The sequence below is a fragment of the Bradyrhizobium sp. SSBR45G genome (assembly GCF_030159255.1).
Classification (GTDB): domain Bacteria; phylum Pseudomonadota; class Alphaproteobacteria; order Rhizobiales; family Xanthobacteraceae; genus Bradyrhizobium.
Genome location: NZ_BSCT01000004.1, coordinates 57672 through 288357, shown reverse-complemented (window position 1 = coordinate 288357; position 230686 = coordinate 57672). Strand labels below are relative to the sequence as shown.

Sequence of the window (230686 nt, the reverse complement as noted above, 5' to 3'; positions counted from 1 at the left end):
CAGCATCGACGGGACGAAGTGCGCGATCGTCACCGCCTCGCGCTGGATCAGGGCCGCGAGATAGGAGGGGTCCTGATGACCCTCGGGCCGGGCCACAACGAGCGGCACGCCCTCGATCAGCGGCCAGAAGAATTCCCACACCGACACGTCGAACGAAAACGGCGTCTTCTGCAGAACGCGGTCGCCGGGACCGAGCCGATAGGCCGCCTGCATCCACACCAGGCGGTTGACGATGCCGCCATGCGTGTTGGCGACCCCCTTGGGCCGCCCCGTGGATCCCGAGGTGTAGATGACATAAGCAAGATTGGCAGGACGGCTGTCGTTGACAGGCGCCTGCTGCGGTTCGGCCGCAATGGCAGCCCACGCCGCGTCGATCTCTACCACCCGGGCGGCGTGCGCGGGAAGCAACGCGGCAAGGCGCTGCTGTGTCACGATGACGGGCGCGCCGGCGTTCTGCATCATGTAGCTCAGCCGTTCCGCCGGATATCCCGGGTCGAGCGGCAGATACGCCCCACCCGCCTTCAGGATTCCGAGCAAGGCGACCACCATCTCCAGGCTGCGCTCGATGCACAGCCCCACCACGATCTCAGGCCCTACGCCCAGCCGGCGCAAATGGTGTGCTAGCTGGTTGGAACGGATGTCCAGCTCCCGGTAGCTCAGCTGCTCGCCCTCGAACACCACGGCGAGACCGTCGGGGGTTCGTGCGGCCTGCTCGGCAAACAGCTCGTGCAGGCATTTGTCCGCCGGATAGTCGGCCTCCGTCGCGTTCCAGTCGACGGCCAGCTGACGACGCTCCGCCGCGCTCAGCAGCGGAAGCTCCGACAAGCGGGCTTCCGGGTCCGACACGATGCCACCCAGCAGGATTTCGAAATGTTCCGCCAGCCGTTCGATGGTCGCGCGGTCGAACAGATCCGACGCATATTCAAACGTGCCGACCAGGCCGTCCGCGGTCTCGCGCATGAACAGCGTCAGATCGAACAGCGACGTACGGTGCTCGCTGCCCAGCAGCCGAAGCGTCAGCGCCGGCAGCTCGATCGCATCCTGCGGCGTATTTTGCAGGCTGAAGCTGACCTGGAACACCGGCTGGCGACTGAGGTCGCGGACCGGCTGCAGTTCCTCTACCAGTCTCTCGAACGGAAGATCCTGGTGCGCATAGGCCCCGAGCGCCACTTCCTTCACCCGCCCGAGCAGCTCGATGAAGCTCGGATTGCCGGACAGATCGGTGCGCATCGCGAGCGTGTTGACGAAGAAGCCGATCAGTCCCTCCAAATGGCGGTCGACGCGCCCGGCGATCGGCGAGCCCACGACGATGTCGGTCTGGCCGCTATAGCGCGACAACAGAACCTGATACGCGGCCAGCAGCACCATGTAGAGCGTCGCGCCCGAACGGCGCGACAGCGCCTTGAGCCCGTCCGACAGCGCGCGCGACAGCGTGAACGGCACCATTCCGCCGGCGAAGCTCGCGACCGCGGGACGCGCACGGTTGATCGGCAGTTCCAGCGCTGCCGGCGCGCCCGTCAGCCGCGTCTTCCAATAGGCAAGCTGGCGCTCCAGCGCCTCGCCCTGCAACCAGCCCCGCTGCCACAGCGCATAATCAGCATATTGCACCTGGGGATCAGCCAGCGGCGGCGCAGCGTTGGTGCGATAGGCCTCGTACAGCGCTGCGAGCTCCCGGACCAGCACGCCGATCGACCAGCCGTCCGACACGATGTGATGCATCGTCACCAGCACCACATGGTCCTGCGGCCCGAGCCGGATCAACCGTGCCCGGAACAACGGTCCCCGCGACAGATCGAACGGCAGCACGGCCGCCTCGCGCAGCAGCCGATCGATCCTGAGCCGGCGCGCTTCGTCGTCCCCGAGCTCCGACAGATCGTCTCGGCCGAGCCTGAACACCGAGGCTGCGTCGATGATCTGCACCGCCTGTCCTTGCTCCGTCTCGAAGTGCGTCCGCAATGCCTCGTGGCGCCGGACCACTTCGGAAAAGCTCCGCTCCAGCGCGATGGGATCCAGCGCCCCTTCGAGCCGCACGGCAAACGGCAGATTGTAGGCCGCTCCCACCAGCCCGAGCTGATCCAGGAACCACAATCGCTCCTGCGCGTAGGACAGCACCAGCCGCTCCGGGCGCGGCTGAACCTGCAGCGGCGGCAGCGCCACACCGGCGCCACTGCGCAACGCGCTCTCGACCCGTCCCGCCAGGTCGCTCAGTCGCGGCGCATCGAACATGGCCCGCAGCGGGAGATCGATCACGAACTCGTCGCGCAGCCGGGACAGCGCCCGCATCGCCAGCAACGAGTGGCCCCCCAATGCAAAGAAGTCGTCATGCCGGCCAATGCGGTCCAGCTTCAGCAGCTCGCACCAGATCTGCGCCAGCCGTTCCTCGACCTCACCCAGTGGCGCTGTGAAGGCGCGATGCCCGAACGCTGCGGATCCCGGCGCAGGCAGCGCCTTGCGATCCAACTTGCCGTTCGGCGTCTGCGGCAGAGCGGTCAGCTGCACGTAGGCCGACGGGACCATGTAATCGGGAAGACGCTGCGACAGCTGCGTCCGCAGATCTTCTGCGCGCAGCGCTGCGCCGCCCACCACATAGGCCACGAGCCGCGTGCCGCCGCTGCCGTCCTCCTGGGCCGTCACCACCGCCTGCGACACGCCGGCATGCGCAAGGAGCGCCGCTTCGATCTCGCCGAGTTCGATCCTGAAGCCGCGGATCTTCACCTGGTGATCCAGCCGCCCGAGATAGTCCAGCTCGCCATCCGCGCGCCGGCGCACGAGATCTCCCGTCCGGTAAAGCCGCTCGCCATCGCCGAACGGGCTCGGCACGAACCGCTCCGCCGTCAGGTCGGCACGTCCGAAATATCCGCGCGCCAGTCCTGCACCGCCGATATACAGCTCGCCCGCGACACCGACGGGCACCAGCTCGCCATGACCATCCAGCACATGAAGCTGCGTGTTCGCGATCGCATGCCCAATACCGATCGGCCGCTCGGTCGCGATCCGGCTCAAGCTCGACCAGACCGTGGTCTCCGTCGGACCGTAGAGATTCCAGCTCGCGGATGATCCGATCGCGAGTCGCGACACCAGGTCGGGCGGCAATGCCTCGCCGCCACAAAGCACCTTCAGCGAAGCGGACGGCCGCCAGCCGGCGTCCGTCAACAGGCGCCACGTCGCAGGCGTCGCCTGCAGCATCGTCGCATTGATCACGGTAAGCCGCTCGCGCAGGCGTTCTCCGTCGATGCTGAGCTCGCGGGGCAGCACCACCGCGCGGGCGCCAGCGAGCAGCGGCAGGTAGATCTCCAATCCTGCGATGTCGAACGAGATCGGCGTCACCGCCGCCACGACGTCCGAGGCGTCGATGCCGGGACGCACGGCCATATCCGTCAGGAAATTGATCAGCCCCGCATGCGCCACCATCACGCCCTTGGGGCGTCCGGTCGAGCCCGAGGTGTAGATGACGTAAGCCAGGTTGGCCGGCCGGCTGATATGGACCGGGGCCTGCTGCGGCCACGCCGCAATGTCAGCCGCTTCTGTATCGAGCTCCACCACCCGCCCAGCATGAGGCAGCACGCCGGCCAGGTGCCGCTGGGTCACGATGACCGGCGCGCCCGCATCGTGCAGCATGTAGCTCAGCCGTTGCACGGGATAGCCGGGGTCGAGCGGCAGATACGCCCCGCCGGCTTTCAGGATTCCGAGCAGCGCCACCACCAGCTCCAGGCTGCGCTCGACGCAAAGTCCCACCACGACCTCGGGCCCCACACCGAGCCCGCGCAGATGATGCGCCAGCTGGTTCGCGCGTGCGTCCAGCTCACGGTAGCTCAGCTGCTCGCCCTCGAACACCAGCGCGACCGCATCCGGCGTACGCGCAACCTGCGCCGCGATCAGCTCGTGCAGACAGGACTCGGGATAGGCCGTCGCCCGGCCCGCCCAATCCTCCAGCAGAACGCGACGATCCACGGCGCTCAACACCGGCAACGATGACAGCCGGCGCTCCGGCGCCGCGACGATTCCTTCCAGCAGCACCTCGAGATGGTGCGCAAACCGCTCGATCGTCCCACGATCGAACAGATCGAGCGCATATTCCAGACGGCCCTGCAGGCAGCCGTCGGTCTCCCAGACGAACAAGGACAGATCGAACACCGACGTCCGTTGCTCGCCTGCAAGCGGACGAAGCGTCAGAGCCGAGAGCTCGATCGCTTCCTGCGGCACGTTCTGCAGGCTGAAGCTCGCCTGGAACACCGGCTGCCGGCTCAGGTCGCGGACCGGCTGCAGCTCCTCCACCAGTCTCTCGAACGGGAGGTCCTGATGGGCAAAGGCGCCGAGCGCCATCTCCTTCACCCGCGCCAGCAGCTGCATGAAGCTCGGATCGCCCGACAGGTCCGTGCGCATCGCGAGCGTGTTGACGAAGAACCCGATCAGCCCCTCCAGCTGGCGGTCGACGCGTCCGGCGGTCGGCGAGCCCACGACGATGTCGATCTGGCCAGTGTAGCGCGACAACAGAAGCTGATACGCGGCCAACAGCACCATGTAGAGCGTCGCGCCCGAACGGCGCGACAGCGCTGTCAGTCCGTCCGACAGCTCGCGAGAGAGCGTGAACGGCACCATGCCGCCTTTAAAGCTCGCCACCGACGGACGCGGACGGTCTGTCGGCAGCTCGAGCGCGGCCGGCGCTCCCTTCAGCCGTTCCTTCCAATACGCAAGCTGACGCTCCAGCGCCTCGCCCTGCAGCCAGGCCCGCTGCCAGAGCGCGTAGTCGGCATACTGCACCGCGAGCTCCGGCAGCGGCGATGACCTGCCCTGGCTGAACGCTTCGTAAAGTGCCGCCACCTCGCGCGTGAGGACCCCGAGCGACCAGCCATCCGAGACGATGTGATGCATCGTCGCCAGTACCACGTGATCCCTGGCTCCGAGCCTGATCAGCCTTGCCCTGAACAGGGGGCCGCGTGTCAGCTCGAAGCGGTACGAGGCCTCCTCCTTTGCCAGACGCCGAATTTCAGCCTCTTGAGCATCGACGGCAAGGTGCGACAGATCCAGCTGCGCAAGACCGAACGAGGCGGCCGCATCGATCACCTGCACGCCCTGGCCGTCCACCAACGCGATATGCGTCCGCAGCGCCTCGTGCCGTCGCACAACCTCCGCCAGGCTCTCCTCCAGCGCGGCAGCGTCAAGCTCGCCGTCCAGCCGGAGCGCGAACGGCATGTTGTAGGCCGATCCCACAAGCCCGAGCTGATCCAGGAACCACAAGCGTTCCTGCGCATACGACATCGCCACGCGATCCGATGGCTCTCTCGCCGCCAGCTTTGGCCGGCTGGCCGCAGCGCGATGCGCGCAGGTCAGGAAGCTGATCACGCCTTCCTTGTTCGCGCGGAGCTCTGCCAGCTCGGCCTGCGACAAACCGCCGGCAGGCGCCCGGTATTTGAGCTGACCGTTGTCGAGCCAGATGCTCACGCCGTTCTTGCGCAGCGACGTCAGGAGAGCCTGGACCGTGCTCATACGATCCCCACCTCTTCGTCACGATCCTCCGAGCGGTCTGCGATATCGGCTGCTCCCGGCTGGGCCGCCCAACGGACCGTATCGATCCAGTCGGCCAGCCGAGCCAAGGTCGACGCTTCGAACAGCGCGCGGAGCGGCACCTCGATCGCGAGCGCGTCGCGCAGCCGCGCCATCATCCGCATCGCCAGCAGCGAATGCCCACCAAGCTCGAAGAAATTGTCCTCGATCCCGATCCGATCCAGCTTCAGGACGTCGCACCAGATCGCCGCGAGCGTTTGCTCAACCGGCGTACGGGGCGCAACATAGGGGCGTGACGAGGCTCGCGGTCCCGGGGCCGGCAAGGCACGGCGGTCGAGCTTGCCGGTCGGCGTCAACGGGAAGGTCTCCATCGCCACGAAGGAGGACGGCACCATGTAATCGGGCAGGCTCCGCTTCAGGTGATTTCGAAGCTTGTCGGCGTCGAGTTGTCCGCCATTCTCCGCTCCGACCACATAGGCGACGAGGCGCTTGTCGCCATCCTCCTCGCGCGCGACCACCGCAGCCAGCGCAACCGATTCGTCGGCAAGCAGCGCCGCCTCAACCTCGCCGAGCTCAATCCGGAAGCCGCGGATCTTGACCTGATGGTCCGACCGGCCCAGGAATTCCAGATTGCCATCGGCGCACCACCGCACGCGATCGCCGGTCTGGTACAATCGCTCGCCGTCGCCGAACGGATTCGGCACGAACCGCTCCGCCGTGAGGTCGGGGCGGCCGAGATAGCCCCGCGCAAGACCGACGCCGCCGACATATAACTCCCCAGCGATCCCGATGGGGACCGGGCGAAGATCCGGGTCGAGGACAAAGAGCTTCATGTTCGCGATCGGCCGGCCGATGGGAATGGCCGCAGGGATCGGCGCTCCGACGACATAGGAGGACGCATCGGCCGAGACTTCGGACGAGCCGTAGATATTGACGAAACGGCAATCCGGCAACGCCTCCGTCAGACGGACCATCAGGTCCCTGCTCAGGGCCTCGCCGCTCAACGTACAGCTTCGCAATCCCGACAGATGCGCTCTCGTCGCCGCATCGGACGCAAGCGCGAACGCCAGGGACGGAACGATAACGACACGCGTCACTCCGCGCTCGGCCATCATCGCGACGAGCTCCGTTGGCTGCCGGCCCACAGCGTCGCGCGCAATGACCAGGCGAAGTCCGCGACAGAGCGGTCCGAGACTTTCGAAGATCGAGTCGACAAAGCCGATCGAGGTCTTCTGGCAGCAGACGTCGTCGTCCTCAAACGCTGCGATGCCGTCCTGCGCGACGATCCGGTTCACCATGCCTTCGTGCAGTCCGCACACCCCCTTCGGCCGCCCCGTGGAGCCCGAGGTGTAGATGATGTAGGCGAGGTTGGCAGGAACGGAGATGTTCTCCGGCGCGGTCGCGGGCTGACGCGCGATATCCTCCCAGTCCGCATCGATCCGCAACATGGAGCCGGGATGAGCGGGTAAGCGCGGCACCAGATGCGCCATGGTGACCACGAGCGGCGCTTTCGCATCGCTCAGCATGTAGGCCAAGCGATCGGCCGGATAGGACGGATCCAGGGGAAGATAGGCGCCGCCCGCCTTGAGGATGCCAAGCAGCGCGATCATCATCTCGAGGCTGCGCTCGATGCACAGCCCGACAACCACCTCCGGTCCGCTCCCCAGATGACGCAGATGGTGCGCCAGACGGTTCGCGCGCGCGTTCAGCTCCGCATAGCTCAGCTGCCGATCGTCGTCGACGAGGGCAATCGCATCGGGTGTTCGTCCCGCCTGCGCTTCGAACAGCTGATGCAGGCACTTGTCCGAAGGACCGTTCGCCGCGGTCGCATTCCACTCCACGATGAGCCGGTGACGATGTGCGTCGCTCAGCAACGGCAGTTCCGACAGACGCGCGTCGGGCGTCGCGACGATGCCTTCCAGCAGCCGCGCGAAGTGGTCCGCCAGCCGCTCGATCGTGGTGCGGTCGAACAGATCCGATGCATATTCGAACGTCCCGATCAGCCCCGCGTCGGTCTCGCGCACGAACAGCGTCAGGTCGAACAATGAGGTCCGGTGCTCGCCGCTGAGCATTCGAAGCGTCAATGCAGGCAGCTCGACGGCTTCACGCGGCGTGTTCTGCAGGCTGAAGCAGACCTGGAACACTGGTTGACGGCTCAGGTCCCGCGCCGGCTGCAGCTCCTCGACGAGCTTCTCAAATGGCAGGTCCTGATGCGCATAGGCGCCGAGCGCCACATCCCTCACGCGCTTCAACAGCTGCACGAAGGTCGGATTCCCCGACAGGTCCGTCCGCATCGCCAGAGTATTGACGAAGAATCCGATCAAGCCTTCCAGCTCGGGACGCCGGCGACCGGCGATCGGCGCGCCGACCACGATGTCATCCTGACCGCTGTAGCGGCTCAGCAGCAGCTGATACGCCGCCAGCAAGAGCATATACAGCGTCACGCCTTCGCGACGCGCGAGCGCCGCGAGTTTCCCCGACAGCTCGCCTGGGAGCGCGAAGTCAACCGCACCTCCGGCGAAGCTGGCGACCGCTGCCCGGGGCCGGTCGGCCGGCAGGTCCAAGGCGGGCGGCGCTCCCTGCAGCTGTCGTCTCCAGTAGCCGATCTGCTGCTGCAACACCTCTCCCTGAAGCCAGCTCCGCTGCCACAACGCATAGTCGGCATATTGGACCGGAAGCTGCGCCAGCGGCGATGGATCGCCGAGGCTGAACGCCTGATACAGCGCGGCCACCTCGCGCGTCAGAATGCCGATCGACCAACCATCCGACACGATGTGATGCATCGTCGTCAGCAGCACGTGATCGCTGGCTCCGAGACGGATCAGCGTCGCCCGGAACAACGGCCCTCGCGTCAGCGCGAAGCGATGCGAGACTTCGTCTTGCACCAGGCGGCGAACCTCAGCCTGCTGGGCGTCGGCGCGAAGCTCCGACACGTCCCGCTTGGCAAGACTGAACGAGCCCGCAGCATCGATGACCTGCACGCCCTGCCCGTCCAGCGTCTCGAAATGCGTCCGCAACGCCTCGTGCCGACGCACGAGCTCCGACAGGCTCCGCTCCAGCGCGACCACATCGAGCTCGCCCTCGAGTCTGAGGGCGAACGGCATGTTGTAGGCTGCTCCGACCAGACCAAGCTGGTCCAGGAACCACAGCCGCTCCTGCGCATAGGACATCGCCGGCCGGTCCGGGCGGTCCGGCAGCCGGAGCAACGGCGGCAGCACGGCTCCCGCTCCGCCGGGCTGTTCCGCTTCGATCCGTGCTGCCAGATCCCTGATCGTCGGCGCTTCGAACAGGGCACGCAGCGGCAATTCGACTTGCAGCGCATCGCGTAGCCGGGCCATCACGCGCGTCGCCAGCAGCGAATGGCCGCCGAGCTCGAAGAAGTTCTCGTCGATCCCGATCCGATCGCGTCTCAAGACCTCGCACCACATCGCCGCCAGCATGTCCTCGGCCGGGTTGCGCGGCGCCGCGTAGGCTTCGGTGAGGCGTTGCAGGTCCGGCACCGGCAGGGCGCGGCGGTCGAGCTTGCCATGCGCCGTTCGCGGCAATTCTTCGAGCTGCACAATGGCCGAGGGCACCATGTGCGGAGGCAGCCGGACGGAGAGATGACGGCGAAGCTCGGCGCTATCCGCGCGGCCTCCGTCATGCAGCACCACATAGCCGAGCAGCGTCTTCTCATGGCCGATGGCGCGCGCCACGGTGACCGTTTGCCGAACCGCGGGATGCGTCAGCAGCGCCGCGGTGATCTCCTCGGGCTCGATGCGGTGACCTCGAATCTTGACCTGATCGTCACCCCGTCCCAGGAATTCGATGCTTCCGTCCAAGAGGAAACGGGCCCGATCGCCGGTGCGATACAGCCTTTGCCCGGCATCGGAAAACGGATCTGGAATGAAGCTGCTGGCCGTGAGGTCCGCGCGACCGAGATAGCCGCGCGCCACCTGCGCGCCACCGATATACAGGTCGCCAACCACTCCGATCGGCACCGGATCGAGATTCCCGTCCAAAATGAAGGTCTGGGAGTTGGCGAGCGGCCGCCCGATCGGAACGCATTCGGTGGTGCCGCGCTGGATGCAGCGATCGACACTCTGGACGGTAACCCCGACTGTCGTCTCCGTCGGCCCGTAGTGATTGAAGATCCGGCAGCCGGGCGCAGCGGCTTTGAGTCTGTCGACCCATTCCCACCGACTGACGTCACCGCCGACGATCAGAACCTTCCGCGGCAGCAACTCGCTTCCGCCTGCGGCGTCCAGCAGCGAATGCAGATGCGGGGGCGCGATTTTGAGGCAATCGACCGGGCTCTTCCTGACGTAATTCGACAGATATTGCGCGTCCAGGCTCTCTTCATAGCCGACGAGATGCAGCGTTCCGCCGCTCAGCACGGATGGGTACAGCACCGTCACCGATGAATCGACGGTCAATGGCTGCAACATCATGTAGCTGGATGTCTCTGCCAGCCCCGCGGCCTCCACGACCGCCGAGACGTAGTTCGTCACATGTCGATGCTCGAGGACGACTCCCTTAGGTCGACCGGTCGATCCAGAAGTATAGAGCAGATAGGCCATGTTGCCCGGCTGCACACCGCTGCACGGGACGCGATCGAGCCAATCGTCGGCGACCGCAAGGTCGATGTCGACAGCAACCACGCGACGGCCTGCTCTCGCGAACCGCGCCGCGAATGCCGACCGTGTCACCACGACTGTGGCGGCTGCATCGTCCAGCATGACGTCCAGCCGGTCATCCGGATAGCTGAGATCGAGCGGCAGGTAGGCCCCGCCCGCCTTGAGAATCCCGAGCAGCGCGACAATCATCTCGAGGCAGCGCTCGAGGCCGAGCCCAACAACCATTTCGGGGCCGACTCCGAGGCGGCGCAGATGGTGCGCAAGCTGGTTCGAACGATGGTCCAGCTCGCGATAGCTCAGCGACGCATCGCCGCACACGACCGCGACCGCCTCCGGCGTCCGTCTCGCCTGGATCTGGAACAACTCATGCAGGCACTTGTCAGCCGGATAGGCTGACGTCGTCGCATTCCACTCCACGATCAGGCGATGGCGCTCGGCCTCGCCAAGCAGGGGTAAATCCGACAGACGCGCGTCGGGGCGGGCCACCACGGCTTCGAGCAGGACCTGGAAATGCTCGACGAGCCGCTCGATGGTCGCCGCTTCGAACAGGTCCTTGGCATATTCGACATGGCCCTCGAGCCGGTCGCCGCGCTCGTAGAAATAGACCGCGAGCTCGTGCTTGGCTCTCGGCATGTTGCTGCGAATCCACCGCGCCCTGATGCCGGCGAATGTCAGCAGCCGCTGCGGCAGGTTCTCCAGCGAGAACACCGTCTGAAAGATCGCGGACCGGTTGAGATCGCGGACGGGGTTCAGCTCCTTCACCAGCCGCTCGAACGGCACATCCTGATGAGCATAGGCACCGATCGCCACTTGTTTGACGCGCTTCAGCAGCTCCAGAAACGGCGGATCACCCGACAAATCCGTCCTCAATACGATCGTATTGACGAACAGACCGATCATCCCCTGGAATTCAGCGCGGGATCGCCCGGCCGTTGGCGATCCCACGACGATATCGTCCTGCCCGCTATAGCGCTGCAGCAGGATCTGATAGGCGGCGAGAAGCAGCATGTACAGCGTCGCCCCTTCGCGCCGCGCGAGCTCGAACAGCTGACGCGACAGGTCCGCCGACAACGCGACGTTGATCGTGCCGGCGTTGAAGCTCGCCGTCTTGGGCCGAACACGGTCGATCGGCAGATCCAGTGCGGCCGGTGCGCCTGCGAGCCTTTCCTTCCAATAGCCGACCTGCTTGTCCAGGACGCGCTCCTGCGCCGCGTCACGTTGCCAGATCGCGTAGTCACCGTACTGGACCGGCAGCTCTGCCAGCGGCGAGGCGCGGCCCTGGCTATAGGCCTCGTACAGCGCGCTGACCTCATCGATGAGAAGCGCGATCGACCAGCCATCGCAGACGACATGGTGCATGGTCACGAGCACAACGTGGTCGGCATCGCCGACACGAACCAATTTCGCCCGAAACAGCGGTCCGCGCCGCAGATCGAACGGTCGCGCCATCTCCTCGTCGGCAAGGCGTATGATCTCCGCCTCCCTGAGCTCCGGCGCGAGGGCGGAGATATCGACGCGTTCGAGCCGGAAACCGCCGGGGGGATCAACCACCAGAACCGGCCGATCGTCCTCCACGTCCAGCCGGCTCCGCAGGACCTCGTGACGCCGCACGATCTCCAGCAGGCTCCGCTCGAGCACCGCCGTATCCAGCGCCCCTTCCAGCCGAACCTCGAACGGCAGATTGTAGGCGGCGCCGGCAAATCCGAGCTGGTCCAGGAACCAGAGGGACTCCTGGGCGTAGGACACGGGAGATCCCGCAGCTTCACGCCTGACCGGGATCGGCGCAGCCGCGCCTCGCGCTCCCTTGATGCGCTCTTCGAGAATCATCTGCTGGCGCGCCGACAACCGCTTGCGGCGCGTCGCGGGATCCATCGTCTCCATGACCACTCTCCAAGAGCAACAGCTCGTCGGTCAAACAGTTTGTCAGGCCCGTCGAAGCCGGCGCTGACTATGCGTCCTCAAGGGCATCGATCTCGTCGATCAGCTTGTTCTCAATGACCCGTGCGATGCCTGCGACCGTGCCGCCCTCGAACAGGTCTCGAGGCATCAGCTCGATCTGGAAGCGGTTGATGAGCTTCGGGATCATCTGCATCGCCAGCAGCGAGTCGCCGCCGAGTTCGAAGAAGTCGTCCTCGGTGCCGACGCGGTCGAGATTCAAGGCGGTCGCCCAGAATTCAGCGATAACCTGCTCGATCTCGTTGCTCGGCTCCATGAATCGGGCGCTGATGTCCGGCCGCACGCGGCGCTGCCCTATCTCCTTTCGGCCGCCATCAGGGACGCCGCCGGCCGGTTCGTCCGCGGGCCCGCTCATGGCTCCCTCGGCCGACAGATGACCGAGCTTCCTGCTGAGATTTTTCGACACCACGACCTGGGACAGCCCGCTTTGCAGGATCCGCATCAAGGCGTCGATCGCTTCGTCGGTCGCCAAGCCGTCGCGCAAGCGAAGACTGCCCGAGCCCTTGAAGTCCTGCGCCAGGCGGGCCGCGATCCCGATCTCGCTCCAGATGTCCCAGTCGATCGACACGATCTTCGGCGGACGCTTCGCAGCACGGCGGCTGACGGCGAACGCGTCCAGGAAGGCATTGCCGGCCACGTAGTCGACCATGCCTACTCCGCCGGCCACGGCGCTGAGCGACGAGAACAGCACGACGAAATCCAGCGGCTCATCGCGGAGCAGCTCGTCGAGGATCAGCATCCCCGCGATCTTGGGCAGCAGCACGGTGAGCGCGTCCTCCCTCGTTCGCGAGACGATGATGTCGCGGCCAGGCAGGCCGGCGGCGTGGAACACGCCGTTGATCTGGCCACAGGCCCTGCGCGCGCCGTCGACGACGGCCCGCATGGCATTGCGATCAGCGACATCCGCCGTCCCAATGATCACAGTTGCGCCCTTCGCCTCGATCTGACGGATGCTGGCCAGGATCTGCGCCACTCGTGAGTCGCCCTCATCGGTTGCCAGGCAGCTGTCCCACTCCGCGCGCGGCGGCAATCGCGTGCGTCCGGTCAGGACGAGGCTGCCGGCCCCCATCTCCGCGAGCGCCGAGGCCACCGCGAGGCCAAGGTCGCCCAGCCCTCCCGTGATCAGATATGCACCGCCCGGGCGAATGATGGGCTTGTCCTGGTCCGGCGCCTTGAGCGCGATCTTTTCGAACGCGGTGGTCCACGTCCGGTCCTGTCGGTAGGCAAGCAGCGTCGGCGTGTCCTCGGCCGCGACGTCTCCGATCAGCCTGCTGACGACATCCTCGTCCTGGTCGCCGGGCAGCCTGCAGCTCTCTGGAACGTCGACGTAGAGACAGGAGATGGACTTGTGCTCGATCGGAGCAACCAGCCAGGGCCCCCGCACGATCGCCGCCGTGGGATCGACGATCTCGCCACCGACGACGTCGACGCTTCGAGCCGCGGCGATCGCGATCCGGATCCGTCGTCCCGACTGGCTCCGATCGATCCATTGGACCAGATACATCAAGCCGAAGAAATCCGCGTCGAGCACCGCATGGATATTGTCGAGATCGATACGCGGCGCGTCGAGGGACCAGAGATAGACGACACGCTGGGGCGCAAAGGAGCGCCCTTCGAGCTCGCTGAACAGCTTCTCGAATTGGTCCGGGGTGACGCCGGACAAGGATATCTCGTGGCCCGCAACACCGAAGTCGAGGCCGGACCTGACGACGACGACGTTTGCTCCGCGCCGGTTCAGATCGTCGACCACAGCACCGCTCAATCCATTGGCGCCGGCGAACACCAGCCAGTTCTGGCCGTCGAGCTGGACGTCGGCAGCCGAACGCCCTGCCGCGCTCGTGGATCGCCAATACGGGGCCAAGATGAAATCAGGCGCCTCGGATCGCGATTCGGACGGCCGAGGAGCGCTGGCACGCGCTGGCCGCTCGGATGCCAGAGTGATCTTGTGCAGGATCTCCTCGCCTTCGAACGGGTAGTTCGGCAAGGACACCTTGACCCGCCGCTCATCACGATACTGAGCGTCCCAGCGGATCGCGCATCCCGACATCCAGGCCTCGCCGAGCGCCTGATTGAACGATCTCACCTCTCCGGTGAGATCGCCCGGTGCCGGCATCGAGCTCAAGATCACGGCGCCGTCGGACTCGCGCAGGTTCTGCCGCGCCAGGCTCGACAGCGCGCGGCCCGGTCCGACTTCGATCAGAGCGCCCGGGCTGTTACCCAGGATCGTGCGCACGCCGTCGGAGAAGCGCACGGGCGCTCGCAACTGCTCGCCCCAATAGGCAGGATTCGTCGCCTGCTCCGCAGTGATCCACGTTCCGCTGACATTGGACACGTAGGGAATCCTCGGCGCACGGAGCGTGATCCCGCTCATGACGTCGACCAGTGGCTTCACCGCTCCGCTCATCATGGCCGAATGGAACGCATGCGAGGTGTGCAGCGCCGAGCACATCACGGCCCGCTCACGCAGCTTGGCCTCGAGCTCGGCGATCGCAGCTGCAGGCCCGGACACGACAACGGCGCCCGGCGCATTGATAGCGGCGACCGACACATTGTCTCCCAACAGCGGCAGGACGTCGTCCAACGCCATCGGCACGACGAGCATCTTTCCACCGGGCTGCTGCTGCATCAGACGCCCGCGCAACGCCACAGCCTTCAGCGCATCCTCGAGTGTCAACACACCGGCGATGCAGGCCGCGGCAAACTCTCCGACGCTGTGTCCGATCATGCCGGCCGGCTCGACCCCGCGCGAGCGCCACAGCGCCGCCATCGCATAGCTGACCGAGAAAATGGCCGGCTGCGCGAACTCGGTCGAGGTCAACCTCGCAGCGGCGTCATCACTAGCCCCGTTGCGCGGAAATACGATTTCACGCAGATCCGTCTCGATATGCTGCTTCAGACCATTGGCGCACTCGTCGAACGCGGAGCGGTAGGCCGGCTCCTCGAGATAGAGCGCCCGCCCCATGTTCAGCCGCTGCGTGCCCTGCCCCGGAAACATGAAGTACACCGAGCAGTTGTCGCTGGAGCCAATAACGCGCCCCGATGCCGAGCGCAGCGCTTCGATCGCCGAGGCGCCATCCTGGCACACGATGGCTCGTCGGACCTTGTGCAGGGGACGGCCAGTGGCGAGCGTGTGCGCGACGTCTGCAATCTCGATATCCCGCTCTGCCGACAGGTGGTCCTGCAGGCGACCCGTCAGGCGCGTCAGCGCCTGCTCGCTCTTTGCCGATATGGGCAGCACGTGCCAGGTCTTGCGCGAGGACGTCGGTCGGCGAAGCGGAGCCTCCTCGACGACGAGATGCGCATTGGTGCCGCCGATCCCGAAGGCGTTGACCCCGGCCAGCCGCGGCCTCTCGGACCGCGGCCAGTCTCGTAGCGAGTTGACCACGAAAAACGGCGTCTGCTCGAAATCGATCTGCGGGTTCGGCGCCTCGTAGTTGATGCTCGGGGGCAAGCATTCGTTCTCGAGCGCCAGGATGACCTTGATCAGCCCGGCGACGCCGGCTGCCGTGTTGAGATGTCCCAGGTTGGACTTGACCGAGCCGAGACCGCAGAAGCCGGTGTTCGCGCTCGAATTGCGGAACGCACGCGTAAGCGATGCGACTTCGATCGGGTCTCCGAGCGATGTCCCGGTGCCATGAGCCTCGACATAGCTGATCTCCGACGCGGGCACGCCGGCGACCGCATGCGCCTCCACGACGACCGACGCCTGACCTTCCAGGCTCGGCGCTGCAAACCCCACCTTTGACGAGCCATCATTGTTGATGGCCGATCCGCGGATGATGGCCCTGATATTGTCGCCATCGGCAAGTGCACGATCCAGCCGCTTCAACACGACGATGCCGACGCCGTCGCCGAACACGGTGCCGTTGGCACGGTGGTCAAACGGCCGGCAATGCCCGTCGGCCGACGTCATGCCGGGAGACACCATGTAGCCGAGCTTCATGAAGCTGCCCGGCGTTGCCGAAACGCCGCCCGCGAGCGCAGCCTCGCACTCCCCCGAGAGCAGGCTCTGACAGGCGAGATGGATGGCGACGAGCGAGGTGGAGCATGCGGTCTGCACACTCAAACTCGGTCCCCGCAGATCGAGCTTGTATGAGACGCGGGTCGACAAATAGTCCTTGTCGCCCCCGAGGAAGAACATCAGATCGGTCTCGAGCGACTCGAAGATGTCCTCGACGGATCCATGGGCTCCCGATAGCAGCCGGTTGCGAAGCGCGAGAAACTGATAGGCGTTCGGATTGACGCCGCCGAACACGCCGATATTGCCGTCGTAGCGCTTAGGATCGCAGCCTGCATCTTCCAGGGCATGCACAGCGCATTCGAGGAAGATCCGGTGCTGGGGATCGATATATTCGACCTCCTTCGCACTGATGTTGAAATAACGGGCATCGAATAGCGTTGCTCCCTCGATCGCGGGGAATGCCCTGACGTAGTTGGGATCGGCGATCCTGCCCGCACTCAGGCCGGCCTCCTTGAGGTCCTGCTCCGACACCTGCCTGATCGACTCGACGCCCTGCGTCAGGTTCGACCAATAGGTCGTGAGATCGGGCGCGCCGGGAAATCTTCCAGCCATGCCGATCACAGCGATGCTGTGTTCGTGGGCGTCCACCATCCTCGTCTCCCATTTCCCCGGGCCGATCCCGTCAATCGACCCAAAATGTCTAAACCTCGGCAAACACCTTCTTGTGCGCTCCTCCAAGATAGGCATGGAGAAGGACGTGCTGCGGGCCGAGCTGGAACTTTGATCGATAGGCGTCGAAATCGACTCCTCCCAGATGAGCCAGGCCGATGCCGCACACCGGCGCGGCATCGTCGAGCAGCTGGCACATCATCCCTGCTTCAAGGAACGCGAACCGGAGGCTCTCACCGCCATAGACGGGAGCGATCGCATCCTGGTCGCAGATCAGGAACAGCGAAAACGATGCCCGCTTGAACACCGGTCGATTGATCGGAAGGTGCAGCCCTGACGCCGATGGTTCATCCGGACTGATCAGCTCCAGGGCATGGCGATCGGGGTTGTAGTAATAGCTCCCGTTCGTGATGCCCTCGACGCCTCTGGCCTCCGTCATCCTACGAATGGCCAGATAGAGCTGTACGGGATACAGCCCGCCTGCGGAGGCGTAGCGATACTTGACCTTGTCGGTCGTGCCCCTGCTGCGAAGATGGCTCAAGAGGTCCGCGAGCGCGGCGGCATCGATCGGCGCATCCTCGAAATCGCGCGCGCTGCTGCGGCGGCGCAGCGCCGCATCGTCCGGCGCTGCGCCGGACAGCGCGATCGACGACAGCACGACCCCCGAACGGATTCCCGGCCGCCGGCTCTTGAACTCCTCACGCGCCACCTCCGACTGCAGCGAGGGCACAATCGGGTCGCGCTCGACGTGAGCGCGCCACGATTCTGGCGTCTGATAGATCCGCGTCAGGACCTGCCAGTTGTCCTCATGCTCGTCGGAAACCGGCTGGGTCCGCGACTGGTCCGATCCACGCCGCGCGAGTCGTTTCCTACGGTTTTCACCGCGCGACTGGCTGCGGTCGAGATTGCCGCCAGCGTCGGCGTTGCGGAAGAACTGGGCGAGCGTCGCAATCGTCGGCCGCTCGAAGAAGATCGCGGCCGGAACATCACGCTCGAACTTGGTCTGGAGAATTCTTCGGATCCGCATCAGCGAGATCGACTGGCCGCCAATCTCGAAGAAATTGTCATGCAGGCCGGGGCTCTCGATATCAAGCACTTCGGCCCATACGCCGGAGATGAAGCGTTCAATCTCGTCGCTCGGAGCCTCGGTCCCCTTGGCCGCGGACGGTGATGGAAGGACTTGAGGAAGCGCCATGCGGTCGACCTTTCCGTTCGACGAAAGCGGGAGCCTGTCCATGCGGACGAAGACGCTGGGGATCATGTAGTCGGGAATGCGATCCGCCAGCTGATCCCGCAGCGCCTCGACATCGAACTCCGGCGGCGAAACGACGTAGGCGACTAGGCGTTTTGCGCCGAACCGCTCCCCGACCATCACGACCACGGCGGCCCGCACCTCGGGACGATCGAGCAGCGCCTGCTCGATCTCGGACAGCTCGATCCGATACCCCTGCACCTTGACCTGCTGATCGCGCCGGCCGAGAAATTCGATCTCGCCATCCGGCCGGTAGCGAGCGCGATCGCCCGTACGGTACAAGCGCTGTCCGGTCTGAGGATGAACAAAGAAGCTCCGGGCCGTTCGTTCTTCATCGCGCCAATATCCGCGCGCAAGCCCGAGGCCTCCAATATAGAGGTCGCCCTCGACCCAGTCAGGACACGGCTCGAGATCGTCATTGAGGATCTCGTAGAACTGATTGGTCAGCGGATAGCCGTAGGGAATGCTGCTCCAATCAGACTGGATCTCGTCCACCCATTTGTAGTTCGACCAGATCGCCGCCTCGGTCGCACCGCCCATCGCCAGCACACCGAGCCCTTGCGCGACACGTCGCGCCTTGGCGGGCAGACCGAGCGGAATCCAATCGCCGCTCAGCATCGCGATCCGCAAGCTCGGAAGCGACACCTGCGTCTCGATCGCCTCTTCGACCAGAAGATCGAACAGCGCCGGAACCGAATTCCAGACCGTCACATTCCAGCGCCTGACCGCTGATGTCCACTTGCCCTGATCGGCCGTCTCTGCCAGGCCCGCGACGACGATCGCAGCGCCCGCCGACAGCGGGCCAAAAATGTCGTAGACCGAGAGATCGAAGCTCAGCGAGGAGAGCGCATACACCCGATCGCTGGCACCAAGCCGGCACCGTTCATTGATGTCGAGGACGGTGTTGACGGCCGCCTGATGGGTGATGACCACTCCCTTCGGCTGGCCGGTCGAGCCTGAGGTGTAGATCACATAGGCGATGTCGGATGGGTCGACCTCCGGTAGCCGATGGTCCAGCGCTGCAGCACCGTCGCTTTCGTTCGCCACGACGACGGGAGTCACCGCCTCCGGCCAGCCGATCGTCTCGGCAAGCCGCGGCTGCGTGAGGACGATGCTGACCTCGCCGTTGCCGAGCAGAAATTGCAGGCGCGCATCCGGCAGCCGGGCATCGATCGGAAGGTAGGCCCCTCCCGCCCGCAGCACGGCGAGGACCGCAACAACCTGCTCCCATCCCTTGTCCATCACGATGGCGACGAGCCGGTTCGGGCCCGCTCCCATCGCCACGAGCCGATTGGCCAACAGGCGAGACTGCAGCTCCAGCTCGGCGTAGCTCATCTCGCAATCATCCGCCAACAGTGCCGGCGCCTGCGGCGTCGACTTAGCGCGCGCGAGAAACTCGTGATGCAGGGCGCGCGGCAGAATCGCCTTTGAGGTGGCATTGACCCGCTTTCGGACCGCCGCCTGCTCGTCCGGCAGTTCCGGACGATCGGCATCCTGCCAACGGCGAGCATCTGCGGCGAGGCTGTTCAGCGACCTCAGATAGCTCTCGAACATCGCCTCCAGGACGCCGTCCGGCAACAGCGCGAACACCGCATCCCAAGCGACGTGCAGCCCATCCCTGCTTTCGGAGACCTGACAGTCGAGAATGACTTGCGGCGTCTGAGTCAGATTGAAGCTCACTTCCGACGCGCCGAGCAACTCTTTCATCTCGCCGTCCGGCTCGCCGGCACCCAGCAGGCTCGTGAACACGATCGGCATCAGGACAGGTTTCCCGGCCTGCTGCGACAACAGGCGCAGGACCTGAACGCCGCTGATGGCGCTATGGTCGAGATCCTGCCAGAGCCGGTCCTGCACGCGTCGTGCCCGCGACGCGAACGACATGGCAGACGCGAGATCGATGTCCAGCAGCGTCATCGACGTGAAGTCGCCGATCACGTCAGCGATGGCCGGATGCAGCGGCTTGCGATCGAACAGGATCAGATTGAGGGCGAAGCGCGACTGGCCGCTGAACTGCGCCAGGACATCGGCAAATCTGGTGAGCAGGACGACGGCCGGCGTCACGCCCGACTGCTTGGCTTGGCGCTGCAGCTCTTGCCATGCGCTCGCCGTCACCGTCCTGGACAACCGTCTGAACTCCGGCCGCTCGATGCGCCGGATATCCTGCGTCAGCGGGAGCGCGGGGGCCGGCGGAAAATCTGTCAGCCGCTGTTCCCAATAATGCCGCGCGCGCTCAGCGGCAGCTCCGCCCTCTTGACGCGCCAGGACATAGTCGCGGAAGGCGCAAGCCGGACGCACAACCTGCCTGGCCGGATCCTGGTAGAATTCCTTGAGGTCCCGATTGAAGATCGAGAAGCTCCAGGCATCTCCGATCAGGATGTCGAAGCTGACGAGGACGCGTGTCCTGCCTCCCGGCAGCACGGCTGCGCGGATCTCGAACAGCGGCCACCGCGAGACGTCAAACACCTGGTGGGACATCCGTCCGCGCAATGCGGACATGCGCTCCGCCGCCTCATCGGGCGTCAGCTCACGCAGATCTTCGATCCACACCTGATAGGGCGGGACCTCCGGCAGGACCTGCTGCTCTCCTGAGGAGAGGATGACCGCGCGCAGCATGTCATGTCGTTCGATGACCGATCTGACCGCCTGCGCGAACCGCAGAAGGTCGAGTTCGGCAGCATCGAACTCGTAATAGCTGTGAGCGCCGATATTGCCGAGCGGGAATGCGCTGCCGCGGCCGGCCCAATAGGCCTGCTGGATATCCGTCAGAGGGAAAGGTCGAAACCGGGCGTCTTCATCCGGGACCAGGAGCGTCGTCGGATCTGCGACCGCCGCTTGGCCCGCCAGTTGGTCGATGTGCTGCGCCAGCCTTTCGATGGTGGGCGCTTCGAACAGCTGACGGAGCGACAGGTCTACTCCCATCTCCGATCGAATCCTTTCGACGAGGCGAAGGGCCTGCAGCGAATGGCCGCCGAGCTGGAAGAAGTTGTCGCGAATGCCGGGCGCGCTCCGGTGCAGCACATGAGCCCAGATCTCCGCCAGCATTCGTTCGGTCGCGGTGCGCGCGGCCACCGGCGCGGCGGAGATCTCAGCGATGCCAGCAACATGGCGCGACAGCTTCAGCCGGTCGACCTTGCCATTTGCCGTGAGCGGCAGCCGGTCCAGAACCACGATCTCTCGCGGCATCATGTGCGGCGGCAGGCGAAGCGCAAGCCGATCCTGCAGCTCGCCTCGCTTCAAGCGAAGATCGCAGACGTCCTGCAGCCGCTTGACGTGGTGGAGATTGCCGAGGACGTCATCCTCGGGCACGCCGAAGTCGATCAGGCAAGCAATCTCGTTGACCCCGATTGCGTGCAGACGCTCGGCAAGATCGGCGCAGCTGGTTGGCGAGCCGAGCAGCGAAATCTGCCCGACATAGCGCTTCAGCAGTTCGTCGAGCATCAGCTCGGTGCCCACATCGCCTGCTTCGGCAGCAAGATTGCCAGTACCGAGCAGCCGCCGCCTCAGCTCCGCGTGCGAAGCCAGATATTTGCGCATCGGCTCTCGCGCGAGCGCAAGGGCCGTCTCATCACTGTCGGCCACCAGCGTATGGAGCATTACGGTGACAACGAACGTGGCCGGATCTAAACCTTTCGACCTCAGCGTGCCGCGATAACGCGCGATGTTGTCCGCCAGCTCTTCGATCGACTGGTTCAACAGACCGGTCAGGACGTTGAGACCGTTTTCCGCAGCGGTTTCGAAGCTTCGCGCCGAGCCTGATGTCGTCAACCATGCCGGCAGCTCGCGCTGGATGGGGCGCGGAAGCGTGCGCACCGCAACCGTCTGTCCTGCACCGTTGCAGCGCTCGACGGCGTCGCCCCGCCAGAGCCGGCGCACCTCGTCGATCATCGTCAGGGTCTGCGCCGCCCGCTCAGCATAGCGTCGGGGCGCAAACACGAAGTCGTCGGCCAACCACCCGGGCGCAAAGGCCACGCCCGCCCTGCCGCCGGACAGATTGTCGACGACCGCCCATTCCTCCGCCACCCTGAGCGGTTCGTGCAGCGGCAGCACGACGCTGCCTGCCCTCAGCTTCACGCGCGTGGTCGACGTGGCAATCGCAGCCGCGAGGAGCGATGGATTCGGATAGGCCGCGGCCACGTCAGTGAAGTGCCGCTCCGGCGTCCAGATCGCTGACAGCCCGAGCTGATCGGCGCGCCGCGCACTGTCGATATAGAGCCGATAGATGTCTGACGGATTGTCGTTGCCGCCGCCTTCGGCGAAGTAGAACAGACCAAACGGCAGGGCCGGCTCGGCCGTCGCGGGCCGCTGATGAGGAACGACATAGGCAACGAGACGCCGGTCCGCGTCCTCACCGCGCGCCACCACGACAGCCTGTGCCACGGCCTCATGGTCCGCGAGCGCGGCCTCGATCTCACCAAGCTCGACCCTGTAGCCGTGGACCTTGATCTGATGATCGACCCGCCCGAGATACTCCAGATGACCGTCGATACGATAACGCACCAGATCGCCCGTCCGGTATAGCCGCGTGCCGTCGCCGAACGGATCCGGCACGAATCGCCCGGCTGTCAGGTCGGGCCGGTGCCAATAGCCGCGGGCTAGGCCGGCGCCGGCGATGTAGAGCTCGCCGACGACACCGATCGGGACGACATTGTCATCCTCGTCCAGCACATAGATCGTCGTGTTTGCGATCGGACGACCGATGACGACGTCCTGCGCCGGATCCAGCCTGCAAACCGTCGACCAGATCGTCGTTTCGGTCGGGCCATACATGTTCCAGATCGAGGACGCCATCCGCGCAAGCTGCGCGGGAAGATCGACCGGCATCGCTTCGCCGCCGCACAGGCACTTCAGCGGCCGTGCCGGGCGAAAATTCGCCTCCGCAAGCAGACGCCAGGTGGACGGGGTGGCCTGGACGATGGTCGCCCCGGATTCGTCGAGGACGCGCGCCAATTCGACGCCATCGACGGCGACGCGCCGCGGAACGATCACCACGCACGCCCCTGTGGTCAGCGGCAGATAGATCTCGAGGGCAGCGATGTCGAACGAGATCGGCGTGACCGCAGCCAGAACATCGGCTGCATCGATCCCCGGAGCCTTCGCCATGTCGTCGAGGAAATTGACCACGGACGCATGCGTCACCAGCACGCCTTTCGGCGTCCCGGTGGACCCCGAGGTATAGATGACGTAGGCAAGATTGTCGGGAGATGGACCATGGCCGACGGGAGCCGTGGCCGGCCTCGACTCGATGTCCTTCCAATCGGCATCGATCCGCACGACATAACCGTCATGATCGGACCATGCGTCGACGAGGTCCGCGTGAGCAACCAGCACCGACGCCCCGACGTCGGACATCATGAAGGCCAGCCGCTCCTGCGGATAGCTCGGGTCCAGCGGCAGATAGGCCCCACCCGCCTTCAGGATGCCGAGCAGCCCAACCACCATGTCCAGACCACGCTCGACGCATAGTCCGACCACGACCTCCAGTCCAACTCCAATATCCCGGAGATGATGCGCCAGTTTGTTGGCGCGAGCATCCAGGTCGCGATAACTCAGACGCTGGTCCTCATGGACAATCGCGACCGCGTCCGGCGTCAGCTCCGCCTGACGCGCAACCAGCTCGTGGATGCACATATCGCGCGGCACTGCGACCGTCGTCGCGTTCCATTCCGCCACCAGCCGATGCCGCTCGGTGGCGGGCAGCATAGCCAGCTCGGACAACCGGCTATCGGGCGAGACGACGATCGCCTCGAGCAGCGCCTGGTAATGTCCAGCCAGCCGCTCGATCGTGGCGCGATCGAAAAGATCGCTCGCGTACTCGATCTGCCCTTCGAGCGCGTGATCCCCCGGCGTCATGTACAGCGAGAGATCGAACTTTGCGGCAGTCTTGACCTCCTCGTAACGCGTCAGCGTCAGTCCACCAAAGGTCTTGACCGGCAAAGCCGTTGGCTGAAGCGCAAACAAGACTTGAACGAGCGGATGCCGGCCCGGGTCGCGAGACGGCATCAGCTCTTCCACGAGCGTTGCGAACGGCAGTTCCTGGTGCTCATAGGCACCGAGAGCAATATCCTTGACCCGCTTCAGCAGATCTCGAACCGTCGGATCGCCCGACAGGTCCGTCCGCATCACCACCATGTTGACGAACAGCCCGATCAGTCCTTCGAACTCCCGGCGCGGTCGGCCCGCGATCGGTGTGCCGATCATGATGTCGAGCTGGCCGCTGTAGCGCTTCAGCAGGACCTGAAACGCTGCCAGCAGCACCATATATAAAGTCACCTGCTCGCGCCGCACGAACGCGCGCAACTTCTCTGTCAGGTCTGGCGCCAGCACAAAATGCAGTGCTGCCCCCGCGGAGCTTGTGGTTTTCGGCCTTGGCCGGTCGGTCGGAAGGTCGAGGGCCGCAGGCGCGTCCCGCAGCCGCATCCTCCAATAGTCGACATGCTTCTTGAGCGTCTCGTCATCCAGCGCGGTGCGCTGCCACTGCACGAAGTCGGCGAACTGGATCGCCGGCTCCGACAACGGCGACGGCTGCCGCTGGATGAACGCGTCATAGAGCGTCGCCAGCTCGCTGATCAGAAGTCCCATCGACAGGCCGTCGGACACGATGTGGTGCATCGTGACGATCACCAGATGCTCGCGGTCGCCGAGCCGGATGACCTTCACGCGCAGCAGCGGTCCCTGCGCCAGAACAAAAGGAGCGCGCGCCTCCTCCTCCATCAGGCGGCGACCAGCCTCCTGCCGCGCATCCGTCCCGAGGCCAGACAGATCAGCCATGTCGATGTGGAACGGTCCGGGCGCATCGACCATTTGCGCGCCTTCCCCGTCCACGATCTCGAACCGCGTCCGCAACGTCTCGTGCCGGCGCACGATCTCCTCGAGACACTGCCGCAACACCCCTGCGTCCAGCGTCCCGCTCAGCTCTGCTGCCGCACAGATGTTGTAGACCGCATCGTCTCCGAACAGCTGCTCGCCGAACAACAAAGGCTTCTGCGCAAAGGACAATGACAGACGTTCGCCGACGCGCCGACGCGCTGCTGGCTGGCTGGCTCGGCCGATGCCCTCCTGTTTCAGCAATCGTTCGAGAAGCCGCCGCCTGTCGTCGGACAGAGCACAAAAGTCATGCTGCTTATTCACGACGTTCCCCAGCTTCCAGGTGCTCGCCCAAGGCCAGCAGGCGGGACACTTCGTCATCCGAAAGGCCGGCGACCCGCTCGAACATCTCGTCGATGATGGCTGCCGATCGCGGTCGCGCGCGATTGATCACCTGCGCTGCCACCTGCTCCACCATGCTGCCGACAGTGCCGGCATCCAGCACTCTGGCCAGCTCGAGCCTGATGCCGAGGCTGTCCTCGATCCTGTTCTGGAGACGCGCGGCCATCAGCGAATCGACGCCGAGATCGTAGATCGATCGATCCTCATCGATGTGATCCGCCGGCATTCCGAGCAGCTCGGCGAGATGCGCCTTGAAGATGTGCCGAACCGCCTGCTCCACATCGCCGACATCGCTCAGGCGGATCTCCAGGCTATCAGCCTCGCTCTGTACCCGGCTGGTCGGAGATCGCCACTCTGCGACCACCGCAAGCTGTCCGGCGAGGAATTCTGCGCGGCATTGCTGGCGCCGGATCTTCCCGCTCGTGGTTCTCGGAATCCTGTTGCGCCTGACCAGCACAATGGCGTGCGGCTGCAGTCCGAAATCCCGGGACAGCACGCTCACGACAGCGTCGAAGTCAGCATCCGACGGCCTGCGTCCCACATCGTCCAGCTCGTAGGCAACGACCAGCCTTTCCTCGCGCTCCTCCTCGACCGAGAACACCGCGCCAAAGCCGGCCCGAAGCCAAGGGATCGCCGCCTCGAGGACATGTTCGATGTCATGCGGATGGAAGTTTACACCGCGAATGATCAGGAGATCCTTGTGCCGGCCCGTGACGAACAACTGACCGTGCCGCAGAAATCCGAGATCGCCGGTGCGCAGGAATTCCTCGTCCATGCCGAGCGGACGTACGCGAAACACCTCCCGGCTTTCGTCAGGACGATTCCAATATCCCCGGCCGACGCTCTCGCTCCGTAGCCAGATTTCGCCCACGACGCCGTCGGGACAGATCATCCTCGACGCGGGATCGACGATCAGCACGCGGTGACCAGCGAGCACGGCGCCCGCTCCAATCAACGCCACGCCCTCCGTGTCGCGAGCAGACTCTGCCGCGCGACCGATCTCCAGCGATGATCGATCGAAGCGCTGGGCGCTGCGATCGCTCCAGCCCTGTCCGCTGACCATCAACGTCGCCTCAGCCAGCCCGTAGCAGGGAAACATCGCCTCTCTGCGGAAGCCGACCCGACCGAAGGCGGCACAGAAGCCTTCGACCGTCTCTGCGCGGATTGGCTCGGCACCCGTGTAAGCGGTCCGCCACGACGACAGGTCGATCGATTGCAACGCGTCACCGGCGAGCTCACGCTGGCAATGCTCATATCCGAAGTTCGGCGCGCCGCTGATCGTGGCCGCGAATCTCGAGATTGTTTCCAGCCACCGGATCGGTCGACGCAGGAACGACGCCGCTGACATCAGGGTGACCGGAAATCCCGCATACAACGGCATCAGGATTCCGCCGATCAGACCCATGTCATGGAAGTGCGGCAGCCAACTCACACCCACGCTTCGTTCATTGACCTGAGATGCCGCCGCCATCAGGCCGATATTGTGCAGCAGGTTGCGGTGCGAGATCGCGACGCCCTTGGGCGAAGCCGTCGAACCCGACGTGTACTGAAGAAAGGCGAGGACATTCGGGTCGAGGTCAGGCTCGCGTCCCTGGTGGTCGCTCTCGAGCGCCTCGGGGAAAGACACGATGTCGAATGCGAGCCCTGCCTTGCCGCGCGTGAGCTCTCGGCGTACCCGCTCCGCCTCCGCGGCCCCCACCAGAATGACCGACGGACTGATGTCGGTCAGTGCTGCGCTCACGCGTCCAGCGCCACCAGCGAAGCTCGGAAGGCTGAGGGGGACCGCAATGGCTCCGCCGCGAAGGCAGCCATAGAACGCGGTGATGAAGTCGAGGCCGGGCGCAAAGATCAGTGGAATCGGCTGACCGGAGAGACCTCGCGATTCGACCCACCCGGCGATCCGGCGCGAACTCTCTTCAAGAGAGCGGTACGAGATCTCTCTGCACGTAGCGCCGTCATCGGACAGAAAGCGATAGGCGATGTGGTCTGGCTGATTGATCGAACGATCACGGACGAGATCATTGATGGTTCGAGACGTGGCGCCACGCAACATAACACCACCTACTTCCCCCCGCCGGATAACGACCAATGAAAATCCCGCAGCATTCACAGTCGTCTTATGAGAGGTATTTTCGCTAAGGTTGCAGCGGAGTCAATCGGATTTTTTCAAGAACTAATAGCTTTGCAGATCAATCGATCTCAAAACGAAACGATGGGCCGCCGGCTCCGTCGGCGAAATAACAACTCAACCTTTAATTGCCTGATGCAACTGAGAAAGATGACAGCACAGGCCGCTCGGCACGTGTCGCTTTGCAGACGGTTGCAGCGACAGAGATCAGTCCGAGGAAGGGACGGCTCACGACATCGCCCTTCGCGTCACGGCTTTTTGAATTGGAGCCATTGCCGTCTCTCCCAGGACGGCAGCAGGTCGCTGTAGTGCGGGGACATCAGGTTCCCGGATTGGCCGGGTACGATCATGAAACGGGTGGCATCGAGATCGGCAAGGTCGACGACCATTCGCAGCGTCGAGCCGAAATAGCTTGGGAACCTTCCGACATCATTTGGAAACGCGATCGCGGCGTTGCTGATGGTGTCGGTGCTTCCCTCGGCTGCAGGCTCGAAGTTGGACACACCCGCAATGACGGGCACGCGCGACCACAGCGGATGGGAAAAAATGGCATGGTGGGCATCTCCCCAGCGCCAGCGGTCCGAAGGCGGACCGAGGCGCGCGACGAGTTGCGAGACAGCGAGGTCGAACGCTTTCGCAATCCGGGTGTCGCACACCTCGGCTTCGCTCGTCGTGGGATCGTCACACCAATCCGGATGCTGGGTCAGGATCAGGTAAATGACGTCCGGATGAAAGCTTCCATAACTCTGATAGAGCGGCCCAAGGCGAGGCTGCAGCAATGACCTGTTCAACTCCTTGAGCCAGGTCGAGAAGATCAGCGGCTCGATGCGATCCGCGGCCATCCGCGCGTCCCACCGCTGCAACCGATTGGAGAGGTCTTGCGACAGCGGGGTCGATAATTTTACGTCCCGGAGAAACGGCACGAGTTGCCGCGCGGCGAGCGACACCGTGTCATGCTGGATCTCACTCATGTCGTCTGCGGAGAATGTTCGGTCCCGCCCGAGCAGCTCCTTGATCCGCTCGGCACGAAACGGCGGAATCCAGTCGCGCGCGAGAAACGGGTAGTCGCTCTCCTGCAACTTGTTGTTGGCGGTCACGATCACGCCGTTCGGCGGATTGAAGCTTGCCGGCAGATCGTCGAACGGGACGATTGCGCTCCAATCATGCTTGCCGTCCCAGCCCGGCACCGGCAGCCAGCCGTCGCCCGCGGACCGGATTGGAATCCGCGCCGGCGCGATGAAACCGATATTGCCCGACGTGTCGGCGTAGACATAATTCTGTTGCGGCGCGGTGAGCTTGCGGAGCGCCTGACGGAATTCGTCCCAGTTCTGCGCACGGCTCAAGCCCTGACTCTTATACACAAGTGCGGCCCTAAAAAAAAGCCCGCTCATTAGGCGGGCTAGGGCGAATTGGGTACCTTACTTGTACAGCTCGTCCATGCCGTGAGTGATCCCGGCGGCGGTCACGAACTCCAGCAGGACCATGTGATCGCGCTTCTCGTTGGGGTCTTTGCTCAGGGCGGACTGGGTGCTCAGGTAGTGGTTGTCGGGCAGCAGCACGGGGCCGTCGCCGATGGGGGTGTTCTGCTGGTAGTGGTCGGCGAGCTGCACGCTGCCGTCCTCGATGTTGTGGCGGATCTTGAAGTTCACCTTGATGCCGTTCTTCTGCTTGTCGGCCATGATATAGACGTTGTGGCTGTTGTAGTTGTACTCCAGCTTGTGCCCCAGGATGTTGCCGTCCTCCTTGAAGTCGATGCCCTTCAGCTCGATGCGGTTCACCAGGGTGTCGCCCTCGAACTTCACCTCGGCGCGGGTCTTGTAGTTGCCGTCGTCCTTGAAGAAGATGGTGCGCTCCTGGACGTAGCCTTCGGGCATGGCGGACTTGAAGAAGTCGTGCTGCTTCATGTGGTCGGGGTAGCGGCTGAAGCACTGCACGCCGTAGGTGAAGGTGGTCACGAGGGTGGGCCAGGGCACGGGCAGCTTGCCGGTGGTGCAGATGAACTTCAGGGTCAGCTTGCCGTAGGTGGCATCGCCCTCGCCCTCGCCGGACACGCTGAACTTGTGGCCGTTTACGTCGCCGTCCAGCTCGACCAGGATGGGCACCACCCCGGTGAACAGCTCCTCGCCCTTGCTCACCATAGTTAATTTCTCCTCTTTAATGAATTCACGGGTGAGGCTGAAATAGGACAGGAATTTTGCGGGGGCAAGGGCTTCTAGCAGAAAAATAAGCACTCGGAAGGCCCGGCTGCCAGAATCTCTTTCCCATCGTTAACCGTCCGCCGGACCGTATTAGCACGGAGCCGTCTCTGCTGTTAACGCATTGAATTTCAACAGCTTGTTAAACTTTTGGGCTTGAGATGGATTATCAGTTTGCGGCCGCCACCGCGGTGGAGCTCCAGCTTTTGTTCCCTTTAGTGAGGGTTAATTGCGCGCTTGGCGTAATCATGGTCATAGCTGTTTCCGGCCGCGGCCTAGGCGGCCGAAGCTTGTCGACGAATTCCCGGGGATCCGGTGATTGATTGAGCAAGCTTTATGCTTGTAAACCGTTTTGTGAAAAAATTTTTAAAATAAAAAAGGGGACCTCTAGGGTCCCCAATTAATTAGTAATATAATCTATTAAAGGTCATTCAAAAGGTCATCCACCGGATCAATTCCCCTGCTCGCGCAGGCTGGGTGCCAAGCTCTCGGGTAACATCAAGGCCCGATCCTTGGAGCCCTTGCCCTCCCGCACGATGATCGTGCCGTGATCGAAATCCAGATCCTTGACCCGCAGTTGCAAACCCTCACTGATCCGCATGCCCGTTCCATACAGAAGCTGGGCGAACAAACGATGCTCGCCTTCCAGAAAACCGAGGATGCGAACCACTTCATCCGGGGTCAGCACCACCGGCAAGCGCCGCGACGGCCGAGGTCTTCCGATCTCCTGAAGCCAGGGCAGATCCGTGCACAGCACCTTGCCGTAGAAGAACAGCAAGGCCGCCAATGCCTGACGATGCGTGGAGACCGAAACCTTGCGCTCGTTCGCCAGCCAGGACAGAAATGCCTCGACTTCGCTGCTGCCCAAGGTTGCCGGGTGACGCACACCGTGGAAACGGATGAAGGCACGAACCCAGTGGACATAAGCCTGTTCGGTTCGTAAGCTGTAATGCAAGTAGCGTATGCGCTCACGCAACTGGTCCAGAACCTTGACCGAACGCAGCGGTGGTAACGGCGCAGTGGCGGTTTTCATGGCTTGTTATGACTGTTTTTTTGGGGTACAGTCTATGCCTCGGGCATCCAAGCAGCAAGCGCGTTACGCCGTGGGTCGATGTTTGATGTTATGGAGCAGCAACGATGTTACGCAGCAGGGCAGTCGCCCTAAAACAAAGTTAAACATCATGAGGGAAGCGGTGATCGCCGAAGTATCGACTCAACTATCAGAGGTAGTTGGCGTCATCGAGCGCCATCTCGAACCGACGTTGCTGGCCGTACATTTGTACGGCTCCGCAGTGGATGGCGGCCTGAAGCCACACAGTGATATTGATTTGCTGGTTACGGTGACCGTAAGGCTTGATGAAACAACGCGGCGAGCTTTGATCAACGACCTTTTGGAAACTTCGGCTTCCCCTGGAGAGAGCGAGATTCTCCGCGCTGTAGAAGTCACCATTGTTGTGCACGACGACATCATTCCGTGGCGTTATCCAGCTAAGCGCGAACTGCAATTTGGAGAATGGCAGCGCAATGACATTCTTGCAGGTATCTTCGAGCCAGCCACGATCGACATTGATCTGGCTATCTTGCTGACAAAAGCAAGAGAACATAGCGTTGCCTTGGTAGGTCCAGCGGCGGAGGAACTCTTTGATCCGGTTCCTGAACAGGATCTATTTGAGGCGCTAAATGAAACCTTAACGCTATGGAACTCGCCGCCCGACTGGGCTGGCGATGAGCGAAATGTAGTGCTTACGTTGTCCCGCATTTGGTACAGCGCAGTAACCGGCAAAATCGCGCCGAAGGATGTCGCTGCCGACTGGGCAATGGAGCGCCTGCCGGCCCAGTATCAGCCCGTCATACTTGAAGCTAGACAGGCTTATCTTGGACAAGAAGAAGATCGCTTGGCCTCGCGCGCAGATCAGTTGGAAGAATTTGTCCACTACGTGAAAGGCGAGATCACCAAGGTAGTCGGCAAATAATGTCTAACAATTCGTTCAAGCCGACGCCGCTTCGCGGCGCGGCTTAACTCAAGCGTTAGATGCACTAAGCACATAATTGCTCACAGCCAAACTATCAGGTCAAGTCTGCTTTTATTATTTTTAAGCGTGCATAATAAGCCCTACACAAATTGGGAGATATATCATGAAAGGCTGGCTTTTTCTTGTTATCGCAATAGTTGGCGAAGTAATCGCAACATCCGCATTAAAATCTAGCGAGGGCTTTACTAAGCTGATCCGGTGGATGACCTTTTGAATGACCTTTAATAGATTATATTACTAATTAATTGGGGACCCTAGAGGTCCCCTTTTTTATTTTAAAAATTTTTTCACAAAACGGTTTACAAGCATAAAGCTTGCTCAATCAATCACCGGATCCCCGGGAATTCGGCCTAGGCGGCCAGATCTGATCAAGAGACAGGCTCAAGCCCCAGGCGGCTTCGGGGGAAGTGTCTTCGCTGCGGAGCCAGGTCGCCTGCAGCGAGAGGACGTGATCGGCGGCGGGAACCTGCTTTGCAAACTCGGCCAGGTCCGAGATCACCGGACCATGCCTGGTGCTGCGGACGGTCATCGCGACCGGCGCTTCGCCTTTGACCGCGATGATCTCCTCACGGCGCTCGAACGGCTCCGACCCATCGGGCGTCAAATAGGCCTTCGGGTTGGCGGCATCGACCTTCTCTATAAAGAGGTCTGCGACGTCGCTCCGGGTCGCCGTGATCCCCCACGCGATGTGTCGGTTGTGTCCGATCAGGATGAACGGAGTTCCGGGCGCGCTTGCTCCGGTCAAGGTTTCCGTCGGGGTCTTCACACGCGCCAGATACCAGGCACTCGGGATCCCGAATTTCAAATGAGGATCGTTCGCGAGCAGCGGCTTTCCCGACGCGGTTCGGTCCCCTGACAGAACCCAGTTGTTGGACGCCTCGAACGCACCGACACGGTCCGGCAGTCTGGCATAGATCTGCTCGAGGGGAATGTGGTCGAGCTCGGCCCGCATCCGCTCCAGCACGACCGGCGCCGTTCGCGGGTAGGCCGGAAACAGGACATCGAGATCGGCCGGCGGCAGCTTACGCAGCAGCTGCGCGTGCAACAGCTCGTCCCTGAAGTTTCCGGTCAGTTCGAGATCGATCAGCTTGGCCCAGAGCAGACAGTCTTCAGGACGCCAGGGCTCAAAGCCGACGTTGAGCGCGTAGTATTCCAGCGAGAGGGCCCGAGGGCCCGACGTGGCATAGGCATTCACCCCGTCCGCGTAGCTTCGCAGCATTGCCTGCACAGGCGCCGAGAGCCGGCGATATTGCTTTTCGACCAAGCCGCCCAGTCCAAGCGTCCGCATGAAGCGGTCGCTGCCCAGACTGGGACGACCGAACCACTCGGACAGCCGCCCTGCTCCGTACCGTCTCGCCAGATCCATCTGGAACAGGCGATCCTGCGCATGAACGTAGCCGAGGCCAAATGCGCCGTCATCGGCGGTCGGCGCCTCGATCGTCGGCAATCCCGCATCATCGCGAGTGACGAGGATCGACGTGTTCGCCCCGGGCCTCACCAGCGTCAGGGTTGGTTGCGGCCGGCCGCCATGCAACCAAAGCAGAAAGCTTCCAATGGCAGCCACACATATAAAGAGAGCAAGCGCGACGCCAAAGAGAACCCTGCGCAGCACCATCTTGCGGAAGCCCATCTCACGAACCGGCATCAGGCACATCCTGCATGCGCGAGGTGTCACCTCCGCTCGCCCACGAAAAATCATCGCAGAGGTATGCTAATGATCTTGTGCACGTTTGAAATCAACAATAACCTCAAGTTGAGTTGATCGACCGACGTGTTTCCAACAAGGAGATCCAAAAATGGACAGTGACGACGCGCAATCCGACCGTCTGTACTACGTCGTCGTCAACTCCGAGGAGCAGTACTCGATCTGGCGAGCCGATCGCGATCCCCCCAAAGGCTGGTCGATCGTCGGCGAGAAAGCCGCCAAGCCACAATGCCTCGACTACATCAACAGCGTGTGGACCGATATGCGCCCTCTCAGCCTCCGTCAGCAGATGGCTGCCGCGAAGCATTGAGGCTCAACCACATCCACTCACTTGGCCCCGATGGACGGTCACAGGCGTTGATGCGGCGTCGACAGCGGACTGGACTGCGCCGGCGACACCGCAGATCATGGGCCTTTGCCGACTGGCCGCGGGACATCCCACCCGCGCGCGTTCTACGTTTCAAACAGCGGACAAGGCTGAGCCATCTCGCGACGGTTTCCGCCCGAGTTGTGCTCTCAAGTGGACCTCTCCTCTCGACGAAGAGGCGCAGGGAAGACCGGGTATCGACTGATACCCGCGGTCCGCGTGCAACAAATAAGCACGCGGCAGAACCACAGGTTCAGCCCAATATCCGGCCTTCCCTGCGCGACGGTTTTGCGGGTTATAGGCGCTCTCCCCGGGGATCGGCTGTCTTGCCCCCGTCACCAGCGGATCATCATCCCCACCGGCTTGGTCTCAGCGTCGGGAGACCAGGACCACACCACTTCGCCGTCGCCTCGCTCCGTTCGTCGGCACGGGCTGTGACACCCGGCTGCAGAGCAACGCGCCCGTCGCATCCCCGACTCGACGCTTCATGACGATCGCGAAACGCCCCTCCGGCGGGCCAGGACGAGCGGAAATGTGCGCGTGATTTGCCCGACGAGGCTGGGCAAGAAACCGAATTAGGGGGGTGAGAGGGCTCGGCGCGGTGCAATTTCGGGCCATGGCTGCATCATGGTCCAGAATCGGATCAGGGCAAGCGAAACCGCCTCCCATGCGCCCCTCGCTTCGCCGGAAGTGGCATGTAGAGCTGCAAGAGCCCATTCGGCGATGCGGGCGAGGAAGTCGTCGAAGCCGAGAATGTTGAGGGCGCGGGTGAGATTGTAGCAGAGCGCCATGAGGCTCCATTCCCCGCGAACCTTGTCGAAGCCACGGACAAGGAAGTGCTGATAGCCGGCGCGGCACTTGAGCGTGCCGAACGGGTGCTCGACGATGGCCGAGCGGCGGCGCATCAATTGGCCGGCCTGTTCGCTCGCCATCCTCTGGCGGTGACGATCCAGCACCTCTTCGTGCTCCCATCGAGAGACGCGGCGGCTTTTTTCCTTCGCAGAGAGACAAGACGCCTTGAGGGGGCAGATGCCGCAAGTCGCCAAGGAGGCCAGGTAGCGGCGTTCCATCCTGCCGCTCGTATTCTTCCAGAGCTTCTTTGTTGGATGCAGCGCTTGGCCTGCGGGACACTGGTAGGTGTCGGTCGCGGAATTGTAGGTGAAGTCACCTCGCGTGAAGCGACCGTGCTTCTTGCCATTGCCGTGATGCAGCGGGACATAGGCGGTGACGCCGTCATCCTCGCAAGCCTTGATATCCTCGCTGTTGTAATAGCCGACATCTGCCAGTATCTGCAGCGCCTCGACCCGGAGGACCTCCTTGGCCGCCTTAGCCATCATATGAAGGTGTCCTGTATCGCTGCGATTGACGACCTCGCTGGCGATGATCAGCTTATATTTGTCGTCGACGACGCTCTGGACATTGTAGCCTGCGATCGTCTGGTCGCCCTTGCTCAGCAGTCGCGCATCGGAATCGGTCTTCGACACCTGTCCCTTGTCGCCCTTGTCCAGGTTCTCCAGATCGGACTGTGCGCGTTCACGCCTGGCCATCAGCTCCTTGATCTTGTCCCCGACATCGCCGCCATCCTTGCCGTCGTCGGGCTGCTTGGCTTCCGCCGCGTCGTTGGTGTCGAGAGACTTGCCGTACGCCTCGATCTCCTCATCGAGCTTGGCGATCTGTTTGGCGAGCTTCCCGCGCGTGAAGATGCTGTCCTTGCTGGCATTGCCGTGGAACAGCGCGCCGTCGACCGCGACCAGGGTCCCGCCGATCAACCCGATCTCCTGCAGCAACAGGGCGAAGCTACGGTTCGCCGCCTTCAAGGCAGCCCAGTTCTCCTTGCGGAAGTTCGCTATCGTCCGATAGCCGGGCCTCAGGTTCTTCAACAGCCAGATCAGCTCCAGATTGCGGCAAGCTTCCCGTTCCAGCCTTCGTGACGATCTGATCTGGTTCAGATAGCCATAGAGATAGAGCTTCAACAGATCCGCCGGATCATACGGCGGCTGCCCGGCTCCCGATCCGCGGCGCTTTGCGTGGCGGAAGCCGTGCTTGGCTAGATCGAGGGCGGAAACGTAGCTGTCAATTGCCCGAACCGGATTGTCCGGCCCGACATAATCCTCGATCCGAGGCGGCAGAAGGCTCTCTTGATCGCGGCTCTCGCCGATCTTGAACGGACGATTCGTCATGATGCCGAATCGTACAGGCAATCTTGAGTTCTTGCCCAGCCTCGTCGTGGCAAGGGATTAGCTTGCGGCAAACTGGCACGACGGGCAGTTGGCGCATGCGGGGCATGCAAGGGTTGCCCGTCGGGCAGGTCATCAGCCACACCACGAACGTATCCGTGAGTGGCCCAACCTCTCTCCCCATCGTCACGGCCATCCACGTCATCGTCATCACGAAAGATGTGGATGCCGGGGATTTCGCCGCAGACCTCGCGCTGCGCACGGGCCGCCGAGGGGCGGTCTCGATAGCGAGCGAAGCTCCTAGTTTTATGCAGCTTCACCGTACTTCTCGAGAGATTCCGGGTCGGTCTCGGCGGATGCGGGTGATTGGCTCAAGGCGGTCGCGACAGATATGAACAGCGGCTCCGGAAGGGGTATGAATATGACGTAGCATGGCTACGACTGAGTCGCAGCTCACGCTCTGAAGGGAGGAATTGGAATGCTCACTCAACAGCCACACTCGGGAAATCCACCCGAATCGGAAGCAAGCACCTATTGAGGGCAGACACGGCGTTGAGATATCCTGCTCTCGTCGATGAGCGCCGCAGCTTAGCAACTCGCTCCTCGGGTGGGGTCTAGCTTAGATGCATAGGAAAATGTCCGCCGAGCGAATCTTCAACATCTTTCTCTATTTCGATGATGGCGTTGCCAGCAATTATGGCGTGCGCCATCACCGCGTCGACGGCGACGATGCGATGAAAATGCGATTCTTACGGGCCTGCATCGACGCCGATCACCCCGTTGCTAGACGTTTTCCTCTTCTTCGACCATTCACGCCCGCGGAATGGCTCGCGGCACAGCGCCATGGGAACATCTTCGGCTACTTCGAGAAGGCATTCGAACTATTCCGAGCGCCCGCTGAGCCCGTTTTTTGCATTACCGCCATCGTCGATGGGGAGCCAAAAGTTGATCTTCAGACCGGAGTCGGCCCATTCCGGGGTGATCAGGTGACTGCAGAGAAAGGCCGCGGCGCGATGCCTGACTATTTGGTACGCTACACTGATGGAAGTCACTTCCGTTTCACCGATTTGATTAATGACGACTATTTCCTCGGTATTCGCACGTTGTTCAACGCGCACCTCCATGTCTCCTGCGCCAAATTACTGATGTCGTGCGTCGATACACTCGCTTTTGTGGAATATGGGGATGTCCCGAGCAACTTCACACGTTGGCTGGACGCTTATGTCGACCTCTCGTCCCAGGGAATTAGCTCGGACGAGTTGTGGGAGTTTCGTAATTCCGTACTCCACATGACGAATCTGGCCTCGAGAAAGGTCGTGGCAGGGAAGATATCGCCGATCATGCCCTATGTTGGAGGACCTAAGATGCTGCCCGCGATCGGATCAGATACGGCCAAGCCCTTCAACCTCTACGGTCTCATTGTCACGATTAGTACCGGCATCGGCAAATGGGCAGAGTCTTACAACACCGACCGGGACAAGTTCCTTAAGTTCATCGAACGATATGACACCACGATCTCAGATAGCCGGATGGCGTGGTTCCCGTACGAAGGCGAGGTCGACGAGCAAACGAGCCGAGCATGATTAGGCGGATTAGCTCTACGGTGAGTAGAGCGAATCGACACCGATCCATTCCGCTGATGGATTTCGTTACGCTCTATCCATCCTAAGCACATCAGAAATCTGCCAACTCAAGAGGGTCATCTGCTGTGGCAAGAATAATGGTTACTCAAATTGCCAACAGTCAGGGGCTTGCAAGGGCGGTGCTCTTCACTGGCCTGTCTCATCCTATGCTGCTTCATCCAATCCTCCACGGCGAACCGGTGCTAACCGCGCAAGCCTTCTATTACCTAGATGAGCTTGAGGCCGTGGCAACGATACGTTTCGAAAGTGGAATGGATGAATTAGACGAAGGAGATCTGGAGTATCTTATTGACAACTATCTGTTCGAGTTCAGCAAACTTAATCCGGAATCAAAAATCACAACTAAAGTCGAGCAGGCTAGATTTTGGAACGACGACCCGAGCGGATTCTATAGAGATACCGACCTGCGGCACACTCAATCGTTGACCGTCGACTCGCTAAACGATCCAGATGTCCACTCAATTGCCGCTGAAGATCCAGATGATCGAACGGACCTTCAGGATTGGGATATTGGAAAAAACTACGCGGATGACTGCCTTCGCGCGTACCTTGATGCTCTGACAGCGGCTTTGGAAAAGAAGGTTGTGGTCACAATCTCTCCCAGCAACAGCAGGCCCGGCTACCGTGGCAAGTTGCGCGTGCTGAAAGCCGACGATGGACTGATCGACTTTTGGCAAGCGTCTGCCTTAGCGAACATTTCGATTAGACAGATCGATCCATCTACGAAGCGGATCCCTTTACCAGCTTCGTCATGTCGATGTACCCGGAACGATCTCTCACTGGAACAAATCACCGGAGCCAAACAGCACTCTCCCTTACTGCTGTCACACTACTTCTCCGGTTTAAAGGAAAGCAATCCACTCAAGGCATTTGTCGGATTTTACAATGTACTTGAGTACTATTTCGACGACGCAGGATCATTGCTTGGGCGTGCACCGGCGCAAAGTGAACGGTTACAGCTTGAGCATGTAGTGGACTTCGTAACCACGAGCTCGGATGTAACGAATTTGATCGCCAGCCTTTCGCCGACTGCACAACAACGGCTTTTCGCAGACATCCTAACTGCGTCAGGAGTCGCCATCCGAGGATTGGACGTTAGAACTGACGTGCTCGCTGACCTGTCGCGCTGGCTCTACGACATTCGCTGCGCAATAGTCCACTCAAAGAAAACGAGGCGCGGACGCCCTACCCCCTCGTTCGAACCCTACTCCCGGAGCTCGAATGCCCTGCGCGTAGTGATTCCCGTAATTCAGTGGCTTGCAGTTCAGTGTATTGAAAAAGATCATTGGCTTGTGAACTCTAATCCAACGAGGGTGTGAGCCCTCCCTACTCCCACTCGATGATCTTAGGCAGGGCTAAAACATTGATCCGAGATGCTTTTTTCGGCATGCGTCGTCCAGACGCCGATGGCGAGACCGGCGATTTTCTTTGGTCTTGATTCCACAAGAATATTTTTCAGGGTCATGCCGAGCTTCTCTTCGTCAACTATCGGCTGCCTTTGCCGGGACAGCAACAAGTCGTTTGTTAGTTCCATACAGAACAGCGTATCACACTTGGGCCCGCCGACGCCTGGCGCTGCTCATGCCATCCCAAGAGATTCTTCGATCTTCTCCAGCGCAAGGCTCAGCCTTGGCGCAACGAAATCCAGAAAGGCGCGGCGCTTGAGCGGTTGGACCGGCTGCGGCTGGTGCACGAGATTGACCGGCGTCGGACGATCGTCTTGACGGTGCAGGATGGGCACCAGCCGGCCATCAGCGATCGCAGGCGCGACCTGGTAGGACATCAGGCGCGCGACACCGAGGCCGGCGGCCGCCGCCTCCACCACCGCGTCGGCCGTGTTGACCGAAAATCGCGGCTTGATCGGCACCGTGCGTTCGCCGGCGCCGCTGCCGAACGTCCAGTTCCGGTAGGGCTGCAAACCCTCGAAGGCGATGCAATCATGATCGCGCAGAGCCTCGAGGTCGGCGGGTTCGCCGCGGCGGGCTAGGTAGTCCGGGCTGGCGCTGAGGATCCAGCGCACATGCCCGACCTGTCGGCTGATCAGTTGGCTGTCGGGCATGCGGCCGATGCGGACCGCGACATCGACATGCGCGTCGACGAGATCGATGACGTGGTCCGACAGGATCAGCCGCACGCTGACCGGCGGATAGGCCGCAAGGAACGCATGGACGAGCGGCGCGACATGAAGCTTGCCGAACATGATCGGCGCCGTCACCAGCAGTTCGCCGCGCGGTTCGCGATACTCGCCGCTGGCCGCGCGCTCCGCTTCGGCCAGATCGTCGAGCAGGCGCCGCGCCACAGCCGCGAAGGCTTCGCCGGCCTCGGTCAGGACCAGCTTGCGGCTGGTCCGCACCAGCAGCCGCGAGCCGAGATGCGCTTCCAGATCGGAAATCCAGCGGCTGACCGTCGGCAGGGGCACGGCGAGCGCGCGGGATGCCGCCGACAGGCTGCCGCCGTCCACCGCCGCCACCAGCGTCCGCATCGCTTCGAAGCGGTCCATCATTCTTCCAAATACTGAAATATCGGCTCTCGAAAATAACGCCTACTGCTCAAAAATGGAAGAACGTAGATGGGGGTCATCAGCCAACAGGGCTGCCACGAAAGGACCCTCCAATGACCCGTATCCCCACCCCCGCCACCATCGCCGACGCGCCCGAAGCCTCGCGTTCTCTGCTTGAAGGCGTCGCCAAGCAGCTCGGCAGCACGCCGAATATGTTCCGCGCCATCGCGCTCAGCCCGCAGGCGCTGGCAGGCTATCTCGCTTTGTCCGGCGCGCTCGGCAAGGGTACGCTGCCCGCCGCCACGCGTGAGCGGATCGCCTTGGCGGTGGCCGAAATCAACGGCTGCAGCTACTGCCTCTCGGCCCACACCTATCTCGGCCGCAACCTCGCCGGGCTGGATGACGCGGAGATCACCGCAAACCGCAATGGAGCGTCCAACGATCCCAAGGCCGACGCCGCCGTTCGCTTCGCCGCCGCGGTCGCCACCAATCGTGGACATATCACCGACGCCGATTTCGCCGCCGTGAAGCTTGCCGGCTACACCGACGGCCAGGTCATCGAAATCGTGCAGCACGTCGCTCTGAACAGCTGGACCAACTTCTTCAACGAAGTGTTCAAGACCGAGATCGACTTCCCGGTCGTCGAAGCCAGCAAGGCCGCCTGACCCCAAGAGCACCCCCAAGCGCGTGAGGACAGGACCGGCTCTCCTCACGCGCCGGTGCCCCTTCACCCCTTCATCGGAGCTTTCCCCGTGACCCTCTACAAGTTCGCCACCGTCAATGATCGCCAAGTGTTCTATCGCGAAGCCGGCGATCCGGCACATCCGACCATCATCCTGCTGCACGGCTTTCCCACCAGCAGCTTCATGTTCCGAGACCTGATCCCGCTGCTGGCGGATCGGTTCCACGTGATCGCTCCCGATTACATCGGCTTCGGCCAGTCGGATGCGCCATCGGTTGCCGAGTTCGACTACAGCTTCGAGACTCTGACCGCACACGTGGCGGGGCTGATCGAGCAGCTCGGACTGAGCTCCACCATCCTCTACATGCACGACTATGGCGGCCCTGTCGGCTTCCGGCTGTTCACGCGCAACCCGAAGGCCGTCGCCGGCTTCGTCATCCAGAACACCAATGCCTATATGGCAGGCGTCGGCGAGATGCCGGCGCAGCTCTTCCTGCCGTTATGGGAGAAGCGCGACGCAGCCAGCGAGGCCGCCGCGCGCGGGCTCCTTGCCGCCGAAACAACGAAGTACCAATATCAGGTCGGCGCCCGCAATGTCGAAGCCATCAGTCCCGACAACTGGACGTACGATCAGGCGCTGCTCGATCGCCCCGGCCATGGTGCGGCACATCTGAACCTGCTCGAGGACTACAAGACCAATGTCGCGCTCTACGACAGCTGGCACCAGGCCTTCCGCACCCATCGCCCGAAGACGTTGATCGTCTGGGGCAGGAACGATCCGTTCTTCATCCCCGCCGGCGCCGAGGCCTACCTCGCCGACCTGCCCGACGCCCGCCTCGTCTGGCTCGATGCCGGCCACTTCGTCCTCGACGAGAACGCCGCCACGGTCGCAGCCGAAATCAAGGCGAGCTTCGGCGGCTGAGATCATCCCCGCCAGCTGTGTGCGAATTCCTGCGATCCGAACTCCCGGCCCCCCGCTCCTGCCTGAACAACAGCAGGATGTGAAGCGGGGGGTCTCGTCGATGCATGGCTTTGGACAGCAAGTCCGGTCACTCCTTCAGCCACGACACAAGCGCGGCGGCCATGCCGAGCGCCAGCGCTATTCCGGCGACGCAGGCAGTCCAGCCGTGCCGGTCGAACAGTTGGCCGAGCAGCGCGCTGCCAGCGAGCCCACCGAAGAAATAGCAGGCGAGATAGCTGCCGCTGGCGATGCCTCGATTCTCGCTCGCAGTTCGCCCGACGAAGCCGGTGACGGCTGCCTGCGCGAAGAAGGTTCCCACCGCGACCAGCACCATGCCGCCCAGCACGAGAGCAAGGTGCGCAGTGAGTAACAGCGGCAGGCCCGACGCGGCCAATGCCAGAGCCGCCCACAGCGTTGCGCGGGTGCCGAGCCGGATTGCGACCGGCCCCGCCAGCAGCGTCGTGACCACAGAGGGCGCGAACACGAAGTAGACGACGCCGAGCGTCATCATTCCAAGCGAGAGCGGCGGCTGCACCAGGACGAAATTGACGAAGGTGAACGTGCCGATGAACGCGAACAGAATACAGAAGCCGATGCCGAAGGATGCGCGCAGACGCGGCTTGCGCCAGTGTGCCGCCAGGGCCTTCCATGGACTGTCGCCGGGTCCGCCCGCGATGTTCGGCGCAGCGCCGCGGATCGTGACGTACACCAGCACGGCACCGGCCAGGTTGAGCGCAGCGAACAGCAGGAAGTTCCAGGCCAGTCCGAGACCATCGACGACCGCTGTAGCGATCAGGCGCCCGACGAGATTGCTCGCGACGTTGCCGGTGATATAGGCCGCAAAGGCGCTACCCGCATCGGCCGCGCTGCATTGCTCGCCGAGATGAGCCAGCGTCAACGCGAACGCCGAGGCCATGCACAGGCCCTGAAGGATGCGCAGCGCCGTGAAGGTCATCAGGCCGGGAGCCACCGCCAGCAGGCTGGTCGGCACGGCAAGCAGAACGAGACTCAGCAGAATGCCGACGCGGCGATTGATCCGCGGGCTGAAGATGCCGACGACGAGACTTGCGATGGCCATGCCGATCGTGCAGGCGTTGACGGCAAAGCCCATCGCAGCAGGCGTCACGCCATAATGGCGGGTCAGCGCTGGCAGGATCGCCTGGGTCGCGAACAGATCGACAACGGTGAGGAACGCGGTCAGCCCGATGACCAGCGAGCGGCGTATGGCGCTCGGACCATGGCTGACCGTCGCCATTGCAGCTGGCATCATCGGTGCCGCGGACGTGTCCGTCATCATGGGAGACGCTCCTGCCAAGCCACGGGAAGATGTGACGCCCCGCGCGGGGGCGGTGGCGGGGACGTCACATCGGGCAACGAGGTCGTTGGACGAGAGGAGCTCGTTGCATCCCGGTCGTCACATGTTGTGATCGTGCGGATCGCGGCGGACGTCGCCCACATAGAGGATGACGGTCTCCTTGCCGAGGTTCTTCCACCAGTGTGAGGTGCCATGGACTTCGGGGCGGATGTCGCCGGCCTTGTGCACGATCGGGTCGACGCAATTGGAGGCGTATTCGACGATCTCGCCCTGCTGCACGAAGATGAGTGCCGGCCGGTCGTCATGGCTGTGCCACGGCACGATGCCGCCGGGCTCGATGGTCAGCTTGCGGAAACGCAACTCGCGGTCCTTAATGTTGGCCGGCTGCTTCTCGAGATCGATCGAACCCAGCGTGACGTCGGTCACGCCGACCGGCTTGTAGTCGACCATGGAACGCGCATTCGGCTTCATCTTGTCGGCCGGACATTCGCCGGCCAACGTGGGCTGCGCGATCAGGACGGCCGCGCCGAAGACGGCGAGGCCGAGCGACAATGCGCGCGAAAGGGGGGCGAGCTGGAACATCAGGAATCTCCTCTGTTGATGGGGCATGGAAGGCAGTGAGGGCATTGTCATCGCGGGCTGCGGCTTTCTGAAATGCCGAGTGTCTTTCGAGACCATAGCGCGGAGCTATTCCGCGTCCGAGCGGCGGCGCGAGGGGATATTCCTTCCGACACGATTGGCTGCGGCTATCGAACTGATTGGGGATGGGCATTTCCCATTTGCCGAAGTCGATTGCTAGCGTCGATTGCCCCACATTGCGCGTCGTCGCCCTTTCAGGAACCGCGCAGACGCCCTATTCTGCAGCCCTTGTCGGAGCCGACCATGACCACTCTCTCCTCCGCCGATGCCGAACGGCTCAAGCTCGCGTTTCAGCGCTGCCGTGAGATGGATGGCCCTCTGAACGAACAGCTGCGCGCCTATGCCGACGCAGGCCGGGAGATCTTCCCGGCCTATGCCACGGCCGTGGACCGGCTGGTCGAGCGGCTCGGGGAAAATGGAGGCGGCGTCAATGCGCCGCGCCCAGGCGAAGCGATGCCGCATTTCATCCTGCCCGACGAGCGTGGGCGTCTCGTTGCGCTCTCGTCGCTGCTGGCGCAGGGCCCGGTGGCGGTGATGTTCTTTCGCGGCCATTGGTGTCCGTATTGCCGGCTCAACGTCCGCGCCGTGATCGAGGCCCAGCCGCGGATCGCAGCCATGGGCGCACAGCTGGTCGCCATCATGCCGGAGACACAGGAGTACACGGCCAGGTTCAAGGCCGATTGCGGCGCGAGCTTTCCGGTGCTGACCGATCTCGACAACGGCTATGCGCTGTCGCTGAACCTCGCGATCTGGCTCGGCCACGAGATCCAGCAGCTGCTGTCCCACCAGGACCTCGCGAGGTTTCACGGCAATGACGGCTGGATGCTCCCGATTCCCGCCGTGTTCGTGGTCGGCCGCGACGGCGTGGTGGCGTCGCGCTTCGTCGATCCGGACTTCCGCCGGCGCATGGATGTCGAGGACCTGGTCGCGGCGCTGAGCCGGGCGAACTGAGCGCTCGTCTCAGCCCGCAATGCTGCGCCAGTCGGCGCCGCGAAGCATCCGCATGACGGCCGAGGCCACGGCCGTGCGCTGGCGGCCGGCGACGCCGTAGAGATTCACGGTCCGCCGTGCATCGAGACCGGCGATCGCGGTGCGCTTCAGCGTATCGGGGACCAGCGAGGTGTGGGGCATCATCGCAACACCGATGTCGGCCTGGACGAGCTCGATGAGATCGCGCTCCGAGCTGATCTCATGACTGCGGTCGATGTCGAGGCCGTGCTCGCGCAGACTGTCGGAAATCCGGTTGCGGTGCTCGCAATAGGTCCGGCTCAAGAGCTGCTCGGCCCGCAGATCATCGATCTCGACCGGGTTGCGGCCGGCGAGAGGATGATCCGTCCGCACGACGAGTTCGAAATGCTCGGTGAACAGCGGCCAGACATCGAGCCGATCCCAGCTCTCGTCGATCTCGGCGGCAACACCGAGTTCGGCCTCGCCCTTCTTCAGATAGTTCGCGACCTCGCGGCTATCGCCGCGCAGAAAGCGAAACTCCAGCCGGTTGAACTGCCGCTTGATCTGTTCGAGGTGCGGGATCAGCAACGCGAGGTCGATCGAATGCGTGAGCGCGATCCGCAAGGCGCCGACCTCACCACTCTTGAACGAGGACGCCAGCGAGCGGGCTCCGAGCGCGGCGTCGTAGCACTGTTGCAGGAGCGGGTGCATGCGCTGACCGAGCTCGGTCAGCTGGGCGGACGGCCGTTCACGCCGAAACAGATCGCCGCCGAGTTCTGCCTCGAGCTGCTTGATCGCGCGCGTCAGCGACGGCTGCGTGACATTGCATTCCTCCGCGGCCCTCGTGAAGTTGAGCAGCCGTGCGACGGCGAGGAAATAGCGGACCTGGTGCATCTCCATCGATCGCCTCCCTGCTCCTGTGTCTCGTGAATGGATAGCAAAAACCGAGTTGAAGGACATCCGAGCTGCAATAGCGCCGGCCTATGGTTTCGGAAGCCATGCAGCATTTCCATCTCACCCGCCGGCCCCTCAGACTGTGAGCGACATCGGACACCCCACGGCGTCCGCTCGCCAAGACATCTTACGAGGGATCAGCCATGAACGTTACTGCGCAGATGCCGTCTCCGGTTACCACCAGCCTCCTCGCAGGCAAGGTGGCGCTGGTGACCGGATCGACCAGCGGCATCGGGCTCGGCATCGCACGCGCTCTCGCTGAGGCCGGCGCCGACATCGTGCTGAACGGCTTCGGCGATGCAAAAGACATCGAAATGACCCGGGAGCAGATCGCGACCAGATGCGGCGTCAGGGCGAACTACTCCCCGGCCGACATGACGAGCCCGGACTCCATCGCCGAGATGATCGAAACGACCATCGCTCGATCCGGCCGGCTCGACATCCTCGTCAACAATGCCGGCATCCAGCATGTCGCGCCGCTCGAACAATTCCCGCCACAGAAGTGGGACCAGATCCTCGCGATCAACCTGTCGTCGGCCTTTCACACCACGCGCCTGGCGCTGCCGGCGATGCGCCAGAACGGCTTCGGCCGGATCATCAACGTCGCCTCTGCTCATGGGCTGGTCGCCTCGCCGTTCAAGGCCGCCTATGTCGCGGCAAAGCATGGAATCGTCGGCCTGACCAAAGTGACGGCGCTCGAAGCAGCCGAGGCTGGCATCACCTGCAATGCGATCTGCCCCGGCTACGTCTCCACGCCGCTGGTCGAGGCGCAGATCGACGGACAGGCCAAGGCCCACGGCATCTCGCGCGACCAGGTGATCCGCGACGTGCTGCTGGCCCAGCAGCCGAACAAGCGCTTTGCGACGGTCGATGAACTCGGCGCCCTGGCCGTGTTCCTGTCGAGCGCCGCCGCGGCCTCGATCACCGGAGTAGCGTTGCCGGTCGACGGCGGCTGGACCGCCCATTGAGACGTCGATGGCCTCAGAACCTGACTTGGACATGGCGAGGGAGCTGCACATGAAAGCCGTACACGCTGCAAACGCCGTCAACGAGGAGCCGAGACAGACCGTGCTGGTTTTGCAAGGCGGCGGCGCGCTCGGCTCCTACCAGGCCGGCGTCTACCAGGCGCTGCATGAAGCAGGCATCCAGCCGGACTGGATCATCGGCACCTCGATCGGCGCCATCAATGCCAGCCTGATCGCCGGCAATGCGCCGGACAAACGGCTGTCGCGGCTGCGCGAATTCTGGAAGCGGATGGAGCAGACTCCCGTCTGGACTCTGCGCAGCGCCTTTCCGGGATTCAACGAACGCCTGTCCTATTGGTCGACGATCACCAGCGGCATTCCAGGCTTCTTTCGTCCCAACCCGCTCGCCCATGCCGGTTATTCCTACCCGCTCGGGGCCGACAATGCGGGCTTCTATTCAACCAGCCCGCTGGAACGGACACTGAATGATCTGGTCGATTTCGGCCTGATCAACCGCTGTGCGCCTCGCCTGACCGTCGGTGCGGCGCATGTACGGACCAGCCAGATGCGCTATTTCGACAGCCGCGACGGCGAGCTGACGGTGAAGCATGTCATGGCCTCCGGCGCCCTGCCCCCGGCCTTTCCCGCCATCCGCATCGACGGCGAGCTCTACTGGGACGGCGGCATTCTTTCGAACACGCCGACCGAAGCCGTGTTCGACGACAATCCGCGCAGGAACTCGCTGATCTTCGCCGTCCATCTCTGGAATCCGGTGGGAGCCGAGCCGACGACGATGGCCGAGGTGCTGAACCGTCACAAGGACGTGCAATACTCCAGCCGCATCGTGAGCCAGATTGCGCGCCAGCAACAAGCGCACCGACTCCGCCATGTCATCAGCCAGCTGGCGGCGCGCCTGCCGGAGCACGAGCGCAACGACCCGGCCGTCCGGGAGCTTATCAGCTACGGCTGTTCGACGACGATGCATGTCGTGCGCCTTCTCGCGCCGCAGCTCGACCACGAGACCCATACCAAGGACATCGACTTCAGTCCCTCCGGCATCATTCAGCGCTGGGACGCCGGCTACGCCCATACCCAATCCGTGCTGCAGCGGAAGCCGTGGATCGGCGAGTTCGACGCGCTCTCGGGCGTGGTCCTGCACGAGCACATGGCCGAGTTGCCGATCGCGGCGGAGTGAAGACGCCGCCGCGAGCTACACGAACAGGGAGACGAGCGGTGTCCGGTCGGACGCGGCTTCGATGCGCACATGAATTCTTGGACGAACGTCGATCAGCTCCGGCTTCGCCAAGCACACATCAAGTGATCAAGCGAGATCCGTCCACCGCCATGCGCCATCAGCGCAAGCGCCATCGCCGCCCAGGTGATGTGGAGCGGCCAGCCATCGGGCACAGTGAGCTCGACGATTGCGGTCATGAACAGCAGGCCGAGTGCCGCGAACCGCGTTCCCAGACCGAGCACCAGCAGCACCGGAAACATGATCTCGCCGCAGCCGGACATGAAGGCCATCACGTTCGGAGCCGGGAAATGATAGGGACCGCCAGGCAGATGCAGCATGAACTCGTCGGTGAACAAGGTCACGGCGGTGTCGCTCAGCTTCAGGAAGCCGTCCCATTTCAGAATCCCCGATCGCCAGAACGGCACCGCCAGCGCGACCCGCAGCACGAGCTGTGCCACCGAAGGCGGCGCGATCATCTGCACGAGCTGCTTCGCTCGATCGGCGAGCGCGCCGAGTGATGGAAGGTTTGAACTGGCTGCAAACCGTTGCTCTGTAGTCATCATGGATGTCCCGACGTGACGGATGTGAAGGCGCCGGCCTCAATCAGGCCTGCGATGTTGGCGGCGAGGTCGAACCGCGGATCGGCCGCGAAGGCATGCGCAGCGGCCTCGCCGAGCGGCCGGCCGGCGATCAGGCCGGCGACGAAAATCGCCCCGCCGAGCGGCAGCCGCCGGACCTCGACGTCAAATTCTGGCCGGACCACGAGAGCGTCCTCGGCGGTCGAGGCATCGATGCGTCCTGTGTGCTCAGTGGTCCGATTGGCGGCAAAGATCGTCACCGCGGCGAAGGTTGAGCGGACGAGCCGCGTGGAGGGATGCGGAATGAAAATGGCCTCGGCGAGCCGATCCGGCGGGATCATCGACAGCGCTGCCGGCGACAGCGGCGCGGCGTCGGCGGCGTGATAGGCGTCCAGCCAGGCGCGCTCGATCCGCGCGACGTCGGCGAGCCACGGCAGCTCCGCCGCATGCGGATAGATCTCGATGAAGCTTGGAAAGTCGCGACCATATGCGAACAGCAGCGGTGATGTCGGCGGGGTCTGCCGCAGATGACTGCGCGCCATCTCGCGAAAGAACGCCTCGCCCGTGATCCGCTGCACCGCCGGATAGATCGCGGCCAGCGCATTGAGCAGGCTCACGGTGACGTTGTTGCGGTACACGTCATAGCGTCGGCCCGCAGGCCTGCCGCCAGGCCCGGTGACGCCGGCGGGCGCCGCCGCACCCGGCACGAGCAGGCCCGCGGCAAACGCCCCTGCGTAGTCGAACGATGCGTCAGGCTGCATGGCGCGTGCCCTCGGCCGCTCGATCGAGAATGCGCTGCGCCGCGGCCGCCTCGGCCTTGAGCACCTGCCATTCCGGGATGTTGCTGTCCCACTCGACCAGGGTCGGCAGCGGTCCGCTCCGGGCGATGACGAGCTCGAACAGCTTCCAGACGGCGTCGGCCACCGGTCCGTCATGGCTGTCGATCAGCAGCACATCGCCATCGTCGTCGCGCTGCTCGGCATGGCCGGCGAGGTGGATCTCGCCGACCATCGCGAGCGGAAAATCATTCAAATAGTCCAGTGCCGCGAAGCCGTGATTGGTCGCGGACACGAAGACGTTGTTGACGTCGAGCAGCAGGCCGCAGCCGGTGCGTTGCGAAACGCTGCGAAGGAAATCGGTTTCGCTGATCGTGGAGTCAGCGAAGGTGACGTAGGTGGCGGGATTTTCCAGCAGGATCGGTCGCCGGATAGCCTCCTGGACCTCGTCGACATGGTCGCAGACCCGCGCCAGCGTTGCCGCGGTGTAGGGCAGCGGCAGCAGATCGTTGAAGAAGCTGGTGGCATGCGTCGACCACGCCAGATGTTCGGAGACGAGCGTCGGCTGGTAACGCGCGACGAGCGCGCGAAACCGGGCCAGATGATCGCGGTCGACGGGCGAAGGCCCGCCGATCGACATGCAGACACCATGCAGCGACAGCGCATGATCGCGGCGGAGACGTTCCAGCGCATGATGCGGCGGGCCGCCGGCGCCCATGTAGTTCTCGGCGTGGACCTCGAAGAAGCCGCGCTGCGGCGGCTCTCCGAGAATGGCGGGGAGATGCTCATGCTTGAAGCAGGTCCCTGCCACACCCCCGAGCGGCGGAGGGCAGCACAGGGGCATGGGGATAGATTCCCGCAACGCGACCGCATGTGTCATGCTGTTCTTCCCTGCCCCTGTTCGTCGCCAGCTCAGATCGGCTTCAGCGATCCGCGCTTGCCGTTGGGCAGCTCGATATTGGCGCAGGTGCCGCCGGCGACGAACTTCCAGGCGTTGCCCTGGTAGTCGGTCGTGGACGTGCCCTGGCAGGTCGTGCCCGGGCCCGCGGCACAGTCGTTCTGGCCCTTCAAGGCGACGCCGAAACATTTCTCCTTTTTCGCGGCGACGGCGGCATCGACCTCGGCCTTCGTCAGCGGCCCGGCGGCGGCGAGCGAGGCGAGTGCGGTCGAGACGGCGCCCGCCAGCGCGAGCGAGGTGATGGTGGTCTTGGTGGACATTCAAGTCTCCTCTCGGTTTGCTTCGCCCGGACCGGCGAATTGCACTGTCTCCTTCGGAGCGATCGGGACCGTCGTTAGCAACGGCCCGATCACAGATCCGTGAGACATTCGACATGCGCCCGCGTCGTGCTGCGCCGGGATGAATTAGTCCGGAGCCGATGGCCGCGCGCCAATGCCTTGTGTCTATGGCGACGTGAGCGAATGCGCATTGGCCCGCTCGGCGCATGGCGTGCAAAGACCTGACGTAACGAGCGAAGCCGTCGAGACGTAAGGCGATCAAGGCATGTCGGCCGGGCATGGAGGATGGACGATGGCTCCGCACACGTCGCATCGGAAAGCTCGGTCCACCGCCTACGGAGTTACCGTCAGCATTCGCGTGGTGGTCTCGGCGATGGTGCTGGCCGCCATCCTGCTCACCGCGGTCGCCTGCAGCCTGGTGTGGTGGCGGACGGCCGACGCGACCAGCCGCCAGCTGGCGTCGACCATCAACGACCAGATCGTCGCCGCCGTCCGCAAGGAGGTCGCATCGATCGTCGACCAAGCGCACGCGGCGCACACCGCGATCCGCACCCTGTTTCTGCAGAACGTGCTCGAGACCCGCGAGGCCGACAAGCGCGAGTTCGTCTTTCTGTCCCAGCTGCAGTCGCATCCGACCATTTCCTGGGCAGCGTTCGGCTGGCCCGATGGCGCGTTCTTCGCGGCTCACAAGCTCGGGGATCGCCGGCTGGAGATGATGGAAATCTCGCTGACCGATCATGCGGGCGAGCGCCGCATCGACGAATACGACGTCGTCCCCGGCGACATCGAATTCTCCAGCCGACGATTCGTGCCAACCGATTTCCGCGTCACGGACCAGGCCTGGTTCAAGGCCGCGATCGCGGCCGACGGTCCGGCCTGGTTCAAGATCACGGAGCATCCGACCGGCGAGCGTGCGGCGATCGCGTTCGCCGGGCCGATCGACGTGTACCAGGAACGGCAGGGCGTGCTGGCGATCATCATCGAGTATACGCGGCTGTCGCGCTTCCTTTCTCAGCTGGAGGTCGGCCGCACCGGGGCCGCCTTCATCTTCGACGGCAGCGGTGCGCTGGTGGCGTCGCCCGACGCGAAGGCTGACGAGATCAACCCCGCGCAGGCTGAGCAGCCGGCGCTGCTGCCTCTGGCGCGTCAGGCGGTTGGCATGGCCATCGCGCAGAAGATGGACGAGGCCTGGCGCAGCCGTCTCGTCGATGCGGCCGAGGCCTATGAGACCACGGTGACGCCGCTGCCGTTCCCGGGCTGGCGGCTGGTGACGGTGCTTCCGGAAGCCGAGTTTCTCGGACCCGTCCAGGCCACCCTGCACCGGCTGATCCTCATGCTGGTGGCGGGCGCCGCGCTCGCGGCCATCGCCTCGGCGATCCTGGTGCGCTCCATGATCGCCGTCCCGCTCGCGCGCGTCGTCGGCGAATTGCGCCACGTCGAGGCGTTCGCGCTCGAAGCGGTGCGCCGCCATCCGTCGCGGCTGCGCGAGATCGGCAGCCTGTCGGGCGCCATCGCCGAAATGGCGTCGGGCCTCTCGGCGTTCCGCAAGTTCATCCCGACCGATCTGGTGCGCGGACTGCTGCGGCAGGGCGTCGAGGCGAAGCCCGGCGGAACGCTGCAGGAGCTCACCGTGATGTTCATCGACATCGCCGGATTCACCGGAATGTCGGAGCGCATGGGCGACGGCATCGTCGGGCTGCTGTCGCGCTATCTCGACCTGGTCTCCGAAGTCGTCGTCGCGCATGGCGGCACGATCGACAAGTTCATCGGCGACGCCGTGATGGCCTTCTGGGGCGCGCCACAGCCGCAGTCCGATCACGCCCTGCGATGCTGTCTCGCGGCGCTCGCCTGCCAGCGTGCCATCGCCGAGGCCGGTCTCGTCGACGATCTCGGACAGCAGTTGCGGATCCGGATCGGCATCAACACCGGCCGCATGCTGGTCGGCAATATCGGCTCCGAGCTGCGGCTGAACTACACCGTGATCGGCGACGCCGTGAATGTCGCCAGCCGGCTGGAAGGCGCCAACAAGGCCTACGGCACGACGGCGCTGATGGGAGAGGCCACCGCGAACAGCGTCGGCCGATCGATCATCGTCCGCGAGGTCGACCGCATCGGCGTCTACGGCCGCGAGCAGGGATTGGCGGCTTATGAGCTGGTCGCGCCCGCGGCAGATGCACCGGCCGGCCAGCGTCCGAACTGGATCATCACCTATGAGCGCGCTCTGGCGCGCTATCGCGTTCGCGACTTCGCCGGCGCCGCGGCCGGATTTGCGCAGGTGCTGATGGACCGTCCCCACGACGGCCCCGCGACCGTGATGCTGGAGCGCAGCAGGCGCATGCTCGCCGATGCCGACGACACCGCGTGGCAGCCCGTCGCGGCCTTGACCGAGAAGTGACGCCGGCTCGAATCGATCTTGGCTCGCAGAGCTAGACAAGCTCTAGAACGCCGCCTTGCCGATCGAGGCGCCGCCGTCGACGTGGAGGGTCTGGCCGGTGATGAAGGCAGCCCCCTCCGACAACAGGAAGGCGATGGCGGCGGCGACCTCCTCCGGCCGGCCGAACCGTTTCATCGGGACACCCGCGAGGTAACGACGCTCGCCATCGCTGCCGGGCGGATTGTTGGCGCGGAACAGTTCGGTCTCGGTCGGTCCCGGCGAGACCGCGTTGACGGTGATGCCGGTGGTTGCAAGCTCGAGCGCCCAGCTGCGGCTGAAGCTGACCAGCGCTGCCTTGGCCGCAGCATAGGCGGTGCGCTCGATCGAACCGAGCACCGTCAGGCTGGAGATGTTGACGATGCGTCCCCAGCCTCGCTCCATCATGCCTGGAAGCACGGCCTGCACGGCCTGCAGCGCCGGATGCAGATTGACCCGCATCACCTCGTCGAGCGCGGACAGCTCGACCGCGCCGAGCCGCTGGGGGCGGACCAGGCCGACATTGTTCACCACGCCGTCGACGCGGAAACGGACAACGAGTTCGCGAAGCACCTCGCCGGTCGCGCGGGCATCCGCGAGGTCGGCCGAGACGAGCGTGCCGGGGAAGTCCGCTGCCGCGCTGCGCGCGAGGCCGACGACCTCGTGCCCGTCCTGCGTCAGACGATCGGCGAGCGCCCGGCCGATGCCCTTGCTCGCGCCGGTGATGAGGAAAGTACGCGTCATGAGGACCTCGCGAGAACCATTGTCGATCGGGAGACGTGCGGGTTCGGCTAGACGGCGACGGCAGACGCGCGGCGGAGTGCCGGCAGCATGTCCTCGGGCTCTGGCCGGCGGGTGTAGTCCGGATTCACCTCTGCATAGAGGATCCTGCCGTTCTGCCCGATGATGTAGCGGGCGGGCATCGGCAGCGTCCAGCCCGGATCGCCGTTGAACGCCGGCAGGTCGTTCTTCAGGCTCTTGTAGAGATCGACGAGATAGTCTGGCAACGCGAAGCGCAGGCCGAAGGCGGCGGCGACATCATTGCGGACGTCAGACAGGATCGGGAAACGCAGTTCGTTCTGGCGCACCGATTTGCGGCTGTTGGCCGCCGTCTGTGGCGAGATCGCAACGAGGCTGGCGCCGAGTTCTTCGAACGCGGGCAGAGCCGCCTGCAGCGCCTGCAGCTCCATGTTGCAATAGGGGCACCAGACGCCGCGATAGAAGCTCACCACCAGCGGTCCTTTGGCGAGCAGATCCGCCGAGGACACCGGCTGGCCCTCGGGATCGTTGAGCGTGAAGGCGGGCGCCGTATCGCCCGCCTTCAGCGCGCGCGCCGCGGCGCCGCTGGCGATCAGCTCCGCGGTGGCGCGGTGCATCGTCTCGATCACGGACGGCGGCACATTGTAGGGCGGCTTGCCTGCTTCGAAATCGGCCTTGAAGGCATCGAGCCTGGACTGAAGGGTCATGGATGTTTCTCCTGAGGTTCAACTGGCGGAAGGGTGAGGGTTTGAAGAACGGGGCAGCAGCGGCGCCGTGCGACTATCGTTCATTCCACGCGGGAATAGCCCGGCGAGCGCCATCGCTCAGGCGGCAGGAACGAGCGCGCTGACGCGCGCAATGGCCCGCTGAACGGCCGGCCGGCCTTCGATATCGGCGTACCAGCGCCGGACGTTGGGCGTGTCCTCGAGACTGACACCGGCAAATTCGCGCCGCCACAGCCAGCCGAAATGGGCAATGTCGGCAATCGTCAGCGCCTCTCCGGCGACGAAGCGGTGCCGGGCGAGGACGCCATCGAGGATCGAGACCGTGCGGCTGGCCTCGCTCGAGAAGCGCTCGATCGCGATCGGCTGCGGCTCGGCCGCGAAGCGCCGGAAGAAGCCGGACTGGCCGAACGCGGGACTTAAGCCTGAGGCGTGGAAAAAGAGCTGCTCGAACACGCGCGCCCTGCCCTCGCCCGAGCCCGGCAACAGGCGTCCGGTCTTCTCGGCGAGGTAGACCAGGATGGCGGCAGACTCGGTCAGCACCAGATCGCCATCGACCAGCACCGGCACCTTGGCGTTCGGGTTGAGCGCGAGAAAATCGGGCGCCTTCTGCTCGCCCTTGCGGACGTTCACGCCGTGCAGCGCATAGTCGAGCCCGAGCTCCTCCAGCGCGACCGGCACCTTGACGCTGTTGGGCGTGGCAAAAGCATAGACGTCGAGCATGAGCCGTCCTCTCCTGGAATGCAGCCGCCTGGGCAGGACCGTGACACCAGCCCGATGTGCGCCTGCAGCGGCTACCGGTGATCGGATTGATCAGTCAGCACAGCGGATTGATGCGCCTTGACCGCTCGACAGGGCAGCGGGCCATGAGCGATAACGCTCATTCCAGGGAGGAATGACGTTGGACCGATATCAGGCGATGGCGACATTCGTGCGGGTCGTGGAAACGGGCTCCTTCTCGGCCGCGGCGCGGCACCTCCATGTCGGCCAGCCCGCCGTGTCGAAGACCATCGCACAGCTCGAGGACAGGCTTCAGGTCAGCCTGCTGATCCGTTCGACGCACGGACTGACGCCGACCGAGGCCGGGCAGCGCTTCTACGAGCGGGCCAAGGCCGCGATCCAAGAGGCCGATGAGGCCGAGCTCACGGCGCGTGGAGCGGGCGCCGGACTCTCGGGCTGCCTGCGCGTCTCCGCTGCAACGACCTTCGCGCGCTTGCACATCGTGCCGCTGCTGCCGCGCTTTCTCGACCGGCATCCCGAGCTCGACATCGACGTGATCCTCGACGACCGGGTGATCGACCTCGTGGCCGAAGGCATCGACGTCTCGCTGCGCATGGGCGCGCTGGCCGACTCGTCCGCAGTCGCCCGCAAGCTTGCGACCGGCCGACGCTCGGTCCTGGCCACCCCCTTCTATCTCGCGCGCGCGGGCGAGCCGCGGAGTCCCGCCGATCTCGCGGAGCATGAGGCGGTGATCTACAGTCAGCTTCCGAACGTCTGGTCGTTCACGCGCGACGGCGCCGAGGTGTCGGTTCCGGTGCATGGGCGCATCAAGGTGAGCGCAGCAGAGGGGCTGCGGGCTGCGGTGCTCGCGGACATGGGCCTGACCATCGCATCGGACTGGATGTTCAGCCCGGAGCTCGCCAGCGGCGCCGTGCGCCGCGTGTTGAATGATTGGAGCCTGCCGCCGCTCGATCTCTGGGCGGTGTTCCCGGCAGGCCGCCTCGCGAGCGCCAAGGCGCGCGAATTCGCACGTTTCGTCGAAGCCGCGTTGGCCGAAGGCGCTCCCGGCGCTGCGTAAAGCTCTCCCTGAGACGCGAGCCTCGCTCCCGGACGACTTGGCTGTTTGCTCTCGCGCCGTCGATCATGGAAGCGGCCGTGAGCCAATGGTCGTCAAACTCATCGGATGCGTTGGCTTCCATCGGAGGCGGGCGACAGCATGGCCAGAGCCTTTTCGAACGCCGCCTCACGAACCTCGGCGGCGAGCACCGCGTCGGGGATCGTCCGGGCGAGCACCATGCCGCCCACGCTGAGCGCCGCCAATGCCAGTGCAGTGGTGCGGCGGTCATCGCGCGGCTCGGGGATGGATCTTTCATACAGCCCTATCATCGCCTTCAGCAGCTCCTGGTACGCCGTCTGAACTTGCGGCTCTGCCCTCGCGATGTCCGACGGCAGCGCGATCATCGGGCATTGGCCTTCGAGCTCGCCGAGATGCGCCGGCGACAAATAGCTTCGGAGCATACTCGCTGCATCCTCCAGACCAGGGTCGATCGGATCGACCCCAGCCTCGGCGCGCCAACGCGCGCCCCGCCCCATCAGGAAACTGGAGACGGCTGCGGCGAACAGCTCCTGCTTGTTGCGGAAATGGCTGTAGAAGCCGCCACGCGTCAGCGACGCCGCCTCCATCACCATGTCGATAGTCACCTTGTCGTAGCCGTGCCGGTTGAACAGCAGGCGCGCGTTTTCGACGATGCGCGCGCGCGTTTCGGCCTTGTGTTCCGGTCGATAGGGCAAGGTGACGTCTCCCGTCACAACGGTAGCAGCCGGCAGAATATGTTCTTGAACATATTCTGCCGGAGAGCATCTGTGGGCGTCCATCGACAAAGCGCGAACGGGAGACCAGACCTTGGCGACGACATTTTCCGGCGGCTGCCTCTGCGGCCGCGTCCGCTACACCTGCACCGCCGAGCCGATGATGGCCGGCCACTGCCATTGCGAAGACTGCCGCCGCAGCAGCGGCACGGGGCATTCGTCACACCTGGCGGTCCCGGCGGATCATGTCAGCATGACCGGGACGACGAAGGCCTATGTCAGGCCGTCTGCCAGCGGCAATCCCGTCACGCGGGCGTTCTGCCCGGAATGCGGCGCCCCGGTGTTCTCGACGAACCCCGCTCTGCCCGGCATGCTGTTCCTGCGCGCATCGAGCCTGGACGACCTCGAGGTGTTCAAGCCACAGATGCATGTCTGGACCACGCGAGCGCCGAGCTGGGACGCCCCGTCCGGCGCGCTCCCCACGTACGACAAGATGCCGCCTGGGATGTGAGGCATCGTCTCGCGGCAGTGTTGCCGGCGGAGCGTCTGCTCCGTCCGGCCCGATGCGACACGGCTCCAGGCTTCGACCCCGGCGTGATCGCGACGATGGTGCGCTGAGGTAGACTTCCCCTGCCGACGATTGGCCGGCCTCAATCCGGCCGATGTGCCCGTACGGACGCGTACCAAGAACCGTCGCGCCTTTGCGTCGACATCCGTGCTGAATTGTTGAAGGGCGGTGGAAGCCAACGATCCGCCCATTCGGCACGTCGATCGTCGGCAGGCTCGACGGAGTTCCTCGATGAGCAGAAGACGCAAGCGCACCTCCCCGACCTCATCGCTTCGGGAGCGGCTGCTGGAATTCGCGGCGCAGGCCCATGCCGCAGCGAAGGAATTGCCGGCCGGGACCGCACGCCGCGACCTGCTGAAGAAAGCGTCCGCGGGCGCAACAGCTGAGGAGATGGATCGTTTTCTTTCACGCTCGGACGACGTTCGCGCGCAGCAACCAGTTGGTCCGTCGAGATCCGGTCCGGTGCCGCGCCAGCCTCGCCGTCAGGGCGATGATCCGTCGTTCACAGAGCATGAGCCTCTCCACCGCCAACGTCATCGCACGCAACAGGAGCATTGAGGCCGGCGAGCTGCGTTGGAGAGGGTATCGATCCGTACGGAAGATGAAGACAGTAGCAACAGATGCGCAGTGTTGGCTTGGCACTATCCTTCTCCGGCTTGTTGGCAATCACGCAGGTCACCAGCGCCACTGCGGCCCCGCTGACGTCGCTTTCGGCAGCTGCCAAACCGCTCGAACGAGCTTCCAGCATGCGAAGCGACGTGACGGAAGTCCGTTGGCGTGGCGGCTGGGGGATCGGCGCCGGTCTTCTCGCCGGCGCGCTCATCGGCTCCGCCTTTGCCGCTCCCTATTACTACGAGCCGTATCCGACTTATTATGGCTACGGCTACTCGTACGGGCCGGCCTACTACCCCCGCTACGCCTACCGACCTTACTGGGGCGGATATGGATGGGGCGGCGGCCCTCGCTTCTACACCGCCTACGGCTACGGCGCCGCTCCCTGGGGCTACACGGTCCGGCCGCATTGGCGAAACAGCTATGGCTGGCAGCCGCGGCCATGGCGGCGTCACCACCACGGCATCATTCGCGCGCACCATCGCTGGTAGGCGACGCGGTCGATACGAGCGGCGTTGCTCGCTGATCGCTGCGACCCTCGCCACCAGATCTCATCGTCCCGGCAGCGCATCCAGCAAGAGGTGCGCTGCCGGACCGACCGCCGATTCGCGAAGGACCGGTGGCCTACCGCCATGCGACTCGGCGCCTCGCATCAGGTGCCTTCGCAGCAGACGTCCGCAGCGGCTCCGCAGTTGGTACGCGCGCGTACCAACTTTCACGCGCGTGTGTGCGGCATGGCGGGAACATGGCTGCGAAACCAAACTGCCGACTCAAGCGTCTGTGAGAGTTCTTGATCCGCTGTCGATCTTGCACCAATCTGCGGGCCACCGAGATCTCGACGCTTCATGCCCATACAGCCCCTGGCCAGGACCATTCAGGATTTCATCCTGAAGCACATTCACACTGTCGCCCAGATGGAAGCCTTGTTGTTTCTTCATGCTCATCCGCAGGAACGCTGGGCTGCCGCCGACATGGCCAAGCGTCTCTATGCCACCGAACGAGAAATCGCCATCCCCCTGACCGAACTTCATCGCGATGGCTTTCTTCATGAGAGCGACGGCCTCTATCAGTTCCAGTCGTCGCCCGAGCGCGCCACCCTCGTGGCGGAGTTTGCCGAGGCGTACCGGCATCAGCTCATCCCGATCACGAACCTCATTCATGGCAAGCTTCGAAGCATCAACGCCTTCTCGGATGCCTTCAAGTGGCGCAAGGACCGCTAGCATGGCTGGCGTCATCTACACGCTCTGCGCGCTGACGAGCGCCTTGTGCACGGGCCTGCTCGCCCGCGCCTACGTCCGCTTCAAGTCGCGCCTTCTGCTCTGGAGCGCGGTGTCCTTTCTCGGGCTGACGCTGAACAACATCGCGTTGTGGATCGACAAGATCATCCTGCCCGCAGCGGATCTGTCACCCGTCCGCAACGCAATCGCGCTGGGCGCCATGCTGGTCCTGATCTATGGCCTCGTCTGGGAATCGGAGTAGATGGCACATCTCGGTCCGGTGCTCGGCGGCAGCGTCGCCGCCTGCTCTCTCGTCGTCGCTCTGTTCTTCCTCAAGTTCTGGAGGAGAACCGGCGACCGCTTCTTCCTGCTGTTCTCGGCCGCCTTTGCGGTCGACGCCGGCTCGCGGTTTGTTCTCGCAGCCGTCGCCGTGTCCGACACGACCGAGCCGATGTACTACGTCCCTCGGCTGGTCACCTTCGGCCTCATTCTGACGGCAATCGTTCAGAAGAACGCGGGCCGCAAGGCGCACGGCTCAAGCGACCCAGATTAGGAGACGTCCCATATCCCGCCGCTCCATGCTTCCGGCCGGACGAATGATCCGGTCTGCAGGTCAGCTCATGCGCCGCCCGGCAGCGAAATATCTCGCGCTGACGGCCGTTGCCGTCGCGATCGTCGTGGCCGGCCTCGTCATTCTCGCCTCTGTCCTGATCGAAAGCTGGTCGCGGCAGGACGTCGATCTGCGCTCGCGGCTGGTGTTTCGATCCGTCAGGGATCGGATCGTGGCGGCAGCGGCCTCGCCTCAACAGGCCGATATCGGCGCGCTGTTCGAGCGCATCACCGAGGACGAACGCATCCTTGCCCTCGGCTTCTGCACGCCCGGCGGCGAGCTGCGCTATGCGACCAAGGATTTTCCGCGGGGCATCACCTGTCAGGTCGTCGACCGTGACAAGCGCCGGACCTTTGACACCAGCAGCTCCGGCCGCCGCATCAATGTCGGCATCTTCCCGGTCAACGCTCCGCAGGCCGCCGGAGACCTCCTGGTCATCCACGATCTCGCCTATGTCGACGAACGCGCGGCCGAGGCGCGCGTCTATGCCGCCCTGGCCCTCGGCGGGATCGCGGCAGGGCTCGGCCTCTTCGCTTTCGCCGTCATATCCGCCCTGACCCGTTCCTGGGCGCGCTCCATTCGAAACATTCTGCAAGGCCCGTCCGTCGCCGGCGAGCCATCGACGCCGTTCAGCGGCTCTCCCATCGGCCGCGCAGTGCACGCCACCTTGACGGAGCTGCGCGCCGAGCGCCGCTTCGGCAGCGACATCAATGTCGACTGGTCGCCCAAGACGCTGCACCGCCTGCTCGACGAGCGACTGCCGGATTCGCAAGTGATCGTCGTCTCGAACCGGGAGCCCTACATCCACAACCGCTCAGACGACGGCACCGTGCTGCAGAACCCTGCAAGCGGACTGGTCGCCGCGCTCGAACCCGTGATGCGGGCGTGCGGCGGCGTCTGGATCGCCCATGGTTCGGGCTCTGCCGACCGCGACACGGTCGACCGGCACGATCGCCTGCAAGTTCCTCCGGCCGATCCGGCCTATACGTTGCGCCGGGTCTGGCTGACCGAGGAGGAACAGACGGGTTACTACTACGGTCTCGCCAATGAGGGCCTATGGCCGCTCTGCCACATCGCCTTCGTTCGCCCCACCTTCCGGGAAGCCGACTGGCTGCAATATTGCAGGGTCAACGAGCGTTTCGCCGAGACCGTCGTGCAGGAGGCCACGCGCGACGATCCGATCGTGCTGGTGCAGGACTATCATTTCGCGCTATTGCCGCGCCTGATCCGTGACCGGCTGCCGAAAGCCACGATCATCACGTTCTGGCACATTCCCTGGCCGAACGCCGAGACCTTCAGCATCTGCCCGTGGCGTAACGCCATCATCGAGGGCCTGCTGGGCAGCACCATTCTCGGCTTTCATACCCAGCTTCACTGCAACAACTTCCTCGAGGCAGCCGACCGGTTCATGGAAAGCCGCGTCGACAGGGAGCACATGTCCGTGACCTATCGCGGCCACGAGGTGCTGGTGAGGCCTTATCCGATCTCGATCGAATGGCCGCCGGCCGCCTTGGCAAACCAGGCTCCAGTGGCATCCTGCCGGGCCTCCGTGCAACGGCGCTTCGGCCTGTCGCCGGACGTGCGGATCGCGGTCGGGATCGAGCGTTTCGACTATACCAAAGGCATTCTCGACCGGCTCAAGGCCGTGGACGACCTGCTGACCCGCCACCCCGAGTGGAGCGGCCGCTTCGTCTTCATCCAGGCCGCGGCCCCGACCCGGAGCAAGCTCGGCGCCTATAGCGCCTTGCAGGAAAAAGCCGAGACGCTGGTCGGCTGGATCAACGCCAAGCATGGGACGGGGCATTTCGAGCCCATTCGGCTGGTCATCCGTCACCACGAACCCGATGAGGTGTTCGAGCTGTTCAGGGCCGCCGACATCTGCGTCGTGTCGAGCCTGCATGACGGCATGAATCTGGTCGCAAAGGAATTCGTCGCCGCGCGCGACGACGAACAGGGCGTGCTGATCCTGTCGACCTTCGCAGGCGCCTCACGCGAATTGTCCGAGGCCCTGCTCGTCAATCCCTACGATACGCACGGCATGGCGGACGCCTTGCAGCATGCGATGCAGATGTCCCCGTCCGAACAGCGCAACCGCATGCGGCTGATGCGAGAGCTGATCCGGGAACGAAACGTGTATCGGTGGGCGGCGCAGATGCTGCTCGACGCATCGCATATCCGGCAGCGCCAGCGCATCGGCTCGGCCGAGCCGGAGCGACGGTCGGCCTAGATTGATCTCATCCGGCAATTCGGCGAGCTCTGGAGGCGATGCCGCGCTCAGCGCAAGGCCGGTGCCGTCTGACGCAGCAGCCAAAGTCGCCACGTCGCCAGGGCCAGTGTTGCGACGCCGCTCAGCGCCACCGTGACGGCCGCCGATCCAGGCAGTTCGATGAAGGCCGGCGACAGGATGGCCGCCATCGACGCCAGGACGAGAATGTATTCCTCCCACGCTTCGAACGCCGTCAAGGCCGCCACACTCGTGACACCGATGACAGCCCCCAGCACGCCGGCCGTCTGAGTTGAAGTATTTGTGACAGGACCGCCGAAGCCAAGGACCCAGGGCGAAGAGAACAGGAAGATCCCGACAAACAAGGTCGCAACGTCGCACCATGCGCCGTTGACGGAAGCTGCCCTCGCAGTTCTCCTGACCGAGATCGTTCCGAAACGGCTCTGAACTGGTGCATGAACGCGCGCCGTCCGGGAGCGCCATGCGTTGCTTTCGACCGTCATTGAGCTTCCCTCCAGGTCGTTGTTTCGTCGATCCAGCACCCAGATCGGCCAGGGGCTGCAGCGAATCCGGAGCAGCGCTCGCGCCGCTCCGGATCACTATCGCTTACATGTTGCTCGGGTACTTGAACGACGGGGCAGCCTTCAGCTGCTCTGCCGTCGTGTCCATCGAGGCATGCCAGCGCCTGTCGTTCTGATCATACTTGATCTTGATCGCCGACGGACGAACGGCCACATACTGATCGCCGATGCCGAGAAAGCCGCCGACCGACAGAATGTAACCGTCGACACCGTTCTCGTTGAACGCGATGTCCTTGATGGTGCCGATGTTCTGCTTGGCCATGTTGAAGACGTCGAGGCCGATCACCCGCGATCCAAGTCCATCTTTCGCCGGAACTGACGTGAAGGCGCCGCCGGGCGCTGCATCCGAGGCGGCGGCAGCCGATGCGCCATTGCTCGCCCCGACCGTCGCGGGTTCGTCCATCGCATTCGCTCCCACGAAGACCATTATCGGATTGCCCGACCGGTCCTTCGCCTGGATGACGGTCGGGGCGGAGATCACCTTCACATTCGTGAAGCCGGACTGCTGGAGGCCAGCGACGATGTCCTGGCGGCTATTCTGATTTGCCGCCGTCGTCTGCGATGCAGACTCACCGAACGCCGCCGTGGATGCCAGGGCTGTCAGCGCCAGCGCTGCCGTTATGTTTCGCATACTATCGATCCTTGTAAGTGAGTGCATTTGTTCGGAGCCTTGGATGGTGCCATGAGGGATCACTCGTCCTCACGATCTGGCCGCTACTCATGGGCAGGGGTGGCGTTGCCCGTCATAGCCGAGATAGGTGCCAGAGCTCGGGTCGTAGGATTTGAACCGCTGTGAGCAATAAGCGTTCGTCTCGGCCGCTTGAGCGCGACTGTTGGCGATTGCTCCGCCGATCACCGCACCTGCTGCGAGACCGCCGATCGCCGGACCCCAGCCGTAACCGCGTCCATAGCGATGGTGCCCGCCGTATCCCCGATGCCCATGGCGCCAGCCACCGCCGCGCCAGCGCGCTTCGATCACGTTGGACCCATTGACGACGCTTCCCGAAGAGATCGGTGTCTTTGGGGAGATGACGGTCGCGGCGGACGCCATATCGGCGCTGGATAGGATCGCGACGAGTGCAACGGCTGCAGTTGGCACTGCATTTCTGGTCCGCATGTAGTTCTCCTTCGTTTCGATTGACGAAGGACCAATCCGCGTCACGCCTCCGAGTTCTCTTGAAGTGTACCGCTGCGTACCAGCGATGGAATGAGGACGAGAGCCACGCGGTCTCATTGCTAGCGACAATCTGTCGCGACCGCCCCGCCTATTTGGTCAAATCTCCGAGCCATCCTTGCGAAACGCCATATCGCACAATGTCGGCTCTGGTGGACAGGCCGAGCTTCTCGACCGCCCTCGACTTGTGCGTCTCGATCGTCTTCACGCTCACCTCGAGGCGCCCAGCGATTTCCTTGTTGCTGAAGCCCTGCGCGATGAAACGCAGCACTTCGGTCTCGCGCGGCGTCAGCTCGTGCTGATGCGCTTTGCCCGGATTCGACTCGTCGACCCGTGCAGCCGGCAGCACCTTCTCCGCGACAGCAGGATCGAGGTAGACGCCGCCCTCGGCAATGGCCCTGATGGCGCGTACGAGATCCTCGGCAGCGGAGCGCTTGAGCAGATATCCGCGCACGCCGGCCTGCATCATCGGTTCGACATAGGCACGATCCTCGTGGACCGTGAGCGCGAGCATCCGCACCGACGGCACCTTGTCCGCAATCCGGTGCGCCAGCTCGATGCCGCCGATGACGGGAAGCGAGATGTCCAGAACCGCAATATCCGGTGTTTCACGTGCGATGACCTCGAGCGCGGTCTCGGCGTCGGTGGCCTCGCCGACAACCTCCATGTCGCGGACACGCTCGAGGAGCGCCTTCATCCCCGCGAGCACGAGAGGATGATCATCCGCGAGCGTGATCCGGATCGGCGTCAAGAGATCAGACTCCCGCTGACTACCGGCACGGTCATGAAGAGCGTCGTTCCGTGCTGGGGCTCGGTTTCGATCGCGAGCGTCCCGCCCAGGAGCGACATTCTTTCTTCGATGAACGAAAGCCCAAGCCTCTGACTCGCGCCGTCAGGACTGGCGCGGCGACTGGGATCAAATCCCTCACCGTCGTCTTCGACGATGACGCGGAGCTCGTCTTCGCGCCGGTCCAGGACGACGCTGACATGCCGCGCCCCCGCATGCTTGGCCACATTGGTCAGGGCTTCCTGGATGGCGCGATAGATCGCGCTTTCGACCTCAGGAGGAAGCCTGTCAGTCCGTCCCAACGTCTGTACATCCGTGCTCACGCCGAGCCGTCGAGACCATTCCGAACAGAACGCCTCCACCGCCTTATACAATCCGAGATCGTCCAGCGCGGTGGGACGAAGATCTGCAGCAATCTGGTGGATGTCACGCCCGATGTCGCTCGCAAGCACCTGTAACGCGTGCAGGCCTTCGAGCTGTGCTGCCTGCCCGGGGAGTTGCGCCATCGCCTGCTCGACGTTCTTGAGGCCAAGCAGCAGGCCTGTCACGGTCTGGCCGATCTGGTCATGCAATTCCCGCGACAGGCGCTTGCGTTCATCCTCTTCCGCCTTGCCAAGTCGCCTCAGCAGACGCTGCCGGTCGAGCTCTGCACGCTTGCTGTCGTCGATGTCGACCAGAACGGCGACAACGACCTCTCCACCTGTATCCGACCGATGCGAGCAGCGGCCGTTGACGCGCAGCCAGCGCGCCTGTGGTGCCGGCGTCCTAAAGTCGACCGTGATCGCCTGATCTCCGCGACAGCGCAGCAGCGCGTTCCTGACCGCAGCGCGGTCGGCCGGCTCGATGGCCTCGACGATGCGATCGAGTGCGAGAGTCAGGTCCTCATGGCCGGCCACATCGCTCAGTTGGAGCATCTGGAGGGCTCGTCCCGACGCAATCACCTCACCCGCCGATACGTTCAGACTGAAGACGCCGAGGTCGGCGGCATCCACCATCATGCGGCGGCGCTCTTCGCTGGCCTTCAGGGCCAGCGCCGCCTGGGCCTCCTGCTCCAGCCGCCGCTGCGAGATATCGCGGGCGGTAAACCACACCAGCGCCATGCCCAAGGTCAAGCTGACGGCACCTCCACTGGCAAGCACGATGGCCGACCGGCGAACCGGCGCATCAAGCTCATCCGTCGGGATTCCGAGATGAACGGACCAGCCGCTGGTGCCTGGCAACTCCTTGAAGATCGAATCGACGCGGACGCCTTCCGGAGTCGTTCCCGTGTAGTTTCCTTCCGATCCTTCCGAAATCGCCTGCCGAACGGCAGCGCCGGCGGGCCTTCCGAGTTCGAACGCCTCGCCGATTGTCCGCGCGACGATGTTGCCCTTTGCATCGACGACGACACCGACCCATCCGGGTGGAGCGCCGGCGCCCTTCAAGATTTGGCTGACCGCATCCGGCACCAGAGCGACCGTCAGCACGAATTTCAGTTCACCGTGCCGTTCGACTGGCGCCCTGAGCGCGACCAGCCGTTTGCCGGAAATGGGGCCGATGGGCCCGATACCGCCAATGGCCGCCTTGCGGGTCGTCAAAATCCGTTCGAAGTTCTCGCGGTCCGCAGTGGCTCCGAGGTCAGCCCCGATGGGCCGCAGCAGATTGAGCACCTGATTGCCCTTGGGATCGACGAGTTCGATCGTCTCCCAAAGCGGCCTTGCCTGTTTGATGCGGAGCGCTTCGATGTAGAACGAGTCCAGATCCGGTGCATCCAGGCTCGCAGAGGTCGCGAGTGTCTCCGCGATTTCGACCTGGAGGCCCAGTTCCGATGACAGGCGGCCGACGACGCGGTTGAGCGTCTCGAGTGCAGCGAGGCGCGAATCGGTTCGGGCCTGGCGAGCATTCAGGAAGACCACCCAGCCCGCAAACAGGATCAGGGGAATTGCGGCGGCCATGACCAGGAGCACCAGGGATCGTCGGGCGGCACTCGCTTTCTGGCTGGTCAATCTATCCCTCAAAAAAGATCCTCCCAGGGTCAGGTTTTTCCTGACGGAGCCTCACCGTCAGCCCGACTGGGATCAGCGTCCTGCACTCACCATCAATAGTCAAATGGCGATGGTGAGGACGACTGATATGCTGAAAACCGATACGATACACGATCGCACGTGGACCGCAGGACCACCGCGGACCATCAACGCCAACGGATTGCTTTGCTCCGATCCGCAGGAGACATGCAACGCGCTGCTGAGCAGGCTTCCGCATCGCTCCCGCCAGAATCTGCTCGAGCGCTGCGACAAAGTCGACCTTGCGGCCAGAATGCGTCTTCAGGATCGTGGAGTTCCCATACAGTACGCCTATTTCATCGAATCCGGCGCTGCATCCGTGAGCACCCGAGCCGGCGACTGCCTGCAGGTCGAAATCCAGACCCTAGGCAAGAAGGATTTCGTCGGCATTCCCCTGGTTCTCGGGATGCGGATTTCCCCCCATGCATGCACGGTCCAGGTGCCGGGAACTGCGCTGCGTATTCGCACCGAGGCACTGATCCACTTGATCACCACTGATCGCGACATCGAAAAGATGCTGCTGCGGTACGTTCAAGCGACGCTCATTCAAAGCTCCCAACTCGTCGCGTGCAACTCGCGGCACAGCTTGAACCAGCGGGTCGCGCGATGGCTCTTGGTCGCCAGGGACCGGACAGACAGCGCGGAAATCGGCATCACCCATCGCTTGATCGCGCAAGCCCTCGGTGTACGCCGCGCAAGCATCACCGATACGTTCGCCGAAATGGAGGTGGCAGGACTCATCCGCCGCAGCCGAAAGCACATTGCAATCACCAACGAGGCCTGCTTGGCGGAACTCAGTTGTAATTGCCACCGCGTCATCCAAGCCGCCCACGAGAACTCCCTATTCGGCAATCCCGGTTTGCACACCGAGCCGGAGTGACCGGGAATGTGCCCGGCTTGACTGCGGCGCCTGCTACCGCACCAGCATGTGAAGCCTTCGAGAGGAACAGACCATATCGGACCGGCTTTCCTCGGGATGAGTTCGTGGCTCCACTAGCCGTCAAGCCGACACAGTCTGGGCTGCGTCCTGGCCTCGCCACGTCCGCCGGGCAGCACAACGCCACCTCAGAGGAGCGAAAGTGAATTGGCGTTCTCCCTCCTGGACCTGAGCGCGATCCTGCTGGCGCTCTCGGCACTCTTCGGCTGGCTGAATCAAAAATACAGCCCCTTGCCACACACCATCGGCCTCCTGTTGATGAGCGTTGTGGTGTCAGGCATTCTCGTCGCAATCGATGTGGCCGCGCCGTCCCACCACCTGTTCGCGCCGTTGACGAACGCGCTGTTGCAGATCGACTTCACCTCGGTTGTGATGAACGGGATGCTCGGCTTTCTCCTGTTCGCTGGCTCCCTCCACGTGGATCTCGAGAAGCTCAAGCGCCGGGCAATTCCGGTTCTCACGCTTGCTCTGTTTGGCACCGGCATATCGACCTTGGTAGTCGGCTTCGGCTTCTACGGTGCATGCCAGTCAATCGGCCTCCCGATCTCGCTCGCCTGGTCCCTGGTCTTTGGCGCACTCATCAGTCCCACCGACCCGGTGGCGGTGATGAGCACGCTCAAGAATATCCGGGTTCCACCCGACCTGGAGATCGAGATGCAGGGAGAGTCGCTCTTCAACGACGGCATCGGGATCGTCCTGTTCACCATTCTGGTTCGCTATGCCACGGGCGGCGGAGATGTCGGTGCTGTCGACATTGGCAAGCTGCTGCTGTTCGAAGCGGGCGGCGGAATTCTCCTGGGTCTGGCGGGCGGTTACATCGCCTACAGGGCCATGCATGCGATCGATGACTATGCGATCGAAGTTCTGCTGTCCCTGGCGCTCGTCACCTCCGTCTATGCGGTTGCCCTGCGGCTTCATTGCAGCGCGCCGCTCGCGGTGGTCGCTGCCGGATTATTAATCGGAGATCGCGGTCCGCGATACGCGATGAGCGAGCAGACCCAACGCTATTTGTTCGGACTGTGGACCCTGATCGACGAGATCCTGAATTCGGTTCTCTTCCTGCTGATCGGCCTGGAGGTTCTTCTGCTCCGCTTCGGCACGCTGGCGCTGCTGGGGGCCGCAACGGCCATCCCGATCGTGCTGCTCGGCCGGCTGACCGCTGTCAGCCTTCCGTTGCTGTTCCTGGCGCGGACCACGCTCGTCTCGGCACACAACATCCCCTTCCTGACCTGGGCGGGTGTTCGAGGCGGCATCTCGGTCGCCCTGGCGCTGTCGCTTCCGGAAGGAGAGGCCAAGGCTCCCATTCTCGCAGCCACCTATGCAGTCGTCGTGTTCAGCGTGATCGTCCAAGGGTCGACGCTCGGCCTCGTCGCGAAGCGGACGTTGTCTCTGTCGGGCAAGGCGGATTGACAGTAAGGGGGCCCTTCCCTGCTCTGTGCAATCGTCAGCGATGACCGCGCGGCCAGCAAGCCAGACGAGCAGTCCACTCATCGACGATATCGCTGCCGACACGCGGCGGCGCGGGCCACGCTGAGCGTGTGACCCGCGCCCGATCGGCCGCGGACGATTGATCCGATTACTTGCTGCTCTGGCCGCTGCCGTTCTGCATGGTGCTGGAGCTGCCGCCCGAATGCGCCGCACCGCTGGCGCTGCCGGTGGTCTGGCTCTGCGGGCTGATCTCGCTGAACATCGTCAGCGAGTGCGGCCCGATCACCATCATCACCGGATCATTGTTGCTGTCCTTGGCGCTCACGATGAACGACCCCGGCACCACATTGATGTCGGTGAAGCCCTGCTTCTGCAGCTTCTGCTTGATCTCCTGCGGGATCGGCTGCGACGCCGAATTGCTCGCCTGACTGTTCTGGGTTGCGGCCTGAGAGCTGCTGCCCTGCGCGAACGCTGGAGCCTGGGACGCAGCGAGAACCAACAATGACGATGCGATGAGCCGTACAAACATTCCATGTCCTCCTGGATTGGATCGTGATGCGGACCTTGAACCGATGCGGGTGAGGAAGGTTCGACTTATCAAAGCCGCTCCGTACGGTCTCGTACTCTGATTGCTGGCGTCCCCGCCGATCGCCCGGGTCTCACGTCCTTTTCACTCTGACCGACCTGGCTGGCCGCACGGCAGCGCGCTCGATCGCGAAGACCGGAACGGCCGACAGGGCTGGTCGCGGAACAATCCTGGAGAGGAACCATTGACAGGCGGCGGCCTCATCCCCGCCGCCGCCCCGCCCCCTCCTGGCTGACGCACCACCGCCCAGCGAGGGCTTCTGATCACGCGCATCGAGGACCCATGACTGCACGTTTCCGCAAGATGCTCGACGATCTCGCAGAGACGTTCTGGCTGGTGCCGGCTCTGATCGTTCTGCTCGGCATCGGCATCGCGTTCATGGCGATCGAGATCGACCGCGGCACCATCGTTGCTGACTGGCTGCGCGACGAGTGGCTCTACACTGGCGGCGCGACCGGCGCCCGCACGCTTCTCGGCGCCATCGCGTCCTCCACGATTGGTGTCGCCGGCACGGTGTTCTCGATCATGATCGCGGCGCTGTCGCTCGCAGCCGGGCAGATGGGGCCGCGGCTGCTGCGGAACTTCACGCGCGATCGCGGCAACCAGATCGCGCTCGGCGTCTTCCTCGCCACCTTCTGCTACGCGCTCATCGTGCTGCGGAGCGTGCGCACCCCAGCGGAAGGCGCGTTCGTGCCGCATCTCGCGACCACGATCGGCATCGTGCTCGCCTTCCTCTCCGTCGCCACTCTCGTCTATTTCGTCGGTCACATGTCCGGACGGATCAATGTCGACACCGTCATCGGCCTGGTCAGCGACGACGTGCAGTCCATGATCCACTCGCTGACGCGCGAGGACAGCCAACCCGCGCCGCCGCCCGCGCGCTTCTGGCAGGACGCTGTTCCGATCGTCGACGCGCGTCAGGGCTATCTGGTCCAGCTGGACGAGAGCGGACTGGCGACGTGGGCGTGCGAGCACGACACCGCCATCCATCTCCTCGTCCGGCCTGGGGATTACGTTTTTCCCGGCGCGCCGATCGCGACGGCGACCAGGACTCGCGATGGAATCGAGGAAGCGATCCGCGATGCGACCGCGCTCAGCCCGCAGCAGGTCACATCGGCCGATCTCCGCTTTGCGGTTCGACAACTCGTCGAGGTCGCGGTCCGTGCGCTTTCGCCGGGGATCAACGATCCGCATACGGCGATCACAGTCGTCGACCGGCTCGGTGCAGCCTTGTGCGAGATGCAGCCGCTGCGATTGCAGACGGGCGTCTGGATCAAGGACGGAAAACCGGCGCTGGTCGTGCCGCATCTCCGCTACGATGAACTGGTCGCCGCCATGTTCGACATGATCCGGCAGAACGCGGCGAACGCGCCCCCCGTGCTGATCCGCATGATCGAGGTGATGGTCCAGGTCGTGAGCTGCGACCGCGACCCGCATCGGATCGAATGCGTCCGCAAGCACGCCGATCTCGTCCTCGCGGACGCCGAGCGGAGCATCCGCAATCCCAGCGATCTCGACGCCGTCCGTAGCCATCATCGCATCTTCACTGCGGTCTGCGAAGATGGCCCGCTGGGCCGCTTCCGGAGCTGATGCATTCTGGGCCAGCTCTGCGCCGTGATCATCTGCGATCGACGTTGTTTGCGCGGTGTGCCCGACAGAATGCGTACGGTCGCGGACGATGTTTGAGCAAACGCGAGCCCAACGGGCGGCGGTCGAGGGAACCAGCGCGTCGAAAGAACATTCCTTTGCTGTTGCTGCTGTTGCTTAGAAACCGTCGCCGCCGCGCCGGCAGGCCATCTAGCTTGGAATCCTCGATTTGACCTCATCTCACCGGTACCCGCTCGGTCCGATCATTGTCCTCGTTGCTGCTGCCGCAGGTGTGCTGCTCGGACTCTACTATTATTTCACACCTCTGACGGGCATCACAGGAGCACCCGGCGTGCTGCTCGTCATCGGCTCCAGCTTGGCCCTCGTCCTCGACGCCTTCATCCTGTGGTTCGGCGGGCGCGGATGGCTGTTCGGGGTGTTCTGGGTGCTCGGACTGCTCGGCGCGCTCGGCACGATCGTCGCCGCCTGGTTTCTGCACGCGTGGTGGCTGGCGGCGGCGATCGTCTTCGTCTTCGCCGGATTGATCGTGACGCTTGCCGGCCCCTCCCAGCCCCGGAGGGCCGCAGCATGACAACCCGCGCACTTCTCCGTATCGCTCCGGCTGCGGCGCTCGGGCTGGCGCTGATGGTCGCGCTGCCAGCGGCCATCGCCCAGAACGACACGAGCAATCCGGGCGCGACCTCGGGGGGCATCTCCGGCCAGGAGCAGCATGAACCATCGGGCCCAGGCTACGGGCCGCCGCGCGGCAATGTGGTCGCCCCCTCGTCCGCTCCGGCCACCAGCCCATCGTCGACCACCGACGCCGCCGCGCTGCAGCCCTCCGGGGCTCTGCCCGCACCGAAGCCAATTCCGCTCGTCCCGTCGCATCCCGTCTGGAATACGTTCCACGGCCAGCTCAACGCGCAGAAATATTCCCCGCTGACCCAGATCACGGCCGACAACGTCAAGTCGCTGTTGAAAGTCTGGGAATATCACACCGGCGACATGTCGGACGGATCGGGCGAGCGGCCGACCAGCGTCTGGTCCGCCACGCCCATCTTCGCCAACGACACGCTCTACATCGGCACGCCGTTCTATCGCGTGATCGCGCTGGATCCCGGGACCGGCCAGGTCAAATGGACCTTCGACTCCAAGTCGACGCTGAAGGCGTTGACCCAGCCGGCGCTGAAGAATCGCGGCGTTGCCTATTGGCAGTCGCCGAACCCTGTTGCCGGCCAGCCATGCCAGAAGATCGTCTATCTCGGCACCATGGACGCGCAGCTGTTCGCGATGGACGCCGACACCGGCAAGCTCTGCCAAGGTTTCGCGAACAACGGCGTGCTCAACGTCGACCAGTGGAACGACGTCAACAACAAATATCCGCTGTCGCTGCTGCAGCCGCCGACGGTGGCCGGCAATCACGTGATCATGGGCTGGGCCGGCAAGGACTGGGCCTACGCCGAGGCCCCTCCCGGCACCGTCTTCTCCGTCGATCCGCAGACCGGCAAGCGGCAGTGGTCGTTCGCGGCGCTGCCGCCGGACATTGCGCCGCGCACCGGCACCGCCAATGTCTGGACGGGCATGTCGGTCGATGAGGGACTAGGACTGATCTATCTCCCGGTCTCCAGCCCGTCGCCCAACTACTGGGGCGGCAACCGCACCGAAAAGATCCCACTCGCCACCTCGACCACGGCGCTCAACCTCGATACCGGCGAGGTCGTCTGGTCGCGGCAATGGGTGCATCACGACATCTGGGACTACGACATCAACTCCGCGCCGACCTTGATGGACATCACCGTCAGCGGACAGCAGATCCCGGCGCTGATGCAGGCCACCAAGATGGGCTTCCTGTTCGTCGTCGACCGCCGCACCGGCAAGTATGTCTGGCCGATCGAGGAGCGCAAGGTGCCCGGTGGCGACGGTTCGATCCAGGGCGAAGTCTATGCCCCGACGCAACCATTCCCGACCAGGCCGGCGCCGCTGCTGGATCAATCCAAGAAGCCTCCGATCTGGTGGGTCGCCGACGCCCTTGGGCTCGGCCAATGCTCGAGGCTCTGGAAGAGCCTCGACTACGCCGGCATGTACTCGCCGCCGACTCACAAGGACAACGGCGTGCTCGCCTATCCCGACTCGGCCGGCGGCGTGCAATGGGGCGGCGTGGCCTTCGATCCGCGCGGCAAGACCGCGATCGTCAACTTCTCGCACGTGGTGCAATCCATCAAGCTCTACCCAAGGAAGGAATATGAGCAGCTTGCAGGCGGCTCGGGCAACGAACAGGGCTTCTATCCGCAGGAAGGCGCGCCTTATGGCATGTCGCTCGACAACGCGCTGAACTGGCTCGGCATGCCCTGCTGGGCCCCGCCGTTCGGCGAGATCGCCGCCATCGACATGTCCACCGGCGACATCAAATGGCGCCGTCCCATCGGCGCGTCGCAGAAGTGGGGCTTCTACATGCCGGAGTCGATGGGCTCGGTGACGATCGGCGGCCCGGCGGTGACGGCCGGCGGCGTGATCTTCATCGGCGCCTCGATGGACGCCAAGGTGCGGGCCTATGCGCTGGCCGACGGCAAGGAGCTGTGGTCCGACATCGTCCAGGCCCCCGCCGTCGCCAATCCCGCCATCTATGAATACAAGGGCCGCGAATACGTCGCCTTCATCGCGGGCGGCAACACGGTCCTCAAGGATCAGGTCGGCGATCAGGTCGCCGTCTATGCCTTGCCGAAGTCGTAGCTGGCCACAGCAAACAAACGCCATGCGAGCGGCCGGCTCAACAATTGGCGGCATCTCGTCGCCCCAGCATGGTTGATTGCCTGCCAGCGAGCCATACAGGACACAATGTCACGTTCATTGCCCTCTGCGTTCCATCGTCTCGTCGCGAGCCAGGCCGGCGCTGGCATCATTCTGATGATTTCGGCTACCGCGGCGCTGATCGTCGCCAATACTCCGGCGTCAGAATTCTACTTCGCTTCACTCCAACGCTACATCGCCGGACTTTCGATCCTGCACTGGATCAACGACGCGCTGATGGCGGTGTTCTTCCTGCTCGTCGGGCTCGAGATCAAGCGGGAGTTCCTGGATGGGCAGCTCTCGACCTGGCCGCGGCGGGTGTTGCCGGCATTCGCAGCAACCGGCGGCATGGTCGTTCCCGCGCTCGTCTACATCGGCTTCAACCTGAACACCGCGGAGACCTTCCGCGGATGGGCAATCCCGACCGCCACCGACATCGCGTTCGCACTCGGGGCGCTGGCCCTGCTCGGCTCACGCGTGCCGAGTTCTCTCAAGATCTTCCTGACCGCCCTGGCCATTCTCGACGACCTCGGCGCCGTCACGGTCATCGCGGTGTTCTACACGGATCACCTCGCGCTCGGATGGCTCGCCGCGGCGGGCGCCGTTCTGGCCGTGCTGGTCGTCTTGAATCAGACCGGCGTCGCGCGGCTCTCGGCCTACCTCGTGCTCGGCGCCGCACTCTGGGTCTTCACGCTGAAGTCGGGCGTCCACGCCACGCTCGCCGGTGTCGCGCTGGCCTGGACAATTCCGGCCTCCCCGCGCAAGCAGTCCCCGCTCCTCACGCTGGAGCACGCGATCCAGCCCTGGGTGGCCTTCGCGATCCTGCCCATCTTCGCTTTTGCCAATGCCGGCGTCTCCCTGGTCGGGATGAGCTGGTATGTCCTGAAGCAACCCGTGACTCTCGGCATCATCGCGGGCCTGTTCGTCGGCAAGCAGAGCGGCATCCTTGCCGCAACGTGGCTTGCGATCCGTCTCCGGTTGGCGCGCCTGCCCGAAGGAGCCGACTGGCGCCAAGTCTACGGCATCGCGGTCCTCTGCGGCATCGGCTTCACGATGAGTCTGTTCATCGGATTGCTGGCATTTCCCGGTGCCGAAGCGCTTCAGAACGAGGTCAAGGTCGGCGTCCTGCTGGGCTCGCTGCTGTCGGGCCTGTTCGGCATGGCGCTGCTGAGTTGGCCGGGAGGGGGCAAAGGCGCCGAACGGACGATGTGAGATCGGGACTCCCGCGGCGTCCAGAGGTTGCTTCCTGGGATCGTCAACCTCGCTCAGCCGCCATGCTGCTCGACAGGGCCGCCGACACGGGACTGCTCCTGGCCCGACTCTTGCTTCTGCTTCTGCCAGGAGGCCCGCAATGCTCAGCATTCCCCGTCGCTACAGCCACTTCGTCTTTGCGGCCCTTCAGTCCGGACTGACCTGCTTCGTCGCCGCCGGCATCGCCAGCCTTCCATCCTTTGCGACGGGCGACTTCGTCTCCAACTGGCTATCGTCATGGCTGATCGCCTGGGCCACGATGTTGCCTATCGTCGTCATGGCCGCGCCCGTCATCAGATCGCTGGCCGTCGTGCTGACGCGGGACGAGCAGCCAGACCCGAAGTAACGCCGGCCTGAGGTGGCGCGCGGACCACCTCCCAACATCGTCGCCATCAACGCGCTGAACACGGGCCCCTTTGCAACGCCGCTGCGGAGCACCGCCATCGACACGCCTCTCCACGTCTCAAACAGCAGGCATGGCTGAGCCGTCTCGCGGCCGCATGCGCCCGAGCTTTGCTTTTCGATCGACCTCTCCTTGTGAAGAAGAGGCGCAGGGAAGACCGGGTACCGACTGATACCCGCGGTCCGCGTGCAACAAAAAGCACGCGGCAGAACCACAGGTTCAGCCCAATATCCGGCCTTCCCTGCGCGGCGGTTTGACGGGTTATAGGCGCTCTCCCCGGGGATCGGCTGTCTTGCCCCCGTCGCCAGCGGATCATCATCACCGCCGGCTTGGCATCAGCACCGCGATGCCAGGACCACACCATTTCGCCGTCGCCTCGCTCCGTTCGTCGGCACGGGCTGTGACACCCGGCTGCAGAGCAACGCGCCCGTCGCATCTCCGGCTCGACGCTTCATGACGATCGCGAAACGTCCCTCTTCAACGAGCCGGGATGCGCGGAAATGTGCAGGTGATTTGCCCGACATGGCAAGGGATGAGTGCGCGACAAACTGGCACGACGGGTAGTTGGTGCATGCGGGGTGTGCAAGGATTGCCCGTCGGGCAGATACTCAATAGGACGACGACGGGGGGGTCCGCGCGGGCTATCGTCGTCGCTATGTCGCGACCAACTTTCTCAATCGCAGCAAGAGCCAACAAATTTCGTGCACTGTCACCATAACTCCAGAGAGCCAAGGAATTTTGTGCACCCCAACTCGCTATCATCGTCCCCCTCTTTGAGCCGACGGGCCTGCCAGAGGGATTGCCGCTCTGCCCCTTTGTGAAAGACTTGGTCCCTTTTTGGCGTTTCTCCTTTCTTGAAAATCAACTTCTGATAGCCTTCTGTCTTCTCCGATTGTGCACACACCCGAGGTTGAGTTGGCACGCACCGACGACATTCCGCCGGCCGAAGGTACGGTTCAGGCGATCCACCGTAGCCGAGGCTCAACCGCGTCCGAAAGGCTGCTGGCCGACCTTGGCGAGCATGCGTTTCTTGACCTGTGGTCTTACCCCAACCTATTCTACGAGAAGAAGCAGGGAGGCGTGGGCGACGGCAAGGAGCTGTGCGACATGCTCGTTGTCTGTGGGGATGACGTCATCATATTCAGCGACAAGCATATCAAGTACCAGGACGACAAGCCTATTCAAGTCGCGTGGCCGAGGTTCTACCGCAAGGCCATCGAGGGGGCGGTAAAACAAATCAACGGCGCCAACAACTGGATTACCCGCTTCCCCGAGAGGATCTTCACCGACTCAGCCTGCACACAGAAGCTTCCCATTGACCTTCCGCCCGTTGAGACCCGGCGCACGCATGGCGTGGTGGTGGCGACGGGGGCCCATCGGGCTATCCAGGACGCGCTCAACGACGACAGCGGCTCATTCATGATCATGCCTTCGCTTAAGGGGCAGGAGGCGATTGATTTCTCACAGCCGGGATACATGCCCTTCTGCGTTGGCGACGTGAATCCCGGGGGAATGTTCATCCACGTGTTCGACAATGTCGGCATCAAGCGCGTCCTTGAGCACCTGAATACAATCACCGACTTCACCCGCTACCTCAACAAGCGCGCCGAGTACATCCGCAGCGGCAAGTTGTTCATGTGCCATGGCGAGGAGGAGCTACTGGCGAACTACCTCAACGTCGGCATTCGGACTGGCGGTGAGTACGATTTCGAGCTTCCCCGCAAGAAGGGCAACGAAGACGCCGGCATGGTAACCCTGCAAGGGGAGTGGTCGCGTTACGTGCTTTCAGAGGGTTACTTCGCGAAAACATTGGCCGACGACATCTCCTACACGTGGGACAGGCTCATCACCGTGTTCACTGAGAACCTGCTTGCCGGCACCACCGAGACAATCCTTGGCGAGACCGCCACCATTGCAACAGCCGAGCGAGGCTTGAGGTTTATGGCCGCTGAGGGGCGGTTCGCCCGGCGGATGCTGGGTGAAGCTGTGGACGGCGCCCTACGCAAGGCTATGGAGTTCAAGCAAGACCGGTATGCACGGGTGATGTTCCCGAGCCAGATCAACGCCGACGACAAGGTTGCCTACGTCATTGTTGTTGTGGCCTACCCGGTGGAGCTGGAGGCTCGCGGCGGGTTGAAGCGTGGGTATGTCCAATACCGAGAAACGAGAGCGAAGATTCTTGAGGCTTATTGCCTCGGTGTCCTTCACGACAACCGCAACCTCAACACCGTGGTAGCGATCGGGATGGACGCGCACTCCTCACAGACTGGTCGCAAGGGCGGTTCGGAGGACATGCTCGCCATGCGGATTGACGAATGGACGGACAGCCTAATCGAGAGCGCGCTGAAGGCGAAGGAGCACTACGACGTTCTACGCGAGAACCGCATCATCAAGCAAAAATTTTCGCGTGATGAGTACCCTGCCCTTGGTGAGCCGACCGAGCGGCGGTGGCCGAAAAACAGGCCGTCGAGCAAGAGGTTCAAGAAGCGGAAATGAAAAGCTCCGAGAAAGGAGCCTTGCCTGCCGATTCTCCACCAGCACAGATTCGGGCACGCATTTTCTCGGCCAATACGACGAGGCCGCAAAAGCCGACACTGATATTCACGGGAAACAGTAGTATGACTAATTAGTCGCGTAGATTTCGCAACTACGGTGCCAGTTCACAAATTACACGCCGCGCGGAATCCTCAGATCAGCACCTTGAATGAAGCCACAAACTTCCGGTCAGCCGCATCCCAACCCTCCAGGGGTTTGCGCTTCATGACCTGCACGAGGAAGGTGTGCGGTCCGGAGACCGTCGTCAGGCCGCCTCCCCATACATTGTCGCTGCCGAAGTTGAAGCGCTTGGCGGGGAGCATGGCGCCGCTCGCCGACTTGATTTCGGTCTTGTCGATCGAGAGGAATTCGCCCGATACGCGCTCCACCAGTCCATCGAGCATGGACTGCTTCATCAAGCGGGCTTACCTTGAATCGGCCAGGCCGCATGGAAAACGGCGAAGGCCTTGTTTCCGTCCTTGGCGAGAAACGTCGTCGACGAAAGCCCGAGCAGGCCGCTCGACTTTTCCTCGGGCGGCGTCGGAAACTCGATCGAGAAGAAATGCTCGGCGGGAGCGATCGCGTGGCCAGCGATGGCCGGGGCTGGGATGACGGCGCCACTGAGGCTGGACAGCAGATGGCGTCGCGATATCCCGCTCATGACGACCTGCCCTACTCCCACTCGATTATCTTGCGTGAGATTAAGTCATTGATCAAAAACGTCTTTTTACGCAACGCGGCCTCAAGACGCCATGGTGAGACCAACGATTTTCTTTGGTGTTGATTCCACGGGAATTTCTTGTGCGCTGATGCTGAGCGCCATCTCAGCAACTATCGGCGACTATTTCCTGCGCGGCAGCAATTAACATCTGACCTCGGTGCCGCGATCGAATGGAAAGCTGGACGAACGCTCTCGATCGTCGTCAACTGGTGGCGCAAGGCGATAGCCGACAATGTTCGACGTCTTGTTAGCAGCCGTCGAATGGCAAGCAAGGCAGCTCGGCGAGACGATGACAAGCGACGTAGTGGTCTGGGCCGATCGCACCCAGCACCGGGAGACGCTGCGAGCAGGAATCGATCGCGGCCGGACAGCGCTGCGCGAAACGGCAGCCGGGCGGCGGGTCGACCGGGCTCGGCGGATCGCCCTTGACGAGATGGCGTCGCTTCAACTCGTCGCGCATCGGTCCGGGCGGCGCGGCGGCCGCGATCAGGGACCACGTGTAGGGATGGCGGGGTGCGGCGAAGATCTCGGCGGCCGGCGCCTGCTCGACGATCTTGCCGAGATACATCACCGCGACCTCGTCGCAGAATTTCTGGATCACGCCGAGGTCGTGCGAGATGAAGATGTAGGTGAGATCGCGCTCGCGCTGCAGCCGTTTCAACAGGTTCAAAATCTGTGCCTGGATCGCCACGTCCAGCGCGGATACCGCCTCGTCGCAGACGATCAGGTCGGGCTCGGGCGCCATCGCGCGTGCGATGCACAGCCGCTGACGCTGGCCGCCGGAGAACTGGTGCGGATAAAGGTCGGCGGCCTGCGGCGGCAGGCCGACCTCGGCCAGCAGCCTGCGCACCCGCTCGTCGCGCTCGCTCCGCGTTCCAATTCCAAGCAGGTCGAGCGGCTCGCGGATCTGATCGCCTGCGCGGCGGCGTGGATTCAACGCCGAGAACGGGTCCTGGAAGACGATCTGCAGATGCCGCCGCACCTCGCGCAACGCTCGACCGGTGAGGCCGGCGATGTCGCGATTGCCGAACACGATCTGACCTGACGTTGCCGGCACCAGCCGCATCACGGCCTGCGCGGTGGTCGACTTACCCGAGCCGCTCTCGCCGACGATGCCCAACGTCGTGCCGCGACGAACGCGAAAGCTGACGCCATCGACCGCATGCACGAACGACGGCCGGCCGTGGCGGCGCCCGGCCGGAAAGTGCACGACAAGATCGTTGACGTCGAGCAGCACCTCGCGGGTGCCCGTTCCGCGGATTGCCTCTGCCATGCTCATGCCGCGAGCTCCGTCTTGCGCCAGCAGGACACCGCGTGGCCCGGCGCAATCGGCTCGAGCGTAGGCTGCGGCTTTGCACGGCAGACGTCGCAAGCCTGCGCGCATCTTGCAAGGAAGGCGCAATCGGCCCCGCGCGCGCCGAGTGGCGGCACCATGCCGGGGATCTCGCCGAGATCGACCCAGGGCTGCGGCGGCCCGCCGACGGCGAGGTGCGGGACGCAGTTGAGCAAGCCCCGCGTGTAGGGATGACGCGGCGCCGTCACGATCGCTTCCGAGGCCCCCGCCTCGATGCAGCGTCCGGCATAGAGCACGAGCATCTCGTCTGCGAGCTCGGCGACTGCGCCGAGATCGTGGGTGATCAGCAGGATCGCTGTCCCGGTGCTGCGTTGCAGTTCGGCCAGCAGATCGAAGATCTGCGCCTGCACGGTCACGTCGAGCGCCGTCGTCGGCTCGTCGGCGATCAACAGCTTCGGACGCCCGGCCAGCGCCATCGCGATCATCACGCGCTGGCGCATGCCTCCCGAAAGCTGGTGCGGATAGGCATCGATCCGCTGCTCGGCGGCAGGGATCTGCACCGCGCGGAGCAGCGCGATGGCGCGCGACCGCGCCGCGGCGCGGTCGAGCCCCTGGTGCCAGCGCAGCACCTCGCCGATCTGGTCACCCACGGTGAACAGCGGATTGAGCGCGGTCATCGGCTCCTGGAAGATCATCGACATGGCGCTGCCGCGCAAGCTCCGCATCTGCTTCGCCGGCAGGGTCAGCACGTCCCTGCCCTCCAGCACGATGCGGCCCGAGGTAATGACGAAATCCTCCGGCAGCAGCCGCATCAGGGCCAGCGCCGTCATGCTCTTGCCGCAACCGGATTCGCCGACCAGCGCCAGGGTCTGCGCCGGAGCAACCGCGAACGACAGGTTCTCGATGACGGGTACAAGGCGGCCGGACCCGTTGCGCATGCTCACGTTGAGATTATCGACTTCGAGCAGCGCGCTCATCATGACCTCCGCCGCAGACGCGGGTTGATCGCATCGTTGAGACCGTCGCCGACCAGGCTGATCGCGAGCACCGCGAGGAAGATCGCCGCGCCTGGGAACATCACCGCCCACCACGCATCGAGAATGTAGTTGCGGTTCTGGCCCAGCATCAGCCCCCAGCTCATGACGTTCGGATCGCCCAGGCCGAGGAAGCTCAGGCCGCCCTCGAACAGGATGGCGACCCCGATCGCGAGCGTCGCCGACACGATCACCGCGGGCAGCGCATTCGGCAGCAGCACTCGCAGGATCAGATTGGCGCTGGATGCACCCGCCGCGCGCGACGCCTTGACGAAATCGAGATCGCGCAGCCGCAAGAATTCCGCCCGCGTCAGCCGCGCCACCGAGGTCCAGCTCACCCCGCCGATCGCGAGCGTGATCGTGGTCAGCTTCGGCCCGAACAGCGTCACCAGCACCATCGCGAACAACAGCGGCGGCAGGATCTGGAAGAACTCGGTGATCTTGACCATGATGGCATCGATCGCGCCGCCGAAGAAGCCGCTGACAGCGCCTATGACGAGCCCGATCGCGATCGTGATGAGCGCTGCGACGGCACCGACCGCGAGCGTCGCGCGCCCGCCATGGATCAGCCCGGCCAGTACGTCGCGGCCGAGATAGTCGGTGCCAAACCAGGCATCGGCATCAGGCGGCATGAACGGCGCGCCGACGAGATCCAGCGGATCGACCGGATAGAGCGATGGCCCGATTACGGCCACCAGGATGATCAGGAGCAGCATGCCGGCGCCGGCCACGCCCGACGGGCTCTTCATGAACTGCCGCAAGGCCAGGCGCCAGGGCGGCACGGCCGCCGGCGCGGAAAGATCGATCTGCGGCGCCGCCATCGGCGAGGATGTCTCGATCGTCATCGCCGCCCCGTCCGGATGCGCGGGTCGACGAGGCGGTAGATCATATCGGTCACGATGTTTGCGGTCATCACCATCAGGGCGGAGAAGAACAGCACGGCCATCAGGGTCGGATAGTCGCGACGCAGGATGGAATCGAACACGAGCCGGCCCATTCCGGGCCAGCTGAACACGGTCTCGACCAGCACGGCGCCAGCGAACAGATTGCCGAACTGATGACCGGCGACGGTCACGATCGGGATCAGCGTGTTGCGCAGCGCGTGTTTGCCGACCACCAGCCATTCCGGCAGACCCTTGGCGCGGGCGGTTCTGACATAGTCCGCCGACAGCGCCTCGATCATGTTGACGCGGGCCAGCCGACTGTATTGCGCGATGAACACCAGGGCCAGCGTCAGCGACGGCAATACCAGATGGCGGCCGACATCGAGCACATAGGCGAAGCCATGCTTGGGATTGACGACGTCGGCCATGCCGACCACCGGCAGGATCGGCCACACCGAGCCGAACAGCAGCAGCAACAGAAGCCCGGTCCAGAAGATCGGCGCCGCATAGCCTGCCAGCGACACCACGGTGACGGCATGGCTGAACAGGCCGTTCGGCCGACGGGCGCTGACCACCCCGAGCATGGTGCCGATCGCGAGCGCAGCGGACAGCGCGCACAGCGTGAGATAAAGCGTCGCCGGCAGCCGCTGCAGGATCAGGCCGAGCACGGGCTGGTTGAAGTAATAGGAGTAGCCGAAATCGCCGACGGCGACGTTGCCGAGATAGATGGAGAGCTGCTGCATCAGGCTCTGGTCGAGGCCATATTTGGCGCGCAGCGCCGCAACGACCTCTGCCGACGCCCCTCCCATCTCGCCTGCGATCACCTGGACGGGATCGCCGGGGGCGAGATGGATCAGGCAGAAGTTCAGCACCAGCACGGCAGTCAAGAGCGCTATCGCATTAATGATCTGCCTGGCCAGATGGGTGGCGAATGCCATGGTGCAGCAAGTCTCCTCGTCGCTTTCGGGGACACCAATGTCCGGTCGGAACCGCCTCAGGTCTTCGGCGGGACTTCCCAGTAAAGCTCATCGAGCGGCGACATCATGCCCCAGATCGAGTTCGGGAGATTGCCGAGCCCCTTGGCGAAGGCATTGTAATAGGGGCTGACATTGATGAAGTAGATCGGCACATCGGAAACGACGATCTTCTGGAACTCCGAGTAGAGCGCCCTGCGCTTCTCGGGTGAGGTTTCGACCGCCGCCGCCTGCAACAGCTCGTCCACCTTGGGGTTGGAATATTGCTGCGTGTTCGACCAGATGATGCCCTTGCGGATGTTCGACGTCAGATAGGTCCGGTTGACGCCGATCACCGGGTCGCCCCAGTTGTAGACGGTGTCCATGGTCAGGTCGAAATCGAAATTCGAGACGCGCTGCGCCCAGGTCGGGAAATCAGGCGCGGCGCGCACCTCGAGATTGATGCCGACGCGCTTGAGCTGCGAGCGCATGTATTCGGCGACGTTGCGCTGCTGCTCGTCACCGCCGGGAATGTAGTCGATGGTCAGCGAAAAGCGCGAGCCGTCCGCCCCCTTTGCGTATCCTGCAGCGTCCAACAGTGCCGCCGACTTGGCGTAGTCGACCTTGTATGCCTCCACCCCGGCTTCGGCGAGCGGCGAATCCGGTGCGATCGGTCCCAGCGCCGGCGTAGCCTTGCCGCCCATCAGCTTGGACACGATGAAGTCGCGGTTGGCCGCATAGGCGACGGCCTGACGCACGCGGACATCGTCGAGTGGCTTCTTCCTGGTGTTGAAGGCGAGCCAGTTGAGCGGGCCGACGCCGGCCATGCCCTTGTCGGTCACGACCAGGTTCGGCGCCTTCTGCAGCCGATCGATGTCGCGGGCGCCGGCGATGAAGGGAAACGCGCTGAAGTCGCCGCGTTCCAGCGAGACCACGGCCGCGTTCTGATCCGACACCAGCCTGACCACGATCTTGTCGAGCTTGGGCCGGCCGGGGATGAAGAACTTGTCGAACTTCTCCAGCGTGTAGTATTCGCCCTGCTTGTATTCGGTCAGCTTGAACGGGCCGGAGCCGATCGGCTTCAGATTGGCCGGGTGCGTCTTCAGATCCTGGCCATCGCCATAGATGTGCTTGGGCAGGATCGGCATCAGCGCCGGCGACATCGCCAGGAGCAGCGACGGGCTCGGGTTCTTCAGGCGGAGGATCGCGGTCGCGGGATCGGGCGTCTCGACCTTGTCGACCGCCGCCAGCATCGTCTGGAACGGATGGTTGGCCTTGATCGCCATGATCGAGAAGGCGACGTCCTCCGACGTCACGGGGTGACCGTCGTGGAAGACGGCATCCTTCACCAGGTGCAGCGTGACGGATAGTCCGTCAGGCGCGACCTCCCACGACTGCGCCAGGTATGGCTGCGGATTCCATTTGTCGTCATAGCGCAGCGGGCTCGCGAAGATCTGGGCCGTCGGCATGGCTGTTGCCATGCCCGATTGCACGGCGCCGTTGAAATGGCGCGGCACCTGCGTGGTGGCGACCACCAGCGTATTGCCACCGGATGATTGCGCCCGCGCCGCGGGCGACGCGAACGTGGCTGCTGCGACGAGACCGAGAGCTCCGAGCACGAAATGTCGTCTGATCAACATGGCTATCCCGCTTCCTGATTCACGACAGGGTGGATGATGAGAAAGTCGCTTGGTGGTCCGATTGGCCTCGAAGTCATCACGTCACGCCGCAGCGGTCAGGGCGCGATCGAGGATCGCGTCCAGTTCGTGATCCGATGGCAAATTCGCGGTGCCGACGCCAGCCAGCGTGATCGTCTCGGCCACATCAGGCGCAGCATCGTCCGCCGGCGTCAGCGACCAGTTGCGCGACACCAACTGGAACACCTGCGCCCGGTCGTCGCCGTCGACCAGGCAAATCCCCTTCAGCCGCAGCAATTGGCCCGGCAGGTCGAGCACGGCCGCGGCAAGCCTGTCGCGATCGAAGCATCCGACACGCCGATACGTCCAGCGACGGAAATCGCTTTCGTGGTCAGCCGTCTCCGCGACCGGCTCGGCGCGGAAGCGCGCCGTCCGCCCTCGTCCGAAAACGGCTTGATGCACGGGAGTGAGCGCCGACAATTGCTCGATCGGCACGTCAGGCCGGATGGCGCCGATGACGGCGCACGCCGCATCGCGCTGGCTCTCGCTGGCCAGGTCGCATTTGCTGAGCAGCACCACGTCGCATTTGGCGAACTGGTTGCGGATGGTCTCGCCGATGTGCCGGTCCTCGCACTGTGTCGCGATGCGGGTCGCATCGGCCAGTACGACGACGCCGTCGAGCCGCAGCGACGGCTCGACAAGTGCGATCTCGGCGATGCGCCAGGGGTCGCCCACGCCGCTGGCTTCGATCACCACGCGATCAAAGCTCCCGACATCATCGAGCAGCCGCGCCAGCGTATCGAGAAAGCCGGTCCCGATGCTGCAGCAGACGCAACCGTTGGTGAGCGACATCGTCGTGCCGTCGTGGCTCCGGATCAGCGCGGCATCGACATTGATCTCGCCGAAATCGTTCACCAGCACCGCGCAGCGCTCGGTGCTGGCGCACAGCAGCCGGTTGAGCAGCGTCGTCTTCCCGGCGCCGAGAAAGCCGCCGATCACGGTGAACGGAATGGGCGCGGATGTCGTCATGCGCGCGGCGCCTCCTTGACGGCGCCGCCGACCACCGTTCCCCAGACCGCAACGTCCTTCAGGTCCTCCGGCGCGACCGTGAACGGGTCCTGCTCGAGGACTGCGAAGTCGGCATACTTGCCGGTCTCGATGCTGCCGACGAGATGATCGAGCTTGAGCGTGTAGGCCGCACCGATCGTGATGGCGCCAAGCGCCTGCTCCACGCTCAGCGCCTCGGTCTCGGCGCCGAGCTTGCGGCCCGATGAGGACACCCGGTTCACGGCGCACCACGCGGTGAACAGCGGCGACAGCGGCGTGACCGGCGCATCGGAGTGGATCGAGAACGGAACGCCTATCCGCTGCGCGGTGCCCGTGGCATCGAGACGCCCCGCCCGCTCCGGCCCCATCGTCAGCTCGTAGTGGGAATCGCCCCAGTAGAAGACGTGATTGGCAAACAGGTTGACGCACATGCCGAGCGCCTTCATGCGGCGGAATTGCGCCGCGTCGGCCATCTGGCAGTGCTGCAGGGTGTGGCGGTGGTCCGGCCGCGGGTGAGCGGTCTGCGCCTTCTCCACCGCGTCCAGCGCCAGTTCGGTGGCTTCATCACCATTGGTGTGGATGTGAAGCTGGATGCCGGCCTTGTGGTACAGATCGACCAGGCGCGGCAGCTCGTCGGGCGCGATGTACCAGAGGCCGTTCGGCGCGCCGTTGTGATAGCCGGGCCAGCGCAAGCGCGCCGTGAAGCCCTGGATCGAACCGTCGACGACCAGCTTGACGATGCCGTAATGCAGCTTGTCGTTGCCGGACTCGCGCAGCACCGTGATCTTCTCGATCGCCTTGTCCGGAGGATGCGTAGCCGAGGCCAGCGCCGGCACCAGGCGCACACCGAAATCCGCCTGCTGCGTCGCGGAGCGGTAGAGGTCCAGCGTATTCTCGGTGAGGTCGTTGTGCAGATCGGTGATCGTGGTGACACCCTGCACGCAGGCCGATGACGCGTAGCGCTGCACGTCGGACATTGTCAGCAGTTCCGACAGCGGATTGCCGACCAGACGGAAGGCCCGCAGCCGCGCCGCGATGCCTTGCAACTCGCCGCTGGCCCGGCCGTCGGCTCCGGCGACGACGCCGGAGATGTCGGTGGCATGCAGCAGCTGCGTGCGCTCCAGCACCAGCGTGTTGACCACGCTGATGTGGAAGCTGGCGTGGATCACCATGATGGGCCGCGTCGTCGAGACCCGGTCCAGCGCTTCGCGCGTCAGCTTCTCGCCACCGATATGCAGCGGATCAAAACCCCAGGCAAACAGCGTCGCGTTCGGATCGGCCATCGCGGCTTCGGCCTCGCGGAGCCGTGCAACGATCGCATCGATGTCGGGCACGCCGGCCACCGCCCTGCCCTCCGGCGAGCGCCTTTCGAATGCCCCAACGTAGGGCAGCGACCACATCATGCCTTCCATGATGTGGCTGTGGCCTTCGACGAACCCCGGCAGCAGCACCTTGTCGCGGAAGCGCATGTCGATCCCGCCCTGCGGGACGAACTGAGCGATCTCGGCTTCACTGCCGGCCGCGACGATCCGCCCCTCTCTCACCGCAACGTGCGTCGCAAAGGGCCGCGACGGATTCATCGTCACAATCCTGCGGGCCACGTAGACGACGGTATCTGAGCTCACCGCGAACTCCTCCAACTTCCCGAGACCCCACCAACACCCGTTTTACCAAGGCCCGGTTTACCAAGAGCCGTTGTTGAAACCTGCGGCGTCGGATGAGTCCAGGCCAGCGCCAGATGCCATGCACAAATGGAGCCAGCCCATGCGAAACGCGGCCTCAGGCGTTCCGCCATGGCGCGGTTTTTGCTTTAATTTCAGCACCTCACAGGGTCAGGACCAAATATTCGATGGCAAAATTCGCGCCCTTGCTGCGATCCGAAGCGGACCGGCCAACAGTTCCGATTCACGACGTGCTGTTCTGGGTCTCGCTGTTCGACGGTCTGGACCGCGGCGGCACCTTCCTGCAACTTCAGATCCGACAGATGATCGTAACAGCGATCGAGGATGGTCGTCTGCCGCTCGGCGTCCGCATGCCGTCCAGCCGCGATCTCGCGGCACTGCTGAAGGTCTCCCGAAATACCATCGTCATCGCCTACGAGCAGCTCGTCGACCAGAACTTCCTGGTCTCGCGCGAGCGCAGCGGCTACTTCGTGGCGGGCCTGCCCAAGCATATCGGCGAAGCCCAGCAACCTGCAACGGAGGTCTACAGCCGGCGGTGGACCGAGCGCTTCGCGCTGCAGCCATCGGCGCTTCGCAACATCGTCAAGCCGCTCGACTGGCAGACCTATCCCTATCCCTTCATCTTCGGGCAGTTCGATCCGAGCCTGTTTCCGACCAACGACTGGCGTGAGAGCGCGCGCGCGGCACTCAGCGTTCCCGAGATCAACAACTGGGCGCGCGACATGATCGACGGCGACGATCCGGCGCTGATCGAACAATTGCAGCGGCAGGTGCTGCCGCGCCGCGGCATCCGCGCCCGCGCCGATGAGATCATGCTCACGATCGGAGCACAGCACGCCCTCTATTTGATTGCCAAACTGTTCCTGCAGCCCCAGACCCCGATCGGCATCGAAGACCCTGGCTATCCCGACGCGCGCAACATCTTCGGCATGATGACATCGCAGGTCGTGCCGCTTCGGCTCGATGATCAGGGCCTGGTGCCCGACGAGGCGTTCGCACGCTGCGCGCTGGCCTATGTCACGGCGAGCCACCAATGCCCGACCACGGCCGCGATGTCGCGGGCGCGCCGCGAGGAAATTCTCAGGGTCGCGCGCGAGCGCGACATCGTCCTGATCGAGGATGACTATGAAAGCGAGCTGATGCCGGAGGGCAGCAGCCTGCCCCCGCTGATGAGCCTGGATCGCGACCAGAGCGTGCTCTATGTCGGCAGCCTCTCGAAGGCCTTGGCGCCCGGCCTGCGGCTCGGCTACGTCGTGGCGCCGGCCCCCGTCATCCGCGAGTTGCGTGCGCTGCGCCGGCTGATGCTGCGCCATCCGCCGCTGAACAACCAGCGCGTCGCAGCCTTGTTCATCGGCCTCGGGCACTACCGGTCGCATCTGCAGCAGGTCGGCCGCGTGCTGCTCGAACGCGCCGCACTGCTCGACACGCTGCTGCCGCAAGCACTGCCGGGCTGCAGCTGGTCGCGCGGCCCGGGCAGCACCAGCTATTGGATCCACTGCCCCGAGGGAACGGACGCGGTGCGGCTGTCGGAGGTGGCGCGCGCCGAAGGCGTGGTCATCGAGCCCGGCGACGTGTTCTCGATCAACCCGGAGGCGACGCGCAACTGCTTCCGTCTCGGCTTCTCCTCGATCCGCACCGACCGGATTGCGCCGGGGATCGCGAAGCTCGGCCAGATCTTCGCCCAGCACATGTCGTCGCAAACCACTTGAGCGGCTACAGCAGGTCGCTCAGCCCCTTGAGCGCGCTGCCGAGGGCGACCACTGCGAGACTCGCCATCGACACCCGGCGATGCAGCGTATCGCTGCCACGGTGAAAGCCGAGATCGCCGAGCCAGGTGCCGACCAGCATCACGGGAATGCCGAGCGCGGTCAGGACCGCGATGTGCAGGTCGAGGAGATCGAACCACGCCAGGCTGGCGGTTGCGACGATCGAGGAGACGAGGAAGAACACCATCATCGAGGCACGGGCGGCGATCCGGCCGAATGCGCCCGCATTGTAGTAGACGATCACCGGCGGTCCGGGCATGCCCGCAAGGCCATTGAACAGCCCGGCGGTGAGACCGACCAGCGCCGTGATCCAGCGCGCCGGCGCTGCAGTCAAGCGAAACCCCGCATTCAGCAGCACGACCGCTCCGACCGTGATCAGGGCAATCAGAAGACGTGCCGCCGATGCCGAGACCAGGCTGAGCACCAGCGCGCCGACCGGCGAGCCGATCACGCTTCCGAGGATCAGCCAACGCAGCGAGGACCAGTCGCAGACACGCGAGGCGCGCGGCAGATCGCCGATCCCGATCAGAAGCTGCAGACAGACTGCGACCGGCACCGATTGCGTCGGCGGCATGAACAGGCCGAGCAGCGGCACGGCCGTCAGCGCAAAACCGAAGCCCGTGAAACCACGCACCAGCGCCGCGGCAAAGATCGACAGCGCCGCAGCGAGCACCAGTGCGGCGCTCGGCAGAGAGGTGGCGGCGATATCATGGACCGCGACGGCCAGTTCCTGCAGGGCCATCGTCAGGGTGTGATGTAAGGGCACAAAGGCGGCGTCATCGGCCCAGTCAGCAGGATCGCCATGACTGCGAAAGGGCCAGCAGCGCCCGACCACCGGGCCAGTACTGGCTACAGAACTCGCCCGCTCTGGTTCTAGAGCCTCCAGCCGCTGCCGTGGCACATGCGAGCCAAGCTCCAGCCGCGGAGGACATGACATGGCCGATCTCGAAACCGTCCGCAGCGAACTGCTCGTTACGCTGTTCGCCGCCTTCAACCGTCACGATGGCGCAGGCGTCATGGCCTGCATGACCGATGACATCGTGTTCGACGCGGCCGCAGGCCCCGACAGCTGCGGCCGCCGCATCAGCGGCGCGGCCGATGTGCGCGCCGCATTCGAGGCGACCTGGGGCGGCATGCCCGACGTCAGCTGGGAGTGCACGCGCCATGCGGTGTTCGGCGACCGGGCCCTGTCCGAATGGATCTTCCGCGCAACGGCGCCGGATGGCCGCCGCATCGAGGTACAAGGCTGCGACCTGTTCAGCTTCCGCGGCGACAAGATCTGCACCAAGAGCGCCTTCCGCAAGGACCGGCCGCCGCAGCCGGCCGCGAGCGGGAGTGCCACGCGATGAACATGCATGCCTTGCCGACGGCCGCGTATGACCCGCACTACGACCCGCTGGTCGCTGATGGTCCCGGTCGCAACCGCGACTACGCTCCGACCTACTGGATCGCGACCGCCGGCACGCCGCCGGAGAGCGACGGTCCGATCACGACGGACACGACGGCGGACGTCGCCATCATCGGCTCGGGCTATACCGGTCTTGCCTGCGCTATCTTCCTGGCGCGCGAGCACGGCATCAAGGCGATCGTGCTCGAGGCCAATCGCGTGGCCTGGGGCTGCAGCACGCGCAATGGCGGCCAGGCCCAGAATGCCTCGGGCCGCCTGACGCGCTCGCAATGGATCAAGCGCTGGGGACTCGACGTCGCCAAGCGCATGCATGCCGAGATCTCCGAGGGCTTCGAGGCGTTCGAGGAACTGGTGCGATCGAGCCCTGTCGATGTCGAGCCGCAGCGCGGCGGTCATCTCTACATTGCTCACCGCCAGCGCAATCTCGACAAGATCGCGGCGGAATCCCAGGTGCTCAACGATGTGTTCGGCTATGCCTCGCGCGTCATCTCGCGAGAGGAACTGGCGAGCGACTTCGTCAACGAGGCCGAGGCCGTCGGCGCGGTGCACGAGCCGCTTGGAACCGGCGTGCATCCGGCCAAGCTTGCCTTTGGCTATCTGCAGATGGCGCGCGCTCTCGGCGTACGGGTTCATACCGCGAGCCCCGTGACGCGCATCGAACAACGCAACGGCAAATTCGTGCTGCATACGCCGGGCGGCGCCGTCAGCGTGAACGGCGTCGGCATCGCCACCGGAGCCTATACCTCGCTCGGCCTCACGCCGGAATTGTCCGGCCGCTGCATGCCGATCCTGTCGAACTCCCTGGTCACGCGCCCGCTCACGGCGGCTGAACTTGCGGCGACCGGCTTCAAGACGCGGCAGGTCATCACGGACACGCGCACCTTGCGCTTCTACTACCGGCTGCTGCCGGACGACCGGGTCCAGATCGGCAGCCGAAGCGCCATCACCGGCGCCGACGCCACGCATGACCGGCACCTCCAGCTTTTGATCGATGGCCTCCATCGCAAATTCCCTGCCCTCACGGGCATCGAGATCGATTACTCGTGGTGGGGCTGGGTCGATGTCAGCCATGACATGATGCCGCGCATCGTGCGTCCCGATCCCCAAGCAAAGCTGGTCTATGCGCTCGGCTATGGCGGCAACGGCGTGTCCTACTCAGCACAGGCAGGCCGCCGCATGGCGCAAATGCTCGCCGGCCAATCCTTCAAGGGACAGGACCTGCCGATCTTCACCTCGCCGCTGCCGACGCACCCCTTCGCGCCGTTCCGCCGCATCGGCCAGCGCCTGCTCTATCGCTGGTATCACCTGCGCGACGAGGCGAGTTGAGCGTCTCCCATTTTGGCCAAGATCCTACGGGCGAACGACGTGCACCACGCTAGTCGGCTGGTGTCCCCTACGCGTTGCTCGAAATCAATAACTGCGAACGAAGCCGAGCCCGGCGCCTTATGTCCGCCAGAATGATAGCCGGCACAGGCGCCCAGCGCGCTGGCGCCAAGTCCGGGGGGCATGATGATCCCCCTGAGCGACGGTAGCCATAACGGCCCGTACACCGAGGAGAACGCGCCGAAAGCGTGAAAACCATCGCGCGGGGAACGCCTGGTGTTCTTGGCTGAATCTGTGGCGACTGCCGCCTGCTATTCTTGTTGCAGGCGGGCCAAGGGTGCGGCCAGCGCCCGGCATTCGCCGCGCCCTCTTCCTTGAAGGGCGGACCAGACTGAAGAGCCTCGGACGCATCTGCGCCGCGTGAGTGCTCCACGATGTCTGGCTTCCGGCCCCCGACCGACCCGCTGTTTGATCTCCAGTCCGGCTGCGCACCCGTCAGGCGGTGCGGTCCCGACCACTACGGCCGATCTTCGCCGCGACGAGATAGGACAGCGGCATTGCCACCACGAAGCCGACCAGGGCCGCCAGCGGCAGATCCTTCGTCGGGCTCGCCACCAGCCCCTGCACCGTCAGCAACGCCGTGACCGCGCTGCCCGCCAGCACCGTGCCCAGCATGACCCAGATGAGAACTGCGACCTTGAACATGTTTCATTCTCCGTCAGTAGGAAGCATCGATCCGCTTGACGTCGAAATGCTCTGCCTGAGCTCCTCACGCATCATTGATCTGGAACAACCGGGCCTGACAAAAAGAGGGAGGAGCGTCGGCTCCTCCCTCGTTACTCATCAGTTGCGACCGCGCAGCAAGTGGCCGAGCCGATGCGGGCTCAACGGCTCCCCGGCACGAAGTGATCGTGCTTGCTCACCGACGCACCGGTCGCAGGATCGGTGATCCGGATCTCGATATCGACCGGCGCGGGCGGAAGATCCGGTCCCTTCGCCTCGATCGACATGCGGATCTCCCGCGTCTGGTCCTGGCCGACATCAATCATCATGCGGCCATCCTGCTCACGCACCTCGCCGGCCACCGTCACCTTGGCGTTCGGCAGGCCGACGACGTCGAGCACGAAGTCGCGCGCGCCGCGCTTGTTGAGCAGGCGCACCGTGTAGTCGTTGCGCACGCCGCCGTCCGACAGCTGCACGAACAGCGGGTTTCGCTCATGCAGGATATTGATACCCATGGTGCCCCGGGTTGCCAGCGTGTAGAGCATGATGCCGCCGACGATGGCGATGAAGCTCGCATAGATGATGGTGCGCGGCCGGATGATCCGGTAGATCTCCGACTTGCCCTCGCGACGCCTCGCCAAGTTGATGTCGGTGTCGTAGCCGATCAGTCCGGTGGGCCGGCCGATCTGGGTCATCACGCTGTCGCACGCGTCGATGCACAGGCTGCACTGAATGCAGCCGAGCTGGATGCCGTTGCGGATATCGACGCCGGTCGGACAGACGTTGACGCATTGATGGCAGTCGACGCAGTCGCCGGCCGGCGCGCCCTGCAGCCGCGCGGCGTCGGCCTTCTTGACCGACATCCGCGGCTCGCCACGGTCGCCCTTGTAGGTGACGTTGAGCGCCCATTCGTCAGTCAGTGCCGCCTGGATGCGCGGCCACGGGCACATGTAGATGCAGACCTGCTCGCGGGCGTGGCCGGCGAACACATAGGTCGTCGCGGTCAGGATGCCGATCCACAGATAGGCCGTGAACGGCGCCTGGAAGGTGGCGAGGTCCTTCACCAGGGTCGGCGCATCGTCGAAATACAGCACCCAGGCGCCGCCGGTCCACCAGCCGATCATGATCCAGAGGAAGTGCTTGAGCGCGACCTGACGGATATGCGTGAACGTCCAGCCGCGCTTGTCGCTGAGCATGCGCTCGCGGCGGTCACCCTCGACCCAGCGCTCGACGGCGTAGAACAGATCGGTCCACACCGTCTGCGGGCAGAGATAGCCGCACCAGAGCCGGCCCGCGACCGCGTTCATGAGGAACAGCGTCACCGCCGCGATGATCAGCAGGCCGGTGAAGTAGTAGACCTCCTGCGGCCACAGCTCGATGAAGAAGAAGTAGAAGCGGCGGTGCGGGAAATCGACCAGCACCGCTTGACTGGGCATCCCAGGCCCGCGATCCCAGCGCACGAACGGCAGCAGATAGTAGACGCCGAGCGTGATGCACAGGATCATCCATTTGATGCGGCGGAAGCGGCCATGCACGGCTGCCGGATAGACCTTGTCGCGCGCCTTGTACAGCGGCCCGACAATATAGGTTTCGCCCTGGTCAGCCATGATGCCCTCGCTTCATCGTCATCTCGCCCCACCGCACCCCGGCTCAGGAGAACGCGTTGCCGCTGCGCAGTCCCAGCTTCTTGAACACCATCGCCGCCGGGCAGAAGCCGGTGAACGACGCCTGGATCATGTTGAGTCCGGCGAAGGCCGTCAGCAGAAACCAGTACGGACTGACGTACAAGCCGAGCGCGAGGCTGAGCAGGACGACGAAGCCTGCGAAGGTGAGAACCGCTTTGTCGACGTTCATGGCATGGTCCCTCATCGTTGCATTTGAGCGTAATCAAGCCGGCGCAGCGGCGTCATTGCCGCAGGCCGGACATCGTCCAGGCGACGATCCGTTGCGAGTCCATCGCACCCGAGATCCGCTGGAGCTCCCGGCCCTGCTGCAGCAGCAGCAGGGTCGGAATTCCTGAGATGCCGAACCTCGCCGAGACCTCCGGGGCCTCGTCGGAGTTCAGCTTCAAGAGCTGCACGCGCGGCTCGAGCTCTTGCGCCGCGCGCGCGAACATCGGCGCCATTGCCCGGCACGGACCGCACCAGGGCGCCCAGACGTCGACCAGGAGCGGCAGGTCGCTGTGCGCCACATGCCGTTCGAACGCGGCCTGGTCGACCTCGATCGGATGGCCGGAAAACAGCGGCGCATGGCATTTGCCGCATTTGCCCTGGCCCGGCGCGCGGCCCGCCGGCAGGCGGTTGATCTGCCCGCAATGGCCGCACACCAGCTGAAAGGTCTCGCTCATGTGCCCGTCCTGACGTCCTTGATCTTGGCGATGTTGAGCCGGTCGAGCAGGAACTTCTCGTAGAACGGCTCGGGCGTGCCACGCCGCATCTTGCGCAGGAAATACTTCTCGAACGCGACCTTGGCGTAATGCACCCACTCCCCCTTCGACGACCAGTTGACGTTGCGCGGCGGGATCTGCGGCTGCGCCAGGAAGGCGACGCCGGAATCGCCGAAATCGGCAAGGCAGATCGCATTCCAGGTCGGCTGCGACTTCGGCTCCTGGCCGCGCAGCAGCGCACCGATGTTCAGGGCGGTGGCGGTGACCATCGACTCGATCATGAAGCCGGTCTTGGGCACGCCGACCGGCACCGGCGTCGGCCCGATCGGCGGGATCGCGACGCAGACGCCGATCGCGAAGACGTTGGGATAGGCCGGATTGCGCTGATGCTTGTCTACGACGACGAAGCCACGCGGATTGGTCAGCTTGTCGATGCCTCTCACGGCGCCGACGCCGCGGAACGCCGGCAGCATCATCGAATAGGCAAACGGCAGCTCATGCGTCTTGCGGACGGAGCCGTCGTCCGCCACTTCCTCCACGAACATCCGCCCGTCCTCGACCTTGGCAACGCGCGCGCTCGTGATCCACTTGACGTGCTTCTCGCGCATTTCGCTTTCGAGCAGCCCCTTGGTGTCGCCGACGCCGTCGAGGCCGAGATGGCCGATATAGGGCTCCGACGTCACGAAGGTCATCGGCACCTGGTCGCGCACCTTGCGGCGGCGCAGCTCGGTCTCAAGTATGAAAAGGAATTCGTAGGCCGGCCCGAAGCAGGATGCCCCCTGCACTGCGCCGACGATGACCGGCCCGGGCTTGTCAGCCAGCTTGTCGAAGGCAGCCTTGGCATGCGCGGCATGGTCGACATGACAGACCGACTGAGTATGGCCGTCGGGTCCGAGCCCGGGAATCTCGTCGAACGCGAGCTCCGGGCCGGTGGCGACGACGAGATAATCGTAAGCAACCATGGTGCCGTCGGTGAGCTCGACCTGGCTGTCGTCCGGATGTACCCGCTTGGCGCCCTGGGTCAGCAGGCGGATGCCCTTGCGCTGCATGACGTCGACGAGATCGATCTCGATGTCGTCGCGCTTGCGCCAGCCCACGGCAACCCACGGATTGGACGGCACGAAGTGGTATGAGGATCCCTGCGAGATGACGGTCACGCGATCCTCCTTTCGCATCTGGGGCAACAATTCATAGGCCATCAGGGAGCCGCTCAGCCCCGCTCCGATCACGACAACGTCCGCCATTGGGTCCTCCACAACCTTGCTTCGTTCTTGTTTCGCTCGGCCGCGACTTTCCGGGCCGGCCTTGACTATATATTCGTATATCCGTATATTCGCAACTATGAAATTCGATGCTGACATCATGGAAGTGGCGGCCGACCAGGCCAGCGACCTGCTGAAGGCGCTGTCGAACCGACACCGGCTCCTGATCATCTGCCAGCTGGTCGACGGCGAACGGTCGGTCGGCGAGTTGGCGACATTACTTGGGCTGCGTGACTCGACCGTCTCGCAGCACCTCGCACTGCTGCGCAAGGACGGCCTGGTCACCGCCCGGCGCGACGGGCAGACGATCTACTATTCGATCACCAGCGAGCCGGCCCGCGAGGTCCTGAAGACGCTCTATCAGGTCTATTGCGCGACGCCGCCGCCAAAACCCGTACCTACCCTATGACCATTCGCGGCCCACGACTTGAGCAGCGTCAAGTGGGAACCCGCACTCCGATGGGATGTCTGGACCGCCCGTTCGGCTCGACCACCCGATTTGATTCAAAACAGACAGGATGAGGCCAATGCGCAGATTATCGCTCCTGAGCTTGATCGCCGCGCTGAGCTGGCAGATGGGACCGGCCCGCGCCGAGACGCTCACCGTGACCCCGCGCCAGGTCGCCGACGAGAAGGCGGTGTTCGCGACCGTAGAAAGCATCAGCGTCGTTCCGGCCCGCGGCCGCATCGGCGGCACGGTCGCCCAGCTCTCCGTCCGCGAGGGCGACCCGGTCAAGCGCGGCCAGCCGATCGCCCTGATCGGCGACGACAAGCTGGCGCTGCAGGTCAAATCGCTCGACGCCCAGATCGAGGCGCTGCAGGCGCAGGCCAACCAGGCGCAGATCGACTTCACCCGCACCGAGGGTCTGGTCGAGCGCGGCACCCTGCCGCGCGTCAAGCTCGACGAGACGCGCACCGCGCTCAACGTCGCCGAGAACGGGCTGCGGGCCAAGACCGCCGAGCGCGCTGTGGTCAACCAGCAGATGAGCGAAGGCCAGGTGCTGGCGCCGGATGACGGCCGCGTGCTGAAGAAGCTCGTGACGGTCGGTTCTGTGGTCCTGCCCGGCGATCCCGTGGTCACGGTGGCGCAGCAGAACTTCAAGCTGCGGCTGCGCGTCCCCGAACGCCACGCGCTGTTCCTCAAGGCCGGCGACAAGATTCGCCTGGATGGCGCCGCGTTCGGCGAGAGCGGCGACAAATGGGGCGTGATCGACCTCGTCTATCCGCAGATCGAGGAGGGCCGCGTCGTCGCCGACGCGATCGTCCCTGGGCTCGGCCAGTATTTCGTCGGCGACCGCCTGAGGGTGTGGATATCAGGCGGCCGGCGCGATGCATATGTCATCCCCGCCCGCTACGTCACCACCCGCTTCGGCATCGACTACGTCCAGCTGCAGCAGGGATCGCAGAAGGTGAGCGTTCCGGTTCAGCGCGGCCGCGCGCTGCCGAGCGCCGATCTTCCCGACGGACTTGAAATCCTGTCCGGCCTGCGCGCCGGCGACCAGTTGGTGCAGCCGTGAAACTTGGACTCTCGGGCAAGCTGACCCAGGCGACGATCGCCTCGCCGCTGACGCCGCTGTTCCTGCTGGCGTCGCTCGTCGTCGGCCTGATCGCCGTGGTCGTGATCCCGCGCGAGGAAGAGCCGCAGATCAGCGTTCCCATGGTCGACATCCGCGTCAACGCCGACGGCCTGCGCGCGCCCGATGGCGTCGAGCTCGTCACCAAGCCGCTCGAGACCATCGTCAAGGCGATCGACGGCGTCGAGCACGTCTACAGCCAGACCGAGGATGACCGGGTCATGGTCACCGCGCGATTCCTGGTCGGCACCAAGTTCGAGGACGCGATCCTGCGCGTCCACGACAAGATCCGCGCCAATCTCGATCGTATCCCTGTCGGCATTCCCGAGCCGTTGATCGTCGGGCGTGGGATCAACGACGTCGCCGTCACCGTGCTGACCCTGTCGCCGAAGCCGGAAGCCGCCGAGCGCTGGTCGGACAAGGACATCTACGAGCTGGCCGACAAACTCCGCGCCGAGCTGACCAAGGTGGACAATATCGGCCTGACCTACATTGCCGGCGGCGGCGCCCAGCAGATCCGCGTCGAGCCCAACCCGGAAAAGCTGTCGCTGTTCGGCGTGACCCTGCAGCAGCTCGTCGCCAAGGTGAAGGATGCCAACCGCTCGTTTCTGGCTGGCGACGTGCGCGACGGCGGCATCATCCGCAACGTCGCCGCCGGTCAGACGCTGACGGGCATTCCCGACATCGGCCTGCTCTTGATCTCGACCCGCGACGGCCGCCCCGTCTATGTGCGTGACGTCGCGACCGTCGTCATCGGCCCCAATCTCGCCGAGCACCGCGTCTGGGACGACGCGCGCAACGACAAGGGCGCCTGGCACCGCGTGCCGGCGGTGAGTCTAGCGCTCGCCAAGCGCGCCGGCGCCAATGCCGTCGTCGTGTCTCACGACATCGCGCAGCGCCTCGAAGGCCTCAAAGCCAGCCTGATTCCGAGCGGCGTCTCAGTCACGGTGACGCGCGACTATGGCGAGACCGCCAACGAGAAGGCCAATGAGCTGCTGTTCCATCTCGGGCTCGCCACGATCTCGATCGTCGTGCTGATCGCGATCGCGATCGGCTGGCGCGAGGCGCTCGTGACCCTCGTTGTCATCCCGACCACGATCCTGCTTACGATGTTTGCCGCCAACCTGATGGGCTACACCATAAACCGCGTCAGCCTGTTTGCTCTCATCTTCTCGATCGGCATCCTGGTCGACGACGCCATTGTCGTGGTCGAGAACATCGCCCGTCACTGGGGCATGGGTGACGGCCGGCCGCGTCTGCAGGCCACCATCGAGGCAGTGGCCGAGGTCGGCAATCCCACTGTCGTGGCGACCCTGACTGTCGTCGCTGCCCTGCTCCCGATGCTGTTCGTGTCGGGCCTGATGGGCCCCTATATGGCGCCGATCCCGGCCAATGCGTCGGCCGCGATGCTGTTCTCCTTTTTCGTCGCCATGGTCGTGGCGCCCTGGCTGATGCTGCGGCTCGCGCCGCAACAGACCGCGGCTGCGGCCGACGCGCATCAAGATGCCAGCCACGATGCCCATGGCGAAGGGCGGCTCGGCCGCATCTATCGCAGTGTCGCCCGTCCGATCGTTGCCAGCAAGCGCTCCGCCTGGATCTTCCTGCTCGGCGTCGGCATCGCAACCCTGCTGTCGATGACCCTGTTCGCGACCAAGTCCGTCACCGTCAAGCTGCTGCCGTTCGATAACAAGTCGGAGATCGCCGTGATGGTCGATCTGCCCGAGGGCGCGAGCCTGGAGGATACCGAGCGGACACTGTTCGCTGCCGCCGACATCGCGCATCAGCTTCCTGAGATCACGAATGTGCAGAGCTATGCCGGCACCGCTGCGCCGTTCAACTTCAATGGTCTGGTCCGGCACTATTACCTGCGCGAACGCCCGGAGCTCGGCGAGCTCCAGGTCAATCTTGCGGCGCGCGGCGACCGCAAGCGCGCGAGCCACGACATCGCGCTCGATCTGCGGCAGCGGCTGAAGGCGGTCGCGGTGCCCCCGGGCACCAGCATCAAGGTGGTCGAGGTGCCGCCTGGCCCGCCGGTGCTGGCAACGCTGCTCGCCGAGGTCTATGGCCCGGATGCCGCGACAAGGCGCGCCGTCACCAACGAATTGAAGAAGGTGTTCGCCGACGTGCCCTTCATCGTGGACATCGACGACTCGATCGGCCAGCGCCGGCCGCGGCTGCGGCTGTCGATCGACCAGGACAGTCTGGAGTTCTTCGGCGTCGAGCAGCGCGACGTCTACGACACCATCCAGACGCTGTTCGGCGGCGTCTCGGTCGGCTACTCGCATCGCGGCGAGGACCGCAACCCGATCGAGATCGCGGTCCAGTTGCCGAAGCGGACCAAGAGCTGGAGCCAGGCCCTGGCCTCGACGCCGGTGCCGGCCAACACCGTGCCCGGCAGCAAGACCGTGGTCGAGCTCGGCCAGGTTGTGAAGGCCACGATGGAAGAAGGATCGCCGATGATCTTCCGCCGCGACGGCCGCTTCGCCGACATGGTGATGGCCGAGCTCGCCGGCCGCTTCGAGGCCCCGCTCTACGGCATGCTCGCGGTCGCCGATCGCATCGACGCCCATGACTGGGGCAAGCTGCCGAAGCCGGTGATCGGCTTCCATGGCCAGCCCAAGGACGAATCGCATCCCACCTTGCTGTGGGACGGCGAATGGGAGATCACCTATGTGACCTTCCGCGACATGGGCGCGGCGTTCGGTGCGGCGATCCTCGGCATCTACGTGCTGGTCGTGGCACAGTTTAAGAGTTTCAAATTGCCACTGGTGATCCTGACGCCAATCCCGCTGACCTTGATCGGCATCCTGCTCGGTCACTGGCTGCTGGGCGCGCCGTTCACGGCGACGTCGATGATCGGCTTCATCGCACTCGCCGGCATCATCGTCCGCAACTCGATCCTGCTGGTCGACTTCATCCGGCATAGCGGCGGCGAAGGCAAGACGCTGCGCGACGTGGTGCTGGAGGCCGGTGCCGTCCGCTTCAAGCCGATCCTGCTGACGGCGCTGGCGGCGATGATCGGCGCGGCGACAATCCTGCTCGATCCGATCTTCCAGGGCTTGGCGATCTCGCTGCTGTTCGGCCTGGCGTCGTCCACCCTGCTCACCGTGCTCGTCATCCCCGCGATCTACATCGCGCTGCGCGATCCGGGTAAACCCACCCAGAAACTGCCTTAGGAGGCCATCATGGACAAGAACTACCCCGAGCTCTGCAAAGATATTTCCGGCAACCTCCGCACGCTGCGCAAGGATATCCCGGAGGTCATGCACGGGTTCTCGGCGCTGGCGCAAGCCGCGAGCCGTGACGGTGCGCTCGACAAGAAGACCAAGGAGCTGATCGCGCTGGCGATCGGCGTAGCCGTCCGCTGTGACGGCTGCATCGGCTTCCACGCCGACGCGCTGGTGCGTCTCGGCGCCACGCGCCAGGAAGTCGAGGAAACGCTCGGCATGGCGATCTACATGGGCGGCGGGCCGTCGCTGATGTATGCGGCGGACGCGATCGGCGCCTTCGAGCAGTTCCAGCAGCAGGCGGCCACCTGAGGCGAGCATCACCCGCAGATGTCGAGAATCGCCAGCATGTAGATGCGGATCATGTCGAGATAGTCGGGAATGTCGACGCGCCCATCCGGCATCGTGTACCGGCCGCTCGGCCCGCAGACGATGCCCTCCATGCCGCCTGACTCATAGAGATGGCCGGCGTCGGTCCCATAGCAGATCGGACTGCAGTCGATCTGGAACGGTCGGATTTGGTGATGTCATCGAAGCATTGGACGGACACGTTCCCGCCGCTGCAGAAGTTGCCGCAGGAGATCTTCGCGCAGCTGCGTCAAGCCACCCTGATCGTGGAGCTTCCTGAAGGCAGCCGCATTTTCGGTCCTGGTCAGGCTCCGGAATCCTTCCTGCTGCTGCTGACGGGAACTATTCGCGTTCAGCAGACGTCGGAGTCCGGACGCGAGATCGTGCTATACCGCGTCCAGGCCGGTGAGAGCTGCGCCCTGACCACCGCCTGCCTGATGGGCTACGAGGAATACCAGGCCGAGGGCATCGCCGAGACGCCGATCCGTGCTGTGGCGATCCCGCGTGCGCTGTTCGACCAGCTGATCGCCACCTCGCGCGAATTCCGCCAGTTCGTCTTCACGGCGTTCAGCCGCCGGATCACCAACCTTTTTCGCGTCATCGAGGAGGTGGCGTTCGAACGGATCGACGTGCGGCTGGCGCAGAAGCTGCTGGAGCTTGCAGGCGCAAAGCAGCAGGTTGTCGCCACCCACCAGGATCTTGCCAACGAGCTCGGCAGCGCCCGCGAGGTGATCACCCGCCAGCTCACCGAATTCGCCAGGCGCGGCTGGTTGCGCGTGGCTCGCGGAATCGTCGAGATCACCGACAGGCCGGCGCTCGCGCGGCTGGTCCAGCGTAGCTAGAACGCCCACGGTCTCGGTGACTTAGTTACAGACCCTCGCCGCCCTACCGCTCTACGTTTGCTCCATCGCAACGCCACAGGGGAGCGTCCCATGACACAGAATGTTGGCAAGATCGACCGGCTGCTCAGGATCGTCGTCGGACTGGCGGTTCTCAGTCTCATGTTCGTCGGCCCGCAGACGATGTGGGGCTTGCTTGGTCTGATCCCGCTCGGCACCGCGCTGGTCGGCTGGTGTCCGCCCTACGCCTTGCTCGGCATCAACACCTGCGGAACGAAGTCGAGTCCGACGTCTTAGATCCGGCAGAATGACAGAGGGGCACGGGGCGGCGATGCCGCCCCGGAGCTTCATCGTGGAGCAGCAGCCATGTCCTACCCGATCGATCTCCGCATACGGCCCAAGGTGGCCGGCTTCTTCGATCCGGACACCAGCACGATCAGCTATGTGGTGAAGGATCCGTCATCGCCGGCCTGTGCGATCATCGATCCCGTCCTCGACATCGACTATGCGGCCGGCCGCCTCGGCACCCGCTCCGCGGACACGCTGATCGACTACATCAGGATGAACGGTCTGCGGCCGGAATGGCTGATCGAGACGCATGCCCATGCCGATCATCTCTCGGCCGCGCCCTACATCCAGGACAGGCTCGGCGGCAAGATCGGCATCGGCGAGCACATCCTCGCCGTGCAGGAGACATTCGGCAAGGTCTTCAACGAAGGCACCGAGTTTCGCCGCGACGGCAGCCAGTTCGACCGGCTGTTCAAGGACGGCGACACCTATCAGGTCGGGCAGATGGCCGCCTTCGTGATGCACACGCCCGGCCACACGCCGGCTTGCGCGACGCATATGATGGGCGATGCGGCGTTCGTCGGCGACACGCTGTTCATGCCCGACGGCGGCACGGCGCGGGCCGACTTTCCCGGCGGCAATGCGCGGACGCTGTTTCGATCGATCCGCCGGATCCTCGAAACACTGCCGCGCGAGACCCGGCTGTTCATGTGCCATGACTACGGACCTGATGGACGTGAGGTGCGGTGGGAGACGACGGTCGGCGACGAACGGCTCCACAACATTCACGCCCGCGATGGCATGACGGAGGATGCGTTCGTCACCCTGCGCGAGGCCCGCGACAAGACGCTGGGCATGCCGCGGCTGATCATTCCCGCGCTGCAGGTGAACATCCGCGCCGGACATCTTCCTCCCGCCGACGAAAGCGGAAAGACCTTTCTCAAGGTGCCGATCAACGCGCTGTGACCTCGGTTGCGCGGCCGCGGCGTCACGAAGATGTCAGTTGCCAACCACGAGCGGTCCGCGCGACCTGTCTGTGCTGGAGAAGCGAGCCGAAGATGAGGCGATTTGGTTTCAAGGTGCCCGTGCTGACCCGCCGCCTCGTGGCGGCGCTGCTCGCGGTCGCCATGAGCCTGATTCCGCTGCTCGGCACGCTCGAAGCTGCAACGGCGACAACGGCCGCCGGCGTCCATGCGCAGCAATGGTCGTCGACCACGACACCTGCGCCGAAGCCGTGCCGGAAGGCCGTGCTCCCCGGCACCATCAACCTCTGTCCCTTCTCCGCGGCGAGCCTCACCGCTCTCCCGGCAGATGACGGCGCAACGGCGCAGCCGCTAGCCGCCTCCCGGACGCTGTCGTGGCATCCCCGGCATGACGCGCTGACGACGCAATGCCACGCATCATCGCCCTACCGTCCTCCCTGTCGCCGCTCCTGATCATCGTTTCGCGCGCGGCGTAACGCTGCGGCCCGAGCGAGCGAATATCCATCATCGATCGCGCATCGAACGGATCGCGTAGCGCAGCCGCGTCTTCGGGCCGCCTTGCGTCGAACCGCGCGGCACGACCGCTTGAGACATGCGCTGACCGCGCAGGGAGATCATCATGTCCATCCGCCATCCTGGCTGGCTCGGCCTGCTGCTGGGCGCGCTTCTCTTTGCGACGACGGGTGCGCGCGCCGGCGCGTCGCGGCCTCAACCGAACCTCGAAACGCGCCTGGTGGTCGGCGACGTCGCACGCGCCGACAGCGGTGTGACGACGGCCTGGGCGGGCCTCGACGTCAGGCTCGACGCCGGCTGGCATACATATTGGCGCTCCGCGGGCGACGCCGGCGCGCCACCGGAGTTCGACTGGACCGGGTCCACCAATGTCGCTGATGTCACGGTCGAATGGCCGGCGCCACGCCGCTTCAGCGAGCAGGACATCGACACCTTCGGCTATGAGGAGCACGTCCTGTTTCCGTTGCGGGTGCGCTTTCGGGATCAAGCTGCGCCCGCGCATCTCAAGCTGAAGGCAGTCCTGTTCGTCTGCTCGATCATCTGCACCCAGCAGGAGACGCGGCTCGAGGCCGACATCCCGGCGACGTCGCATCAGCCGAACGATCAGGCGCTGATCGAGGAATGGCGGCAGAGCGTGCCGCGCGAGACCGCGCCCGGCCTCTCTGTCACCGCGCTACGCATCGAGCGCCAGCCCAAACCGCAGCTGCGTCTCGAGGCCCGGGCCACGCCGCCGCTGCGCGCGCCCGACGTCTTCGTCGATGGCAATGAGGCGGTGTCCAGTGGTCGTGCTCAAGTCAGCAACAGCTCAGATGGCGCCGTCACGATCCATGTGCCGTTGCGAGGCCTCGATCAGGCCGCCGCTGGACAAATATTGCGGGTCACGCTGATCGATGGCGACCGAGCGATCGAAGCCACGCTGCCCGTGGACGCTGATGCGGTCGCCGCCAAGTCGGCAACGGCAAGGCCGCATGCCGCTGCGGCATCGATCTGGAGCGTCCTCGGCGTGGCGCTGCTCGGCGGCTTCATCCTCAACTTCATGCCCTGCGTGTTTCCGGTGCTGTCGCTGAAGCTCGTCTCCTTGGTCGATCACGACCCGGCCCGCGCGCCGTCACGGCGTCCGGCCTTCCTGGCGACGGCCGCCGGGATTATCGCGTCATTCGTGACTCTCGCCCTCGTCCTCTCCGGCCTCAAGGCCGCGGGCGCGGAAGTCGGCTGGGGGCTGCAGTTTCAGCAGCCGGCTTTCCTCATCGCGATGATCGCCGTGCTCGCCGCCTTCGGCGCCAACCTGCTCGGCCTGTTCGAGATCCACCTGCCCTGGTGGATCGCCGGCCGCCTCGGCGGCGCCACCGGCCGCAACACGATGGCGGGGCACGCCATCAACGGCTTCGTCATGACGCTGCTGGCGACACCCTGCTCGGCACCGTTCGTCGGCACCGCCGTCGCGTTCGCGCTGTCACAGGCTGCGCCGCAGATCCTGCTGGTGTTCACCGCCCTCGGGCTGGGCATGGCCGCCCCCTATCTGGGCCTCGCGGCGGCCCCGCGCTTGGCCGCGCTGTTTCCTCGGCCGGGGCGCTGGATGCTGACGCTGCGCGCCGTTGCAGCGCTCGCGATGATCGCAACGGCATCGTGGCTGCTGCGCGTGCTCGCGGACATCAGCGGCGTTGCGACCGCGGCCGTGCTCGCCGCCGTCTTGCTGGTGCCCGCGCTGATCCTGACGATGCTGCGCTTTCCGTTGCGGCGAACGTTCGCTGGCGCGGGCGTCATCGTCGCGATCGGGCTGATGCTGACCGCTGCCACCGTGATCAGTCCGCCGGACAGCCCGGGACAATCGGGCGAAATCGCCTGGCGGCCGCTGGTGCCGGCAGACATCGCGGCCCAGGTCCGCGCCGGACATACCGTGTTCGTCGACATTGGCGCCAGCTGGTGCGTGACCTGCAAGGTCAATGAGAAGCTCGTGATCGACAGCACCGCCGTGCGCAGCCGTCTCACCTCCGATGTCGTTGCCGTCAGGGCGGACTGGACCTCACACGACGATGCGATCGCGGCCTACCTGCAATCCTTCGGCCGCTACGGCCTGCCCTTCAACGTCGTGTTCGGCCCTGGCGCCCCCGCCGGCATCGTCCTGCCCGAATTGCTCACACCGCAGATCGTGCTCGACGCGATCGACACCGCATCGACCATCTCACAAAAGGAGACCCACAAGACATGATGACCAGGAAAACCTTTGCCGCATCGCTCGCGACGCTGCTGCTGCTCACCGCTGCCGTGCTGCCGCTCCAGGCCCGCGCCGAGGATGACGACGGCGACATTCTGAGCGAGGCGCGCATTCTGCGCGATCCCGCCATTCCCGTCCTCGGCAACGCCGATGGCGACATCACGATCGTCGAGTATTTCGACTATCAATGTCCGTATTGCCGCAAGATCAGCCCGGAGCTCGCCAAGGTGGTGCGCGACGATGGCCACGTCCGTCTGATCTTCAAGGACTGGCCAATCTTCGGCGGCCCGTCGATCTACGCGGCACGCATGACGCTGGCGGCGAAGTACCAGGACAAGTTCGCCGAAGCCCACGAGGCGCTGATCTCGCTCAAGGAAAAGCTCTCCGAGGCAAACGCCGACGCAGCGCTCTCTGCCGCCGGGATCGACCTCGCGCGCGCCAAGGCCGATCTGGCCGCCAAAGGCAGCGAGATCGATGCCATCCTCGCCCGCAACCACGAGCAGGCCATGGGCCTCGGCTTCCAGGGCACCCCGGCCTTCATCATCGGCCGCTTCCGCGTGCCCGGAGCGCCCAACGCCCAGGCCTTCAAGCAGGCCATCGCCGACGCGCGGAAAGCTGCGCGGAAGTGACGACCGTCATCAAAAGCTTCGATGGCGGGTATGTTCAGCCGATCTTACCGGTCGCCTAAGCGACCGGGCCGCCCTGCGCGCGCCAGCGGCTCATGCCGCCGGCGTAGTGGCAGATGTCCTGCCGACCCGCCGCCAGCGCTCGCCGCAACGCCGTGGCCGAGCGGCCGCCGGCCTGGCAGATCAGGATCACCGGCTTGTCGCGCACGAGGCTGTCCGGATCGAAACGCGAGAGCGGATGATTGATGGCGCCCGGGATATGGCCGCCCTTGAACTCGTGGGGCTCGCGGACGTCGACGATGACACAGCTGCGCTGTTGATGCGCCTTGACCAGCTCGTCGTGCTCGATGGCCGGCACGCTGGTCGATCCCGTCAGCTTGTTGAACAATCCTGCCAGCATTGGGTGAACCTCTCGACTGTTGATGATGGGCGGATCGGGCGAAGCGGCCTAACCTTGCGCGCGCCTCGCCTTGGCCTCCGAAGCCTCGACCCAGAAGAAGAACGCGCCGGCGCCGATCGCGAGCGCGGCGAACCAGACACCATCCGGCACGCCGGTGATATCGGGCAGCCGGACCTTGCCGAGCGCCCAGACATTGAGAATGTGAGCCTTCACCCAGTCGAAGCTCAACGCATAGAGGATGGCGCCGACGATCATGCCGAAGGCTCCGACCGCCGCGTGGACGCTGCCACTGGCGATGGCGCCGAGCGCCGTGCCCGGGCAGTAGCCGTAGACCACCATGCCGATGCCGAACAACGCCGCGCCGAGCGCGACGGCAAGCATGTTGGCGTCCTTGACGTAGTATTTGGTGTTGCCGGTGTCGACCAGCAGCAGCACGCCGATGCCGCCGACTACGATCGCCGTGCCCATCACCTTCAAGACGGTGAAGTCACGCAGCCGGAACTGGTTCTCGATCACATTGCAGCTCGTGACCTTGCCCTGCTGCAGCAGATAGCCGAACACGGCGCCCATCAGGATCGGGCCAGCGATGCTCATCAATGACGTCATGACCTCTCTCCCTCTCAGGCTTTGCGGAACATGAGCCGCGACACGACCAGGCCGGTCGCAAACATCACCGCCAGGAATAGCCAGCTCGACAGCGCCAATTGCAGCCCGCCGGATATGCCGTGCCCGCTTGTGCAGCCACCGGCCAGCCGCGCGCCATACATGATGACGATGCCGCCGAGAAAGGCGGCGACAAATCGCTTGAGCACCGACGGACCGAAGCGCTCCTTCCAGACCTCCGGCACCAGCTCGAGGCGCCACGTTCCCAAGATGATCGCCGACAGGAACGCGCCGAGCGGAATGCCGACCAGGAACCAGACGCCATAGTCCCATTTCAGCGGCATCGACCTCCAATAGCTGTTGGCGGCGACGACGTCGGATCCGACCACAGGCGCGGCAAACAGCGAGGCGACGCGGGAAAACGCCGTCGTCACGCCGAGCGGATCGCCAAACCCCGCAAAGGCCACCCAGCTGAGGATGCCGATGCCGGCACCGACCAGATAAGGCGACCAATCGATCCGTCTGGACTTCCTCGCATCTCCGACTACGACGTCGGTCATGATCGTCATGACGCCTGTCCTCCCTGCTGGCGCGCGGCGCACGCCGCACTGATGTCGCGCATTATATCCGTATATTCGCACTTGTGAATATAAATTATGGTCGCGTCGTCGCGCCCGACAGCGTCTCGCGCAGCGCCTGTTTGGCACCGAACAGCCAGCGGTCGACGATGAAATCCGTCACGGCCGCGCCCAGCCACATGCCGCCGAGCACGATCCAGGCCGTCAGCGCGAACACCGAGGCTCCGGTCACACCGGCCCCGACGGCGCAGCCTCCGGCCAGCATCGCGCCGAACCCCATGAGGACGGCACCGATCAGATAGCGACGCATGCCGCGCCCATCGGAGAAGCCTTCTAGATTGAGCTCGCGGGCCAGCGCGGCGGCGACGAACGAGCCGAGGAAGACGCCCGGGATGATACCGAGGTCAAAGCCGGGCTTCAGCTGCTGGCTGGCCAGCACCTGCATCAGGAGTTCGGCCGAAGGGCCGCTAAAGGTCAGGCTCTTCAGCGGCACCGGCGCGAACGAGGCTTGGCCGAGCTGATAGGTCAGTAGCCAGCCGGCGGCGACTGCCGCGCCCGCGGCCACGGCCGAGCGCAGGACCTTCGCGCCGACCTGAAACTTCGACACCGCCGCGAGCCCTGCCACGAACCACAGCATGCCGAAGCCGAGTTTCTCGGCCGTGCCGCCGCCGAACAGGCTCATGATGTCGCGCGACGGCCCGCCATCGACGAGCCAGAGATTGGTGAGCCACTCCCGCGCCGGCGCGAGCAGGCCACGATAGGCCGACTGCGCCGTCACCGCGAAGATCAGGCCCGAGAGCAGCGCCCGCAGATTGCCGTTGGCCGAGAGCACCAGGAGCCGGCTGGCACAGCCACGCGCCAGTATCATGCCGCAACCGAACATGGTGCCGCCGATCATTGCGCCGGAGATACTTCCCTGCTGCGCCAGCTGGCGCGCTTCGGACACATTGAGGAGGCCCATCGCCACGAGCGCCTGGGTGCCGAGCAGCGCAGAGGCGAAGGTGAGGAGCCACACCGCCAGACGCGGCCCGCCCTGCCCGCGCGCGAACTCGACCGTCGCCGCCCGCAGGCAGAAGCGGCTGCGCTGGGCGAAGAAGCCGAACGCGCCGCCGACCGCGAGCCCGCACAGCAGCGACACCAAATCCTCACCCAGTCGGTCGATCAATGCGGTGAGCACAGGCGCTCTCGTGGTTCACGTCTGCCGCTAAACCCGCCGGGCGGCTCCGGCACGTACCCATGCACTCGCTACGGGCGCAAATAGGCATATCCGCTCTGCTGCAGCTCGGTGAGGCGCACCACCCCGCCCTTCTCGGCCACCGCGAAGCCGGGCAAGAGGTCGTCGAGCTTCACGCCTTGCGCCTTCATGGTGTTGGCGCAGGCATCAAAACCCACGCCGGCTTTCATCAGCCGCTCCACCAGCGCCGCAATGGTCTGGTCGGCCGAGATCGCGTGAAAGGCCCGCAAGCCCGGACCGTGGATCACCAGCCGGATGTCGGCGCGACCGGGCCCGCCGGTACCGTCGACATGGTTCTGGATGTTGCCAAGCACGAACAGCGCGCGATCCTGGTCCGCCAAATGGTAGGCGACGCGCTGGCGCGGAGACTCCGTCGCGGCCCGAGCGATACTGACACCCAACATTCCGAACAGGCTGGCAAGCCCGGCTTGCATCAAGGATCGTCGTTCCATGGTCACTCCTAACGCGCGGCTGCAATGAATCCTGCGATGCGATCAGCGGCATCCTCGGCGGCGAGATCACGAAAGAAGTGATCGGCTTCATCGATCGTCTCCAGCCGGACACGGCTGCCGGCGCGAGCGGCCAGCGGCGCGAACGAGGCCGCCACATCCGGAACGGTCTTGTCTTGCGCGGCGGCAAGCACCAGGATCGGTAGGCCGACGTCCTCGATCAGCGCCGCCGTGTCCTGGCGTCGGTCAGCGCGATAGAACGCGGCGAAGGCGCGCGCGGTCACCTTGGCATCGCGGCAGTAGATGAAACCCGGCACCGACATCCAGTCGCCGCCGCGTCCAGCTGATACAGCGCCTTCGGCCTTTTCGAGCAGCGGCGCCAAGGGCTGGCCATAGCTCTCCGCATAGGCCGCCCTCAGGCCGGTCTCGATACCCGCCGTGGCCGGCGCCAGCAGGATCGCGCCTTCGATCGCGGCCTTGGGGTTGGCGACCAGATAGCGAGCGAGCTGATTGGCGCCGCGTGAGTGGCCGAGCACGAAGATGCGCGACGAGGTCTTGCGCGCCTCGGCGAGCCATGCGGCGATCTCTTCGACGGCATCATCCGGCGCGTAATCATGCGGCTTGGCGCAGTCGTACATGCCAGTGCGGCGATCGAGCCCGAGCACGAGGTTGTGCGCCAGCGAGGCGATGCCGCGCTCGGCCAGCGCCTTCGACAGGCCCTGGATGGTCTCCATGTCCTTGTGCGCGAGCGTGCCGTGCGTCATCAGCACCAACGGGACATCCGGCCCCGACTGCGCCGGCAGCCGGAGCGTGGCGAGCGCCGTACGGCCGCCGATCACGAGCTCGCGCGGCTCCTCCGCCGCGAACGCGACCGAGGCAACGAGACAGAGGACGAGAGCGAGCCACCAGCGCATCGCAAATTCCTTCAGGGACGTACGATCGTCCAGTTCTTCTCCGACAGCTCAAGCAGAGTCGCGACCCCGGTCTTGACGACGGTGACGCCAGCGAGCAGCGGCGGCTGCCGGCCCTCCTTGCTGGCGAGCGTCTCCAAGGTGTTGCCGCAGGCAATGAAGCTGACATTGGGCATCGACTTGGCGAAGCCGAGCACCCGCTCCTTCACCGGCGAGCGGTCGGCCAGCAGCATGTCGAGCCCGCCATTGAACGCCACCACCACGATCTCCACCTCGTCGCCCCCGCCCGAATAGTGCCGGGACACGTTGGCGGCGACGTCGAGCACCGCACGCATCTTGGCCGGATCGTCGTCGCTGATCTGCAGCGCAAGCCGGTGCGGCTCGGCTGCGGCGGCAATGGAAACGGCCCCGCTTATCGCAAGGGTGACGGATGCGGCCGCCAGCAACATTTGGCGGCGGCTGCATCCGGCCATCGTCACTCGACGCCCCGCGGCTTGCCGTCCTTGTCCTCGGGCGTGACGTCGACGGCGGTCGCACGTCCGGTGATCTTGACCGGCGCGATGCAGTTCTTCATGCACGGCTCCTTCTGCCAGAAGGCTTTCTCGCTGGTCGCCCGGTCATCCATGATGAACCCGCCCTCGTTCGGCATCTTGATCGTGGCGAGATTCTTGTCGGTCAGCTCGAAGTTTTGATCGGTGATGACATCATTCAGATAGAGCACATAGGCGACCAGCGCGTAGTACTCGTCGACCTTCAGCGACTGCGGGCTGCCGAACGGCATCGCGTGGCGAACATAGTCGAACAAGGTCGAGGCGTAGGGCCAGTACGAGCCGACTGTCTTGACCGGGTTGTCCGAGGTCAGCGAGCCCTTGCCGCCGGCGAGCACCGGCCAGCGGCCGGCCCCCTCGCCGAACTCGCCATGACAGCTGGCGCAATTGTCCATGAACAGCTTTTCGCCCTGGGCGACAGTGCCCTTGCCGGTCGGCAGACCCTGCCCGTCCGGCCGCACGTCGATGTCCCAGCCGCGGATCTCCTCGACCGTCGGCGCGCGCCCGATGTTGAAGCGCTGCGGCGCGTTGGCTTCCGTCTTCGCCTCGGTCTTCGGCTCGGACTTTGACTCGGTCTTGGCCGCGATCTTCTCCCCCGGACCACCGGCGAGCGCGACCGAACCCGCAAAGGTCGCGAGCGCGACCGCAATGATCAGCTTAGGCGACCTCGACATTCTCGACCTCACCGTTTGCCTGCACATGCCAAGTCTGGATGCCATTGTTGTGATAGATGGAGTTGTAGCCGCGCACCTTGCGCAGCTCGGCCTTCGACGGCTGGACGTATCCGGTCTCGTCCTGCACCCGCGACTGCAGCAGCAGCGGCTCGCCGTTCCAGTCGAACTCGTAGTAGAAGCGCGTCAGCGCCTTATCGAGCACAGGGCCGTCGATCCGCGCCGGCCACCAGTTGCGGCCGCCATCGAGCGACACGTCGACGCGCTTGACCTTGCCGTTGCCGGACCACGCCAGGCCCGAGACGATGGTGAAACCCTTGCCGTGCCTGATCGGCGCCTGCGGGCTCGGGCTCGTGATCACCGACTTCGCATCCATGGACCAGGTGAATCGGCGCGCCTTGCCGTTCGGCAGCAGGTCCGTGTATTTCGACGTCTCCTCGCGCGTCTGCCAAGGTTGATCGCCGACCTCGATGCGCCGCAGCCATTTGACCCAGAGATTGCCCTGCCATCCCGGCACCACAAGCCGCATCGGATAGCCCTGCTCGGGATACAGCGCCTCGCCGTTCATTTTGTAGGCGATGATGCAGTCGTCGAGCGCCTTCTCGATCGGCAGGCTCCGATCCATCGAAGCGGAGTCGGCGCCCTCGACCAGCAACCACTTGCCGCTCGGCTTCACCCCGGTCTCTTCCAGCAGCGTGCGCAGCGAGACACCGGTGTATTGCACGCAGTGGATCATGCCGTGGGTGAACTGGCAGCCGTTGAGCTGGGCGCCGCGCCATTCCATGCCGGAGTTGGCGGCGCATTCCATAAAATGTATGCGGTTGACACGCGGGTAGCGCTTGAGCTCGTCGAGCGACAGCAGCAGCGGCCGCTCGACCAGGCCGTGGATCATCAGCCGGTGATCGGCCGGATCGACCTCAGCGACGCCGCCGTGATGGCGCTCGAAGCACAGCCCGTTCGGCGTGATAATGCCTTCGAGCTCATGCAGCGGCGTGAAACTGACAGAGGATTCGCGCGAGGCCGTCAGCCATTCGACGTCGCGGCGGATGACGTCCTTCTCGAACTTCGACGGTTTACCGTAGGGGCGAACGGCGACGCCCTCGCCGAGCGTGCGCGTCCATTCCGGCACGTTGGGCGGCTGGTTGGCGGGGTTGCCGGCACCGGCACGGGCCTGCGTGGCCAACGCCGTCGCCGCAAGTCCGCCGGCCGCGGTCAGGAAGCCGCGGCGCGACGCGCGAGGTACTGAGGAAAGAGATTTGTCCTTGGACATCGTCGTCACACTCCGGAGACTTTGACGGCCCGGTTGGGCTCGAGACGAACGGTTTTCTGGCGATGCAGATAGCTCGACACGACCTCCCAGATCGGCGGGCCCTGCGTACCTTCATTGACGCTGGCCCAGCCCGCGACCTGATATTCGCGCGCCGGGTCGATCGCGGCGCCGGTCTTGATCAGGCGCATGTCGGAGATACGCTGCCCCTGCGGCTTGCTGACGTCGATGGCGTAGGACATGCCGCCGATGCGGACCATGTCGCCGCCCTGCTGGTAGTACGGGTCGACATTGAACAGATTGTCGGCGACGTCCTCGATGATCTCCTTGAGGCGCGTGCCGGTCATGCCCATGCGATAGACAGCGGGATAGGTGATCGCGGTGGCGTTGGTGACGTCCTCGAAGGTGATGTCCTGGCCCGGCATCACGCTGGTGCCCCAGCGGAAGCCCGGCGACAACGCGATCTCGGCATCGCGCTCCTGCAGCAGCGCCTGGCAGATCAGGTCGTCGAACGTGCCGTTGAAATTGCCGCGGCGGTACAGCAGCGTTTCGGTCCGCCCGAGCGCGCGGCCGAGATCGGCAGCAAACGGCTTGCGCACCTCGGCGATCTTGGCCGCCATCGCCGCATCCGGCGTGATCACGTCGGAAAACAGCGGGATCAGCTTGTAGCGATAGCCCTTGAGCTCGCCATCTCTGAGGTCGAGATCGAGCCGCGAGACGAACTTGCCCGAGGAGCCGGAGGCGATCAGCAAGGTCTTGCCGACCTTGACCGCTTCAGGCAGCGCATCATGGGTGTGACCGGTGAGGATGACGTCGAGGCCCTTGACCCGGCTCGCCAGCTTGCGGTCGACGTCGAAGCCGTTGTGCGACAGCAGCACGACGAGGCCGGCGCCATCCTTGCGCGCCTTGTCGACCTGGGTCTGGACGTCCTCCTCGCGCACGCCGAACGACCAATTCGGAATCATCCAGCGGGGATTGGCGACGGGCGTGTACGGGAAGGCCTGACCGAGCACCGCGATCTTCACGCCGCCGCGCTCGATCATCGTCGAGGCTTCGAACGCCGGCTCGTTCCACTCGGTATCGCGGATGTTGAGACCGAGGAACGGGAAGCCGAGCGCGTCGACCGCCTGCTTGACGCGCTCGGTGCCGTAGGTGAACTCCCAATGTCCGGTCATCACATCGGGCTTCAGCAGCGCCATGCAGTCGATCATGTCCTGGCCGCGCGTCTTCAGCGACGTCCAGGATCCCTGCCAAGTATCACCGCCGTCGAGCAGCACGACCTTGTCGCCACGCTCGGCGCGGATCGCCTTGATGACGGTTGCCGCACGGTCGAGCCCACCGATGCGGCCGTAGGTCTTGGCCAGCGCCTCGAAGTCCTCCGACGTCAGCGCATAGGCCGCCGACGAGCCCGGCGCGATGCCAAAGCGGGTGAGGAAATCCTTGCCGGTGACGTGCGGCGGCTGGCCCTTTGCGTCGCCAACGCCGAGATTGGTCGAGGGCTCACGAAAATACAGCGGCATCAGCTGGCCGTGAATGTCGGTGACATGCACCAGCGTGACATTGCCGACCGGCTCGAAGGCCAGAAGCTCCTTCTCGGTCAGCTTCTGCTGGGCAAAGGCCCGGGACGTGCCGCCCGTCAAGGCAGCCGCCGCCAATGCGACCTGAACGAATTCGCGACGCGATATCATGATGTGTCTTCCTTGTGTCCGCTAGTTGCGGACCGACGGTGTCTCGACGGGCAGGCCGATGCCGCGCCAGGCGACGTAGAGCTCCAGCGCAAGGAACTCGTCCGACAGCGGCTTGTAGGGCACGCCGCGCACGTCGAACATGCAGCCCTCGAAACGCTCGTGCAGCGGGATCAGGCGCTGATCACGCAAGCGATAGGTCGGAAAGCCGTTGGTCTGGCCCTGGCTGAGAAAATCGGCGCGCATGAACTTGCCGTTGTTCTTCTCGTGGCAGGAGGCGCAGGCGAGATCGAGCTGGCCGACCCTTGTATAGTAGATCTCCTTGCCCTTCTCGAACCATGGCGACATCGGACCGTCGGTCTTCACCGCCACCGGCATGCCGCGCGACTGGAAGCGGACGAAGGTCGTCATGTCCGTCAGCTCCTTGGACTTGAAGCCCCAAGGCTGCACTTTCATATGCTCGCTGCGGCAGATGTTGATCTGCTGCTCGAGATTAACCGGCTTGTTGAGCTTCTCGCTCCATTTGGGCATGGCCGCGCCGACGCCCTTCATGGTCGTTTCCGCCTCGCCGTGGCAGCTCATGCACGACTTGCCTTCGCTGCCGTCGACCGTCTTCCACATGTCGGCGGCCCGCTCCACCGCGAGGAAGCCCGGGTTCTCCAGGTCGTCATCCTGGAGCGCACGCGTTTCCTTGGTACGGAACTGATAGCCCGAGATGATGGTCTTGAAGACATGGCCGGGAGGCGCCGGAATGCCCTTCCGTTCCGCCTCCTGGCCGAACACCGCAATGGCCGAGAGGGTGAGCGCGGCCGTGGCCAGGACAGCGAGAGAACCGTAGCGAATGGACATCCGTCACTCCCCGTAGCGATCAAACCCGGCCAATCAGGCCTTCAACGCGATCTTTTCCTCAGCCATCACCACCGAGCCGTCATCATCCGTCCAGGCGAACTTGAAGGTGCCTTCCTCGTCGACCTTCGCGTCGAACTGGATGTACGGATTGGCGGAGATCGCCGGCTCCAGCACGCAGGAGAACACCGGCTTGTCGTTGAACTCGCAGGTGAACTTGTTGATGATCTTGCGCGGGATCGGTTTGCCCTGCGCGTCCTTGCGTTGGCCCGATTCCATCAGATGCGAGACCAGCGTCTTGATCTGGATGATCTCGCCCTTCCTGGCTTCCTTCGGAAGCTTGATGCGCGGCTTGTCTGCCATGTTTTTCTCTCCCCTGTCTCAGCCGCCGCAGCCGCCGATGGTGACCTTGACGGTCTTGCGCTCGGTAAACAGCGAGCCGTCGCTCATCTTGGCCACCGCGATCACGTTCTGGGTCTGCGCCAGACGGATGCGGATGGACGCCTCGGCTTTGCCGGACATCGGCGTGAACATCAGCGTCGCGACGCCGGCGTTCGGATTGCCGTCGGCCACGAACAGCACTTCCTTGACGTAGTTTTCGGCGGTCATCGGGCTTTCGACGGTGAGCGCGAGCGGCACGGTGTTGCCGTTCTCGGCGATCTCAGGCAGATCGAGCGTGATCTTGCCCTTGGCCGCTTCCTTGCCGCCGGTGAACTTCTTGATCATCTCACCCGCGTCGTTGCTCGGCTCGGCGTTGGCGGCCATCGGCAGCACCGTCAAAGCGACGAAACCGCCGCCGAGAAGGAACGCCTGTCGTCTGTTGATTGCGCCCATGCATCATCCTCCAGAGGCGGTTATTTCAATGTTTCGAGAAACGCGACAACGTCCTCGACCTGCGCGGCCGTGAGGACGGACTTGCCGACGAATTCCGGCCTGACCCGATTGAGTCCGTCGCTTTTGTAGAAGGCCGGCATCACCGTGTCGGTGAAGATGCGCTTGGGATCGGCAACGATCAGGCGCAGCTGCGCCGTATTGTAGCGGGTCGCGACGCCATCCAGCGACGGACCGAACTCGCCGTGAAACTCTTCAGACTTCAGCGCCGAGACCTGATGACAGGCAAGGCAGTTGCCCAGCGTCCGCGTCAGAAACACCTTCTTGCCAGCATCCGCATTGCCGGGCGCACCCGTCAGCGATTTCGGAATGGCGAAGTCGATGATATCAAGCCTGATCGGCTCGTCGCCTCGCGCCGTCGCCGAGAGCAACGCGCAGAACAAGGCGGCCGGAATCAAACGGCGCATGTTTCCACCCTGACCGACGAGGCTTCCCCTCGCCTGCTGATGCGACGAACTTACGGCTCGTCATATTCACGAATTATGATTTGAGAATACGATGAGTGTCAATCGAATTCGATGCGGCAGCGCACTCAATCCTTCGACGACGTGAGATAGTCGCGGAACGAGCCGCGCTCATAGGCCTTGTCGCGTACGAAGCGGAACATCGCGAGGAAATGCGGCGGCTTGAGATAACCGGGCGCGCGCGCCACCTCGCGTGCGAGCGGCTCCTTGGCTGCAACGCCATCGACAGACGGCGGAAAGAACTGGAGCGTCGGCGTGAATCGGATCGCGTAGCGCTCGGCGAGCTCCTTCTCGGTCAACTCCCGGCCATCGAAATCGATCACCTTGCGCGCGCCGAGCAGGTTGAGTTGCAGCACCTCGAAATTGGCACGGATGTAGTCCGCGATCGCTTGATCGGCGAAGTTCACCAGATGGGTCTCGCGGCAATAGGGACAGCCGCGCAGCTCCCACATTACAGCAAGCCGCTTGCCCTCGGACGAGGCGCTCTCGAGGTCCTCGCGCAGATCCAGGAAACTGTTGAGGAACCAGGACTGGTGATAGAGCCCGTCATCGCCGAGCACCGCGTCGGCGCGCGCCGGCGTGTGTATGGCGCCGAACGCGGCTGCTGCAGGCAGCAGCGCAACCAGATCGCGTCGGGTCATCGTCCGGTTCGTCATCATCAGCCCGCTCGCGCGCTTTGCCAAGTCCATGGAATTTCGATACATAATATTCGAATAGCAGAATGTGAGAAGGGACATTCGATGCTGCGCCGCGCCATCCTGCTGTCGCTCGTGCTGTCATGCCTAGCGCATGGCCTCCGCGGGCATACCGAAGAGAACGCAGATGTTGCGGCCTTCATGCACGCGGCGATGGCCAGTCTGCGCACAGCCGCGAGTTATGGGCGCACCGGCAATGTGGGCTTGGCGCAGCTCGAGCTCGACGACGCCCGGACCGCCTGGGCCAGGCTAAGCCGGGCCGCCGAGCGCTCCAATACGTCGTCTTCGGCCCAATCCCTCGCCGCGCTGATCGCCACTGGACAAGATCGCCTGAAGCAGGCGGACGAAGCGCTGGCCGCGGGTGACGGAGCCCGTGCTGCGGCGGCCATTGCCGCGTTGCGCCAGTCGCTTCACGCCTTCAGAGGCGAGGCCGGCGTGGTCGAGCTCAGCGATTGCGTGTTCGGCCTGTCACCTGTCATGAACGAGTTGCGCAACGCCGCGATATGGTTCGCGGCGGGCAAGGCAGATGCCGGCGATGTCGTCCAGGCCGGCACCGCGCTGCGCGAGCGGCTGCAGCGCTGCAGCGGCCTGGCGCCGCCGGACGTTGCGAGCCAGGCCGAATTCCGCCGCCTCATCGACGGCGCCACAGCAAGCGCAAGCGAGATCGGCCGTGCCGCACGCGAGGGCGATGCCGGCCTCGTGCATCGCTATGAGATCGAGCTGCAGTCCTTCGTCAATCTGCTGGACTTCCGCTTCGGCTGATCATCCGATCGTGGCTAGCGAGGGAAAACGCTCGAAGATCCATTCCGACATCCGCGGGACCACGCCGGTGAGAAAGGCCGCGCCGGTCAGCACCAGAAAGCCGCCCATGGTCTTCTCGACCAACGCGAGATGCGGCTTGATGCCCTTCAGCAGGGTCATGAACTGGCTCATGAAGGCGGCGGCGATCAGGAAAGGGATTCCGGTTCCGAGCGAATAGGCCGCGAGCAGCAGAGCGCCCTTGGCGACTGTCGCCTCCGCGCCGGCCATCATCAGCACGGCGGCCAGAACCGGCCCCGCGCAAGGCGTCCAGCCGAAGGCGAAGGCCAGCCCCATCACGAAAGCACCGAGCAGTCCGGCCGGCTTGCGGCCGACATCGATGGTCGCGCTGCGGTAAAGCAGCGGAATCCTGAGCAGCCCGAGGAAATGCAGGCCCATCATGATGATGACGAGGCCGGCGACGAGGCCGAGCTGGCTGAGGTGGCCGGCGATGAATCGGCCGAACACGGAGGCGGTGGCGCCGAGACCGACGAAGACAAGCGAAAACCCGGCGACGAAGCAGAGCGCCGTCAATACCGTGCGCCGCCGCGGCACCGGTGCGGCCTCAGCGACGGTCTCGGCCGCCGACACCCCGGCCATGTAGCACAGGAACGGCGGCACCAGCGGCAGGATGCACGGCGACAGGAAGGACAGCAACCCCGCGGCCAGCGCGGCGCCCAGCGTGACGTCGATATCCATCAGTCCTCCCGGGCTGGACACCCCTGCCCCATGCCGCCCGCCTTGACGACGCGGGCTTCGGAAACGGAGCACTAGTACATATTCGAATTCAATGATAGATTGGACCGTAAGTCCAGCAAGAGGATTGCGGCATGACGCTCAAAATCGCAAAGCTCGCATGGGCGGTGGCGGCGGGCCTCTGTCTCTCGTTGCCGGCCGCCGCCTCCGAGCTCGTGATGTTCGAACGCGCGGGCTGCGGCTGGTGCGTCCGGTTCAATGCCGAGATCGCACCGATCTATGCCAAGACGGATGAAGGCCGCGCATTGCCGCTGCGGCGGGTCGACCTCGGCCGGCCGCTGCCGGCGGATCTCGCCGGCATCGATCCGGGCGCGTTCACCCCAACCTTCGTGGTGGTCGATCAGGGCCGCGAAATCGGCCGGATCCGCGGCTATCCCGGTGATGCGTTTTTCTTTGGGCTGCTCGGCCGTATAATGAATGCTACAAGCGGGGCGCCGGCCCGCTCCTGACGGACAATCGAGGATCCAGAATTCATGCCGCTGCCGAAGTTGAAGGACATCGAAACCTCCGCCGAGCTCGAGCAGATGATCGAGAAGGCGCGGGAAGCCAGCGAGATGCTGAAAGCGCTGTCCCACGAGTCCAGGCTGCTGCTGCTGTGCATCCTCTCCGAAGGCGAGAAATCCGTCACCGAGCTCGAGCAGTTCCTGGGCGAGCGGCAGTCGACCGTCTCGCAGCAGCTCGCCCGTCTCCGGCTCGACCGGCTGGTCACGACGCGGCGCGAGGGCAAGACGATCTACTACAGCCTCGCCAGCGAGGACGTCCGTAAGATCCTGACGGCAATCTACGACGTCTTCTGTGAGCCCGTCCGCAAGCGCCGCCGCTGACGTTCGTCGCATTGTAATCGTTTGGGAGCCGACAGCCGGGCCCAGCCGCAGGCAGGCGCGAGCCGCAAGCAGTGGGCGCGGCAGGAGGTCTGGCCTCGCCGCCGATCCTGGCGCACAATGCCGGGACGAAAACAAGGACATCGGGGGGTATGCTCAGTCCGTCAGCATTGACGTTCATGTGCGGTCTGCTGGCAGGCGGCGTTCTCGGCGTTGCCGGGCGCGCCGGCCGGTTCTGTACGCTCGCGATGCTGGAGGACGCGTTTTTCGGTGCGGATACGCGGCGCCTCAAATCCTTCGCCCTGGCTGCGGCAGTGGCGCTGGTGGTCACCCAATTGCTCGCGAGCTTCGGCCTCGTCGATCTCTCGCGCTCCATCTATCTGACCTCATCCATTCCGCTCGGCGGCGCCATCCTGGGCGGCTTTCTATTCGGGATCGGCATGGCGCTGGTCGGCACCTGCGGCTTCGGCACGCTCGTCCGCATCGGCGGTGGCGATCTGCGCGCCATCGTCGTGTTCCTGGTGCTCGGCGTCTCGGCCCTGGCCGCAATGCGGGGGCTCACCGGATTCCTGCGCATTGGACTCATCGAGCCGCTGTCGCTGCGCCTGCCGGAGACGATGAGCCAGGGCATCGACGTTTTGCTGTCGGCGGTGCTTGGATCATATGCGCGGCCGGCCGTCGTCTCCATCGTGGCCGTCGCGCTGACCGCCTGGGCGCTGGCCGACGGGGGCCTCGTCAAATCGCCACGGCTGCTGCTCTCGGGCCTCACCGTCGGCAGCGCGGTCGCGTTCGGCTGGTTCGCGACTGGCTGGCTCGGCCATGACGACTTTGATCCGCAGCGGGTTACGTCCCTCACCTTCGTCGCGCCGCTAGGCAATTCATTGCTCTACATCGCCACGCTCTCAGGCAGCCATGCCGACTTCGCGATCGGCTCGGTGGCCGGGGTGATCCTGGGATCGTTCGTCGCGGCAATGTTCTCGCGCGTCTTCCGCTGGGAAGCATGCGACGATGCCCGCGAGCTGAAGCGCCACATGGTCGGCGCCCTGCTGATGGGCACCGGCGGCATCATGTCGATGGGCTGCACCATCGGCCAGGGCCTGTCCGCATTTTCCACACTGGCGTTATCCGCACCACTCACGATGCTCGCAATCACCTGCGGCGCACGCATCGGACTCGAATACACGATGACAGGCGAGTGGCGGCCAGCCTTGCGCAACCTGCTCCGCCTGAGCCACTGAGGTCTGGGCGCGACGCAAGCTCGAACCGGCGTCGTAACGAAGATGATGCAGACAGCGCGCGATCTCAACCCCAAGCGTTTTCTGGACGGAGAGTTTCGTGTTTGTCTAAAACGCCGGCAGCACGAGCAGCGTCAGGATCTCAAGGAGATGATGCCGCCGATGACGTCGGCCACCAGCGGCGCCTCATGGACCTCGGCGCCAACGCATGTCGTGACCACTCATCGCAGAGTCAACCGAGACTGATCGACCCTTAGCTCGCCGTGCTTCGCCATCTGCGCCAGCGTACGATAGAGCGCTTCATGTGTCAGGCCGAGTTCCGCCGCCCAGTCCTTCTTAGACTGGGTCAGATCGACGACACCCCCCTCCCCCTCGGTCTCGATGAAGTGCACGATCCGTTCACGCGCGGTCTTGAGGCTCAGCCTTTCCGTGTGGGCGCGCACCTTCCGCAGTTCCTGCGCGAGATGGGCGATCCACCTGTTGCGGAAGCCCTCGACGGCGAGCGCATCGGTGAACAGCCTTCGTGGGATGGCCAACAGCCGCGTCGGTGCGGCAGCGACCGCATCACAGTGGTAGGTCGGCTGATCCAGGCTGGCTTCGGCCAGAAAGCCGCGCCATGTCCGCTGCAGAACGACCTCACCGCCAGATTTAGATCGACGGAGCAGCCGCACCTCTCCCGAAAGCACGAAGAACATCGCGCGCGGGCGGTCGCCGCATCTAAACAAGGTGCTATGGCGCTGGAGTTCCAAGAACCGCGTGAGCCGCTGGGCCGACTCCGGCAGGGCCGCCAGAAGCGGCGATTCAAGTGCCAGAGACTTCCAGTCTACAGCAGGACGGGTCGGAGCCTTGAGCTTGTTGGCATTCATATGATCAAGATCATATGCCGTCGCACGCGCGCCGTCTATGCGCATCCATGAAAGCAAGGAAATGTGCCATGCGTACACTTCTCGCCATCGCAGCCTCGACCACCGTGATGCTTTCGGCTGGCCTTGCCACCGCCCAGCACCGCAAGCATCAGGATCAGATGGGCCGAATGAACCACATGGATCACGGCGCCCCTGCGGCTGACTCGCGCGAATTCGTGAAATTTCCGCCAGAGCTTGTCGATCACACGCTGGCCAATATGCGCGATCACCTCCTCACCCTGCAGCAGATCAATGAGGCCCTCGCCACAGGCGAGTCGGAGAAGGCCGGGAAGATCGCGGAGGAGCGTCTCGGCATGAGTTCGTTGCGACTGCACGGCGCGGCGGAGGTGGCCAAGTACATGCCGCAAGGCATGCAGGACGCCGGCACGACGATGCACAAGGCCGCGAGTCGTTTCGCTATCGAAGCGCAGAATGTGGGAGTAACCGGCGAGATGAAGCCCGCCCTCGGAGCCTTGGGCGAGGTGATGAGCGCCTGTGTTTCCTGTCACGCAGGTTACCGGCTGAGGTAGCTCTGTCGAGGCAGTTTCGCCAATGCTTCTTGATGCCGGTGCAAGTGAGAACGCTATGACGAGATCCTTCCGACGCATGCACGACGCAGCCAGAGAGCAGTCCCATCACGAGCGAACCGGAAGTGTGATGCAAGCACGAAGGCCGCCTTGCGACCGATTTGACAGCGCGAGCTGACCGCCATGGGCCTGGACCACAGACAACGCGATCGCAAGGCCAAGACCGATCCCGCCAGTCTCGCGATTTCGCGATCCTTCCACCCTGTAGAATGGCTGAAATACCCTGGTGAGTTCCTGCTCGGGAATGCCTGGACCGTCGTCTTCGATCGTGATCTCGATGCCCTGAACTGTCGACCGGATCGCGCAGCGCGCCTGCTTGCCATACTTCACGGCGTTGTCGATCAGGTTGGTTATCGCCCGCTTCAAGGCCGCTGGCTGGCATTCACGGATGAGTGGCAGGGCGGACTCCATCGCAACCGGTAGTCCGGTGTCGGCCATGTCGTCGACCACGCTGGCCAGCAGCGCTGTCAGATCCGTTCGGCGATGCGGCTCAGCCTTCGCTTCGTCACGCGCGAACTCCAGCGTCGCAGCAATCATGGCATCCATCTCGGCGATGCTCGCCAGCATCTTATCGCGCTCTGGAGCGTCCTCGACATTTTCGGCGCGAAGCCGCAGTAGCGTCAGAGGCGTGCGCAGGTCGTGCGAGATCGCAGCCAGCATCCGCGTTCGATTTTCGACGAGGCTACGCAGACGCGCCTGCATCGTGTTGAACGCCCGCGACGCCTGCCGCATCTCCACCGTGCCGGTCTCGGCCATCGGAGGAGCGTTCAAATCATTGCCGAGCAGTTCGGCCGCCGCCGAGAGCGAGGCGAGCGGCGCGGTCACACGCCGAACGACCCATATCGAAACCGCGAGGATAACGACCGCCATCAACGCCATGGCAATGAGGAGTTGACTCGAAAAGGCCGGCCCCCCCTGGGGCAGCGCGGTGGCGAAGGAAAGCCACTGACCATCGGAGAGCGGAACGGCGACTTTCAGATCACGGAAGCCCGCGAAAGGACCGAAGCCGCCAAAACCATGCATCATCGGGCCACGCCCCATCATAGGGTGCATGGTTCCGAATACGGTGTCGGAGGCGGCAGGCCAATAGGCGGATACGCGAGGTTGCCGCCCCGATTTGAGCGACAATTGATTGACCAGAAAGTCCTTGATCGCCTCGGCGACCTGCCCATCGTCGTCGCCCGGTCCCGAGGCAGGAGGCTCGGTTGAGAGAGCCACCCGGAATGTCTGGTCGCTCAAGGCATCAACGATCCGCTCGCGCGACCCGCGTGGGGTCTCGTCCACAAGCCGGGTGAGATTTGTGATGCGCTGCGCAGCCGCCAGTCCACCGACGGCGCGGACTGCTTGCTCCCGATCCAGCGAATAGATCCAGGATCCCGCCGCATGCGAGATCACTAGGCCGACCAGCAACGCAAGCAGCGTTTGGCCGAACAGGCTCCTGGGAAGAAACCCGCTCATTCGTGCTTCACCGGAAGCGCGAAGGTATACCCGCCGCCCCACACCGTCTTGATGATCTTGGGATCGGTGTGATCCAATTCGAGTTTCTTGCGAAGCCGGCTGACTTGAGTGTCGATGCTGCGGTCGATGGCAACGGTGGTGCGCCCGCGGGCCAGATCGAGCAACTGATCGCGGCTCAGCACGCGCTGCGGGCGTTCGACAAAGGCAAGCAGGAGATCATATTCACCGGTGCTGAGCGGCACTATGACCCCGTCGTCGCGACGGAGCTCTCGTGTGCCGGCATCCAGCTGCCAGCGATCGAAATGGTAGCGCTTGGCGTGATGATCGGTATCCGGCCCCATCGCTTGGTCGCGACTGCGTCTCAGCACAGCCTTGATACGCGCGACGAGCTCGCGGCTGCCAAACGGCTTCGGCAGATAGTCGTCCGCGCCCATCTCGAGGCCAATGACGCGGTCGATCTCGTCGCCCTTCGCTGTCAGCATAATGATCGGAATCTTCGATTCGATTCGAAGCGAACGACAAAGCGACAGGCCGTCCTCGCCCGGAAGCATCAAATCAAGCAGGATGAGATCGATCCGACCTTCGGCTAGGACCTTGCGCATCGCGCGGCCATCCGCCGCCGAGCTGACACGGAAGCCCTCCTTCGTCAGCGCGCGCGAGACCAGATCGCGAATCTCGCGATGGTCGTCGACGATCAGGATGTGTGACGAGCCCTGCATGCGTCCAATATAGACCAACATCCCGCGGCTTTCGCGGAAATGTGCGCCGGGGTGTGACTGCGGTCGCATTTGACAAACTTTGTCACAACTCCCCTCGTCCCTGAAAAACTTGAGTGACACCCGATCGCTTCAGTGTGCACAAGCAACGGACCCTCTGTTGCAGGAGCATCGGAGATTCAGATGAGAAGGAACGTTCTGATTATCGGCAGCGTCGCGGTGGCCGGCTTGCTTGTCGGGGGGTGGGCTTTGGCGCAATCCGCCGATCACGGCCCGGGCGGAATGCACCGCATGGCCATGGGCATGGGCATGCACGACCGGATGGGGCCGGGCATGCGGGGCCCAATGGGCCCCGGCATGATGGGCATGGGCCCCGGAATGATGGGTATGATGGGCGGCTCTGCCACCATGGAGGAGCGCGCCGGCATCCACGGCCTGCTGTTCAACCACGATCGCGTCGAACGCACGGTGACGAACCTCCCGGACGGCATTCGCACAGTCACGGAATCGGACGACCCGGAGGTCGCGGCGACGATCAAGAAGCACGTCGCCGACATGGGAAAGCGGATCGAACAAGGACGTGATCCGGGTCTGCCGATCGAAAGCCCGGCTCTGCATTCGCTCTTCCGGTACAAGGACAAGATCAAGACAACGTATGAGACCACCGAAAAGGGGATCATCGTCGTTCAAACGTCGACCGACGCGAAAACCGTCAAAGCTCTTCAGGATCATGCCGCGGAGGTGACCGATCTTGCCCAACGCGGCATGGTTGCGGCGCACGAAGCCATGATGAAGAACGGCGGAGGCATGATGGGAATGCGCATGCACGGTGGCATGGCCGAACCGCAGCGCGAAGACTGAGGCCCGACGACGGCGCAGCACGCAATCTTCATCGCGCGCTGCGCCAGAGATCGAGATCACGCGGTCGTCCTTCGAACCGACACGCCATACGGCTTGCGCAGGCACTCGGCCGAAAGGACGGCAACATCCCGCGAGGGCGATTTGTGACGGTCGCTGGCGCGCATCTGCTCTCGTCTCGTACTCATTCGCCAGCCCGCGAATTCGGGTCATCTCCCCGGAATTCAAAGCGGCTGAACTGAAAGCGCTGCGTATGGCCGCCGGGGGTCAGGTGGTCGTGCCTCCGCGAGCCGACAAGTTCGAAGGCAGGCCCCAGCGTGGCCGACAGCGCCTCCGGATCGTACCGGACGATGGGCAGTCCGCTACACCGTTTTGGACCATCGAGCGCGAACGTCGCGATGATCACATGCCCCCAGGACGCACGGCCTTTTTCAGGCAAGCGACGTAGGCCGCGCGATCGGCGGGATCCGTCAGGAAGTGGAAAGCGGCCCGGTCGTGCCACAGGTCGTAGGTGGTCGGAGGATCCCAGGTCGTGACGTCCGCGACAATCCAAGCGACCGCTTCTCCGTGCGGTCCGAGCCGCCTCTTCGCCGCTTCGAGAGCTTCCGCGGACAGGTCAAGGACAGCAATCCGGCTGAAACCCCGCTCAAGCAGACCATCGACCAGACGTGAGGCACCCCCACCAACGTCGATGACGCCCGCGTTAGCCGAGATCCCTGTCTCGGCGATGAGATCCAGCGATGGAGCCGGATCCTCCTGAAACCAGCTGACCTCCCTTTCCGCTTTCGTCGCGTATACGCTCTGCCAATGAGCCTGACGGTCGAGCTCGTTCATGGCTGCATCCCTTCATTCACTCGAGGTGCATAGATGACTGCTCCCCCTATCTTCGGCAATAAGGATCCGTCGGCTCCGTCCGTTTTCCTGCCAGCGGCATTGATGCGGGAAGCGCGTCGGCAGCCAGGCGCGCCGTGGGCGTGCTAAGCCTGCCTTGAGGGCACCGAACCTTTGAAGGGCAGATCCTCTTACAAAGCATGCTCCGGACGCAACTAAGCCTGCTTGACGGGAGTCAAGTCGCTATCGCCAGCCCGATCTCTGGGGTCTCCGGATTGTCGTATGCTTTCAACTCGACCGTCGCGATCGAAAGGCGGCGGTACAAATCACGCCTTCGGGCGAGCGGCAGCCAATCGTACAGAAATATTTCAAGGGGCCGCCAGTTCGCTACCCACCCAAGAATGAGAAAGCTTTCCTCAACCAAGCGCCTGAACGGGCTATCAATCAGATGACCGCTGGCGACATGTGCCGAGACGAGACATATGATCAGAATCGTGATCCCGATCGCAAGAGAGCGCCGACCGACCCGAAACAGCTCCTTGATCTCCCGCTGAATGGTCCCGGCGTGTTCGGAAAAGTAGCGATTGAATGCCTCGCTTAGCTCCCGAGCCGCCCTTGACTGGGTCTCGGACTCAGGAGCGTGAACGACGATTCTTATCGATCGATCCCCGGGCAATTCGCGGGCCCAACCGACGATGAACTCTTCTACTTCCTTGTCGAGATCCCGCTCCCGGAATGGGAATGGATCCAGCGTGTGAAACAGCTGCACAACTTTATGGACACGCAGCTCAATCAATTGGCCGGAGGCGCCTTCTGTCATCGTCGATCCGGTTTGAAATCGTTTTGGTCACACTCGATCCGTTATCATCTTGGCCATCGCGATACTTGCGCTGGCTCAACATGCGACCGCAAATGCGAGGATGGTCAATCGAAAGCCCAGGTCGATGGAACCGTAGTGGCTGCCGATCGGAGTCAACGGAGTTGATGCGACTTGCATGCGTCTGAACGACGCCACAGCAGAGTGAACAACGGCTATGCTGTTCGCGTCGTCCCGGGGTTGATCTTGGTTGCTTTCGCTTCATGGGCTGGTGCACTTTACGGTCAGCGGCTGGCTGAGAGCATGACGGCCTCTTGGATGGGCCCTGATTTTGATCAAACCCTTCCTCAATCGAATTGCGATCGAGATCGTCTTGCCCTGAGGATACGCAGGGTGCACGTATCATTCCATCCGAGGAGAACGTCGAATGTCTATCGAGGCTGCTGACTCGCCGGGCGGGTCGCAGCGCCTTTTGCGGTCACTGACGCTGACCCATGCGGTGCTTTATGGCCTTGGCGTCACCATCGGAGCAGGAATTTACGTCCTTGTCGGGATCGCCGCAGCACGTAGTGGTATGCATGCGCCACTCGCCTTCATCGGCGCAGCACTTGTGATGGCGTTCAGTGCAGCATCATTCGCCGAATTGGGAACGCGGATGCCGGTGAGCGCCAGCGAGGCGGCCTATGTGCAGGCCGCCTTTCATCGCGAATGGCTCAGCCTCGCGGTCGGGCTTCTCGTGGTCGCGACCGCAACAATCTCGGCCGCGACCATCAGCGTTGGCAGTGCGGGCTATGTTGCGGTGTTTCTGCCTATTTCGGCTCCATGGATCATCTCTGGCGTGGTACTTGCGATGGGTGTCGTGGCATGTCTCGCTACGGTACAGTCGATCACTTTCGCCGGAATCATGACGCTCGTCGAGGTGGGCGGCCTCGTGCTGATTATCGTTGCCGGCCTCGGTCACGGGACCGATGTTGTCACCCGCCTCCCGGAAATTTGGCCTTCAGCACGAGATGCGACGGCCTGGATTGGAATCGGCGGAACGACGCTCATCGCGGTCTTTTCCTTCATCGGCTTCGAGCATCTGGTCAACGTTGCGGAAGAAATGAAGGACCCGAGCCGTACCCTGCCCCGCGCGCTGTTCCTGACCCTCGGCTTGACAGCGCTGATCTACGCGCTGGTTGTGTGGATCGCGGTGACGGCGGTGCCCCCACAAGAACTCGCACGCTCCTCGGCTCCACTCGCGCTTGTCTTCGAGCGGCTGACGGGCCTCCCGCTCGTTACAATGAGCGCAATTGCTGTTGTGGCCACACTCAACGGGATCATTGTTCACATGATCATGATTGGCCGCGTGATCTACGGTCTCGCTGATCAGGGCAATTTGCCCAAGGTCTTCGCACAGCTGAATTCGGTGACGCACACACCGCTTCTAGCTACGGCATTCGGCATTGGAGCGATCCTGGTGCTCTCACTAGCCGTCCCGCTTAGTGGACTTGCAGATTTAACGGCACGCTTCACTCTCGTTGTTTTCGCGGTCGTTAATGTCGCGCTGATCCGAATCAAACGTAGAAACGAGGCGCCGCCGTCTGGGGCGTTCATTTGCCCAATGTGGGTGCCATTTTTTGGCCTCGCTTCCAGCCTCCTACTTCTCACTATCGATCTTGTCGTGTGAGGAGCGGCGTGGTCAGCCCGCTGATTTCGATGTTCCCCGCCAAGCTGGCCTCCGCTATCCACGACGCTCTGGCCAGCGTAAGCCGGAATCATCTTGCGTTGCGAGCCGTGCTCAGCACAGCTTCGTGCACCACTCGTTTTATTGAAGCGCAGATTATTTTTTTCCAGGAGGCCCCGACGCCCGGCCCTTCAATTTCACAAACGTACGATCCGCTCCCATAAATCCCCTGACCATGGCGACTACCAAGCGGCCAGGATCTACAGCTTCTTGACTGGACTGCGATGCTACGAGCTCAGCGTATATTAGCAGATCGCGATGTACCGCCGCCGGGATCTCGACGGTGATTTTCACCGGTTTTTCGTCTGGCAACGCCGCTATTTTCAGCTTCATGTGCTGTCTTCCTATCCGCGATACGGCTCGAGCACGAGATCCCTGTTGACGATCACCCGGACCGGAAGTCCTGGCCTCACAGTTAACGTCGGTTGGATGTTCATCTGCTGGCGGACGAGCTGTTGGCCGGTCTGGCTCATGGCATTGCCAAAGCCCTGGCGCAGCGTTTGAATGATGGTGGCGTTGTTCGTGTTTGGGTTTGCGCCTGCATTCACCTCGCTTCCGACCGAGAGCGAGGTCGAAAGGAGCGCAGCACCGATCAGTTCCTTCCAATGGCTGTCGACCTCGTCCGATAAACCTGAGTAGCCACCAGCATCAGCGCCCGGCTGCCTTTCGAGCACGATCGAGCGGCCATTGGGCATGATCAGCCGGGTCCAGACCAGAAGCACACGCGACTGTCCGGCCGTCACCTGGCTATCGTAGACCCCGATCAGCCGCGCTCCCTGGGGCACCAAGAGGAAACGTCCCGACGGAGTATCGAAGACGTTCTCGGTGACCTGGGCCGTGAACCGTAAACCGCTTCAGAAACGGAATGGCCTGCGCGTCTTCACCAGTCTCGCGGGCACGCTGCCGCTCATCCGACGGCACGAAGCGATCGGCATAGACGACCGTAACACCACGCTCACCCTTACGCACATGGCCCGCCACCGAGAGCGCCTGCCGAAACGTCAGCCAGCTCTGGCCGGTAAACCCACGCTCGATCACGGCCCCCCAGAGGATCAGAACGTTGATTCCCGAGTACGCCCGCCCCGTAGTAGCATTGCGGGGCAACGCCAACTGAGCCTTCGTCGCCATTTTCCCCCAGGGCTGGACCCAGGGCACGCGGCCAGTCTCCAGCTCGCCGATGATCTTGCTCGTGATCTCCTCGTAGAGGCTCGCCCGGCCCTCACCGACGCGCGCTCCAACTCTCCGTCCCTGCATCGCAGATCTCCGCGACGGGCGCGGCAGAACTCTCTCGCCGCTTCCAACCCGTCACGGCCAATCCGGCCTGCACTCTTCCTCTGACATGCGGGCCACATCCCGAGACGCTCATTGTGTTGAGCGGATGCAGCGGAACCTGACGTCTGCTGCGTGGTTCGTTTCCATTCCAGGGAGCAGCCAATGTCCATCAAGCAATTCGACGGCACCACGCCGATCTTCCGGCCGGAGCGCTTCTTCCATGGAAGGCTGGAAGGATGGGCCGTGCTTGAAAGCCTGATCGGCGGTCTGCTGAAGCGCGCGACGATCACGGCGGAGGGCCAATGGGACGAGGCGAAGCAGGTCGTTCACTTCGTCGAGACCTACCGCTTCGATGATGGACACGAGGACACGCTCAATTGGACGATCCAAAAGCTTGGCCCCTGCAAGTACAAGGGGTTAGAGCCACACCTCGACGGAGAGGCGGAAGGCGAGCAGTCCGGTTGCGCATTCCATTGGCGTTACACGAGGGACACACCGCAGTCCGACGGCAAAACCACAAAGCTGAATTTTGACGACTGGTTTTATCTCATCGACGACAACGCCTGTATCGTTCGCGGATCAGCCGGCCGCGCCGGGCTTCCATTCGCGACCGCCCATGTGACCTATCGAAAAATTGCCGGGCCATAGCGGCTTCCGTTCGCGCGACTCGCTTCGCTTCCATCTGCTCCCATAAGCGGAAACTGCTGAAACACAGTAGCAGCCGAAAAAGGGCAGCCGCTCGATCCGATCTTTGCTCGGTAATGAAATGGCGCACCGTGGATGGCCGAGCTCATGCCGAAGCGGAGCGAAGGCAGAGAAGGCACCCGCAGGAGGGTCAGCATAGCGGCCGCCGCGCGAGCGGAGGGACCCGGGACCGAGTGCAGTCGCGAGACCGGATAAAAAGGCACCCGCGCGAAGGCAGCATAGCGGCGCCGCAGTAAAGCGGAGGCGGCCTTCGCGCGAGTGCCTCCGGCGAGCGACACAATACCCGGGGGTTTGATGGACGAAGGCTCTTCCGTCCCAATTGGGTTGAACGTCAATTCCCCTGCTCGCCGTAACGGCGTCGGAACCCACCCCGTCCAAACGTCTTGAATCCGGACCGCTTCAACCCTGGAGTTCCGCGTAAATGGCCCCCCGCGCCAACTGGAAAGGCTTCCTGCGTCTGTCGCTCGTCACGTGCCCGGTAGCCCTCTACCCAGCCACGTCCGAGTCCGAGAAGATCTCGTTCAACCAGCTGAACAGGCAGACCGGCCACCGTATCAGGTACGTGAAGGTCGACGCTGACACGGGCGAAGAGGTCCCTAACGAGGACATCGTCAAGGGCTATGAGCTCGAGAAGGGCCAATACATTGAGGTCTCGAAGGAGGAGCTCGAGGAGATCGCCCTTGAGTCCACGCGCACGATCGAGATCGACGAGTTCGTGGACAAGGCGGACATCGACCCGCGCTATCTGATCCGCCCCTACTACCTGCGTCCCGACGGCAAAGTCGGTCACGATGCCTTCGCCGTGATCCGCGAGACCATCCGGGAGATGAACAAGGTCGCGATCGGCCGGATCGTGCTCACCAACCGCGAGCACATCATCGCGCTCGAACCGATGGACAAGGGCCTCGTCGGCACGCTGCTCCGCTATCCCTATGAAGTGCGATCGGAGCAGGAGTATTTCGAAGAGATCCAGGACGTGAAGATCACCAAGGACATGCTGGATCTCGCGCGGCACATCGTCGAGCAGAAGGCTGGCACCTTCGCGCCAGAGAAGTTTGAGGACCACTATGAGACCGCGCTGATCGACCTGATCAACCAGAAGCGTGCGGGCAAGACGATCCGCCCCAAGGATCGGCCGAAGGGCGAGAATGTCGTCGATCTGATGGAGGCGCTGCGGCGGTCGGTCGGGCAGAAGGCACCACCGACGGAGGCGGCTGCTAAACCGGCGAAGAAGCCGAAGAAAGCTGCCGCCGGGCAGAAGGAGATGCTGATGCCGATCGCGGGAAAGAAGACCGCCGGCAAGGAGGCGTCGGCGAAGAAGCAGGCATCCGGCCGGCAGCGGAAGTCGGCTTGAAGTATCCCGTAACTCCGGATGGACGCTACTTCGTCGTCCGCGGCCGCCTCTGGCGCATGACCGATCCTGCCATCAGCGAGGACAAAAGAGCTCAGCTGACCACGCAGCTCATGTCGGCCAGGCGCGCGGTTCGGGCCGCCAAAGCTTCGAAAGATCCAGATGCCGAAGCCGCAGCCCACCGCGCCGTGGATCACGCTAAGAGAGCGCTGGGCGAGCGGGGACCGGTCTGGTGGAGCGACGGCTCGCCCGATCTGAACCGCCACATGGCACGGAACACGCCCTACGCCACGTGGTATGCTGCAGTCTCACAGTCGCCTAGGTAAGCTCCGGTGCCGCGTAAGCTGAAGACCTATCAGACCTCACTTGGTTTCTACGATCTCGCGATCGCGGCGCCCTCCATGAAGGCCGCGCTGAAGGCATGGGGCGCCGGCAGCAATCTCTTCCACCAGGGAGCCGCCACGGAGACCGAAGATCCGGACGTCGTTGCCGCCACCATGGCAAAGCCGGGCGTGGTTCTGAAGCGTCCCGCCGGGTCGACAGGACGATTTGCCGAGCAGTCCGAATTGCCCGATCTGGATCATGAGCCACGTGCTCCGAAAAGGAAGGCCAAGCGTCCGGAGGCAAAGCGGCGTGCGGCTCCAAAGGTGAGCGTTGAAGATTCGCGTAAGGCCGCCGCGCAGTTCGACCGCGAACAGCGGCGTCGAGACGCCGAGCGGCGCAAAGAGGAGGCTATCAGGGAGAAGGAACGGGCTCGGCGCGAAAAGCTGATCGCGAAAGCGCAAGCGGCGCTGGATGCCGCGCAGCGGGAGCACGATGAGCGGCTTGGGAATCTCGAAGCCGAGCGGCGCGATCTCGAGAAGCGGATTGAAGCCGAGGACTGGCGCTGGGAGGCCGAGCGGGAGAAGCTCAGAGACGCACTACGCCGCGCCCACGAATAGATCGGCCCGCCGACGTTACTCGGGCGGACACTCCGGGCAGGTATCGCCGATCGAATCCAGCACGTGGCGAACTTCCGCGACCGCATCTTCGCGAGAAACGCCAGTCGGCGGATCCTGCGTCGCGATCTGAAGGGCTCGCTCCCGCGCATGCGGGTCAGCCCGCTCCTTCGCCCAGCCATGCTCTTCGCATTCCTGGATCGCTCCCGCCTCCTGCAGCACGGAGATCGCCCAGCCGCGCAGGCTACGGATTGCCGCCCGTCGTTCCGTCGTCATCAGCATCGAAGTCGCTCCTGCTGAATGAATCCTTCCACCCGCCTGCTCGTTCCGAGCAGTTGCCGCGCAGCAGGGATTCGCAATCGTCGGGGCTCCGGCGTTTCTTACCAGTTCGGCAGGGCCACGCCGAACGCTAGCCGAAAGGCGCGGCGTCCTCTTTCGGCCCGGTCGCCACGATCTGTAGCGCGCCGTCTGGCAGCGGCCGCTGCAGCGCTTTCGCCTCGTCCCAAGGGGCGCGCAGCCAGGCGTCACACTCCACGGGAGACGTCAAGATCACCGGCATCGCCTTGGGATGTACGCGGCCGACCTCGGCGTTCGGCTCGCACGTCAGGAAGCCATAGACATCGACAGTGACCTCGCCCTCCCTCGCCTTGCGGACGGAGGTCCAATTGGTCCAGAGGCCGGCGAACGCCAGCAGCGGCCTGCTCTCGTCGGGCGCCAACCAGACTGGCACTTTCTTGCCGTCGATGGTGTCATACTTCAAAAACTGGTAAACCTAACCACGCATATATTTTCCGCACCGAGCCAGCGCGCCCAGTGTTTACGCTCACCTTGCGGATGTTGATAGTGCCGCCGTCCGGCTCCATCCGGAGCAGTTTTTTGAAGTCGACCGTCTTGCCTTTCGCCTGCAGCTCCTCGGCGCGTTGCTTCGTGGCCTGCAAGATGGCTTGGCCCGACGGACGGCACGCACCGCGCGGTCGCGAACTCCCGGCCATCGGTGCCATTGCGCACGATTGGTGCCTTGTAGCCGGGGAAGACATTAGAACATCTCCGTGTTGGCCGCTGGCAAAAAACATCTTCCGATCGGCGAACGGCGGGATTTGATGAAATAGAAACTCGCTGCTGAGGACACAGAACGACGGAGATTGACATGAGAAGACGCAGCCATCTCCGATCGTCAAGCAAAACGCCAGGCCGGAAGATGTCTCGGAAGGAAGACCCCGCTCATCGCTCCTGGACAATGGCGCAAGTCAAGTCCAAGAACACCGCCCCTGAGATGGCAGTAAGGCGAGCAGCACATGCCATGGGGCTTCGCTTTCGGCTTCATCGCTCCGATTTGCCGGGAAAGCCCGACCTGGTATTCCCGCGCTGGCGCACGGCCCTATTCGTGAACGGCTGCTTTTGGCATTCACACCAAAGCTGCGCTAGAGCGCGAATGCCCAAGACCAACGTCGAATATTGGACAAAGAAACTTCTAAGAAACGCCTTGCGTGACAGAGAGACTGGCAGGCTCCTGAAAAAGATCGGCTGGCGCTGCGCGGTGATCTGGGAATGCCAGGCAAAAGATCCCGCCAAGCTAGCCAGGATCCTCCGCCGTCTATTCGTCGCCGCCGATACTAGCTGGCGGCAACGTTCGCTATGAACGGCGGCGCAGGCGGCCTCTCGCCGGCCATTTCGAGCGCGCGCAGCGGCCGACGTTCTAGGTCGAACGTGTCGATCGGCAACGTACGGACGCCGGCGGACGCGACGCCCAGCCGAGTCAGCAGGGTCGGATCCGCGCGCCAAAGCGGATGGATGACGATTAAACGCCGATTGACGCGCTGTTGCCCATCGGTCTCGATGAGGCACGGCAGCCCCATCGGCCCTGCCGGCTCCGCTCGCCAGAACCGAGGCCGCATCGAAGCGACGGATTCCGCCAACGCATGCGCCTTCGGCAGCCAGCCCTCGAGCTCGGGATGAGTATTGAAATCCCCATCAAGGCCGCACTGAAAGCCGGGATCCGTCATCGCGCGCAGGTAGGCCAAGCCGAGCCGCCAGTCCAGCAGCGGATGATACCGTCGGTTCTGGTACTGCTGGATGCACATGTAACAGGACGTGTTGCACTGCGCCTCGTGGTCGGCGTCCATGAAGTCTACCAGCGGCCACTCGTTCTTCGCGGTCAGTATCTCCTCGATCATTCGCGCGATGTCGGGACGTCCCCCAGCGTCGGCCTGGCAAAGCCGACGGCAAAGTCCGGAGCCGTTGATCAGCGTATCGGCGATCTGCAGCAGCGGCCGACCGTGGCGCAGCCGCGGCTCTAGGGCTTCGAACTCGTCGGGCGCCACGTCGAGCTCGAGCGCGGCCTTCTGCACCAGAAGATGCGTCGCGCTGATGGCCGCCGCCCTCGCGGCGATGTGCGTTCGTTCGCCGGCCTTCGCGACGAGGTCGATGTTGAGCCGCTGGTTGAACTTCATCGCCTCGACGAAGACGGCGTCGGTGGCCTTCCTCGCGAAAAGCCCGAACTGACCCACGCCGTCGTCGGTCTTCAGGAAACGCATGTTCTTGCGGTCGATGGAGACTCCCTGGTCGATCGCCTGCATCGGCAATTGCAGGCTCTTCCGGAACTGAACCACCTCCTGGTCGGTCATGATGTCGACGGTAAAAAGCTCCTGCTCGCCCAGCTCGTTCGGGCGGCCGTCGTTCAATTGCATGATGGTCGTGCCGGCCCCGGCGTGGATCCGGATGCTGCCGACGTCCTGCGGTTTACCCTCGCGGGCGACCGTCGCGACGGTCCTGGTTGACATGATGCCGATCTCGTCGAGGTCGCCGGCCTCCGGCCTGAAGTCGGTCCTGAACGCCATCGGAGAGACGTAGTGACGGAAGTCGGCTGGAAGCAGGTCGCCGTGGCAGTCCTCGCACCGCACGGCGCCGGCTGGAGCCTCGCGCTCATGTGTGGCGGCGCCGCATGCGAGGCACGATCCCACGTACCCGTACTCGCTGATCCAACTGGTCATCGGCGGATGAACGACGATCTTGTTTCCCCGCCTTTCGGGATCGATGAGATTGCCGGTGAAGCCGACGACCTTGTGCTTCTGCTTGTCCTTGACGAGCATGCTGCCGGGCGCGAATTCGAAGATCGCCATGTCGAGGTCGCGGTCCATCGACAGCCACGACAGCTCTTCCTCGGAGCCCGCCCCTTTAGTGCGCATCTTCAGGTAGAGCTCCCGCACGCGCGTCGGCATTCCGTACATGGGCAACAGCCCCTGCTCGGCCAGGAATTGCGCCAGGCCCGCGCTGTCGCGTGGGGCTGCCTCCCTCTTTGACATGATTTCGGCGATGAGCTTCTCCGGCGTCGCCTCGGCGAAAAGCCTCTTCCGTTGAGCCGCATCGAGCACCGCGGAGTTCACGAACCCGTCCCGGATCTCCTGCGTCTGGCGCAAGCCCTGCAGCAGCCGGTCCGGCCACAACGAGCCGGCCTCGTAGAAGGGACCGGTGGGAACGTACTCTCCGTGCACATCGGGCGGCACGAGATCGTCGCCCGGGAACGGCTCGCCGCGGGTTATGCAGTCGTCCCTCACCACGGCGAAGGCGGCACGCAACCAGACCTTTCGAAGGAGCCTGTGCGGGATGGGGTCGTGGTCCACCGCAAGGAACGGAGGCGGCGGCGCGTCGCCAGTGATTGATTCCGGATGTCGGAAGTAGAAGGCGTCGTGGCTGCGACCGCGGCAGAAGGTCGTGACGAAGGAGAACGCCTGGCCGCGGCGGCCCGCGCGGCCAACGCGCTGCTGATAGTTGAACCGCTGCGGCGGCATGTTCGCCTGGTAGACCGTTTGCAGCGACCCGATGTCGATGCCAACCTCCATCGTGGTGGTCACCGAAAGCATGTCGATTTCTTCGGCGAGCCGTCCGACCTCGTTGGTCTGCCCGACGAAGATGTCCTTGAAGCGACGCAGGCGATCCGAGAAATCCTCGGTTTGTCCGCTCAGCTCCTCGCATCTCAGGCGGAAGCGCTTGATGCCCTGGCCGCTGCCGCGGACGATGCGTCGGCCGAGAAAATTCGAATCCCACAAGCTCTCGACGGTTCCGGTCTGCGTGTCCGGCAACGGAAGATGACAGCGCGTGCAGATCTGCTCGCCCCTGTGAAGATGGACGCGTTCGCAGGATTCGCATCGCCAGAACGGATCGCCGGCCTCCGCGACGCGCAGATGGAGCTTTCCGATTTCGATGACCCCGCCCTTGTGCCCGATTGCGGCGAGATCGTCGAGAACCTGCTTCAAGCCTGCGTCTACCGACGCCCCGAAGACCTTGTTGGCGAACCGCCGGACCCTGTTCCTCTGCGGCACGACGCTCGGCTTGTCCCAGGTCTGAAAGTCGTGGCGGTCGAAAAATTTGCCCTCCCGGACCCTGGTGGCGCTGGCGAACACGCGCAGCCAGGCGTCTAGCTTCCGGGACTTGTCGGTCGACTCGCGCGACAGCGACGGATACGCAAGCCCCGTCTCCTCCAGGGCGAAGAACGTGTTGGCGAAGATCACGTCCTCGACCAGCTCGTACTGGTTCTCCATGATCTTCCTCTCGAGATCGAGCCGCTGATCGGCCGCCAGATCGGGAGAAAAACGGCTGACGCCGCCGGAGCGGGCGAAGGCATTCCACCACGGCTTGTCGTCGAACTCCTCGCGCCCGACTTCGTCGAACGGATGGATGCCGAGCCCGACGAACTCGGCCGTGATGCGTGAAAGCGCGTCGCCGCGGCTGCCGTACTGCAAGAGATAGTCCAGGCGGATCTTCCTTGAGCCGAGGTCGATGTCCTTGAGCTCGTCGTCGATCTTAGTCCACTCGGCCATTCGGGCCATCATGGCTTTCATGTCGCCCTTGAGTTCGCCGAGAAGCCGCTGCCTTTCCTCATCGCTAACGTACTTCGCCTGCGCCTCCGCCAGACACTCCCGCGCGGCCGTCACCAATATCTCTCGGCGAAGGTCCCTAAGATGAAGCCGCTCGATCTCCAGCGACTGGTTGGCGGCGTCCTGCCGGCTGTCGGAAAAGACGATGCTCTTCGCCTGAGCGCCGATCGCGTGCAGCAGCTCGAATAGCTCGGTCGCGACCATCTGTGACGCCTTGCCGACGCCTGTCCTGAACGCGCGGATCGGTGAATTGGCGCGCCCGGTGCGCTTTCTGAGGGAATAGTCCGTGCCGCACTTCGGGCAGCAGAACGGCTGCGCCATTCTGAGCCGGACCTGCTTTCCCCTGGCGTTCTCCATCGCGTCGTCGGTCTGGAAATAGACGTAGCCGCCGATATGGCCGGCTGGAACGTCGTCGCGCTCGGTGACGGCTCCGGATGTCGGATCCAACGACGCCCTGTCCCAGCGGTCGTAGCCGCGCTCCGACGTCCGGGGCTCCGCCGTCTTGGGCCAGAACACCGCGAACTGCTCCCAGGTCATCTTGTCGTAGTATTCGGACCCGGTCTTCTCCGGGATGGCCTCCAGGTTCGCCGCAGAAGGCAGAAGCTCGGTGACCTTGGTGCTTCCGGAGGAGGATCCGCGCTGGCCGCCCAGCAAGAGCTCGCCGCAGGCCTCGCAGTAGAGAAGTTCGAAAAGCCGACGTCCCCGCACTTCGCCTTGGGCCGGCTTGCCGTGGGAGACGCCGCGCTCCATCGTGAGGTCCGCGATGCGGGCGCCGGCGTTTCCGAGATCGATCGATCCGAACAGGCCCTCGACATTCCGGATGAAGCCGTGGAAGCGGAAAGACGGCAGCCCCACCGGAGTCTCGGCTTCATGACCTTCGCTTTCCGGAAGCGCGCGGGCGAGCAGAAGCCCGCGAAGCGCCTTCATGGCGGTCCTTGAGCCGAAAAGCGTTTCCGCGAGCTCGTCGACTGCCGTCGCCCGCAGATTCCCCTCGACGACGCATGCGCTCGTCAGCATTTCGGCGGCGCGCGCCGAAAGCTTGGGCACGAAATCCGCGCTTGCGGCATTGAGGCCCATGGCTGCCGCGACGGACGCCAACGCGGCCTTCACTTCCTTCGTCGGCTTGACGTCCCGCACGAGACGCACGCCATCCGGATCCGAGGCGTCCACGAGCATCTCGAAAGGCGCCGTCGGAAGCGTCCTCAGCTTGACCTGATCGAGGTGGGGCTCTCCGGGCACGACGCAGTCCAGCCAAAAGCCGATGTCCTGTTTGCCGGCGTCGGCCGGGCCTTCGCTCGTGCCGTATGGCGCAAACAGATCGTGGAGGTACTGCAGACTGCGCGCCCTGTTGTCGCCGTCCAACGGGAGCGACGCGCTGGACGCGAGGACGCGAAGCTTGTGGAGCTTCTTCGGATCGTCGAGACCCAAGCGCTGCAGCAGTGACTTGATGAGGAACGATACCTCCGTGCCGGCAGACCCGCGGACGAGATGGAGCTCGTCGACGACCAAGAAAAGGTACGCCTCCGGATCGTTCGCCAGCCACTCCCGCGTCGCCTCGAAGATCTTGTCCTCGACCTCGCGCGACAGCATCGTTCCCAGCATGGAGGCGTTGGTGACGAGAATGTCCGGCGGCGCGCGGTGCATGTCCCAGCGGCTCACCATCTCGCCGCCGTCCACGGACGGAAAGATGAAGCGCGTCGCATCCGGCGCTTTCTTGCCCGCCGCCGCGGCCTTCAGGCGCTCCTCCCGGTCGTGCTCGCGTGCGGCGTCCTGGTCGCTTTCGAACCGGCGCATGTCTTCGCGGAGATGCTCGCCCCGTCTCGCACGCCTCGCCTTCTCAGCCTTATCCTGGGACTTCCGCGGATGCTTTTCGTAGCCTGTGACCGGCGTAGCGCTCGTGTACTGTCCGAAGAAGATCCTGTTTCCAGCGAACCGCTCGTCCATCACGGTGCGCGCTTCGTCGGAATCCAATGTCCGGCGCAGACGGACCATCTGGTCGTCGACCAAAGCGTTCATTGGGTACAGGATGATGGCGCGGAGCGCCTTTGGCCGCTGCTGGCTTTCGTGGCGGCGCATCGGCACGAACGCATCGCCGCCCCCCCACCATCTCTCCTGGAGGAAGCTCGGCCCGGGAGCCGGCCACGTCACCGCCTCGTTGGCAATGGTCGCGAGGATCGGCAGCATGAAGCTCTCGGTCTTTCCCGAGCCCGTGCCGGACGTGACGATTCCCGGCTGCCCGGCACGAGAGCCGCGGAAGAGCATCTCGACCTGATGGATGTACGGGTTGTACTTCGATGCACGCTTGACAGCACCCTTCGAGTTCTTGCCGTCGAACAGGCCTGACAGCGCCAACTCGACAAAAGCCTCCCGTCCCTGCTTCGACAGATGGGAGAGGCGCGGGTCGTCGATCACCTTCTCTAGCGGGTCGTCGTATTGGCGATAACGCGGAACGGGTTCGATGAATGGAGCCGTGGCGAGCGCGCCGTCAGCTTCGAGAAGCGCTCGGCGCCCAGCCGCGACATCCCCATTCGATATGCGGAACGCGGTCTCGACATACGAGATGAAGAAGTCCTTGATGCGTTCGAAGCCGCCGATTGGGTCAAGCACGCGACGGTCCTCCGTTGTCTATCAGTTTGAGATGCTTGGGCTTCGCGTCCGCGGAAAAGGAGTCCAGGACTTCCTTCAAAAACGCACCCGCATCGCCCTTGAGGATCGCTTTGGCGGTCGGCGCGAATCCGGCCAGCCATTTGGCGTTCGTGATCGACACGCGCGCGGACCCGATGAGCGCCAATGCCGCCGACTGATCGGCGGCGACGCCGGAAGCATCGACGAAGCGCAGAAAACTCTCGTCGGCCAACGACGCCACGGCGGCCGCTCCGGCGTTCCGTTCGAGCCATCCTTCTGCTCGGAAAGACAAGGGCGAACCTGCGGTCTCTGACTCGTCCTCCCCTCCGCGCGTCACACAGAGGAGAAAGCCGTTCGGAAAGCTTTTTTGCTTGCCGGCGCGCCTCAGTGTGTCGATCCAGAATTGCGCCGGCGCCAGATCGGCACGCCGGATCGCGCAGAGCCTTACGGTCGAAGTTTTCCTCACGTCGGAGAGCGCCTGCCCGATCGCCGTCGGCTCGCCGCTTCCCGGACGGCGCCAAAGATCCTCGTAGCTGATCACCGTCGGATCGCAATCGAACGCGGTAACGACGCCCGCAGCCAGCATCGACGCGAGCACATCGAGCACGTCGTCGGCCTCAGGGCCATCGACGACCGGCACACCGCCGCTCAGGATGAGGGCGGCGACGCGTGCTGCCCCTCGCCGACCTGCATCCGTGAGCAAGTGCGACTCCTTGAGCCAATCCGAAATTTCACCAACTGCCAGCGGGCGAGCCGACGGCGAAGGGCTTGTGAGCGGCATGAGCGGCCCCGCCGTCGGAGCGCTGGCGCGGTCGCCCACCTTCCGAAGCACCTGCTCCATGCGCAGGAGACGGTCGACGTCCTCCTTGCGGTCCACGGCCTCCAAGGACAGCCGGGTGATGTCGGCGTTGATAGCGTCGATCTCGCCTGCCTTGGCGCGGTTCTCGTCGAGCAGCGCGTCGCGCGAGTTCTGCAGCTCCTCGACGGCCCTCTCGAGGCTCGATCTCTTCATCTCCAAGGACGACAGCGCCGTGTCCTGCTGCGCATCCAACCTCGCCTGCAACTCCTGCAAGCTGGAGGTCTCGAGGTCACGCAGCTCCGCCTCGAGCTTCGCACCGCGTTCGCGCCTCACGGCCGCGAACTCCGCCTCCATCGAAGCTGTCAGCTCGGCGGTCAGCGCCACGCGCTTGGCCTCGACGGCGCCGGACGTCAATCGAGCGATCTCCTCATCGATGCGCGCTCTGATCGATGGATCCCGCTGGAGGACCTGCATGAAGTCGGCGACAAGCGCCGGCCGGGAGGTCACGATCTCGCCCAGGCGCCGGGATCGCGAGATCTCCTGCAACACTTCGGGATCGGGCTCCCCGGCTCCGGAGAGCAGGCTTCCGAGCCTGCCGGCGTGCGCCAGCAGCGTCGCCCCGATCGCCGCCCGCGCTTTCTGCTCGTCGTCGTCGCCGGCGAGCGCCGACCGAACGATCTGCTCGACGTATTGCGCGTCGCTCATCCAATTCGCGAGTCTGGTCTCCGGAGACTGATGGTTCTTCTCCATCAGCGAGATGGAACCGCCGGGCGTCGGAATGGCGAGAATCTTGGCTGGATCAAACGCGTACACTGGAAGCCGCGCCATGTCGGCCGCCGTGGCGCGGGTCCGTCCGTCATCCGACTTGACCATCTTCACCATGATCATTTCGTCGGCGCCGATGCGGTAAATCTTTTCGCCCACGAAATTGTCCTGCAGGCCGGTTTCGACCAGAAGCCTGCGCGCCGCCTCCGATCCGGTCATGCCGCTGAGATCTTCGAACGGAAGAAGCTTCCTCGCGGTAGGCGACACCCAACGCTGACGCCGAGGCGGTCCGTCGAGCACGGGCTTGGCGATCACCCAATCGTCCTGCTTGAGAAAGGCTCGCGCTCCGCGTAGTTCGATTTCTCCTTCCGGCGGGAATTCCGCCTGCGCTGTGTGGGTGAGATCCCGCATCACGCCGTCGACCGATTGCGCGCGCGCCTTCATGAAGACGTTGTCGCGCACCCGCGTGCATTGTCCGACCAGAAATGTGTTGCTCGCGCTCATGCGTTGCTCCGTTGCGTCGTACCGTACGGCGTCCTGCCTGAGGCGATGCGCCCGTCCGTGAAGATCAATCGTTCTGCGAACCCGCTGCGCCTCGCCGAGGCGACGGCGTCCCAGGACGGACGGAGGGTTTCCCCCGCGTCTATGGCGCCAAGCAGAAGCTTCGCGATCATCACCGCCTGGCTACGACTTGCCTCATATGCGTAGCCGCCGGACCCCGCCGGTTGCGGATTGGCCAAATTTTCATACCGCAGCCAATGCGCGATCTGGTCGGGCAGAAAGCCGTCGCGCCCGGTGCGTATCAACCGATCCGTCTCGAAGCGGTACATTGCCTTGCCGGCTTGCATGTGCGCGTCGACGATGGAGCCGCAGCGAGACACGAACATCCGATCGCGGCCGGCCATGGAGACCACGTAGACATCGTGATCGCGTCCTCCGAGATGAACCCAACGCGCGAGCCGGACGCGGGAGGGAGCGCTTTCGGAGGCGAAACGGCCCGCGTCCCACGACCAGAGGTACTCTCTTCGATAGGCCTCCAGTCGCCGCTGCGGCTCGTCAGCGAATGCGGCGGAACGCCGTCCCGGCATCGTCGGCGATTTGAGCGGCCAATCGAGCTGCTGGCGCAACCTTTCGATCGGAACGCCGGTAGCGCCCATCAGGGGAACGCTCCACGGCGACCGCATTCGCCTGAAGACGCGGCCACCGAGCGCCTTGACGGCCTGCTTGAAATCGCGACGCTGAAGCGCCGGGACGCAACCGTCCGTCAAGACGAAATCTTGGGTGCGAGATCGAAGCGGCACCAACGACGCCTGGCCCAGAATCCAAGTGCGGCCGCGATAACGCGCCCGCAGGAGCGGCGTCAGGATCGTGGCGTCCTGCAGGCTGCGCAGGAAGTCCCATGGGCTTATGTCGGCCGGAAGGATCCGTTCAAGCAGCGGAATCAGGTCGATTTCCGCCCAGCCTCTGCGCCCGCCGGCGTAGACGGCTTCGAGAAGGTCGTCGAGCGCTTCCGGAACGGAGTCCCAATCTTGGGGCGGCTCGGCCGACTGCCCGAGCATTTTGACGCTGTCGTTCCACTCGGGCGCGTCTACAAGATTTGTGGTCCTTTGGCCATCGTGCAAAAACGCGTCCGCCACGAAACGAAGCCGCGCCGCGGTGCTCGCGGAGCTCCTGAGCTCGAACGCGCCGCCGACCGCGCGCCGCGCCTTGATCGCGTACCTGTTCGGCTCGATCTCGTTGCAGACAAGCGCCGGAGCGTCGTCATCTCCTTCGGCCACGATCGTAGGCAAGCCGAGATCTGTCACGATCATCGGCAGGACCGAACGACGACCGAGCCAGTGGTGATCCGTGCGTACGCCTCCGACCACTGCCGCGCTGGAAATGATTTGCGGAAACTCACCTTTCGCAAGCAGTCGGCGGAGCGCGTCTTCCGCCCGTGCTATGGAGACCGGATCGACGGTCAGGCTCCAGTCGCCGCTGAGCCGAAGCGCGCCTAGCTTCGTGCCGACCGCTGCCGTGAGACGACTACAGAGACCGACCTTCACTTCGCCGCGGCAATCGGAAAACCTGGGCACGGCGCTCCATCGGGACGTGCCGATGCGCTTGAAGACGATATATCCGACGTCCGCCACTTTCTGCAGGTTTGACGGGCCGAGCCTCGCGATCGCCGCCACGGCCAATTGCAGCGTTGCATGCACGCTCGCGAGGTCTGACTTGTCGGCGACGTCGACCCTGAAGTTAAGCAGACCATCTTCGTCGGGATAGACCTCCAAGGAGGCGTTAATCGGCATCTGCACATTCCGCGCGGACGCGACCGACAACACCAGCTTCCAAAATCGGTGGTCTGCAAGCGAACGCTGATCCTGCCCGTAAGCGGCGTAGAATTCGTCGAAGGCGTCGTGAAGGCCTTTCGACGCGTTCGAGCGGTCGACTACATTTCGCAGGCCCGCGAGCATCGCCTTCTCGTCGGACGCGATGCCAGGATTATCGTCGAAGAAGTTCCCTAGGAACGTGCGGTCGCGTCGCGACGGAAACGACAGCCGCAACGTGTAACCGATCTGAACCCAGCCGTCCGCATCGGGCAGAACGAGCTTTCGGAACGGCTTTCCCGCCTTTACCTGCCGCGCGAGCCAATCCCGCAACGACCTCCACATGGTGGCGACGCCGGTGAGTTTCGAGAAGGATCTGTCTACGCCGAGGAATGCGGCGAGCTTCGGCCTGAATTCGGCGGCCCCAACGCCGTCCCGCTGGCTGTCGACGAAGATCGTCAACGCAAGGTACGCAAAGCAGCCGGGGCAGTTGGGCGCGAGCTTTCTGTCGAAACTCCCATCCTCCAGGGCGGAGTATAGGCTCCAGTCGGCCAGCAGCGCTTTTTTGAAGGACAGTACTGCTCGATCGCCGGCGGAAGCGTCCAAGCCTACCGCCATTGCGAGCGTTTCCGGACTAATATCGAATGACCTGATCGGACCGACGCCCTCGCCCGCCGCGGTCAAGAAGCGCCGCGTCAGCGCGGCTTCCCAATCGGCCAGGCTGGTGGGCAGGTCTTCGCGCATCTCAGACCCGCAGCTCGAGCTGGCCCCGCCGGCTCTTCTCCGCCCGTCCGCGAGCCACGCGCTTTGACTTCGGCGCGTCGGCCCCGCGAGGTTTTTTGATCGAGCGCAGCAGCGGCGTCAGCAGCTTGCCTCTGATGAAAGACACGACTGGGACGGCGACACCGTCACCGATGACGCGGAACGCGTACTCGTAGACGTCAGGTAGCTGATAGCTCGCCTTTAGCCCCATGAGAGCCGCCGCCTCGGATGAAGCGAGAAGTCGCGTCCTGACGCTGCCCCCCTTGACGACGATAATGCGAGGCCTCGAACCTCCGCCTTTCGGCGTCCGGAGACAGCCAGCCAAGCCGCGGAAACAGATCTCAGTGCGTTGCACGGTCTTTCCGTGCAAAGGCCGCATGCGCAGCGAGAGCGTACCGACCATCCGCCTGCCGGACCCTTTAGCTTCAGCAAGCTTCTGTTTGTGCGAATCGGACATCATGCTGACCAAGCGCTTGGTCTCTGCGGGCGTGTGCCACTCGACGCCGATCGGCTTGCTCTTGACGATCTGATTGAGTGTCTTGTTGAGTTCGGGCGCTGGGCCGAGATTGAACCAGATCCACTGCTCGCGGCATTGCGGCGACAGCCTGCCGACAGCCTTCACCAGCGTGTCCGGATGCCAAATCGGATGCGGCTGTTCGCGAACGAGCTCTTGAGCCAGCGTCGACGTCTTGGCGATTGCGATGATGAAGACGCGTGGCCGTGACTGCGGAACGAAATGCCGAGCATCGACGACGACCGCGCCGGCCCGCATGCCGAGCCTGTCGAGCGACGAAATGACCGTTTTGAACTCCTCGCCGCCGTTGATCGTCAGGAGGCCGACGACATTCTCCAAGACTACGATGCGGGGCATCCGCCCTTTTGCCTTGAGCCCCTTCATCAGGTCGATGAACGCCCAGAACGTTCCGGACCTGGTGCGGTTAGCGCCGGCCGCCTCGCCGATGCCAAGGCCGTTTCCGGCAGTTGACAGGTCTTGGCAAGGGAACGAGGCCCAAGCGAGATCGACGCGACGACCAAGATCTTGGGGCTCCACCTCGTGGATGTCGCCCTCGACGATTTCCGCGTCGCCCCAATTGTCAGCGTAGACCTTGACCTTAAGCGGGTCGAAATCGTTCGCGAACTGGCACTTCCACCGGCCGCCCAGGCCCGCGCGCACCATTCCCCCGCCAGCGAAGAACTCAAGATAGCTAGGCACCTGTATCGACCTCCGACAAGAGGAGACCATGATTTCCGACGCAGCAAGCCGCCAGACGGTTGGCGAAATCGATTCGCCCGTCACCCCTTATGAAATTCATGTCCCTTCCCTTACCCTCGAGGTTGGAACCCCGCGGGCTTTCCTCTCCCGTGCTCCCTGCGGCTCAACATCGAGGTGCTGATGCCGCCCTTTTGGACCCGGTAGGTCGACTTTCTGGACGGATTAGCCTTGGTCTCCTAGACCATGTGCCCGTGAAAGCAGCAAAATCGTCTCACGGGTTGAATATTTCAGCAAGCTCAATCAATCATATACTTAGTCTATTACCGAATGGATTGCCGATGCGAAAAGCGGAACGGGCGCAACGGCAACGTCTATTTCGGGAAGCCAGCTCGACGATCGCGGGCGCGCCGTTGCGCGTTTATTTCTTCCCGTCGTGATGCCGCTCGAGCCACTCCGCGGCCGCCTGCTCCATCACCAGCGAGGCAGTCGTTTCGCGCAGCGCGGCCGCCGATTTGATCCTCCTGATGATCTCCGGGTCCATCGACGTCAGTAGTTGCTTCTTCACGCCCGGCGGCGGCTTCCGTCCCGGCCTGCCGGCCTTCTTCTTTTCCGCCATCGGTCCCGTGGTCCGCATGCTGTTGGATCAGCAAAAATTCCACGGGTCGCGCAAGGCCGCAAGCCCTCGCGGGGGCGCACGGTCGATTTCCCACACCATCGACGTCCCGCCCTCCCCCCGAAACCCCAAAATATCGCCGGCTCGATAGAGCTATTTGAAATAGATTTATCTTGTCTATCATATTTATTGACTTTAGCGGCCAGCCTCGGTCGTAGACCAAGACCCACAACACGTGTTGCGTCGGTGCGTGACGGCTGGCGTGGTGCTGAGGTACTGGCGTGCGGAGCTGCGGGAAATTCTTCCGGACTTCTTCGGTCCGCGCCGGCCTGCACGGATCGCAAATCCGGCGCCACGGGAGGCGACAGGCCCCTGCTCTCGTCCCCCCGCCGCGGCGAATCCGACCCCCGCGGAGGCGGAAAGGCGGAGGGAGAAGAACCTGTGTCAAAGGATACCGACCGGCGGAAGTTACCCGACCGCAGGTGTTGCAACGTCTGACCTCAGGGTACGCTAGAGCACCCTATTGCTTCCATTCGCTGGCGGAGCTTTCCGATTGCCCTACCGACAGGCGTATGCCTGTTTCATTCGAGTTCGATCGGCTTCAATTGCTGCGTTTCGCACAAGGATATCGATCATGGCTCGCCACGAAGACACGGGACTAAGACGAACAATCCGGCGGCATCAGCTGCGTGAAATGGTCCCTCTCGCCGACACCACCATCTACGAAATGGAGCAGCGCGGTGAATTCCCGCGACGCTTCGCGCTCTCCCCTCGCTGCGTCGTGTGGGACCTGAGTGAGGTGGAGGCCTGGCTTTCGCTGCGCCGGAGCACTCCCCTCACCCGTGCTCCACATCCAGACGTGAACCTGCGACAAAGCCGCCCGGTCAAAGGGCCGGATCGGGCTCGAAGATCAGCATCGAAGGCGGAATGAGGGTTGGCGCGTATTTCTGACCTCCAACCCACGCGTCGATGATGTTCGACCACTCCTGCATCATGTGCCGGCGCTGCAGCTCGTACTCCGCCTTGTTGTAGACCCCGCGCGACGAGCGGCCATCCTCGTGCGCCAGGCACTTCTCGATCCAATCGCTGTTGAACCCGAGCTCGTTGAGCAGCGTCGACGCTGTCCGCCTGAGGTCGTGGACCGTGAAATGTTCGAGCGGCAGCCCCTCACTCCGGGCGCGCTCGACGACCGCGGTGGTGACACGATTGAAGGTCGCGCGCGACATCGGGCTGTCGGCATCATACCGGGATGGAAGCACATATCGCGAGTTGCCGGCACAGGTCTTCAGTGCGATGAAGATATCGAGCATCTGGCGCGAGAGGTACACGTTGTGTGCCTTCGACCGCTTCATCCTCTCCTTCGGGATGGTCCAGACGGCATTCTCGAAGTCGACCTCGTCCCAGGTCGCATCCTGCAATTCGCTTTTCCGCACCATCGATAGGAGATAGAGCCTGACGCCCAGCCGGATGGTCGGGAGCGTCGCAATGTGCTCCAGCTGCTTGAGCATGATGCGGATTTCTGCCGGCGACAGCGAGCGATCGCGAGGGACGAACTGCGCGATGGAGGATGGGCCGACGTCGTCGGCTGGATTGGCGACCTTCTCGCCGTGCAGAATCGCAAAGCCGTAGATCTGCTTGACGATATCACGCACGTGAATGGCGGTCGCCGGCGCGCCACGATCGACGATGGCCGCACAGTGCTTTCGCAAATCGTCCGGCGTGATTTCGGACAACAGCCGCTTGCGCCAAGGCGGCAGCAGCTCTCGCTCGAAAATTGAACGGCGCATGGCCCGGGTGCTGTCAGCCATGGGAGCCGCCGTGAGCCACTTCTCACCGAACTCGCCGAATGCCTTGGCTTCCATCAGGCGCCGCTTTGCGCGCTGCTTCTCGATGGCCGGCGAACGCCCCTCCTTGATGGCGCGCCGGGCGTCGATGCAGAGCTCTCTTGCCCGCGCAAGCGACAGGTCGGCCGGACCGTATTTGCCGAAGGTGATGGTCTCCCTGCGTCCGTTCATCCGATAGTCGAGCCGAAACGAGATCGAGCCCTTCGTGCTGACGAGGACGTACATGCCGTCCCGGTCGGTCACCTTGTAGGATTTTTCCTTTGGTCTCAGATGCTTAAGCGCGGCATCGGTCAGCATTTGTCCGCCTTCTGGGTTCGATACCGTCATGCCGATTTCGGCCGCGGATCTGAAGGAAAGCGACGCTATTTCAATTGGTTGGACCAAAAAAAATACCGTCAGGGCTCATTTCGAGCTGACGGTATCGATCAAAACGGGGTGGGAATATGGAAGCCGATGCCGTCAGACAGTCCGGCACGCGCGACCATCGTCCACCGATAGTCCGCGATAGGTAGCGGCAGGATTTATTTTTGATTTCAAATGGTTAGGGCGTAGATTTGGACAGATCCGGCGAGCTTCGGATAGCCGCGAATTATTCCCACTCAATCGTCCCCGGCGGCTTGCTCGTCACGTCGTACACCACCCGGTTCACACCCTTCACCTCGTTGATGATGCGCGTGGCGGTGTTGCCGAGGAACTTCATATCGAAAGGATAGAAATCCGCCGTCATGCCGTCGGTGGAGGTGACAGCGCGCAGGCCGACGACGTAGTCGTAGGTGCGGCCGTCGCCCATGACGCCGACGGTCTTGACGGGGAGCAGCACCGCGAAAGCCTGCCAGATGGTGTCGTAGAGGCCGGCTTTGCGGATCTCGTCGATGTAGATGGCGTCGGCCTTGCGGAGGATGTCGAGCTTGTCGACCGTGATCTCGCCGGGGCAGCGGATGGCCAGCCCAGGGCCCGGGAACGGGTGGCGGCCGACGAAGACGTCGGGCAGGCCGAGCTCGCGGCCGAGCACGCGGACCTCGTCCTTGAACAGTTCGCGCAGCGGCTCGACTAGCTTCATGTTCATGCGTGCCGGGAGGCCGCCGACATTGTGGTGCGACTTGATCGTCACCGAGGGGCCGCCGGTGAAGGAGACGCTCTCGATCACGTCGGGATAGAGCGTGCCCTGCGCCAGGAAATCGGCGCCGCCGATCTTCTTGGCCTCGGCCTCGAACACGTCGATGAAGAGGCGTCCGATGGTCTTGCGCTTCGCTTCCGGGTCGGTGACACCGGCGAGCTCGCCGAGGAAGAGCTTTGAGGCGTCCACATGCACCAGCGGGATGTTGTAGTGGTGCCGGAACAGGTCGACGACGGTCTCGGCCTCGTTGAGCCTGAGCAGGCCGTGGTCGACAAACACGCAGGTGAGCTGGTCGCCGATCGCCTCGTGGATCAGCACCGCGGCGACGGCGGAATCGACGCCGCCGGAGAGACCGCAGATCACCTTGCCTTGGCCTACCTGGGCGCGGATCTTCTTGATCTCCTCGGCGCGGAAGGCGTGCATGGTCCAGTCGCCGCCGAGGCCTGAGATGTTGCGGACGAAGTTGCGGATCAGTTTTGCGCCATCGGGCGTGTGCACCACTTCGGGGTGGAACATCAGGCCGTAGTACTTGCGCGCCTCGTCCTGGATCACGGCGAACGGCGCGTTCGGCGAGACGCCGGCGACCGAGAAGCCCGGCGGCATCTGGGTGATGCGGTCGCCATGGCTCATCCAGACCTGGTGCTGCTCGCCCGGCTGCCAGACGCCGTCGAACAGGCGGCTGTTGGTCTTCACCTCGACGTCGGCGCGGCCGAACTCGCGGTGGTGGCCGCCCTCGACGGTGCCGCCGAGCTGGGCGGCCATCGTCATCTGGCCGTAGCAGATGCCCATCACGGGGACGCCCGAGTCGAAGATCAGCTGCGGGGCGCGCGGGGAGCCGGCCTCGTGGACCGATTCCGGGCCGCCGGACAGGATCACGGCCTTCGGGTTCATCTCGCGGAAGGCGGCCTCCGCCTTCTGGAACGGCACGATCTCGCAATACACGCCGTCCTCGCGCACCCGGCGCGCGATCAGCTGCGTGACCTGGCTGCCGAAATCGACGATCAGGATCTTGTCGTGGAGCGCGGCCACGGAGGTGTCGGCGGCGGCGGTCGGGGTGTTGGGCTGGGCTGTCATGGCAAGGAATTACGCCGAGAGCACGAGTCTCGCAACCCTTGGAGGGGGCCAAGGCGCTCTCCTACTCGTCATTCCGGGGCGCGCGCAGCGCGAGCCCGGAATCCATAACCACGATCGGGAGTATGGATTCCGGGCCCGCGCCAAGGGGCGCGTCCCGGAATGACACCGTGGGTGGGGTCACCGCTGTCGTCCCGGCCAAGCGGGCTGGGGCAATGCGCAAGCATTGCACCGGACCGCGCCGAGCCGGGACCCATAACCACAGGGGGACGTTTGTGGCACGCTGTGGCCACAGCTCGCGCCTCATAACGGCTGCGGAGTATGGGTCCCGGGTCGGCGCCCCACGCGCTACGCGCGCGGGGCTTGCCCGGGACGACGGCGATGGGTGTTCGCGGCAGCTAGGCCTTACGCAGCACCGACACGAAGAAGCCGTCCGTGCCGGTGCGGCGGGGGGTCATCAGCCAGCCTTCGGGCTGGCGCAGCGCGGCCTCTCCGAACGCCTCGGCCTTGTCCCAGAGGACGGTGGCGGTCTGGTCGGGGGGCTGAACCGCGAATTCCGGATGGCGCGCCACGAACGCCCGCACTTGGTCACCGTTCTCCGGCTGGAGCACCGAGCAGGTGATGTAGGCGATGCGGCCGCCGGGCTTGACCAGGGAGGCCGCGCGATCAAGCACTTCGGCCTGGTCCTTGAGACGGATCTCGAGCGCGCCGGGGCGCATGCGCCATTTGGCGTCGGGGTTGCGGCGCCAGGTGCCGGTGCCCGTGCAGGGGGCGTCGATGACGACCAGATCGGCGGAGGCCTTGATGTCGGCGAGCGGGTCGGCGTCGCCCTTCGGGCTGCGGACATCGGCATTGTGAACGCCGGCGCGCGACAGCCGCTCGTGGATGGGCGCGAGCTGGCGCTTGTCGTGATCGGTGGCGATCAGCCGGCCCTTGCCGCCCATCATCGCCGCCAGCGCCAACGTCTTGCCGCCGGCGCCGGCGCAGAGGTCGATGACCTGCTCGCCGGGCTTGGCCGCGGTGAACAAGGCCGCGAGCTGCGAGCCCTCGTCCTGAACCTCGATGTTGCCCTTGATGAAATCCTCCTCGGCATGAACGCCGGGATTGCGCGCATCGGCTCCGAGCGCGATGCGGAGCCCAATCGGCGACCATGGCGTCGGCGTCGCGCCGAGATGCTTGAGCGAGGCTTCCATCTTCTCGCGCTTGGCCTTCAGCGTGTTGACGCGCAGGTCGAGCGGCGCGCGGCTGGCCATCGCCATGGCTTCCGCGACGCGGTCGTCGCCGAACACGGCGGCGAGATACGGATCGAGCCAGTCGGGATAGTCGCCGGCGACCGGCGGCGGCGCGCCCTCGGTGGTGCGCGAGGCCAGCGCGTGCTCTTCCCGGGCGCTCAGCGGCGGCGGCGCGAAGCGGCTGCCGTCGCACATCGCCGCGATGGTCGGCACATCCAGGCCGCGCTCCAGCTTGAGCATGCCGAGCACGCGGGCGCGCGCGGTGTCCTCCTCCATCACATAGGCGCTAGAGGCGCGGCGGCGCAGCACGTCCCAGACCAGGCCGGCGATGGCCGCGCGATCGCCGGAGCCGGCGAAGCGGTGGCTGGTGCCCCAGTCCTTGAGGGCCTTGGCCGCCGGCGCCCTCTGGGCCTCGATGGTTTCGATGATGTCGATGGCGGCGGACAGCCGGGCGGCGGGGGTCATTCAGGATGGTCCAATTCTAGATCAGGAGAAGCATCTTCAGGGCGAAATACAGCCACATCGCCAGCAGCACCAGGGCCGAGGCGGTCCAGGCGAGGCCGCGCTGGCGACTGTCCGCAGGCCGGGCAACCAAGCCGGCATTGGCGAACCGGGTGACCACGAACACCCAGGACAAGAGCACGATGACCAAGTCGGCATGGCGCAGCGGCAGCGCCAGCGCGATCAGCGCGTAGAACAGGGTCGGCAGGCCGAACTCGTCAGCGGCATCAGTGGCTTGCGCCCGGGCCTTGGCCCAGAACAGCAGCGCGAAAGTGAGCCCGACCTCGACGAAGACGGGCAGCAGCACCATGGTCAGCGACATTCGAAAATCCCCCTGGGAAGGCCGAAGGCCCGGCGTGATGCCGGGCCTCGGTGGATGAACCGGTTCCCTCAGGACTCCCGATAAGCCCTCGTGGTTCCCGTGATTTTACGGCTCCGCTGAACTTTCACATCAAGTGTGGCTCAGGCCTTGTCCGGCCCGACCCGCACCAGCTGCTTGCCGAAATTGGCGCCCTTCAACAGGCCCATGAACGCCGAGGGCGCGTTCTCCAGGCCCTCGGTGACGTGCTCCTTGTACTTGACCTTGCCGTCGCGGACCCAGGCCGACATGTCCTTGAGGAAGTCGCCATGGCGGCTGGCGAAGTCGGAGACGATGAAGCCGCGGATGGTGAGCCGCTTGGTCAGCACGTTGCGCATCATGGCGCCGGCCCATTTCGGCGCCGCCGACTGGGTGTCGTTGTAATGCGCGATCAGGCCGCAGACGGGCATGCGGGCGAAGGCGTTGAACAGCGGGAACACCGCCTCGAACACCGGGCCGCCGACATTCTCGAAATAGACGTCGATGCCCTTGGGACAGGCTTCCTTGAGCTTGGCGGCGAGATCGGGATCGCGATGGTCGAGGCAGTCGTCGAAGCCGAACTCTGATTTCACATAGTCGCATTTGTCCTTGCCGCCGGCGATGCCGATGGCGCGGGCGCCCTTGATCCGGGCGATCTGCCCCACCGCCGAACCGACTGCGCCGGACGCTGCGGCGACCACGACGGTCTCGCCTGCCTTGGGCTGGCCGATGTCGAGCAGGCCGGTATAGGCGGTCATGCCGGGCATGCCGAGTACGCCGACGGCAGTTGAGATCGGCGCGAGCTTCGGATCGACCTTGGCGAGGCTCTTGCCGTCGGAGATCGCATGCGTCTGCCAGCCGGCGCGCGCCAGCACGATGTCGCCGGGCTTGAAGCCGGAATTGTTGGAGGCCACCACCTCGCACACGGTGCCCGCCTCCATGACGCCGCCGACCGGCACCGGCTGGGCATAGGACGGCCCGTCGCTCATGCGGCCGCGCATGTAGGGATCGAGCGACAGCCAGATCGTGCGCAGCAGCACCTCGCCCGCGCCGGGCGTCGGCACGGCGTAGTCTTCGAGGCGGAAGTCCGTCGGCTTGGGCTCGCCGACCGGACGGGCGGCGAGAACGATGCGCTTGGCTTGGGACATGGTGTTTCCTCTTCTTTGTTATGACCGAGAGCGTTGGGGCCTCATGGTTCGAGACGCGCCGCAAGGGCGGCGCTCCTCACCATGAGGGTTGAGAGCGTCTCCGCAGAAAAAGTCCTCGTCCTGAGGAGCGCGCCCACTTGGGCGCGCGTCTCGAAGGACGGCCGCGAACTCCGTCGCGCTTACGCCCCGCCCGGATAGTTCGGGCTTTCGCGCGTGATCGTAACGTCGTGGACGTGGCTCTCGCGCAGGCCCGCGCCGGTGATGCGGACGAACTCGGCCTTGCTGTGGAACTCGGCCAGATCCTTGGCGCCGACATAGCCCATGGCGGCGCGCAGGCCGCCGGCGAGCTGGTGCATGACGTTGCCGACCGGGCCCTTGTACGGCACCTGGCCCTCGATGCCCTCAGGCACGAGCTTCAAGGTGTCCTTGATGTCCTGCTGGAAGTAGCGGTCGGCCGAGCCGCGCGCCATCGCGCCGACCGAGCCCATGCCGCGATAGGCCTTGTAGGAGCGGCCCTGCCACAGGAACACTTCGCCCGGCGTCTCGTCGGTGCCGGCGAGCAGCGAGCCGACCATCGCGACATCGGCGCCGGCGGCGAGCGCCTTGGCGAGGTCGCCGGAGAACTTGATGCCGCCGTCGGCGATCACGGGCACGTCGGCCTTCTTCGCGGCTTCGACCGCATCCATGATCGCGGTGAGCTGCGGCACGCCGACGCCGGCGACGATGCGCGTGGTGCAGATCGAGCCCGGGCCGATGCCGACCTTGACGGCGTCAGCGCCGGCATCGATCAGCGCCTGCGCGCCGTCGCGGGTGGCGATGTTGCCGGCGATCACCTGCACGGCGTTGGAGATCCGCTTGATGCGGTTGACCGCCTCGAGCACGCGCGAGGAATGACCGTGCGCGGTGTCGACCACGATGAGGTCGACGCCGGCTTCGATCAGCTTCTCGGTGCGCTCGAAACCGCCCTCGCCGACCGTCGTCGCCGCGGCCACGCGCAGCCGGCCCTGGCCGTCCTTGCAGGCGAGCGGATGGGCGACCGCCTTCTCCATGTCCTTGACGGTGATCAGGCCGACGCAGCGATACTGATCGTCGACGACCAGCAGCTTCTCGATGCGGTGCTTGTGCAGGATCTTCTTGGCCTCGTCCTGGCCGACGCCCTCGCGCACGGTGACGAGGTTCTCATGCGTCATCAGCTCGGAGATCTTCTGGCGCGGATCGGTGGCGAAGCGCACGTCGCGGTTGGTGAGGATGCCGACCAGCTTGCCGGGAATGCCCTTGGCGCCGCCAGTCACCACCGGAATGCCGGAGAAGCCGTAGTCCTTCATCAGCGCCAGCGCGTCGGCGAGCGTCGCCTCCGGCGAGATGGTCAGCGGGTTGACCACCATGCCCGATTCGAACTTCTTGACCTGGCGCACCTGGGCGGCCTGGCCGTCGGGATCGAAATTGCGGTGGATGACCCCGACACCGCCGGCCTGCGCCATCGCGATCGCCATGCGCGCCTCGGTGACGGTATCCATGGCGGACGCCATGATCGGGATGTTGAGCGGGATCTCGCGGGTCACGCGCGAGCGGATGTCGACCTCGGAGGGAAGCACATCGGAGAGGCCCGGCTTCAAGAGCACGTCGTCGAAGGTGAAGGCTTCGCGAAGTGTCTGGACGGTCGCCATCGTCAACTCCTTGTCTGCAGCCAGAGCGGCCGCGATGCTGATGCGGATGAGCGGCGCCGTCGTCGAGACCATGCCTCGCCGTCGAATCGGAGCCCATCAGTGGGGGTTGACGCGGGTCGATAGCATGGGGCTGTGACGAATCAAAGGGCCGATGCGCCGTCCTCCCGCAATTGCGAATGACGGCGCCGGGGCGCCCTGACCGACCCGAAACGGGTCATAAAACATCCCGAACGCCGCGATTCCGGACCAGATGTTCCGCGCCGTCAGCGCCAGGCGCCCGGCGGCGGGCCGTAGCGCCTGATGGCGTCGACCACCTCGCGGTGCCGCCGGTCCTCGCGCCGCATGTGCACGGCGATCAGGGCGTGCGCCGAGGGCACCAGCAGCAGCACGTGGAAGAACAGGCCGAGGACCAGGCACACCACACACAGCAGCAGGTTGAAGATCGCCGCGAAGGGCTGGCCGTTGAACAGCAGGCCCAGCGGCGGCACCAAGGCAGCGAGCAGATAGATCATCGGCACACCTCCAGAACGGGACGCGACAGCGTCGCGCTGGATTTAGGGGGCCATGCCAGCAGCGCAATGGCCTCCTTCGTCGCAGGGTGATAAAGCCGCCCCGCCCGCCTGCCCCTTTCTCCCGAATCCCTCGCCGATGAACAAGCAACGCATCATCCCGCTGATCGTCGCCACCGCCCTGTTTATGGAGAACATGGACTCCACTGTCATCGCGACCTCGCTGCCGGCGATCGCCAGGGACATCGGCACCAGCCCGCTGACGCTCAAGCTCGCCATCACCTCCTATCTGCTGTCGCTCGCGGTGTTCATCCCGGCGAGCGGCTGGACCGCGGACCGTTTTGGCGCGCGGCGGGTGTTCTCCAGCGCGGTCTTCGTGTTCATGATCGGCTCGATCGGCTGCGCGCTGGCCAATTCGGTCGAGAACTTCGTGTTCGCGCGCATCCTGCAGGGCATGGGCGGGGCGATGATGACGCCGGTCGGGCGCCTCGTTCTGCTGCGGTCCGTCGACAAGAGCGCGCTGGTCGGCGCGATGGCCTGGGTCACGATCCCCGCGCTGATCGGACCGGTGATCGGCCCGCCGGTCGGCGGCTTCATCACCACCTATTTCTCCTGGCACTGGATCTTCCTGATCAACATCCCGATCGGCATCGTCGGCATCATCATGGCGCTGCGCTTCATCGATCCGATCAAGGCCGACAATCCCGAGCCGTTCGACCTCACTGGCATGGTGCTCGCCGGCATCGGTCTCGCCGGCCTCGCCTTCGGCCTCTCCGTTGCAGGCCTCAATCTGCTGCCCTGGTCGGTGGTCGCGAGCCTCGTTGCCATCGGCGCGATCTCGATGACGCTCTATGTCCGGCACTCCCGGCGGACCAATTCGCCGGTGCTGGATTTCTCGCTGCTGCGGCTGCCGACCCTGCGCGCCTCGATCGTCGGCGGCTTCATGTTCCGGCTCGGCATCGGCGCGCTGCCGTTCCTGCTGCCGCTGCTGATGCAGCTCGGCTTCGGCCTGTCGCCGTTCCAGTCCGGCCTCGTCACCTTCGGCTCCTCGGCCGGCGCGATGGGCATGAAGGCACTGGCCGCGCGCCTGATCCGCGCCTTCGGCTTCCGCCACCTGATGACGGTCAACGCCGTCGTCAGCTCGGTCTTCCTCGCCGCCTGCGCGCTGTTCACGCCGGCCACGCCGCTGCTGCTGATCGTCATCATCCTGTTCGTCGGCGGCTTCTTCCGCTCGCTGCAGTTCACCGCGATCAACACCGTCGCCTATGCCGAGGTCGAGACCGCGCAGATGAGCCGGGCCACGACGCTCACCAGCGTCAATCAGCAGCTCGCCATCTCCGCCGGCGTTGCGGTCGGTGCCTTCTCGGTGGAGACCACGATGTGGGCGCATGGCGCCAGCCAGCTCACGGCGACGTCGTTCGCGCCGGCCTTCATCGTCGTCGCCATCACCTCCGCGCTGTCGTCGTTCTTCTTCTGGCAGATGCCCGACGATGCCGGCAGCGAAATCTCGGGCCGCAAGGTCGACGCGATCGCCAGCCGCAAGGGCGCCGAGAAGGGCGTGGAGAAGGCTGCCAGGAAGTCGGCGAGCGAGACGACGCAGGACGCACGAGATCAGCGGCTGTGATAGCCGGTCCCTTTCGCTGAGCTTTGCCGTCCGTGCGCGCGGCACTCGCGCAATCCAGCCACGCGACCGTCGATCTGAACTGGTCGAGTGCCCAGACGCTCCACAGCGGCAGTCGCGACACCCGTCCGGCGATCCGAAGAGACGCACGTTCGCCCTCCCGCGGCAGGTCATGCCCGAGGTCTGCTGCGACGTTTCACCCTCGCAAAGTCGGAGGGCGCAGGGAATGCCGGACGATGGCCTCGCCCATGGCCCGCCTGCGGAAGAAAATGCAGGCGGCAGGTACCACAGGTTCAGCCGATCAACCGGCATTCCCTGCGCGACGGTCTTCACGCTTATACGCAGTCTGCCTGGTGCGCCGGGCTTGTTGGCCACCATGATCCGCGCGGCGCCTCGAGCGCCGTCGCGAACGTGACACCAGCGTCGGGGTGTCAGCACGCTGCGACTTCACGTCCGCAGCCTCACCGTTCGTCCGCGCATCCGTGAGGATACGCTGCGGCAAAACCACGGCCATTGCTCCCCGCCCCGCGTGTCGTGACGATCGCGCGCAACGCCCCTTCCGAGTGAGGCGGGATGCGCGCAATAGAGCATGTTTTCCGATATTCGTAAATAGAAATCTGCACCGGCCTCCGCGGCACGGAGATTGTGCACCCGTCAGCGGCCGACGAAGCCGCGGCGGGCCAGGCCTGCAAGGGCGCCGCGCAGGCGTGCGCGGCCGGTGATGACACCGCAGGAGGAACTGAACAGGCGGACGACCAGCTGTCGCCGCTGGGACTCGCTCGGCTGCAGGCGGAGATGCGTGGTCTTTCTTGAGATGACTTCGACGGACGCGTCGATCCAGCCCAGACCCTCGAGATGAATGGGCATCGCGGTCCCCTGCCGCGCCATGCCCGGGCGCAGGCCGGCCACACGCGCCGACGACAGCGACAGCGCTTCGAGCCGGCACGGCACGACCTCCCCGTCGCTCGCCAGCCAACCGGCCTCCTCGCTCGGAAACAGATCCTCGGCCCGCGGCAGCTCGAAGCAGACGAGGAACGCGATGAAGGCGATCAGCATCGCGATGCCGGCCCAGAGCAGGTTGAAAAAGTCGATCGACGAGATCTCGCTGGCGGCATTCGGCGACACGAACGCCCACACGATGGCCGCCGCCGAGCTCGCGGCGATCAGACCGAAGATCGCGGCGAGCCTGCCGTGGACGCGCGGCTGCGAGCGGTCGCCGCCCTTGTCGGTCACCTTGAAGGGGCGGCCGAACGGCCTGACAGCAGCACTGAGCAACGTCGCGGTCACCGCAAAGCAGGTCACCGCATGGGTCGCCTCCATGAACAGCGGCAAGGTCTTGGACCGCGAGATCCAGCCCATGTAGATGATGGTGCCGAGCAGCGCCGGCACGCCGTAGCGCAGGAACGACAGATAATCAGCCTCGAACGCCGGCAGCCCCGCGAACCAGTAGATCGGCGGCGCGATCAGGAGCAGCACCATGAACGGCTTGCACAGCCAGTTCAGCACGCCGTGCAGGAAATGCCAGCGCTGCGTGAAACTGTAGCCGCGACTGCGCAAGGGGCCATCGCGCAGCAGCGCGACCTGGATCGTGCCGAGGCACCAGCGCGCACGCTGGGTGATGTATTCCGGCACGCCTTCGGCCGACAGCCCGAAGCTCAGCGGCTCGTTGAGCCAGACCGTGCGGTGGCCGCGCTTGAGCAGCGTGTAGGTGAGATTGAGATCCTCCGAAATCGCCGCATGCGGAAAGCCGCCGATCTCCTCCAAGCGCTCGCGGCGCACGACGAAGGAGGTGCCGACGCAGAACGCGCAGCCCCAGGCGTCCTTGGCCGGCTGGAACACGTCGAAGAAGAAGCGCTGGTCGTCGACCCAGTGGCTCGACGCCAGCAGATTGTGCTGGATCGGATCGGGGTTGTAGTAGAATTGCGGCGTCTGCACGACGGCGATGTCGGGCTCGGACAGCAACAGGCCGACGGTACGCTGCAGGAAGTCGCGGCGCGGCGCGAAATCGGCGTCGAGCACCAGGATGACCGGCGCGTTCGACAGCTGCGCTGTCACCGTCAGCGCGTTGTTGAGATTGCCAGCCTTGGCGCCCTTGTTGTCGGGCCGCGTCAGATGGCGGGCGCCGACCTCATCGCAGAAGGCGCGCAGCCAGTCGCGGCGGGTGTCGTCGAGCACCCAGACGGTCTTGTTGGCATAATCGAGTGCCAGCGCGGCGAGGATCGAGCGCTCGACGATCTCCATCGGCTCGTCATAGGTGCAGATGAAGACGTCGACCGCCGGCTGCTCGCCCTGCTCCGCCAGCGCGCGCTGCGCGGTATCGGCCTGCCCCGAGCGATCGATGCTGCGGGTGAGGATCAGGATCGACATCAGCGTATATGTGATCGCGATGATCTCGAGCGTGATGAACAGCCGCGGCCACAGGGCCTGCAGGGTGAGATCGAAGGTCGGCAGCGTGTCGTGCCAGCGCCACAGCGTGTAGATCAGCAGGAACGAGGCAGCCGTGACACCGAACAGGACCCGATCCCGCAGCCGCGTGGGATCGAGCAGCCGGGCCATGACGAGCAGCCCGAGCAGCACGCCGAGATCGGTCGAGAGCACCGACGCATCATTGCTGGGAGATGGAAACATCAGGGCACCCTCGCGCCGGTAAACGGATTCCAGCCGGTCTCGGCGAGGACGGCCCAGGCCGTGGCGCCCAGATGCGGCCGTTTGTAGTAGAAGAAGTCCTGGATGGTGGTCGCGCCTGTCGGATCGATCGACAGGCCCGTGGTCAGCCGGGCGTTGCGCGTCGCGTTCAGCAGTCCCGATTCAGTGCGATCGCCGCGCAGGCCTGCCAGCAGCCGAAGGCTCGAAGCCGGATCGCCGACCATGCGATAGGCCAGCACCGCCTGCGCCGTGCCCTCGACCCAGACGCCGTCGCGGTCGCCGTTGAAGTCGAAGCCGTTGTCGACCGCGAGATGCGTCTGCGCAAAGCCGAGCGCCTTGCGCCAGTCTGGTGCATCGGGAACCGCCATCCACGGCCAGAGCTGCACGTCGAGCGCGAGCAGAGTGTCATCGGCGAGGCTGCCATCCGGCTTGGTGCCGAGCAGGAAGTGGTCGCCGCGGAACGTGCGATCGAGCAGCCGGCGTGCTGTCTGCGCGGCGTCCTGATAGCGCGGCTCCGAGGTGACGCGGTAGAGCCAGGAGGCCACGGCGTAGACATCGGCATTGTGCTCGGTCGACATCCAGGTCAGGCGCACCTGCTGCGAATCATAACCATGCAAGCCGCCGCTGAAGCCGGCGGCCCCGTTCCTCGTATGGGTGATGATCCAATCCATCAGCCGCTGTGCGCCGGACAGATAGGCCGCCTCCCCGGTCGCCTGGTGCAGGGTCAGCAGCGCCAGCGCGGCCCAGGCCACGTTGCCGGTCGCGGTGCCGTCCTGCGCAGGGTCCTCGCCCCAGAGATTGTTCTGGTGATCCCACCAGCCAGGCAGCAGCGCGGCGCCGGCACCGACCGGACCGGCACGATACGCATTGCGCAGACGGCCGTCATAGAAGGTGCGATCGTTGCTGGCTGCATGCACCAGCGCATTGCCGATCACGCGCCCGTCATTGACGTGACCGCATGCGACCAGCGCAATCGCGGCCAGCGCGTTGTCGTAGGTGAACGCCGTGGTGGAGAGGCCGAGCGGCAGCTCCTCTTCGTCGACGCCAGGATCGTAGCTGCGGATGAACGCCGCGCCGTGACCGGCGAGCTTCGGCCCGACGGCCTGCATCAGCCCAGGACAGAACGACATGTCGGCCCGCGCGGCCGGGGGAACGCCAAACAGCGCCATCGCCATGATCACCGCAGATATGAGCCTCATTGCGCCGACACCGCGCGCGCCGCCGGCAACCAATGCTCGTCCAGCTCAGGCAGAGCAGCCGCCGGCTGTGAGCGCAAGGCGGAGTCGAGCTTGGCGACGCCTTCTTTCCGAGTGGCCGCGTCAGGCTCGGCCGGATCGAAATTTGTTAGCGACGCCACGAGATGGCCGAGCCGCCGCCATGTCACCGACATCGACGGCACGATGCCGTTGTCGCGGGTGACCGTCACCCACTGCCCCACCGTGCAGGCCGGCGTCGCCGCTGACGCCGGCTGCGCCGCAGGCGTCTCGGACGCCGCGTCCGGCGCGATCATCACATACAGCTCGCGCCGCTCCGTCTGCGGAAACGGCACGGCGAAACGCTCGTCGACCTTGTCGCTGGTTTTCGGCAGCACGGCGCTGACCGTGCCGCTGTGATAACCGCCGCCCTCGATCCGGACCTTGGTGCCGGGCTTCATCGATTCACCCTGGCGATAGGAGAAGATCGCGACGACGAAACGCTTGTCGCAATCGACCACGGAGGCGATCGTATCGCCGGCGCTGACTTGGCGTCCGGTCTCGGCGCCGACGGCGAGCACCTTGCCGGACCCTGGCGAGAGCACGTCGGCTGCCGCGAGCCGGGCCAGCCGGGCGCTCTCGGATTTGAGCAAGCCTTCGAGATCGTCGAGCATCGCCGATTGCTGCTTCTCCTCGATCTCCATTCGCCGTGCGTCGAGGTCGATGTCACGGCGCTTCTGGCCGAGCATGTTGAGCGCAACGAGATCCTCGCCGACATAGATGCCGGCATCGAGCGCCTTCAGCTGCGCCAGCTTCTGGTTCAGCTTGGCGGTCTGCGCGTCGGTGTCGTGCAGCGCCGCCGCGTATTGCTGCTCGGTCGGCTTCAGCATCTCGGAGCTGGCGGCATCGCGCGCGACCATGCGGTTCTGGCGGTCGACGATGGCCCTCTTCTCGCTGCTCATCGCGTTGGATTGCGCGACGCGGGCGCGCAGCTCCTCGATCTGCGACTGCAGTTGCGCTTTCAACTGGCCGGCCTGGCTCGCGATCTCCCGATCGAGCGAGGCCACATAGGCGACATCGGACTCACGCTTGGCGCGCGTGGCGTCGAGCCTCTGGCGCGCGTCGCCGGCCTTCTCCTGCAGCGAGATCAGCGTAGCTCGGTCGAGCCGCGGATTGGTGATCTCCGCGAGGCGATCGCCGGAGCGGACCTCGCCGCCCGGCCGCGCCGCGAGCGCCTCGACCTGGCCTGCGATCGGCGACGTCAGCAGCATCACCGGCGCATCGACGACCGCGCGATCGGACTGGTCGGCCACGATCGGCGGCACCACGGCGGTCAGCATCAGCGCCGACAGGATGCCGGCGACGCCGATGGCGGAGGCGCGCAGGATCACCGGATGGCGAGGACGCACCGCTCTTGGCTGAGCGGCAGGAGGTGGTACGGCGGCGGGCTTGAAACCGTCATCGAAGCGATCGGTCATCGGGTCTCTTTCGGTTTGGGTTGTCACGCCCCGAAAGACGCTTCCTCAGCTGATCCGGAGTTCCAGGCTCCAGTTTCGATGGTTCAACCGCAACCGGATCGCGCGCCCATCGTTTCAAGCCGGAGCCGATGTTTGCCCGCGCGCGCGGTCACATTATGTTGCGGTGCGGTAGCGAGGTTTTCGCTTGCGCGCCATGTGCAATCCTCACTCGAGGGCCAGCGGCTCCGTTCATCTTCAACGGATTCGGCCGCCTCGACGGATCGGCGCACCGGACCGCGCCTCAGGGCACGATCGCGCCGGTGAATGGATTCCATCCCGTCTCTGCAAGTGCGGCCCAGGCGGTCGCGCCGAGATGAGGACGCCGATAGTAGAAGAAGTCGGGCTTGGTGCCGGTCGGATCGATCGACAGGCCGGTCGTCACGCGCCGGCTGCGCGTCGCGTTGAGCAGTCCGGAGGGCGTCTGATCCGCGCGCAGTCCCGTCATCAGGCGCTGATAGGACGCGTCGTCACCGACCAGCCGATAGGCCAGCGCCGCCTGCGCCGTGCCCTCGACCCACACGCCGTCGCGATCACCGTTGAAGTCGAAGCCGCCGGCGACGGCGAGATACGTCTGGGCAAAGCCGAGCGCATCACGCCAGGCGCGCGGCGCATCGGTCACCGCCATCCATGGCCAGAGCTGGACATCGAGCGCCAGCAGGCCGTCATCCGCAGGACTGCCGTCAGGCTTGGTGCCGAGGCTGAAATGATCGCCGCGAAAGCTGCGATCGAGCAGGCGTCGCGCCCGCTGCGCGGCCTCGTCGTAGCGCGGCTCCCCGGTCAATCGAAACAGCCAGCGCGACACGGCGTAGACGTCGACATTGTGCTCGGTCGACGACCAGGTCAGCCGGACCTGCTGCGGGTCGTAGCCGTGGACACCGCCGCAGAACCCATCCGCTCCGCAGGACGTCGTCATCACCCACTCCATCGCACGCCGCGCGGCGGACAGAAAGGTCCGCTCGCCGGTCGCCTGATGCAGCGTCAGCAGCGCGAGCGCGGCCCAGGCGACGTTGCCGGTCGAGCTGCCGTCCTGCGCCGCATCCTCGGCCCAGAGCTTGGCGCGATCGTCCCACCAGCCCGGCAGCAGCGGCACCGCGTCATAGACAGGTCCGGCGCGGTACGCGTTGCGGAGGCGGCCGTCTGTGAAGCTGCGATCGCGCCACGCCGCGCGCGCCAGCGCCTCGCCGATTGCCCTCGCGTCGGCCACCCGGCCGCACGCCACCAGCGCGATCGCGACCAGCGCATTGTCGTAGACGAAGGCGGTCGTCGAAAGCCCGGCCGGCAGGCGGCTTTCGTCAGGGTCGGGCTCGTAGCTGCGCAGAAACACCGCGTCGGCGACGCGAAGCTGCACACCGACCGCCCGCTGCAGACCATCGCAGAACGGCCGCTCCTCGGCTGCGCCGGCGGCACGGCCGCCTGCCAGCAGCGCGAGAGCAAGGACGATTGCAGCCCGCCAACGCATCGGACGATTCTCGGCTTCCCAGTGTGTCGCAGGATACGATGGATCCCTGCGGCTGCGCCATCAATCCTCGTTCGCCTTGAAGCGGCCAAGCCCCTTCAGCGCGAATGGCGCGACCAGCGCAATCAGCGCGACGGCCAGCAGCGTCGCCGAGATCGGCGATTGCAGCAAGGTCATGGGATCGCCGAGGCTGATCGCGAGCGCACGCCGCAGCTGGCTTTCGGCGATCGGACCGAGGATCAGCCCGACCACGACCGGCGCGATCGGAAAGTCGAAGCGGCGCATCAGGAAGCCGAGCACGCCGAAGCCGGCCAGCATCGATAGCTCGACCACCGACGGCTTCGCCGCGATCGTGCCCATCGTCGCGAACACGAGGATGCCGGCGTACAGCCACGGCGTCGGGATGGCGAGCAGCTTCACCCACAGGCCGACCAGCGGCAGATTCAGCACCAGCAGCATGGTGTTGGCGATGAACAGGCTCGCGATCAGGCCCCAGACCAGGTCCGGGCGTTCGGCGAACAGCAGCGGTCCCGGGTTGAGGCCGTATTGCTGGAAGCCGGCGAGCATCATCGCAGCGGTCGCGGACGTCGGCAGGCCCAGGGTCAGCAGCGGCACGAGCGTTCCGGCCGCAGACGCGTTGTTCGCAGCCTCCGGGCCGGCGACGCCTTCGATCGCGCCCTTGCCGAACTGCTCCGGATACTTCGTCAGCCGCCGCTCGGTCGAATAGGACAGGAAGGTCGGAATCTCGGCGCCGCCCGCCGGCAGCGCGCCGATCGGGAAGCCGAACGCGGTGCCGCGCAGCCACGGCTTCCACGACCGCTTCCAGTCCTCGCGCGTCATCCACAGCGAGCCCTTGATGGCCTCGATCTTCTCCTCGCTGTGATGCCGGCGCGAGGCGACGTAGAGCGCCTCGCCGACCGCGAACAGGCCGACCGCGAGCGTCGTCACCTCGACGCCGTCGAGCAGCTCGGGCACACCGAAGGCAAGCCGCGCCTGTCCCGTGAGCTTGTCGATGCCGATCAGCCCGAGCGTCAGCCCGATGAACAGGCTGGTCAGCCCGCGAACGGGTGAATCGCCGAAGGTCGCGGACACCGTGATGAAGGCGACGCACATCAGCGCGAAATAATCCTCCGGTCCGAAGCGCACGGCGATGTCGACGAGATACGGCGACAGGAACGCGAGGCCGATGGTGGCGATGGTGCCGGCGACGAAGGAGCCGATCGCCGCGGTCGCCAGCGCCGGGCCGCCGCGACCGGCCTTGGCCATCTTGTTGCCTTCGAGCGCCGTCGCCATCGAGGCGCTCTCGCCTGGCGTGTTGATCAGGATCGCGGTGGTCGATCCGCCATACATGCCGCCGTAATAGATGCCGGCGAACATGATCAGCGAGCCGCCGGGATCGAGCTTGTAGGTGACCGGCAGCAATAGCGCGACGGTGAGCGCCGGGCCAATGCCCGGCAGCACGCCGACGGCGGTGCCGAGGAACACGCCGATCAGCGCATAGAGCAAATTCATGGGCTGGACGGCGATCGCCATCCCATGCGCGAGCGCGGCAAAGGTGTCCATCAGAGCAGTCTTTCGAGCGGGCCGGCGGGAAGGCTCAAGGTCAGGAGGCGGTCGAAGGCGAGATAGATCACCGTCGTCAGCACCGCGCCGATGATGAGATCGGTGACGAAGGCGCGGCGGCCGAAAGCGGCCGACGTGGTCACGAACAGTGCCGTCGTCGCCAGGATGAAGCCGCCGCCGAAGCCGATGATGGCGATCAGCAGCGCGAGGCCGGCGAGGATCAGGAGCACCGCGACCGGATCGGCGCTCTCGCGCGCCGGCAGGTGGCCCCTGACCGCATCGATCAGATTGGCCAGTGCGAGGATGCCGAGACCGATCGCGATCACGACCGGCATGACCTGCGGGCCCATGCCGTACATCGTCGTCGCCGGGATCTGGTTGGCGTCGTAGACCAGCACCAGGGCGACGGCGGCGAGCAAGCCTGCGATGACGATGGCGGCCTTGTCGACGCCTCGCGAGGCGGATGTCTCAGGGCCAGCGCTGTCCGTCGTCATGACTTCACGAGACCGACCGACCTCAGCACGTCGGTGACGCGAACGTTCTCCTTCTTGAGAAACTCCGCGAAGGCGTCGCCCGGCAGATAGGCATCATCCCAGCCCTTCTGCTTGAGGATGTCCTTCCACGAATCCGACTTCACCATCTTCTCGACGGCCTCGCTGAGCGTCTTCTTCTGCTCCGGCGTGATGCCGGGGGCTGCGACCACCGAGCGCCAGTTGGCGAGCACGAGGTCGATGCCCTGCTCCTTGAAGGTCGGGATGTCGACGCCCGGAATGCGGTTCTCCGAGGACACGCCGATCGCGCGCAGCTTGCCGGACTTGATCTGCCCGTCATACTCGGACAGGCCGGAAATGCCCGCGGTGACCTTGCCGCCGAGGATCGCGGCCAGCGACTCGCCGCCGCCCGAGAATGGGATGTAGTTGACCTTCTTGGCATCGGCGCCGACGGTGCCCGCGAACAGCGCCGCCATCACGTGATCGACGCCGCCGGCCGAGCCGCCGGCGAAGGTCACCTTGGCGATGTCGGCCTTCAGCGCCGCGGCGAGATCCTGCGCCGTCTTGATCGGCGAGGCGGCCGGCACGACGATGACCTGGATCTCCTCGGTCAGCCGCGCGATCGGCGTCACCTGCTCCAGCGTCACCGGCGACTTGTTCATGGCGAGCGCGCCGACCATGACGAAGCCGTTGACCATCAGCTGGTTGCCGTCGCCCTTGGCGCCATTGACGAACTGCGCGATGCCGACGGTACCGCCGGCGCCGGCGACATTGGTCACCTGGACGCTGCGCGCGACGCCCGACGCGACGAAGGCCTGCTGCATCGCCCGTGCGGTCTGGTCCCAGCCGCCGCCCGGGGCGGCCGGCGCCATCACCTTGAGCTCGAGCTGCTGGGCAGAGGCCGGAGCACCGGCGAGGAACGTCACAACGAACGTCACGGCGACGGATGCGCCGATCAGGCGCGCACAAAACGACTTCAAAGGACCCCTCCACGGCCGCGCGAGCGGCTCTCGTTTCTTAATCTTGCCTTCCGAAAGCAGGCTGGCCGTCCGGCGCCTGCCGCCCGTCCGTGCGGCCATGGAACGCGTCCATGACGGACGCCGGCCGCTCCCGGATTCTCAAGATACGACAAGAGCCTACAGGTGTAGGGGGGGCGTTCAAGGCGCGCGCCTGCGACAGGATAGCGCACCTTCAGGCGCGCCCTCCTCGCCGAACCGCTGCACGCTCAGAAATCTAGCCGCAGGTCCAGACCATGCCGACCGGCGTCCGGGTCCAGCACGGACCGAAGCTGCCGCCATTGTAATGGCCGCGATAGAAGCCGGGCTGGCCGAAATAGTGCCACTCGCCGTTGTAGAGCATGTATTTCGGCGTGCCGTCGATGTACCAGTTGCGGCGGCTGCCGCGCGGTCCGTTGCGCATCGCCTCCTTGTCGGCATAGAGCGGCAGGCTGTTGTTCGGCGGCTGCTTGTAGCCCGGCAGGAAGCCGTAGCCGTGCCAGCGCGGTTGCTTGCGCTTGTGCGCCGGCGCGGCGAAGGCGATCGTCGGCACCAGCAGCAGGAGCGTCACGATCGAAACGATGAAGCGATGCGGCATGGCGGCAGCCCGATTGCGAGGATGTCCCGGATCTTGAGCGTGATCGCGCGGCACGGCAACGGCCGTTCCGTCATGAAATGTTTCAGTGATGCCGCCGATGCGCGCGGCGCGGCGGAGGCGCCGGCGGCGCATAATACGGATTGAGGTCGCACATCGCCGCCCGGCCCGATGCCGTCGCACGACATTGCGGCAGCGACGTGTAGCTGCAGTCGATCCACTCGCCACCGCCACCAAACCGGCCGCCTTCATAGACCTTCATGCAGACGGGATAGCGCGGATCGTAGGCCTGGGCGTGAGCCGGGGCCAACATCAGGGCGAGCGCGAGAGCGCTCCAGGCCAGGACACGCATCAGAACCTCCACCGCAATTCGTCTCGTCAGTCGGCCGGCGAAGCCGACTCGCGCCGCCGACAGGGCTCTTTATCGGTCAACCGCAGCTGTCGCAACGCGCGCATTCGTGCAAGGCTCCGAAATGCCGCATGCGTGGCCGAGCGGGCACGGCAGAGCATTCAGAAGGGAGCGCAGCTTCATGCCGAAGATCGAGATTGCTGCGGTTCCACGCCGAAAGGGTTCCGGCTATCCGGCGCCTCACGATCAGCCCTGCTCCGAACGGATCCGGCGGCGCCTCGGCGAGGCCGGCGGATTGGTGGATTTCGGCGTCAACCTGATGCAGCTGCCGCCCGGCGGCTGGTCAAGCCAGCGCCATTGGCACTCCGACGAGGACGAGTTCGTCTACGTCCTGGCGGGTGAGCTGATCCTGATCGAGGATGGCGGCGAATCGATCCTGCGTGCGGGCGATTGCGCGGCCTTCGCAAAGGGCACTGGAAACGGGCATCACATGGTCAACCGATCGGAGATGACGGCAATCTATCTCGAGGTCGGCTCGCGATCGCCTGATGACGTCACGACCTGCTCGGACGTCGACATGATCAGCAGCAATGCCGACGGCCGCTTCCTGCACAAGGACGGAACGCCCTATCCGGAGCGCTAGGCCGACGTCCTTCGCGGATCAGCCCGCCTGCTCCGGATCCTGGCTTCCGCGAAAGCCCATCGCCAGCACGTAGCGCTCCGACGAATCCTGCCGGCTGGCGGACGGCTTGACGTGCCGGACGCTGGCAAAGTCGCGCTTGAGCTGGGTCATCAGGTCGGCGTCGGCGCCGCTCTGGAACGTCTTGGCGAGGAAGCTGCCGCCGGGCTTGAGCACCTCGCCGGCGAAATGCGCGGCGAGCTCGACGAGGCCGACGATGCGCAGCTGGTCGGTCTTGCGGTGGCCGGTGGTGTTGGCCGCCATGTCCGACATGACAATATCGGCACGGCCGCCGAGCATCGCCCTGAGCTTCTCCGGCGCATCCTGGGCGTGGAAGTCGAGCTGGGCGAAGGTGACGCCGGGAATCTCGCCCATCTCGAGGAGGTCGATGGCGATCACCTTGCCCTTGCCTGCGTCGGCGCCGACCCGGCGCGCCGCGATCTGGCTCCAGCCGCCCGGCGCCGCGCCGAGGTCGACCACGGTCATGCCGGACTTGAGCAAATGATGCTTGTCGTCGATCTCGATCAGCTTGTAGGCCGCGCGCGAGCGATAGCCGTCGCGCTTGGCCTGCACGACATAGGGATCGTTGAGCTGGCGCTCCAGCCAGAGTTTCGAGGACAGCTTGCGCTTTCCGCCGGTCTTGACCTGCACATACATGCGGCCGGTGGTGTCTTTTGCCATGCGGGTCTCTGTGTCGTGACCTGTGCTGCGTCGACGGGACCGAACGATCCGCGAGCCGACAACAGCAGATGGGACGTCCACCCTCCCCTGGAGGGGAAGGGTCGATCGGGAGCGAAGCGAGCGATCGGGGTGGGGTGAGCCACAGCGGCACCGCCCGTGTGATTCACCCCACCCCGTCTCACATTCGCTTCGCTCAATGTGAGCCGACCCTCCCCTCCAGGGGAGGGTGAAGAATCTACGCCGTACGTAGCGCGCCGTCCTCGCGCATCATCTCGACCAGCATGCCTTCGCGCAGGCCGCGATCGGCGACCCGCAGCCGCGGCAGCGGGAACGCATCGCGGATCGCATCGAGAATGGCACAGCCGGCGAGCACGAGATCGGCGCGGTCGATGCTGATGCAGTTGTTCTCGGCACGCTCCTGGTAGCTCATCGCGAGCAGCTTGGCGATCGTCGTCGTGACGTCGGCATCGTTGATCCAGATGCCGTCGACGCGGCGCCGGTCGTAGCGCGCAAGGTTCAGATGGATGCCCGCCAGCGTCGTCACCGTGCCGGACGTGCCGAGCAGATGCATGCCGGCGAGATCGCCGCCATGCTCGGCCGCGAACGGGCCGACATGGCCCGCGACAGCCTCGACCATCGCGGCATAGATCTCCGGGGTGACATCGCGGCCGCCGAAGCGCTCGGCCAGGGTGACGACCCCGAGCGGGATCGACATCCAGGCCTTGATGCGCGGTTCCGCATTGCGGTCGGCCGGATCGCGCTCGATCCGGACCAGCTCGCTGGAACCGCCGCCGATGTCGAACAGGATCGCGCCCCGCCCGCCCGGATCGAGCAGCGGTGCACAGCCCTTCACGGCCAGCGCCGCCTCGGTCTCGCGGTCGATCACCTCGAGCTCGATGCCGGTTTCTGCCGCCACCCGGCTGCGGAACCCCTCGGCATTGGCCGCCGCGCGGCAGGCCTCGGTCGCGATCAGGCGCAGGCGGCGCGCCTTTTTCGACTGGATCTTGTCCCGGCAGATGCTGAGAGCGGCGATCGCCCGCTCCATTGCCGCGTCACTGATGCAGCCGGTGGTCGAGATGCCCTCGCCCAGCCGGACGATGCGCGAGAAGGAGTCGACCACGCGGAAGCTGTCGCCCGAGGGACAGGCGATCAGGAGCCGGCAATTGTTGGTTCCAAGGTCCAGGGCCGCGTAGACGCTGCTGCCATTGCTGGCGCAGGAAGGCGTCGCGACGTCCAGACCCGGATGCATGCCGGGCTCCAGGTTCCCGCGCGGCCTCGGACTCTCCCGCAGCCGCGTGTCATTGATCATTCAAATGTCTTTCCGCTGGCCGAACCGGCCCAGGAGGAAGTTCTCTTTCGTGAGACATTATCAGTGGATAGCGCCGGCGCAACAGCCCCTCCGTCAGGCGTGATGCACCATTCCTAATCAACCGTTGTCGGGCCGCAGGCGCTGCACTATCTGGGAACAGCCCGCTTTTGCGCTCCATTCAGCTCCCCGGATCCTCATTCCATGCAAGATCACACCTCCCCGGCCTCCCTCGAAAACGCGATCGCGCTGCAGAAATACGGCGTCGGGCAGCCGGTCCGGCGCAAGGAGGACGACACGCTGGTGCGCGGTCACGGCAAATATACCGACGATGTCAACCTGCCCGGCCAGGCCCATGCCTGGATCGTGCGCTCCAGCCACGCCCATGGGATCATCAAGGGCATCGATACAACGGCCGCGAAGGCCATGCCGGGCGTGCTCGGGGTGTGGACCGGCGCCGACCTCGCGGCGGCCGCCTACGGCCCGTTCACCTGCGGCCTGCCGCTGAAGAGCCGCGACGGCTCGCCGCTGCTGCAGACGAACCGCGGTGCGCTTGCGACCGACAAGGTGCGCTTCGTCGGCGACCCCGTCGCATTCGTGGTGGCGGAAACGTTAGCGCAGGCCCGCGACGCGGCCGAGGCGGTCGAGCTCGACATCGAGCCCCTGCCCGCTGTCACCAATGCCGAAGAAGCGGCCAAGCCGGGCGCACCGCAGCTCTATGACCACATCCCGAACAACGTCGCGCTCGACTACCATTACGGCGACACCGCCAAGATCGACGAGGCGTTCGCCAAGGCCGCGCATGTGACCAAGCTCGACATCGTCAACACCCGGGTCGCCGTGGTGTCGATGGAGCCGCGCGTCGCGCTGGCCGCGTTCGACGGCAAGACCGAACGCTTCACCCTGCAGGTGCCGACCCAGGGCGTCTCGGGGAACAAGGCGACCTTGGCAAAAATCCTCAACGTCGCGCCGGACAAGGTCCGCATCCTGACCACCAATGTCGGCGGCTCGTTCGGGATGAAGAACGTCTCCTATCCCGAATATGTCTGCATCCTGCATGCGGCCAGGCAGCTCGGAAAGCCGGTGAAATGGCGCGACGAGCGCACCACTGCCTTCCTGTCGGACAGCCAGGGCCGTGACCAGATCATCCATGGCGAGCTGGCGCTCGATGCCGACGGCAAGTTCCTCGCCGTGCGTCTCTCCGGCTATGGCAATCTCGGCGCCTACATCATGGGCGTGGCGCCGCTGCCGCTGTCGCTCAACGTCGGCAAGAACCTCGCCAGCGTCTACAAGACGCCGCTGCTCGGCGTCGACATCAAGACGGTGCTGACCAACGTCACGCTGATGGGTGCCTATCGCGGCGCCGGCCGGCCCGAGGCGAACTACTTCATGGAGCGCTTGATCGACGCCGCCGCGCGCGAGATGGGCATCGACCGCCTGACGATCCGCAAGCGCAACTTCATCAAGCCGAGCCAGATGCCGTTCCCGGCGGCGTCGGGCGTGACCTACGACTCCGGCGATTTCGCCGCCGTGTTCGAAAAGGCGCTGCAGGTCTCGGACTATGCCGGCTTCGCCAAGCGCAAGCGCGAGAGCCGCAAGGCCGGCAAGCTGCGCGGCATCGCGGTCGGCTCCTATCTCGAGGTCACCGCGCCACCCTCAGGCGAGCTCGGCAAGATCACCTTCGATGCCGATGGCGGCGTGACCCTGACGACCGGCACGCTGGACTACGGCCAGGGCCACGCGACGCCGTTCTCTCAGGTCTTGTCGGCGCAGCTCGGCGTTCCCTTCGACAAGATCAGGCTCGAGCAGAGCGACTCCGATCTCGTGCGCTTCGGCAACGGCACCGGCGGCTCGCGCTCGATCACAGCAACCGGCCAGGCCATCGTCGAATCCGCGCAGCTCGTGATCGCCAAGGGCAAGCAGGCCGCGGCGCATCTGCTGGAGGCGTCGGAAGCCGACATCGAGTTCGCAGGCGGCCAGTTCACCATCGCCGGCACCGATCGCAGCATCGACATCATGGAGCTGGCGCAGCGCATGCGCGAGGGCAAGATGCCCGACGGCGTGCCGGCCTCGCTCGACGTCGACCACAACTCGACGGCGACCGAGTCGACCTTCCCCAATGGCTGCCATGTCTGCGAGGTCGAGATCGAGCCGGACACCGGTGTTGCGCAGATCGTCGGCTATACGGCGATCAACGATTTCGGCACGGTGATCAATCCGATGATCGTCGCCGGCCAGCTGCATGGCGGCGTCGCCCAGGGCATCGGCCAGGCGCTGATGGAGCATCTGCGTTACGACGAGAGCGGCCAGCCGATCACCGGCTCGCTGATGGACTACGCGCTGCCGCGCGCCTCCGACGTTCCGATGATGACGGTGGACAACCATCCGGTGCCGGCCAAGAGCAATCCGCTGGGCACCAAGGGCTGCGGCGAGGCCGGCTGCGCCGGCTCGATGGCGAGTGTGATCAACGCCGTGATCGACGCGCTGTCGGACTACGGCGTGACGCATCTCGACATGCCGTTGACCACCGAGAAGCTGTGGCGCGCCATCCAGGACGGCAAGGCGAAGTCGGCGGCGTGAGCCACGCCGTCGTTAAGGGGTGCTGAGTGAGTGCTCGGCTCTCTCCATCGTCATGGCCGGGCTTGACCCGGCCATCCACGAGTCCCAGCGACGATCGACGTGGATGCCCGGGACAAGCCCGGGCATGACGACTGATTGTTCGGATGCATCGTGTCCTCTCATGCCGTCCGAGTAAGCCGCGCTGCTACGTCACCCTCAGCTGTCATCGTCCGCGCAGGCGGACGATCCAGTACGCCGGGACAGTTGTGACGAACGTGACGCCGCGGCGTACTGGATGCCCGCCTGCGCGGGCATGACGGTTGTAGATGGAGAAGCTGCTTGCCTCTTCCCAAGCCTAGCCGCTACGCCGCCTCCGCGCGCGGCTGGTAGATCGCGACGTGGTGGCAATGTGCCAGCGGCCGCGTGCCGTTCGCGACCACCAGCGCGTCGATCTCGACGAAGCGGTGGCCCTTCTTCTCGTAGTTGGCGACGACACGTCCCCGCGCCGTGATCTCGTCGGTCTCGGCGATCACCGACAACAGCTGCATCCGGCTCCCGACGTGAATCCAGGGACCGAGAACGACATTGTCGACCAGCAACCGGTTCATCACCCGCTGCAGCATGCCGGGATGGCCGAGCCGTTCGCTGGCATAGATCGGATCGCGTTCGCGAATCTCGTCCAGATACATCGTTGCCGCCTGTCCCGGCCAGGCGCGTGGCGCGGTGCCGAGCCAGCTGCCGACGGCGAATGACTGCGCGCTCACAGGTGGCCGCACGGCTGCCGGGGGAACATCGCGATACTCCGCCAGCACGACATCCGGCGCCGTCACCGGCAGTGACGCCGAACCGGTGGCACAGGGCTGGCCCTGGCTCATGACCTCCAGCGCGAGGCCGTCGGCGGCATCGCTCGCCAAGACCTCCGCCATCTCGCCGTCATAGACCGGCTTGAAGAAGCGCGCCTCGATCAGGCCGCGCTCGAGGAACGCCCGGCCCCAGCGGGCCACCGGCTGGTGAAGCATGTAAGCCAGCACCTCGACGCCGGGGACGAGGCCGCCAGCGAAGCCGAAGCGGCGCGCCACGCTGTCGTCGTGCATCTTGTTCTCGGACTTCTTGGCCGTGTTGAACGCCTCGACCGCATAGGCCGCGATTCCTGCCATCCGTGCCTCCCTTTGACCCCTTTTCGGCGATGGTAGCGGCCGGACAGGTCCTGGCAAGCGGCTCGCAATTCCGGCCGCGATGGGGTACCAACCGGCCATTCGAACAGATGGCCCGATGACGACCGAAACCACCGAACCCGCCGCTCTCAGAATCTATGTCGACGCCGACGCCTGCCCGGTGAAGGACGAGATCTACCGCGTCGCGCTCCGGCACGGCGTGCCGGTGATCGTGGTCGCGGGCGGCTTCATCCGGGTGCCGGACGATCCCTTGATCACGCGCGTGGCGGCGGGCAGCGGCATGGATGCCGCCGACGACTGGATCGTCGAGCGAGTGAACGCGGACGATGTCGTCATCACCGCCGACATTCCGCTGGCGAGCCGCTGCGTCAAGGCGGGCTGCGCCGCGATCGCGCCGAACGGCAAGCCGTTCACCGAGGAATCGATCGGCATGACGCTCGCGGTGCGCAACCTCATGACCGACCTGCGCTCGTCCGGCGAGGTCACCGGCGGGCCGCGCTCGTTCACGCCGCGCGACCGCTCCACCTTCCTGTCCACCCTCGACACGACGATCCGCCGCATGCAGCGCCAGCGCGCCGCGCGGATCCAGCAGCAAAGCTAGCAGAGCCCATGGCGCCTCCTCTTATCCAACTCAAAGACATCCGCCTGACCTTCGGCGGCACGCCCCTGTTGTCGGGCGTCGAACTGTCGGTGTCGCCCGGCGAACGCGTCTGCCTGATCGGCCGCAACGGCTCCGGCAAATCGACGCTGCTGAAGATCGCCGCAGGCCTGGTCGAATGCGACAGCGGCACGCGCTTCGTGCAGCCCGGCGCAACCGTGCGCTATTTGCCGCAGGAGCCGGATTTCTCCGGCCATGCCACCACGCTGTCCTATGTCGAGGCCGGGCTTGGGCCCGGCGACGATCACTACCAGGCGCGCTACCTCGTCGAGCAGCTCGGGCTGACAGGCGAGGAAGATCCCGCGCATGTCTCCGGCGGCGAGGCGCGCCGCGCGGCACTGGCGCGCGTGCTGGCGCCCAACCCCGACATCCTGCTCCTGGACGAGCCGACCAACCATCTCGACCTGACGACGATCGAATGGCTGGAGAACGAGCTCGACGGCCGGCGCTGCGCGCTGGTGCTGATCAGCCATGACCGCCGCTTCCTCACCAATCTGTCGCGCGCGACCGCCTGGCTCGACCGCGGCCAGATCAAGCAGATCGACCGCGGCTTCGCCGGCTTCGAGGCGTGGCGCGACGAGGTGCTGGCCGAGGAAGAGCGCGAGCAGCACAAGCTCGACCGCAAGATCGTCAACGAGGAGCACTGGCTGCGCTACGGCGTCTCCGGCCGGCGCAAGCGCAACGTCAAGCGGCTCGCCAACCTGCATGCGCTCAGGCAGCAGCGGCGCGACTATCGCGGCGCCGCCGGCAGCGCCAATCTCGCGGCTGCCGAGGCCGACAAATCCGGCAAGCTCGTCATCGAGGCCAAGAGTGCGTCAAAGAGCTATGGCGATCGCAAGATCGTCGACAATTTCTCGATCCGCATCCAGCGCGGCGACCGCATCGGCATCGTCGGCCCCAACGGCGCCGGCAAGACCACGCTGGTCAACCTGCTCACCGGCGGCAGCGAGCCCGACAGCGGCAGCATCCGGCTCGGCGTCAATCTGGAGACAGCGACGCTGGACCAGCATCGCGAAAGCCTCGATCCGAAGACGACGCTGGCGGAAGCCCTCACCGGCGGCCGCGGCGATCACGTCATGGTCGGCGGCAAGCCCAAGCACGTGGTCGGCTACATGGAGGACTTCCTGTTCGCGCGCGAGCAGATGCGCACGCCGCTCGAAGTGCTCTCCGGTGGCGAGCGCGGCCGCTTGATGCTGGCGCGCGCGCTGGCCAAGCCGTCGAACCTGCTGGTGCTGGACGAGCCGACCAACGATCTCGACCTCGATACGCTGGACGTTCTCGAGGACATGCTCGGCGACTACGAAGGCACCGTCATCCTGATCAGCCATGACCGCGACTTCCTCGACCGCGTCGTCACCTCGGTCATCGTGCCGGAGGGCGACGGCAAATGGCAGGAATATGCCGGCGGCTATAGCGACATGCTGGTGCAGCGCGGCGCCGATCTGAAGCGCGAGCACGCCGCGGCGGCAGCGGCCGCCGCCGACGAAAAGAAGGCGGCGAAGCCTGCCGCTGCGCCGTCGAGCACCTCGAAGCGCAAGCTGTCCTTCAACGAGAAGCACGCGCTGGAGACGCTGCCGAAGACGATCAAGAAGCTGCAGGCCGAGATCGCGAAGCAGCAGAAGCTGCTCGACGACCCCGCGCTCTATGCGAAAGACCGCAAAAAGTTCGACGCCGCCTCCATTGCGCTGGCCACCGCGCAGGCCGAGCTCACCGCCGCCGAGGACCGCTGGCTGGAGCTCGAGGTGCTGCGCGAGGAGATCGAGGGCGGGTAGACGCGCACGGGACGCGGTCGCCCTGATCTCAAACCAGTTGAAATTCCCGAGCCGATTGTCTAATCAGCCGCTGTCGAAAAGAGAGCAGGCTGTTCGGTAGCACGGCCACCGCCTTCCAGGCGGCGTCTCACGCCTCACGGCACCCCCGCGACGTTCGGATCCGACTTCAGGTCGGTCGATCGTCTGTGGGTGCGTTCGGCACCCGGTCGTTTGGTGACGAGGGTGCTTTGGGTCGACGTCAAGATTGCAGTTGGTTTGTGTGCGCAAAGCGCCCCTCGGGTCGCGCGGACGGCACGCGGCTGCGTCTCTTTCTTCAGCACGCCACTTCTCCTCGCCATGCGCCGCTTCGACCCGTCCATCGGAAGGCGCACGCAGCCACTGTCCTGCGGGAGCCTCCGATGACGCCGGCGCGTCCGCGCGCCGTCTCATCATTGCGATGCCCCACCCCCATCCAAAGGACGTCACCATGAAAGTGATCATCATCGGCGCCGGAATCGGCGGGCTCTGTCTTGCGCAGTCGTTGAAACGGTCTGGCCTCGACGTGGCCCTCTATGAACGGGACGCTGCTCCGTTCGATCGTCGTCAGGGCTATCGGCTCCACCTCGATGCCGATTGCGTGTCCGCCATCAAGGAGGCCCTTGCGCCAGAGCTGTACGCGCTGTTCGAGGCCACGTCGATGAACCCACTGCCCTACACCACGATCATGGATACGCAATTCAACATCCAACGGCGCTTCCAGACCGACGACTACAGCAAGACGCAACACCACGTGGCGGATGGCATCGCCACGCATCTCAACGTCAACCGCGCGACCTTGCGGGAAATCCTCCTGCACGATCTCGCCGACATCTGCCATTGGGGTGCGCAATTCATCCGTTTCGAAACGGATGAAGGCGGCGTGACGGCCCATTTCGACGGCTGTGCGCCGGTTCACGGCGACATCCTGGTGGCGGCCGATGGCGCAGGGTCATCCGTACGCACGCTGCGAGCACCGCAGGCGCGGTTCATGGATTCGGGCGTCCGCGCGATCTACGGCAAACTGACGCTGGACACCGCGCGCAAAGTCCTGCCCGCGCATGCGCTGGCTGACATCTTCACCGCGGCGTTCGATTCCTCCAAGAAACTGATCCTGGGCGTGGGTCCCGTCATCTTCCCCATGCGTCCTGATCTTGCAGCTGAATCCCTGCTTCCGACGGCCCCGCTCAGCCGGCAGGACGACTACGTCGGCTGCATCATCTCAGGACGCAAGGAGCTGTTCGGCGACGACGCACATTTGCAGGCGATGGACAGCCACGATCTGCAGGCTGTCGCCGCGGATCTGCTGCGGCCCTGGTCCGCCGAGGCGGCCCGCGTTCCGGAGGCCGCGAATCCAGACTCGTTCTTCTTCATCCGGATGACGTCGAGCATTCCATTCGAGCTTGCCCCGATGCCGCGCGTCACGCTGCTCGGTGACGCCATTCATGCGATGACGCCCAGCCTCGGGCGTGGCGCCAACGTGGCGCTGCGCGATGCGATGCTGCTGGCGCGACACATCAGGGACATCCGGAATCAGGAGGTATCCATCGATGCCGGGCTCCAGGCCTACGAGACGGAGATGACAGGCTACGGCTTCGGCGTCGTGCGCCACTCCGCCGAGATGGGCGCTCGTCTGCTGGGCCAGGATCCCCTGCCGGGAACCTAGCGGACGCCAGGCCCGGCGGGAGATGCGCTGATGCTGCATATGAGACCGACGGGTACGCCCGGCGGTCGCCGAGGTGATTGCCAGACGGAATGGGTTGGGCCATGAAGCACCCGATCCCCCGCTTGAAAGGACCGCCATGACCACGCCGCTCGCCGCCAAGATCGCCAGGGAGTACGGCACCCCGTGCGCCGTCATCGACATGGACAAGGTCGAGCGCAACGTCGCGCGGATCCAGGCGCAATGCGCAGCGGCGGGCGTGGCCAACCGCCCCCACATCAAGACGCACAAGAGCCCTGATCTGGCGAAGCTGCAGATCGAGGCCGGCGCGCGGGGCATCACCTGCCAGAAGATCGGCGAGGCCGAGATCATGGCGGAGGCCGGCATCGCTGACATCCTGATCAGCTACAATCTGATCGGCGAGGAGAAGATGGCGCGGCTCGCCGCGCTGCAGGCCAAGGCCGACATGACGGTCGCCGCCGACAACGCCACCGTGATCGCCGGCCTGCCGCAGGCGGCCAAGCAGTCGGGACGGACGCTCTCCGTCGTGGTCGAATGCGACACGGGCCGCAAGCGCGCCGGCGTCGAGACGCCGGCCGAGGCGATCCAGCTCGCGCGCCAGATCAAGGCCAGCGCAGGCCTGCGCTTCGCCGGCTTCATGATGTACCCGACCGAGACCGGCTGGGACGAGGCGCAGCGCTTCTACGACGAGGCGCTGGCCGGCGTGCGCGCCGAGGGGCTGGAGGCGGCCATCGTCTCGACCGGCGGTTCGCCGAACCTGAAAAATCTCGGCAAGCTCAAGGGCGCCACCGAGCACCGGCCCGGCACCTATATCTACAACGACCGCATGCAGGTCGCCGCCGGCGTTGCGACGTGGGACGACTGCGCGCTGCACATCTATTCCACCGTGGTCAGCCGCGCCGCGCCCGAGCGCGGCATCCTCGATGCCGGCTCGAAGACGCTGACCACCGACACCGGCGGGCTCGATGGCCACGGCCTGATCCTGGAGCACCCGGAAGCCAAGATCGCACGCTTCGCCGAGGAGCACGGCTTCCTCGATCTGTCGCGCAGCAACACCCGCCCCAACGTCGGCGACGTCGTCCGCATCGTCCCCAACCATGTCTGCGTCGTCGTCAACATGATGGACGAGGTGGTGATGGTCCGCGGCGAGGAGATTCTGGGCGTGTTGCCGGTCGCGGCAAGGGGCAAGCTGCGGTAGGCGCGCGCTCTCTCCACCGTCATTGCGAGGAGCGAAGCGACGAAGCAATCCAGAGTCGCACGCGCGGCCCTGGATTGCTTCGCTTCGCTCGCAATGACGAGAAATCTGTAGGGTGGGAAAAGACGCGAAGCGTCGTGCCCACCGCGTACTTGCTCGAATGCAGAAGGTGGGCACGCTGCGCTTTGCCCACCCTACAATTCAAGCCGTTTCAACACGCCCTTCCCTGCGGCGGCCCCGGTCGCGAACGAGGCCTGCAGCAGGTAGCCGCCGGTCGGGGCCTCCCAGTCGAGCATTTCGCCGGCGGCGAATATGCCGGGGAGACGCTTGAGCATGAAATCGGCATCGAGCTCTTCCCGCGCGATGCCACCGGCGCTAGAGATCGCGCGCGCGAGTCCGGCGGTGCCCGTCAGCTTGACCGGCACGGCGTTGATCAGCGCGGCGAGACGATCCGGCGATAGCGACGACAGCGAGAGGCCTTGGGCCTTCGCTGCCTCCTGCAGCAGCCCGATCGCGACGGGGGACAGCTGCAGCGCCTTGCGCAGCACATTCGAGAACGACTGCTTGCCGCGGGGCGCCGACAGCCGCCTGACCAGATCGGCGGTCGCAAGGTCGGGCCGCAGCGCGACGTGCAGACTCGCCGCGCCGTCGACAGCAATCGCCTCGCGCAGCTCGGCCGACAGCGCATAGACCGCGCCGCCCTCGATGCCGTCACGCGTGACGACAGCCTCGCCGCGGACGCTGCGATCAGCGAACGACAGCGCGATGCTCTTCAGCGGCTGGCCCTCGAAGCGGTCGCGGAAGATGTCCGACCACGCGGCGGTAAAGCCGCAATTGGCCGGCCGTAGCGGCGCGATCGCGACGCCCTTCGCGGTGAGACGTGAGACCCAGCCGCCGTCGGAGCCGAGCCGCGGCCAGCTGGCGCCGCCGAGCGCGAGCACGGTCGCGTCGGCCGTGACCGCGCTCGGTCCTGCCGCTGTCTCGAATGTCAACCGCGCCTTGCTGTCCCAACCGGTCCAGCGATGCCGCAGCTCGACACGCACGCCTTGCGCTGCCAGCCGACGCAGCCATGCCCGCAGCAGCGGGGAGGCCTTCATCGCAGTCGGAAACACGCGGCCCGAGGAACCGACGAAAGTGGGCTCGCCAAGCGCCTGGCACCAGTCGCGCAGCCGCTGCGGCGGGAAAGCGCGGATGGCCGGCGTCAGCCACGCCGCCGCCTCGCGATAGCGCGGCAGGAAGGCAGGCAGCTCTTCGCTATGTGTGAGGTTGAGGCCGCCGCGCCCCGCCATCAGAAACTTGCGCGCGACCGACGGCATCGCGTCGTAGACGGTGACGGCCGCGCCACCTTCAGCCAACACCTCGGCCGCCATCAGCCCGGCCGGCCCGGCTCCGATGACGGCAACCTTCTTTTGCAGGCGGTTGGCCACGTCCGACACGACATCTCCAGGCATCGGTGTAGACCCTCATCCTGAGGAGCGGCTGCAAGCCGCGTCTCGAAGGATGAGGCCCGTGCACGGCCTCATGGGTTCGAGACGCACGGCTTTGCCGTGCTCCTCACCATGAGGGTCTACGACTTTGCACTTACAGCTTGAGCCCCAGCCGCGCCGCGGCCTGGCCGACGTACTTCTGCGTCTGCTCGAACGCGCCCTGCAATGCCCTCGCCTTCGACATGTCGCTGATCTCGGCGAAGTGCGCGGCGACCGCGTCCGGTGTCCACTCCTCCGGCGGCAGATTGATGCCCTCGCTCTCCAGGATCTTGATCACGGCAAAGGAGCCGGCGCCCGCGCCCATGATGGTGCGGGTCGGCGCGTCCTCGCTGAGCAGATATTCCACCGCTGGCGTGATCGATTCCGGTCGCATCAGCTGCAGCGCCTGCGGCGGCAACAATTCCTCGGTCATGCGGGTGGCCGCCGTCGGCGAGATGATGTTGACGCGGATGTTGGTCTTGCGGCCCTCCTCCGCCAGCACGTTCATCAGACCGACCATGCCGGTCTTGGCGGCTCCATAATTGGCCTGGCCGAAATTACCGAACAGACCGGACGACGAGGTCGTCAGCACGATGCGGCCGTAGTTGCGCTCGCGCATGCCGTTCCACACCGCCTTGCAGCAGTAGAAGCTGCCGACCAGATGCACATCCAGCACCTTGGCGAAGTCGGCGACCTCCATCTTGGCGAACGACTTGTCTCTGAGGATGCCGGCATTGGCGCACATGATGTCGACACTGCCCCACTCCCTGGTGGCGCGATCGACCATCGCGGTAACCTGCTCGAAGTTTGACACGTCGGCGCCATCGGCGATCGCGGTGCCGCCGGCTTTGCGGATCTCCTCGACCACCGTTTCGGCCGCCGTCATCGAGCCGCCAGTGCCGTCGCGGGCGCCGCCGAAATCATTGACCACGACCTTGGCGCCGCGGCTCGCCAGCCCCAGCGCATGCGCGCGTCCGAGACCATTGCCTGCGCCGGTGACGATGGCGACGCGTCCGTCAAATCTGATTGCCATGATGCTGTGTCCTATCAGTTAGCTCGTTATGCCCCGGCCCGACCGAGCCTCCATCAAGAACCGAACTTGTCGCTCAGTGATGGATCGCCGGGTCAAGCCCGGCGATGACGAGAGGAGGATGACGAGAGGGTTAGCTGAGATAAATGAGGCCGATCCAGTCGGCGACCAGGGCGGGCTTCTCCTCGCCCTCGATCTCGACCGTGACGTTGGTGCGCGACTGCAGCTCCTTCGGCTTGCGCAGCGTGGCTTCCGCCAGCACGAAGCGGCCGCGGACGCGCTTGCCGGATTTCACCGGCGAGATGAAGCGCAGCTTGTCGAAGCCGTAATTGACACCCATCGCCGTGCCCTCGATCGCCGGCATCACCTCATAGGCCATCACACTGAGCATCGACATCGTGAGGAAGCCGTGCGCGATGGTGGTGCCGAACGGCGTCGCCTTGGCCGCTTCCGGATCGACATGGATGAACTGATGATCCTCGGTCACCTCGGCATAGGTGTCGATGCGCTTCTGATCGAGCACGTGCCATGACGACACGCCGATCTCCTGGCCGATCATGGCCTGATAGGCTTCCAGTGAAATCGGCGGCTTCTTCCAGATCTTGTTCATGCGTCTTCGTCTCTCTCCAAGACCATCAATCATCGTTGCACAGAAATCGGCGCGGTCACGGCTCTAGCCTTCGGGCCCCGGCCGCGCCTTCTGCAATTCCGGGAAATCCTCTTCACGAAACTCGACGCCGCGCAAACCATCGCTGCGGTTGTCGTCATGCTCCAGCCGCCGCAGCTGCACGCGGCGGATCTTGCCGGAGATCGTTTTCGGCAGCTCGCTGACCAGCTCGAGCCGGCGGATGCGCTTGAACGGCGCGAGCCGCGCCTGCAGATGCGTGAAGATCGACAGCGCCGTCTCGCGCGACCGCTCCGCGCCTGCTGTGAGCAGCACATAGGCCTTCGGGATCGCGAGGCGGATGGGATCTGGGCTCGGCACCACGGCCGCCTCGGCGACCGCCTCGTGCTCCAGCAGAATGCTCTCCAGCTCGAACGGCGAGATCCGATAGTCGGAGGACTTGAACACGTCGTCGGAGCGGCCGACGAAGGTGAGATAGCCCTCGTCGTCCTGGAACACGACGTCGCCGGTACGATAGCGCGTGCCGTCGGCACCCGACAGTTGGCCGTCATCGCCCTGATAGCCTTGCATCAGGCCGGCCGGACGCTCACCGGTGAGCGCCAGCGTGATCTCGCCTTCGCGGGCCGGATTGCCATCGATATCGGCGACCTCGACGCGATAGCCCGGCAGCGGCCGCCCCATCGAGCCGATCTTCAGCGTCTGCCCCGGCGAATTGCCGACGATCGCGGCGGTCTCGGTCTGGCCGTAGCCGTCGCGGATCGTCAGTCCCCAGGCGGCGCGCACCTGATCGATCACCTCCGGATTGAGCGGCTCGCCGGCGCCGCAGGCCTCGCGCAAGCTCACTTTGAAATCGGCGAGATGCTCCTGGATGAACAGCCGCCACACCGTCGGCGGCGCGCACAGCGTGGTGACGCCGCAGCGGCGGATGATGGCGAGCAAGCCCTTGGCATCGAAGCGCGGCTGGTTGACCACGAACACGGTGGCGCCGGCATTCCACGGCGAGAAGAAACAGCTCCAGGCGTGCTTGGCCCAGCCCGGCGAGGAGATGTTGAGATGCACGTCGCCCGGCTGCAGGCCGAGCCAGTACATCGTCGAGAGATGGCCGACCGGATAGCTGCGATGGCTGTGCCGTACCAGCTTCGGCTTGGCCGTCGTTCCGGAGGTGAAATACAGCAGCATCGGATCGTCCGGCTGCGTCGGCCCATCCGGCGTAAACGCCTCGGCGGCCTCGGCAGCCTGCTCGAACGCCAGCCAGCCATCCGGCGCAGCCGGCGCGCCCACCACGATGCGGACGAGGCCCTCGGCGCCGAGATCGGCGAATTTCGCGACCTGGTCCTGCGCGGCGACAACGGCCTTGGCGCGGCCACGCTCCAGCCGGTCGCGCAATTCGTCGACGGTCAGCAGCGTGGTCGCGGGAATCACGACGACGCCGAGCTTCATCGCCGCGAGCATCGTCTCCCACAGCGGCACGACATTGCCGAGCAGCAGCAGCAGATGATCGCCGCGCTTCAAGCCTTGCGCGCGCAGGAAGTTGGCGACCTGGCTGGAGCGGCGCGACAGCGCGGCAAAGGACAGCTTGGTCTGGCGGTCCTGCGCGGCGTCGAAGATCCACAGCGCCGTCCGGTCGCGGCTCTCGGGATCGGACGCCAGCTCCGCATCGAACCAGTCCAGCGCCCAGTTGAACGGCGCGGGATCGGGCCAACGGAAACCCTTCACGGCCGCATCGTAGTCGGTGCGATGCGCCAGGAGAAACGCGCGTGCGTCCTTGAATGTCGTCATCAGGGGGTCCCGGCGAGCTTGCGGACGTGCTGAATGATGCCTGAGAAATCGACGCAACCATGGCCGGCGGCTTCGAACGCCTTGTAGATCTCCTGGGCGTGCTGGCCAAGCGGCGTTGCAGCACCTGCCGCCTTGGCCGCATCCTGCGACAGCGTGAGATCCTTCAGCATCAGCGCCGTGGCAAAGCCAGGCTTGTAGTCGTTGTTGGCTGGCGAGGCCGGCACCGGGCCCGGCACCGGGCAATAGGACGTCAGCGACCAGCACTGGCCCGACGAGGTCGAGGCGACGTCGAACAGCGCCTGGTGCGACAGGCCGAGCTTCTCGCCCAGTGCAAAGGCCTCGCCGACCGCAATCATCGAGATGCCGAGGATCATGTTGTTGCAGATCTTCGCAGCCTGCCCTGCACCGGCGCCGCCGCAATGGACGATCTTCTTGCCCATCTTCTCCAGGATCGGCTTGGCCGTGGCGAAGGCGTCCTCCTCGCCGCCGCACATGAAGGTGAGCGTCGCGGCCTTGGCACCGCCGGTGCCGCCGGACACTGGTGCGTCGATGGCGGCGACGCCGTGCTTGGCGGCAAGCGCATGCGCGGCGCGCGCACTTTCCACGTCGATGGTTGACGAATCGATGATCAGCGCGCCCTTGGCCATTGCGGGCACGACATCGTTCCAGACCGCCAGCACGTGCTTGCCGGCCGGCAGCATGGTGACGACGGCATCGGCGCCCTTTGCGGCAGCGACGGCACTGCCGGCAATCTCAGCGCCGTCGGCCTTGGCCTGCGCGCACGAGGCTTCGGCCAGATCGAACGCCACCACCTTGTGGCCGGCCTTGACCAGATTGGCGGCCATCGGACCGCCCATGTTGCCGAGGCCGATGAATGCGATCGTTGCCATGGTTCGTTGTCTCCCTCGACCTGCTTGTTATCTCGTTTGCGGGAACGTCAGTTCGTCGGCGCCGATCTCGGCGAGATAGCGCGCCAGCATCTCAGGCGTGACCTGATCGACATCCGGCGGCGACCACCGGGGATTGCGGTCCTTGTCGATGATCGCGGCACGCACCCCCTCGCGGAAATCATCGCTGCGGAACACTTCGAGCGCCGCACGATATTCGCGCACCAGGCATTCCTCCAGCGACGTCGCGCCGCGCGCCAGCCGCAGCAGCTTCAGCGTCACGACCATGCCGCGTGGCGACTTCTCCTTCAGCGTCTTGAGGGTCGCGAGCGCCAGCTCGGAGCCATCGGCTTCGAGCGCCGCAAAGATGTCGTGCATGCTGTCATGGGCAAACCATGCATCGATCCTCGCCTGCTGCGCGGCAACGGGTCCGGCGGTCTCGCCAATGGCAAAGCCTGCGATCAACCGGTCGATCTCGACGGACAGCGTGCCCGGCCTGACCTTGGTCAGGACCTCGCGCAGCGCCGGCCATTTTTCGGTCGGCACCACGGCATCGGCAAAGCGGGCATGGATCGCATCGGGCCCGTTCATGGTCTGGCCGGTCAGGCCGAAATAGGCGCCGAGCTCGCCGGGCGCGCGCGACAACAGCCAGGTGCCGCCGACATCCGGAAAGAACCCGAGGCCGACCTCGGGCATCGCGAGCCTGGTCTTCTCGGTGACGATGCGATGCCGGCCATGCGCTGACAGCCCGACGCCGCCCCCCATCACGAGCCCGTCCATGTACGCGACATAGGGCTTGGGGAACGCCGCGATGCGCGCGTTCATGATGTATTCCTGGCGCCAGAACACCTTGCCGAGATCGCCATTCACCTTCGAGCTCTCATAGAGCCCGCGGATGTCGCCACCCGCACACAGGCCACGCTCGCCCGCGCCTTCGAGCACGACGACTGCCACGGCGGCATCAGCCTCGAACTGATCGAGCGCCGCGTCGATGCCCATCGACATTTCCAAGGTCATCGCATTGATGGCCTTGGGGCGGTTCAGCCGGATGATGCCGGCCGAGCCTTCGCGGCGGACGATGAGATCGCCTTCGACCAATTCGCTCATCGCGCCGCCTCGATCAGCTTGCGCGACACGATCAGCCGCATGATCTCATTGGTCCCTTCCAGGATCTGGTGCACGCGCAGGTCGCGCACGATCTTCTCGATGCCGTATTCGCTCAAATAGCCATAGCCACCATGCAGCTGCAGCGCCTGGTTGGCGACCTCGAAACCGACATCGGTGCCGAAGCGCTTGGCCATCGCGCACAGCATGGTGGCGTCGGCATCCTTGCGGTCGAGCGCCGCCGCAGCCCGCCAGACGAAGGTGCGGGCAGCTTCCAATTCGATCGCCATGTCGGCGATGCGGAATTGCAGCGCCTGGAATTCGTCGAGCCGTTTGCCGAAGGCCTTGCGCTCCTTCGTATAAGACAGCGTCTTGTCCAGCGCGCTCTGCGCACCGCCAAGTGAGCACGCCGCGATGTTGAGACGACCGCCGTCGAGTCCGGCCATCGCGATCTTGAAGCCGATGCCCTCCTCGCCGAGCCGGTTGGCCACGGGCACCCGCGCATTCTCGAAGATCACCGCGCGGGTCGGCTGCGCGTTCCAGCCCATCTTGCGCTCATTGGCGCCGAACGACACGCCAGGCGTTTTGGCATCGATGACCAACGTGGAAATGCCGCCGGGACCATCGGCGCCGGTGCGCACCATCGCCACCAGGATATCGGTGGCGCCGGCGCCGGAGATGAACTGCTTCTGGCCGTTGATCACGTAGTCGTCGCCGTCGCGCACCGCGCGGGTGCGCAGAGCCGCCGCATCGGAGCCAGCGCCCGGCTCGGTCAAGCAATAGCTCGCGATCAGATCCATCGAGCAGAGTTTTGGCAGATAGGCCTGGCGCTGCGCCTCGGTGCCGAACGTGTCGATCATCCACGATGCCATGTTGTGGATCGAGATGAAGGCCGACACCGTGGGACAACCGGTCGCCAGCGCCTCGAAGATCAGCGCGGCATCGAGCCGGGAAAGCCCCGAGCCGCCGACATCGTCGCGGATGTAGATGCCGCCCATGCCGAGGCTCGCCGCCTCACGCATCACGTCGACGGGGAAATGCTTCTCCTCGTCCCAGCGCAGCGCATGCGGGGCGATCTTCTCCGCCGCGAAGGCGCGCGCCATGTCGCGCACCGCGATCTGATCCTCGTCGAGAGCGAACTGCATCCGTTCTCCGCGTTTCCCTGATCTTGTTATATTGGCCGTGGCACTTCTTCACACTCCGTCATTGCGAGCGAAGCGAAGCAATCCAAAGTGTTTCCGTGGAGGCAGCCTGGATTGCTTCGTCGCTTCGCTCCTCGCAATGACGAATTGGGAGCCCTCGCGGGCTCCCACTCTTGTCACCCGGTCTCGTCACTTCATCAGCGGGATCGAGAACTCCGCGCCTTCCTTGACGCCGGACGGCCAGCGTGAGGTGACGGTCTTGGTCTTGGTGTAGAAGCGGATCGAATCCGGGCCGTGCTGGTTGAGGTCGCCGAAGCCGGACTTCTTCCAGCCGCCGAAGGTGTAATAGGCGATCGGCACCGGGATCGGCACGTTGATGCCGACCATGCCGACATTGACCTTGGCCGCGAAGTCGCGCGCCGCGTCGCCGTCACGGGTGAAGATCGCAACGCCATTGCCGTAGTCATGCTCGGACGGCAGCGCCAGCGCTTCGGCATAGTCCTTGGCGCGGACGACCGACAGGACGGGACCGAAGATCTCTTCCTTGTAGATCCGCATGTCCTTGGTGACGTTGTCGAACAGGCAGCCGCCGAGATAGAAGCCGTTCTCGTAGCCCTGCATCTTGAAGCCGCGGCCGTCGACGGCGAGCGTGGCGCCTTCCTTGACGCCGATGTCGACATAGTTCTTCACGCGCTCGACCGCCTCGCGCGTCACCAGTGGACCGTAATCGGCCGACGGATCGATCGAGGTGCCGATCTTCAGGCTTTCGACGCGCGGGATCAGCTTGTCCATGAGACGGTCGGCCGTGGTCTTGCCGACGGGGACGGCGACCGACACCGCCATGCAGCGCTCGCCGGCGGAGCCGTAGCCGGCGCCGATCAGCGCATCGACCGCCTGATCGAGATCGGCGTCGGGCATGATGATGGCGTGGTTCTTGGCGCCGCCGAAGCACTGGCAGCGCTTGCCGTGCGCGGCCGCACGCTCATAGATGTACTGCGCGATCGGCGACGAGCCGACGAAGCCGATCGCCATGATGTCCGGATCCTCGAGGATGGCATCGACCGCCTCCTTGTCGCCGTTGACGACGTTGAGGATGCCTGCCGGAAGGCCCGCTTCGATCATCAGCTCCGCGAGCTTCATCGGCACGCCCGGATCACGCTCCGACGGCTTGAGGATGAAGGCATTGCCGCAGGCGATGGCAGGCGCGAACTTCCACATCGGAATCATCGCCGGGAAATTGAACGGCGTGATGCCGGCAACGACACCGAGCGGCTGGCGCATCGAATAGATGTCGATGCCGGGGCCCGCGCCCTCGGTGTACTCGCCCTTCATCAGATGCGGAATGCCGCAGGCGAACTCGACCACTTCGAGGCCGCGCTGGATGTCGCCCTTGGCGTCGGGCACGGTCTTGCCGTGCTCGCGGGCGAGAAGCTCGGCGAGCTGGTCATAGTCACGCTGGGCGAGTTCCAGAAACTTCATCATGATCCGCGCGCGGCGCTGCGGATTGGTCGCAGCCCAGGCCGGTTGCGCGGCCTTGGCGTTCTCGACGGCGGCCCGGAGCTCGGCGCGCGAGGCCAGCGCGACCTTGGCCTGGACGTCGCCGGTCATCGGCTCGAAGACGTCGGCCGTCCGGCCGGACGTGCCCTTGACCTCTTTGCCGCCAATGAAATGGCCGATTGAACGCATGGGGTATCCTCCGCAGGGGGTAAGCAAAGCCGATTTGGCCGGCATCTTGCAGTCTTTGCGCCGTTTGGGAAGGGTCTAGGCGCTGACCGGCGCTGCGAAATTGCCGCCCCTTCGCGGCCCGGGCAAAGCCCGTGGCCGCGTTGCGTCCTCACGTCCGACGGCCGGCTCAGCGCTTCGCAGCGGAGGTCTTGCTTGCGCGCTTCTTGGCCGGCGCCCGCGCCGGCGCCTTGCCGGTCCCACCGCCAGTGGCCGCAGCCAGAGCCGCCTCGCGGCCGGAGCTCAGGATGTCGTCGGAGAAGTCGCCGCCGCCGCTCACCCGCGCCATGATCACCGTTCCCATCAGCGTTGCCAACATGGCCGACGCCCGCTTGCGCGCGGTCTTGCGCGGCACGTCAGGGATGTAGTCGGCGAACAGATCGATCAGCTCATCCAGCTTCGCGGCAAAGGCCTTGCGGGTCTTGGCGCTCTCGCGCGCGATCTCGGCGCCGAGCGCAGGGATCGCGCAGCCATGGCCGGGATCGTCGCAATGCTCAGGCGAAAGATAACCGTCGACGATCGCAACAAGCCGCTTCTGCGGCGGCAGCTCGTCAAGCAGCTTGCGCCAGCGCTGCACCGAACGGTCGACCGCATAGCTGAACGCCTCGACGACCAGCGCCTCGCGCGAATCGAAATGCGCATAGAAGCCGCCATGGGTCAGCCCCGCCTCCTTCATCAGGTCGGCGACACCGACGCCATGAGCGCCCTTCTCGCGCAGCCGAACCGACGCCTTGCGCACGATTCGCGCGTGGGTTTCCGCTTTATGCTCAGGAGAGTAGCGCATGGTCGTCCCATTGAATGTCTGCAGTCATACAATAGCAGTTCTGCGCCCTGCTCGCTGCAGCAATTTGATGAATTCGAGTTGATCTAAATCAAGACCATGACACCATCCCGGTCGAAACCGGAACTCACACGACAACTCCGAAGAGGCCCGCCATGGACATGCCCAACTCCTTCTGCCGCGTGAGCCGCGACGGCCGCGGCGTCGTCCGGCTGACGATCTGCAATGCGGGGACACTCAACATTCTCGGCTCCGCTGCAATCATTGGCATCCAGGCAGCGCTGCAGTCGCTCGCCGCCGATGACGGCATTCGCGCGCTCGTGCTGGCGGGAGACAGCGAGAAGAGCATGATCGGCGGCGCCGACATCAAGGAAATGGCCACGCTCGATCAGGCCTCCGCGGAGGCGTTCATCTCGCGACTCGCCGGGCTGTGCGAGGCGGTGCGCAACTTTCCCGCGCCCGTGATCGCACGGATGCCGGGCTGGTGTCTCGGCGGCGGGCTAGAGGTCGCTGCCGCCTGTGATCTGCGCGTTGCGGGACATGACGCCAAGTTCGGCATGCCAGAGGTGCGCGTCGGCATCCCCTCGGTCATTCATGCCGCGCTGCTGCCGCGGCTGATCGGCTGGGGCCGTACGCGCTGGCTGCTGATGACGGCCGAGATGATCGATGCGCCGACCGCGCTCGCCTGGGGCCTGGTCGATGCGGTTGCGGCGGAAGGAGAGCTCGATCGCGCGGTCGAGAAGGTCGTCGAATCGCTGCTCGCCTGCGGGCCCGAAGCGCTGCGGGCGCAGAAGGCCCTGCTGCGGCAATGGGAGGACCTGCCGCTCGAGGACTCGATCGAGGTCTCGATCACAGCCTTCGGACGCGCATTCCTCACCGACGAGCCGAAACGCCTGATGCAGCACTTCATCGATCGCAAGCGCTAGCGCGCAAGTTTCCCCAAGTTTCCCGGCGCGGCTCTCGGCAATCTCGCGTTGTCGTCACGACAGCTTGAGCGAGATCACCGGGGTTTTCTTTTCCGTGGCAGCATTATATGATAATCATCATTCTGTGGTATCAGGAGGCTGCCTTGGCCTCGTCCGATCCCGTCGTGACTCGTCAGTCGCCGGCATCCCGGCTTCATGGGCAAACTGTCACGGCTCGGAGCGCATGAGATCAAGCCGGGGCTCCAACGCCAGACCGCGGCAATGTCCTGAAATGAGGGAACATTGTCGTTCATGTCACCCGCCCGCTCTGGCAGACTGAGCGGGTCTCGTTCCCGATGGCACCAGGACTCTCATGATCTCGAACCAGCTCGCAGCGGCGCTCGGCAGGCGCAACATCCACTACGGCTGGGTCATGGTCGCCGTGACCTTCTTCACGGCGCTGGTGTCCGCCGGCACGGTCGGCGCGCCCGGCGTGTTCATCGTGCCGCTGCAGCAGGAGTTCGGCTGGAGCACCGCGGAGATCTCCTCGGCGCTGTCGATCCGCTTCGTGCTGTTCGGGCTGATGGCGCCGTTCGCGGCTGCCCTGCTCAACCGCTACGGCCTGCGCAACATCACCATGCTGGCGCAGCTGATCGTGGTGTCGGCGCTGGTGGCCTCGCTGGCGATGACCCAGGTCTGGCAGCTCGTGCTGCTGTGGGGCGTCGTGATCGGCATCGGCACCGGCATGACCGCGATGGTGCTCGGCGCCACCATCGCCACGCGCTGGTTCGTCGCGCGCCGCGGCCTCGTGGTCGGCATTCTCACCGCCAGCGTCGCCACCGGACAGCTGGTGTTCCTGCCGCTGCTCGCCAGCCTGACCGAACGGCTCGGCTGGCGCGTGGCGCTCGGGCTGATCTGCGTCATGCTCGGCATCTCCGCGAGCGCCGTGCTGCTGTTGATGCGCGACCGCCCGAGCGATCTCGGCCTGCGCCCATTCGGCGACGAGGGCACCGCGCCGATCGCGCCGCCCGCGCCCGTCACCACCCCGATCCTCGCCGCCGCCTTGGGGACACTGCGCGATGCAGTGCGAGTGCCGGTGTTCTGGATGCTGTTCGCGACCTTCTTCATCTGCGGCGCCTCGACCAACGGCCTCGTCCAGGTGCATCTGATCCCGATGTGCCTCGACTTCGGCATCCCACAGGTGCAGGCCGCAAGCCTGCTCGCCGCGATGGGCATGTTCGACTTCGTCGGCACCATCCTGTCGGGCTGGCTGTCGGACCGCTACGACAATCGCTGGCTGCTGTTCTGGTACTATGGCCTGCGCGGTCTCTCGCTGCTGTTTCTCCCATTCACCGACTTCTCGTTCTACGGCCTGTCGCTGTTCGCGATGTTCTACGGTCTCGACTGGATCGCCACCGTGCCGCCGACGGTGCGGCTGACGGCGCAGCGGTTCGGACCGGAGCGCGCCAACCTGGTGTTCGGCTGGGTGTTCGCCGGACATCAGCTCGGCGCCGGCACCGCCGCCTTCGGCGCCGGCCTGTCGCGCACCTTGCTGCAGAGCTATCTGCCGGCGTTCTTCACCGCCGGCGCGCTCTGCATCATCGCGGCGCTCCTCGCGCTCGCCATCGCGCGGCAGGCCAAGCCCGCCGCGGCGTAACCTCACGGCCGCGTCGTCATCGCCTTGGGCGGCCCGGGCGTCCGCAGCGGCTCGGCGAGGCGCGCGAACTCACAAAGCAGCGTGCGCGTCTTGCGCGGGTCGATGATTTCCTCGACCCAGAACTTCTCGGCGGAGCGGAACGGCGAGCGCAGCTTGTTGAGCCGGTCCTCGATCTCCTTGAGCTTGGCCTTCGGATCCGGTGCGGCATCGATCTCGGCGCGATAGGCCGCCTCGATGCCGCCTTCGAGCGGCAGTGAGCCCCAATGGGCCGACGGCCAGGCATAGCGGATCGAGAACCGGTCGGCCGGCTGATGCACGACGCCTGCGACGCCGAAATTGTTGCGCACGATCACCGTGCACCACGGCACCGTCGACTGGTTGACGGCGGCCATCGCGCGCACGCCGTGGCGAATGGTTGCCGCCTTCTCCGCCTCGAGGCCGACCATGAAGCCGGGACAATCCATCAGATAGACGATCGGCAGATGGAAGGTCTCGGCGAAGTCGACCCAGCGGATCACCTTCTGGCAGGCATCCGCCGTCCACGACCCGCCATAGTGATAGGGATCGCTTGCCAGCACCATGACCGCGCGGCCTTCGAGACGCGCCAGTCCCACGATGAGCGGCCGGCCGTAGTTCTGCGCCACCTCGAAGAACGAGCCGCTGTCGACCACCGACTCGATGATCGGCCGCATCTTGTAGACGCGACGGCGATCCCGCGGCACGGCGCTGATGAGCTGCTCGTCGGTCCGCTGCGGATCATCGGTGCACGGCAAGGTCGGCGGCAGCTCGTAGACCGAGGACGGCAAATAGGACAGGAAGCGCCGCGCACAGGCGAACGCCTCCGCCTCGGTGTCGACGGCATGGTCGACGCCGCCGGCTTTGGTCTGGATGTCGGCGCCGCCGAGCTCCATCTTGCCGAGGTCCTGCCCCAGCCGCTTCACCACCGGCGGGCCGGCGACGAACATCGCCGACGTCTTGGTCATGACCGAGTAGTGGCTCGCCGCGAGCCGTGCCGCGCCGAGTCCTGCGACCGAGCCGAGGCCGAGCGCGACGACCGGCACCAGCGACATGTTCTCGGTCGTGTAGCGGTACCAGCGATTGCCGCCGATGCCGCCGGGCAGATTGGCGGCGCCCTTGGTCTCGATGGTCTTGACCGAGCCGCCGCCGCCGGAGCCCTCGATGATGCGGATGATGGGCAGACGGAAGTCGTGCGCCATCTCTTCCGCCATCAGCGGCTTGGCCGCGATCGACGCGTCCGCCGAGCCGCCGCGCACCGTGAAATCATCGCCGACCACGACGACGGTGCGGCCATCGATGCGGCCGCGCCCGAACACGCAATTGGCGGGCGTCACATGCGTGAGCTCGCCCTGCTCGTCATACTCGCCGATCCCTGAGACCGCGCCGATCTCGTGGAAGCTGCCGGGATCGACGACGCCGTCGATACGCTCGCGAACGGTGAGGCGGCCCTGGTCGTGCTGACGCTTGACCTTGTCAGGCCCGCCCATCTCCCGCGCGAAGGCCTCGCGCCGGGCCAGTTCCTCGAGCTCCGGCTGCCAACTCATTCGTTCCCCCTGCCCCGGTGATGGTCTTGTTCTTATGATTGGTCTTCGTGGTCACCTGAAGCGGCTTTCTCTCCATCCGGCTGTTGAAGACATCGGCTTCGGCGCCCTGCAGCAGGGCCGCGATGCTGCGGCCAAGCTCGCGCATCGGCTGAGCGACTTCGTCGTGCAGGCGCTGCTCGTCATACATCGCCGACAACAGCCCGATCGTCAGCACGACATAGGTCTGGTACTGCGGCGACCACAGCGGCAGAGCGAGGCCGTTGATGTGCGGGCTCCACAGGCCGCAGGCTGTGACGTAGCCATGCTCCTTGAGGAACTGCCTGTTGTGCTCCAGCCGCGGCCGAAGCAGCTTGGCGGCATCCGGCATCTCGCGCTCCATCTCGGCGAGCAGCGCGTCACCAACCTCGGGCTCGAGCGCAGCGACATAGGCGTGCCCCGCGGCCGTCGAGGCCATCGAGATGCGGCTGCCCGTGGTCTCGTGCAGGCCAAGCGCGTTCGCGGCGCGGCCGAATTCGAGATAGACGAGGTGGAACTGGTCGGGAATGACGAAGCCGACCGTTCCCGGCAACTGCTCGGCGACGTCCTGCAGCCGCTGCCGGATCAGGTTGCGCAGCTGCAAGCCCCTGGTCATCGACGTGCTCATGGCCACCGCGCTCGGACCGATGCGGTACTTCTGATCACGCGGCAGATAGACCAGCTGGCCCATGCGCGTCAGCGTGTGCGTCAGACGCGACACCGTCGACCGCGGCAGGCCACAGCGATTCGAGATTTCGAGATTCCCGAGCCGCGAATCGTGCCCTTCGAAACACCGCAGCACGTCGAATGCCCGCGACACCACCTGAATGACCTCGCCCTCGCCGGCGAGATCTCCGGGCAGCATGCCCGCCCTGCTCAATCGCTCAGACCGTCGTCCCATGCGTTTCCACCAATTCCGTCCTGCGGAATGATATTCCGCTTATTGAACAAGCTAGCGCAGGCTTTTTGCCGTCACAACCGTAGACCCTTTCGAAAAGCCAACGTTCTTCAGCGTGTTGGCACAAGACTCGGCGCACCGGCGCAATTCGGGTTGGCATGCCAGATATCGAGATTGATCGCGGTGCAGCAGCACCTCGCCAGCGCTCGAGCGGTTCCGGAACCGGACCGCGAGCCCGCCGTGATCGCAAAATTCGACGGCTCAATCGCTGAGCAGCGGCAACATTTAACCAGCGTTGCACCAAGTGTGGGCTGGCTGCCCCACCGCGGCTGCGACATAACCACCGCGCAATCGAGCCCCCACCGAGCTTGCCATGACCTCCGAACAACCGCGGCCCCTCCGCAATCCCCAGCATTGGGCCTCCGCCGCGATGCCGCCGCTGCAGCGATTCCTCTCGGGCTGCCACGCCGATTTCTGGCCCGATCATGACGGCGCGGTCGCGAACTACATCCCCGAACTCGGCAAGGCCGATCCGGCGCATTTCGGCATCAGCCTCGCCGCGCTCGACGGTCACGTCTACGAGGTCGGCGACAGCCAGGTGCCGTTCACGATCCAGTCGATGTCCAAGCCGTTCGTGTTCGCGCTGGCACTGGACATCCTCGGCTCCGACGCGGTTGAACGCGTGATCGGCGTCGAGCCGTCCGGCGATCCCTTCAACTCGATCCGGCTCAACACCGCAAATCATCCGTTCAATCCGATGGTGAACGCCGGCGCCATCGCCTGCAGCGGCCTGATCCGGCAGGCTCGGCACACCGATGCCTTCGAGACGATCCGCGATGCGCTCGGCCGCTTCGCCGGCCGCAAGCTCGACGTCGACGACGCCGTGTTCGCATCGGAAGCCGCGACCGGCGACCGCAACCGCGCCATCGCCTATCTGCTGCGCACCTCCGACGTCATCAAGGAGTCCGTCGACGACGTGCTCGCGGTCTATTTCCGGCAATGCGCCGTGCTGGTGACCGCGCGCGACTGCGCGATCATGGCGGCAACGCTCGCCAATCGCGGCGTCAATCCGGTGACCGGCGAGCAGGTGGTGACGCCCTATGCGGTGTCGCGCACCCTCTCGGTGATGACCTCCTCGGGCATGTACGACTTCGCCGGCGAATGGATCTACCGCGTCGGCATTCCCGCCAAGAGCGGCGTCGGCGGCGGCATCCTGGCAAGCCTGCCGGCGCGGCTCGGGCTCGGCAGCTATTCGCCGCGGCTCGACAGCCACGGCAACAGCGTGCGCGGCATCAAGGTCTGCGAGGCGCTGTCGGCCCACTACGGCCTGCATATGCTGAACCGCTCCGACGATGCGCGGACCTCGATCATCGCCGACTACGACATCGGCGCCAATCCGTCGCGGCGCAGCCGCCGCGCGCAGGAGCGCCAGATCCTGGCCGCCCATCCGGACGCAGTACGCGTGCTCGAGCTGGTCGGCACGCTGTCCTTCTCCAATGTCGACTACGTCTCGCGCCAGATCGCAGCGGGCGCGCGTCCGCAATTCGTGATCTTCGATCTCCACCGCGTGACCGCGATGACACCCGCAGGGCTGCGCCTGCTCGCCGAGCTGTTTCACGAGCTGGCCGACTTCAACGTCACCGTGGTGCTGTCCGGCGTCCGCCGCTCCGCGCCGGAATGGCAGGAGATCACCGCGCTCACCGGCGACATCAGGAACGTGCGCGACTTCTACCTGCTGGATACCGCGATCGAATGGGCCGAGGACCAGATCGTCTACCGCTACGGCGGCGCGATCGACTTTCTGGAGACCACCGAGCTCGCCGAACAGCCGCTGCTCGCCGGCATCACCGAGGAGGAGCGCCACGAGCTCGCGGCGCTGGCGACCATCCGGCACTATCAGCAGGGCGAACGCATCCTCGCCGCCGGTGACGTCGCGACCTCGCTGTTCTTCCTGCGCTCCGGCGTCGTTCACGTCACCCTGCCCGACGGCATCCGGCTGGCGACGCTGACCGCGGGACAATGTTTCGGCGAGATGGCGCTGCTGGAACCCGTGCGCTCCGCCGACGTCATCGCTGACTTCTCGGCCACCGCTTTCGAGATCGCGCTGGAGGATTTCGAACGTTTCCGGGTGCGCCATCCACGCGCCGGCGAGCGCATCATGCGCAACCTCGCGCAGCTGCTCGCGGAGCGTCTCGGAATTGCCAATGCGCGGCTCAATCTGCTCGCGGCGGACTGATTTCACGGCGCCCGAGACCGCCATTAAGGCGTCACACGCCGTCGAGGCACACAAAAACTCAAGGTTGCAATTCACAGCAGCTGATAGCCTGCAGTCGATTATTCTCATCACTCGTATTTGTACGGGCTCGCCTAAACGTTACCGGAACTCGGTCGCAGGACAACCATACGCGAGCCCAATTCACGCCGCATTACCCGACGATGTTCTGAACCGTCGATGAACGCCGAGTGGGGACTCGCGAAGCAGACATCGATGTGGGGTATTCCGAGTAAAATTCCAGCCGCCGTCGCGTGCGTATTTGCGCAACGGAGAGTCGTGTCCAGTGTCCAGGGAGGAAACGGCATGAAGGAAGCCACAAAGAGGGCAACATCGGAAGCACTCGCACACATGCTGGCCGTGACGTCGATGATCGTCATCGCCAGCGTCCTGTTCTACGGGCGATGAAGGGCTGTCTAGAGGTTCTGCGTCGCAGTTGCTTCATCGCCCGTAGGTGGGATTTGTGAGCTTGATTGCTCACGCGAACGACCGAGTTGAGTTGCGTTTGAGTTAGTAAGCGTAGCGTATCAGTATTGCGTCAATCGCGCGGCGATCCGGGTCGGGACGAAAGTGTTCAGCGTATCGTCCCGCCTCGACGGCCCGCGGTCGGCGTGTTCAGTTTTTTTGTGCGGCCGGCCGCGTCATTTCGGTTTCCCGAAGTACGGCACGGTACCGCCTGCAAAGGCCGCGAAGCGCGCTTCGACCGGGTCGCCGATCGCAAGATCGTGGTCGCCATGGGCCATCATGCGAAAACCCTCACGCATATCCACCAGCACGATGTTGTAGGGCACATGCGCGCGCGTCTCCGGTGTCGCGGCGCGGCAGACCAGTGACGTCGCGTAGATGGTGCCCGCCCCGCTCGCCGCATGGTCGGTGAGCGCAAGCGAGCCGCAGGCGGCGCAGAAGTCACGGCGGAAATACTGGACGTGCGAGCAGCATGCGCAGCGCTGATAGCGAATCGCCGCCACGCCCCTGGTCCAATCGGCCTCTTCGCTCATCGCACCCGCTCCCAGAACATGCTGACATGCGACGACAGCACGCCGCCGTCGCCATGCAGCAGCGTCATCGCCGCATCGCGCACCTGACGGCGGCCCGCCCGCCCGGTCATCTGCAGATGCGCCTCGTTGAGATGCGCCATCGCGCCGCCGACGCCGCAATGGCCGTAGCTCAGCAGCCCGCCATGCGTATTGAGCGGCACGGCGCCGTCACGGCTGAAATGGCCGTCCCTGACCCGCGCCGCCGCCTCGCCACGGCCGGCGAGGCCGAGATCCTCGAGCAGCATGCACAGCGTGATCGTGAAGCTGTCATAGACTGCCGCGTAGTCGACGTCGGTGATCTCGACGCCTGCGGCGGCCTTGGCCTTCTTGATCGCGATCTCGGCGCCGAGCTCGCTCAAGCGAGGTGCCGCCGTGACGTGCTGATGCGTATGCGCCTGGGCGCAGCCGCGCACGCGTATCGCAATGTGTCCGGTCGGCTCGCGGCTGACGATGATGGCGGCGCCACCGTCGGACACCGGGCAGCAGTCGAGCAGCTTCAGCGGCTTCGCCACCGGCTTCGACGCCATGACGTCGGCGATCGTGATCGCCTCATGAAACTGCGCGCCGGGATGATCGAGTGCGTGCTTACGCATCAGCACGGCGAATTCGGCGAGGTCCGCTTCGGTGACGCCGTACTCGTGCATATAGCGCGAGGCGACGAGGCCGTAATAGGCGGGGATGGTCGGCCCGAGCGGCAGCTCGTAGTCGGGATGCCCGACCTGGGCCAGCGCCTGGATCGAGGCGTCGCGGCTCTGCCCGGTCAGCCGGTTCTCGCCGGCGACCACCAGCATGTGCCTGACCACGCCGGCCTCGACCAGGTGATGCGCGAGCATCACCATGGCAAGCCCCGTGGCGCCGCCGACCTGCACCGCGTGGGCATAGGACGGCGTGATGCCGAAATGCTCGGCAAACACGGTCGCGAGCATGATGTGCGGCGACACGGTGGAGTAGCCGGACAGGATGCCGTCGATATCGCTGCGCGTGAGCTCGGCATCATCGAGCGCGAGCTGCGCGGCCATGCTCATGAGATCGAGCGACGAGCGGCCATCGTGCTTGCCGAACGACGTGAGGCCGGTGCCGGTGATGTAGGTCATCGTCCCCCACCCTCCGCCGTCATTCCGGGGCATCGCGCAGCGATGAACCCGGAATCCATAACCACGGGATGCCGTGAGGGGCACACGCGTGGTTGGCATCCCGTCTCACGATATCGGCCTGTGGCTATGGATTCCGGGCTCGCCCTTCGGGCGCCCCGGAATGACAGGGGGAGAGAGCGGGTGCGTGTCATCGTCAGAACTCATCCTCAATACGACTTCGGCATGCCAAGGACCTTCTCAGCGATGAAGCTCAGGATCAGTTGCGGGCTGATAGGCGCGATGCGCGGGATCAGGGATTCGCGCAAATAGCGCTCGACGTGATATTCGCGCGCGTAGCCGAAGCCGCCATGGGTCATGACGGCCTGCTCGCAGGCGTGGAAGCCGGCCTCGGCTGCGAGATATTTCGCGGCGTTCGCCGCCGGGCCGCAAGGCTGGCCCTGGTCGTATTGCCAGCCGGCCTGCAGCACCATCAGCCAGGCCGCCTCCAGCTCCATCCAGTTCTTGGCCAGGGGATGCTGGATGCCCTGGTTCTGGCCGATGGGACGATTGAACACGTTGCGCACCTTCGCATAGGACGAGGCGCGGGACAGCGCGAGATGGCCGAGCCCGACCGCTTCCGCTGCGATCAGGATGCGCTCAGGGTTCATGCCGTGCAGAATGTAGTCGAAGCCCCGTCCCTCTTCGCCGAGACGGTCTTCAACTGGAATTTCAAAGTCCTCAAAGAACAGCTCGTTGGAATCGACCGGCTTGCGGCCCATCTTCTCGATCTCGTGGACCTTGATGCGGCTGCGATCGAAGTCGGTATAGAACAGGCTGAGTCCATGCGTCGGGCGCTTCACCTCCTCGAGCGGCGTGGTGCGCGCCAGCAGCAGGATCTTCTCGGCGACCTGCGCCGTCGAGATCCACACCTTCTGGCCGTTGACGATGTAGCGGTCGCCCTTGCGCACGGCGCGCGTCTTCAATTGCGTGGTGTTGAGACCGGTGTTGGGCTCGGTCACGGCGAAACACGCTTTTTCACTGCCATCGACGATGCCCGGCAGCATCCGCGCGCACTGCTCCTTGGTGCCGAACACGACGACCGGATTAAGGCCGAAGACGTTCATGTGGATCGCCGAGGCGCCGGACATCCCAGCGCCGGACTCGGCGATGGAGCGCATCATGATCGCCGCATCGAGGATGCCGAGGCCGGAGCCGCCAAACTCTTCGGGAATGCAGATGCCGAGCCAGCCGGCGTCGGCCAGCGCCTTGTGAAAGTCGGCGGGAAACCCGCCCTCCTTGTCCTTCTTCAGCCAGTAGGCATCGTCGAAGCGTGCGCAGATTTTTGCCACCGCATCGCGGATCGATTCCTGGTTGGCGGAGAGCGCGAAATCCATCGGGTCACTCCCTTGCAGGCGACGGCGTGGTCGCGCCGTCGCGGATCATCGTGGCGATCTCGTCAGCGGAGTATCCGAGCTCGCGCAGGATCTCCGCGCCATGCTCGTTCAGCCGGGCCGCCAGACGCTGCGGCTCGGCCTTGGTCTCGGACCAGGTCGCCGACACGCGCGTGGTGCGGATCGGGCCTTCGGTCGGATGCTGGACGACGGGAAAGAAATTGGTCGCGACGAGATGCGGATCGTGCAGCAGGCTTTCGAGGTCGTGCATCGGCATGACCGGGATGTCGGCTTCGTCCAGCAGCGCGGTCCATTCGGCCGTGCTGCGGGTCTCGAAGATGCGTGCGAGCTCGGCATAGACGATGTCGATATTGGCGGCGCGCCGGGCAAAGCTGTTGAAGCGCTCATCCGCGCGCAGATCGGTGCGGCCCGACGCCGTGAAGAACGCGTCCCATTGCTTGTCGTTGTAGACGATCACGCAGATATGGCCGTCAGCGGTCTTGTAAGGCCGGCGATCGGGCGAGAGATGCCGGGCATAGCCGCCGCGGTCGAGCGGCGGCTCGTAGGTCAGCCCGCCCATGTGGTCGCCCATGATGAAGGCCGCCATGGTCTCGAACATCGGCACGTCCAGGCGCTGGCCGCGCCCGGTGCGGTCGCGATGCACGAGGCTCGCACAGATGGCGCCGACGGCGGTGAGGCCGACGATGCGGTCGACCAGGGCGTTGGGCACATAGCGCGGCGTGCCGTCGCCGGCGACCGCCATCAGATACGACAGCGCCGCCCCGCCCTGGATCAGATCGTCATAGGCGGGCTTGGCGGCATAGGGACCATCCTGGCCGAAGCCGAACACGCCCGCATAGACCAGCCGCGGATTCAGCGCGGAGACCAATTCATAGCCGAGGTTCAGCCGGGCCATCGCCTGCGGCCGGATGTTGTAGAGCAGCACGTCGGCGTCCTTGACCATGCGCAGCACGGCGTCGCGGCCGGCCGGCTTTTTCAGGTCGAGGCAGATCACGCGCTTGCCTCTGTTGGTATTGAGCGTCACCGGTCCCATGCCGGGATGGCGCCAGGGACCGATCTTGCGGGTGACGTCGCCGTCCGGCGATTCCACCTTGATGACGTCGGCGCCGTAATCGCCGAGCGTCTGGGCGGCATACGGCCCCATCAGCACGGTGGTCATGTCGATGACCTTGATGCCCGCAAGCGGTCCCATCGCGGCGTATGCTCCCTCTTCGTTGTGGCCAGAGCTAACGGCACTGCGGGTTTTGGGGCAAGCCGCTCCACGCGTATGGGGCCATGCACCGCGCCGTGACACGGAATTTCGAGGGGCCCTGACCTTATGGTTCTCAGTCTGAGGAGCAAAAGCCGAGGCACTGCACACCGGACCATGAACACGCCGAGAGGCGTGTTCATGGAGAGGGTCGAGAGCGATGCTCGTATGAACGTCTTCGACATCTCGGGGAGGCTGTTTCCCCTCACCCTGAGGAGCCCGCCGCAGGCGGGCGTCCCGAAGGGCAAGGCCGCCCTTGGGCCTCATGGTTCTCAAGGCGATGCAAGAGCATCGCCGGAACGCGCCTTCGGCGCTCCTCACCATGAGGGTAGAGAGCGCCGACCGGATGAAGCTCTCTGACATCTCGCCGCTGCGTCGCACCAGATGTTCCATGCGGACTCCTGCATTCTGCGATTCCCTTTCGCCGTGCAGCTGTGTCAGCATGTCGGTCCAACATCCAAAAACACGACACAGGGAGAACGCTGTCATGACGCTCTATCAGGGCAAATGCTTTTGCGGCACCGTCGAGCTCGAGGCCGATGGCGAGCCGGAGGCGATGGGCTATTGCCATTGCGCGTCCTGCCGCTCCTGGTCGGCCGGCCCGGTCAATGCCTTCACGCTGTGGAAGCCCGCGAATGTGCGCGTGACCAAGGGCGCGGAGGCGATCGGCACCTATCACAAGACCGACATGAGCCACCGCAAATACTGCACGAAGTGCGGCGGGCACCTGATGACCGACCACCCGCCGCTCGGCATGATCGACGTCTACGCCGCGACAATTCCGACGCTGAAATTCGCGCCCGGTGTGCACGTCAACTATGCGGAGAGCGTGCTGCCGATCAAGGACGGCCTGCCGAAGCTGAAGGATTTTCCAGCCGAGTTCGGCGGCTCCGGCGAGATGATGCCGGAGTGAGGCGAGCACTGCGGTTGGGATAGGCACGAGCATCAGGGGCCTCGCGACAGGATCTGTCCGAGCTGTGCTGATCGACGCCGCCCTCCTCGAAACAGAGGGCGCAGGGAAGGCCGGGTGCCGACTGGCACCCGTGGCCCCCGTGCGAAAGAAAGCACGGGGAGAGAACCACAGGTTCAGCCGGACCGACCCGGCCTTCCCTGCGCGATGGTTTTCACGCTTATTTCGCGCTCTCCTCGGTGCACCGGCTTTTGGCCACCGTCGCCCTTGGGATCATCATCACCCGCCGGCTTGGCATCAGCATCGGGATGCCGGGACCACGCGACTTCACGTCCGCGCCATGCCGTTCGTCCGCGCAGACAAGCTACGCTGCGACATGTCGCGGCCACCGCATCCCCGCTTCAACGTTCGTGACGATCGCGAAGCGCCCCTCGTGGCGAAGCAGGATGGCGAGAGTGAAACATATATTCTGGAAAAGCGAAACAAGATTATTTTTCGCCGGAGGACTGGACAGGGCAAATCAGCTTGAAGGCACTGATGAAATTCGGCTATCCGCGCAGCAGGTCGGAAGCCATGAGCGCGGCCCTTGCCACAGCGTCATGGCCGGGCTTGTCCCGGCCATCCACGTCGACCAGCGCGCTGGAACGACGACGTGGATGCCCGGGCCTTCGCCGCGTCGAAGCGGCTTCGGCCGCGCAGGCGGGACAAGCCCGGGCATGACGAGCAACTCATTGGCTGACAGCCGTTTCGCCACCGCGGGGCGCTCCGTACGTGAATGCCTCGCCCCTGCTCTGCAAGCGGCAACACATCAGATCAAACCTGCACCCTCTCCGTATCCTCCTGCGGCGCCAGCTCCGGCGCGGCATCGGGTGGCCGCTGGTCCAGTTCCTCGATCATGCCGCGCGCGATCTCGCGCTCGCCCATGATGACGACATCGGCGCCGAGCGACTTGAGGTGATCGACCTCGGCATCGGAATGTGCCCGCGCGACGATATGCAGCGCCGGGTTGGCGGCGCGCGCCTGCTCGACGATCTGCCCGGCCTCGAACGCCTCGGGAATGGCGACGACGAGCGCATGCGCGGTCGCGGGGCTTGTGGCGCGCAGCACGTTGCCGCGAGCGGCGTTGCCGGTGATGGTCTCGATGCCGGCGTCCTTCAGCTGCTTGAGAATGTCGTCGGAGGTCTCCACCGCGAGCAAGGCATGGCCGCGCTGCTGCAGGGCCTCGCCGACGAGGCGGCCGACCCGGCCATAGCCGACGATGATGGTGTGCTCGGTGAGCTCGGTCACAGGGATCTCGGCGGGCGGCGGCGCTGAAGGTGCCGAGGCATCGGCGCGGCGGCGCTCCAGCCGCGGCAGCAGCCAGTCGAGCGCGGCGAACATCAGCGGATTGAGCATGATCGAGATGATGGCGCCGGCCAGGATCAGGTCGCGGCCGGCCTTCGGCAGCAGGTTCGAGGCGCCGCCGATCTCGGCCAGGATGAAGGAGAACTCGCCGATCTGCGCCAGACTCGCCGAGATCGTCAGCGCGGTCGAGACCGGATGGCGGAAGACGATCACGATCAGGAAGGCGGCAAGCGACTTGCCGAACAGGATGATGAACAAGGTCGCGAGCAGCGGCCATGGCTCGCGGATGACGCTGGCCGGATCGAACAGCATGCCGGCGGAGACGAAGAACAGCACCGCGAAGGCATCGCGCAGCGGCAGCGATTCCTGCGCGGCGCGCTGGCTCAGCGGCGACTCGCCGAGCATCATGCCGGCGAAGAAGGCGCCGAGCGCGAGCGACACGCCGAACAGTTTTGTCGAGCCGAAGGCGACGCCGAGCGCGATCGCGAGCACCGCGAGACGGAACAATTCGCGCGAGCCGGTGTGGGCGATGTAGTGCAGGATCCACGGGATCAGCCGGCGGCCGACCAGGAGCATCAGCGCCATGAACACGCCGATCTTGACGAAGGTCAGCAGCAGCACGCCGGTCAGGCCGAAGCCGAACCAGGCGGCGAGCGGATCGGCGGTGAGCACCTCGCCGTTGCCGCTGGAGACGCTGGCGAAGGCCGGGATCAGCACCAGCGCCAGCACCATCGCGAGGTCCTCGACGATCAGCCAGCCCACCGCGATGCGGCCACGCTCGGTGTCCATCAGCCGGCGCTCCTGCATCGCGCGCAGCAGCACCACGGTGCTCGCCACCGACAGCGCGAGGCCGAACACGAGGCCGCCGCCGATCGGCCAGCCCATCATCCAGCCCAGCGCCATGCCCATCAAGGTCGCGACGGTGATCTGCACGATCGCGCCGGGCACCGCGATGGCGCGCACCGACATCAGGTCCTTGAGCGAGAAATGCAGGCCGACGCCGAACATCAAGAGGATGATGCCGAGCTCGGCGAGCTCGGTGGCCAGCGCCTGGTCAGCGACGAAGCCCGGCGTAAACGGACCGACGGCGACGCCAGCGAGGAGATAGCCGACCAGCGGCGGGAACCGGAACCGCTGTGCGATGGCTCCGAAGACGAAGGCGAGGCCGAGGCCCGCGACGATGGTTGCGATGAGAGGTGTGTCGTGCGGCATCCGAACTTCTTGCACAGGACGCCGGCCAATGCACCGCGACCAAGTGAGGCACAGTTCCGCGGGAACTATCTTGTGGGGATGCGGCAGAGGCCGGCGCGAAAAGCCATGGTCAATGCCGCATGCAGGTCCCTATGATCGGTCGGGAGACATCATGAGGACGCTCGACACGATGCCCGCCGATCTCGTCCAGACCTTTCGCGCCTTCGCCTACAACAACGCCTGGGCCAACCATCGCCTGCTGACGGCCTGCGCACAGCTCAGCGCCGAGGAGTTCGCCGCCGACCGCACGGGCTTCTTTCCGAGCCTGCAGAAGACGCTGAACCACATCTACATCATCGATTTGTTCTACGTCGACGCGCTGGAGGGCGGATGGCTCGGGCCGATGGCGTGGCAGAACCAGGTGCCGTTCCCGCGGCTGCCCGATCTCGCCAAGGCGCAGAGCGCGATGGATCGCCGCCTGATCGGCTTCTGCGAGACGCTGACGCCCGCCCGGCTCGACGACACCGTGCGCATCAACCGCGAGACAAGGGTGCAGAACGAGCGCTGCGATCGGCTGCTGCTGCATCTGTTCCAGCACGACATCCACCACCGCGGCCAGGCCCATGCGATGCTGGCGGCGACGTCGGTGAAGCCGCCGCAGCTTGATGAATTCTTTCCGGCGGACGATGCGAGCTTGCGGACAAAGGATTTCGCCGAGCTGGGGTTCAGCGAGGAGAAGGTGTGGCGGAGCTGACGACGCCTGCGACAGCCTCGCCCCGTCGCACACTCTCCGTCATTCCGGGGCGCCCAAAGGGCGAGCCCGGAATCCATAGCCACCGCCACTGATGCGAGGCGCGATGCCAGTGGCGCCGTGCCCACCATCTTGCTCCGAACCCTGCCGCCAGACGGTGGGCACGCTGCCGCCTTCGGCGGCCGCTCTGCCCACCCTACGGCATCTCGCTTTTGGCCCACGCGTCTCGCGCGAGCCGGTACATGACCTGCCGCCGGAGCGGGCTGTCGGCTGAGACACGCGGATGATCGAAGTCCGACGCCGCATCTCTGATCATGCCGAGCTTGCGCATGACCTGCTGAGAGGCCTCATTGGCCGGCGCCGCGTAGGCGATGATCTCGTCGAGCTTGAGCCGCGCGAAACCAAAGTCCAGCGCCGCCCGCGCCGCTTCGGTCGCGATCCCCTGCCCCCAGGCCTCGCGCGCCAGCCGCCAGCCGATCTCGACCGCCGGTGTGAACGGTGCATCGAACAAAACCCGGAATAGTCCGACCGTGCCCAGGAACGCGCCCGACGTCCGGCCCTCGACCACCCAGAAACCAAAACCATGCTCGGCCTGATGCGCGATCTGGACGTCAATCCATTGATCACACGCCTCGCGTGTCGGCAGCGCGCGCAGGAACTGCATCACCGCCGGATCGGCCGACATTGCCGTGAACGGCGCACGATCGTGCTCGCGCCAATCGCGCAGGATCAGCCGTTCGGTGTCGATGATCATTGGCGTATCACTCCTTCCAGGCCGACGAACGATGTGACGGCCGCACTAAAATCGCGAGCGGTGGGCGGCCTTCCTCCCGCCTGCAGCGGCAATTGACAGCCGCGACCGCCTGCGTCAATCTAGCGGTAGGTTGATACGACCTGCCGGTTGCGCCCGCCATGGGAACGGTGAACGTATCGAGCCTTTGTGGCCTCCCCCTTTGCCCGAGCGACCGGGTCAGCAACGCAACCACCTGACATGCCTGGTTCGCTCCTGCAGAGGATCAAGCGATGCGCGATTTTCGCGATGCCAAGCTCATGGCGCAGACACTGCGCGACTCCCTGAATACGAAGTCCATCACCATCAGCCATAGTCTGAGCCTGGAGCTGGTCTCCCGGATGTTCGGCGCGGCCGACTGGAATACGCTGTCGGCCCTGATCAAGAGCGGCGATGGCGCCAAGCTGCCAGAACCACCGGTGATCCAGACGGCAAGGCTGCGGCGTCCTGCGCTTCCGCTGCGCGACCTCGTGCCGTTCCCCGGCAGCACCTATCCGCTGTTCGTCGGACGCGCCAAGACGGTCAACGCGCTCAACGAGGCGTTCGCCAAGCAAACCGACGTCGTGATCACGCTGCAGAAGCAGCGGGCGGTCGACGAGCCCGGCTTTGGTGATCTGCATGAGATCGGCCTGCGCGCCGACCTCATCGAACTCGCACCGCTGCCCGACGGCACGCTGAAGGTGCAGGTGCGCATCGGCCGGCGCGTCCTGGTCAGGTCCTTCAGCAACGACGGCAGCGCCTTCGAGGCCGAGGTTTCCGACGTCGGCGAGGACACGGCCGCCGATGCGCCGGACCTCATCCTGCGCGCGGTGGCGCGCCTCGAGCGCTACGCCGCGATCCGCAACATCCGCCTGTCCGAAAGCTGGCCGCCGTTCGGAGAGGCGCGCCAACCCGGCACGGTCGCCGACATCATCGCCGCGCAAGTCCTGCTGCCGCTGGCGCACAAATACGAGCTGCTGGCGGTGCTCGATCCGGTCAAGCGCCTGGAACTGGTCGAGGCGCTGCTGGACGTGACGGCTCGGCCGGTGTCGTCAGCGCTGCAGTCGACGCGCCAGCGTGCGATCACCCATGCGCGCGACCGTCGCCACCGCTACGCCACCCTCGAGCATCTGCTGCTCGCGCTGATCGACGACGACAGCGCCGCAGCCGTGATGCGCAGCTGCCGCGCTAGCCTGAACCAGTTGCGAGCGAAGACGATTGCCTATGTCGACGAGGAGCTCGCCCACCTCGCAGCCGAGGATGGTGAGATCGCGCGGCCCTCGCCTGCGTTCCTGCGCGTCAGCGACCGTGCTGCGCTCGCTGCCCAGGAGGTTGGCTACCCTCTCATCACAGGCGCCAACACGCTGCTCGCGCTGTTCTCGGAGACGCGCAGCCCGGCCGCACGCCTGCTCGCCGAGCACGGCGTGACCATGGTGCGGGCCGCGAAGTCGGTGGCTGACGGAGTGGGCAAAGAGGAAGTCTGAGTAAGGCCGTCCCCTCCCACCCGTCATTGCGAGGAGCAACGCAACGAAGCAATCCAGAGTGGCGTACGCGGCCCTGGATTGCGTCGCTGCGCTCGCAATGACGGCGGATGGAGCTTTGGCCTTTTGGCCCTACTTCACCGGCTCCAAAATCGACACGTAGTTGGCGACAGCGGCGCCGCCCATGTTGAAGATGCCACCGAGCCTGGCGTTGGGGAGCTGCATGCCCTCGGGCGCGGTGCCGGTCAGTTGCATGGCGGTCATGACGTGCATGGAGACGCCGGTGGCGCCGATCGGGTGGCCCTTGGCCTTGAGGCCGCCAGAGGGGTTGACCGGCAACTTGCCGTCCTTGAGCGTCCAGCCCTCCTTGATGGCGCGGGCGCCCTGCCCCCGCGGGGTCAGGCCCATCGCCTCGTATTCGATCAGCTCGGCGACGGTGAAGCAGTCATGGGTCTCGACGAAGGAGAGGTCGGACAGCGTAACGCCGGCCTTTTCCAGCGCGCGCTGCCAGGCGACCGTGCAGCCTTCGAAGGCGAGGATGTCGCGCTTGGACATCGGCAGGAAGTCCTGCGCATGCGCTGTCGCGCGGACATTGACCGCCTTTGCGAACGACTTCGCAGTCTCGCTGTCGGCCAGCACCAGCGCGGCGGCGCCGTCGGAGACCAGCGAGCAGTCGGTGCGCTTCAGCGGGCCCGCGACATAGGGGTTCTTCTCGCTCTCGGAGCGGCAGAACTCGAAGCCGAAATCCTTGCGCATCTGCGCATAGGGATTGGCGACGCCGTTCTTGTGGTTCTTGGCCGCGATCAGCGCCAGCGCATCGGACTGATCGCCATATTTCTGGAAATAGCCCTGCGCGATCTTGCCGAACACGCCGGCGAAGCCGCCGACGGTGTCGCCGTCCTCCGGGAGGTACGAGGCCTTGAGCAGGTTCTTGCCGATCTCCGGTCCCGGCGTGCGGGTCATCTGCTCGACGCCGACGACCAGCACGATCTTGGCCGCGCCGGCGGCGATGGCGCGGATGCCCTGGTGGACAGCGGCAGAGCCCGTCGCGCAGGCGTTCTCGACCCGGGTGGCCGGCTTGAAGCGCAGCGCCGGATCGGCCTGCAGCACCAGCGAGGCCGTGAAGTCCTGGGGCGAGAAGCCGGCGTTGAAGTGGCCGAGCACGATCTCGTCGACGTCGCCGGCTGCAATGCCGGCGTCGGCGAGCGCCTCATTGGCGACCTTGACGACGAGGCTCTCGACGGTCTCGGCGTCGAATTTTCCGAACGGCGTATGCGCCCATCCGACGATGCTGGCGGTCATGCTGTCTCTCCCGAATGTCTCCCTGCCCTCAAATGGCGCTTTGCGCCATGCGAGTCCAGAGGCTGGTGGCGGTCTCAGGCCACGAACTTGCCACCGAGCTCATCCTCGATGTGGATCCGGATGATGTCGTCGAAGGTCTTCTCCTCGGTGGTGAAGCCGAGCTCGCGAGCCCGCTTGGCCTCGAAATTCCGCGGCCAGCCGGCGACGATGCCGACGATGAATGGATCGGGCTCGCGGCGGATGCGGGCGGCCACGGCATCGCCGGCGACGCGCCGCAAGGCGGCGATCTGCTCGCCGACGGTCGCGGTCAGCCCGGGCATGGTGAGGTTGCGGCGCGGGCCGATCTTGGCGGTGTCCATGGTCGCGGCGTGCAGCAGGAAGCCGACAGCCGAGCGCGGCGTCGCATGCCAGTGCTGGACGTCCTCGGACACCGGCAGCACGGCCTCCTTGCCGGCCAAGGGCTCGCGCAGGATGTTGGAGAAGAAGCCGGAGGCGGCCTTGTTGGGCGCGCCGGGCCGGATGCAGATGGTCGGCAGGCGGATGCCGACGCCGTCGAAGAAGCCGCGGCGGCTGTAGTCGGCCAGCAGCAGTTCGCCGATCGCCTTCTGGGTGCCGTAGCTGAGCAGCGGCGCGTTGACGAACTCGTCGCCGATGGCGTCCGGGAACGGCGCGCCGAACACCGCGATCGACGAGGTGAACACCAGCCGCGGCTTGTAGCCGTCGCCGATCAGCCTGACCGCGTCGAACAGCATCCGCGTGCCGTCGAGATTGATGCGGTAGCCCTTGTCGAAATCGAGCTCCGCCTCGCCCGACACGATGGCGGCGAGATGGAAGATCACGTCGGGACGGCCGGCGACCAGCTTCTCCGCAAAGCCTGCGACCGCGAAATCGCCGGCGATGGTCTCGACCGCGATGGACGTGTCGGGCTTCGCCGGCGCGACGATGTCCTGCAGCGTCATGCGGGTGATGGCGGCCTCACCGAGACGGCCGTCGCGAACGAGCCGCTCGACCAACTTGCGGCCGACCATGCCGGCGGCGCCGAGAACGAGAATATGCAAGGGGATGCTCCTTGTTTTTTGTTGTTTGATCACAGCTACAGTGATCGTCGCCGCGAGTGCGATCGACATTACTGCGCCCTCTCCCCTTGCGGGAGAGGGCATCACCGACGGCGCCGCATGCGCGCTTGGGTGAGGGGTTGGTCCTACGGGCACCGCCGTCGCGGAGAGATACCCCTCACCCGGCGCCTTCGGCGCCACCCTCTCCCGCAAGGGGAGAGGGGGCACTGCCCGTGCGGCGGCATTGACGTTTGCCGCCCTACTCCTTCACCGCGCCGGTCATGGCCGACACATAATGCTCGACGAAGAAGGCGTAAAGGATCACGAGCGGCAACGAGCCGACCAGGGCGCCGGCCATCAGCGATCCCCATTTGTAGATGTCGCCGTCGACGAACTCGTTGACGATCGCGACCGGCACGGTCTTGTTCGGGGTCGATTGCAGGAAGGTCAGCGCGTAGATGAACTCGTTCCAGCACAAGGTGAACGAGAAGATGAAGGCCGAGATCAGGCCGGGCACCGCCAGGGGCACCACGATCTTGACCAGGATCTGCCAGCGGCTGGCACCGTCGATCAGGGCGCATTCCTCGAGCTCGAACGGGATGGTCTTGAAATAGCCCATCAGGAGCCAGGTCGAGAACGGGATCAGAAGCGTCGGATAGACCAGGATCAGCGACAGCGGCGAGTCGAACAGGCCGTAGGCCTGGATCACCGAGGCCAGCGGGATGAACAGGATCGACGGCGGCACGAGGTAGGCGAAGAAGATCAGCACGCCCACGGTGTCCGCGCCCTTGAAGCGCAGCCGCACGATGGCGTAGGCGGCGAGCACCGAGGCGAAGATCGACAGCGTGGTGGCGCCGACCGCGACATACATCGTGTTCCACAGCCAGCGCGGATATTGCGTCTCGAACAGCAGCTTGGAGATGTGCTTGAAGGTCGGATGCACCACCCAGAACGGGTTGTACTTCTCCATGTCGATCAGCTGCTCGTCGGGTTTGATCGACGTCAGTCCCATCCAGTAGAACGGGAACAGCAGCACCACGAGGATGATGAACAGCGGCAGATAGAGCGTCACCAGCCGCCGCGGCAGCGACTCCAGGTAGCTCATGCCCTCGGATTCGTCGGAGCCGGCGGTGGTGGGCGCCTTGGCGTGCAGGGTGGTGTCGGTCATTGGTCGGATCCTTGCTGCCATTTGCGCCGTTGCATGCCGAACCAGGAGATCGCGATCGCCGCGGCCAGGAACGGGATCATCGCGGTGGCGATCGCGGCGCCCTCCCCTAACCGCCCCGAGATGATGCCGCGCTGATAGCTGAGCGTCGCCATCAGATGGGTAGCGTTGACCGGGCCGCCGCGGGTCAGCGCCCAGATCAGCTGGAAGTCGGTGAAGGTGAACAGCACCGAGAAGGTCATGACGACCGCTATGATCGGCGTCAGCAAGGGATAGGTGATGAAGCGGAAGCGCTGCCAGCTGGTGGCGCCGTCGAGCGTGGCGGCCTCATAGAGCGAGGGCGACACGGTCTGCAGGCCGGCAAGCAGGGTGATCGCGACGAACGGCACGCCGCGCCAGATATTGGCGATGATGACGGAGGCGCGCGCCCAGGAGGTGTCGCCGAGGAAGTTGATGTTCTGGGTGATCAGGCCGAGCTTGATCAGCGACCAGGAGATGATCGAGAACTGCGAATCGTAGATCCACCAGAACGCGATCGCCGACAGCACGGTGGGCACGATGAAGGGGATCAGCACGATGGCGCGGATCATCGCCTTGAACGGCATGTGCCGGTTCAAGAGCAGCGCCAGATACAGCCCGATAGCGAATTTGATGGCCGATGCCACGATCGTGTAGAGCAGCGTGTTGAACACCGACAGCCAGAAGATCGAGTCGTCCCAGAGCCATTCGTAGTTCTCGACCCCGACGAAGACGCCGCTGCGGCCGATCTTCTCGTCGGTGAAGCTCATCCAGACGCCCAAGCCCAGCGGATAGGCCAGGAACAGGATCAGGAACGCCGCCGCCGGCAGCATGAACCACAGCGCGATGACGTTGCGGTTGGTCTTGAGCCGCACCCATGCCGAGGGTTCGCTGATGGCGACGCCTCGTGGCAACGAGGTCTGAATGGTACTCATTTATCCAGCAGCTCCCTTCGCGACGGATCCGTAGGGTGGGCAAAGGACCTCGGCACGATGCCTGCATCGTGCTGAGGGCCGTGCCCACCGCCAGGTGTGCGACCGATCCTCGGTGGGCACGGCGCGAGAGACATCGCGATCTCTCGCCTCGGTCTCGGCGCGCCTTTGTCCACCCTACGCAGTCAACAAGTGCCAGCGCGTCTGATACACGCCGGCGCTCATCGCCTCAGCGGAAGATGCGCTTGGCCGAGCGCTCGGCGCTGGCCATCGCCGTCTTCACGTCCTCGCGGCCGGTGCAGTAGTTCGCGAACATGTCGACCAGGACGAAGTCGGCGATCGCGGCCGCAGCCGCCTCGCCGAGCTTGCCGAGACCGGCCGGCGTGGTCGCGGTGGCGGCGACTTCGCGATACGGCGTGTTCTTCGGATCGACGGTCCAGATCGGGTTGGCGTCGTAGGCCTTGAGGAAGTGCGACAGATAGCCCTGTGCCGCCTCGATCCACGGATTGAACTGCTCCGGCTCCAGCATGAAGGCGGTGAACGCCTTGCAGGTCTGCGGATATTTGGAGAAGTTGAACACCAGGATCGGGAAGCCCAGATGCATTTCACGGGTCTTTCCGTCCAACCCGGGCGGCAGATGCGCGTGATTCATGTCCTCTGCGATCTGCGGCGCCTCCTTCTTGGCGGTGACGTAGATCGAGATGCCGTTGACAGTCGCGTAGAGCTGGCCGGCGAGGAATGCCTTGTTGTTGGACGAGTCGTTCCACGACGCGGTGCCCGGCACGAAATTGTCGTACAGACCCTTGACGTATTCGAGCGCCTTGGCGGTCTCCGGCGAGTTGATGACGACCTTGTTGTCCTTGTCGATCAGATTGCCGCCATGCGCCCATAGCGCCCAGTGCACCCAGCCATTGGCGTCGCCCGAGGCGTGGCCGAGCGCCATGCCGCCCGGGGTGCCGTTCTTGTTCATGGCCTTGAAGAACTCGGAGAGGCCGGCGAGGTCCTTCGGGAACTCCTTGAAGCCGGCCTTCTCGGCGGCCGAGATGCGGTAATTGACGAGGCCGCCGGTAGCGGCCACCGGGATGCCGATCCACTTGCCGTCGAGCATGCCATAGGCCTTGCCCGAGTCGGTCCAGCCGCCGCACTTCTTGCCGAGGTAGTCGGCGACGTCGGTCATGTCGACGCATTTGTTGGAGAACAGGAAGGGCAGCGTGTAGAGGCCCCACACCATGTCGAGCCCCTGCCCTGTATTGGCCGCGACCGAGGCCTTGGGCTGGACGTCGTCATAGGATTCGTTGGAGATGTTGATGGTGACGTTGTTGGCCTTCTGGAAGGCGTCGACGATCTTCATGAAGGCCACGTCCTCGGCCTCGACGAAGCGCTTCCAGCGCATCATGTTGATCTTGGCGCCGGGCTCCGGCTTGAACGGCGAGGTCTGCGCCCAGGCCTTGGCGTAGCCGAGCAGATCCTCGGCCGACATCGTGGCGGCTGCCGCCAGCAAGGTCGCGCCACCCTTGAGCAGAGAGCGCCGATCGGTGGGGAAATAGGTCATCTGAAGTTTTCTCCCGTTGAATATTTTGCTTGTTTTGTTTGTTGTCAGTTTCTTGGTCTTGTTTTTGTCAGTCCGGCGCCGCGCGGCCGGATCAGAGTCTCCGGCCGGTGTCCTTGTCGAACAGATGCGCCGCCGACGCGCGCGGACGCAAATGGATCTTCGCACCCGGCACGACCTCGTGGCGGTCGCGGAACACGGCGATGATGTCCTGGGTGCCGATGCGGGCGACGATCTGGGTCTCCGATCCCGTCGGCTCGACGACGACGACCTCGGCCTCGATGCCGTCATCGGCAAGCTCGAGATGCTCCGGCCTGACGCCGTAGACCACGGGACGACCGTTGGACGCGGCCGGCGCGGTCAGGATCGGCAGCTTGGCGCCGTTCTCGGTCTCGACATAGACCGAACCGTTGGACTTGAGGTGACCGTTGAGAAAGTTCATCGCCGGCGAGCCGATAAAGCCGGCGACGAACTGGTTGTCGGGCTTGTCGTAGAGATCGAGCGGCGAGCCCATCTGCTCGACAATGCCGTCATGCATCACGACGATCTTGTCGGCCATGGTCATGGCCTCGATCTGGTCGTGGGTGACGTAGACCGTGGTGGTCTTGAGCCGCTGATGCAGCTCCTTGATCTCGGTGCGCATGGCGACGCGCAGCTTGGCGTCGAGGTTCGACAGCGGCTCGTCGAAAAGGAACACCTGCGGATCACGCACGATGGCGCGGCCCATGGCGACGCGCTGGCGCTGGCCGCCGGAAAGCTGGCGCGGATAGCGGTCGAGCAGCGGCGTCAGCGCCAGGATCTCGGCGGCGCGCGCCACGCCTTTCTTGATGTCCTCGGGCCGCGCGCCACGCAGCTTGAGCGAGAAGCCCATGTTGTCGGCGACCGTCATGTGCGGATAGAGCGCGTAGTTCTGGAACACCATCGCGATGTCGCGCTCTTTCGGCTGCACGTTGTTGACGACGCGCTCGCCGATCGAAATCGTTCCGGCGGTGATGTTCTCCAGCCCTGCGAGCATGCGCAGCAGCGTCGACTTGCCGCAGCCCGACGGACCGACCAGCACGACGAACTCGCCATCCTCGATCGGAATGGTCACGCCGTGCAGGACCTCGAATCCGCCGAACGATTTGCGCACGTCGCGAATTTGCACCGACGACATCAATTCCCTCCTCAAAGACCGACTGCATTGGCTGCATGTCGGCGGCATCCTGACCGTTGTTCTCGGCCGTTTGATCTGGCCGCTTGTCGTTATCGCGTCTGGTCGTCTTGTTCTTGTTGTCTTGCTTCTTGTTATTGTCGATCGCTCTGGCTGCGTCCGAAACTGGAGACCAGCTTCGCAGAGATTGTCCGCAGTTCAAATCTTTCGCAATGCTTCGCTTAGCAACTGCGTGATAGCGCTGTCAATATTGCTTGTCTGGCCCTTCGCCTATGCTATGAGCAACGCATGGGACGGAAACGTATCAAGCCGGGCAAAGTGCGGCTGACCGAAGTTGCGGCACTGGCGGGCGTCAGCCCGATCACGGTGTCACGCTTCTTCCGCAATCCCGACACCGTCTCGGCCGGCCGCCGGCTGCGGATCGAGAGCGCCGCCAAGGATCTCGGCTACGTCCCGAACCTAGCCGCGCGCGCGCTTGCATCGCAGCGCACCGAAGTGATCGGCGTGCTGATACCGTCCCTCACCAACAACGTGTTCTCCGACGTGCTGCGCGGCATCTATGACGCGTTCGAGGGCAGCCGCTACAGCATCCAGCTGGCGAACACCCGCTACAGCGTGCTGCAGGAGGAGCGGCTGCTGCGGCTGTTCCTGATGCAGAAGCCGGCGGGGCTGATCGTGACCGGCGTCGACCAGACGGCGGAGGGCCGCGCCATCGTGCAGGCGGCTGACTGTCCGGTGGTGCAGATCATGGAACTGGGCACCGATCCGATCGACATGATGATCGGCTTTTCGCATGTCGACGCGTGTTCTGCAGCGATTTCGCACCTTCTCGCCCAGGGCTGCCGACGGATCGGCTTCCTGGGCGCGCGCATGGACCCCAGGGTGCAGCGCCGCCTTCAGGGCTATCAGAACGCGATGAAGGAGGCGTCGCTGTTCGATCCGCGCCTCATCGTCACGACGGCCGTTCCGACCTCGACCACGATGGGCGGCAGCCTGTTCTCCGATCTTCTGCTGAAGGCGCCGGATCTCGATGCCGTGTTCTGCGCCAATGACGACCTCGCGCTCGGCGTGCTGTTCGAATGCCAGCGCCGGCACATCGCGGTGCCCGAGCAGATCGCCATCGTCGGCTTCAACGACATGGAATTCATGGCATCGGCCGTTCCCACCCTCACCAGCGTCCGGACCAACCGCTACGAGATGGGCCTGCGTGCGGCGACGATGGTCATGGACGAGATCGAGGGCCGCGAGGTCACTCAGCGCGTCGTCGATCTCGGCTTCGAGGTGATCGAACGGCAGAGCTCGACCCTGTCGCGCGCCGCCACGGCCGGGCCGGCGCCGGGCGAGCGGGCCTCAGGAACAAAATGGTAGCGCAACCAAAATTGCTGAACTAGAACGACGCGAACCGACGACGACTTGAACGAAAGACGTAGACGATCATCGAAGCCGGCCCGTTGAACCTGACTGCGGCGTTTCGCCTCGCGCCATCGATGCGTGGGTGTTGCACCGCGAACAGGAGCGGCCGCGCTACGTTTGCACCGCGGGAGGAAGACAATGACAAAATCCAACGGACATGCCGGCAACGGTGCTGACAAGAGCCGCAAGCTGCGCTCGCAGGCCTGGTTCAACGACCCGCACAATCCGGGCATGACCGCGCTCTATCTCGAGCGCTATCTCAATTACGGCCTGACCCGCGCCGAGCTGCAATCGGGCAAGCCGATCATCGGCATCGCCCAGACAGGTAATGATCTCTCGCCCTGCAACCGCCACCACATCGAGCTGGCGCATCGCGTCCGCGAAGGCATCCGCGCCGCCGGCGGCATCGCGATGGAATTTCCGACCCACCCGATCCAGGAGACCGGCAAGCGTCCGACGGCGGCGCTCGACCGCAACCTCGCTTATCTCGGCCTCGTCGAAATCCTGTTCGGCTATCCGCTCGACGGCGTGGTGCTGACCACCGGCTGCGACAAGACGACGCCGGCCTGCCTGATGGCGGCGGCCACCGTGAACATTCCGGCGATCGTGCTGTCGGGCGGGCCGATGCTGAACGGCTGGCACGAGGGCCAGCGCACCGGCTCCGGCACCGTGGTGTGGCGTTCGCGCGAGCGGCTCGCCGCTGGCGAGATCGGCTATGAGGAGTTCATGCAGATCGTGGCGTCGTCGGCGCCGTCGGTCGGGCATTGCAACACCATGGGCACGGCCTCGACGATGAATGCGCTCGCCGAGGCGCTCGGCATGTCCCTGCCCGGCTGCGCCGCGATCCCCGCGCCCTATCGCGAGCGCGGCCAGATCGCCTATGAGACGGGTGAGCGGATCGTCGACATGGTCTGGGAGGACCTCAAGCCGTCGGACATCCTGACGCGCAAGGCGTTCGAGAACTGCATCGTCGCCAATTCCGCGATCGGCGGCTCGACCAACGCGCCGATCCACATCAATGCGCTGGCGCGCCATGTCGGCGTCGAGCTTTCGATCGACGACTGGCAGAGATTCGGCCACGACGTGCCGCTGCTGGTCAACATGCAGCCGGCCGGATTCTATCTCGGCGAGGAATTCCATCGCGCCGGCGGCGTGCCGGCGGTGATCGGCGAACTGATGCGGCACAAGCGCATCCACGAGGACGCGATCACCGTCAATGGCCGCAGCATGGGCGACAATTGCCGCGAGGCGCCGAAGCCCGATGGCGACGTGATCTGGTCCTACGACAAGCCGCTGGTGAAGGATGCCGGCTTCCTGGTGCTGCGCGGCAATCTGTTCGATTCCGCGATCATGAAGACCAGCGTGATCTCCAAGGAATTCCGCGACCGCTATCTCATCAACCCGAAGGACCCCAACGCCTTCGAGGGCCGCGCCATCGTGTTCGAAGGGCCGGAGGATTATCACGATCGCATCGACGATCCGTCGCTTGCGATCGACGAGCACTGCGTGCTGTTCATCCGCGGCGCCGGCCCGATCGGCTACCCCGGCGGCGCCGAGGTCGTGAACATGCAGCCGCCGGCGGCGCTGATCAAACGCGGCATCATGTCCCTGCCCTGCATCGGCGATGGCCGGCAGTCCGGCACGTCAGGCTCGCCGTCGATCCTCAACGCCTCGCCGGAAGCCGCCGCCGATGGCGGGCTCGCCATTCTCAAGACCGGCGACAAGGTGCGCATCGACCTCAACAAGGGCTCGGCCAACATCCTGATCTCCGATGAGGAGCTGGCGGCACGGCGCGCTGAGCTGAAGGCCAAGGGCGGCTTCCCGCATCCGGCCAACCAGACGCCGTGGCAGGAGCTCTATCGCAACACCGTGGGCCAGCAGGCCACCGGCGCCTGCATGGAGCTCGCCACGCGCTACCAGAACATCGCTGGCACCGTGGGCGTGGCGAGGCATAATCATTGAACCAACCGGTGTCATTCCGGGACATCGCGAAGCGATGGGCCCGGAATCCATAACCACGATCGGGAGTATGGATTCCGGGCTCGCCCTCCGGGCGCCCCGGAATGACGGCAACAACAAACAGTCAGTTTCGTTCAAGGAGCCCCCATGTCCGACCGCCTCAAGGGCAAACGCGCCTTTGTCACCGCCGCCGCTGCCGGCATCGGCCGCGCCTGCGCCATCGCCTTCGCGCGCCAGGGCGCCACCGTGTTCGCCACCGATATCGACGAGAAGGGTCTCGCGACCCTGAAGAGCGAGGGCATTGCCGAGGTCGCAACCCTCGACGTCCGCAACACCGCCGCCGTCAACGCGATGGCCGAGCGCGTCGGCAAGGTCGAGATCCTGCTCAATGCCGCCGGCTTCGTGCACAACGGCACCATCCTCGACTGCTCGGACGACGACTGGGAGTTCTCGTTCGACCTCAACGTCAAGTCGATGCATCGCACGATCCGCGCCTTCCTGCCGAAGATGCTGGCGGAGGGCGGCGGCGCGATCGTCAACATCGCCTCCGCGGCCGGCGTGTTCAAGGCGGCGCCGAACCGCTACGTCTACGGCGCCACCAAGGCCGCCGTCGCGGCGCTGACCCGCTCGGTCGCAGCCGACTTCGTCGGCAGGCAGATCCGCTGTAACTGCATCTGCCCGGGCACGATCGAGACACCGTCAATGCTCGGCCGCGCCGCGTCGGTCGGCCCGAACGGGCTGGAAATGTTCATCTCGCGCCAGCCGATGGGCCGGCTCGGCACCGCCGAGGAGATCGCGCATCTCGCCGTCTATCTCGCCAGCGACGAGAGCGCGTTCACGACCGGCGTCGCGCATACGATCGACGGCGGCTGGACGTTATAAGACACTCTCCGTCATTCCGGGGCGCGCGTCAGCGCGAGCCCGGAATCCATAACCACGATCGGGCGTATGGATTCCGGGCTCGTCGCTTCGCGCCGCCCCGGAATGACGACACAAAAAGCACCGGGGAAGCACATGAACCAAATCGACCTTACCCATCGCTGCGCCGTCGTCACCGGCGGCGCGCAAGGTTTTGGCCGCGCCATCGCCGAGCGCTTCAAGGCCTCGGGCGCCAAGGTCGCGATCTGGGACCACGACATCGCGCTGGCCGAGAAGACGGCGCAGGAGATCGGTCCTGAGGTGCTGGCGTTGCAGGTCGACGTCACCGACACCAGGGCTGTCGAAGGCGCGCGTGACGCCACGCTGGCCGCGTTCGGCACCATCGACATCCTGGTCAACAATGCCGGCATCGCCGGCATCAACAAGTCCGTGTGGGAGACCGATCTCGAGGAATGGCGCAAGGTGCTGCGCATCAATCTCGACGGCCCCTTCATTTGCGCCAAGGCAATCGTGCCGGTCATGCTGAAGCAGGCCTATGGCCGCATCGTCAACATCGCCTCGATCGCCGGCAAGGAAGGTAATCCGAACGCCGCGCACTACTCGGCTTCAAAAGCGGGGCTGATCGCGCTGACCAAATCGCTCGGCAAGGAGCTGGCGCAGCACAATATCACCGTCAACGCGGTGACGCCGGCCGCCGCGAAGACCGCGATTTTCGACCAGATGACCGAAGCGCACATCAACTTCATGCTGTCGAAGATCCCGAAGGGCCGCTTCGTGCTGGTGGAAGAACTCGCGGCCCTGGTGTCGTGGCTCGCATCAGAAGAGTGCTCGTTCTCGACCGGCGCCGTGTTCGACATCTCCGGTGGCCGCGCGACGTATTGACGACGCCCTCAACCCTGTAGGGTGGGCAAAGGCGCCGCCGTGCTGCATCTCCACACGAGATCGCGACCGCGCCGTGCCCACCGTCTGGCTGATGCGCGCGCCGATCGACGGTGGGCACGCGCCGCCTGTCGGCGGCGCTTTGCCTACCCTACGAACGACGAACTCAGTTGTGCTTCTTCCAGAAGATGCGGGCGCCCTGCACCGATTGCGCGACATTGATGCGGGCGCGCTCGAACGGCGTCACCACGCCGTCGGCCTTGGCCTTGTTCTCGAGCTTCTGCACGTGAATCTGGCCGCGGACCAGCTGCTGCGTCTCCGGATAGGTCAGCCGGCCCGATACCGCGCCATTGTAGATGCGGTCTGACTGAGCGTTCTGCCGCGCATCGATCAGCGGCGTGCCCGCGAAGCTCGCGCCGGACGTGACCACCAGTGCCAGCGCGGCAATCAGGATAGACTTCATTTCACTCTCCTGTGGTTGAGGTCCACTGGCGTGAAGACGTCATTGTCCGCACATCTCCAGCGAACCGCGGACAGGATGACCGGGACAGGCGAAGCCGACCGTGCGCGGGATCACACGCCGCGCGGCCACAACAGTGGCCTGTAGGGTGGGCAAAGGCGCTGCCGTACAGCGTCTCCAAACGAGATCGCGATGGCGCCGTGCCCACCGTGTGGCTGATGCGTTCGCTGATGGGCGGTGGGCACGCGCCGCCTTGCGGCGCTTTGCCCACCCTACGAACTAGCTCATCGTCGACGTCCGATAGAACGGGGTATGCGCAGCGCTGTCGAAATAGCCGTCGTAGAACTGCTTGACGTGCGGGAACACGGCGAGGCCGAGCTCGCGGCGGGCGACCTCCTCCTCATTGCGCGGCTTGGCGAGAATATCTGCGATCTCGGCCAGCACCTCGTCGCGATTGACGTGGGTGAAGCGGCCGTCGGAATAGACGATATCGCCGCCGACATAGACGGCTGTCACATGCTGCGACTTGGCGCGCTGCACCAGCGCATCCAGCATCGGAATATCGGGATCCTGGAACGGATACACCGCCGCGTTCCAGTCGATCAGCACGGCGTCGAACAACCGGCCCTGCTCCAGTCTGCCGACGCTATCGCCGAACGCCGTAGTCTTGGCGCCGCCCTCGGTGGCCATGCGCACGATCTGCGGCACCGTCGGCACCTCGTCGTCCATGCCGGGTGTGCGATGGACGCGGAGCGCCAGCTTCAGCTCCTGCAGCATGTCGCGGTCCTCGTTGATGCCTGCTTCGTCCAGGCCCATGCCGATGGTGATGCCCTTCTTCTCCCAGACATTGAGCGGCGCGAGCCCCGAGCGCAGCCGGAAGTTCGACGAGCAGTTGTGGCAGATGCAGGTGCCGGTCTCGGCGACGATGTCGATGTCCTCCGCCATCAGCCAGACGCCGTGGCCAAGCGTCATGTGCGGGCCGAGCACGCCGAGATCATGCAGGTGGCGCACGGCGGTCTTGCCGGTGCGCCGCTTCGCATATTCCTTCTGATAGGCGGTCTCCAGCAGGTGCATGTGCATCGGCACCTTGGCGGCGCGCGACTTCTCGTGCAGCGCCACGAGGCCGTCATCGGTGCACCAGTGCAGATTGGCCGGCGCGAGCTGGATGCGCGTCAGGCTCTGCCCGGCATTCTCGGCCGTGAGCACGTCGAACAGCTTGATATAGTCGTCGAACGGCACCTGCTGCGCCTTCAGATGCGCCGACAGGCGCGCGTTCCACGGCGCCGGCAGGCGGGCGCAAAATTCCTCGTCGGCCTCATAGACCAGCCGGTTCTGCTCGCGCACGGCGTAGCAATAGGAGGCGCGCATGCCGATTGCGCGATAGGCCTGCAAGACCTTGCTGGCGGCGCCATGGATGGCGTCGAAGCCACCGGCCATCCAGCCGTGAATGTGCTGCACGGTGGTGACGCCGGAGGCGATCATCTCGAACGCCGAATACAGCGTGTCGAGATAGAGATCGATCCGGCGCGCCGGCAGGCGGCTGGCGAACCACAGTTCCAGCGCATGATCGGGCGAGCCGAGCTGCAGCGGCGTCAGCCCAACATGGTGATGGCTGTTGACGAAGCCCGGCAGCATCACGTGGTTCGGATGCCGCTTCACATTGGCCTGCGGCGCCAGCCGTTCGAGCTCGGCGAACGGACCCACCGCCACGATCACGCCGTCGCGGGCGAGCACGGCGCCGTCCTCGATCACAACCGGTGTATGCCGATCCTGGATTCCGGAGACGACCCACTTCGCCCCGACCAAAACTTCCGCCATCTCGCTGTTCCTCCCGGTTGTTTCGTTCACAGGCCCGACTGCTCGGCGAAGGCCTTGTCGACCTCGGCGGCGAGCAGCTCGGTGAAATAGTCGCGATATTCGTGATAGCGCGGTGAGCGTGTCGGGCGCGGCCGCGGCAGGTCGATCGGCACGATCGCCTTGACCCGGCCCGGCCGCGCCGTGAACACGATGACGCGGTCGGCGAGGCTGATGGCCTCGTCGATCGAATGGGTCACGAGCAGCACCGAGGCGCGGCTGTCCTGCCAGATCTGCAGCAGGAAATCCTGCAGCTTGGCGCGGGTCTGGACGTCGAGCGCGGCGAACGGCTCGTCCATCATCAGCACGCGCGGCTGCATCACCAGGGCGCGGGCGAACGCTGCGCGCTGGCGCATGCCGCCGGACAATTCGTCCGGCTTCTTGTCGAGCGCGTCGCCGAGCCCGACGCGGCGCAGGATCTCCCGCGCCTTCTCGCGCCGCCGCTCCGGCAGCTCGGCGCGGATCGCAAGGCCGAAGGCGACGTTGTCCAGGATGGTGAGCCAGGGAAACAGCGAGGCCTCCTGGAAGATCAGCCCGCGCTCCGGCGACGGACCGGAGATCGCGAGGCCATCATCCTCGATGACGCCGTTGCTCACGCTCTCGAGCCCCGCGATCATGTAGAGCAGCGAGGACTTGCCGCAGCCGGAGGGGCCGAGCAGCACGACGAACTCGCCCGGCGCGACATCGAAGGAGAGATCATCGATCGCGCGCAGCGGCGGGCGGCCCTCGACGTCCCAGGTCTTGCCGACGTTGCGGATCGATACGGCGGGACGCGCCATCTAGAGCCCTCCCCGTTGTGGCGCGACCCACCACAGCATGCGGCGCTGGATCTGGCGCAGGCCCCAGTCGCTGAGGAAGCCGAGCGCGCCGATCACCGCCATGGTGAAGAACACCAGCTTGGCGTTGAAGGTCGCGCGCGCCATCGAAATGATCTGGCCGAGCCCGGTGCCAACACCGACGGTCTCGGCGATCAGCACCACCATCCAGGCGCCGAAGAGGTTGAGCCGCAAAGTCATGAACAGGCTCGGCAGGATCGCCGGCAGGATGACGCGCCAGAACAGCTGCGTCTGCGTCGCGCCCATGATGCGGGCGACATGGATGTAGTTGACCGGCACGCTCTCGATCTGCGCCGAGGTCGACAGCACGATGGTGAAGAACACCGTGATGAAGACGAGGAAGATCGCCGGCACGTCGCCGATGCCGAACACGAAGATCGCGACCGGCAGCCAGGCCACCGGCGAGATCGGCGCCAGCAACAGCACCGTCGGCATCAGGAGATTGCGCAGCCAGCGGATGTAGTGCAGCGCGGCGCCGACGGCGACGCCACTGACGAAGCCGAGCGCGAGCCCGGTGAAGACGCGGAACACGGTCCAGAACATCGTGATCCCAAGCGCGCCGACGCCGCCGCCCGAGGCGACCGAGCCGACGCGGTTGGAGCGGTCGAAGAATATCAGCGTCCCCGGAATGTCCTGCAGGAACAGATGCGGCGGCGGCAGCAGCAGCGGGTTGATCTTGCCGACATACCACAGCGCCTCCCAGATCAGCGCAAACAGGCCGATCGAAAGCGCAGCCCAGCCGAACGCCGCGATGCGCCGCCGCGCCTTGCGCCAATTGCGCGCAGTCGCTGCAGGCGACACAGTGCCCGACACTGACGAGGCGACAGCGGTCTCAATGGCCATGGACTGATATCCGCGAGGCGGTGTTGTTTCGTTGATTGTCACGCGCGGCCATCCTTCGAGACGCCCGCCTCCGGCGGGCTCCTCAGGATGAGGACTTTGCTCTTGGCGGGAGTCCAGATCCTCATGGTGAGGAGCGTCGCGTTTGCGACGCGTCTCGAACCATGAGGCCCGTCCAGCGTCACGCTGATTTCAGCTTGAGCCCGTCATACAGCGCCTTGTTGTCGGCGATCACGGCCTCCAGCAGCGACCAGTCGAAGGCCCCCTGGTCGGGCAGCTTCTTGACGTAGCCGAGCTCCTTCATCGAGGCGCCGCGATCGATGATAAACTGGGTCTGGCTGCGCTGGTCGACCACGATTGGCTGCTTGGAGGAGGCATCGATGGCCGCCTCCATCGAGGTCTTGTAGTACTTGCCGACGGTGTCCTTGAGCGCGGCCGCCTTGTCGGCCTCGGCCTGGCTCTGTGCCACCATCAGCGCCTTGATCACGGCCTTCACGGCGGCCGGGTTCTTCTCGATCAGCGGCACGCGCGCGGCCAGCACGCAGTCCGAATAGCCCTTGCCGTAGATGTCGGTGCCATCCGACAGCACGGTCGCGCCCTTGCGCTGCTGCACGCATTGCGTGGCATAGGGCTCGATGTGGCAGATCGCGTCGAGCGCGCCGGCCATGAAGGCCTGGGCGAGCTCCGGCGAGGTGTCGAGATATTTGATGTCGACGTCCTTGAACGACAGCCCGGCCTTCTTCAGGTAGTCGTAGGGCAGCACCTCGAGCGTATCGGCCTGGAACGTGCCGAACGTCTTGCCCTTGAGGTCGGCGGCCGATTTGATGCCCTCCTTGGCGACGATGATGCAGCCCTGTACGCCGCCGCCGGCAACGATTTTCACCGGTGCGCCGGCATCGTAGAGCGTCATGAAGTTGGAGTACGGGATCATCGAGATGTCGACGAGGCCGGCGCCGAACATCGTGGTGATCTCGGTGTTCGACGGCGTCACCACGAATTCGAGCTCGACGCCATCGGCGACGGTGAGGTTGCGTTCCTTGGCGAGGAAGATGCCCATATTGCAGAAGCCGGAGCCATGCGTCGCCTTGATGGTCGTCGCGGCCATGGCCGGCGTCGGCGTCAGCAGCGTGGCGAGATGGGCGGGAACGGCAACGGTGGCGGCCGCGGCGGCCACCGAGGACTTGATGAAATTGCGGCGAGAGAAGCTGCGATAGAAGGTTCCGTCACGATCACACATGCGAGTCTCCATCCATGACGACGGGATGGACCCCATGAGGGTGACGAGCTGACAGCTCCATCGACGGCGGGCGCGATCTCAACATCGTCCCACCGACCCAACGGGGATCCCGACGATGGGCACGCCAACCCATGAGAGCGAAGCTCTGCGCTGGACTGAACTACGCAAGCCGTGTGCCAAGGGGCGCATGTTGAACTGTCAGCGGAATTTGTTGTTGTGCGGCGCAAGGTCCGCCGCGCTCGCTCAATCAGGCATCAGCCTGCCCATGGGTGCAGCATCATGACGTAACCGGCGGCGTCGCATGCTTGGTTGCGGCACCCGCCTCGGCCTTCGCCACAAACCCTTGGTCAGCGCGACCGCGGCCGCGCCGACCACCAGCCCACCGGCGACGAACAGCACCCGCCGCTGCCACCGCGCCGAGGTCAGCTTGAGCCAACGCTTGCGGCGGGGTGTGATTTTCAACATGGGCGCGGCACGGTCCGAACTTTACGCAGGTGCAACACCCTCGACGAAAATCAGCCGGCGGTCCAGCGCCGTCCGGCGCTCGCCCAGGGCTTCGGCGTATTCGGGCGACGCATACCATTCGCGAAGCCGCGCCATCGACGGGAACTCGACGATGATGAGGGTCTTCGGCGGCGGCCCACCTTCGATCGTCTCGGCGGGGCCGCCGCGGACGAGATAGCGCCCGCCATATTGCGCGATCGAGCGCGCCGCACGGGTGCGGTACCGCTCCATCGCCTCGGCGTCGCGCACCTCGACTTCGGAGATGACGTAAGCCGCCATGGCCGGGCTCAGGCGATGGTGTCGATGATGCCGCCCTCGACCCGCAGCGCGGCGCCGTTGGTGGCCGACGCCTCCTTGGACGCCACGTAGACGACCATGTTGGCGATCTCCTCGACGCTGGCGAAGCGCTGCAGCAGCGAGGCGGGCCGGTGCTGTCTGACGAAGGAGGATGCCGCCTCCTCCTCCGACTGGCCGTTCTGGCGCGCCAGATCCTTGACGAAGGTCTGGACCCCTTCCGACATCGTCGGCCCCGGCAGCACGGCATTGACGGTGACGCCGGTGCCGCGGGTCAGCTTGGCAAGCCCGCGCGACACCGCAAGCTGGGCGGTCTTGGTCGTGCCGTAGTGGATCATCTCGGTCGGGATGCTCAGCGCCGACTCCGAGGAGATGAAGATGATGCGGCCCCAGTTGCGCTTCAGCATGCCCTGCATGTAGGCGCGCGCCATGCGGACGCCGGACATGACGTTGACCTCGAACAGGCGGCTCCAGTCCTCGTCGGGAATGTCGAAGAAGTCCTTCGGCTCGAAGATGCCGGCATTGTTGACGAGGATGTCGACCTCGGGGATCGCCGTGACAACAGCGTTGCCGCCGTCGACCTGGGCGACGTCGCCGGCGATGCCGCGCAGCTTGGCTGCGGGGACCGACTGCCTCAGCCGCGCGACGGCGTCATCGACGCGGGCTTGATTGCGGCCGTTCAGGACGACCTCCGCGCCGGACGCGGCGAGTCCCTTGGCGATAGCAAAGCCGATCCCGGCCGTGGAACCCGTGACGAGTGCGGTCTTTCCCGAGAGGTCGATGTGCATGGGCAGCTCTCCGTTGTGCTGAAGCAACGGATGTGGGGCGTCCTCCTCACGACGCAAACGCGCTGCACGCAGATCTGATCTTTTTGGCTTTCGGGGCCAGGGCTGACCGGCGCGCCCGAGACCCGGCGCCTGGATGAACGAAGCGATATCGGGGTCATAGGAGCCGCGCGGTTGAACCCGGATATCGGTTCGCTCATCCGGGCTACGATCCCCGAACGAAAACGGCGCCCGAAGGCGCCGCTTTGCAAAACCTGATCGGATCGTCGCTTACGCGGCCTCCGAGGTCTCCTGCACCGGGCCGGAATCCTGGCCCTTGGCATCGACGTCGCGATCGACGAACTCGATCACGGCCATCGCGGCGTTGTCGCCGTAGCGGAAGCCGGCCTTGATGATGCGGGTGTAGCCGCCGTTGCGGTCCTTGTAGCGGGGCGCCAGGACGTCGAACAGCTTCTTGACCTGGTCGACGTCACGCATCTCGGAGATGGCCTGACGGCGCAGCGCCAGTCCGCCCTTCTTGCCGAGGGTGACGAGCTTCTCGACGATCGGCCGCAGCTCCTTGGCCTTCGGCAGCGTGGTGACGATCTGCTCGTGCTTGATCAGCGCTGCGCACATGTTGGCGAACATCGCCTTGCGATGCTCGGCGGTGCGGTTGAGCTTCCGATGAACCTTGCCGTGACGCATAGTTTTAGTCCTTCATTTCAATCTGCCGCGACGGTTCGTCGGACATTTGCTCAGGTGGGCTGCCTGCGTTCGCCCAGAATGGCGAGTAGCGAATTGCGAATAGCGAATGGTGTGGTCCCCAATTCGCTCTCCCTACTCGCTATTCGCTATTCGCCACTCCCTATTCGCTCAGTAATGATCCTCGAAGCGCTTGGCCAGCTCGTCGATGTTCTCCGGCGGCCAACCCGGCACTTCCATGCCGAGATGCAGACCCATCTGGGCCAGCACTTCCTTGATCTCGTTCAGCGACTTGCGGCCGAAGTTCGGGGTGCGAAGCATCTCCGCTTCCGACTTCTGCACGAGGTCGCCGATGTAGACGATGTTGTCGTTCTTCAGGCAGTTCGCCGAACGCACCGACAGCTCGAGCTCGTCCACCTTCTTGAGGAAGGCCGGGTTGAAGGCGAGGTCCGGGATGATCTCCTGGGCGACTTCCTTGCGCGGCTCTTCGAAGTTGACGAACACGTTGAGCTGATCCTGCAGGATGCGGGCGGCGTAGGCCACCGCGTCCTCCGGCGAGATCGCGCCGTTGGTCTCGATCGTCATGGTCAGCTT

191 protein-coding genes and 7 pseudogenes (2 of these 198 only partly in view) are annotated in these 230686 nt (G+C 64.9%); 70 read left to right on the top strand and 128 right to left on the bottom strand.

From position 1 onward, the window contains the following. The 8 genes and pseudogenes from QQL87_RS07805 to intI1 form a co-directional block, all read right to left on the bottom strand. Positions 1-5487 carry the 5' portion of a non-ribosomal peptide synthetase gene (locus QQL87_RS07805; protein ID WP_284417807.1) on the bottom strand. It extends 1926 nt beyond the left edge of the window, so only the first 5487 of its 7413 coding nucleotides appear in the window; it begins with the start codon at positions 5485-5487; its stop codon lies beyond the left edge, outside the window. Continuing rightward, positions 5484-12002 carry a non-ribosomal peptide synthetase gene (locus tag QQL87_RS07800; RefSeq protein ID WP_284417806.1) on the bottom strand — a complete coding sequence of 2173 codons (6519 nt, stop codon included), beginning with the start codon at positions 12000-12002 and terminating at the stop codon, positions 5484-5486. The genes QQL87_RS07805 and QQL87_RS07800 overlap by 4 nt, the downstream gene beginning before the upstream one ends. Before the next feature lie 67 nt (positions 12003-12069). After that, positions 12070-16785, bottom strand: a complete 4716-nt coding sequence (locus QQL87_RS07795; RefSeq protein WP_284417805.1) for a type I polyketide synthase — start codon at positions 16783-16785, stop codon at positions 12070-12072. Further along, positions 16739-25144, bottom strand: coding sequence for a non-ribosomal peptide synthetase (locus QQL87_RS07790; RefSeq protein WP_284417804.1), 8406 nt, complete (start codon positions 25142-25144; stop codon positions 16739-16741). Before QQL87_RS07790 ends, QQL87_RS07795 begins: the two co-directional genes overlap by 47 nt. Then, positions 25080-27215, bottom strand: a complete 2136-nt coding sequence (locus tag QQL87_RS07785; protein WP_284417803.1) for an AMP-binding protein — start codon at positions 27213-27215, stop codon at positions 25080-25082. Before QQL87_RS07785 ends, QQL87_RS07790 begins: the two co-directional genes overlap by 65 nt. 326 nt (positions 27216-27541) lie before the next feature. Beyond that, positions 27542-28636 carry a penicillin acylase family protein gene (locus tag QQL87_RS07780; protein WP_284424105.1) on the bottom strand — a complete coding sequence of 365 codons (1095 nt, stop codon included), beginning with the start codon at positions 28634-28636 and terminating at the stop codon, positions 27542-27544. A gap of 75 nt (positions 28637-28711) precedes the next feature. Next, a complete protein-coding gene (locus QQL87_RS07775; protein WP_284424104.1) occupies positions 28712-29431 on the bottom strand; it encodes a hypothetical protein in 720 nt (239 codons plus the stop codon). Positions 29432-29948: 517 nt separating this feature from the next. Beyond that, positions 29949-30521 (bottom strand): annotated as a pseudogene (gene intI1 / locus QQL87_RS07770) (class 1 integron integrase IntI1); the annotation flags it as partial. A gap of 148 nt (positions 30522-30669) precedes the next feature. Here intI1 and aadA1 point away from each other — a divergent pair. Both aadA1 and QQL87_RS07760 read left to right on the top strand, forming a co-directional pair. Then, on the top strand, positions 30670-31461 hold the full coding sequence (gene aadA1 / locus QQL87_RS07765) for an ANT(3'')-Ia family aminoglycoside nucleotidyltransferase AadA1 (RefSeq protein ID WP_001206316.1): 792 nt from the start codon (positions 30670-30672) through the stop codon (positions 31459-31461). 163 nt (positions 31462-31624) lie between these two features. Continuing rightward, a pseudogene (locus QQL87_RS07760) lies at positions 31625-31717 on the top strand (SMR family transporter); the annotation flags it as partial. A gap of 126 nt (positions 31718-31843) precedes the next feature. Here the strand turns inward: QQL87_RS07760 and QQL87_RS07755 are convergent. Further along, positions 31844-33166 carry a penicillin acylase family protein gene (locus QQL87_RS07755; protein ID WP_284424103.1) on the bottom strand — a complete coding sequence of 441 codons (1323 nt, stop codon included), beginning with the start codon at positions 33164-33166 and terminating at the stop codon, positions 31844-31846. Between the two features lie 151 nt (positions 33167-33317). Between QQL87_RS07755 and QQL87_RS07750 the strand changes: the two genes are divergently transcribed. Continuing rightward, a complete protein-coding gene (locus tag QQL87_RS07750) occupies positions 33318-33536 on the top strand; it encodes an MbtH family protein (protein WP_284417801.1) in 219 nt (72 codons plus the stop codon). Positions 33537-34168: 632 nt separating this feature from the next. Here the strand turns inward: QQL87_RS07750 and QQL87_RS07745 are convergent. Next, positions 34169-35773 carry an IS1182 family transposase gene (locus QQL87_RS07745; RefSeq protein ID WP_284417800.1) on the bottom strand — a complete coding sequence of 535 codons (1605 nt, stop codon included), beginning with the start codon at positions 35771-35773 and terminating at the stop codon, positions 34169-34171. A 632-nt stretch (positions 35774-36405) separates the two neighbouring features. Between QQL87_RS07745 and QQL87_RS07740 the strand changes: the two genes are divergently transcribed. Both QQL87_RS07740 and QQL87_RS07735 read left to right on the top strand, forming a co-directional pair. Then, positions 36406-37353, top strand: coding sequence for a hypothetical protein (locus QQL87_RS07740; RefSeq protein WP_284417799.1), 948 nt, complete (start codon positions 36406-36408; stop codon positions 37351-37353). A 137-nt stretch (positions 37354-37490) separates the two neighbouring features. After that, the gene (locus tag QQL87_RS07735; protein WP_284417798.1) at positions 37491-38732 is read left to right on the top strand and encodes a hypothetical protein; all 1242 of its coding nucleotides are present in this window, start codon (positions 37491-37493) and stop codon (positions 38730-38732) included. 260 nt (positions 38733-38992) lie between these two features. On the opposite strand, the gene QQL87_RS07730 is transcribed toward QQL87_RS07735, so the two are convergent. Beyond that, positions 38993-39913 (bottom strand): LysR family transcriptional regulator, encoded by a 921-nt coding sequence (locus QQL87_RS07730; RefSeq protein WP_284417797.1) that lies wholly within the window; start codon positions 39911-39913, stop codon positions 38993-38995. A 113-nt stretch (positions 39914-40026) separates the two neighbouring features. On the opposite strand from QQL87_RS07730, the gene QQL87_RS07725 reads away from it, so the two are divergent. Both QQL87_RS07725 and QQL87_RS07720 read left to right on the top strand, forming a co-directional pair. Further along, positions 40027-40578, top strand: coding sequence for a carboxymuconolactone decarboxylase family protein (locus QQL87_RS07725; protein WP_284417795.1), 552 nt, complete (start codon positions 40027-40029; stop codon positions 40576-40578). 87 nt (positions 40579-40665) lie between these two features. Further along, the gene (locus QQL87_RS07720) at positions 40666-41517 is read left to right on the top strand and encodes an alpha/beta fold hydrolase (RefSeq protein WP_284417794.1); all 852 of its coding nucleotides are present in this window, start codon (positions 40666-40668) and stop codon (positions 41515-41517) included. 127 nt (positions 41518-41644) lie between these two features. Here the strand turns inward: QQL87_RS07720 and QQL87_RS07715 are convergent, their stop codons facing one another. Together QQL87_RS07715 and QQL87_RS07710 are read right to left on the bottom strand one after the other, a co-directional pair. Further along, positions 41645-42850, bottom strand: coding sequence for an MFS transporter (locus tag QQL87_RS07715; protein ID WP_284417884.1), 1206 nt, complete (start codon positions 42848-42850; stop codon positions 41645-41647). 120 nt (positions 42851-42970) lie between these two features. Next, positions 42971-43453, bottom strand: a complete 483-nt coding sequence (locus QQL87_RS07710; protein WP_284417793.1) for a cupin domain-containing protein — start codon at positions 43451-43453, stop codon at positions 42971-42973. A 300-nt stretch (positions 43454-43753) separates the two neighbouring features. Between QQL87_RS07710 and QQL87_RS07705 the strand changes: the two genes are divergently transcribed. Continuing rightward, entirely contained in the window at positions 43754-44461 is a 708-nt protein-coding gene (locus tag QQL87_RS07705; protein ID WP_284417792.1) for a peroxiredoxin-like family protein, read from the top strand. A 9-nt stretch (positions 44462-44470) separates the two neighbouring features. On the opposite strand, the gene QQL87_RS07700 is transcribed toward QQL87_RS07705, so the two are convergent. Further along, positions 44471-45358 (bottom strand): LysR family transcriptional regulator, encoded by an 888-nt coding sequence (locus QQL87_RS07700; protein WP_284417791.1) that lies wholly within the window; start codon positions 45356-45358, stop codon positions 44471-44473. Between the two features lie 197 nt (positions 45359-45555). Here QQL87_RS07700 and QQL87_RS07695 point away from each other — a divergent pair, with 197 nt between their 5' ends. Both QQL87_RS07695 and QQL87_RS07690 read left to right on the top strand, forming a co-directional pair. After that, entirely contained in the window at positions 45556-46380 is an 825-nt protein-coding gene (locus QQL87_RS07695) for a 3-hydroxybutyrate dehydrogenase (RefSeq protein ID WP_284417790.1), read from the top strand. A gap of 49 nt (positions 46381-46429) precedes the next feature. Further along, positions 46430-47572 (top strand): patatin-like phospholipase family protein, encoded by a 1143-nt coding sequence (locus QQL87_RS07690; protein WP_284417789.1) that lies wholly within the window; start codon positions 46430-46432, stop codon positions 47570-47572. A 92-nt stretch (positions 47573-47664) separates the two neighbouring features. Here QQL87_RS07690 and QQL87_RS07685 read toward each other — a convergent pair whose 3' ends face one another. From QQL87_RS07685 to QQL87_RS07670, 4 genes are read right to left on the bottom strand one after another with little or no spacing between them, the layout of a single operon-like run. Further along, positions 47665-48171: a DoxX family protein gene (locus QQL87_RS07685; protein ID WP_284417788.1), complete on the bottom strand. Its 507-nt coding sequence runs from the start codon at positions 48169-48171 to the stop codon at positions 47665-47667. Further along, positions 48171-48950 (bottom strand): HvfC/BufC N-terminal domain-containing protein, encoded by a 780-nt coding sequence (locus QQL87_RS07680; protein WP_284417787.1) that lies wholly within the window; start codon positions 48948-48950, stop codon positions 48171-48173. The genes QQL87_RS07685 and QQL87_RS07680 overlap by 1 nt, the downstream gene beginning before the upstream one ends. Beyond that, entirely contained in the window at positions 48940-49845 is a 906-nt protein-coding gene (gene bufB / locus QQL87_RS07675; RefSeq protein ID WP_284417786.1) for an MNIO family bufferin maturase, read from the bottom strand. The genes QQL87_RS07680 and bufB overlap by 11 nt, the downstream gene beginning before the upstream one ends. Before the next feature lie 32 nt (positions 49846-49877). Beyond that, positions 49878-50183 (bottom strand): BufA1 family periplasmic bufferin-type metallophore, encoded by a 306-nt coding sequence (locus QQL87_RS07670; protein WP_284417784.1) that lies wholly within the window; start codon positions 50181-50183, stop codon positions 49878-49880. Between the two features lie 391 nt (positions 50184-50574). Between QQL87_RS07670 and QQL87_RS07665 the strand changes: the two genes are divergently transcribed. After that, positions 50575-52596 carry an adenylate/guanylate cyclase domain-containing protein gene (locus tag QQL87_RS07665; protein WP_284417883.1) on the top strand — a complete coding sequence of 674 codons (2022 nt, stop codon included), beginning with the start codon at positions 50575-50577 and terminating at the stop codon, positions 52594-52596. A gap of 42 nt (positions 52597-52638) precedes the next feature. Here the strand turns inward: QQL87_RS07665 and QQL87_RS07660 are convergent, their stop codons facing one another. The 3 genes from QQL87_RS07660 to QQL87_RS07650 all read right to left on the bottom strand — a co-directional run bounded on the left by QQL87_RS07660 (position 52639) and on the right by QQL87_RS07650 (position 54815). Further along, on the bottom strand, positions 52639-53355 hold the full coding sequence (locus QQL87_RS07660) for an SDR family oxidoreductase (RefSeq protein WP_284417783.1): 717 nt from the start codon (positions 53353-53355) through the stop codon (positions 52639-52641). Positions 53356-53402: 47 nt separating this feature from the next. After that, complete coding sequence (locus QQL87_RS07655; RefSeq protein WP_284417782.1) at positions 53403-54077, bottom strand: peroxiredoxin-like family protein; 675 nt, start codon at positions 54075-54077, stop codon at positions 53403-53405. Between the two features lie 117 nt (positions 54078-54194). Next, on the bottom strand, positions 54195-54815 hold the full coding sequence (locus tag QQL87_RS07650) for a glutathione S-transferase family protein (protein ID WP_284417781.1): 621 nt from the start codon (positions 54813-54815) through the stop codon (positions 54195-54197). 196 nt (positions 54816-55011) lie between these two features. Here QQL87_RS07650 and QQL87_RS07645 point away from each other — a divergent pair, with 196 nt between their 5' ends. Further along, a complete protein-coding gene (locus QQL87_RS07645) occupies positions 55012-55890 on the top strand; it encodes a LysR family transcriptional regulator (protein ID WP_502871141.1) in 879 nt (292 codons plus the stop codon). Positions 55891-55988: 98 nt separating this feature from the next. On the opposite strand, the gene QQL87_RS07640 is transcribed toward QQL87_RS07645, so the two are convergent. Beyond that, positions 55989-56603, bottom strand: a complete 615-nt coding sequence (locus tag QQL87_RS07640; RefSeq protein WP_284417779.1) for a TetR/AcrR family transcriptional regulator — start codon at positions 56601-56603, stop codon at positions 55989-55991. 112 nt (positions 56604-56715) lie between these two features. Here QQL87_RS07640 and QQL87_RS07635 point away from each other — a divergent pair, with 112 nt between their 5' ends. The 7 genes from QQL87_RS07635 (at position 56716) to QQL87_RS07605 (ending at position 61855) form a co-directional block, all read left to right on the top strand. Further along, entirely contained in the window at positions 56716-57132 is a 417-nt protein-coding gene (locus QQL87_RS07635) for a GFA family protein (protein ID WP_284417778.1), read from the top strand. A 288-nt stretch (positions 57133-57420) separates the two neighbouring features. Continuing rightward, on the top strand, positions 57421-57747 hold the full coding sequence (locus QQL87_RS07630; RefSeq protein ID WP_284417777.1) for a hypothetical protein: 327 nt from the start codon (positions 57421-57423) through the stop codon (positions 57745-57747). 188 nt (positions 57748-57935) lie between these two features. After that, entirely contained in the window at positions 57936-58292 is a 357-nt protein-coding gene (locus QQL87_RS07625) for a hypothetical protein (RefSeq protein WP_284417775.1), read from the top strand. Between the two features lie 354 nt (positions 58293-58646). Next, positions 58647-59021 (top strand): hypothetical protein, encoded by a 375-nt coding sequence (locus QQL87_RS07620; protein ID WP_284417773.1) that lies wholly within the window; start codon positions 58647-58649, stop codon positions 59019-59021. Position 59022: 1 nt separating this feature from the next. After that, the gene (locus QQL87_RS07615; protein ID WP_284417772.1) at positions 59023-59280 is read left to right on the top strand and encodes a DUF5985 family protein; all 258 of its coding nucleotides are present in this window, start codon (positions 59023-59025) and stop codon (positions 59278-59280) included. Further along, complete coding sequence (locus tag QQL87_RS07610) at positions 59281-59571, top strand: DUF5985 family protein (protein ID WP_284417771.1); 291 nt, start codon at positions 59281-59283, stop codon at positions 59569-59571. 67 nt (positions 59572-59638) lie between these two features. Continuing rightward, positions 59639-61855, top strand: coding sequence for an alpha,alpha-trehalose-phosphate synthase (UDP-forming) (locus tag QQL87_RS07605; RefSeq protein ID WP_284417770.1), 2217 nt, complete (start codon positions 59639-59641; stop codon positions 61853-61855). 47 nt (positions 61856-61902) lie between these two features. On the opposite strand, the gene QQL87_RS07600 is transcribed toward QQL87_RS07605, so the two are convergent. The 5 genes from QQL87_RS07600 to QQL87_RS07580 form a co-directional block, all read right to left on the bottom strand. After that, positions 61903-62355, bottom strand: coding sequence for an SPW repeat domain-containing protein (locus QQL87_RS07600; protein ID WP_284417769.1), 453 nt, complete (start codon positions 62353-62355; stop codon positions 61903-61905). Between the two features lie 103 nt (positions 62356-62458). After that, on the bottom strand, positions 62459-63127 hold the full coding sequence (locus QQL87_RS07595; RefSeq protein WP_284417768.1) for a PRC-barrel domain-containing protein: 669 nt from the start codon (positions 63125-63127) through the stop codon (positions 62459-62461). A gap of 24 nt (positions 63128-63151) precedes the next feature. Then, on the bottom strand, positions 63152-63550 hold the full coding sequence (locus tag QQL87_RS07590) for a BA14K family protein (protein WP_284417767.1): 399 nt from the start codon (positions 63548-63550) through the stop codon (positions 63152-63154). 148 nt (positions 63551-63698) lie between these two features. Next, on the bottom strand, positions 63699-64358 hold the full coding sequence (locus QQL87_RS07585) for a response regulator transcription factor (RefSeq protein ID WP_284417766.1): 660 nt from the start codon (positions 64356-64358) through the stop codon (positions 63699-63701). Then, positions 64355-66379 carry a sensor histidine kinase gene (locus QQL87_RS07580; RefSeq protein ID WP_284417765.1) on the bottom strand — a complete coding sequence of 675 codons (2025 nt, stop codon included), beginning with the start codon at positions 66377-66379 and terminating at the stop codon, positions 64355-64357. Before QQL87_RS07580 ends, QQL87_RS07585 begins: the two co-directional genes overlap by 4 nt. Positions 66380-66506: 127 nt before the next feature. On the opposite strand from QQL87_RS07580, the gene QQL87_RS07575 reads away from it, so the two are divergent. After that, complete coding sequence (locus QQL87_RS07575) at positions 66507-67316, top strand: Crp/Fnr family transcriptional regulator (protein ID WP_284417764.1); 810 nt, start codon at positions 66507-66509, stop codon at positions 67314-67316. A 204-nt stretch (positions 67317-67520) separates the two neighbouring features. Continuing rightward, on the top strand, positions 67521-68783 hold the full coding sequence (locus tag QQL87_RS07570) for a cation:proton antiporter (RefSeq protein WP_284417763.1): 1263 nt from the start codon (positions 67521-67523) through the stop codon (positions 68781-68783). Between the two features lie 166 nt (positions 68784-68949). Here the strand turns inward: QQL87_RS07570 and QQL87_RS07565 are convergent, their stop codons facing one another. After that, entirely contained in the window at positions 68950-69330 is a 381-nt protein-coding gene (locus QQL87_RS07565; RefSeq protein ID WP_284417762.1) for a hypothetical protein, read from the bottom strand. Positions 69331-69669: 339 nt separating this feature from the next. On the opposite strand from QQL87_RS07565, the gene QQL87_RS07560 reads away from it, so the two are divergent. The 6 genes from QQL87_RS07560 to QQL87_RS07535 all read left to right on the top strand — a co-directional run bounded on the left by QQL87_RS07560 (position 69670) and on the right by QQL87_RS07535 (position 77911). After that, a complete protein-coding gene (locus tag QQL87_RS07560; protein WP_284417761.1) occupies positions 69670-70977 on the top strand; it encodes a DUF2254 domain-containing protein in 1308 nt (435 codons plus the stop codon). A 349-nt stretch (positions 70978-71326) separates the two neighbouring features. Continuing rightward, on the top strand, positions 71327-71566 hold the full coding sequence (locus QQL87_RS07555; RefSeq protein WP_284417760.1) for a hypothetical protein: 240 nt from the start codon (positions 71327-71329) through the stop codon (positions 71564-71566). Continuing rightward, positions 71563-73704 (top strand): pyrroloquinoline quinone-dependent dehydrogenase, encoded by a 2142-nt coding sequence (locus QQL87_RS07550; RefSeq protein ID WP_284417759.1) that lies wholly within the window; start codon positions 71563-71565, stop codon positions 73702-73704. Before QQL87_RS07555 ends, QQL87_RS07550 begins: the two co-directional genes overlap by 4 nt. Positions 73705-73809: 105 nt before the next feature. Next, on the top strand, positions 73810-74973 hold the full coding sequence (gene nhaA, locus QQL87_RS07545) for a Na+/H+ antiporter NhaA (RefSeq protein WP_284417758.1): 1164 nt from the start codon (positions 73810-73812) through the stop codon (positions 74971-74973). Positions 74974-75112: 139 nt separating this feature from the next. After that, complete coding sequence (locus tag QQL87_RS07540; protein WP_284417757.1) at positions 75113-75358, top strand: DUF2798 domain-containing protein; 246 nt, start codon at positions 75113-75115, stop codon at positions 75356-75358. 972 nt (positions 75359-76330) lie between these two features. Further along, positions 76331-77911: a hypothetical protein gene (locus QQL87_RS07535; RefSeq protein WP_284417756.1), complete on the top strand. Its 1581-nt coding sequence runs from the start codon at positions 76331-76333 to the stop codon at positions 77909-77911. 191 nt (positions 77912-78102) lie between these two features. Here the strand turns inward: QQL87_RS07535 and QQL87_RS07530 are convergent, their stop codons facing one another. From QQL87_RS07530 to QQL87_RS07490, 9 genes are all read right to left on the bottom strand, one after another. After that, positions 78103-78366, bottom strand: coding sequence for a hypothetical protein (locus QQL87_RS07530; RefSeq protein WP_284417754.1), 264 nt, complete (start codon positions 78364-78366; stop codon positions 78103-78105). Further along, a complete protein-coding gene (locus tag QQL87_RS07525; RefSeq protein WP_284417753.1) occupies positions 78366-78611 on the bottom strand; it encodes a hypothetical protein in 246 nt (81 codons plus the stop codon). The genes QQL87_RS07530 and QQL87_RS07525 overlap by 1 nt, the downstream gene beginning before the upstream one ends. Positions 78612-78918: 307 nt before the next feature. After that, the gene (locus QQL87_RS07520; protein WP_284417752.1) at positions 78919-79950 is read right to left on the bottom strand and encodes an ABC transporter ATP-binding protein; all 1032 of its coding nucleotides are present in this window, start codon (positions 79948-79950) and stop codon (positions 78919-78921) included. Next, on the bottom strand, positions 79947-80942 hold the full coding sequence (locus tag QQL87_RS07515) for an ABC transporter ATP-binding protein (RefSeq protein WP_284417751.1): 996 nt from the start codon (positions 80940-80942) through the stop codon (positions 79947-79949). The genes QQL87_RS07520 and QQL87_RS07515 overlap by 4 nt, the downstream gene beginning before the upstream one ends. Further along, complete coding sequence (locus QQL87_RS07510; protein ID WP_284417750.1) at positions 80942-81844, bottom strand: ABC transporter permease; 903 nt, start codon at positions 81842-81844, stop codon at positions 80942-80944. The genes QQL87_RS07515 and QQL87_RS07510 overlap by 1 nt, the downstream gene beginning before the upstream one ends. Continuing rightward, positions 81841-82821: an ABC transporter permease gene (locus tag QQL87_RS07505; RefSeq protein ID WP_284417749.1), complete on the bottom strand. Its 981-nt coding sequence runs from the start codon at positions 82819-82821 to the stop codon at positions 81841-81843. The genes QQL87_RS07510 and QQL87_RS07505 overlap by 4 nt, the downstream gene beginning before the upstream one ends. A 56-nt stretch (positions 82822-82877) precedes the next feature. Next, the gene (locus QQL87_RS07500) at positions 82878-84476 is read right to left on the bottom strand and encodes an ABC transporter substrate-binding protein (RefSeq protein ID WP_284417748.1); all 1599 of its coding nucleotides are present in this window, start codon (positions 84474-84476) and stop codon (positions 82878-82880) included. An 81-nt stretch (positions 84477-84557) separates the two neighbouring features. After that, positions 84558-85502: a CobW family GTP-binding protein gene (locus QQL87_RS07495; RefSeq protein WP_284417747.1), complete on the bottom strand. Its 945-nt coding sequence runs from the start codon at positions 85500-85502 to the stop codon at positions 84558-84560. Further along, positions 85499-87145, bottom strand: a complete 1647-nt coding sequence (locus QQL87_RS07490) for an amidohydrolase (protein ID WP_284417746.1) — start codon at positions 87143-87145, stop codon at positions 85499-85501. Before QQL87_RS07490 ends, QQL87_RS07495 begins: the two co-directional genes overlap by 4 nt. 224 nt (positions 87146-87369) lie before the next feature. Here QQL87_RS07490 and pdxR point away from each other — a divergent pair, with 224 nt between their 5' ends. Further along, positions 87370-88911 (top strand): MocR-like pyridoxine biosynthesis transcription factor PdxR, encoded by a 1542-nt coding sequence (gene pdxR / locus QQL87_RS07485; RefSeq protein WP_284417745.1) that lies wholly within the window; start codon positions 87370-87372, stop codon positions 88909-88911. 4 nt (positions 88912-88915) lie between these two features. Here pdxR and QQL87_RS07480 read toward each other — a convergent pair whose 3' ends face one another. Continuing rightward, positions 88916-89710 (bottom strand): sulfite exporter TauE/SafE family protein, encoded by a 795-nt coding sequence (locus QQL87_RS07480; RefSeq protein ID WP_284417744.1) that lies wholly within the window; start codon positions 89708-89710, stop codon positions 88916-88918. Between the two features lie 193 nt (positions 89711-89903). Between QQL87_RS07480 and QQL87_RS07475 the strand changes: the two genes are divergently transcribed. Beyond that, positions 89904-90317 carry a nuclear transport factor 2 family protein gene (locus QQL87_RS07475; RefSeq protein WP_284417743.1) on the top strand — a complete coding sequence of 138 codons (414 nt, stop codon included), beginning with the start codon at positions 89904-89906 and terminating at the stop codon, positions 90315-90317. Further along, entirely contained in the window at positions 90314-91702 is a 1389-nt protein-coding gene (locus tag QQL87_RS07470) for an NAD(P)/FAD-dependent oxidoreductase (protein WP_284417741.1), read from the top strand. The genes QQL87_RS07475 and QQL87_RS07470 overlap by 4 nt, the downstream gene beginning before the upstream one ends. Positions 91703-92194: 492 nt before the next feature. On the opposite strand, the gene QQL87_RS07465 is transcribed toward QQL87_RS07470, so the two are convergent. The 5 genes from QQL87_RS07465 to QQL87_RS07445 all read right to left on the bottom strand — a co-directional run bounded on the left by QQL87_RS07465 (position 92195) and on the right by QQL87_RS07445 (position 96052). Continuing rightward, positions 92195-92404, bottom strand: coding sequence for a hypothetical protein (locus QQL87_RS07465; RefSeq protein ID WP_284417740.1), 210 nt, complete (start codon positions 92402-92404; stop codon positions 92195-92197). 179 nt (positions 92405-92583) lie between these two features. Continuing rightward, positions 92584-94029, bottom strand: a complete 1446-nt coding sequence (gene ccoG / locus QQL87_RS07460; protein ID WP_284417739.1) for a cytochrome c oxidase accessory protein CcoG — start codon at positions 94027-94029, stop codon at positions 92584-92586. A 43-nt stretch (positions 94030-94072) separates the two neighbouring features. Then, a complete protein-coding gene (locus QQL87_RS07455) occupies positions 94073-94276 on the bottom strand; it encodes a YgaP family membrane protein (RefSeq protein WP_284417738.1) in 204 nt (67 codons plus the stop codon). Between the two features lie 52 nt (positions 94277-94328). Further along, on the bottom strand, positions 94329-94769 hold the full coding sequence (gene trxC / locus QQL87_RS07450) for a thioredoxin TrxC (protein ID WP_284417737.1): 441 nt from the start codon (positions 94767-94769) through the stop codon (positions 94329-94331). After that, entirely contained in the window at positions 94766-96052 is a 1287-nt protein-coding gene (locus QQL87_RS07445; protein ID WP_284417736.1) for an NAD(P)/FAD-dependent oxidoreductase, read from the bottom strand. Before QQL87_RS07445 ends, trxC begins: the two co-directional genes overlap by 4 nt. A gap of 97 nt (positions 96053-96149) precedes the next feature. Here QQL87_RS07445 and QQL87_RS07440 point away from each other — a divergent pair, with 97 nt between their 5' ends. The 4 genes from QQL87_RS07440 to QQL87_RS07425 all read left to right on the top strand — a co-directional run bounded on the left by QQL87_RS07440 (position 96150) and on the right by QQL87_RS07425 (position 101183). Further along, positions 96150-96479: an ArsR/SmtB family transcription factor gene (locus tag QQL87_RS07440; protein WP_284417735.1), complete on the top strand. Its 330-nt coding sequence runs from the start codon at positions 96150-96152 to the stop codon at positions 96477-96479. A 118-nt stretch (positions 96480-96597) separates the two neighbouring features. Continuing rightward, on the top strand, positions 96598-97587 hold the full coding sequence (locus tag QQL87_RS07435; RefSeq protein WP_284417734.1) for an efflux RND transporter periplasmic adaptor subunit: 990 nt from the start codon (positions 96598-96600) through the stop codon (positions 97585-97587). Then, positions 97584-100820 (top strand): efflux RND transporter permease subunit, encoded by a 3237-nt coding sequence (locus QQL87_RS07430; RefSeq protein ID WP_284417733.1) that lies wholly within the window; start codon positions 97584-97586, stop codon positions 100818-100820. Before QQL87_RS07435 ends, QQL87_RS07430 begins: the two co-directional genes overlap by 4 nt. Positions 100821-100829: 9 nt before the next feature. Further along, positions 100830-101183 (top strand): carboxymuconolactone decarboxylase family protein, encoded by a 354-nt coding sequence (locus QQL87_RS07425; protein ID WP_284417732.1) that lies wholly within the window; start codon positions 100830-100832, stop codon positions 101181-101183. An 8-nt stretch (positions 101184-101191) separates the two neighbouring features. Here QQL87_RS07425 and QQL87_RS07420 read toward each other — a convergent pair. After that, positions 101192-101365: pseudogene (locus QQL87_RS07420) on the bottom strand (M20 family metallopeptidase); the annotation flags it as partial. Between the two features lie 30 nt (positions 101366-101395). Here QQL87_RS07420 and QQL87_RS07415 point away from each other — a divergent pair. The 4 genes from QQL87_RS07415 to QQL87_RS07400 all read left to right on the top strand — a co-directional run bounded on the left by QQL87_RS07415 (position 101396) and on the right by QQL87_RS07400 (position 103782). Continuing rightward, on the top strand, positions 101396-102061 hold the full coding sequence (locus QQL87_RS07415; RefSeq protein ID WP_284417731.1) for a Crp/Fnr family transcriptional regulator: 666 nt from the start codon (positions 101396-101398) through the stop codon (positions 102059-102061). A 90-nt stretch (positions 102062-102151) separates the two neighbouring features. Further along, positions 102152-102355 (top strand): YgaP family membrane protein, encoded by a 204-nt coding sequence (locus QQL87_RS07410; RefSeq protein WP_284417730.1) that lies wholly within the window; start codon positions 102152-102154, stop codon positions 102353-102355. A 69-nt stretch (positions 102356-102424) separates the two neighbouring features. Further along, positions 102425-103312 (top strand): MBL fold metallo-hydrolase, encoded by an 888-nt coding sequence (locus tag QQL87_RS07405; RefSeq protein WP_284417729.1) that lies wholly within the window; start codon positions 102425-102427, stop codon positions 103310-103312. Positions 103313-103404: 92 nt separating this feature from the next. Next, positions 103405-103782: a hypothetical protein gene (locus QQL87_RS07400; protein ID WP_284417728.1), complete on the top strand. Its 378-nt coding sequence runs from the start codon at positions 103405-103407 to the stop codon at positions 103780-103782. Between the two features lie 51 nt (positions 103783-103833). Here the strand turns inward: QQL87_RS07400 and QQL87_RS07395 are convergent, their stop codons facing one another. Then, positions 103834-103956 (bottom strand): hypothetical protein, encoded by a 123-nt coding sequence (locus QQL87_RS07395; protein WP_284417727.1) that lies wholly within the window; start codon positions 103954-103956, stop codon positions 103834-103836. On the opposite strand from QQL87_RS07395, the gene QQL87_RS07390 reads away from it, so the two are divergent. Next, complete coding sequence (locus tag QQL87_RS07390; RefSeq protein ID WP_284417726.1) at positions 103949-106051, top strand: protein-disulfide reductase DsbD family protein; 2103 nt, start codon at positions 103949-103951, stop codon at positions 106049-106051. The two genes, QQL87_RS07395 and QQL87_RS07390, sit on opposite strands and share 8 nt — an antisense overlap. Further along, positions 106051-106686: a DsbA family protein gene (locus tag QQL87_RS07385; RefSeq protein WP_284417882.1), complete on the top strand. Its 636-nt coding sequence runs from the start codon at positions 106051-106053 to the stop codon at positions 106684-106686. The genes QQL87_RS07390 and QQL87_RS07385 overlap by 1 nt, the downstream gene beginning before the upstream one ends. A gap of 55 nt (positions 106687-106741) precedes the next feature. Here QQL87_RS07385 and QQL87_RS07380 read toward each other — a convergent pair whose 3' ends face one another. From QQL87_RS07380 to QQL87_RS07310, 15 genes are all read right to left on the bottom strand, one after another. Continuing rightward, complete coding sequence (locus QQL87_RS07380; protein WP_284417725.1) at positions 106742-107083, bottom strand: rhodanese-like domain-containing protein; 342 nt, start codon at positions 107081-107083, stop codon at positions 106742-106744. Positions 107084-107131: 48 nt separating this feature from the next. Next, positions 107132-107689 (bottom strand): YeeE/YedE thiosulfate transporter family protein, encoded by a 558-nt coding sequence (locus QQL87_RS07375; protein ID WP_035655228.1) that lies wholly within the window; start codon positions 107687-107689, stop codon positions 107132-107134. Positions 107690-107703: 14 nt separating this feature from the next. Beyond that, on the bottom strand, positions 107704-108246 hold the full coding sequence (locus QQL87_RS07370; RefSeq protein ID WP_284417881.1) for a YeeE/YedE thiosulfate transporter family protein: 543 nt from the start codon (positions 108244-108246) through the stop codon (positions 107704-107706). Positions 108247-108340: 94 nt separating this feature from the next. Beyond that, positions 108341-109441 (bottom strand): YeeE/YedE family protein, encoded by a 1101-nt coding sequence (locus QQL87_RS07365; RefSeq protein WP_284417724.1) that lies wholly within the window; start codon positions 109439-109441, stop codon positions 108341-108343. Between the two features lie 68 nt (positions 109442-109509). Then, complete coding sequence (locus QQL87_RS07360) at positions 109510-109932, bottom strand: DsrE family protein (RefSeq protein ID WP_284417722.1); 423 nt, start codon at positions 109930-109932, stop codon at positions 109510-109512. Positions 109933-109958: 26 nt separating this feature from the next. Further along, positions 109959-110861 (bottom strand): alpha/beta hydrolase, encoded by a 903-nt coding sequence (locus QQL87_RS07355; RefSeq protein ID WP_284417721.1) that lies wholly within the window; start codon positions 110859-110861, stop codon positions 109959-109961. An 11-nt stretch (positions 110862-110872) separates the two neighbouring features. Beyond that, on the bottom strand, positions 110873-111307 hold the full coding sequence (locus tag QQL87_RS07350; protein ID WP_284417720.1) for a DsrE family protein: 435 nt from the start codon (positions 111305-111307) through the stop codon (positions 110873-110875). 26 nt (positions 111308-111333) lie between these two features. Continuing rightward, positions 111334-112125 (bottom strand): c-type cytochrome, encoded by a 792-nt coding sequence (locus tag QQL87_RS07345; protein WP_284417719.1) that lies wholly within the window; start codon positions 112123-112125, stop codon positions 111334-111336. Beyond that, positions 112064-113347 (bottom strand): sulfite dehydrogenase, encoded by a 1284-nt coding sequence (gene soxC / locus QQL87_RS07340; RefSeq protein ID WP_284417717.1) that lies wholly within the window; start codon positions 113345-113347, stop codon positions 112064-112066. Before soxC ends, QQL87_RS07345 begins: the two co-directional genes overlap by 62 nt. Positions 113348-113352: 5 nt before the next feature. Beyond that, positions 113353-115032: a thiosulfohydrolase SoxB gene (gene soxB / locus QQL87_RS07335; RefSeq protein ID WP_284417715.1), complete on the bottom strand. Its 1680-nt coding sequence runs from the start codon at positions 115030-115032 to the stop codon at positions 113353-113355. Positions 115033-115053: 21 nt separating this feature from the next. Further along, positions 115054-115878, bottom strand: coding sequence for a sulfur oxidation c-type cytochrome SoxA (gene soxA, locus QQL87_RS07330; protein ID WP_284417713.1), 825 nt, complete (start codon positions 115876-115878; stop codon positions 115054-115056). Positions 115879-115911: 33 nt separating this feature from the next. Next, the gene (gene soxZ / locus QQL87_RS07325; protein WP_284417712.1) at positions 115912-116238 is read right to left on the bottom strand and encodes a thiosulfate oxidation carrier complex protein SoxZ; all 327 of its coding nucleotides are present in this window, start codon (positions 116236-116238) and stop codon (positions 115912-115914) included. 18 nt (positions 116239-116256) lie between these two features. After that, a complete protein-coding gene (soxY, locus tag QQL87_RS07320; protein ID WP_284417711.1) occupies positions 116257-116709 on the bottom strand; it encodes a thiosulfate oxidation carrier protein SoxY in 453 nt (150 codons plus the stop codon). Between the two features lie 20 nt (positions 116710-116729). Further along, complete coding sequence (gene soxX, locus QQL87_RS07315) at positions 116730-117173, bottom strand: sulfur oxidation c-type cytochrome SoxX (protein ID WP_284417710.1); 444 nt, start codon at positions 117171-117173, stop codon at positions 116730-116732. 125 nt (positions 117174-117298) lie between these two features. Further along, positions 117299-117871, bottom strand: a complete 573-nt coding sequence (locus QQL87_RS07310) for a thioredoxin family protein (protein WP_284417709.1) — start codon at positions 117869-117871, stop codon at positions 117299-117301. A 99-nt stretch (positions 117872-117970) separates the two neighbouring features. On the opposite strand from QQL87_RS07310, the gene QQL87_RS07305 reads away from it, so the two are divergent. Then, positions 117971-118687 carry a hypothetical protein gene (locus tag QQL87_RS07305; protein ID WP_284417708.1) on the top strand — a complete coding sequence of 239 codons (717 nt, stop codon included), beginning with the start codon at positions 117971-117973 and terminating at the stop codon, positions 118685-118687. On the opposite strand, the gene QQL87_RS07300 is transcribed toward QQL87_RS07305, so the two are convergent. Next, positions 118688-119422, bottom strand: coding sequence for a cytochrome c biogenesis CcdA family protein (locus QQL87_RS07300; protein ID WP_284417706.1), 735 nt, complete (start codon positions 119420-119422; stop codon positions 118688-118690). A 131-nt stretch (positions 119423-119553) separates the two neighbouring features. Here QQL87_RS07300 and QQL87_RS07295 point away from each other — a divergent pair, with 131 nt between their 5' ends. The 3 genes from QQL87_RS07295 (at position 119554) to QQL87_RS07285 (ending at position 121538) form a co-directional block, all read left to right on the top strand. Next, positions 119554-119928, top strand: coding sequence for a thioredoxin domain-containing protein (locus QQL87_RS07295; RefSeq protein ID WP_284417705.1), 375 nt, complete (start codon positions 119554-119556; stop codon positions 119926-119928). 24 nt (positions 119929-119952) lie between these two features. Beyond that, on the top strand, positions 119953-120303 hold the full coding sequence (locus QQL87_RS07290; RefSeq protein ID WP_012043755.1) for an ArsR/SmtB family transcription factor: 351 nt from the start codon (positions 119953-119955) through the stop codon (positions 120301-120303). Between the two features lie 149 nt (positions 120304-120452). After that, positions 120453-121538, top strand: a complete 1086-nt coding sequence (locus QQL87_RS07285) for a YeeE/YedE family protein (protein ID WP_284417703.1) — start codon at positions 120453-120455, stop codon at positions 121536-121538. A 218-nt stretch (positions 121539-121756) separates the two neighbouring features. On the opposite strand, the gene QQL87_RS07280 is transcribed toward QQL87_RS07285, so the two are convergent. Then, positions 121757-122401 carry a Crp/Fnr family transcriptional regulator gene (locus tag QQL87_RS07280; RefSeq protein ID WP_284417701.1) on the bottom strand — a complete coding sequence of 215 codons (645 nt, stop codon included), beginning with the start codon at positions 122399-122401 and terminating at the stop codon, positions 121757-121759. Between the two features lie 68 nt (positions 122402-122469). On the opposite strand from QQL87_RS07280, the gene QQL87_RS07275 reads away from it, so the two are divergent. Next, positions 122470-122970 carry a hypothetical protein gene (locus tag QQL87_RS07275; RefSeq protein WP_284417700.1) on the top strand — a complete coding sequence of 167 codons (501 nt, stop codon included), beginning with the start codon at positions 122470-122472 and terminating at the stop codon, positions 122968-122970. Between the two features lie 105 nt (positions 122971-123075). Here QQL87_RS07275 and QQL87_RS07270 read toward each other — a convergent pair whose 3' ends face one another. Beyond that, a complete protein-coding gene (locus QQL87_RS07270) occupies positions 123076-124485 on the bottom strand; it encodes an ATP-binding protein (protein ID WP_284417699.1) in 1410 nt (469 codons plus the stop codon). Beyond that, positions 124482-125204 carry a response regulator gene (locus QQL87_RS07265; RefSeq protein ID WP_284417880.1) on the bottom strand — a complete coding sequence of 241 codons (723 nt, stop codon included), beginning with the start codon at positions 125202-125204 and terminating at the stop codon, positions 124482-124484. The genes QQL87_RS07270 and QQL87_RS07265 overlap by 4 nt, the downstream gene beginning before the upstream one ends. A gap of 180 nt (positions 125205-125384) precedes the next feature. On the opposite strand from QQL87_RS07265, the gene QQL87_RS07260 reads away from it, so the two are divergent. Then, the gene (locus tag QQL87_RS07260; RefSeq protein ID WP_284417697.1) at positions 125385-126062 is read left to right on the top strand and encodes a hypothetical protein; all 678 of its coding nucleotides are present in this window, start codon (positions 125385-125387) and stop codon (positions 126060-126062) included. A 181-nt stretch (positions 126063-126243) separates the two neighbouring features. On the opposite strand, the pseudogene QQL87_RS07255 reads toward QQL87_RS07260, so the two are convergent. Together QQL87_RS07255 and QQL87_RS07250 are read right to left on the bottom strand one after the other, a co-directional pair. Beyond that, positions 126244-126893 (bottom strand): annotated as a pseudogene (locus tag QQL87_RS07255) (class I SAM-dependent methyltransferase). Between the two features lie 232 nt (positions 126894-127125). After that, positions 127126-127710: a hypothetical protein gene (locus QQL87_RS07250; protein WP_284417695.1), complete on the bottom strand. Its 585-nt coding sequence runs from the start codon at positions 127708-127710 to the stop codon at positions 127126-127128. Positions 127711-128134: 424 nt separating this feature from the next. Here QQL87_RS07250 and QQL87_RS07245 point away from each other — a divergent pair, with 424 nt between their 5' ends. After that, positions 128135-129376: an APC family permease gene (locus QQL87_RS07245; RefSeq protein WP_284417694.1), complete on the top strand. Its 1242-nt coding sequence runs from the start codon at positions 128135-128137 to the stop codon at positions 129374-129376. Positions 129377-129529: 153 nt separating this feature from the next. Here QQL87_RS07245 and QQL87_RS07240 read toward each other — a convergent pair whose 3' ends face one another. The 3 genes and pseudogenes from QQL87_RS07240 to QQL87_RS07230 all read right to left on the bottom strand — a co-directional run. Continuing rightward, positions 129530-129766, bottom strand: a complete 237-nt coding sequence (locus QQL87_RS07240; protein ID WP_284417693.1) for a DUF2274 domain-containing protein — start codon at positions 129764-129766, stop codon at positions 129530-129532. An 11-nt stretch (positions 129767-129777) separates the two neighbouring features. Next, a pseudogene (locus QQL87_RS07235) lies at positions 129778-130278 on the bottom strand (TraB/TrbI/VirB10 family type IV secretion system protein); the annotation flags it as partial. After that, positions 130270-130687 (bottom strand): annotated as a pseudogene (locus QQL87_RS07230) (ArdC-like ssDNA-binding domain-containing protein); the annotation flags it as partial. The pseudogenes QQL87_RS07230 and QQL87_RS07235, both read right to left, overlap by 9 nt. 180 nt (positions 130688-130867) lie before the next feature. Between QQL87_RS07230 and QQL87_RS07225 the strand changes: the two are divergent. From QQL87_RS07225 to QQL87_RS07210, 4 genes are all read left to right on the top strand, one after another. Continuing rightward, entirely contained in the window at positions 130868-131353 is a 486-nt protein-coding gene (locus QQL87_RS07225) for a DUF3833 family protein (protein WP_284417692.1), read from the top strand. 478 nt (positions 131354-131831) lie between these two features. After that, positions 131832-132764 (top strand): non-homologous end joining protein Ku, encoded by a 933-nt coding sequence (ku, locus tag QQL87_RS07220; RefSeq protein ID WP_284417691.1) that lies wholly within the window; start codon positions 131832-131834, stop codon positions 132762-132764. Beyond that, a complete protein-coding gene (locus QQL87_RS07215; protein WP_284417690.1) occupies positions 132761-133087 on the top strand; it encodes a hypothetical protein in 327 nt (108 codons plus the stop codon). The genes ku and QQL87_RS07215 overlap by 4 nt, the downstream gene beginning before the upstream one ends. 6 nt (positions 133088-133093) lie before the next feature. Next, on the top strand, positions 133094-133702 hold the full coding sequence (locus QQL87_RS07210) for a cell envelope biogenesis protein TolA (RefSeq protein ID WP_284417688.1): 609 nt from the start codon (positions 133094-133096) through the stop codon (positions 133700-133702). A 15-nt stretch (positions 133703-133717) separates the two neighbouring features. Here the strand turns inward: QQL87_RS07210 and QQL87_RS07205 are convergent, their stop codons facing one another. Beyond that, positions 133718-133981, bottom strand: coding sequence for a hypothetical protein (locus QQL87_RS07205; RefSeq protein WP_284417686.1), 264 nt, complete (start codon positions 133979-133981; stop codon positions 133718-133720). A gap of 127 nt (positions 133982-134108) precedes the next feature. Beyond that, positions 134109-134710: pseudogene (locus tag QQL87_RS07200) on the bottom strand (SOS response-associated peptidase family protein). A 136-nt stretch (positions 134711-134846) separates the two neighbouring features. Between QQL87_RS07200 and QQL87_RS07195 the strand changes: the two are divergent. After that, a complete protein-coding gene (locus QQL87_RS07195; RefSeq protein WP_349817265.1) occupies positions 134847-135338 on the top strand; it encodes a very short patch repair endonuclease in 492 nt (163 codons plus the stop codon). Here the strand turns inward: QQL87_RS07195 and QQL87_RS07190 are convergent. The 5 genes from QQL87_RS07190 to QQL87_RS07170 all read right to left on the bottom strand — a co-directional run bounded on the left by QQL87_RS07190 (position 135313) and on the right by QQL87_RS07170 (position 147662). Continuing rightward, positions 135313-141180 carry a DEAD/DEAH box helicase gene (locus QQL87_RS07190; RefSeq protein ID WP_284417684.1) on the bottom strand — a complete coding sequence of 1956 codons (5868 nt, stop codon included), beginning with the start codon at positions 141178-141180 and terminating at the stop codon, positions 135313-135315. The genes QQL87_RS07195 and QQL87_RS07190 overlap by 26 nt on opposite strands. After that, entirely contained in the window at positions 141173-143266 is a 2094-nt protein-coding gene (locus QQL87_RS07185; protein ID WP_284417683.1) for an AAA family ATPase, read from the bottom strand. Before QQL87_RS07185 ends, QQL87_RS07190 begins: the two co-directional genes overlap by 8 nt. Further along, positions 143263-145815 (bottom strand): hypothetical protein, encoded by a 2553-nt coding sequence (locus QQL87_RS07180; RefSeq protein ID WP_284417682.1) that lies wholly within the window; start codon positions 145813-145815, stop codon positions 143263-143265. The genes QQL87_RS07185 and QQL87_RS07180 overlap by 4 nt, the downstream gene beginning before the upstream one ends. Before the next feature lies 1 nt (position 145816). Next, complete coding sequence (locus QQL87_RS07175; protein WP_284417681.1) at positions 145817-147046, bottom strand: DNA cytosine methyltransferase; 1230 nt, start codon at positions 147044-147046, stop codon at positions 145817-145819. A 418-nt stretch (positions 147047-147464) separates the two neighbouring features. Next, entirely contained in the window at positions 147465-147662 is a 198-nt protein-coding gene (locus QQL87_RS07170; RefSeq protein ID WP_284417679.1) for a hypothetical protein, read from the bottom strand. A 631-nt stretch (positions 147663-148293) separates the two neighbouring features. Between QQL87_RS07170 and QQL87_RS07165 the strand changes: the two genes are divergently transcribed. Next, positions 148294-148590: a helix-turn-helix transcriptional regulator gene (locus tag QQL87_RS07165; protein ID WP_284417677.1), complete on the top strand. Its 297-nt coding sequence runs from the start codon at positions 148294-148296 to the stop codon at positions 148588-148590. Here the strand turns inward: QQL87_RS07165 and QQL87_RS07160 are convergent. From QQL87_RS07160 to QQL87_RS07130, 7 genes are all read right to left on the bottom strand, one after another. Further along, positions 148544-149800: a tyrosine-type recombinase/integrase gene (locus QQL87_RS07160; RefSeq protein WP_284417676.1), complete on the bottom strand. Its 1257-nt coding sequence runs from the start codon at positions 149798-149800 to the stop codon at positions 148544-148546. The genes QQL87_RS07165 and QQL87_RS07160 overlap by 47 nt on opposite strands. A gap of 292 nt (positions 149801-150092) precedes the next feature. Beyond that, the gene (guaA, locus tag QQL87_RS07155; protein WP_284417675.1) at positions 150093-151694 is read right to left on the bottom strand and encodes a glutamine-hydrolyzing GMP synthase; all 1602 of its coding nucleotides are present in this window, start codon (positions 151692-151694) and stop codon (positions 150093-150095) included. Between the two features lie 395 nt (positions 151695-152089). Next, positions 152090-153388, bottom strand: a complete 1299-nt coding sequence (locus QQL87_RS07150; RefSeq protein WP_284417673.1) for an RsmB/NOP family class I SAM-dependent RNA methyltransferase — start codon at positions 153386-153388, stop codon at positions 152090-152092. Positions 153389-153404: 16 nt separating this feature from the next. Further along, on the bottom strand, positions 153405-153746 hold the full coding sequence (locus tag QQL87_RS07145) for an MAPEG family protein (RefSeq protein ID WP_284417672.1): 342 nt from the start codon (positions 153744-153746) through the stop codon (positions 153405-153407). A gap of 140 nt (positions 153747-153886) precedes the next feature. Continuing rightward, positions 153887-154909 (bottom strand): NADPH-dependent curcumin/dihydrocurcumin reductase, encoded by a 1023-nt coding sequence (gene curA / locus QQL87_RS07140; protein WP_284417671.1) that lies wholly within the window; start codon positions 154907-154909, stop codon positions 153887-153889. A 179-nt stretch (positions 154910-155088) separates the two neighbouring features. Next, positions 155089-156576 carry an IMP dehydrogenase gene (gene guaB, locus QQL87_RS07135; protein WP_284417878.1) on the bottom strand — a complete coding sequence of 496 codons (1488 nt, stop codon included), beginning with the start codon at positions 156574-156576 and terminating at the stop codon, positions 155089-155091. A 263-nt stretch (positions 156577-156839) separates the two neighbouring features. Then, on the bottom strand, positions 156840-157088 hold the full coding sequence (locus QQL87_RS07130; RefSeq protein WP_284417670.1) for a hypothetical protein: 249 nt from the start codon (positions 157086-157088) through the stop codon (positions 156840-156842). 136 nt (positions 157089-157224) lie between these two features. On the opposite strand from QQL87_RS07130, the gene QQL87_RS07125 reads away from it, so the two are divergent. Continuing rightward, positions 157225-158709, top strand: coding sequence for a DHA2 family efflux MFS transporter permease subunit (locus QQL87_RS07125; RefSeq protein ID WP_284417669.1), 1485 nt, complete (start codon positions 157225-157227; stop codon positions 158707-158709). 651 nt (positions 158710-159360) lie between these two features. Here QQL87_RS07125 and QQL87_RS07120 read toward each other — a convergent pair. The 9 genes from QQL87_RS07120 to QQL87_RS07080 form a co-directional block, all read right to left on the bottom strand. Next, positions 159361-161334, bottom strand: a complete 1974-nt coding sequence (locus QQL87_RS07120) for a glycosyltransferase family 2 protein (RefSeq protein ID WP_284417668.1) — start codon at positions 161332-161334, stop codon at positions 159361-159363. Next, the gene (locus QQL87_RS07115; RefSeq protein WP_284417667.1) at positions 161334-162551 is read right to left on the bottom strand and encodes a hypothetical protein; all 1218 of its coding nucleotides are present in this window, start codon (positions 162549-162551) and stop codon (positions 161334-161336) included. Before QQL87_RS07115 ends, QQL87_RS07120 begins: the two co-directional genes overlap by 1 nt. Further along, entirely contained in the window at positions 162548-164023 is a 1476-nt protein-coding gene (locus tag QQL87_RS07110) for an HlyD family secretion protein (protein ID WP_284417665.1), read from the bottom strand. The genes QQL87_RS07115 and QQL87_RS07110 overlap by 4 nt, the downstream gene beginning before the upstream one ends. A 280-nt stretch (positions 164024-164303) precedes the next feature. Further along, complete coding sequence (locus tag QQL87_RS07105; protein WP_284417664.1) at positions 164304-165521, bottom strand: hypothetical protein; 1218 nt, start codon at positions 165519-165521, stop codon at positions 164304-164306. A 60-nt stretch (positions 165522-165581) separates the two neighbouring features. Further along, positions 165582-167081, bottom strand: a complete 1500-nt coding sequence (locus tag QQL87_RS07100) for a tripartite tricarboxylate transporter permease (protein ID WP_284417663.1) — start codon at positions 167079-167081, stop codon at positions 165582-165584. Beyond that, the gene (locus tag QQL87_RS07095) at positions 167081-167575 is read right to left on the bottom strand and encodes a tripartite tricarboxylate transporter TctB family protein (protein ID WP_284417662.1); all 495 of its coding nucleotides are present in this window, start codon (positions 167573-167575) and stop codon (positions 167081-167083) included. The genes QQL87_RS07100 and QQL87_RS07095 overlap by 1 nt, the downstream gene beginning before the upstream one ends. Further along, positions 167572-168552, bottom strand: a complete 981-nt coding sequence (locus tag QQL87_RS07090) for a Bug family tripartite tricarboxylate transporter substrate binding protein (RefSeq protein ID WP_284417660.1) — start codon at positions 168550-168552, stop codon at positions 167572-167574. Before QQL87_RS07090 ends, QQL87_RS07095 begins: the two co-directional genes overlap by 4 nt. A 253-nt stretch (positions 168553-168805) precedes the next feature. Then, positions 168806-169165, bottom strand: coding sequence for a hypothetical protein (locus QQL87_RS07085; protein WP_284417659.1), 360 nt, complete (start codon positions 169163-169165; stop codon positions 168806-168808). An 82-nt stretch (positions 169166-169247) separates the two neighbouring features. Beyond that, on the bottom strand, positions 169248-169514 hold the full coding sequence (locus QQL87_RS07080) for a DUF3551 domain-containing protein (protein WP_284417658.1): 267 nt from the start codon (positions 169512-169514) through the stop codon (positions 169248-169250). Between the two features lie 178 nt (positions 169515-169692). On the opposite strand from QQL87_RS07080, the gene QQL87_RS07075 reads away from it, so the two are divergent. Beyond that, positions 169693-170154 (top strand): cupin domain-containing protein, encoded by a 462-nt coding sequence (locus tag QQL87_RS07075; protein ID WP_284417657.1) that lies wholly within the window; start codon positions 169693-169695, stop codon positions 170152-170154. An 18-nt stretch (positions 170155-170172) separates the two neighbouring features. Here the strand turns inward: QQL87_RS07075 and QQL87_RS07070 are convergent, their stop codons facing one another. Both QQL87_RS07070 and QQL87_RS07065 read right to left on the bottom strand, forming a co-directional pair. Next, positions 170173-170871 (bottom strand): RlmE family RNA methyltransferase, encoded by a 699-nt coding sequence (locus QQL87_RS07070; RefSeq protein ID WP_284417656.1) that lies wholly within the window; start codon positions 170869-170871, stop codon positions 170173-170175. A 235-nt stretch (positions 170872-171106) separates the two neighbouring features. Then, positions 171107-172180, bottom strand: a complete 1074-nt coding sequence (locus QQL87_RS07065) for a Ppx/GppA phosphatase family protein (protein ID WP_502871140.1) — start codon at positions 172178-172180, stop codon at positions 171107-171109. A 201-nt stretch (positions 172181-172381) separates the two neighbouring features. On the opposite strand from QQL87_RS07065, the gene QQL87_RS07060 reads away from it, so the two are divergent. Next, positions 172382-174757: a xanthine dehydrogenase family protein molybdopterin-binding subunit gene (locus QQL87_RS07060; protein ID WP_284417654.1), complete on the top strand. Its 2376-nt coding sequence runs from the start codon at positions 172382-172384 to the stop codon at positions 174755-174757. 341 nt (positions 174758-175098) lie between these two features. Here the strand turns inward: QQL87_RS07060 and QQL87_RS07055 are convergent, their stop codons facing one another. After that, on the bottom strand, positions 175099-175893 hold the full coding sequence (locus QQL87_RS07055; protein WP_284417653.1) for a hypothetical protein: 795 nt from the start codon (positions 175891-175893) through the stop codon (positions 175099-175101). Positions 175894-176008: 115 nt separating this feature from the next. On the opposite strand from QQL87_RS07055, the gene QQL87_RS07050 reads away from it, so the two are divergent. From QQL87_RS07050 to QQL87_RS07035, 4 genes are all read left to right on the top strand, one after another. Further along, positions 176009-176512 (top strand): YaiI/YqxD family protein, encoded by a 504-nt coding sequence (locus QQL87_RS07050; protein ID WP_284417652.1) that lies wholly within the window; start codon positions 176009-176011, stop codon positions 176510-176512. An 8-nt stretch (positions 176513-176520) separates the two neighbouring features. Then, positions 176521-178341, top strand: a complete 1821-nt coding sequence (locus QQL87_RS07045) for an ABC-F family ATP-binding cassette domain-containing protein (protein ID WP_284417650.1) — start codon at positions 176521-176523, stop codon at positions 178339-178341. A 466-nt stretch (positions 178342-178807) separates the two neighbouring features. Continuing rightward, positions 178808-180022: an FAD-dependent oxidoreductase gene (locus QQL87_RS07040; protein ID WP_284417877.1), complete on the top strand. Its 1215-nt coding sequence runs from the start codon at positions 178808-178810 to the stop codon at positions 180020-180022. A gap of 136 nt (positions 180023-180158) precedes the next feature. Beyond that, positions 180159-181238, top strand: coding sequence for a D-TA family PLP-dependent enzyme (locus tag QQL87_RS07035; RefSeq protein WP_284417649.1), 1080 nt, complete (start codon positions 180159-180161; stop codon positions 181236-181238). A 191-nt stretch (positions 181239-181429) separates the two neighbouring features. Here the strand turns inward: QQL87_RS07035 and QQL87_RS07030 are convergent, their stop codons facing one another. The 9 genes from QQL87_RS07030 to QQL87_RS06990 all read right to left on the bottom strand — a co-directional run bounded on the left by QQL87_RS07030 (position 181430) and on the right by QQL87_RS06990 (position 191774). Next, a complete protein-coding gene (locus QQL87_RS07030) occupies positions 181430-182686 on the bottom strand; it encodes a BaiN/RdsA family NAD(P)/FAD-dependent oxidoreductase (protein WP_502871139.1) in 1257 nt (418 codons plus the stop codon). Positions 182687-182816: 130 nt separating this feature from the next. Then, complete coding sequence (locus QQL87_RS07025; RefSeq protein WP_284417648.1) at positions 182817-183734, bottom strand: SDR family NAD(P)-dependent oxidoreductase; 918 nt, start codon at positions 183732-183734, stop codon at positions 182817-182819. 130 nt (positions 183735-183864) lie between these two features. Beyond that, entirely contained in the window at positions 183865-184341 is a 477-nt protein-coding gene (locus QQL87_RS07020; RefSeq protein ID WP_284417647.1) for a MaoC family dehydratase, read from the bottom strand. Positions 184342-184404: 63 nt separating this feature from the next. Further along, complete coding sequence (locus QQL87_RS07015) at positions 184405-186135, bottom strand: AMP-binding protein (protein WP_284417646.1); 1731 nt, start codon at positions 186133-186135, stop codon at positions 184405-184407. Next, complete coding sequence (gene mmsB, locus QQL87_RS07010; RefSeq protein WP_284417645.1) at positions 186135-187025, bottom strand: 3-hydroxyisobutyrate dehydrogenase; 891 nt, start codon at positions 187023-187025, stop codon at positions 186135-186137. The genes QQL87_RS07015 and mmsB overlap by 1 nt, the downstream gene beginning before the upstream one ends. Before the next feature lie 27 nt (positions 187026-187052). Then, positions 187053-188129 (bottom strand): enoyl-CoA hydratase/isomerase family protein, encoded by a 1077-nt coding sequence (locus QQL87_RS07005; RefSeq protein WP_284417644.1) that lies wholly within the window; start codon positions 188127-188129, stop codon positions 187053-187055. After that, positions 188126-189271, bottom strand: coding sequence for an isobutyryl-CoA dehydrogenase (locus QQL87_RS07000; protein ID WP_284417643.1), 1146 nt, complete (start codon positions 189269-189271; stop codon positions 188126-188128). The genes QQL87_RS07005 and QQL87_RS07000 overlap by 4 nt, the downstream gene beginning before the upstream one ends. 186 nt (positions 189272-189457) lie before the next feature. Further along, entirely contained in the window at positions 189458-190954 is a 1497-nt protein-coding gene (locus QQL87_RS06995; RefSeq protein WP_284417642.1) for a CoA-acylating methylmalonate-semialdehyde dehydrogenase, read from the bottom strand. Between the two features lie 166 nt (positions 190955-191120). Continuing rightward, positions 191121-191774, bottom strand: a complete 654-nt coding sequence (locus QQL87_RS06990) for a TetR/AcrR family transcriptional regulator (protein ID WP_284417641.1) — start codon at positions 191772-191774, stop codon at positions 191121-191123. 152 nt (positions 191775-191926) lie between these two features. Here QQL87_RS06990 and QQL87_RS06985 point away from each other — a divergent pair, with 152 nt between their 5' ends. Continuing rightward, the gene (locus QQL87_RS06985; RefSeq protein ID WP_284417640.1) at positions 191927-192697 is read left to right on the top strand and encodes an enoyl-CoA hydratase; all 771 of its coding nucleotides are present in this window, start codon (positions 191927-191929) and stop codon (positions 192695-192697) included. A 352-nt stretch (positions 192698-193049) separates the two neighbouring features. Beyond that, complete coding sequence (locus QQL87_RS06980) at positions 193050-194333, top strand: MFS transporter (protein ID WP_284417639.1); 1284 nt, start codon at positions 193050-193052, stop codon at positions 194331-194333. 2 nt (positions 194334-194335) lie between these two features. Here the strand turns inward: QQL87_RS06980 and QQL87_RS06975 are convergent, their stop codons facing one another. After that, the gene (locus tag QQL87_RS06975; protein WP_284417638.1) at positions 194336-195895 is read right to left on the bottom strand and encodes an acyl-CoA carboxylase subunit beta; all 1560 of its coding nucleotides are present in this window, start codon (positions 195893-195895) and stop codon (positions 194336-194338) included. Then, positions 195825-196811 (bottom strand): IclR family transcriptional regulator, encoded by a 987-nt coding sequence (locus tag QQL87_RS06970; RefSeq protein ID WP_284417637.1) that lies wholly within the window; start codon positions 196809-196811, stop codon positions 195825-195827. Before QQL87_RS06970 ends, QQL87_RS06975 begins: the two co-directional genes overlap by 71 nt. Before the next feature lie 370 nt (positions 196812-197181). Between QQL87_RS06970 and glsA the strand changes: the two genes are divergently transcribed. Further along, entirely contained in the window at positions 197182-199044 is a 1863-nt protein-coding gene (gene glsA, locus QQL87_RS06965; protein WP_284417636.1) for a glutaminase A, read from the top strand. A gap of 677 nt (positions 199045-199721) precedes the next feature. Here the strand turns inward: glsA and QQL87_RS06960 are convergent. The 4 genes from QQL87_RS06960 to QQL87_RS06945 all read right to left on the bottom strand — a co-directional run bounded on the left by QQL87_RS06960 (position 199722) and on the right by QQL87_RS06945 (position 203794). Further along, entirely contained in the window at positions 199722-200078 is a 357-nt protein-coding gene (locus QQL87_RS06960) for a Zn-ribbon domain-containing OB-fold protein (RefSeq protein ID WP_284417635.1), read from the bottom strand. Next, positions 200075-201211 carry a thiolase family protein gene (locus tag QQL87_RS06955; protein ID WP_284417634.1) on the bottom strand — a complete coding sequence of 379 codons (1137 nt, stop codon included), beginning with the start codon at positions 201209-201211 and terminating at the stop codon, positions 200075-200077. Before QQL87_RS06955 ends, QQL87_RS06960 begins: the two co-directional genes overlap by 4 nt. A gap of 206 nt (positions 201212-201417) precedes the next feature. After that, positions 201418-202584, bottom strand: coding sequence for an acyl-CoA dehydrogenase family protein (locus QQL87_RS06950; RefSeq protein WP_284417633.1), 1167 nt, complete (start codon positions 202582-202584; stop codon positions 201418-201420). 4 nt (positions 202585-202588) lie between these two features. Further along, on the bottom strand, positions 202589-203794 hold the full coding sequence (locus tag QQL87_RS06945; RefSeq protein ID WP_284417632.1) for a CaiB/BaiF CoA transferase family protein: 1206 nt from the start codon (positions 203792-203794) through the stop codon (positions 202589-202591). 544 nt (positions 203795-204338) lie between these two features. On the opposite strand from QQL87_RS06945, the gene QQL87_RS06940 reads away from it, so the two are divergent. Beyond that, the gene (locus QQL87_RS06940) at positions 204339-204764 is read left to right on the top strand and encodes a GFA family protein (RefSeq protein ID WP_284417631.1); all 426 of its coding nucleotides are present in this window, start codon (positions 204339-204341) and stop codon (positions 204762-204764) included. An 810-nt stretch (positions 204765-205574) separates the two neighbouring features. On the opposite strand, the gene ybaL is transcribed toward QQL87_RS06940, so the two are convergent. Continuing rightward, on the bottom strand, positions 205575-207317 hold the full coding sequence (gene ybaL / locus QQL87_RS06935) for a YbaL family putative K(+) efflux transporter (RefSeq protein ID WP_284417630.1): 1743 nt from the start codon (positions 207315-207317) through the stop codon (positions 205575-205577). 169 nt (positions 207318-207486) lie between these two features. On the opposite strand from ybaL, the gene QQL87_RS06930 reads away from it, so the two are divergent. After that, positions 207487-208050: a DinB family protein gene (locus tag QQL87_RS06930; RefSeq protein WP_284417874.1), complete on the top strand. Its 564-nt coding sequence runs from the start codon at positions 207487-207489 to the stop codon at positions 208048-208050. A gap of 193 nt (positions 208051-208243) precedes the next feature. Here the strand turns inward: QQL87_RS06930 and QQL87_RS06925 are convergent, their stop codons facing one another. Further along, positions 208244-208801, bottom strand: coding sequence for a GNAT family N-acetyltransferase (locus tag QQL87_RS06925; protein ID WP_284417629.1), 558 nt, complete (start codon positions 208799-208801; stop codon positions 208244-208246). 269 nt (positions 208802-209070) lie between these two features. On the opposite strand from QQL87_RS06925, the gene QQL87_RS06920 reads away from it, so the two are divergent. Next, a complete protein-coding gene (locus QQL87_RS06920) occupies positions 209071-210300 on the top strand; it encodes an LON peptidase substrate-binding domain-containing protein (protein ID WP_284417628.1) in 1230 nt (409 codons plus the stop codon). Positions 210301-210429: 129 nt separating this feature from the next. Here QQL87_RS06920 and QQL87_RS06915 read toward each other — a convergent pair whose 3' ends face one another. From QQL87_RS06915 to QQL87_RS06890, 6 genes are all read right to left on the bottom strand, one after another. Continuing rightward, on the bottom strand, positions 210430-211599 hold the full coding sequence (locus QQL87_RS06915) for an acetyl-CoA acetyltransferase (RefSeq protein WP_284417627.1): 1170 nt from the start codon (positions 211597-211599) through the stop codon (positions 210430-210432). 74 nt (positions 211600-211673) lie between these two features. Continuing rightward, positions 211674-212657 carry a D-erythronate dehydrogenase gene (gene denD, locus QQL87_RS06910; RefSeq protein WP_284417626.1) on the bottom strand — a complete coding sequence of 328 codons (984 nt, stop codon included), beginning with the start codon at positions 212655-212657 and terminating at the stop codon, positions 211674-211676. 256 nt (positions 212658-212913) lie between these two features. Beyond that, positions 212914-213822, bottom strand: coding sequence for a carbohydrate ABC transporter permease (locus QQL87_RS06905; RefSeq protein WP_284417625.1), 909 nt, complete (start codon positions 213820-213822; stop codon positions 212914-212916). Further along, positions 213819-214772, bottom strand: coding sequence for a carbohydrate ABC transporter permease (locus tag QQL87_RS06900; RefSeq protein ID WP_284417624.1), 954 nt, complete (start codon positions 214770-214772; stop codon positions 213819-213821). Before QQL87_RS06900 ends, QQL87_RS06905 begins: the two co-directional genes overlap by 4 nt. Positions 214773-214998: 226 nt before the next feature. After that, positions 214999-216321 (bottom strand): ABC transporter substrate-binding protein, encoded by a 1323-nt coding sequence (locus tag QQL87_RS06895; RefSeq protein WP_284417623.1) that lies wholly within the window; start codon positions 216319-216321, stop codon positions 214999-215001. Positions 216322-216412: 91 nt separating this feature from the next. After that, positions 216413-217474 carry an ABC transporter ATP-binding protein gene (locus QQL87_RS06890; protein ID WP_284417622.1) on the bottom strand — a complete coding sequence of 354 codons (1062 nt, stop codon included), beginning with the start codon at positions 217472-217474 and terminating at the stop codon, positions 216413-216415. Between the two features lie 285 nt (positions 217475-217759). On the opposite strand from QQL87_RS06890, the gene gntR reads away from it, so the two are divergent. The 4 genes from gntR to QQL87_RS06870 all read left to right on the top strand — a co-directional run bounded on the left by gntR (position 217760) and on the right by QQL87_RS06870 (position 222604). Beyond that, positions 217760-218839, top strand: coding sequence for an HTH-type transcriptional regulator GntR (gntR, locus tag QQL87_RS06885; protein WP_284417621.1), 1080 nt, complete (start codon positions 217760-217762; stop codon positions 218837-218839). Between the two features lie 183 nt (positions 218840-219022). Then, positions 219023-220846 (top strand): IlvD/Edd family dehydratase, encoded by a 1824-nt coding sequence (locus QQL87_RS06880; protein ID WP_284417620.1) that lies wholly within the window; start codon positions 219023-219025, stop codon positions 220844-220846. 144 nt (positions 220847-220990) lie between these two features. Then, positions 220991-221725: an SDR family oxidoreductase gene (locus tag QQL87_RS06875; RefSeq protein WP_284417619.1), complete on the top strand. Its 735-nt coding sequence runs from the start codon at positions 220991-220993 to the stop codon at positions 221723-221725. Positions 221726-221857: 132 nt separating this feature from the next. Further along, entirely contained in the window at positions 221858-222604 is a 747-nt protein-coding gene (locus QQL87_RS06870; protein WP_284417617.1) for an SDR family NAD(P)-dependent oxidoreductase, read from the top strand. A 163-nt stretch (positions 222605-222767) separates the two neighbouring features. Here the strand turns inward: QQL87_RS06870 and QQL87_RS06865 are convergent, their stop codons facing one another. The 10 genes from QQL87_RS06865 to QQL87_RS06820 all read right to left on the bottom strand — a co-directional run. Further along, positions 222768-223064 carry a hypothetical protein gene (locus QQL87_RS06865; protein WP_284423146.1) on the bottom strand — a complete coding sequence of 99 codons (297 nt, stop codon included), beginning with the start codon at positions 223062-223064 and terminating at the stop codon, positions 222768-222770. 276 nt (positions 223065-223340) lie between these two features. Further along, positions 223341-224879: an amidohydrolase family protein gene (locus QQL87_RS06860; RefSeq protein ID WP_284423145.1), complete on the bottom strand. Its 1539-nt coding sequence runs from the start codon at positions 224877-224879 to the stop codon at positions 223341-223343. A 26-nt stretch (positions 224880-224905) separates the two neighbouring features. Further along, entirely contained in the window at positions 224906-225694 is a 789-nt protein-coding gene (locus QQL87_RS06855; protein WP_284423144.1) for an ABC transporter ATP-binding protein, read from the bottom strand. After that, on the bottom strand, positions 225695-226594 hold the full coding sequence (locus QQL87_RS06850; RefSeq protein ID WP_284423143.1) for an ABC transporter permease: 900 nt from the start codon (positions 226592-226594) through the stop codon (positions 225695-225697). Positions 226595-226772: 178 nt separating this feature from the next. Beyond that, on the bottom strand, positions 226773-227828 hold the full coding sequence (locus QQL87_RS06845; RefSeq protein ID WP_284423142.1) for an ABC transporter substrate-binding protein: 1056 nt from the start codon (positions 227826-227828) through the stop codon (positions 226773-226775). Positions 227829-228071: 243 nt separating this feature from the next. Beyond that, on the bottom strand, positions 228072-228293 hold the full coding sequence (locus QQL87_RS06840; protein ID WP_284423149.1) for a hypothetical protein: 222 nt from the start codon (positions 228291-228293) through the stop codon (positions 228072-228074). Positions 228294-228314: 21 nt separating this feature from the next. After that, the gene (locus tag QQL87_RS06835) at positions 228315-228611 is read right to left on the bottom strand and encodes a DUF1330 domain-containing protein (protein ID WP_284423141.1); all 297 of its coding nucleotides are present in this window, start codon (positions 228609-228611) and stop codon (positions 228315-228317) included. A gap of 8 nt (positions 228612-228619) precedes the next feature. Next, complete coding sequence (locus QQL87_RS06830) at positions 228620-229414, bottom strand: SDR family NAD(P)-dependent oxidoreductase (RefSeq protein ID WP_284423140.1); 795 nt, start codon at positions 229412-229414, stop codon at positions 228620-228622. A gap of 267 nt (positions 229415-229681) precedes the next feature. Beyond that, positions 229682-230095: a 50S ribosomal protein L17 gene (gene rplQ, locus QQL87_RS06825; RefSeq protein WP_284423139.1), complete on the bottom strand. Its 414-nt coding sequence runs from the start codon at positions 230093-230095 to the stop codon at positions 229682-229684. Positions 230096-230263: 168 nt separating this feature from the next. Then, on the bottom strand, positions 230264-230686 hold the 3' portion of the coding sequence (locus QQL87_RS06820) for a DNA-directed RNA polymerase subunit alpha (protein WP_284423138.1). Its footprint extends 609 nt past the window's final position; 423 of the gene's 1032 nt are visible here — the last part of the coding sequence; the start codon falls outside the window, past its right edge — the gene reads right to left on this strand; it ends in the stop codon at positions 230264-230266.

What these genes read in the sequence shown, in the direction of transcription:
- QQL87_RS07085 (WP_284417659.1), bottom strand. Translation starts at nt 169,165, where the DNA reads ATGCCGCATCGCTTCATCGTTTCGATCGTGACGCTCCTGCTGCTGGTG.
- QQL87_RS07655 (WP_284417782.1), bottom strand. Translation starts at nt 54,077, where the DNA reads ATGACCCTTCAGTCCAGGCTCGATGCCTTCAAGGCCGATTTCGAAGCA.
- QQL87_RS07310 (WP_284417709.1), bottom strand. Translation starts at nt 117,871, where the DNA reads ATGACCCGACGCGATCTGGTTGCGCTGCTGCCTGCAGCAGCCGCGTTC.
- QQL87_RS07110 (WP_284417665.1), bottom strand. Translation starts at nt 164,023, where the DNA reads ATGACCGATCGCTTCGATGACGGTTTCAAGCCCGCCGCCGTACCACCT.
- QQL87_RS07730 (WP_284417797.1), bottom strand. Translation starts at nt 39,913, where the DNA reads ATGGACCGCTTCGAAGCGATGCGGACGCTGGTGGCGGCGGTGGACGGC.
- QQL87_RS07790 (WP_284417804.1), bottom strand. Translation starts at nt 25,144, where the DNA reads ATGACGAAGTGTCCCGCCTGCTGGCCTTGGGCGAGCACCTGGAAGCTG.
- soxB (WP_284417715.1), bottom strand. Translation starts at nt 115,032, where the DNA reads ATGATATCGCGTCGCGAATTCGTTCAGGTCGCATTGGCGGCGGCTGCC.
- QQL87_RS07030 (WP_502871139.1), bottom strand. Translation starts at nt 182,686, where the DNA reads ATGCCTGGAGATGTCGTGTCGGACGTGGCCAACCGCCTGCAAAAGAAG.
- QQL87_RS07115 (WP_284417667.1), bottom strand. Translation starts at nt 162,551, where the DNA reads ATGAGGCTCATATCTGCGGTGATCATGGCGATGGCGCTGTTTGGCGTT.
- QQL87_RS07070 (WP_284417656.1), bottom strand. Translation starts at nt 170,871, where the DNA reads ATGGCAAAAGACACCACCGGCCGCATGTATGTGCAGGTCAAGACCGGC.
- QQL87_RS07035 (WP_284417649.1), top strand. Translation starts at nt 180,159, where the DNA reads ATGACCACGCCGCTCGCCGCCAAGATCGCCAGGGAGTACGGCACCCCG.
- QQL87_RS07400 (WP_284417728.1), top strand. Translation starts at nt 103,405, where the DNA reads ATGAGGCGATTTGGTTTCAAGGTGCCCGTGCTGACCCGCCGCCTCGTG.
- QQL87_RS07650 (WP_284417781.1), bottom strand. Translation starts at nt 54,815, where the DNA reads ATGCTCGACGTCTATGCTTTTGCCACGCCCAACAGCGTCAAGGTGCCG.
- ku (WP_284417691.1), top strand. Translation starts at nt 131,832, where the DNA reads ATGGCCCCCCGCGCCAACTGGAAAGGCTTCCTGCGTCTGTCGCTCGTC.
- ybaL (WP_284417630.1), bottom strand. Translation starts at nt 207,317, where the DNA reads ATGCCGCACGACACACCTCTCATCGCAACCATCGTCGCGGGCCTCGGC.
- QQL87_RS07435 (WP_284417734.1), top strand. Translation starts at nt 96,598, where the DNA reads ATGCGCAGATTATCGCTCCTGAGCTTGATCGCCGCGCTGAGCTGGCAG.
- QQL87_RS06915 (WP_284417627.1), bottom strand. Translation starts at nt 211,599, where the DNA reads ATGACCGCCAGCATCGTCGGATGGGCGCATACGCCGTTCGGAAAATTC.
- QQL87_RS07690 (WP_284417789.1), top strand. Translation starts at nt 46,430, where the DNA reads ATGAAAGCCGTACACGCTGCAAACGCCGTCAACGAGGAGCCGAGACAG.
- trxC (WP_284417737.1), bottom strand. Translation starts at nt 94,769, where the DNA reads ATGAGCGAGACCTTTCAGCTGGTGTGCGGCCATTGCGGGCAGATCAAC.
- soxZ (WP_284417712.1), bottom strand. Translation starts at nt 116,238, where the DNA reads ATGGCAGACAAGCCGCGCATCAAGCTTCCGAAGGAAGCCAGGAAGGGC.
- QQL87_RS07275 (WP_284417700.1), top strand. Translation starts at nt 122,470, where the DNA reads ATGCGTACACTTCTCGCCATCGCAGCCTCGACCACCGTGATGCTTTCG.
- QQL87_RS07625 (WP_284417775.1), top strand. Translation starts at nt 57,936, where the DNA reads ATGCGAAGCGACGTGACGGAAGTCCGTTGGCGTGGCGGCTGGGGGATC.
- QQL87_RS06975 (WP_284417638.1), bottom strand. Translation starts at nt 195,895, where the DNA reads ATGAGTTGGCAGCCGGAGCTCGAGGAACTGGCCCGGCGCGAGGCCTTC.
- QQL87_RS07000 (WP_284417643.1), bottom strand. Translation starts at nt 189,271, where the DNA reads ATGCAGTTCGCTCTCGACGAGGATCAGATCGCGGTGCGCGACATGGCG.
- QQL87_RS06850 (WP_284423143.1), bottom strand. Translation starts at nt 226,594, where the DNA reads ATGGCCATTGAGACCGCTGTCGCCTCGTCAGTGTCGGGCACTGTGTCG.
- QQL87_RS07475 (WP_284417743.1), top strand. Translation starts at nt 89,904, where the DNA reads ATGGCCGATCTCGAAACCGTCCGCAGCGAACTGCTCGTTACGCTGTTC.
- QQL87_RS07295 (WP_284417705.1), top strand. Translation starts at nt 119,554, where the DNA reads ATGACGCTCAAAATCGCAAAGCTCGCATGGGCGGTGGCGGCGGGCCTC.
- QQL87_RS07605 (WP_284417770.1), top strand. Translation starts at nt 59,639, where the DNA reads ATGCGCCGCCCGGCAGCGAAATATCTCGCGCTGACGGCCGTTGCCGTC.
- QQL87_RS06880 (WP_284417620.1), top strand. Translation starts at nt 219,023, where the DNA reads ATGACAAAATCCAACGGACATGCCGGCAACGGTGCTGACAAGAGCCGC.
- bufB (WP_284417786.1), bottom strand. Translation starts at nt 49,845, where the DNA reads ATGACACATGCGGTCGCGTTGCGGGAATCTATCCCCATGCCCCTGTGC.
- QQL87_RS07250 (WP_284417695.1), bottom strand. Translation starts at nt 127,710, where the DNA reads ATGACAGAAGGCGCCTCCGGCCAATTGATTGAGCTGCGTGTCCATAAA.
- QQL87_RS07195 (WP_349817265.1), top strand. Translation starts at nt 134,847, where the DNA reads ATGAGAAGACGCAGCCATCTCCGATCGTCAAGCAAAACGCCAGGCCGG.
- QQL87_RS07240 (WP_284417693.1), bottom strand. Translation starts at nt 129,766, where the DNA reads ATGAAGCTGAAAATAGCGGCGTTGCCAGACGAAAAACCGGTGAAAATC.
- QQL87_RS07615 (WP_284417772.1), top strand. Translation starts at nt 59,023, where the DNA reads ATGGCTGGCGTCATCTACACGCTCTGCGCGCTGACGAGCGCCTTGTGC.
- guaB (WP_284417878.1), bottom strand. Translation starts at nt 156,576, where the DNA reads ATGGCGACCGTCCAGACACTTCGCGAAGCCTTCACCTTCGACGACGTG.
- QQL87_RS07725 (WP_284417795.1), top strand. Translation starts at nt 40,027, where the DNA reads ATGACCCGTATCCCCACCCCCGCCACCATCGCCGACGCGCCCGAAGCC.
- QQL87_RS07305 (WP_284417708.1), top strand. Translation starts at nt 117,971, where the DNA reads ATGCTGCGCCGCGCCATCCTGCTGTCGCTCGTGCTGTCATGCCTAGCG.
- QQL87_RS07120 (WP_284417668.1), bottom strand. Translation starts at nt 161,334, where the DNA reads ATGTTTCCATCTCCCAGCAATGATGCGTCGGTGCTCTCGACCGATCTC.
- QQL87_RS07480 (WP_284417744.1), bottom strand. Translation starts at nt 89,710, where the DNA reads ATGGCCCTGCAGGAACTGGCCGTCGCGGTCCATGATATCGCCGCCACC.
- QQL87_RS07300 (WP_284417706.1), bottom strand. Translation starts at nt 119,422, where the DNA reads ATGGATATCGACGTCACGCTGGGCGCCGCGCTGGCCGCGGGGTTGCTG.
- QQL87_RS07530 (WP_284417754.1), bottom strand. Translation starts at nt 78,366, where the DNA reads ATGAAGCAGTCCATGCTCGATGGACTGGTGGAGCGCGTATCGGGCGAA.
- QQL87_RS07740 (WP_284417799.1), top strand. Translation starts at nt 36,406, where the DNA reads ATGTCCGCCGAGCGAATCTTCAACATCTTTCTCTATTTCGATGATGGC.
- QQL87_RS06955 (WP_284417634.1), bottom strand. Translation starts at nt 201,211, where the DNA reads ATGACCTACATCACCGGCACCGGCCTCACGTCGTTCGGCAAGCACGAT.
- QQL87_RS06840 (WP_284423149.1), bottom strand. Translation starts at nt 228,293, where the DNA reads ATGTTGAAAATCACACCCCGCCGCAAGCGTTGGCTCAAGCTGACCTCG.
- QQL87_RS06950 (WP_284417633.1), bottom strand. Translation starts at nt 202,584, where the DNA reads ATGGATTTCGCGCTCTCCGCCAACCAGGAATCGATCCGCGATGCGGTG.
- QQL87_RS07440 (WP_284417735.1), top strand. Translation starts at nt 96,150, where the DNA reads ATGAAATTCGATGCTGACATCATGGAAGTGGCGGCCGACCAGGCCAGC.
- QQL87_RS07355 (WP_284417721.1), bottom strand. Translation starts at nt 110,861, where the DNA reads ATGCGCTGGTGGCTCGCTCTCGTCCTCTGTCTCGTTGCCTCGGTCGCG.
- QQL87_RS07620 (WP_284417773.1), top strand. Translation starts at nt 58,647, where the DNA reads ATGCCCATACAGCCCCTGGCCAGGACCATTCAGGATTTCATCCTGAAG.
- QQL87_RS07045 (WP_284417650.1), top strand. Translation starts at nt 176,521, where the DNA reads ATGGCGCCTCCTCTTATCCAACTCAAAGACATCCGCCTGACCTTCGGC.
- QQL87_RS07050 (WP_284417652.1), top strand. Translation starts at nt 176,009, where the DNA reads ATGACGACCGAAACCACCGAACCCGCCGCTCTCAGAATCTATGTCGAC.
- QQL87_RS06970 (WP_284417637.1), bottom strand. Translation starts at nt 196,811, where the DNA reads ATGGGACGACGGTCTGAGCGATTGAGCAGGGCGGGCATGCTGCCCGGA.
- QQL87_RS07005 (WP_284417644.1), bottom strand. Translation starts at nt 188,129, where the DNA reads ATGAGCGAATTGGTCGAAGGCGATCTCATCGTCCGCCGCGAAGGCTCG.
- QQL87_RS07245 (WP_284417694.1), top strand. Translation starts at nt 128,135, where the DNA reads ATGTCTATCGAGGCTGCTGACTCGCCGGGCGGGTCGCAGCGCCTTTTG.
- QQL87_RS07150 (WP_284417673.1), bottom strand. Translation starts at nt 153,388, where the DNA reads ATGACCCCCGCCGCCCGGCTGTCCGCCGCCATCGACATCATCGAAACC.
- QQL87_RS06855 (WP_284423144.1), bottom strand. Translation starts at nt 225,694, where the DNA reads ATGGCGCGTCCCGCCGTATCGATCCGCAACGTCGGCAAGACCTGGGAC.
- QQL87_RS07425 (WP_284417732.1), top strand. Translation starts at nt 100,830, where the DNA reads ATGGACAAGAACTACCCCGAGCTCTGCAAAGATATTTCCGGCAACCTC.
- QQL87_RS07495 (WP_284417747.1), bottom strand. Translation starts at nt 85,502, where the DNA reads ATGACGACATCCGCGCCCATTCCGTTCACCGTGATCGGCGGCTTTCTC.
- QQL87_RS07575 (WP_284417764.1), top strand. Translation starts at nt 66,507, where the DNA reads ATGCTGAAAACCGATACGATACACGATCGCACGTGGACCGCAGGACCA.
- QQL87_RS07025 (WP_284417648.1), bottom strand. Translation starts at nt 183,734, where the DNA reads ATGGCAATCAGATTTGACGGACGCGTCGCCATCGTCACCGGCGCAGGC.
- QQL87_RS07630 (WP_284417777.1), top strand. Translation starts at nt 57,421, where the DNA reads ATGAGCAGAAGACGCAAGCGCACCTCCCCGACCTCATCGCTTCGGGAG.
- QQL87_RS07280 (WP_284417701.1), bottom strand. Translation starts at nt 122,401, where the DNA reads ATGAATGCCAACAAGCTCAAGGCTCCGACCCGTCCTGCTGTAGACTGG.
- QQL87_RS07415 (WP_284417731.1), top strand. Translation starts at nt 101,396, where the DNA reads ATGTCATCGAAGCATTGGACGGACACGTTCCCGCCGCTGCAGAAGTTG.
- QQL87_RS07100 (WP_284417663.1), bottom strand. Translation starts at nt 167,081, where the DNA reads ATGGACACCTTTGCCGCGCTCGCGCATGGGATGGCGATCGCCGTCCAG.
- curA (WP_284417671.1), bottom strand. Translation starts at nt 154,909, where the DNA reads ATGTCCCAAGCCAAGCGCATCGTTCTCGCCGCCCGTCCGGTCGGCGAG.
- QQL87_RS07345 (WP_284417719.1), bottom strand. Translation starts at nt 112,125, where the DNA reads ATGGCATCCAGACTTGGCATGTGCAGGCAAACGGTGAGGTCGAGAATG.
- QQL87_RS07020 (WP_284417647.1), bottom strand. Translation starts at nt 184,341, where the DNA reads ATGAACAAGATCTGGAAGAAGCCGCCGATTTCACTGGAAGCCTATCAG.
- QQL87_RS07645 (WP_502871141.1), top strand. Translation starts at nt 55,012, where the DNA reads ATGGCGACATTCGTGCGGGTCGTGGAAACGGGCTCCTTCTCGGCCGCG.
- glsA (WP_284417636.1), top strand. Translation starts at nt 197,182, where the DNA reads ATGACCTCCGAACAACCGCGGCCCCTCCGCAATCCCCAGCATTGGGCC.
- QQL87_RS07665 (WP_284417883.1), top strand. Translation starts at nt 50,575, where the DNA reads ATGGTGCTGGCCGCCATCCTGCTCACCGCGGTCGCCTGCAGCCTGGTG.
- QQL87_RS07695 (WP_284417790.1), top strand. Translation starts at nt 45,556, where the DNA reads ATGAACGTTACTGCGCAGATGCCGTCTCCGGTTACCACCAGCCTCCTC.
- nhaA (WP_284417758.1), top strand. Translation starts at nt 73,810, where the DNA reads ATGTCACGTTCATTGCCCTCTGCGTTCCATCGTCTCGTCGCGAGCCAG.
- pdxR (WP_284417745.1), top strand. Translation starts at nt 87,370, where the DNA reads ATGGCAAAATTCGCGCCCTTGCTGCGATCCGAAGCGGACCGGCCAACA.
- QQL87_RS07125 (WP_284417669.1), top strand. Translation starts at nt 157,225, where the DNA reads ATGAACAAGCAACGCATCATCCCGCTGATCGTCGCCACCGCCCTGTTT.
- QQL87_RS07395 (WP_284417727.1), bottom strand. Translation starts at nt 103,956, where the DNA reads ATGGACATGATGATCTCCCTGCGCGGTCAGCGCATGTCTCAAGCGGTC.
- QQL87_RS07170 (WP_284417679.1), bottom strand. Translation starts at nt 147,662, where the DNA reads ATGGCGGAAAAGAAGAAGGCCGGCAGGCCGGGACGGAAGCCGCCGCCG.
- rplQ (WP_284423139.1), bottom strand. Translation starts at nt 230,095, where the DNA reads ATGCGTCACGGCAAGGTTCATCGGAAGCTCAACCGCACCGCCGAGCAT.
- QQL87_RS06940 (WP_284417631.1), top strand. Translation starts at nt 204,339, where the DNA reads ATGACGCTCTATCAGGGCAAATGCTTTTGCGGCACCGTCGAGCTCGAG.
- QQL87_RS07225 (WP_284417692.1), top strand. Translation starts at nt 130,868, where the DNA reads ATGTCCATCAAGCAATTCGACGGCACCACGCCGATCTTCCGGCCGGAG.
- QQL87_RS07800 (WP_284417806.1), bottom strand. Translation starts at nt 12,002, where the DNA reads ATGGAGACGATGGATCCCGCGACGCGCCGCAAGCGGTTGTCGGCGCGC.
- QQL87_RS06835 (WP_284423141.1), bottom strand. Translation starts at nt 228,611, where the DNA reads ATGGCGGCTTACGTCATCTCCGAAGTCGAGGTGCGCGACGCCGAGGCG.
- QQL87_RS07510 (WP_284417750.1), bottom strand. Translation starts at nt 81,844, where the DNA reads ATGACGATCGAGACATCCTCGCCGATGGCGGCGCCGCAGATCGATCTT.
- QQL87_RS07745 (WP_284417800.1), bottom strand. Translation starts at nt 35,773, where the DNA reads ATGACGAATCGTCCGTTCAAGATCGGCGAGAGCCGCGATCAAGAGAGC.
- QQL87_RS07445 (WP_284417736.1), bottom strand. Translation starts at nt 96,052, where the DNA reads ATGGCGGACGTTGTCGTGATCGGAGCGGGGCTGAGCGGCTCCCTGATG.
- QQL87_RS07185 (WP_284417683.1), bottom strand. Translation starts at nt 143,266, where the DNA reads ATGAGCGCGAGCAACACATTTCTGGTCGGACAATGCACGCGGGTGCGC.
- QQL87_RS07715 (WP_284417884.1), bottom strand. Translation starts at nt 42,850, where the DNA reads ATGACGGACACGTCCGCGGCACCGATGATGCCAGCTGCAATGGCGACG.
- QQL87_RS07660 (WP_284417783.1), bottom strand. Translation starts at nt 53,355, where the DNA reads ATGACGCGTACTTTCCTCATCACCGGCGCGAGCAAGGGCATCGGCCGG.
- QQL87_RS07065 (WP_502871140.1), bottom strand. Translation starts at nt 172,180, where the DNA reads ATGATCAATGACACGCGGCTGCGGGAGAGTCCGAGGCCGCGCGGGAAC.
- QQL87_RS07260 (WP_284417697.1), top strand. Translation starts at nt 125,385, where the DNA reads ATGAGAAGGAACGTTCTGATTATCGGCAGCGTCGCGGTGGCCGGCTTG.
- QQL87_RS07350 (WP_284417720.1), bottom strand. Translation starts at nt 111,307, where the DNA reads ATGTTGCTGGCGGCCGCATCCGTCACCCTTGCGATAAGCGGGGCCGTT.
- QQL87_RS07015 (WP_284417646.1), bottom strand. Translation starts at nt 186,135, where the DNA reads ATGACGACATTCAAGGACGCACGCGCGTTTCTCCTGGCGCATCGCACC.
- soxY (WP_284417711.1), bottom strand. Translation starts at nt 116,709, where the DNA reads ATGGGCGCAATCAACAGACGACAGGCGTTCCTTCTCGGCGGCGGTTTC.
- QQL87_RS07750 (WP_284417801.1), top strand. Translation starts at nt 33,318, where the DNA reads ATGGACAGTGACGACGCGCAATCCGACCGTCTGTACTACGTCGTCGTC.
- QQL87_RS07505 (WP_284417749.1), bottom strand. Translation starts at nt 82,821, where the DNA reads ATGGCATTCGCCACCCATCTGGCCAGGCAGATCATTAATGCGATAGCG.
- QQL87_RS07685 (WP_284417788.1), bottom strand. Translation starts at nt 48,171, where the DNA reads ATGACTACAGAGCAACGGTTTGCAGCCAGTTCAAACCTTCCATCACTC.
- QQL87_RS07180 (WP_284417682.1), bottom strand. Translation starts at nt 145,815, where the DNA reads ATGCGCGAAGACCTGCCCACCAGCCTGGCCGATTGGGAAGCCGCGCTG.
- soxA (WP_284417713.1), bottom strand. Translation starts at nt 115,878, where the DNA reads ATGTCCATTCGCTACGGTTCTCTCGCTGTCCTGGCCACGGCCGCGCTC.
- QQL87_RS07775 (WP_284424104.1), bottom strand. Translation starts at nt 29,431, where the DNA reads ATGGTGAGCAAGGGCGAGGAGCTGTTCACCGGGGTGGTGCCCATCCTG.
- QQL87_RS07590 (WP_284417767.1), bottom strand. Translation starts at nt 63,550, where the DNA reads ATGCGGACCAGAAATGCAGTGCCAACTGCAGCCGTTGCACTCGTCGCG.
- QQL87_RS07290 (WP_012043755.1), top strand. Translation starts at nt 119,953, where the DNA reads ATGCCGCTGCCGAAGTTGAAGGACATCGAAACCTCCGCCGAGCTCGAG.
- QQL87_RS07265 (WP_284417880.1), bottom strand. Translation starts at nt 125,204, where the DNA reads ATGCAGGGCTCGTCACACATCCTGATCGTCGACGACCATCGCGAGATT.
- QQL87_RS07455 (WP_284417738.1), bottom strand. Translation starts at nt 94,276, where the DNA reads ATGAACGTCGACAAAGCGGTTCTCACCTTCGCAGGCTTCGTCGTCCTG.
- QQL87_RS07515 (WP_284417751.1), bottom strand. Translation starts at nt 80,942, where the DNA reads ATGAGCGCGCTGCTCGAAGTCGATAATCTCAACGTGAGCATGCGCAAC.
- QQL87_RS07165 (WP_284417677.1), top strand. Translation starts at nt 148,294, where the DNA reads ATGGCTCGCCACGAAGACACGGGACTAAGACGAACAATCCGGCGGCAT.
- QQL87_RS07525 (WP_284417753.1), bottom strand. Translation starts at nt 78,611, where the DNA reads ATGAGCGGGATATCGCGACGCCATCTGCTGTCCAGCCTCAGTGGCGCC.
- QQL87_RS07360 (WP_284417722.1), bottom strand. Translation starts at nt 109,932, where the DNA reads ATGCAAGCCGGGCTTGCCAGCCTGTTCGGAATGTTGGGTGTCAGTATC.
- QQL87_RS07735 (WP_284417798.1), top strand. Translation starts at nt 37,491, where the DNA reads ATGGTTACTCAAATTGCCAACAGTCAGGGGCTTGCAAGGGCGGTGCTC.
- QQL87_RS06985 (WP_284417640.1), top strand. Translation starts at nt 191,927, where the DNA reads ATGGACATGCCCAACTCCTTCTGCCGCGTGAGCCGCGACGGCCGCGGC.
- ccoG (WP_284417739.1), bottom strand. Translation starts at nt 94,029, where the DNA reads ATGGCTGACCAGGGCGAAACCTATATTGTCGGGCCGCTGTACAAGGCG.
- QQL87_RS06860 (WP_284423145.1), bottom strand. Translation starts at nt 224,879, where the DNA reads ATGGCGGAAGTTTTGGTCGGGGCGAAGTGGGTCGTCTCCGGAATCCAG.
- soxC (WP_284417717.1), bottom strand. Translation starts at nt 113,347, where the DNA reads ATGTCCAAGGACAAATCTCTTTCCTCAGTACCTCGCGCGTCGCGCCGC.
- QQL87_RS07095 (WP_284417662.1), bottom strand. Translation starts at nt 167,575, where the DNA reads ATGACGACGGACAGCGCTGGCCCTGAGACATCCGCCTCGCGAGGCGTC.
- QQL87_RS07055 (WP_284417653.1), bottom strand. Translation starts at nt 175,893, where the DNA reads ATGGCAGGAATCGCGGCCTATGCGGTCGAGGCGTTCAACACGGCCAAG.
- QQL87_RS07610 (WP_284417771.1), top strand. Translation starts at nt 59,281, where the DNA reads ATGGCACATCTCGGTCCGGTGCTCGGCGGCAGCGTCGCCGCCTGCTCT.
- QQL87_RS06920 (WP_284417628.1), top strand. Translation starts at nt 209,071, where the DNA reads ATGCGCGATTTTCGCGATGCCAAGCTCATGGCGCAGACACTGCGCGAC.
- QQL87_RS06980 (WP_284417639.1), top strand. Translation starts at nt 193,050, where the DNA reads ATGATCTCGAACCAGCTCGCAGCGGCGCTCGGCAGGCGCAACATCCAC.
- QQL87_RS07370 (WP_284417881.1), bottom strand. Translation starts at nt 108,246, where the DNA reads ATGACCGACGTCGTAGTCGGAGATGCGAGGAAGTCCAGACGGATCGAT.
- QQL87_RS06865 (WP_284423146.1), bottom strand. Translation starts at nt 223,064, where the DNA reads ATGAAGTCTATCCTGATTGCCGCGCTGGCACTGGTGGTCACGTCCGGC.
- QQL87_RS07080 (WP_284417658.1), bottom strand. Translation starts at nt 169,514, where the DNA reads ATGCGTGTCCTGGCCTGGAGCGCTCTCGCGCTCGCCCTGATGTTGGCC.
- QQL87_RS06895 (WP_284417623.1), bottom strand. Translation starts at nt 216,321, where the DNA reads ATGACCTATTTCCCCACCGATCGGCGCTCTCTGCTCAAGGGTGGCGCG.
- QQL87_RS07105 (WP_284417664.1), bottom strand. Translation starts at nt 165,521, where the DNA reads ATGCGTTGGCGGGCTGCAATCGTCCTTGCTCTCGCGCTGCTGGCAGGC.
- QQL87_RS07550 (WP_284417759.1), top strand. Translation starts at nt 71,563, where the DNA reads ATGACAACCCGCGCACTTCTCCGTATCGCTCCGGCTGCGGCGCTCGGG.
- QQL87_RS07600 (WP_284417769.1), bottom strand. Translation starts at nt 62,355, where the DNA reads ATGACGGTCGAAAGCAACGCATGGCGCTCCCGGACGGCGCGCGTTCAT.
- QQL87_RS07710 (WP_284417793.1), bottom strand. Translation starts at nt 43,453, where the DNA reads ATGTTCCAGCTCGCCCCCCTTTCGCGCGCATTGTCGCTCGGCCTCGCC.
- QQL87_RS07565 (WP_284417762.1), bottom strand. Translation starts at nt 69,330, where the DNA reads ATGTTTGTACGGCTCATCGCATCGTCATTGTTGGTTCTCGCTGCGTCC.
- QQL87_RS06870 (WP_284417617.1), top strand. Translation starts at nt 221,858, where the DNA reads ATGAACCAAATCGACCTTACCCATCGCTGCGCCGTCGTCACCGGCGGC.
- QQL87_RS07160 (WP_284417676.1), bottom strand. Translation starts at nt 149,800, where the DNA reads ATGCTGACCGATGCCGCGCTTAAGCATCTGAGACCAAAGGAAAAATCC.
- guaA (WP_284417675.1), bottom strand. Translation starts at nt 151,694, where the DNA reads ATGACAGCCCAGCCCAACACCCCGACCGCCGCCGCCGACACCTCCGTG.
- QQL87_RS07270 (WP_284417699.1), bottom strand. Translation starts at nt 124,485, where the DNA reads ATGAGCGGGTTTCTTCCCAGGAGCCTGTTCGGCCAAACGCTGCTTGCG.
- QQL87_RS06930 (WP_284417874.1), top strand. Translation starts at nt 207,487, where the DNA reads ATGCCCGCCGATCTCGTCCAGACCTTTCGCGCCTTCGCCTACAACAAC.
- QQL87_RS06905 (WP_284417625.1), bottom strand. Translation starts at nt 213,822, where the DNA reads ATGACCGACACCACCCTGCACGCCAAGGCGCCCACCACCGCCGGCTCC.
- QQL87_RS07075 (WP_284417657.1), top strand. Translation starts at nt 169,693, where the DNA reads ATGCCGAAGATCGAGATTGCTGCGGTTCCACGCCGAAAGGGTTCCGGC.
- QQL87_RS07540 (WP_284417757.1), top strand. Translation starts at nt 75,113, where the DNA reads ATGCTCAGCATTCCCCGTCGCTACAGCCACTTCGTCTTTGCGGCCCTT.
- aadA1 (WP_001206316.1), top strand. Translation starts at nt 30,670, where the DNA reads ATGAGGGAAGCGGTGATCGCCGAAGTATCGACTCAACTATCAGAGGTA.
- QQL87_RS07670 (WP_284417784.1), bottom strand. Translation starts at nt 50,183, where the DNA reads ATGTCCACCAAGACCACCATCACCTCGCTCGCGCTGGCGGGCGCCGTC.
- QQL87_RS07465 (WP_284417740.1), bottom strand. Translation starts at nt 92,404, where the DNA reads ATGTTCAAGGTCGCAGTTCTCATCTGGGTCATGCTGGGCACGGTGCTG.
- gntR (WP_284417621.1), top strand. Translation starts at nt 217,760, where the DNA reads ATGGGACGGAAACGTATCAAGCCGGGCAAAGTGCGGCTGACCGAAGTT.
- QQL87_RS07385 (WP_284417882.1), top strand. Translation starts at nt 106,051, where the DNA reads ATGACCAGGAAAACCTTTGCCGCATCGCTCGCGACGCTGCTGCTGCTC.
- QQL87_RS07700 (WP_284417791.1), bottom strand. Translation starts at nt 45,358, where the DNA reads ATGGAGATGCACCAGGTCCGCTATTTCCTCGCCGTCGCACGGCTGCTC.
- QQL87_RS07795 (WP_284417805.1), bottom strand. Translation starts at nt 16,785, where the DNA reads ATGCCTATCTTGGAGGAGCGCACAAGAAGGTGTTTGCCGAGGTTTAGA.
- QQL87_RS06830 (WP_284423140.1), bottom strand. Translation starts at nt 229,414, where the DNA reads ATGCACATCGACCTCTCGGGAAAGACCGCACTCGTCACGGGTTCCACG.
- QQL87_RS07375 (WP_035655228.1), bottom strand. Translation starts at nt 107,689, where the DNA reads ATGACGTCATTGATGAGCATCGCTGGCCCGATCCTGATGGGCGCCGTG.
- QQL87_RS06960 (WP_284417635.1), bottom strand. Translation starts at nt 200,078, where the DNA reads ATGAGCGAAGAGGCCGATTGGACCAGGGGCGTGGCGGCGATTCGCTAT.
- QQL87_RS07060 (WP_284417654.1), top strand. Translation starts at nt 172,382, where the DNA reads ATGCAAGATCACACCTCCCCGGCCTCCCTCGAAAACGCGATCGCGCTG.
- QQL87_RS07205 (WP_284417686.1), bottom strand. Translation starts at nt 133,981, where the DNA reads ATGCTGATGACGACGGAACGACGGGCGGCAATCCGTAGCCTGCGCGGC.
- QQL87_RS06900 (WP_284417624.1), bottom strand. Translation starts at nt 214,772, where the DNA reads ATGAGTACCATTCAGACCTCGTTGCCACGAGGCGTCGCCATCAGCGAA.
- QQL87_RS07500 (WP_284417748.1), bottom strand. Translation starts at nt 84,476, where the DNA reads ATGTTGATCAGACGACATTTCGTGCTCGGAGCTCTCGGTCTCGTCGCA.
- QQL87_RS06990 (WP_284417641.1), bottom strand. Translation starts at nt 191,774, where the DNA reads ATGCGCTACTCTCCTGAGCATAAAGCGGAAACCCACGCGCGAATCGTG.
- QQL87_RS07520 (WP_284417752.1), bottom strand. Translation starts at nt 79,950, where the DNA reads ATGAGCATGGCAGAGGCAATCCGCGGAACGGGCACCCGCGAGGTGCTG.
- QQL87_RS07560 (WP_284417761.1), top strand. Translation starts at nt 69,670, where the DNA reads ATGACTGCACGTTTCCGCAAGATGCTCGACGATCTCGCAGAGACGTTC.
- QQL87_RS07705 (WP_284417792.1), top strand. Translation starts at nt 43,754, where the DNA reads ATGACCACTCTCTCCTCCGCCGATGCCGAACGGCTCAAGCTCGCGTTT.
- QQL87_RS07470 (WP_284417741.1), top strand. Translation starts at nt 90,314, where the DNA reads ATGAACATGCATGCCTTGCCGACGGCCGCGTATGACCCGCACTACGAC.
- QQL87_RS07040 (WP_284417877.1), top strand. Translation starts at nt 178,808, where the DNA reads ATGAAAGTGATCATCATCGGCGCCGGAATCGGCGGGCTCTGTCTTGCG.
- QQL87_RS07145 (WP_284417672.1), bottom strand. Translation starts at nt 153,746, where the DNA reads ATGTCGCTGACCATGGTGCTGCTGCCCGTCTTCGTCGAGGTCGGGCTC.
- QQL87_RS07130 (WP_284417670.1), bottom strand. Translation starts at nt 157,088, where the DNA reads ATGATCTATCTGCTCGCTGCCTTGGTGCCGCCGCTGGGCCTGCTGTTC.
- QQL87_RS07380 (WP_284417725.1), bottom strand. Translation starts at nt 107,083, where the DNA reads ATGCTGGCAGGATTGTTCAACAAGCTGACGGGATCGACCAGCGTGCCG.
- QQL87_RS07755 (WP_284424103.1), bottom strand. Translation starts at nt 33,166, where the DNA reads ATGCCGGTTCGTGAGATGGGCTTCCGCAAGATGGTGCTGCGCAGGGTT.
- QQL87_RS06945 (WP_284417632.1), bottom strand. Translation starts at nt 203,794, where the DNA reads ATGGGACCGCTTGCGGGCATCAAGGTCATCGACATGACCACCGTGCTG.
- QQL87_RS06995 (WP_284417642.1), bottom strand. Translation starts at nt 190,954, where the DNA reads ATGCGTTCAATCGGCCATTTCATTGGCGGCAAAGAGGTCAAGGGCACG.
- QQL87_RS07410 (WP_284417730.1), top strand. Translation starts at nt 102,152, where the DNA reads ATGACACAGAATGTTGGCAAGATCGACCGGCTGCTCAGGATCGTCGTC.
- QQL87_RS06925 (WP_284417629.1), bottom strand. Translation starts at nt 208,801, where the DNA reads ATGATCATCGACACCGAACGGCTGATCCTGCGCGATTGGCGCGAGCAC.
- mmsB (WP_284417645.1), bottom strand. Translation starts at nt 187,025, where the DNA reads ATGGCAACGATCGCATTCATCGGCCTCGGCAACATGGGCGGTCCGATG.
- QQL87_RS06845 (WP_284423142.1), bottom strand. Translation starts at nt 227,828, where the DNA reads ATGTGTGATCGTGACGGAACCTTCTATCGCAGCTTCTCTCGCCGCAAT.
- QQL87_RS07390 (WP_284417726.1), top strand. Translation starts at nt 103,949, where the DNA reads ATGTCCATCCGCCATCCTGGCTGGCTCGGCCTGCTGCTGGGCGCGCTT.
- QQL87_RS06890 (WP_284417622.1), bottom strand. Translation starts at nt 217,474, where the DNA reads ATGTCGTCGGTGCAAATTCGCGACGTGCGCAAATCGTTCGGCGGATTC.
- soxX (WP_284417710.1), bottom strand. Translation starts at nt 117,173, where the DNA reads ATGCGCCGTTTGATTCCGGCCGCCTTGTTCTGCGCGTTGCTCTCGGCG.
- QQL87_RS07405 (WP_284417729.1), top strand. Translation starts at nt 102,425, where the DNA reads ATGTCCTACCCGATCGATCTCCGCATACGGCCCAAGGTGGCCGGCTTC.
- QQL87_RS07285 (WP_284417703.1), top strand. Translation starts at nt 120,453, where the DNA reads ATGCTCAGTCCGTCAGCATTGACGTTCATGTGCGGTCTGCTGGCAGGC.
- QQL87_RS07680 (WP_284417787.1), bottom strand. Translation starts at nt 48,950, where the DNA reads ATGCAGCCTGACGCATCGTTCGACTACGCAGGGGCGTTTGCCGCGGGC.
- QQL87_RS06875 (WP_284417619.1), top strand. Translation starts at nt 220,991, where the DNA reads ATGTCCGACCGCCTCAAGGGCAAACGCGCCTTTGTCACCGCCGCCGCT.